This is a genomic window from Acidovorax sp. AC410, assembly GCF_979253235.1.
The window spans coordinates 6,408,506-6,634,002 of the sequence record NZ_CEEDCG010000001.1 but is presented as its reverse complement, the minus strand read 5'-3'; the positions used below and the strand labels follow the sequence as shown (position 1 = coordinate 6,634,002).

General features: G+C 67.8%; 201 protein-coding genes, 3 tRNA genes, 3 pseudogenes and 2 riboswitches (2 of these 209 running past the window's edge). Of the genes and pseudogenes, 113 read left to right on the top strand and 94 right to left on the bottom strand.

The genetic code is table 11. From position 1 onward, the window contains the following. Together AC0IZS_RS30805 and AC0IZS_RS30800 are read right to left on the bottom strand one after the other, a co-directional pair. Window positions 1-1,930, bottom strand: the 5' portion of a protein-coding gene (locus AC0IZS_RS30805) for a bifunctional diguanylate cyclase/phosphodiesterase (protein WP_471639142.1). It extends 896 nt beyond the left edge of the window; only the first 1,930 of its 2,826 coding nucleotides appear in the window; it begins with the start codon at window positions 1,928-1,930; its stop codon lies beyond the left edge, outside the window. Window positions 1,931-2,268: 338 nt separating this feature from the next. Further along, on the bottom strand, window positions 2,269-3,405 hold the full coding sequence (locus AC0IZS_RS30800; RefSeq protein WP_471639141.1) for an iron-containing alcohol dehydrogenase: 1,137 nt from the start codon (window positions 3,403-3,405) through the stop codon (window positions 2,269-2,271). A 219-nt stretch (window positions 3,406-3,624) separates the two neighbouring features. Here AC0IZS_RS30800 and AC0IZS_RS30795 point away from each other — a divergent pair, with 219 nt between their 5' ends. Together AC0IZS_RS30795 and AC0IZS_RS30790 are read left to right on the top strand one after the other, a co-directional pair. Then, window positions 3,625-4,593, top strand: coding sequence for an alpha/beta hydrolase (locus AC0IZS_RS30795; RefSeq protein WP_471639140.1), 969 nt, complete (start codon window positions 3,625-3,627; stop codon window positions 4,591-4,593). 11 nt (window positions 4,594-4,604) lie between these two features. Beyond that, window positions 4,605-5,471 (top strand): YbgC/FadM family acyl-CoA thioesterase, encoded by an 867-nt coding sequence (locus AC0IZS_RS30790; RefSeq protein WP_471639139.1) that lies wholly within the window; start codon window positions 4,605-4,607, stop codon window positions 5,469-5,471. Between the two features lie 782 nt (window positions 5,472-6,253). On the opposite strand, the gene ygfZ is transcribed toward AC0IZS_RS30790, so the two are convergent. Further along, the gene (ygfZ, locus tag AC0IZS_RS30785) at window positions 6,254-7,171 is read right to left on the bottom strand and encodes a CAF17-like 4Fe-4S cluster assembly/insertion protein YgfZ (RefSeq protein WP_471639138.1); all 918 of its coding nucleotides are present in this window, start codon (window positions 7,169-7,171) and stop codon (window positions 6,254-6,256) included. Window positions 7,172-7,217: 46 nt separating this feature from the next. Between ygfZ and mltG the strand changes: the two genes are divergently transcribed. The 6 genes from mltG (at window position 7,218) to AC0IZS_RS30755 (ending at window position 11,882) form a co-directional block, all read left to right on the top strand. Continuing rightward, complete coding sequence (gene mltG / locus AC0IZS_RS30780) at window positions 7,218-8,210, top strand: endolytic transglycosylase MltG (protein WP_471639137.1); 993 nt, start codon at window positions 7,218-7,220, stop codon at window positions 8,208-8,210. Between the two features lie 52 nt (window positions 8,211-8,262). Further along, window positions 8,263-8,946 (top strand): dTMP kinase, encoded by a 684-nt coding sequence (gene tmk / locus AC0IZS_RS30775; RefSeq protein WP_471639136.1) that lies wholly within the window; start codon window positions 8,263-8,265, stop codon window positions 8,944-8,946. Continuing rightward, window positions 8,943-9,953 carry a DNA polymerase III subunit delta' gene (locus AC0IZS_RS30770; protein WP_471639135.1) on the top strand — a complete coding sequence of 337 codons (1,011 nt, stop codon included), beginning with the start codon at window positions 8,943-8,945 and terminating at the stop codon, window positions 9,951-9,953. The genes tmk and AC0IZS_RS30770 overlap by 4 nt, the downstream gene beginning before the upstream one ends. 16 nt (window positions 9,954-9,969) lie before the next feature. Then, window positions 9,970-10,329, top strand: coding sequence for a PilZ domain-containing protein (locus AC0IZS_RS30765; RefSeq protein ID WP_057206042.1), 360 nt, complete (start codon window positions 9,970-9,972; stop codon window positions 10,327-10,329). A gap of 63 nt (window positions 10,330-10,392) precedes the next feature. Further along, complete coding sequence (locus AC0IZS_RS30760) at window positions 10,393-11,199, top strand: TatD family hydrolase (protein ID WP_471639134.1); 807 nt, start codon at window positions 10,393-10,395, stop codon at window positions 11,197-11,199. After that, entirely contained in the window at window positions 11,196-11,882 is a 687-nt protein-coding gene (locus tag AC0IZS_RS30755) for an ankyrin repeat domain-containing protein (RefSeq protein WP_471639133.1), read from the top strand. Before AC0IZS_RS30760 ends, AC0IZS_RS30755 begins: the two co-directional genes overlap by 4 nt. A 4-nt stretch (window positions 11,883-11,886) precedes the next feature. On the opposite strand, the gene msbA is transcribed toward AC0IZS_RS30755, so the two are convergent. After that, complete coding sequence (gene msbA / locus AC0IZS_RS30750) at window positions 11,887-13,719, bottom strand: lipid A export permease/ATP-binding protein MsbA (protein ID WP_471639132.1); 1,833 nt, start codon at window positions 13,717-13,719, stop codon at window positions 11,887-11,889. A gap of 175 nt (window positions 13,720-13,894) precedes the next feature. Here msbA and tolB point away from each other — a divergent pair, with 175 nt between their 5' ends. From tolB to AC0IZS_RS30725, 5 genes are all read left to right on the top strand, one after another. After that, window positions 13,895-15,211 carry a Tol-Pal system beta propeller repeat protein TolB gene (gene tolB / locus AC0IZS_RS30745; protein WP_471639131.1) on the top strand — a complete coding sequence of 439 codons (1,317 nt, stop codon included), beginning with the start codon at window positions 13,895-13,897 and terminating at the stop codon, window positions 15,209-15,211. 44 nt (window positions 15,212-15,255) lie between these two features. Continuing rightward, the gene (gene pal, locus AC0IZS_RS30740; protein ID WP_471639130.1) at window positions 15,256-15,807 is read left to right on the top strand and encodes a peptidoglycan-associated lipoprotein Pal; all 552 of its coding nucleotides are present in this window, start codon (window positions 15,256-15,258) and stop codon (window positions 15,805-15,807) included. Beyond that, entirely contained in the window at window positions 15,807-16,604 is a 798-nt protein-coding gene (gene ybgF / locus AC0IZS_RS30735; protein ID WP_471639129.1) for a tol-pal system protein YbgF, read from the top strand. Before pal ends, ybgF begins: the two co-directional genes overlap by 1 nt. Window positions 16,605-16,669: 65 nt before the next feature. Beyond that, window positions 16,670-17,479 carry a tRNA threonylcarbamoyladenosine dehydratase gene (locus AC0IZS_RS30730; protein ID WP_471639607.1) on the top strand — a complete coding sequence of 270 codons (810 nt, stop codon included), beginning with the start codon at window positions 16,670-16,672 and terminating at the stop codon, window positions 17,477-17,479. Between the two features lie 55 nt (window positions 17,480-17,534). Further along, a tRNA-Lys gene (locus AC0IZS_RS30725) sits at window positions 17,535-17,610 on the top strand. Between the two features lie 67 nt (window positions 17,611-17,677). On the opposite strand, the gene AC0IZS_RS30720 is transcribed toward AC0IZS_RS30725, so the two are convergent. After that, window positions 17,678-18,763: a helix-turn-helix transcriptional regulator gene (locus AC0IZS_RS30720; protein ID WP_471639128.1), complete on the bottom strand. Its 1,086-nt coding sequence runs from the start codon at window positions 18,761-18,763 to the stop codon at window positions 17,678-17,680. 171 nt (window positions 18,764-18,934) lie between these two features. Between AC0IZS_RS30720 and AC0IZS_RS30715 the strand changes: the two genes are divergently transcribed. Further along, window positions 18,935-21,319: a glycosyl hydrolase family 18 protein gene (locus tag AC0IZS_RS30715; RefSeq protein ID WP_471639127.1), complete on the top strand. Its 2,385-nt coding sequence runs from the start codon at window positions 18,935-18,937 to the stop codon at window positions 21,317-21,319. Between the two features lie 98 nt (window positions 21,320-21,417). Here the strand turns inward: AC0IZS_RS30715 and AC0IZS_RS30710 are convergent, their stop codons facing one another. Continuing rightward, window positions 21,418-22,512 carry a helix-turn-helix transcriptional regulator gene (locus AC0IZS_RS30710; RefSeq protein WP_471639126.1) on the bottom strand — a complete coding sequence of 365 codons (1,095 nt, stop codon included), beginning with the start codon at window positions 22,510-22,512 and terminating at the stop codon, window positions 21,418-21,420. 205 nt (window positions 22,513-22,717) lie between these two features. Between AC0IZS_RS30710 and AC0IZS_RS30705 the strand changes: the two genes are divergently transcribed. Beyond that, complete coding sequence (locus AC0IZS_RS30705; RefSeq protein ID WP_471639125.1) at window positions 22,718-23,419, top strand: hypothetical protein; 702 nt, start codon at window positions 22,718-22,720, stop codon at window positions 23,417-23,419. A 48-nt stretch (window positions 23,420-23,467) separates the two neighbouring features. On the opposite strand, the gene AC0IZS_RS30700 is transcribed toward AC0IZS_RS30705, so the two are convergent. Beyond that, entirely contained in the window at window positions 23,468-24,835 is a 1,368-nt protein-coding gene (locus AC0IZS_RS30700) for a matrixin family metalloprotease (protein WP_471639124.1), read from the bottom strand. Between the two features lie 348 nt (window positions 24,836-25,183). Here AC0IZS_RS30700 and AC0IZS_RS30695 point away from each other — a divergent pair, with 348 nt between their 5' ends. Beyond that, a complete protein-coding gene (locus tag AC0IZS_RS30695) occupies window positions 25,184-26,875 on the top strand; it encodes a long-chain fatty acid--CoA ligase (protein WP_471639123.1) in 1,692 nt (563 codons plus the stop codon). Window positions 26,876-26,934: 59 nt separating this feature from the next. On the opposite strand, the gene AC0IZS_RS30690 is transcribed toward AC0IZS_RS30695, so the two are convergent. Further along, window positions 26,935-27,303 (bottom strand): PilZ domain-containing protein, encoded by a 369-nt coding sequence (locus tag AC0IZS_RS30690; RefSeq protein ID WP_471639122.1) that lies wholly within the window; start codon window positions 27,301-27,303, stop codon window positions 26,935-26,937. Between the two features lie 131 nt (window positions 27,304-27,434). Here AC0IZS_RS30690 and AC0IZS_RS30685 point away from each other — a divergent pair, with 131 nt between their 5' ends. From AC0IZS_RS30685 to AC0IZS_RS30675, 3 genes are all read left to right on the top strand, one after another. Next, the gene (locus tag AC0IZS_RS30685; RefSeq protein ID WP_471639121.1) at window positions 27,435-30,386 is read left to right on the top strand and encodes an EAL domain-containing protein; all 2,952 of its coding nucleotides are present in this window, start codon (window positions 27,435-27,437) and stop codon (window positions 30,384-30,386) included. Window positions 30,387-30,488: 102 nt separating this feature from the next. Continuing rightward, window positions 30,489-31,253: a 2OG-Fe dioxygenase family protein gene (locus AC0IZS_RS30680; RefSeq protein WP_471639119.1), complete on the top strand. Its 765-nt coding sequence runs from the start codon at window positions 30,489-30,491 to the stop codon at window positions 31,251-31,253. A 216-nt stretch (window positions 31,254-31,469) separates the two neighbouring features. Next, window positions 31,470-31,907 (top strand): universal stress protein, encoded by a 438-nt coding sequence (locus AC0IZS_RS30675; protein WP_305743997.1) that lies wholly within the window; start codon window positions 31,470-31,472, stop codon window positions 31,905-31,907. Window positions 31,908-32,092: 185 nt separating this feature from the next. On the opposite strand, the gene AC0IZS_RS30670 is transcribed toward AC0IZS_RS30675, so the two are convergent. The 4 genes from AC0IZS_RS30670 to AC0IZS_RS30655 form a co-directional block, all read right to left on the bottom strand. Further along, on the bottom strand, window positions 32,093-33,076 hold the full coding sequence (locus AC0IZS_RS30670) for a tripartite tricarboxylate transporter substrate binding protein (protein WP_471639118.1): 984 nt from the start codon (window positions 33,074-33,076) through the stop codon (window positions 32,093-32,095). Window positions 33,077-33,241: 165 nt separating this feature from the next. Further along, window positions 33,242-34,426, bottom strand: a complete 1,185-nt coding sequence (gene bktB / locus AC0IZS_RS30665; RefSeq protein ID WP_471639117.1) for a beta-ketothiolase BktB — start codon at window positions 34,424-34,426, stop codon at window positions 33,242-33,244. 34 nt (window positions 34,427-34,460) lie between these two features. Continuing rightward, window positions 34,461-35,234, bottom strand: a complete 774-nt coding sequence (locus AC0IZS_RS30660; RefSeq protein ID WP_471639116.1) for an SDR family NAD(P)-dependent oxidoreductase — start codon at window positions 35,232-35,234, stop codon at window positions 34,461-34,463. Between the two features lie 28 nt (window positions 35,235-35,262). After that, the gene (locus tag AC0IZS_RS30655) at window positions 35,263-35,781 is read right to left on the bottom strand and encodes a MarR family winged helix-turn-helix transcriptional regulator (RefSeq protein WP_471639115.1); all 519 of its coding nucleotides are present in this window, start codon (window positions 35,779-35,781) and stop codon (window positions 35,263-35,265) included. 70 nt (window positions 35,782-35,851) lie between these two features. Here AC0IZS_RS30655 and AC0IZS_RS30650 point away from each other — a divergent pair, with 70 nt between their 5' ends. After that, window positions 35,852-36,754 (top strand): EamA family transporter, encoded by a 903-nt coding sequence (locus AC0IZS_RS30650; protein ID WP_471639114.1) that lies wholly within the window; start codon window positions 35,852-35,854, stop codon window positions 36,752-36,754. Here AC0IZS_RS30650 and AC0IZS_RS30645 read toward each other — a convergent pair. Then, entirely contained in the window at window positions 36,751-37,413 is a 663-nt protein-coding gene (locus tag AC0IZS_RS30645; protein ID WP_471639113.1) for an RluA family pseudouridine synthase, read from the bottom strand. The two genes, AC0IZS_RS30650 and AC0IZS_RS30645, sit on opposite strands and share 4 nt — an antisense overlap. Then, complete coding sequence (locus tag AC0IZS_RS30640) at window positions 37,400-39,583, bottom strand: PAS domain-containing hybrid sensor histidine kinase/response regulator (RefSeq protein ID WP_471639112.1); 2,184 nt, start codon at window positions 39,581-39,583, stop codon at window positions 37,400-37,402. The genes AC0IZS_RS30645 and AC0IZS_RS30640 overlap by 14 nt, the downstream gene beginning before the upstream one ends. A 223-nt stretch (window positions 39,584-39,806) precedes the next feature. Here AC0IZS_RS30640 and AC0IZS_RS30635 point away from each other — a divergent pair, with 223 nt between their 5' ends. After that, complete coding sequence (locus AC0IZS_RS30635; RefSeq protein WP_471639111.1) at window positions 39,807-40,469, top strand: NAD(P)H-dependent oxidoreductase; 663 nt, start codon at window positions 39,807-39,809, stop codon at window positions 40,467-40,469. Window positions 40,470-40,597: 128 nt separating this feature from the next. Here the strand turns inward: AC0IZS_RS30635 and AC0IZS_RS30630 are convergent, their stop codons facing one another. The 10 genes from AC0IZS_RS30630 to AC0IZS_RS30585 all read right to left on the bottom strand — a co-directional run bounded on the left by AC0IZS_RS30630 (window position 40,598) and on the right by AC0IZS_RS30585 (window position 52,433). Then, on the bottom strand, window positions 40,598-41,929 hold the full coding sequence (locus tag AC0IZS_RS30630) for an MFS transporter (RefSeq protein WP_471639110.1): 1,332 nt from the start codon (window positions 41,927-41,929) through the stop codon (window positions 40,598-40,600). Between the two features lie 110 nt (window positions 41,930-42,039). Beyond that, window positions 42,040-42,426 (bottom strand): hypothetical protein, encoded by a 387-nt coding sequence (locus AC0IZS_RS30625; protein WP_471639109.1) that lies wholly within the window; start codon window positions 42,424-42,426, stop codon window positions 42,040-42,042. A 69-nt stretch (window positions 42,427-42,495) separates the two neighbouring features. Next, window positions 42,496-43,536, bottom strand: a complete 1,041-nt coding sequence (locus tag AC0IZS_RS30620) for a MerR family transcriptional regulator (RefSeq protein WP_471639108.1) — start codon at window positions 43,534-43,536, stop codon at window positions 42,496-42,498. A gap of 26 nt (window positions 43,537-43,562) precedes the next feature. Next, window positions 43,563-43,973, bottom strand: a complete 411-nt coding sequence (locus AC0IZS_RS30615; RefSeq protein ID WP_145697227.1) for an FKBP-type peptidyl-prolyl cis-trans isomerase — start codon at window positions 43,971-43,973, stop codon at window positions 43,563-43,565. Between the two features lie 699 nt (window positions 43,974-44,672). Further along, on the bottom strand, window positions 44,673-47,561 hold the full coding sequence (gene gcvP, locus AC0IZS_RS30610) for an aminomethyl-transferring glycine dehydrogenase (RefSeq protein WP_471639107.1): 2,889 nt from the start codon (window positions 47,559-47,561) through the stop codon (window positions 44,673-44,675). Between the two features lie 144 nt (window positions 47,562-47,705). Beyond that, window positions 47,706-48,080 (bottom strand): glycine cleavage system protein GcvH, encoded by a 375-nt coding sequence (gene gcvH / locus AC0IZS_RS30605; RefSeq protein ID WP_471639106.1) that lies wholly within the window; start codon window positions 48,078-48,080, stop codon window positions 47,706-47,708. Window positions 48,081-48,154: 74 nt separating this feature from the next. Continuing rightward, window positions 48,155-49,291 (bottom strand): glycine cleavage system aminomethyltransferase GcvT, encoded by a 1,137-nt coding sequence (gene gcvT, locus AC0IZS_RS30600; RefSeq protein ID WP_471639105.1) that lies wholly within the window; start codon window positions 49,289-49,291, stop codon window positions 48,155-48,157. 50 nt (window positions 49,292-49,341) lie between these two features. Next, window positions 49,342-49,468, bottom strand: a riboswitch (glycine riboswitch). A 21-nt stretch (window positions 49,469-49,489) separates the two neighbouring features. Beyond that, window positions 49,490-49,573, bottom strand: a riboswitch (glycine riboswitch). Window positions 49,574-49,587: 14 nt separating this feature from the next. Further along, window positions 49,588-50,865 carry a TRAP transporter large permease gene (locus AC0IZS_RS30595; RefSeq protein ID WP_471639104.1) on the bottom strand — a complete coding sequence of 426 codons (1,278 nt, stop codon included), beginning with the start codon at window positions 50,863-50,865 and terminating at the stop codon, window positions 49,588-49,590. Continuing rightward, window positions 50,862-51,356, bottom strand: coding sequence for a TRAP transporter small permease (locus AC0IZS_RS30590; protein ID WP_471639103.1), 495 nt, complete (start codon window positions 51,354-51,356; stop codon window positions 50,862-50,864). Before AC0IZS_RS30590 ends, AC0IZS_RS30595 begins: the two co-directional genes overlap by 4 nt. Window positions 51,357-51,461: 105 nt before the next feature. Further along, complete coding sequence (locus AC0IZS_RS30585) at window positions 51,462-52,433, bottom strand: TRAP transporter substrate-binding protein (protein WP_471639102.1); 972 nt, start codon at window positions 52,431-52,433, stop codon at window positions 51,462-51,464. 436 nt (window positions 52,434-52,869) lie between these two features. Between AC0IZS_RS30585 and AC0IZS_RS30580 the strand changes: the two genes are divergently transcribed. The 11 genes from AC0IZS_RS30580 (at window position 52,870) to AC0IZS_RS30530 (ending at window position 66,952) form a co-directional block, all read left to right on the top strand. After that, on the top strand, window positions 52,870-53,328 hold the full coding sequence (locus AC0IZS_RS30580) for an Lrp/AsnC family transcriptional regulator (protein ID WP_007860247.1): 459 nt from the start codon (window positions 52,870-52,872) through the stop codon (window positions 53,326-53,328). An 89-nt stretch (window positions 53,329-53,417) separates the two neighbouring features. Beyond that, on the top strand, window positions 53,418-54,326 hold the full coding sequence (locus AC0IZS_RS30575; protein WP_057269790.1) for a LysR family transcriptional regulator: 909 nt from the start codon (window positions 53,418-53,420) through the stop codon (window positions 54,324-54,326). Between the two features lie 463 nt (window positions 54,327-54,789). Next, window positions 54,790-55,614, top strand: coding sequence for a putative hydro-lyase (locus AC0IZS_RS30570; RefSeq protein ID WP_471639101.1), 825 nt, complete (start codon window positions 54,790-54,792; stop codon window positions 55,612-55,614). Window positions 55,615-55,629: 15 nt separating this feature from the next. Next, on the top strand, window positions 55,630-56,598 hold the full coding sequence (locus tag AC0IZS_RS30565) for a TRAP transporter substrate-binding protein (RefSeq protein WP_471639100.1): 969 nt from the start codon (window positions 55,630-55,632) through the stop codon (window positions 56,596-56,598). An 82-nt stretch (window positions 56,599-56,680) separates the two neighbouring features. Further along, complete coding sequence (locus tag AC0IZS_RS30560; RefSeq protein ID WP_471639606.1) at window positions 56,681-57,214, top strand: TRAP transporter small permease subunit; 534 nt, start codon at window positions 56,681-56,683, stop codon at window positions 57,212-57,214. Between the two features lie 11 nt (window positions 57,215-57,225). Next, window positions 57,226-58,536 carry a TRAP transporter large permease gene (locus AC0IZS_RS30555; protein WP_471639099.1) on the top strand — a complete coding sequence of 437 codons (1,311 nt, stop codon included), beginning with the start codon at window positions 57,226-57,228 and terminating at the stop codon, window positions 58,534-58,536. Between the two features lie 69 nt (window positions 58,537-58,605). Beyond that, window positions 58,606-59,571: a TRAP transporter substrate-binding protein gene (locus AC0IZS_RS30550; RefSeq protein WP_471639098.1), complete on the top strand. Its 966-nt coding sequence runs from the start codon at window positions 58,606-58,608 to the stop codon at window positions 59,569-59,571. A gap of 155 nt (window positions 59,572-59,726) precedes the next feature. Continuing rightward, the gene (locus AC0IZS_RS30545; protein ID WP_471639097.1) at window positions 59,727-60,152 is read left to right on the top strand and encodes a hypothetical protein; all 426 of its coding nucleotides are present in this window, start codon (window positions 59,727-59,729) and stop codon (window positions 60,150-60,152) included. 38 nt (window positions 60,153-60,190) lie between these two features. Continuing rightward, window positions 60,191-63,847 (top strand): hydantoinase B/oxoprolinase family protein, encoded by a 3,657-nt coding sequence (locus AC0IZS_RS30540; RefSeq protein ID WP_471639096.1) that lies wholly within the window; start codon window positions 60,191-60,193, stop codon window positions 63,845-63,847. Window positions 63,848-63,962: 115 nt separating this feature from the next. Continuing rightward, window positions 63,963-65,630, top strand: a complete 1,668-nt coding sequence (locus AC0IZS_RS30535) for a methyl-accepting chemotaxis protein (protein ID WP_471639095.1) — start codon at window positions 63,963-63,965, stop codon at window positions 65,628-65,630. A 203-nt stretch (window positions 65,631-65,833) separates the two neighbouring features. Continuing rightward, complete coding sequence (locus AC0IZS_RS30530; RefSeq protein WP_471639094.1) at window positions 65,834-66,952, top strand: AIR synthase-related protein; 1,119 nt, start codon at window positions 65,834-65,836, stop codon at window positions 66,950-66,952. A gap of 57 nt (window positions 66,953-67,009) precedes the next feature. Here AC0IZS_RS30530 and AC0IZS_RS30525 read toward each other — a convergent pair whose 3' ends face one another. After that, window positions 67,010-68,716, bottom strand: coding sequence for an electron transfer flavoprotein-ubiquinone oxidoreductase (locus AC0IZS_RS30525; RefSeq protein WP_322591579.1), 1,707 nt, complete (start codon window positions 68,714-68,716; stop codon window positions 67,010-67,012). Between the two features lie 140 nt (window positions 68,717-68,856). Between AC0IZS_RS30525 and AC0IZS_RS30520 the strand changes: the two genes are divergently transcribed. The 4 genes from AC0IZS_RS30520 to AC0IZS_RS30505 all read left to right on the top strand — a co-directional run bounded on the left by AC0IZS_RS30520 (window position 68,857) and on the right by AC0IZS_RS30505 (window position 74,220). Next, complete coding sequence (locus tag AC0IZS_RS30520) at window positions 68,857-69,639, top strand: SDR family oxidoreductase (protein ID WP_305744027.1); 783 nt, start codon at window positions 68,857-68,859, stop codon at window positions 69,637-69,639. Between the two features lie 18 nt (window positions 69,640-69,657). After that, window positions 69,658-70,554 carry a DMT family transporter gene (locus AC0IZS_RS30515; protein WP_471639093.1) on the top strand — a complete coding sequence of 299 codons (897 nt, stop codon included), beginning with the start codon at window positions 69,658-69,660 and terminating at the stop codon, window positions 70,552-70,554. Next, the gene (locus AC0IZS_RS30510) at window positions 70,551-70,973 is read left to right on the top strand and encodes an acyl-CoA thioesterase (protein ID WP_471639092.1); all 423 of its coding nucleotides are present in this window, start codon (window positions 70,551-70,553) and stop codon (window positions 70,971-70,973) included. The genes AC0IZS_RS30515 and AC0IZS_RS30510 overlap by 4 nt, the downstream gene beginning before the upstream one ends. A 172-nt stretch (window positions 70,974-71,145) precedes the next feature. Next, on the top strand, window positions 71,146-74,220 hold the full coding sequence (locus AC0IZS_RS30505) for a bifunctional diguanylate cyclase/phosphodiesterase (RefSeq protein WP_471639091.1): 3,075 nt from the start codon (window positions 71,146-71,148) through the stop codon (window positions 74,218-74,220). 287 nt (window positions 74,221-74,507) lie between these two features. On the opposite strand, the gene AC0IZS_RS30500 is transcribed toward AC0IZS_RS30505, so the two are convergent. The 3 genes from AC0IZS_RS30500 to AC0IZS_RS30490 form a co-directional block, all read right to left on the bottom strand. Continuing rightward, complete coding sequence (locus AC0IZS_RS30500) at window positions 74,508-75,245, bottom strand: hypothetical protein (protein WP_471639090.1); 738 nt, start codon at window positions 75,243-75,245, stop codon at window positions 74,508-74,510. An 8-nt stretch (window positions 75,246-75,253) separates the two neighbouring features. Continuing rightward, the gene (locus tag AC0IZS_RS30495; protein WP_471639089.1) at window positions 75,254-75,835 is read right to left on the bottom strand and encodes a peroxidase-related enzyme; all 582 of its coding nucleotides are present in this window, start codon (window positions 75,833-75,835) and stop codon (window positions 75,254-75,256) included. Window positions 75,836-76,035: 200 nt separating this feature from the next. Then, on the bottom strand, window positions 76,036-76,827 hold the full coding sequence (locus tag AC0IZS_RS30490) for an IclR family transcriptional regulator (RefSeq protein WP_471639088.1): 792 nt from the start codon (window positions 76,825-76,827) through the stop codon (window positions 76,036-76,038). 122 nt (window positions 76,828-76,949) lie between these two features. Here AC0IZS_RS30490 and AC0IZS_RS30485 point away from each other — a divergent pair, with 122 nt between their 5' ends. The 9 genes from AC0IZS_RS30485 (at window position 76,950) to AC0IZS_RS30445 (ending at window position 86,460) form a co-directional block, all read left to right on the top strand. Beyond that, window positions 76,950-77,945, top strand: a complete 996-nt coding sequence (locus AC0IZS_RS30485; protein WP_471639087.1) for a tripartite tricarboxylate transporter substrate binding protein — start codon at window positions 76,950-76,952, stop codon at window positions 77,943-77,945. Window positions 77,946-78,113: 168 nt separating this feature from the next. Beyond that, window positions 78,114-78,800: an RraA family protein gene (locus AC0IZS_RS30480; RefSeq protein ID WP_471639086.1), complete on the top strand. Its 687-nt coding sequence runs from the start codon at window positions 78,114-78,116 to the stop codon at window positions 78,798-78,800. Further along, the gene (locus AC0IZS_RS30475; RefSeq protein ID WP_471639085.1) at window positions 78,797-79,735 is read left to right on the top strand and encodes an NAD(P)-dependent oxidoreductase; all 939 of its coding nucleotides are present in this window, start codon (window positions 78,797-78,799) and stop codon (window positions 79,733-79,735) included. Before AC0IZS_RS30480 ends, AC0IZS_RS30475 begins: the two co-directional genes overlap by 4 nt. A gap of 91 nt (window positions 79,736-79,826) precedes the next feature. Further along, a complete protein-coding gene (locus AC0IZS_RS30470; RefSeq protein ID WP_471639084.1) occupies window positions 79,827-80,774 on the top strand; it encodes a Bug family tripartite tricarboxylate transporter substrate binding protein in 948 nt (315 codons plus the stop codon). Window positions 80,775-80,791: 17 nt separating this feature from the next. Next, a complete protein-coding gene (locus AC0IZS_RS30465; protein WP_471639083.1) occupies window positions 80,792-81,748 on the top strand; it encodes a Bug family tripartite tricarboxylate transporter substrate binding protein in 957 nt (318 codons plus the stop codon). A gap of 6 nt (window positions 81,749-81,754) precedes the next feature. Further along, complete coding sequence (locus AC0IZS_RS30460) at window positions 81,755-82,654, top strand: amidohydrolase family protein (RefSeq protein WP_471639082.1); 900 nt, start codon at window positions 81,755-81,757, stop codon at window positions 82,652-82,654. 26 nt (window positions 82,655-82,680) lie between these two features. Further along, window positions 82,681-83,610: an SMP-30/gluconolactonase/LRE family protein gene (locus tag AC0IZS_RS30455; protein ID WP_471639081.1), complete on the top strand. Its 930-nt coding sequence runs from the start codon at window positions 82,681-82,683 to the stop codon at window positions 83,608-83,610. Between the two features lie 138 nt (window positions 83,611-83,748). Continuing rightward, window positions 83,749-85,947: a catalase/peroxidase HPI gene (gene katG / locus AC0IZS_RS30450; protein ID WP_471639080.1), complete on the top strand. Its 2,199-nt coding sequence runs from the start codon at window positions 83,749-83,751 to the stop codon at window positions 85,945-85,947. A 114-nt stretch (window positions 85,948-86,061) separates the two neighbouring features. After that, window positions 86,062-86,460, top strand: a complete 399-nt coding sequence (locus tag AC0IZS_RS30445; protein ID WP_471639079.1) for a carboxymuconolactone decarboxylase family protein — start codon at window positions 86,062-86,064, stop codon at window positions 86,458-86,460. Window positions 86,461-86,465: 5 nt separating this feature from the next. On the opposite strand, the gene AC0IZS_RS30440 is transcribed toward AC0IZS_RS30445, so the two are convergent. After that, window positions 86,466-87,008, bottom strand: a complete 543-nt coding sequence (locus AC0IZS_RS30440) for a PAS and helix-turn-helix domain-containing protein (RefSeq protein ID WP_057206148.1) — start codon at window positions 87,006-87,008, stop codon at window positions 86,466-86,468. A gap of 90 nt (window positions 87,009-87,098) precedes the next feature. Here AC0IZS_RS30440 and AC0IZS_RS30435 point away from each other — a divergent pair, with 90 nt between their 5' ends. Together AC0IZS_RS30435 and AC0IZS_RS30430 are read left to right on the top strand one after the other, a co-directional pair. Continuing rightward, the gene (locus AC0IZS_RS30435) at window positions 87,099-87,806 is read left to right on the top strand and encodes a CoA transferase subunit A (RefSeq protein ID WP_471639078.1); all 708 of its coding nucleotides are present in this window, start codon (window positions 87,099-87,101) and stop codon (window positions 87,804-87,806) included. A gap of 2 nt (window positions 87,807-87,808) precedes the next feature. Further along, complete coding sequence (locus AC0IZS_RS30430; RefSeq protein WP_471639077.1) at window positions 87,809-88,447, top strand: 3-oxoacid CoA-transferase subunit B; 639 nt, start codon at window positions 87,809-87,811, stop codon at window positions 88,445-88,447. Window positions 88,448-88,561: 114 nt separating this feature from the next. Here the strand turns inward: AC0IZS_RS30430 and AC0IZS_RS30425 are convergent, their stop codons facing one another. From AC0IZS_RS30425 to AC0IZS_RS30390, 8 genes are all read right to left on the bottom strand, one after another. Further along, complete coding sequence (locus tag AC0IZS_RS30425; RefSeq protein ID WP_145693723.1) at window positions 88,562-88,855, bottom strand: DUF4148 domain-containing protein; 294 nt, start codon at window positions 88,853-88,855, stop codon at window positions 88,562-88,564. Window positions 88,856-88,912: 57 nt separating this feature from the next. Beyond that, entirely contained in the window at window positions 88,913-89,206 is a 294-nt protein-coding gene (locus tag AC0IZS_RS30420; protein WP_471635633.1) for a DUF4148 domain-containing protein, read from the bottom strand. Window positions 89,207-89,459: 253 nt separating this feature from the next. Next, complete coding sequence (locus AC0IZS_RS30415) at window positions 89,460-94,139, bottom strand: LamG-like jellyroll fold domain-containing protein (RefSeq protein WP_471639076.1); 4,680 nt, start codon at window positions 94,137-94,139, stop codon at window positions 89,460-89,462. A gap of 198 nt (window positions 94,140-94,337) precedes the next feature. Further along, complete coding sequence (locus tag AC0IZS_RS30410) at window positions 94,338-95,192, bottom strand: class I fructose-bisphosphate aldolase (protein ID WP_471639075.1); 855 nt, start codon at window positions 95,190-95,192, stop codon at window positions 94,338-94,340. A 34-nt stretch (window positions 95,193-95,226) separates the two neighbouring features. Beyond that, window positions 95,227-96,207, bottom strand: coding sequence for an aldo/keto reductase (locus AC0IZS_RS30405; protein WP_471639074.1), 981 nt, complete (start codon window positions 96,205-96,207; stop codon window positions 95,227-95,229). A 23-nt stretch (window positions 96,208-96,230) separates the two neighbouring features. Then, on the bottom strand, window positions 96,231-97,265 hold the full coding sequence (locus tag AC0IZS_RS30400; protein WP_471639073.1) for an ABC transporter permease: 1,035 nt from the start codon (window positions 97,263-97,265) through the stop codon (window positions 96,231-96,233). Continuing rightward, the gene (locus AC0IZS_RS30395) at window positions 97,262-98,779 is read right to left on the bottom strand and encodes a sugar ABC transporter ATP-binding protein (protein ID WP_471639605.1); all 1,518 of its coding nucleotides are present in this window, start codon (window positions 98,777-98,779) and stop codon (window positions 97,262-97,264) included. Before AC0IZS_RS30395 ends, AC0IZS_RS30400 begins: the two co-directional genes overlap by 4 nt. Window positions 98,780-98,790: 11 nt before the next feature. Next, on the bottom strand, window positions 98,791-99,837 hold the full coding sequence (locus tag AC0IZS_RS30390) for a substrate-binding domain-containing protein (protein ID WP_007854385.1): 1,047 nt from the start codon (window positions 99,835-99,837) through the stop codon (window positions 98,791-98,793). Between the two features lie 181 nt (window positions 99,838-100,018). On the opposite strand from AC0IZS_RS30390, the gene AC0IZS_RS30385 reads away from it, so the two are divergent. Genes AC0IZS_RS30385 through AC0IZS_RS30375 form a run of 3 tightly spaced genes read left to right on the top strand, consistent with a single transcriptional unit; the run spans window position 100,019 to window position 104,101 of the window. Continuing rightward, window positions 100,019-101,572 (top strand): FGGY family carbohydrate kinase, encoded by a 1,554-nt coding sequence (locus tag AC0IZS_RS30385; RefSeq protein ID WP_471639072.1) that lies wholly within the window; start codon window positions 100,019-100,021, stop codon window positions 101,570-101,572. Next, window positions 101,569-103,344 (top strand): glycerol-3-phosphate dehydrogenase/oxidase, encoded by a 1,776-nt coding sequence (locus tag AC0IZS_RS30380; RefSeq protein WP_471639071.1) that lies wholly within the window; start codon window positions 101,569-101,571, stop codon window positions 103,342-103,344. The genes AC0IZS_RS30385 and AC0IZS_RS30380 overlap by 4 nt, the downstream gene beginning before the upstream one ends. Before the next feature lies 1 nt (window position 103,345). Then, window positions 103,346-104,101 (top strand): GntR family transcriptional regulator, encoded by a 756-nt coding sequence (locus AC0IZS_RS30375; RefSeq protein ID WP_471639070.1) that lies wholly within the window; start codon window positions 103,346-103,348, stop codon window positions 104,099-104,101. 148 nt (window positions 104,102-104,249) lie between these two features. On the opposite strand, the gene AC0IZS_RS30370 is transcribed toward AC0IZS_RS30375, so the two are convergent. Both AC0IZS_RS30370 and AC0IZS_RS30365 read right to left on the bottom strand, forming a co-directional pair. Beyond that, window positions 104,250-104,543 (bottom strand): DUF4148 domain-containing protein, encoded by a 294-nt coding sequence (locus AC0IZS_RS30370; protein ID WP_471639069.1) that lies wholly within the window; start codon window positions 104,541-104,543, stop codon window positions 104,250-104,252. 57 nt (window positions 104,544-104,600) lie between these two features. Next, window positions 104,601-104,894, bottom strand: a complete 294-nt coding sequence (locus tag AC0IZS_RS30365; protein ID WP_145699468.1) for a DUF4148 domain-containing protein — start codon at window positions 104,892-104,894, stop codon at window positions 104,601-104,603. Window positions 104,895-105,317: 423 nt separating this feature from the next. Between AC0IZS_RS30365 and AC0IZS_RS30360 the strand changes: the two are divergent. The 5 genes and pseudogenes from AC0IZS_RS30360 to AC0IZS_RS30340 all read left to right on the top strand — a co-directional run bounded on the left by AC0IZS_RS30360 (window position 105,318) and on the right by AC0IZS_RS30340 (window position 108,904). Further along, a pseudogene (locus AC0IZS_RS30360) lies at window positions 105,318-106,801 on the top strand (protein adenylyltransferase SelO). Next, window positions 106,798-107,211 carry a peptide-methionine (R)-S-oxide reductase MsrB gene (gene msrB / locus AC0IZS_RS30355; protein ID WP_305744052.1) on the top strand — a complete coding sequence of 138 codons (414 nt, stop codon included), beginning with the start codon at window positions 106,798-106,800 and terminating at the stop codon, window positions 107,209-107,211. The pseudogene AC0IZS_RS30360 and the gene msrB overlap by 4 nt, the downstream one beginning before the upstream one ends. Window positions 107,212-107,221: 10 nt before the next feature. Next, window positions 107,222-107,761 (top strand): septation protein A, encoded by a 540-nt coding sequence (locus tag AC0IZS_RS30350; protein WP_471639068.1) that lies wholly within the window; start codon window positions 107,222-107,224, stop codon window positions 107,759-107,761. 29 nt (window positions 107,762-107,790) lie between these two features. Further along, the gene (locus AC0IZS_RS30345) at window positions 107,791-108,051 is read left to right on the top strand and encodes a BolA family protein (RefSeq protein ID WP_471639604.1); all 261 of its coding nucleotides are present in this window, start codon (window positions 107,791-107,793) and stop codon (window positions 108,049-108,051) included. Window positions 108,052-108,118: 67 nt separating this feature from the next. Then, entirely contained in the window at window positions 108,119-108,904 is a 786-nt protein-coding gene (locus tag AC0IZS_RS30340; protein ID WP_471639067.1) for a peptidylprolyl isomerase, read from the top strand. A gap of 93 nt (window positions 108,905-108,997) precedes the next feature. Here the strand turns inward: AC0IZS_RS30340 and AC0IZS_RS30335 are convergent, their stop codons facing one another. Next, complete coding sequence (locus AC0IZS_RS30335) at window positions 108,998-109,765, bottom strand: heparan-alpha-glucosaminide N-acetyltransferase (RefSeq protein ID WP_471639066.1); 768 nt, start codon at window positions 109,763-109,765, stop codon at window positions 108,998-109,000. 958 nt (window positions 109,766-110,723) lie between these two features. Here AC0IZS_RS30335 and AC0IZS_RS30330 point away from each other — a divergent pair. Genes AC0IZS_RS30330 through AC0IZS_RS30315 form a run of 4 tightly spaced genes read left to right on the top strand, consistent with a single transcriptional unit; the run spans window position 110,724 to window position 113,719 of the window. Then, complete coding sequence (locus AC0IZS_RS30330; RefSeq protein WP_471639065.1) at window positions 110,724-111,203, top strand: Spy/CpxP family protein refolding chaperone; 480 nt, start codon at window positions 110,724-110,726, stop codon at window positions 111,201-111,203. 19 nt (window positions 111,204-111,222) lie between these two features. Then, window positions 111,223-111,522: a hypothetical protein gene (locus tag AC0IZS_RS30325; protein WP_471639064.1), complete on the top strand. Its 300-nt coding sequence runs from the start codon at window positions 111,223-111,225 to the stop codon at window positions 111,520-111,522. Window positions 111,523-111,539: 17 nt separating this feature from the next. Continuing rightward, window positions 111,540-112,232 (top strand): response regulator transcription factor, encoded by a 693-nt coding sequence (locus tag AC0IZS_RS30320; RefSeq protein WP_471639063.1) that lies wholly within the window; start codon window positions 111,540-111,542, stop codon window positions 112,230-112,232. Further along, entirely contained in the window at window positions 112,229-113,719 is a 1,491-nt protein-coding gene (locus AC0IZS_RS30315; RefSeq protein ID WP_471639062.1) for a HAMP domain-containing sensor histidine kinase, read from the top strand. Before AC0IZS_RS30320 ends, AC0IZS_RS30315 begins: the two co-directional genes overlap by 4 nt. A gap of 1 nt (window position 113,720) precedes the next feature. Here the strand turns inward: AC0IZS_RS30315 and AC0IZS_RS30310 are convergent, their stop codons facing one another. Further along, window positions 113,721-114,653, bottom strand: coding sequence for a LysR substrate-binding domain-containing protein (locus tag AC0IZS_RS30310; protein ID WP_471639061.1), 933 nt, complete (start codon window positions 114,651-114,653; stop codon window positions 113,721-113,723). A gap of 96 nt (window positions 114,654-114,749) precedes the next feature. On the opposite strand from AC0IZS_RS30310, the gene AC0IZS_RS30305 reads away from it, so the two are divergent. The 16 genes from AC0IZS_RS30305 (at window position 114,750) to AC0IZS_RS30230 (ending at window position 132,125) form a co-directional block, all read left to right on the top strand. After that, window positions 114,750-115,973, top strand: coding sequence for a CaiB/BaiF CoA transferase family protein (locus tag AC0IZS_RS30305; RefSeq protein ID WP_471639060.1), 1,224 nt, complete (start codon window positions 114,750-114,752; stop codon window positions 115,971-115,973). 18 nt (window positions 115,974-115,991) lie between these two features. Next, a complete protein-coding gene (locus AC0IZS_RS30300) occupies window positions 115,992-117,140 on the top strand; it encodes an acyl-CoA dehydrogenase family protein (RefSeq protein ID WP_471639059.1) in 1,149 nt (382 codons plus the stop codon). A 299-nt stretch (window positions 117,141-117,439) separates the two neighbouring features. Further along, entirely contained in the window at window positions 117,440-118,405 is a 966-nt protein-coding gene (locus AC0IZS_RS30295; protein WP_471639058.1) for an ABC transporter substrate-binding protein, read from the top strand. Between the two features lie 22 nt (window positions 118,406-118,427). Continuing rightward, the gene (locus tag AC0IZS_RS30290; RefSeq protein WP_471639057.1) at window positions 118,428-119,264 is read left to right on the top strand and encodes an ABC transporter permease; all 837 of its coding nucleotides are present in this window, start codon (window positions 118,428-118,430) and stop codon (window positions 119,262-119,264) included. Beyond that, window positions 119,261-120,043 (top strand): ABC transporter ATP-binding protein, encoded by a 783-nt coding sequence (locus AC0IZS_RS30285; protein ID WP_471639056.1) that lies wholly within the window; start codon window positions 119,261-119,263, stop codon window positions 120,041-120,043. The genes AC0IZS_RS30290 and AC0IZS_RS30285 overlap by 4 nt, the downstream gene beginning before the upstream one ends. A 22-nt stretch (window positions 120,044-120,065) precedes the next feature. Continuing rightward, window positions 120,066-120,860: a histidine utilization repressor gene (hutC, locus tag AC0IZS_RS30280; protein ID WP_471639055.1), complete on the top strand. Its 795-nt coding sequence runs from the start codon at window positions 120,066-120,068 to the stop codon at window positions 120,858-120,860. 75 nt (window positions 120,861-120,935) lie between these two features. Further along, window positions 120,936-122,519 carry a histidine ammonia-lyase gene (hutH, locus tag AC0IZS_RS30275; RefSeq protein WP_471639054.1) on the top strand — a complete coding sequence of 528 codons (1,584 nt, stop codon included), beginning with the start codon at window positions 120,936-120,938 and terminating at the stop codon, window positions 122,517-122,519. 51 nt (window positions 122,520-122,570) lie between these two features. Beyond that, window positions 122,571-124,292, top strand: a complete 1,722-nt coding sequence (hutU, locus tag AC0IZS_RS30270; protein WP_471639053.1) for a urocanate hydratase — start codon at window positions 122,571-122,573, stop codon at window positions 124,290-124,292. A gap of 39 nt (window positions 124,293-124,331) precedes the next feature. After that, entirely contained in the window at window positions 124,332-125,084 is a 753-nt protein-coding gene (locus AC0IZS_RS30265) for an IclR family transcriptional regulator (protein ID WP_471639052.1), read from the top strand. A gap of 87 nt (window positions 125,085-125,171) precedes the next feature. Further along, a complete protein-coding gene (locus tag AC0IZS_RS30260; protein ID WP_471639051.1) occupies window positions 125,172-125,747 on the top strand; it encodes a HutD/Ves family protein in 576 nt (191 codons plus the stop codon). 9 nt (window positions 125,748-125,756) lie between these two features. Continuing rightward, a complete protein-coding gene (hutI, locus tag AC0IZS_RS30255) occupies window positions 125,757-127,019 on the top strand; it encodes an imidazolonepropionase (protein WP_471639050.1) in 1,263 nt (420 codons plus the stop codon). Between the two features lie 4 nt (window positions 127,020-127,023). Beyond that, complete coding sequence (locus AC0IZS_RS30250) at window positions 127,024-128,415, top strand: FAD-binding oxidoreductase (protein ID WP_471639049.1); 1,392 nt, start codon at window positions 127,024-127,026, stop codon at window positions 128,413-128,415. Beyond that, window positions 128,412-129,548 carry a histidinol-phosphate transaminase gene (locus AC0IZS_RS30245; RefSeq protein WP_471639048.1) on the top strand — a complete coding sequence of 379 codons (1,137 nt, stop codon included), beginning with the start codon at window positions 128,412-128,414 and terminating at the stop codon, window positions 129,546-129,548. Before AC0IZS_RS30250 ends, AC0IZS_RS30245 begins: the two co-directional genes overlap by 4 nt. Beyond that, entirely contained in the window at window positions 129,545-130,933 is a 1,389-nt protein-coding gene (locus AC0IZS_RS30240) for a formimidoylglutamate deiminase (RefSeq protein WP_471639047.1), read from the top strand. The genes AC0IZS_RS30245 and AC0IZS_RS30240 overlap by 4 nt, the downstream gene beginning before the upstream one ends. A 37-nt stretch (window positions 130,934-130,970) precedes the next feature. Further along, a complete protein-coding gene (gene hutG, locus AC0IZS_RS30235; RefSeq protein ID WP_471639046.1) occupies window positions 130,971-131,789 on the top strand; it encodes an N-formylglutamate deformylase in 819 nt (272 codons plus the stop codon). A gap of 126 nt (window positions 131,790-131,915) precedes the next feature. Continuing rightward, window positions 131,916-132,125 carry a hypothetical protein gene (locus AC0IZS_RS30230; RefSeq protein ID WP_471639045.1) on the top strand — a complete coding sequence of 70 codons (210 nt, stop codon included), beginning with the start codon at window positions 131,916-131,918 and terminating at the stop codon, window positions 132,123-132,125. A gap of 25 nt (window positions 132,126-132,150) precedes the next feature. Here the strand turns inward: AC0IZS_RS30230 and asd are convergent, their stop codons facing one another. The 8 genes from asd to AC0IZS_RS30190 all read right to left on the bottom strand — a co-directional run bounded on the left by asd (window position 132,151) and on the right by AC0IZS_RS30190 (window position 139,759). Further along, window positions 132,151-133,002 carry an archaetidylserine decarboxylase gene (gene asd, locus AC0IZS_RS30225; protein ID WP_471639044.1) on the bottom strand — a complete coding sequence of 284 codons (852 nt, stop codon included), beginning with the start codon at window positions 133,000-133,002 and terminating at the stop codon, window positions 132,151-132,153. A 52-nt stretch (window positions 133,003-133,054) separates the two neighbouring features. Beyond that, window positions 133,055-134,269 (bottom strand): hypothetical protein, encoded by a 1,215-nt coding sequence (locus tag AC0IZS_RS30220; protein ID WP_471639043.1) that lies wholly within the window; start codon window positions 134,267-134,269, stop codon window positions 133,055-133,057. Between the two features lie 82 nt (window positions 134,270-134,351). Beyond that, complete coding sequence (locus AC0IZS_RS30215; RefSeq protein WP_057203809.1) at window positions 134,352-135,077, bottom strand: ABC transporter ATP-binding protein; 726 nt, start codon at window positions 135,075-135,077, stop codon at window positions 134,352-134,354. 1 nt (window position 135,078) lies between these two features. Next, on the bottom strand, window positions 135,079-135,864 hold the full coding sequence (locus AC0IZS_RS30210) for an ABC transporter ATP-binding protein (RefSeq protein ID WP_471639042.1): 786 nt from the start codon (window positions 135,862-135,864) through the stop codon (window positions 135,079-135,081). After that, on the bottom strand, window positions 135,857-136,849 hold the full coding sequence (locus AC0IZS_RS30205; RefSeq protein ID WP_471639041.1) for a branched-chain amino acid ABC transporter permease: 993 nt from the start codon (window positions 136,847-136,849) through the stop codon (window positions 135,857-135,859). Before AC0IZS_RS30205 ends, AC0IZS_RS30210 begins: the two co-directional genes overlap by 8 nt. A gap of 46 nt (window positions 136,850-136,895) precedes the next feature. Then, entirely contained in the window at window positions 136,896-137,759 is an 864-nt protein-coding gene (locus AC0IZS_RS30200; RefSeq protein ID WP_057269699.1) for a branched-chain amino acid ABC transporter permease, read from the bottom strand. 27 nt (window positions 137,760-137,786) lie between these two features. Next, window positions 137,787-138,425 (bottom strand): LysE family translocator, encoded by a 639-nt coding sequence (locus AC0IZS_RS30195; protein WP_471639040.1) that lies wholly within the window; start codon window positions 138,423-138,425, stop codon window positions 137,787-137,789. Between the two features lie 146 nt (window positions 138,426-138,571). Continuing rightward, window positions 138,572-139,759 (bottom strand): ABC transporter substrate-binding protein, encoded by a 1,188-nt coding sequence (locus AC0IZS_RS30190; protein WP_471639039.1) that lies wholly within the window; start codon window positions 139,757-139,759, stop codon window positions 138,572-138,574. Between the two features lie 406 nt (window positions 139,760-140,165). On the opposite strand from AC0IZS_RS30190, the gene AC0IZS_RS30185 reads away from it, so the two are divergent. The 6 genes from AC0IZS_RS30185 (at window position 140,166) to AC0IZS_RS30160 (ending at window position 148,244) form a co-directional block, all read left to right on the top strand. Next, window positions 140,166-141,338 (top strand): HPP family protein, encoded by a 1,173-nt coding sequence (locus tag AC0IZS_RS30185; RefSeq protein ID WP_471639038.1) that lies wholly within the window; start codon window positions 140,166-140,168, stop codon window positions 141,336-141,338. 402 nt (window positions 141,339-141,740) lie between these two features. Next, window positions 141,741-141,989, top strand: coding sequence for a translation initiation factor IF-1 (gene infA, locus AC0IZS_RS30180; RefSeq protein WP_300073985.1), 249 nt, complete (start codon window positions 141,741-141,743; stop codon window positions 141,987-141,989). Between the two features lie 237 nt (window positions 141,990-142,226). After that, window positions 142,227-142,303: transfer RNA gene (locus AC0IZS_RS30175), tRNA-Pro, on the top strand. A gap of 405 nt (window positions 142,304-142,708) precedes the next feature. Further along, window positions 142,709-143,536: a translesion DNA synthesis-associated protein ImuA gene (gene imuA / locus AC0IZS_RS30170; RefSeq protein ID WP_471639037.1), complete on the top strand. Its 828-nt coding sequence runs from the start codon at window positions 142,709-142,711 to the stop codon at window positions 143,534-143,536. Beyond that, a complete protein-coding gene (locus tag AC0IZS_RS30165) occupies window positions 143,496-144,971 on the top strand; it encodes a Y-family DNA polymerase (RefSeq protein ID WP_471639036.1) in 1,476 nt (491 codons plus the stop codon). The genes imuA and AC0IZS_RS30165 overlap by 41 nt, the downstream gene beginning before the upstream one ends. A 12-nt stretch (window positions 144,972-144,983) precedes the next feature. Continuing rightward, entirely contained in the window at window positions 144,984-148,244 is a 3,261-nt protein-coding gene (locus AC0IZS_RS30160) for an error-prone DNA polymerase (protein ID WP_471639035.1), read from the top strand. A 276-nt stretch (window positions 148,245-148,520) separates the two neighbouring features. On the opposite strand, the gene AC0IZS_RS30155 is transcribed toward AC0IZS_RS30160, so the two are convergent. The 3 genes from AC0IZS_RS30155 to AC0IZS_RS30145 all read right to left on the bottom strand — a co-directional run bounded on the left by AC0IZS_RS30155 (window position 148,521) and on the right by AC0IZS_RS30145 (window position 152,625). Continuing rightward, window positions 148,521-149,045: a M23 family metallopeptidase gene (locus tag AC0IZS_RS30155; protein WP_471639034.1), complete on the bottom strand. Its 525-nt coding sequence runs from the start codon at window positions 149,043-149,045 to the stop codon at window positions 148,521-148,523. Window positions 149,046-149,114: 69 nt separating this feature from the next. Next, window positions 149,115-151,520, bottom strand: coding sequence for an AsmA family protein (locus AC0IZS_RS30150; RefSeq protein WP_471639033.1), 2,406 nt, complete (start codon window positions 151,518-151,520; stop codon window positions 149,115-149,117). A 133-nt stretch (window positions 151,521-151,653) separates the two neighbouring features. Next, entirely contained in the window at window positions 151,654-152,625 is a 972-nt protein-coding gene (locus AC0IZS_RS30145) for a helix-turn-helix transcriptional regulator (RefSeq protein WP_471639032.1), read from the bottom strand. Window positions 152,626-152,726: 101 nt separating this feature from the next. Between AC0IZS_RS30145 and AC0IZS_RS30140 the strand changes: the two genes are divergently transcribed. Both AC0IZS_RS30140 and AC0IZS_RS30135 read left to right on the top strand, forming a co-directional pair. Next, entirely contained in the window at window positions 152,727-153,386 is a 660-nt protein-coding gene (locus AC0IZS_RS30140; RefSeq protein WP_471639031.1) for a LysE family translocator, read from the top strand. 39 nt (window positions 153,387-153,425) lie between these two features. Continuing rightward, window positions 153,426-154,337 (top strand): RluA family pseudouridine synthase, encoded by a 912-nt coding sequence (locus tag AC0IZS_RS30135; RefSeq protein WP_471639030.1) that lies wholly within the window; start codon window positions 153,426-153,428, stop codon window positions 154,335-154,337. Here AC0IZS_RS30135 and AC0IZS_RS30130 read toward each other — a convergent pair whose 3' ends face one another. From AC0IZS_RS30130 to AC0IZS_RS30120, 3 genes and pseudogenes are all read right to left on the bottom strand, one after another. Beyond that, window positions 154,338-155,018 (bottom strand): GntR family transcriptional regulator, encoded by a 681-nt coding sequence (locus tag AC0IZS_RS30130; RefSeq protein ID WP_471639029.1) that lies wholly within the window; start codon window positions 155,016-155,018, stop codon window positions 154,338-154,340. Window positions 155,019-155,068: 50 nt separating this feature from the next. After that, a complete protein-coding gene (locus tag AC0IZS_RS30125; RefSeq protein WP_471639028.1) occupies window positions 155,069-155,833 on the bottom strand; it encodes a glutathione S-transferase family protein in 765 nt (254 codons plus the stop codon). A gap of 14 nt (window positions 155,834-155,847) precedes the next feature. After that, window positions 155,848-156,830: pseudogene (locus AC0IZS_RS30120) on the bottom strand (quinone oxidoreductase family protein). Between the two features lie 131 nt (window positions 156,831-156,961). On the opposite strand from AC0IZS_RS30120, the gene AC0IZS_RS30115 reads away from it, so the two are divergent. From AC0IZS_RS30115 to AC0IZS_RS30080, 8 genes are read left to right on the top strand one after another with little or no spacing between them, the layout of a single operon-like run. Then, on the top strand, window positions 156,962-158,005 hold the full coding sequence (locus AC0IZS_RS30115; protein WP_471639027.1) for an ABC transporter substrate-binding protein: 1,044 nt from the start codon (window positions 156,962-156,964) through the stop codon (window positions 158,003-158,005). Between the two features lie 4 nt (window positions 158,006-158,009). Continuing rightward, window positions 158,010-159,719 carry an ABC transporter permease gene (locus AC0IZS_RS30110; protein ID WP_471639026.1) on the top strand — a complete coding sequence of 570 codons (1,710 nt, stop codon included), beginning with the start codon at window positions 158,010-158,012 and terminating at the stop codon, window positions 159,717-159,719. Between the two features lie 21 nt (window positions 159,720-159,740). After that, window positions 159,741-160,802 carry an ABC transporter ATP-binding protein gene (locus AC0IZS_RS30105; protein WP_436178978.1) on the top strand — a complete coding sequence of 354 codons (1,062 nt, stop codon included), beginning with the start codon at window positions 159,741-159,743 and terminating at the stop codon, window positions 160,800-160,802. A gap of 23 nt (window positions 160,803-160,825) precedes the next feature. Beyond that, window positions 160,826-162,022 carry a CaiB/BaiF CoA transferase family protein gene (locus AC0IZS_RS30100; RefSeq protein WP_471639025.1) on the top strand — a complete coding sequence of 399 codons (1,197 nt, stop codon included), beginning with the start codon at window positions 160,826-160,828 and terminating at the stop codon, window positions 162,020-162,022. Beyond that, window positions 162,019-162,825, top strand: coding sequence for an enoyl-CoA hydratase (locus AC0IZS_RS30095; RefSeq protein ID WP_471639024.1), 807 nt, complete (start codon window positions 162,019-162,021; stop codon window positions 162,823-162,825). The genes AC0IZS_RS30100 and AC0IZS_RS30095 overlap by 4 nt, the downstream gene beginning before the upstream one ends. 8 nt (window positions 162,826-162,833) lie before the next feature. Continuing rightward, window positions 162,834-163,583, top strand: a complete 750-nt coding sequence (locus AC0IZS_RS30090; protein ID WP_471639023.1) for an enoyl-CoA hydratase/isomerase family protein — start codon at window positions 162,834-162,836, stop codon at window positions 163,581-163,583. Window positions 163,584-163,611: 28 nt separating this feature from the next. Further along, window positions 163,612-164,571 carry a Bug family tripartite tricarboxylate transporter substrate binding protein gene (locus AC0IZS_RS30085; protein WP_471639022.1) on the top strand — a complete coding sequence of 320 codons (960 nt, stop codon included), beginning with the start codon at window positions 163,612-163,614 and terminating at the stop codon, window positions 164,569-164,571. Between the two features lie 3 nt (window positions 164,572-164,574). After that, the gene (locus AC0IZS_RS30080; protein ID WP_471639021.1) at window positions 164,575-165,267 is read left to right on the top strand and encodes a glutathione S-transferase N-terminal domain-containing protein; all 693 of its coding nucleotides are present in this window, start codon (window positions 164,575-164,577) and stop codon (window positions 165,265-165,267) included. A 10-nt stretch (window positions 165,268-165,277) separates the two neighbouring features. Here AC0IZS_RS30080 and AC0IZS_RS30075 read toward each other — a convergent pair whose 3' ends face one another. After that, window positions 165,278-166,075, bottom strand: a complete 798-nt coding sequence (locus AC0IZS_RS30075; RefSeq protein ID WP_471639020.1) for a 2-keto-4-pentenoate hydratase — start codon at window positions 166,073-166,075, stop codon at window positions 165,278-165,280. Between the two features lie 128 nt (window positions 166,076-166,203). Here AC0IZS_RS30075 and AC0IZS_RS30070 point away from each other — a divergent pair, with 128 nt between their 5' ends. Next, on the top strand, window positions 166,204-168,225 hold the full coding sequence (locus AC0IZS_RS30070; RefSeq protein WP_471639019.1) for a Cache 3/Cache 2 fusion domain-containing protein: 2,022 nt from the start codon (window positions 166,204-166,206) through the stop codon (window positions 168,223-168,225). A gap of 55 nt (window positions 168,226-168,280) precedes the next feature. Here the strand turns inward: AC0IZS_RS30070 and AC0IZS_RS30065 are convergent. From AC0IZS_RS30065 to AC0IZS_RS30055, 3 genes are all read right to left on the bottom strand, one after another. After that, window positions 168,281-168,354 (bottom strand) — tRNA-Gly (locus tag AC0IZS_RS30065). Between the two features lie 38 nt (window positions 168,355-168,392). After that, on the bottom strand, window positions 168,393-168,758 hold the full coding sequence (locus tag AC0IZS_RS30060) for a ribbon-helix-helix domain-containing protein (protein WP_428000149.1): 366 nt from the start codon (window positions 168,756-168,758) through the stop codon (window positions 168,393-168,395). A gap of 63 nt (window positions 168,759-168,821) precedes the next feature. Beyond that, window positions 168,822-169,403, bottom strand: a complete 582-nt coding sequence (locus AC0IZS_RS30055) for a DJ-1/PfpI family protein (RefSeq protein WP_007857818.1) — start codon at window positions 169,401-169,403, stop codon at window positions 168,822-168,824. A gap of 371 nt (window positions 169,404-169,774) precedes the next feature. Between AC0IZS_RS30055 and AC0IZS_RS30050 the strand changes: the two genes are divergently transcribed. The 3 genes from AC0IZS_RS30050 (at window position 169,775) to AC0IZS_RS30040 (ending at window position 173,226) form a co-directional block, all read left to right on the top strand. Further along, entirely contained in the window at window positions 169,775-170,668 is an 894-nt protein-coding gene (locus AC0IZS_RS30050; RefSeq protein WP_471639603.1) for a sulfurtransferase, read from the top strand. Window positions 170,669-170,742: 74 nt separating this feature from the next. Continuing rightward, on the top strand, window positions 170,743-171,966 hold the full coding sequence (locus AC0IZS_RS30045; RefSeq protein ID WP_471639018.1) for a YeeE/YedE family protein: 1,224 nt from the start codon (window positions 170,743-170,745) through the stop codon (window positions 171,964-171,966). A 105-nt stretch (window positions 171,967-172,071) separates the two neighbouring features. Continuing rightward, window positions 172,072-173,226 (top strand): ROK family protein, encoded by a 1,155-nt coding sequence (locus tag AC0IZS_RS30040; RefSeq protein WP_471639017.1) that lies wholly within the window; start codon window positions 172,072-172,074, stop codon window positions 173,224-173,226. 15 nt (window positions 173,227-173,241) lie between these two features. Here AC0IZS_RS30040 and AC0IZS_RS30035 read toward each other — a convergent pair whose 3' ends face one another. The 3 genes from AC0IZS_RS30035 to gabT all read right to left on the bottom strand — a co-directional run bounded on the left by AC0IZS_RS30035 (window position 173,242) and on the right by gabT (window position 176,690). Next, window positions 173,242-173,598 carry a hypothetical protein gene (locus tag AC0IZS_RS30035; RefSeq protein WP_082604297.1) on the bottom strand — a complete coding sequence of 119 codons (357 nt, stop codon included), beginning with the start codon at window positions 173,596-173,598 and terminating at the stop codon, window positions 173,242-173,244. 169 nt (window positions 173,599-173,767) lie between these two features. Continuing rightward, the gene (locus AC0IZS_RS30030) at window positions 173,768-175,246 is read right to left on the bottom strand and encodes an NAD-dependent succinate-semialdehyde dehydrogenase (protein ID WP_471639016.1); all 1,479 of its coding nucleotides are present in this window, start codon (window positions 175,244-175,246) and stop codon (window positions 173,768-173,770) included. Window positions 175,247-175,397: 151 nt separating this feature from the next. Beyond that, a complete protein-coding gene (gabT, locus tag AC0IZS_RS30025) occupies window positions 175,398-176,690 on the bottom strand; it encodes a 4-aminobutyrate--2-oxoglutarate transaminase (protein WP_471639602.1) in 1,293 nt (430 codons plus the stop codon). A gap of 169 nt (window positions 176,691-176,859) precedes the next feature. Here gabT and AC0IZS_RS30020 point away from each other — a divergent pair, with 169 nt between their 5' ends. Continuing rightward, the gene (locus tag AC0IZS_RS30020) at window positions 176,860-178,269 is read left to right on the top strand and encodes an aminotransferase-like domain-containing protein (RefSeq protein WP_471639015.1); all 1,410 of its coding nucleotides are present in this window, start codon (window positions 176,860-176,862) and stop codon (window positions 178,267-178,269) included. A gap of 61 nt (window positions 178,270-178,330) precedes the next feature. On the opposite strand, the gene AC0IZS_RS30015 is transcribed toward AC0IZS_RS30020, so the two are convergent. From AC0IZS_RS30015 to AC0IZS_RS29970, 10 genes are all read right to left on the bottom strand, one after another. Beyond that, window positions 178,331-179,008, bottom strand: coding sequence for a GntR family transcriptional regulator (locus tag AC0IZS_RS30015; RefSeq protein WP_471639014.1), 678 nt, complete (start codon window positions 179,006-179,008; stop codon window positions 178,331-178,333). A 68-nt stretch (window positions 179,009-179,076) separates the two neighbouring features. Beyond that, window positions 179,077-180,075, bottom strand: coding sequence for a TRAP transporter substrate-binding protein (locus AC0IZS_RS30010; protein WP_471639013.1), 999 nt, complete (start codon window positions 180,073-180,075; stop codon window positions 179,077-179,079). A gap of 70 nt (window positions 180,076-180,145) precedes the next feature. Continuing rightward, window positions 180,146-181,411 carry a TRAP transporter large permease gene (locus tag AC0IZS_RS30005; protein ID WP_471639012.1) on the bottom strand — a complete coding sequence of 422 codons (1,266 nt, stop codon included), beginning with the start codon at window positions 181,409-181,411 and terminating at the stop codon, window positions 180,146-180,148. 20 nt (window positions 181,412-181,431) lie between these two features. Then, window positions 181,432-182,067, bottom strand: coding sequence for a TRAP transporter small permease (locus AC0IZS_RS30000; RefSeq protein ID WP_471639011.1), 636 nt, complete (start codon window positions 182,065-182,067; stop codon window positions 181,432-181,434). Window positions 182,068-182,207: 140 nt separating this feature from the next. Next, window positions 182,208-183,524 (bottom strand): FAD-dependent oxidoreductase, encoded by a 1,317-nt coding sequence (locus AC0IZS_RS29995; protein ID WP_471639601.1) that lies wholly within the window; start codon window positions 183,522-183,524, stop codon window positions 182,208-182,210. After that, window positions 183,521-183,784 (bottom strand): (2Fe-2S)-binding protein, encoded by a 264-nt coding sequence (locus AC0IZS_RS29990; protein ID WP_471639010.1) that lies wholly within the window; start codon window positions 183,782-183,784, stop codon window positions 183,521-183,523. The genes AC0IZS_RS29995 and AC0IZS_RS29990 overlap by 4 nt, the downstream gene beginning before the upstream one ends. Next, window positions 183,781-184,899: an NAD(P)/FAD-dependent oxidoreductase gene (locus AC0IZS_RS29985; protein ID WP_471639009.1), complete on the bottom strand. Its 1,119-nt coding sequence runs from the start codon at window positions 184,897-184,899 to the stop codon at window positions 183,781-183,783. The genes AC0IZS_RS29990 and AC0IZS_RS29985 overlap by 4 nt, the downstream gene beginning before the upstream one ends. A 15-nt stretch (window positions 184,900-184,914) precedes the next feature. Then, complete coding sequence (locus AC0IZS_RS29980; protein ID WP_471639600.1) at window positions 184,915-185,853, bottom strand: 4-hydroxyproline epimerase; 939 nt, start codon at window positions 185,851-185,853, stop codon at window positions 184,915-184,917. A gap of 80 nt (window positions 185,854-185,933) precedes the next feature. Continuing rightward, window positions 185,934-187,064, bottom strand: a complete 1,131-nt coding sequence (locus tag AC0IZS_RS29975; protein ID WP_471639008.1) for a branched-chain amino acid ABC transporter substrate-binding protein — start codon at window positions 187,062-187,064, stop codon at window positions 185,934-185,936. 46 nt (window positions 187,065-187,110) lie between these two features. Beyond that, window positions 187,111-188,025, bottom strand: coding sequence for a dihydrodipicolinate synthase family protein (locus AC0IZS_RS29970; RefSeq protein ID WP_057203768.1), 915 nt, complete (start codon window positions 188,023-188,025; stop codon window positions 187,111-187,113). Window positions 188,026-188,531: 506 nt separating this feature from the next. Here AC0IZS_RS29970 and alaS point away from each other — a divergent pair. After that, complete coding sequence (gene alaS, locus AC0IZS_RS29965; RefSeq protein WP_471639007.1) at window positions 188,532-191,165, top strand: alanine--tRNA ligase; 2,634 nt, start codon at window positions 188,532-188,534, stop codon at window positions 191,163-191,165. A gap of 53 nt (window positions 191,166-191,218) precedes the next feature. Continuing rightward, the gene (locus AC0IZS_RS29960) at window positions 191,219-192,172 is read left to right on the top strand and encodes a dienelactone hydrolase family protein (protein ID WP_471639006.1); all 954 of its coding nucleotides are present in this window, start codon (window positions 191,219-191,221) and stop codon (window positions 192,170-192,172) included. Between the two features lie 27 nt (window positions 192,173-192,199). Here AC0IZS_RS29960 and AC0IZS_RS29955 read toward each other — a convergent pair whose 3' ends face one another. From AC0IZS_RS29955 to AC0IZS_RS29935, 5 genes are all read right to left on the bottom strand, one after another. After that, window positions 192,200-193,246, bottom strand: a complete 1,047-nt coding sequence (locus tag AC0IZS_RS29955; RefSeq protein ID WP_322596383.1) for a GGDEF domain-containing protein — start codon at window positions 193,244-193,246, stop codon at window positions 192,200-192,202. Window positions 193,247-193,286: 40 nt separating this feature from the next. After that, on the bottom strand, window positions 193,287-194,090 hold the full coding sequence (trmB, locus tag AC0IZS_RS29950) for a tRNA (guanosine(46)-N7)-methyltransferase TrmB (RefSeq protein WP_471639005.1): 804 nt from the start codon (window positions 194,088-194,090) through the stop codon (window positions 193,287-193,289). After that, on the bottom strand, window positions 194,048-194,989 hold the full coding sequence (gene gluQRS, locus AC0IZS_RS29945) for a tRNA glutamyl-Q(34) synthetase GluQRS (RefSeq protein ID WP_471639004.1): 942 nt from the start codon (window positions 194,987-194,989) through the stop codon (window positions 194,048-194,050). Before gluQRS ends, trmB begins: the two co-directional genes overlap by 43 nt. Next, window positions 194,986-196,140 carry an NAD(P)/FAD-dependent oxidoreductase gene (locus tag AC0IZS_RS29940; protein WP_471639003.1) on the bottom strand — a complete coding sequence of 385 codons (1,155 nt, stop codon included), beginning with the start codon at window positions 196,138-196,140 and terminating at the stop codon, window positions 194,986-194,988. The genes gluQRS and AC0IZS_RS29940 overlap by 4 nt, the downstream gene beginning before the upstream one ends. A 75-nt stretch (window positions 196,141-196,215) precedes the next feature. Continuing rightward, on the bottom strand, window positions 196,216-197,154 hold the full coding sequence (locus AC0IZS_RS29935) for a LysR family transcriptional regulator (protein ID WP_471639002.1): 939 nt from the start codon (window positions 197,152-197,154) through the stop codon (window positions 196,216-196,218). Between the two features lie 105 nt (window positions 197,155-197,259). On the opposite strand from AC0IZS_RS29935, the gene AC0IZS_RS29930 reads away from it, so the two are divergent. The 4 genes from AC0IZS_RS29930 (at window position 197,260) to AC0IZS_RS29915 (ending at window position 200,024) form a co-directional block, all read left to right on the top strand. Beyond that, window positions 197,260-197,961, top strand: coding sequence for a pirin family protein (locus tag AC0IZS_RS29930; RefSeq protein ID WP_471639001.1), 702 nt, complete (start codon window positions 197,260-197,262; stop codon window positions 197,959-197,961). Between the two features lie 58 nt (window positions 197,962-198,019). Continuing rightward, the gene (locus AC0IZS_RS29925; RefSeq protein ID WP_471639000.1) at window positions 198,020-198,433 is read left to right on the top strand and encodes a DoxX family protein; all 414 of its coding nucleotides are present in this window, start codon (window positions 198,020-198,022) and stop codon (window positions 198,431-198,433) included. Between the two features lie 51 nt (window positions 198,434-198,484). Beyond that, entirely contained in the window at window positions 198,485-199,042 is a 558-nt protein-coding gene (locus AC0IZS_RS29920) for a flavodoxin family protein (protein WP_471638999.1), read from the top strand. A gap of 76 nt (window positions 199,043-199,118) precedes the next feature. Beyond that, the gene (locus tag AC0IZS_RS29915; RefSeq protein ID WP_471638998.1) at window positions 199,119-200,024 is read left to right on the top strand and encodes a pirin family protein; all 906 of its coding nucleotides are present in this window, start codon (window positions 199,119-199,121) and stop codon (window positions 200,022-200,024) included. Window positions 200,025-200,043: 19 nt separating this feature from the next. On the opposite strand, the gene AC0IZS_RS29910 is transcribed toward AC0IZS_RS29915, so the two are convergent. The 4 genes and pseudogenes from AC0IZS_RS29910 to AC0IZS_RS29895 all read right to left on the bottom strand — a co-directional run bounded on the left by AC0IZS_RS29910 (window position 200,044) and on the right by AC0IZS_RS29895 (window position 204,335). Then, entirely contained in the window at window positions 200,044-200,790 is a 747-nt protein-coding gene (locus tag AC0IZS_RS29910; RefSeq protein WP_471638997.1) for a sulfurtransferase, read from the bottom strand. Window positions 200,791-200,914: 124 nt separating this feature from the next. Beyond that, window positions 200,915-201,768 (bottom strand): annotated as a pseudogene (locus AC0IZS_RS29905) (MinD/ParA family protein). Window positions 201,769-201,778: 10 nt separating this feature from the next. Next, the gene (locus AC0IZS_RS29900) at window positions 201,779-202,546 is read right to left on the bottom strand and encodes a GGDEF domain-containing protein (protein ID WP_007859307.1); all 768 of its coding nucleotides are present in this window, start codon (window positions 202,544-202,546) and stop codon (window positions 201,779-201,781) included. 76 nt (window positions 202,547-202,622) lie between these two features. Next, a complete protein-coding gene (locus tag AC0IZS_RS29895; protein ID WP_471638996.1) occupies window positions 202,623-204,335 on the bottom strand; it encodes a SulP family inorganic anion transporter in 1,713 nt (570 codons plus the stop codon). A gap of 128 nt (window positions 204,336-204,463) precedes the next feature. Between AC0IZS_RS29895 and AC0IZS_RS29890 the strand changes: the two genes are divergently transcribed. From AC0IZS_RS29890 to AC0IZS_RS29880, 3 genes are all read left to right on the top strand, one after another. Next, window positions 204,464-204,922, top strand: a complete 459-nt coding sequence (locus AC0IZS_RS29890; protein ID WP_471638995.1) for a BON domain-containing protein — start codon at window positions 204,464-204,466, stop codon at window positions 204,920-204,922. Between the two features lie 287 nt (window positions 204,923-205,209). Further along, window positions 205,210-206,439 (top strand): PLP-dependent transferase, encoded by a 1,230-nt coding sequence (locus tag AC0IZS_RS29885; protein ID WP_471638994.1) that lies wholly within the window; start codon window positions 205,210-205,212, stop codon window positions 206,437-206,439. Between the two features lie 71 nt (window positions 206,440-206,510). Further along, the gene (locus AC0IZS_RS29880; RefSeq protein WP_471638993.1) at window positions 206,511-206,696 is read left to right on the top strand and encodes a hypothetical protein; all 186 of its coding nucleotides are present in this window, start codon (window positions 206,511-206,513) and stop codon (window positions 206,694-206,696) included. 69 nt (window positions 206,697-206,765) lie between these two features. On the opposite strand, the gene AC0IZS_RS29875 is transcribed toward AC0IZS_RS29880, so the two are convergent. Next, entirely contained in the window at window positions 206,766-207,440 is a 675-nt protein-coding gene (locus AC0IZS_RS29875) for an arylesterase (RefSeq protein ID WP_471638992.1), read from the bottom strand. Window positions 207,441-207,455: 15 nt separating this feature from the next. Between AC0IZS_RS29875 and AC0IZS_RS29870 the strand changes: the two genes are divergently transcribed. The 4 genes from AC0IZS_RS29870 to AC0IZS_RS29855 all read left to right on the top strand — a co-directional run bounded on the left by AC0IZS_RS29870 (window position 207,456) and on the right by AC0IZS_RS29855 (window position 211,112). Further along, window positions 207,456-208,151, top strand: coding sequence for an ABC transporter ATP-binding protein (locus AC0IZS_RS29870; RefSeq protein WP_322596399.1), 696 nt, complete (start codon window positions 207,456-207,458; stop codon window positions 208,149-208,151). Window positions 208,152-208,318: 167 nt separating this feature from the next. Next, entirely contained in the window at window positions 208,319-209,065 is a 747-nt protein-coding gene (gene rlmB / locus AC0IZS_RS29865; RefSeq protein WP_471638991.1) for a 23S rRNA (guanosine(2251)-2'-O)-methyltransferase RlmB, read from the top strand. A 4-nt stretch (window positions 209,066-209,069) separates the two neighbouring features. Then, on the top strand, window positions 209,070-209,807 hold the full coding sequence (locus tag AC0IZS_RS29860) for an SIR2 family NAD-dependent protein deacylase (protein WP_471638990.1): 738 nt from the start codon (window positions 209,070-209,072) through the stop codon (window positions 209,805-209,807). Window positions 209,808-209,945: 138 nt separating this feature from the next. Further along, a complete protein-coding gene (locus AC0IZS_RS29855) occupies window positions 209,946-211,112 on the top strand; it encodes an ABC transporter substrate-binding protein (protein WP_471638989.1) in 1,167 nt (388 codons plus the stop codon). Window positions 211,113-211,115: 3 nt separating this feature from the next. Here the strand turns inward: AC0IZS_RS29855 and AC0IZS_RS29850 are convergent, their stop codons facing one another. From AC0IZS_RS29850 to AC0IZS_RS29830, 5 genes are read right to left on the bottom strand one after another with little or no spacing between them, the layout of a single operon-like run. After that, window positions 211,116-211,595, bottom strand: a complete 480-nt coding sequence (locus AC0IZS_RS29850) for a hypothetical protein (RefSeq protein ID WP_471638988.1) — start codon at window positions 211,593-211,595, stop codon at window positions 211,116-211,118. Continuing rightward, window positions 211,592-212,092 carry an SMI1/KNR4 family protein gene (locus tag AC0IZS_RS29845; RefSeq protein WP_471638987.1) on the bottom strand — a complete coding sequence of 167 codons (501 nt, stop codon included), beginning with the start codon at window positions 212,090-212,092 and terminating at the stop codon, window positions 211,592-211,594. The genes AC0IZS_RS29850 and AC0IZS_RS29845 overlap by 4 nt, the downstream gene beginning before the upstream one ends. Further along, entirely contained in the window at window positions 212,089-213,000 is a 912-nt protein-coding gene (locus tag AC0IZS_RS29840) for an SMI1/KNR4 family protein (protein WP_471638986.1), read from the bottom strand. The genes AC0IZS_RS29845 and AC0IZS_RS29840 overlap by 4 nt, the downstream gene beginning before the upstream one ends. Then, on the bottom strand, window positions 212,982-213,584 hold the full coding sequence (locus AC0IZS_RS29835; protein WP_471638985.1) for a hypothetical protein: 603 nt from the start codon (window positions 213,582-213,584) through the stop codon (window positions 212,982-212,984). Before AC0IZS_RS29835 ends, AC0IZS_RS29840 begins: the two co-directional genes overlap by 19 nt. Before the next feature lie 2 nt (window positions 213,585-213,586). Continuing rightward, window positions 213,587-214,036, bottom strand: coding sequence for a hypothetical protein (locus tag AC0IZS_RS29830; RefSeq protein ID WP_471638984.1), 450 nt, complete (start codon window positions 214,034-214,036; stop codon window positions 213,587-213,589). A 284-nt stretch (window positions 214,037-214,320) separates the two neighbouring features. On the opposite strand from AC0IZS_RS29830, the gene AC0IZS_RS29825 reads away from it, so the two are divergent. The 4 genes from AC0IZS_RS29825 to AC0IZS_RS29810 are packed head-to-tail and all read left to right on the top strand — an operon-like array spanning window position 214,321 to window position 220,861. After that, window positions 214,321-216,180: a PAS domain S-box protein gene (locus AC0IZS_RS29825; RefSeq protein ID WP_471638983.1), complete on the top strand. Its 1,860-nt coding sequence runs from the start codon at window positions 214,321-214,323 to the stop codon at window positions 216,178-216,180. A gap of 3 nt (window positions 216,181-216,183) precedes the next feature. After that, a complete protein-coding gene (locus AC0IZS_RS29820; RefSeq protein WP_471638982.1) occupies window positions 216,184-216,579 on the top strand; it encodes a response regulator in 396 nt (131 codons plus the stop codon). Window positions 216,580-216,604: 25 nt separating this feature from the next. Next, window positions 216,605-220,267: an EAL domain-containing protein gene (locus AC0IZS_RS29815; RefSeq protein WP_471638981.1), complete on the top strand. Its 3,663-nt coding sequence runs from the start codon at window positions 216,605-216,607 to the stop codon at window positions 220,265-220,267. Window positions 220,268-220,321: 54 nt separating this feature from the next. Beyond that, window positions 220,322-220,861, top strand: a complete 540-nt coding sequence (locus tag AC0IZS_RS29810) for a retropepsin-like aspartic protease family protein (RefSeq protein ID WP_471638980.1) — start codon at window positions 220,322-220,324, stop codon at window positions 220,859-220,861. A gap of 32 nt (window positions 220,862-220,893) precedes the next feature. On the opposite strand, the gene mmsB is transcribed toward AC0IZS_RS29810, so the two are convergent. The 7 genes in view from mmsB to AC0IZS_RS29775 are tightly spaced (at most 53 nt apart) and all read right to left on the bottom strand, a layout consistent with a single transcriptional unit that may run on beyond the window. Beyond that, window positions 220,894-221,781, bottom strand: coding sequence for a 3-hydroxyisobutyrate dehydrogenase (mmsB, locus tag AC0IZS_RS29805; protein WP_471638979.1), 888 nt, complete (start codon window positions 221,779-221,781; stop codon window positions 220,894-220,896). Between the two features lie 40 nt (window positions 221,782-221,821). Continuing rightward, window positions 221,822-222,214 (bottom strand): DUF488 domain-containing protein, encoded by a 393-nt coding sequence (locus AC0IZS_RS29800; protein WP_471638978.1) that lies wholly within the window; start codon window positions 222,212-222,214, stop codon window positions 221,822-221,824. Window positions 222,215-222,243: 29 nt separating this feature from the next. Further along, window positions 222,244-222,687, bottom strand: a complete 444-nt coding sequence (locus AC0IZS_RS29795; RefSeq protein ID WP_471638977.1) for a TfoX/Sxy family protein — start codon at window positions 222,685-222,687, stop codon at window positions 222,244-222,246. A 5-nt stretch (window positions 222,688-222,692) separates the two neighbouring features. Continuing rightward, complete coding sequence (locus AC0IZS_RS29790) at window positions 222,693-223,286, bottom strand: DUF1780 domain-containing protein (protein WP_471638976.1); 594 nt, start codon at window positions 223,284-223,286, stop codon at window positions 222,693-222,695. Between the two features lie 38 nt (window positions 223,287-223,324). Beyond that, window positions 223,325-224,491: an acyl-CoA dehydrogenase family protein gene (locus AC0IZS_RS29785; RefSeq protein WP_471638975.1), complete on the bottom strand. Its 1,167-nt coding sequence runs from the start codon at window positions 224,489-224,491 to the stop codon at window positions 223,325-223,327. A 48-nt stretch (window positions 224,492-224,539) separates the two neighbouring features. Continuing rightward, the gene (locus AC0IZS_RS29780) at window positions 224,540-224,947 is read right to left on the bottom strand and encodes a lysozyme inhibitor LprI family protein (RefSeq protein ID WP_471638974.1); all 408 of its coding nucleotides are present in this window, start codon (window positions 224,945-224,947) and stop codon (window positions 224,540-224,542) included. Window positions 224,948-225,000: 53 nt separating this feature from the next. Continuing rightward, window positions 225,001-225,497, bottom strand: the final stretch of a protein-coding gene (locus AC0IZS_RS29775; protein ID WP_471638973.1) for a CoA-acylating methylmalonate-semialdehyde dehydrogenase. 1,027 nt of this gene lie beyond the right edge of the window; 497 of the gene's 1,524 nt are visible here — the last part of the coding sequence; its start codon lies beyond the right edge, outside the window — the gene reads right to left on this strand; it ends in the stop codon at window positions 225,001-225,003.

The following is a 225,497-nucleotide window of genomic DNA, read 5'->3' as shown; positions in this document are numbered from 1 at the left end:
CGGCCTGGCGCAGCAGGGTGTCGGGGTTCACGTCGTCCTGCGGAAAAACGGCCACGCCGATGCTGGCGGTGGTGTGCAGCAGGCGGTCGTCGATGGCATAGGGCGCGGCCAACTGCTGCATGAGCTGGCGCACATGCTCCTCGATGGCGGGCACGTCGGTCTGGTGGTTGAGCAGCAGCACGAACTCGTCACCCCCCAGGCGCGCTGCGGCATTGCTGCCGGTGGCGAAGGCGTTCAGGCGCTGGGCCACCTCCTTGAGCAGGCGGTCGCCCATGCGGTGGCCGTGGGCGTCGTTGATGGCCTGGAAATGGTCCAGGTCCAGCATGCACACGGCCAGCAGGGTGGGGCTGCGGCCTGTCACGAACAGGGCATGCGTGAGCCGTTCGGCCAGGGAGGCGCGGTTGAGCAGGCCGGTCAGGCCGTCGTGCCGCGCATGCCAGGAGATCTGGTGGCGCAGGTGGCTGGCTTCGGTCACGTCGCGGAACACCAGCACGCAGCCCGATGCGCGCCCGCTGCCCTGGCGGATGGCCGATGCCGTGTACTCGATGGCATAGCGCTCGCCCGAGCGGTGCAGCAGCACTTCCTGCATGGCGGGCTGGGTGGGGGCCGCCGTGGCGGTGTCGCCTGTGGCCCGGGTGGCGGCCTGGCTCGCGGGCTCCTCGTACAGCCGGAACACATCGTCCAGCAGTTCACCCACCGCCTGCTCGGCGGTATAGCCGGTCATGAGCTGGGCGGCCTCGTTGATGGTCTCGATGCAGCCGGCCAGGTCGGTGGTGATCACGCCATCGCCGATGGAGGCCAGCGTGACCTCGGCGCGGTCCTTCTCGTTGCGCAGCGCCTGCTCGGCGCGCTTGCGCTCGGTGATGTCCACCAGCGTGCCCACGGTGCCGGCCACGGTGCCGTTCGTGCTGGTGAAGGGCGCTTCGTAGTAGGCCATGGTGCGCGCCAGCTGGCCGGGTGGCTGCACCAGGACCTCGTTGTCCTGGGACATGGCCAGATGCCGGGACTGGGTGGGGGAGAGCAGGTGCGGCGCCGTGAGGCCCGGGAACATGCCCTGGCCCGGCAGGCCGGGGTCGCCGTTCTGGAACAGCCGCTGCCAGGCCCGGTTGGCATCGACGAAGGTGCCATCCGCCTCACGCACGAACACCGGCAAGGGCAGGGCGTCGATGAGTTGGCGCGTGAAGTGCAACTGCTCGCTCTGCAGTTGCTGCGTCTCGCGCAGCGAATGCACCAGCGACTGCACCTTGCCCGCCATGTCATTGAAGGTGTTGGCCACGGCACGCGATTCCAGGGTGCCCTTGATGTCCATGCGGGTGTCCAGGTGCCCCTGGCGGAAGCGGTCCGTGGCCTCGGTCAGGCGGCGCAGCATGCGGGCATTGGCGCGCAGGATCAGGGTCAGCAGGAACAGGATGGTGAAGATGTTCAGCGCCGAGATGCGGGCCTGCACCACCACGGTCTTCCAGACCCGGTCCACCAGGATGCCAGGGTCGGCAGTGACCGTGAGCACGCCGGTGCGCCCGTCGGCAAAGGTCTGGCCGAAGCGCTGCGTGGGCGGGGCGATGTCCAGGATGTGGGCGAACCACGCAGGGGCCTGCATGGCCACGGAGGGAGCGGCCCACTGCAGGGGCGCCTGGCCCGGCACCTGCCACAGCAGCGACTGCACGGCCGGGCCGAAGCGGGCGGGGGTGGCCTGCAGCACGCGGGCGGCGGACTCGCGTTGCGCCGGGTCCAGGGCCACCAGGCTGGGCAGCAGGCTGTCGCCCACGCGCGCGAGTTCGGCCACCGCGCGGTCGTGGGCTTCCTCCTCCTCCAGCGACACCAGTTGCTGGTAGCGCACGGCCACGACCACCACGATGATCGCCAGGATGGCGAGGTACAGGCGGGGGGTGGTTCCCTGCGTCAGCCAGGCCCTGAATTTTTCTGCGCGCATGGATGGACAGCCAGTCATTTCATGGAATGGATGAAAGAGAGCGCGCGCAGCACCGCCATCGGCCGGCGCCAGCCCGTTGTGGGCGGCGCGCCAAGGGCCCGGCCTGCGCGCCAGCCATGCACTCCCACCATGCATGCCCGCCTCGCTCAGCAGTGGCAACGGCGCCTGGCGCTTCGCAGCGCCGGTCCGTTAATTACTTTGTTAATTATTGTTTGACAGGCAGCAGTTTAGCTGCAGGGGCGCTGCCTGCGCCCTGCCCGAGTGGGGGAGGGCGCTGCGGGGCCGGCAGGCGCCCAAGAATACGTCCGGCCTGCTGCCGGGCGGGCCTGTCGAAGGCGTCAGAGCGACTGCGTGAGCATGTCCCAGTATTCCTCGGGCGTGGCGATGCGCGGGTTGGTCTTGTGGCAGTGGTCGGCCATGGCGCCCTTGATGATGTCGCCGAACATGCTTTCGGTCACGCCCATGGCCGCCAGGCCCGTGGGCAGGCCCAGGCGGGCATTCATGTCGCGGATGGCCTCGGGAATGTCGCCCGCGCCAGCCAGACCCATGGCGTGGGCCATGCGTTCCAGGCGTTTCTCCTTTTGCACCGACTCGGCCCCCGCATTGAAGCGCACCACGGCGGGCAGGAACATGGCGTTGAGCGTGCCGTGGTGCAGGCGCGGGTTCACGCCACCCAGGCTGTGGCTGAGCGAATGCACGGCACCCAGGCCCTTCTGGAAGGCCATGGCGCCCTGCATGCTGGCGCTCATCATGTGCAGGCGCGCATCGCGGTCGCTGCCGTTGCGCGTGGCCGGTTCGATGTGGGCCCAACCGCGCGTGAGGCCGTCGAGCGCAATGCCGTCGGCCGGTGGGTTGAACGCGGCCGACATGAAGGTCTCCATGCAGTGCGCGATCGCATCCATGCCGGTGGCGGCCGTGAGCGCGGGCGGCAGGCCCAGGGTGAGCTCGGGGTCGCAGATGGCGGTCTTGGGTACCAGGTTCCAGGAGTGGAAACCGAGCTTGCGGTGGTCATCGACGATGATGATGGCGCCGCGCGCCACCTCGCTGCCCGTGCCGCTGGTGGTGGGCACGGCAATCAGCGGCGCGGCGCGCTCGGTGATGCGCGGCGAGCCGCCTTCGATGGTGGCGTAGTGGGTGAGCGGCCCTTCGTGCGTGGCGGCGATGGCAATGCCCTTGGCGCAGTCGATGGCCGAGCCACCGCCCACGGCGATCAGGCCGTCGCAGCCCTCTCGCTTATACACCTCGACCGCGGCGCGCACGGCGGCCTCGGTGGGGTTGGCCGGGGTCTGGTCGAACACCGCCACGGGCAGGCCCGTGAGCGCGTCCAGCGCCTTTTGCAGCACGCCAGCGGCCTTGACCCCGGGGTCCGTCACGACGAGCGGGCGGGTGATGCCCACGCGCTCGCATTCCTGCTGGAGCAGCTTCACGGCGCCGAACTCGAACTGGATCTGGGTGACGTAGTAGATGAAGGCCATGGCGTTGCGGAGGTTGCGTGGACGATGGCTGCTGACTGTACAACCGGCAGGCATGCCTGACCCCAAAGCAAACCCTCATGGCCTGCACTTTGTTCGTCACGTGCGTGACAGAGGGGGGAGGTCTGCGGCGGAACCACACACCAACCTTTCGGCCCATGGCAGCGCAATGGACGGCCTTCGGTTAGATTCGTCCTTGGATTTTTTGACTGAGTGGCCCCTTTGACCGATCTGCACATCCACGCCAACCGCCTGACCCCCCAGATGCGCAGCGTGCTCGAACGCATGGCGCGTGCGGGCCATGCGCCGCTGTACACCCGCACTCCGCAGGATGCCCGCGTGGCCTATGCGGCGGGGGCGGACGTGCTGGAGATACCCAAGCCCGTGCTGCCACGCGTACAGGACTTCACCGTCCCTGCACGCGACGGCCATCCGCTGCCTGCGCGCCTTTATGCCCCGTCGCTGCAGGACGCGGGCCCGCTGCCCGTGCTGCTGTACACCCATGGCGGCGGCTTCACCATCGGCGGCATCGGCACGCACGACATCCTGTGCCGGGAGCTAGCGCGGCTGGCCGGCTGCATGGTGGTTTCACTCGACTACCGGCTGGCGCCCGAGCACCGCTTTCCCACCGCCACCCACGACGCCTGGGATGCGCTGGCCTGGCTGCATGCGAATGCAGCCGGCCTGGGTGCCGACCCGGCGCGCATCGCGGTGGGTGGCGACAGCGCAGGCGGCACGCTGGCCACGGTGAACGCCATCCTCGCGCGCGATGCGGGCTTGCCGCTGGCGCTGCAGTTGCTGGTCTACCCGGGCTGCGCAGCGCACCAGGACACACCCTCGCACACCCGCTTTGCGAGCGGCCTGGTACTCGACGAGCCGGCCATCACCTGGTTCTTCGGCCAGTACGTGACCAGCCGTGAAGAACGCAACGACTGGCGCTTTGCCCCCCTGCATGCCGACGACGTGGAGGGGGTCGCCCCCGCATGGATCGGCCTGGCCGAGTGCGACCCGCTGGTGGACGAGGGCGTGGACTATGCCGACAAGCTGCGTGCGGCTGGCGTGGCGGTGGACCTGGAGATCTACCGCGGCGTGACGCACGAATTCATCAAGATGGGCCGCGCGATCCCTGAAGCGCGCCAGGCCCACGCCGACGCAGCGCGCGCGCTGCGCCAGGCTTTCCACATGGAGTGAGACTTTTGCCTATGCCGCAACCCCAACGCCGTGATTTCCGTTGTTTCCACCGCCTGCGCGTGCGCTGGGCCGAGGTGGACATGCAGAAGATCGTGTTCAACGGCCACTACCTGATGTACATCGACAACGCCATGTCCGAGTACTGGCGTGCCCTGGCCTTGCCCTATGAGGCCAGCATGCACGCGCTCGACGGCGAGATGTTCGTGAAGAAGGCGAGCCTGGAATACCACGCATCCGCGCGCATGGACGACACGCTGGACGTGGGCATGCGCTGCGCGCGCGTGGGCAATTCGTCGTGCCTGTTCGAGGCGGGCATCTTCAGTGGTGACCGGCTGCTGGTCTCGGGCGAGCTGGTCTACGTGTTCGCCGACCCGGTGGCGCAGAAGTCGCGCCCTGTGCCCCAGGCGCTGCGCGACACCATCACCGCCTTCGAGGCCGGAGGGGACACGGCCGAGGTCAGGACCGGCGACTGGAATGCGCTGGGCCGTGATGCGGGCCGGCTGCGCACGGCGGTGTTCGTTGCGGAGCAGGGCATTCCTGCCGAGATCGAGGCCGATGCGCTCGACGCCACTGCGCGCCATGCGGTGGTCTACAACCGGCTGGGGCAGCCGATTGCGGCGGGGCGTCTGTTGCAGGAGGCACCGGGTGTGGGGCGCATCGGGCGCCTGGCGGTGGACCGGTCGGTGCGGGGGACGCGGTGGGGGCGCAAGGTATTGGATGCCTTGGTGGATGCTTCACGGGCTCGTGGGGACCGGGAGGTGCAGTTGCATGCGCAGGGCAACGCGGAGGGGTTCTATCGGAGGGCGGGGTTTGCTGTGGTGGGGGAGCCTTATGAGGAGGCGGGGATTGCGCATGTCCTGATGGCGCGTCGGTTCTGATTTTTTGGGTGTCGCTTCGCTTTGATGGCGTGTGCCTGGTGTGAGGGCGGAGGCCGGGATGTGCGCCCGGCGGCGCAGTAACTTTCTCTTGGCCGCCAAGAGAAAGTCACCAAAGAGAAGGCGGCCCCCAGTCTGCGTCCCCCATCGCCCTGTCGGGCGATGGGGGCAACCTGCGATGCTCGGTCCTGGGGTGGTGCCGATGAACTCGCTGCGTTCTTCGAACTCCGCTCAAACAGCATCGGCAAGCCAGATCACGAAGTGCGTGTGTCCTTCGGCACACGCACCCACCCCAGGCCCTGCGCTTCTCGGCGCAGCCAGCAGGGGTGGGGAGCGGGTATCGCACGGCTGCTGCTTCGCAGCTACGCCTGGGGTCGGGGACGCGCGCGGTGCGCGCTGCCGACGCAAGTGGCGCAATGGCCCTGCCCAGGCCGAGCGCAGCAATGGCCCGTGTGGAGCCCGCTCCCACCCCCTTCTGACCGTGCCGAGAAGCGCAGGGCCTGGGGTGAGCGCGTGCCGAAGGACACGCGCATCGTGAACTGACTTGCCGCAGCTGTCTGAGCGGAGTTCGAAGAACGCAGCGAGTTCTGCGGCACACCCCAGGACCGAGCATCGCAGGCTGCCCCGCTCGCCGCCAGGCGAGTGGGGACACGGGCAGCGGGGTCGCCTTTTCTTGGCCTACGTTCTTTTGGCGACGCAAAAGAAGGTAGGTGCGCCGCCGGGCGCACATCCCGGCCTCCGACCTTCAAATGAGCACGCAGCAATATTCCAGCCGCACGCAACCATCAAATATCGTCAAGCAAAGCATACGGCAACGGCTGCAGCGCAAGGGCCACGCCGTCCGGCGCGCCGACCTGCAGTGGACCGTCAGCCGCCGAAATCTGCATCGAAAGGATCAGGTCGAACCCGCCACCCGGTGCAGCAGCCACCTGCACCACCGTCCCGCAAGGCTGCTCCAGATCACCCGCAGCAAACACTTCCGCCCCCACCGCCACCGCACTGCCGGCATGCGCGATGTAGGCCCGCCGCTTGAGCGTGCCACGGAACTGGCTGCGCGCCACCACCTCCTGGCCGGGATAGCAGCCCTTCTTGAAATTCACACCGCCCACGGACTCGTAATTGACCATCTGCGGCACGAACGCCTCGAACAGTGGCTGGGTCAGGGTGGCCACGCCGCTCTGCACCTCGCTCCACTGCCACAGCGCCAGGTCCAGCGCCGGGCCTGCGGGGGCCGGGTCGGCGGCAGGCGCCACCCACAGCGCACGCGGTTGGCCTGCGGCAGGGTAGAGGTGGACCACGCTGGCGGAGCCGACCTCAGCCTTGGTCCAGGCCGGGGCTGCGCCACCTGCAAGTGAGGCGACGGCATCGCCCGCCAGGCCGTACAAGGCAAAGTCGGCCGTGGCGTCGGTCAGTTTGGCCTTGGCGCGCATCACGAACATCGACAGGCGCTTGAGCGTGGTGGCCAGCAGGTCCTGGCTGATCACGAGCAGCACCTCGGTAGTGCTGCGCTTGAAGCCGACCATGCTGGCCTGCATGCGGCCCTTGGCCGAAAGAAAAGCCGACAGCCGCGCCTCGCCCAGGCCCAGCAAGGCATAGTCCTGCGTGAGCTGGCCGTGGAGGAACTTGGCGGCGTCTTCGCCTTCCACGCGGATCACGCCAAGGTGCGACAGGGGGGCAATGCCATTCAGGGGAAGCTGGGTCATGGCTGAATTATGATGCCCGCTCCCTTTATCTACAGGCAGCAGGGTTGTGCGACGCTTACTGGTTTTTGTCTTGGTGATGGTGATCGCCGCAGGTGGAGCCGCCTTCTGGTGGCTGCACCAGCCCCTGCCCATGGCGGGCAATGAGCCGCTGGAGCTGGCCATCGAGCCCGGCACCACGCCGCGCGGCGTGGCCCGCGACGTGGTGGCCGCCGGCGTGCGCACCGATGCGCAGCTGCTCTATGCCTGGTTCCGCTTTTCGGGGCAGGACCGGTTGATCAAGGCCGGCAACTACGAGATACCGCCCGGTACCACGCCGCGCGGCCTGCTGGCCAAGCTCGTGCGGGGCGAGGAAGCGCTGCGCGCCTTGACCCTGGTGGAGGGCTGGAACTTCCGCCAGGTGCGCCAGGCGCTGGCCGCGGATGACCAGATCAAGCCCGATTCCAAAGGGCTGACCGACGAGGCGCTGATGGCGCAGCTGGGCCGTCCCGGCGTGGCGCCCGAGGGCCGCTTTTTCCCCGATACCTATACCTATGCCAAGGGCTCCAGCGACCTGGCCGTGCTGCGCCGCGCCCTGCACGCCATGGACCGCAAGCTCGAGGCCGCCTGGAGCCAGCGCTCGGCCGACACCCCGCTCAAGTCGGCCGACGAGGCGCTGGTCCTGGCCAGCATCGTCGAAAAGGAAACCGGCCGCGCCAGCGACCGCGCGCAGATTGCCGGGGTGTTCGTGAACCGCCTGCGCACCGGCATGCTGCTGCAGACCGACCCCACGGTGATCTACGGCCTGGGCGAGAAGTTCGATGGCAACCTGCGCCGGCGCGACCTGCTGGCCGACACGCCCTGGAACACCTACACCCGCGCCGGCCTGCCGCCCACCCCCATCGCCATGCCCGGCAAGGCCTCGCTGCTGGCCGCCGTGCAGCCAGAACGCACCAAGGCCCTGTACTTCGTGGCCAAGGGCGACGGCACCAGTCACTTCAGCGCCTCGCTCGATGAGCACAACCGGGCCGTCAACCGCTACCAGCGTGGGCAGTCGCAGTAAGCGGGCTGGCTGCATACTCTCTTTCCGGACCAGGTTTCTCCAAAAGGTTTTCATGTCACGACCCGGCCTCTTCATCACCTTTGAAGGCATCGACGGTGCCGGCAAGTCCTCGCACATCGAAGGACTGGCCACGGCATTCCGCGCGCAGGGCCGCACGGTGACGGTGAGCCGCGAGCCCGGCGGCACGCCGCTGGCCGAAAAGCTGCGCCAGATGGTGCTCAATGACGCCATGGACCCGCTGACCGAGTCGCTGCTGATCTTCGCGGCCCGCCGCGACCACCTGTGCAACGTCATCGAGCCGGCCCTGGCCCGGGGCGATGTGGTGCTGTGCGACCGCTTCACCGACGCCACCTTTGCCTACCAGGGGGCGGGGCGGGGGTTCGATCTGATGACCCTGTCCACCCTGGAGCGCATGGCCCAGGGCGGGCTGGTGCCGGGGGCCGGAGCCGGCACCTTGCGCAACCCGGACTTGACCGTCTGGTTCGACCTGGCGCCTGAAGTGGCGGCCGAGCGCCTGGCCGGCGCCCGCGTGCCCGACCGCTTCGAGGCCCAGCCCGTGGAGTTCTTTCGCCGCGTGGCACAGGGCTATGCCGACCGCGCTGCCGTGGAGCCCGCGCGCTTTGCGCGGCTCGATGCCGCGCTGGACCGCCACCGTGTCTGGCAGCAGCTCACCAGCGTGTTCGTGCGCAAGGGCTGGCTGTCCATCATGGTGCCCACGCCGAAGGACCTGGCATGAGCGACGCCACCACCACCCCGCTGGCGCCCTGGATCGCCGCGCAGCGCAGCAGCTTGCTCGCCCAGCGCGGCCATGCCTGGCTGCTGCAGGGGCCCTCGGGCCTGGGCCAGTACGCGCTGGGCCTGGAGATGGTGCGTGCCTGGCTGTGCGACCGGCCCACGCCAGAAGGCGCTTGCGGCCAGTGCGGCAGCTGCCACGCCATCGAGGTGCGCACCCATGCCGACCTGTGCGTGCTGATGCCCGAGGTGCAGATGATGGCCCTGGGCTGGCCGCTGTCGGAGAAGGCGCAGGCCGACATCGACGACAAAAAGCGCAAGGCCAGCAAGGAAATCCGCGTGGAGGCCATGCGCGACGCGGTGGAGTTCTCCCAGCGCACCTCGGCGCGCGGGCGCGGCAAGGCGGTGCTGGTGTACCCGGCCGAGCAGATGAACCACATCACGGCCAACGCGCTGCTCAAGACGCTGGAAGAACCGCCGGGCGACGTGCGCTTCGTGCTGGCCAGCGAGGCGGCGCACCAGTTGCTTCCCACCATCCGCAGCCGCTGCCTGGGCCACACCATGGTCTGGCCGGCGGAAGCCGAGATGCTGGCCTGGCTCAAGGGCCAGGGCATTGCCGCCGATGCGGCGCCGGCCTTCCTGCGTGCTTCGGGCGGCAGGCCAGATGATGCATTGGCGCTGGCTCGATCGGGCCGCAGCCCACAGGCTTGGGCCCTGTTGCCGCAGGCCGTGGCACGCGGCGATGCCACGGCGCTAGGCGACTGGTCGCCCGCACAGGTGATCGACGCCCTGCAAAAGCTCTGCCATGACCTGCTGGCCGCCAGCGTGGGGGCCGCGCCCCGCTATTTTGCGCCGGCGGACCTGCCCAAGCCGCCTCCTCTGGGGCCCTTGACGCGCTGGTCCAAGGCGCTGGCCAAGGCCGCACGCACCGCTGACCACCCCTTCAATGCCGGCCTCATGCTGGAGGCGCTTGTCGCCCAGGCGCGAAACACCCTACACTCCAAGCACTGAAGCCGTCCCACCCACCATGAGCAGTCCATCCACCGCCCCCCGCCCCAGCGTCATGCAGCTGGCCATCAAGGAAAAGGCGGCTCTGTATGCGGCCTATATTCCCTTTTTCGTCGAAGGGGGCATTTTCGTGCCCACCCAGCGCGACTACAAACTCGGCGACGATGTGTATGTGCTGCTGACGCTGCCCGACGACACCCAGCGCTACCCTGTGGCTGGCCGCGTGGCCTGGGTCACCCCGGCGCGTGCCGCAGGCAACCGCACCCAGGGCGTGGGCATCCAGTTCCCCAAGGACGAAAAGTCGCGCCAGCTCAAGCTCAAGATCGAGGAGTTGCTCGGAACTTCGCTGGGTTCGGACCGTCCGACACAGACCATCTGAGGCTTGGCCCCCTGCCCATGCCGACCCGCGCAGGCTGGTCGGCTTTTTCCATTTTGAAACCACATGTTCGTTGATTCGCATTGCCACCTCACCTACCCCGGCCTGGTTGACCAGCTCCCGGCCATCCGCCAGGCCATGGCCGAGGCCTCGGTCGACCGGGCCCTGTGCATCTGCACCACCATGGAAGAATTTGGCGACGTGCACGCCCTGGCGCTGGCACACGACAACTTCTGGAGCACGGTGGGCGTACACCCCGACAATGAGGGCGTGACCGAACCCTCGGTGCAGGACCTGCTGGACCGCGCGGCCCTGCCGCGCGTGGTCGCCATCGGCGAGACGGGCCTCGACTACTACGGCATGGAAGACCGCAAGGGCGGGCGCAGCATTGCCGACCTGGAGTGGCAGCGCGAGCGCTTTCGCACCCATATCCGCGCCGCGCGCGGCTGCGCCAAGCCGCTCGTGATCCACACCCGCAGCGCGTCGGACGACACCCTGGCCATCCTCAAGGAAGAGGGCGAGGACGGCGCGGGCAACCTGGCCGGCGGCGTGTTCCACTGCTTCACCGAGTCCATGCAGGTGGCGCGGGCGGCGCTCGACCTCGGGTACTACATCTCCTTCTCGGGCATCATCACCTTCAAGACCGCGCAGGAGCTGCGCGACGTGGTGGCCTTCGTGCCGCTGGACCGCATGCTGATCGAGACCGACAGCCCCTACCTGGCGCCCGTGCCCTACCGGGGCAAGACCAACAGCCCTGCCTATGTGCCCCATGTGGCCAGGCAGGTGGCGCAGACCCGCGGCATCGCCGTGGAGGAGGTGGCCGAAGCCACCAGCCGCAATTTCGAGACCTTGTTCAAGGGAGTGAACGCATGACGAGCCACACGCTGCGCCGCCGCACGGCGCTGTTGGGCGCCCTGGCACTGGCCACCGGTGCCGTTACCGCCTGGGCGGGTGCCTACGAGGACTTCTTTTCGGCCGTGGAGCGGGACGACGCCGACACCGTCAACAACCTGCTGCGCCGCGGGTTCGATCCCAACATCCGCGACCCGAAGGGGCAGGTGGGGCTGACGCTGGCGATCCAGGCCGAGTCGCTCAAGGTGTTTGCTGCCCTCATCGCCAACCGGCGCCTGAAGGTGGAGACCCGCAACCAGCAGGACGAAAGCCCGCTGATGATGGCCGCGCTCAAGGGCAACGTCGACGCCGTCAAGGCATTGATGGCGCGCGATGCCGACGTGAACAAGGAGGGCTGGGCACCGCTGCACTATGCCGCCTCGGGCATCAAGCAGGAGCACGTGCGCATCATCGGCATGCTGCTGGAGAACCATGCCTACATCGACGCCACCTCGCCCAACGGCACCACGCCGCTGATGATGGCCGCGCAGTACGGCTCCAACGACGCCGTGCAACTGTTGCTCAACGAGGGGGCCGACCCCACGCTCAAGAACCAGCTGGGCCTGACGGCCGTGGACTTCGCGATGCGGGTGAGCCGCACGGAGGCGGCCGAGAAGATCGCCACCGCCATCCGCCGCCGCCAGCCCAACGCGGGCAAGTGGTAAGCCCTTAGTCGGTAGCCGCCGACGTGTCTGCTGCCACAGCAGACCTCGCGGCGGTGGCCGGACGGCTCTGCAGGCGCGCATACAGGCCGCCTGCGGCCACGAGCTGGGTATGCGTGCCTTGCTCCACGATGCGACCCTGCTCCATCACGACCACGCGGTCCGCGTGCTCGATGGTGGACAGGCGGTGGGCGATCACCAGCGTGGTGCGGCCCTGCATCAGGCGGTTCAGCGCGTCCTGCACCAGGCGCTCCGATTCCGTGTCCAGCGCCGAGGTGGCTTCGTCCAGGATGAGGATGGGCGCGTCCTTGTAGAGCGCGCGTGCAATCGCCAGGCGCTGGCGCTGCCCGCCCGAGAGCTGGGTGGCGTTGTGCCCCACGACGGTGTGGATTCCCTGGGCCAGCGACGCCACGTGGTCCGCCAGATTGGCGGCGGCCAGGCAGGCCAGCACCTTGCCATCGTCCACCGCATGGCCCAGCGCCACGTTGGCGGCGATGGTGTCGTTGAACATGACCACGTCCTGGCTCACCATGGCGATCTGGCTGCGCAGGGCCGGGAGGTCCCACTCCTGCACGGGGTGGCCGTCGAGCAGCACCGCGCCCGACGAGGTGGCGATGAAGCGCGGCAGCAGGTTCACCAGCGTGGTCTTGCCGGCCCCCGAGGGGCCTACCAGCGCCACGATCTCGCCGGGTGCCACGCTGAGGCTCACGCCGTCCAGAGCCGGCGCATTGTCGGTGCCGAAGGACACGGAGACATCGCGCAGTTCCAGCGCACCTTGCGCACGCTCCGTGTGGTAGCTGCCGCCCTGTTCGGCGCCCGTGTCGCCCAGCAGGGACAGGCCGCGCTCCAGCGCCGCCACGCCGCGCGTGATGGGGTTGGCCACGTCCGCCAGGCGGCGGATGGGGGCGATCAGCATCAGCATGGCGGTGATGAACGAGACGAAGCCGCCCACGGTCACATCCTTGGCATCCAGCGTGCCGCGGCTTTGCCACAGCGCGATGCAGATCACCACCGACAGTGCGGCGGCCGCCAGCAACTGCGTGAGCGGCGTCATCGCGGCCGAGGCAATCGTGGACTTGATGGCCAGGCCCCGCAGGCTCTGGCTCAGGCGGCCAAAGCGCGTCGATTGGCCCTCTTGTGCGCCGTGCAGCCGAACCATGCGGTGGGCCAGCACGTTCTCCTCGACCACATAGGCCAGCTCGTCGGTGGCCTGCTGGCTGCTCTTGGTCAGGGTGTACAGGCGGCGTGACAGGGTCTTCATGATCCAGGCCACGCCCGGCACCACGACCGCCACGATGAGCGTGAGCTGCCAGTTCAGGTACAGCAGGTATCCCAGCAGTGCCAGCAGGGTGAAGCCATCGCGCGACAGGCCGAGCAGGGCCTGCACCAGCAGCGTGGCGCCGGTCTGCACCTCGTAGACCACGGTGTTGGACAGGGCACTGGCCGACTGGCGCGAGAACAGCCCCATCTCGGCCGCGAGCACCCGGTCGAACAGCGCGCGGCGCAGCAGCAGCATGCCTTCATTGGCGATGCGCGCCAGCGCATACTGGCCCACGAATTGCGCCAGGCCGCGCACCAGAAACACCCCCATGATGGCCAGGGGCACCGCCCACAACGGCAAGGTGCCCTGGGTGAAGCCACGGTCCAGCAGGGGCTGCAGCAAGGCCGGGATCAGGGGCTCCGTGGCCGCACCCACCAGCGTCGCCGCGATGGCCAGACCCCAGGCCAGCCGCTGGTTGCCGAAATACACGGAAAGCCGCGCCAGGCGCGCGGTGAGGGTGGGGGCAGGGGGGGCGGGCGGCGCTGCGGGGCCCGTGGCGCTGGGGTCAATGGCTTGCATGTGTCCCGGATTCTAAGGTGCCAGGCACCTGTGGACCGCGCCAGTGCTGAGCCTGCGTCCATGCTGCGCTGCAGCGATTGACCACAAGGCCTTGCACAGTTTGTCACAGCGGGTCTTCCCCAGTGTGTAACATTGGCGCTGCCAACCGGCATTTGTTCGGCTACTGCGGCTGCTAATGACCACAGATCACAACACCAACACATCCCTTCCTGCGGCCCTGCCGCATCCCATGCGCCGCCAGGTCCTGGCCGCATTCGCCACCACCGCCTCCTTGCCCGCCCTCGCGCAGTTCCGCGTGGAAGTCACGGGCGTGGGGCTCAAGCAGTTTCCCATTGCCATTGCCCCGTTCCGCGGCGATGCGCAGTCGCCGCAGAAAATCGGCGCCATCGTGCAGGCCGATCTCGAGCGCAGCGGCCAGTTCCGTGCGGTGGACACGGCCGGCGTGGTGCTGGACGAGACCTCCCGTCCCGATGTCGCGCTGTGGAAGCAAAAGGAGGCCGACTCGCTGGTCACCGGCAGCATCACCCGTACGCCCGATGGCCGTTTCGACGTGCGCTTTCGCCTGTGGGACGTGACCCTGGCGCAGGACCTTGGAGGCCAGAGCTTTGTCGTGACCCAGGCCGACCTGCGGTTGGTGGCCCACCGCATCGCCGACTTCATCTACGAAAAGCTCACCAAGGAGCGCGGCGTTTTCTCCACCCGCATCGTCTACGTGACCAAGACGGGTGGCCGCTACAGCCTGTGGGTGGCCGACGCCGATGGCGAAAACGCGCAGTCGGCCTTGTCGAGCCCCGAGCCCATCATCTCGCCCGCATGGTCGCCCAATGGCGGGCAGATCGCCTACGTCTCGTTCGAGTCGCGCAAGCCCGTGGTCTATGTGCATGAGGTCGCCTCGGGACGCCGCCGCCTCATTGCCAACTTCCGGGGTTCCAACAGTGCCCCGGCCTGGTCACCGGACGGCCGCAACCTCGCCGTGACGCTGAGCCGCGACGGCGGCTCCCAGCTGTACCTGATCGACGCCAATGGTGGCGAACCCAGGCGCCTGATGCAAAGCCCGGGCATCGACACCGAGCCCATGTTCTCTGCAGATGGCCGCATCTATTTCGTGAGCGACCGGGGCGGTGCGCCCCAGGTCTACCGTGTGCCGGCAGGCGGCGGCAGTGCCGAGCGCGTGACCTTCACGGGGTCCTACAACATCTCTCCCAATATCAGCCCCGACGGCAAGTGGTTGGCCTACATTTCCCGCGTGGGCGGCGCCTTCAAACTGCACGTGATGGACCTGGCCTCAGGCACCGTCACCGCCATCACCGATACCTCGGCCGACGAGAACCCCAGCTTTGCGCCCAACAGCCGCCTCATCGTGTATGCCACGCAGCAGCAGGGCCGCGAAGCCCTCATGACCACCACGTTGGACGGAAAAATCAAGGCGCGCCTGGCCGGCCAGCCTGGAGACATCCGCGAGCCCGATTGGGGCCCGTTCCAGAAGCAATGAACTTTTCAGCACTTTTCACAATCTAGTTTCCAGGAGAATTTTGGATGAACATCAAACTCAAGCGTCTTGCCCTAGCACTTACCGTGACCGCTCTCGTTGCAGGTTGCAGCTCCGGCGTCAAGCTCGATGACGTGCCGGTGGAAGACAAGGGCGCAAGCTCGACCCTGGGCACCAACCCTGGCGGCGCCAATTCCGGTGGCACTGGCACCAGCACCGTGGCCCCTGTGGACCTGACGGGCTCTGCCGGCAATGCCCAAGGCCCCGTGGGCGTGGCCCGCATCGTGTACTTCGACTACGACAGCTATGTCATCAAGTCCGAGTTCCAATCGCTGCTCGAAGCCCACTCGCGCTTCATCAAGCAGAACAATGGCCGCAAGGTGATGATCGAAGGCCACACCGATGACCGTGGTGGCCGCGAGTACAACCTGGCCCTGGGCCAAAAGCGTGCCGAAGCCGTGCGCCGTTCGCTGGCCCTGCTGGGCGTGCCCGATTCCCAGGTCGAAGCCGTGAGCTTCGGCAAGGAAAAGCCTGCCGCCCCTGGCAACAGTGAAGACGCGCACGCGCAGAACCGCCGCGCCGAGTTGTCGTACCGTTGATGCCCGGGTTCAGCCTTTCATCACAATCCCTGCGGTCCGTGGCCGCAGGCCTGGCGCTGGCCTGCGTGGCCTTGCCCAGCGCGCACGCGGCCCTCTTCGAGGACGGTGAGGCGCGCCGCGCCATCCTCGAAGTGCGCCAGCGCGTGGACGCCATGCAGCAAGCCCAGCAGCGCACGGCTGACGAATTGCGCCGTGCCAACGAGGACACCGCCCAGTTGCGCCGAGGCCTGCTGGAGCTGCAGACCCAGATCGAGACCCTGCGCAGCGAGAACGCCCGCCTGCAGGGGCAGAACGAGCAGTTGACGCGCGAAGTCTCCGAGCTGCAGCGCCGCCAGAAGGACATCGCCCAAGGGGTGGATGAGCGCCTGCGCCAGTTCGAGCCCGTCAAGGTCGCGGTCGATGGTCTGGAGTTCCAGGCCGATGCTGCCGAGAAGAAGGACTTTGAAGCTGCGCTGGCCATCTTCCGCGCGGGCAAGTTCCCCGAGGCCAACCAGGCCTTCGGCAACCTGATCCGCCAGTACCCGCGCAGCGGCTATGTGCCGTCGGCCCGCTTCTGGCTGGGCAATGGCCAGTATGCGGCGCGCGACTACAAGGAAGCCATCAACAACTTCAAGGCCCTGCTGGCCGAGGCGCCCACGCATGCGCGGGCACCGGAGGCTGCCCTGTCGATCGCCAACTGCCAAGTGGAATTGAAGGACGCCAAGGCCGCGCGCAAGACGCTGGAAGACCTGGCCCGGGCCTATCCCCAGTCCGAGGCTGCCATGGCCGCCAAGGAGCGCCTGGCGCGCATGAAGTGACCACTGCGGACCCAATCCCCGAGGTCAAGGAGCTTCTGGTCGGCGGCGAAACCGCTCCCGTGCCCATGGTTCCCTTTGCCGATGACGCGACCGACGAGGTCACGCAGCGGCGCTTTGGGGGGCTCGAGCGCCTGTACGGCGTGGAAGGTGCCGGGCGCATCCGTGCCTCGCATGTGGTGGTCGTGGGCATCGGCGGGGTGGGCTCCTGGTCTGCCGAGGCGCTGGCCCGCAGCGGTGTCTCGCGCCTCACGCTGGTGGACCTGGACCATGTGTCCGAGTCCAACATCAACCGCCAGATCCACGCCCTCTCCACCACGGTGGGGCAGGCCAAGATCGAGGCCATGCGCGACCGCATCGCGCTGATCAACCCCGAATGCGACGTGCGCTGCATCGACGAGTTCGTGGAGCCGGGCAACTGGCCGCAGTTGCTGGGCAGCGACCCGGTGGATGCGGTGATTGACGCCTGCGACCAGATCAAGGCCAAGACCGCCATGGCCGTGTGGGCGCGCGCCACGGGCCAGACCTTCATCAGCGTGGGCGCGGCCGGCGGCAAGCGCCAGGCGCACAAGGTGGACATCGACGACCTCGCCGCCACTACACACGACCCCTTGCTGGCCCAACTGCGCTACCAGCTGCGCAAACACCATGGTGCCCCGCGCGAGGGCCGCAAGATCGGCATCACCTGCGTGTTCAGCCGCGAGGCAGTGGCGCAGCCCGATGCCTCGTGCGCGATCGAAGACGGGGATGGGTCGCTCAACTGCCATGGCTACGGCTCGGTCGTGGCTGTCACGGCTACCTTCGGGCAGTGCGCCGCAGGCTGGGTGATCGACCGCCTGGCAGCCGGTCCGCAAAAAGCGCCAAAAATCAAGCTATAATCTTAGGCTTTGCAGCAGTCATGGTCCAAAAATGGGCGGTGGTCGTTGCAGTGATGGGACGTTAGCTCAGTTGGTAGAGCAGCGGACTTTTAATCCGTTTGTCGTGGGTTCGACCCCCGCACGTCCCACCAGGATACGCAAGGCGCTACAGCTCTCAAGGCTGTAGCGCTTTTTGCTTTGCACTCCCGGCAGGGTGGGTCAGCCGCCTTGGCGGGCTGACAGCCACGCCATCAACTCTCCCCGGTCCTGCACGCCCAGGCTGTTGTAGAGCTGGCGGCGGTGGTAGACCACGGTGTTGGCGCTGATGTCCATGCGCAGCGCGACCTGGGATTCCGGCAGCCCGAGCGCCAGCCAGTACGCGAGCTCCTGCTGGCGCTGCGACAGCCCCTGGGCCTGCAGCAAGGCTTGCAGGCGTGCCTCCCGCGGCACGCTCTGTGTGATGTGGATCCCCACCGCCTGGCCCATGCCCGTGGCGGCCTTCATGGGGGTCGCGTGCAGCGAAAAATGGCCATGCACGGTGCGCAGCGCCCTGGTGGGCAGGGCCGGAACTTGCTGCGCCTGCATGCGCTGCAGCAGTTCCTGCAGCTCATGGGGCAGCCCCGCACCGCGCCGCCAGCGCCAGCCGAAGGCCAGGGGCAGCAGGGCCTCGGCTTCGGGCGACAGCCACAGCAGCCGCCCTTGCGGTGTGGTGATGAGCATGCCCTGGCTGTGCGCCTCGCTGGCTCTGGCACCCATCTCGCTGTTCTGCAGGATGTGCGCCAGATACGGCTCCAGCCGTGCCAGCGCCGCCGCGTCGCCGGGCCCGAAGGCTGGCGACGCCGCTTCGCGGTAGAACTTGAGCGTGCCGATGCCTTCGCCATCGGGTGTGCGCAGTACCAGGCTCATGCAGTCCACGGTCCCCATGGGGCGCATCACCACGTTGTAGAAGTCGCTGCGCTGCAACTCGGGGATCGGCACGCGCACGAGCTGTTCGAGCAGTTGGGGCCCGCGCTCGTGCCGCACCGCGTCTGCAAAGTCGCGTGAGCTGCGCACCAGAACCTGGCGCTCGCTGCGCAGAATGCGCGCATCAAAGTAGTCGGCCACCACCGACTGAGCGGCCGGCACCTCCATGTACACCGCCAGCTCGCCTCCATCCGCAGGGTACACGTACGCGCTGGAGTCGAAGCCGAGAACCCCGTGCAGCGTCTCCAGCAGGGGGACGATCATGGGTGGCCCGCCCGCTTCCATGCGGGTCATGTGCTGCAAGCGTGCAATGGCGTGCTGGGTGGAGCTGGGCGAGGGCATGTCGGCTGCGGTCCGGTGGTGAAGCGGTGATGGGAGCAAGACCCCCGAATCTAGGGGCCGTGCCGCGCAGGGTCAACACACCGGCGCAACACCCTATCCACCGAGGGTGGGGTGCGCGCGGCTGCAGGCCTGTAGCCTGCGCCGTCCCCTGATCCACCAAGGAATTTTTCCATGCCCACCCTTGATGCTGCGGCCCGTGGCCGCGCCCTGAAAACCTGCTTGCGGCGCTGGCTGGCCACTTCACTCTTGCTGTTTGGCGGCAGCCAGGCCATGGCGCAGCCGCAGTGTGCGCCCGGCCAGTGGCTGGCCGAGTATTTTCCCAACACCAGCCTGTCCGGGGCACCCGCGCTGCAGCGCTGTGAAACCGGCCCCATCGACCACTACTGGACAGGATCGGGCGGCAGCCCCGACCCGGCCCGACTGCCGGTGGATGCATTCTCTGCACGCTGGACCGCAACGCTGCAGTTCCCCGCGGGCGCGACCCGCTTCATCACGTTCACCGACGATGGCGTGCGCGTGCTGGTCGATGGCCAGCGCGTGATCGACAACTGGACGCGGCACGGCATCACCATGGACAGCGCCACGGTGCCCCTGGCGGCCGGTCCACACACGGTGCGCATGGAGTATTTCGAGGCCGGCGGCGAGGGCCTGGCCCAACTGGTGATGGAGAACACCCATCCGGCGCCACCCGTGCCGCCGAACATTCTCTCCTTCGTGGCGCAGCCTGGCGCCATCGACCTGGGCGGCAGCAGCACCCTGGCCTGGAACGTGGACAACGCCACGGGCTGCACGGCATCGGGGGGATGGGGCGGTGAGCGGCCGACCAGCGGCAGCGCCAGCGTCAGCCCTGGCATGACCACCCACTACAGCCTGAGTTGCCGCAACGCGGCAGGTGCCACCGCGAGTGCCTCGGCCACGGTGACGGTGCGCAACGCGCCGCCGCAGCAACTGCCCACCATCGACAGCTTCGGTGCCACCCCTTCCCGCATCGCCCCGGGCGACAGCGCCCGCCTGGCGTGGCGGGCGAGCCATGCCGCCAACTGCACCGCATCGGGTGGATGGAATGGCACGCGCGCAGCCGAGGGCAGTGTGCTGGTGCAGCCCCAGGCCAGCACGTCCTACACCTTGAGCTGCGCCAACAGCGCAGGGCAAAGCGTTACCGCCACGGCCCAGGTCGCGGTGGACGCCGCCAACCCCCGTCCGCCGGTGAGCGGCGTCACGGCCCGCGCCACGCCGCAGGGCGTGCGGCTGGACTGGAACCCTGTGACGAAAAGCGGCAAATGGGTCAACGGCTACTACACCGGCTGGTTCTGGGAGCAGTTCCCGCCAGAGGCCGTGGACATGGGCACCATGACGCACTTCATCTTCGGCCGCTATGCGCCAGGCCAGGGATCGCTGCCCGGCGGCTGGGTGGGCGAGCTGATGGAAGGCGCAGGCACCGCGCACACGCAGGTGGAGGACACCCTGATCGCCAAGGCCCACGCGGCAGGCACCAAGGCCATCATGATGATCGGCGGCGAATTCGATGGCCCCGGCTTCATGGCCGCCACGGCCAACCCGCAGATCCGCGCGGTCTTCATCAAGAACATCCTCGACAAGGCCGAACAAAAGGGCTACGACGGTGCCGACATCGACTGGGAGGAAAACCTGGACACCGACCAGGGCCGCGCCCAGGCGCTGGCACTGCTGCGCGAACTGCGCGTTGCCGCCCAGCAGCGCCCGCGCTACCAGGCCAGCCCGTTCGAGATCAGCTGGCCCGGCTTCTGGGTCAACACCAACTTCCAGGAGATCCTGCCCTGGCATGTGGAAGTGGCCCATGCAGTGGACCGCTTCAACCTCATGACCTACAGCATGGCCGGCGACTGGGGCGGCGGCTGGCTGTCCTGGCACCACTCGCCGCTGTTTGGCGAAGCCCCCAGCCACCCCACCTCCATTGCCTCCACCGTGCAGGCCTATCTGAATGCGGGCGTGCCCCGTGCCAAGCTGGGCATCGGCGTGGGCCTGTATGGCCTGTTCTACAACAACCCCGTCACCGGCCCGCGCCAGGCCGCCACGGGCGGCTCCAACGGCGGAGACGGTGTGAACAACTACCGGCGCCTGCTGGAAGACAACGCCTTCGGCCAGCCGGGCGCCGTCTACCATTGGGACGACGTGGCCAAGCAAAGCTACATCAGCTACAGCCAGCCTTGGTGGCGCGCCAGCGATGCACCCGTGACCTACCTGAGCTACGAGGATGAGCGTTCCATCGCCGAAAAAGGCAAATGGGTGCATGAGCAGGGCCTGGGTGGCACGCTGGTATGGACCATCAACTACGGCTACCTGCCCCAGCAGGGAACCAATCCGCCGATGCAGGCCATCAAGCAGTCCTTCATCGCGGCCAGCGCATCGGGCTACCGGGTGTACCGCAACGGGACGGCCATTGCCACCGTGACCGGCGGTGCGACCTACACCGATGGATCGGCACCGAGCGGCAGCCACAGCTACCAGGTGGCCATGCTCGATGCAGCGGGCAACGAAGGGCCGCGGTCAGCGGTCGTGGTCGTGCAGGTGCCCTGAACCACCACGCTGCGTGCAATGCAAAAGCCCCCGGTGCTTCCTGGCACCGGGGGCTTTTTTTTTGTGGAGGTCTATTTGGTGTGCATGCGTGAACTAATTCACGTTTTGCCACCAATCTGCGCCAGCAGCTCATCGCGCCCCATGACGCCCAGCCGGTTGTAGAGCTGGCGGCGGTGGTACACGGCCGTGTTGAGGCTGATGCCCATGCGCTGCGCGATCTGTGATTCGGGCAGGCCCCGCGCCAGCCACCAGGCCAGCTCGTGCTGGCGTTGCGGCAGGCCCAGCTTCTGCAGGGTCGACAGAAGCCGCACCCCGCGCGCCACGCGCCGCGTGATGTGCAGCGCCACGGCCTGGCGGTCCTGCCGCGCCTGGGGGGCGGGCGCCAGGTGCGTGGCACGCAGCGAGAACCAGCCCTGTGCCGTGAACAGCTCCAGCGTGGGCAGGGCCATCTCCTCGGGCCGCCGTGCGTTCAGCCGCCGCAGCAGTTCTTGCAGCGCGGGGGGCAGTTGGGCGCCACGGCGCCAGCCCCAGCCGAAGGCCAGGGGCATCAGCGCCTCGGCCTCGGGCGAGATCCACATCAATCGCCCCTGGGGGGTGGCGACCAGCACCCCCTGGCTGTGCACCTCGCTGCCCTGTGCATCGCGCTCGCCGTCTTGCAGCGCACGTGCCAGGTGGGCTTCCAGCCGGGCCACCAGGGCCGCGTCCTGCGGCGTAAAGTCCGGCGCCGCGCTGTCGCGAAAGAGGTGGATCACGCCCAGGCCCACACCCTGCGGGGTGCGCAAGGCCAGGCTCATGTAGTCCTTGGCGCCTGTGGCGCGCATCACCGCCTCGTAGTAGTCGCTGCGCTGCATTTCGGCCATCGACACCACCATCTGCTCGCGCATCAGCCGGGGGCCGTGCTCGTGGCGCACCGTCTCGCCAAAGTCGCGCGGGCTGCGCACCAGCACCTGGCGCTCGCTGCGCAGGATGCGCGCATCGAAGTAGTCCTGCGCCACCGACTGCATGGGCTCCTGCGCATAGTTCATCAGTTCGCCATCAGCGCCGGGGTACAGCATGCAGCCGAAGTCGAAGCCCACCACCCGGCGCAGTTCCTGCAGCAGGGGCTCGATGAGCTGCACGCCACCCGCCTCCAGGCTGGCCATGCGGTGCAGGCGCGCGAGGGCGTGGCGATCGGGGCGGGGAGAGGAGGGCATGGCGGGTGAAAACAAGGGGATGGAAGGCCGCAAATCTAGAAGCCGCCCGGCACCCGGTCAACGCCGCGTGCGGGCCGCCTGCAACACCCCATCCCTCCTGGGTGGGGCGCGGTGCCGGGTTCGTGGGTAACTTGGATGGCCGTGGATCTTCGGGCCCATTTTCATGGTGGGTGCCGCCAGCGATTGCCACGCACAAGGAGCTTCCGTGACTTTGATCCTGTTTTTCCGCCAATCCCTGGCAGCCTTGGGCGTGCTCTCCCTGGCGTGCCTGTCGTCCGCCCATGCCCAGGTGGAGATCATTGAACCTGCAGGGCACTTCCAGTTTGGCAAGGTGGCTGTGCACTCATCGGCCACGCAGACCCTGAAGGTGGCCAATCGCGGCCCATCCCCCGTGCAATTGGGGTCGGTGATCTCATCCATTGCCGCCGTGTCGCCGCTTTGCACCGGGATCGGTTGCCGGGTGGTCATCGCTACCGATTTCACCATTCCCGCGGAGTCGGATGGCTGCAGCAACACCTTGCTGCAGCCGGGGGCGGTGTGCTCGGCCCTGGTGCGCTTTACGCCCTCGGGCCCGGGGGGCCGCGTATCCCAGTTGAATGTCTTCAAGCCCAATGCGGCCTCTGTGTTCCGGGGGCTGGGCGGCACGGGCGTCTCCGAGCCACTGGACTGCGTGCTTGACTGGGCCGAAAGGACCTTTCCCCAGTTGCTGACCAGTCCGACCATGACCTCCAGCGTTCCGCCCTACCACCTGCGCTGCTATGCCAAGGGGGCGATCTGCGTGGGTGCCGATGTCGAGAATCCCGCGCTCATCATGCCCAGCGTTTACGTCTACCAGACCCAGGCCGATCCGGCGCTGCAGCGCCTGGACATGCTGTACTCGCTGTCGCGCCTGGCGCAGTGCCAATGATGGAAAGGCCTGCCGGGGGCCCATCCGGCTGGGGCAGGCCCAACGGCTTCAGAGGTATTCCAGCCCCTGGCTGCTGAGCCCGACCAGGTTGATGTGCGCGGCATTCAGGTCCAGGTTGGCTGCAGCCACCGCGAACGATGCATTGGTGTAGGCGCCCGACTTGATCACGGCCGCCAGCGACTGGACCGTATTGGCATCGGCCGCGACGCCGACCAGATTGGCGTACAGCAGGCTCACCACCTGCTCCGGCGTGGCCGAGGCACCCAGCAGGGCATTCAGGCCAAATTGCGCGACCTGCAAGGGGGTCGAGCCGGCGTCCACCGCCTTGAGCACGATGCCCACCACGCCGCGGTTGTTCAGGCCGGCAGGGCCGAGCAACGCACCGACCATCTTCGCGGCCGTGCCCGCAGCGCCATCCAGGTCGAGCGCCACGAAGCCATCCGTGAACTTGATCCGTTCGATCTGCAGCAGGGTGTCCACTCCATCACGGCTGGGGACCCCGTCGCCCAGCGTCCAGCCGCCACCATTCTTGGGTTGCAGCGCGTAGTCGCCGCGGTTGCCCCGGGCCACCAGCGTGTCCAGGCCGCCCAGGCCATTGAAGGTTTCACTGGCGCCGGTGCTGGTGAAGGTGTCTGCACCGGCCGTTCCGGTGGGCGCCGTCGGGGTGGTTGGGGTCGTCGGGGTGGTGGGCGTCGTGGGCGTGGTCGGGAAGCTCAGCGTCGGGCCACTGGTCGAGTTGAACCCATAGGTGCCGCCCAGGCCGTCACGGCCATAGATCCAGTCCAGCGCCAGCAGGTCATAGGCCTGGAACGTGGTCTTGTAGGGGCCCGCCTCGGTATAGGACATCACCGTGTTGTTGGTGTTGTCCTCGGCCGTGGGCAGGGGGCGCGGAGAGTCGAAGGGATGCGCCAGGCCCAGGGCATGGCCCACCTCGTGCAGCAGTACCTCATAGCCCAGGCCACCGGCCGTGGGCGTGTTGTTGACGCTGGCGAACTCCACGTTGTCCAGGTAGACCACCGATTCCGCGTTGAGCGAGGTCAGCGTCTGCTCGGACCCGCTGTAGTTGTAGTTGTAGAACGAGGAGTTCAGCCCTGCCGTCGTGCGGCCTTGCAGGTTGGTCGCTGCGAAATGCAGGTCTGCCTGGGACGAGCTGCTCACTTCGGTGAAGGTGATGCCCGTGACCTGGCTGGCATGGGCCATGATCTGGCGCGTGGCCTGCATCTGCGAGGCGTTGAACGAGACCAGGGTGGTGTCGGAATCCCGATCGGCCACGCTTCCCGGGCTTGCGTCGAAGGTGTAGTACAGCACCTTGCGGCCATCGACAAGGAAGTTCCACAGAGCTGGGTTTTCCAGCAGGGAGTCGGCCTTGTAGTTGCCCGAGAAGCGGATGTTTTGGATATCGGAAACGGTGGCCATGGTGGTGTCGAATTTCTAGGCGGTTGGATGGTGGCAACTGGCTGCCCTGTGCCCTTGGACAATGCGGTGCTGAAGATGTTCCCGCCCCAGCGGAGCTGCCTGCCAGGGTATATCCCATGCCTTTGCAGGCACAAACAGAATTTATCACCGGGGTGACCGCTGTGCTGTGACGAAAAACACAATGTCACCATATCTGTTTGGGCCATGGAAGGAATGACTGCCCTGGCGAACGGGTCGTCCTCGGCGCCGTCACCTGCGCGACCCGGCCTAAGTGGCATCCCCAATGCAGCGTTGGGGTGGGGCCTCTAGGCTGCGGATTGAAAACCCCTCCCATCCTTCCGACCTCCCATGTCCACACGCCCCCACTACGCTTTCTGGCCCCGCCGGCTGCCCCACTCGATCACCCTGCCCGCCACCTCGTTGTGGGACAACCTGGCCACCAACGCGCGCCGCTACCCGGACAAGGCGGCGCTGGTGTTCTTTGGTCGCCCGCTGAGCTACCGGGCCCTGGCGGAGGGGGCCGAGCGGCTGGCCGCGCGGCTGGTGCAACTGGGCGTGCAGCGCGGCGACCGCGTGGTGCTGTGCATGCAGAACTGCCCGCAGCTGGTGATGGCGCACTTCGCCATCCTGCGCGCCAATGCCGTGGTGGTGCCGGTCAATCCGATGAATCGGGCCGAGGAGCTCAAGCACTACATCACCGACCCCGACACGAAAGTGGCATTTACCACGGCCGACCTGGCGCCCGAGCTGGCCAAGGCCAGCAATGCCCTGGCCCCGGGCGAGCGCCTGGCGCACCTGGTGGTAACGCAATTCACCGACGCCTTCGACGCTGACGTGGAGGGCGCCGATGCCCCGCCCGAGGCCTGGAAGGACTGGCTGTGTACGCAGCACCCCTTGCCCGCGCTCGATGGGGGCGCAGTGCATGCCTGGAACCATGCCCTGGCCTGCAGCGACGCGCCGCCCGCGCTGGTGGTGGGGCCTGCCGATCTGGCGCTGCTGCCCTACACCAGCGGCACCACCGGCCTGCCCAAGGGCTGCATGCACCTGCACAAGAGCATCATGCACAACGCCGTGGCCAGCGCGCTGTGGGGCACGGGCTCGGTCGACAACGTCACGCTGGCGGTGGTGCCCATGTTCCACATCACGGGCATGGTGAGTGTGATGCATGCGGCCATCTACACCGGCGCCACCCTGGTGGTCATGCCGCGCTGGGACCGCGACCTGGCCGGGCGCCTGATCTCGCGCTACAAGGTGACCAACTGGACCAACATCCCGACCATGGTCATCGACCTGATGAACAGCCCGAACTTCGCGAGCTACGACCTGTCGAGCCTGGTCTACATCGGCGGTGGCGGCGCCGCCATGCCGCAGGCCGTGGCCCAGCGCCTGCTGGAGCAGTACGGGCTGCGCTATGCGGAAGGCTATGGGCTCACCGAAACGGCCGCGCCCTCCCACTCGAACCCACCGGACCAGCCCAAGCAGCAGTGCCTGGGCATTCCCTTCGTGGGCACCGATGCGCGCGTGATCGACCCCGACACGCTGCAGGAGGTGCCCGTGGGCGAGCAGGGCGAGATCATCATGCACGGCCCCGAGGTGTTCGAGGGCTACTGGAAGCGGCCCGATGCCACGGCCAGTGCCTTCATCGAGTTCGAAGGCAGGCGCTTCTTTCGCTCGGGGGACCTGGGGCGCATGGACGAGGAGGGCTACTTCTTCCTGACCGACCGCTTGAAGCGCATGATCAATGCCAGTGGCTTCAAGGTCTGGCCGGCCGAGGTGGAGGCGCTGATGTTCCGCCACCCCGCGATCCAGGAGGCCTGCATCATCTCGGCCCGTGACAGCTACCGGGGCGAGACCGTCAAGGCCGTCGTGGTGCTGCGTCCCTCGCACAAGGACACGACCGAGCAGCAGGTGATCGACTGGTGCCGCGAGAACATGGCCGTGTACAAGGTGCCGCGCATCGTGCAGTTCGTGAATGCCCTGCCCAAGAGCGGCAGCGGCAAGGTGATGTGGCGCGCGCTGCAGGAAGCGGAAGCCGCCTGACGGGAAGGCTTCGCTGGCGGTTTCTCGCCCCGCCTCCTGGGAGGCGGGTTGTCGCCTGCTCAGTGGGCCGGGTGGGTCAATTCGGCCAGGTCCCGCTCCAGCAGGGCGGGGTCGCCCAGCTGCAGTTCGATCAGGCGCCGCAGATGGGTCACGCTGTCCAGGTCGATGGAGCGGCACAGCAGGCCCGTGTGCAGCCCCTCCAGGTGCGCCACCTCGCAGGACATGCCGATGTGGTTGCCCGTGTCGTGCAGCGGGATGGTGAGCTGGCACAGCATGCCGGCATGCACGTCGGCCTGCGCGGGCAGTGAAATCAGGGCCCCCTTGAGCGACAGGTCCTGCACATGCACGCTGAAGGCGTTGCTGGCCAGGGTCAGCAGCGCAGGGGCATCGAAATGGACACGGACGTAGTGGCGGCGTTCGTGGGGCATGGCTGTCTCCGAGGAGTTTGACGCATGCTACCCCAAGCGCCGAGCAACGCGCTCAGGCTTTTGTTACTTTTGGATGTTTTAGCAACCTTTGGTTAACATAGTGCTTTCAGCCACTGTGGGGATTCCCGATCGTGAGTTCACGCATATTCCGGTGGCATTGCCGATGGGCAGGCTGGCTGGTGGGCGCCCTGTGGGGCCTGTTGCCGGCAGGGGCCGGCGCGGCTGCGCCCGTGCGGGAGGTGCGTGTGGGGGTGTATGCCAACGAGCCCACCGTGTTCATGAACCAGCATGGCCGGCCGGCGGGCATCTTCGTGGACCTGCTCAACCTGGTCGCCGAGCGCGAGCGCTGGTCTCTGCGCTACGTACCGTGCGAGTTGCGTGCCTGTCTGGATGACCTGCACAACGGCCGCCTCGACCTGGTGCCCGATGTGCCGCGTGCGCAGGCGCGCGAGGCACAGTTCGATTTCACGGCGCAGCCCCTGGTGGACACCTGGTCCGAGGTGTACCGCCTGCCATCCTCGCCGATCCGGTCGGTGCTGGACCTCGATGGCAAGCGCGTGGCCGTGCAGCGCGGCACGCCGCAGCGCGACCATTTCATTGCCTTGACGCGCCGCTACGGGCTGCAGGTCATGGTCGTGGACGTGGACTCGCCCGAGCAGGCCTTCAGTGCCGTGGGCAGCAAAAATGCCGAGGCGGCCATCTCCAACCACCTGTTCGGCAACGCCCATGCACCGGTGCATGGGTTGGCGGAGGCAGGCATCGTGCTCCAGCCGGGGGGGCTGTACATCGCCACCGGCAAGGACCGCAACCCCGACTTGCTGGCCGCCATCGACAAGCGGGCCCTGCAGTGGCGCGACGGTTCCGACGCCTCGTATGCGCAGGTCATGCGCCGCTGGGCGGGCGCCCCACCGGCCAGCGCCATCGGGCGCCCCGTGCTGTGGGCCGCGGCGGCACTGCTGCTGGTGGCCGCGCTCGCAGCCCTGGCCGTCTTCGCGCGGCGCCGGCGGGCAGGGGGTGGGGGATCCCGGCGTTGGCGTGCCAGCGAGCACAAGTTCGGCGCCATCCTCGACAGTGTCGAGGCCTTCATCTATATCAAGGACACGCAGCACCGCTACCAATACGCCAACCAGCACATGCTGGCGCTGCGGCCCGGCGCCGCGGATGGGCTGATCGGTGGCGATGACAGCGCGATCTTCGACGCGGCCACGGTGCGCCAGCTGACGGCCAACGACCGGCTGGTGCTGGAGCGCGGCGAGCGCATCGAGGTGGAGGAAACCAATACCTTCCACGATGGATCGGTGCGCACCTACCTGTCGGTGAAGATCCCACTGCGCCACGCGGACGGCAGCATCCATGCGCTGTGCGGCATATCCACCGACATCACCGATCACCAGGGGGTCGAGGAGTCGCTGCAGGTCGCTGCCATCGTGTTCGAATCGTTCGAGGGCATGGTGGTCACCGGGCCCGACCAGCGCATCCTGCAGGCCAACACATCCTACGCGCGGCTGTCCGGCTACACGGTGGAGGAGCTGGTGGGCAAGACCCCGGCGCTGCTGCAGTCCGGCCGGCATGACCAGACTTTTTACCGGACCATGCACGAGACCCTGCAGTCGGTAGGCTCCTGGCAGGGCGAGGTCTGGAACCGGCGCAAGGACGGCGAGGTGTACCCCGCCTGGATCACCATCACCGCCGTGCGCTCGGCGCAGGGCGCCATCACGCACTACGTGGGCACGCAGACCGACATCTCCAGCCGCAAGGCGGCCGAGGAGGAAATCCGCCTGCTGGCCTTCTATGACCCGCTCACGGGCCTGCCCAACCGCCGGCTGATGGCCGACCGCCTGCAGCACAGCCTGGCCGCCAGCGCACGCACGGGCACCGGGGGTGCGCTGCTGTTCGTGGACATGGACAACTTCAAGGACCTCAACGACACCCAGGGCCACGAGATCGGCGACGAGCTGCTGCGCCAGGTGGCCGCGCGCCTGGGCGGCTGCGTGCGCAACGGCGATACGGTGGCGCGCCTGGGTGGAGACGAGTTCGTGCTGCTGCTCGAGGGCCTGAGCGCCTTGCCGCACGAGGCCGCCTCGCAGGCCGAGATCGTGGGCCGCAAGGTGCTGCATGCCCTGGGGCAGAGCTACCAGCTCGGCGGCCATGCGCACCACAGCTCCTGCAGCATCGGCGTCACCCTGTATGCCGACCCGCACACCACGGTGGACGAGCTGCTCAAGCGCGGAGACATGGCCATGTACCAGGCCAAGGGGGCGGGGCGCAACACCCTGCGCTTCTTCGACCCGCGCACGCAGGCCGCCGTCACGGCGCGCACCGCGCTGGAGGCCGGGCTGCGCGAGGCCTTGCGCGAGGGCCAGTTCCTGCTGCACTACCAGCCCCAGATCAGCCTGGACCATGGCATGGTGGGCGCCGAGGCGCTGCTGCGCTGGGAGCACCCGCAGCGCGGCCTGGTGTCGCCGGCCGAGTTCATTCCGGTGGCCGAAGCCTGTGGCCTGATCGTGCCGCTGGGCGCATGGATCCTGCGGGCCGCGTGCCTGCAGCTGGTGGAGTGGGGGGGCGATGCAGCCACCGCCCACTGGACGGTGGCGGTGAACGTGAGCGCGCTGCAGTTCCGCCATCCGCACTTCGTGGAGGAGGTGGTGGAAGTCCTGCGCAGCACGGGCGCCAACCCGCTGCGCCTGAAGCTGGAACTCACCGAGTCGCTGCTGCTCGACGACGTGGAGGACATCATCCTGCGCATGACTACGCTGCGTGCCCTGGGCGTGCGCTTTTCGCTTGACGACTTCGGCACCGGCTACTCCTCGCTCAGCTACCTCAAGCGGCTGCCGCTGGACCAGCTCAAGATCGACCAGAGCTTTGTGCGCGACCTGCTCACCGACCCCAACGACGCCGCCATCGCCCGCACCATCGTCAACCTGGCGCACAGCCTGGACCTGGGCGTGATCGCCGAGGGGGTGGAAACCACCGAGCAGCGGGACATGCTGGCCAGCGTGGGCTGCCTGCACTACCAGGGCTACCTTTTCGGGCGGCCGGCGCCTGCCAGCGCATTGCCGCGCATTGCCGCGCAGGTGGCTTGAGCACCCGCGGGGTTGGAGCTGGGTCATGTGCCGCCGGGTCCGCGCCCCTGCGGCAAGCCCTCGCCCGACAGGGTCCGTGGTTAAGCCTTATGCTCGCAGGCCATGGCCCAAGTCACTTTTTCTCCCCCTTTCACCACGCCTTCGGACGCCGCAAACCAACTGCGCAGCGCGGGCTTCGCCGTGCTCTCCCCCGCCGATGTGGCGGTCTGGACAGGGTGCTCCCTGCCGGACCTGCTGGCACTCAACGCCGACTGGGCCGCGCTGCCACCGGACGACTTCCTCAAGGATGGCGGGCGCTACCGCCGCCGCCGCCACGCCTGCTTCATGGTGCAGGATGGGCAGGCGCAGCCGGTGCCGCACCGCGCGCACTGGCAGCCGGTGGAATACAACGCCCTGCACGGCGGCATGGAACGCTGGTTTGCGCCCATGGAGCCGGCCACGGTGGCGCTGCCCGTGTGGTCGCAGCTGCTGGCTGCGCTGGCCCGCGTCTCCGACGCCGTGTTTGCCACACAGGGCAAGGCGCCACAACCCTGGTTCGTGGAGGCGCACCAGTTCCGCATCGACACCGAAGGCGGCATCGGCCGGCCCACGCCCGAGGGCGCGCACCGCGATGGCGTGGATCTGGTGGCTGTGTTCCTGGTGGGGCGCGAGGGCATCAAGGGTGGCGAGACCCGGGTGTTCGAGGCCAACGGCCCCGGCGGCCAGCGCTTCACGCTCACCGAACCCTGGTCGCTGCTGCTGCTCGACGACGCGCGCATGATCCACGAATCCACCCCCATCCAGCCCATCGCCCCAGGTGGCTACCGCGACACGCTCGTGGTCACCTGCCGGCGCGGCGCGTTCCAGGGAGCGGACGTGGTGGGGTAGGGGCGCCATCCTTGTCATGGGGGCGCGTGCGTAGGACAAAGCGTCGTCTTGCGGCAGAAATCGCTGGATCGACCGCTCGCCGTTTGATGCGTATCAAGATGCGATGTATGGTACGGGTTCACACTGTCCTTCATCGCATCGCAGGCGGCACCCGGGACCGGGGGATTGGGGGTTCAGGGCCTTGCCGAGGGTGCATCAACACAAGGAGAAGACACCATGTTCAAGCACATTCTGGTTCCCATCGATGGCTCCGACATCGCCACGCTGGCGGTGTCCAAGGCGGCAGAGCTGGCCAAGACCTTTGGCAGCGCCGTGACCGCCCTGTACGTGGTGGACCCGTATCCGTTCACCGGCGTCGGTGCCGATTTCGCCTATGGCCAGGCCCAGTACCTGAGCGCTGCCACGGCCGAGGCGAATACGGCACTGGACGCCGCTCGCACTGCCCTCACGGCCGCTGGCGTGCAGGTGACCACGGTGGTGGGCGAGGGCCACACCGTGCACGACGGCATCGTGAGCGCCGTGCTGAGCACGGGCGCCGATCTCATCGTCATGGGCTCGCACGGCCGCCGCGGCCTTGAAAAGCTGGTGCTGGGCAGCGTCACGCAGCGGGTGCTGGGCGCGGTGCATGTGCCGGTGCTGGTCGTGAGGACTTGATCGCGCACCTTTGCCGCGTATGAATAAAAAATGGCTCCTGAGGGAGCCATTTTTGCGGGTCCACCGCTTCTGGAGTTGCTACAAAGCCCAGCGCAGCGGTCCTGGCTAGGCGCTCCGTCGCAGACAGTACGATCAGTACGGCAAGACGGAGCAACGACGCCAGGAGGGCTTTTTAGCGACTCCTCTTATTCGATCTTGGCGCCGGAGGCTTCTACTATGCCCTTCCATTTGGCGTAATCGTTTTTCATCAAGGTACCGAACTGCGCGGCCGACATGGCTTCGGGCTCGGCGCCCTGGGCCTGGATGGCGGCCTTCATGTCCTCGGTGACCAGCAGCTTGTTGATCTCGGCGTTCAGGGCCGTGACCACGCTGGCCGGCGTGCCGGCGGGCGCGAACACACCGTACCAGGTGCTCACGTCGAAGCCCTTGAAGCCCGACTCGGCCACGGTGGGCACGTCGGGCAGGGACGAACTGCGCTTGGCCGAGGTCACGGCCAGAGCACGCAGCTTGCCCGACTTGAGCTGGCCCATGGCCGATGGCACGGAGGACATCAGCAGGTCCACGTTGCCGGCCAGGGCGTCCATGAGGGCGGGATTCGAGCCCTTGTAGGGGATGTGGCTGAGCTTCACGCCGGCCGCCTTCTCGAACAGGTCGCCCGCCAGGTGGATGGACGTGCCGTTGCCGGGCGAGCCGTAGGTGACGGTGCCGGGGGCTGCCTTGGCGGCGGCCACCACGTCGGCCAGGGTCTTGTACTTGGAGTTGGCGCTGGTGGCGATGACCACGGGCGTGTAGGCCACGTGGGCCACGGCGGTCAGGTCCTTGGTGGGGTCCCAGGGCAGGTTCTTGTACAGCCAGGGGCCGATGACCAGGTTGTCCTTCTGGCCCATCACGATGTCGTAGCCCGTGGGCGCGGCCTTCACGGCCTCGCCGATGCCGATGGTGCCGCCCGCGCCGGCCTTGTTGTCGGCCACCACGGTCCACTTGGCGCTTTCGGTGAGCTTGGTGGCCACCAGGCGCGAGAGGATGTCGGTGCCGCCGCCCGGTGGGAAGGGCACGATCAGGCGGATGGGCTTGTTGGGGTAGGCAGCGGCAGGGGCGGGCGCCTGCGCGTGGGCGGTGGCACCCAAGGCGAGGGCCAGCGCGCTGAAGGAAATCAGGGTGCGAATCATGGTGAAAGATGTCTCCGTCGGTTCAATGGGTGGGAGCCGCCGCAACGGGCATGCTCCACTCTGCTGATCTGGGCCAGCACATCGCCATGATCGCTGATCAGGCGAAGGTGCTGCCTTGCCAATGCGGGGTGGCAGCATCGCGGGTGGCGATGGCAGCCCCGGGGTTCAGATGCGTTCGAAAATCGCGGCAATGCCCTGGCCGCCGCCGATGCACATGGTCACCAGCGCATAGCGGCCCTGCACGCGCTGCAGTTCGTGCAGCGCCTTCACGGTGATCAGCGCGCCCGTGGCGCCGATCGGGTGGCCCAGCGAGATGCCCGAGCCGTTGGGGTTGACCTTGGCCGGGTCCAGGCCCAGGTCCTTGGTCACGGCGCAGGCCTGCGCGGCAAAGGCCTCGTTGGCCTCGATCACGTCCAGGTCGGCCACCGTGAGGCCGGCCTTCTTGAGCGCCAGTTGCGTGGCTGGCACCGGGCCGATGCCCATGTACTTCGGGTCCACGCCTGCGTGGGCATAGGCCACCAGGCGCGCCAGGGGCTTGGCGCCGCGCGCCTTGGCGGCGCCGGCTTCCATCAGCACCACGGCGGCAGCGGCGTCGTTGATGCCCGAGGCATTGCCCGCCGTCACGGTGCCGTTCTCCTTGATGAACACCGGCTTGAGCTTGGCCATGTCCGCAAGGGTGGCGCCGGGGCGAAAGTGCTCGTCGGTCGCGTACTGCACGTCGCCCTTCTTGCTCTTGAGGGTGACGGGAACGATCTGGTCCTTGAACAGGCCTGCCTCGGTCGCGCGCTCGGCGCGGTTGTGGCTTTCCACGGCCAGCTGGTCCTGGTCCTCGCGGCTGATGCCCCACTTGGCGGCGATGTTCTCGGCCGTCACCCCCATGTGGATGTTGTGGAAGGGATCGTGCAGCGCGCCGATCATCATGTCCACCATCTTGGTGTCGCCCATGCGCGCGCCCCAGCGCATGTTCAGGCTGGCGAACGGGGCCCGGCTCATGTTCTCGGCGCCGGCGCCGATGGCCACGTCGGTGTCGCCCAGCAGGATGGACTGGCTGGCGTTCACGATGGCCTGCAGGCCCGAGCCGCACAGCCGGTTCACGTTGTAGGCAGGCGTGTTCTCGCTGCAGCCGCCGTTGATGGCCGCCACGCGCGACAGGTACATGTCCTTGGGCTCGGTGTTCACCACGTGGCCGAACACCACGTGGCCCACGTCCTTGCCTTCCACGTTGGCGCGCGCGAGCGATTCGCGCACCACGAGGGCGCCCAGTTCGGTGGGCGGAATGTCCTTGAGGCTGCCGCCAAAGGTGCCAATGGCGGTGCGGACTGCGCTGACGACGACGACTTCACGGGTCATGGGAGTGTCCTTTCTGGAGGGAGGTCTGTTGGTTTTATTGAGCGTCTCTCACGTCGGCGACCGGGTGGGTGCCGAAGTCCGCGCGATCCAGCCAGGCGAGCACGCGGGTGGCGGCATCGGCGGGCGATGTGAGCTGGCCACCCGTCTTGAGGTTGGCGAAATTCTCGCGGTCCGGGAACGCCTCGGGGGCGGCGCCGCGCAACTGCACCTGCATGTCGGTGTCGATCACGCCGGGTGCCAGCGAGCATACCTTGGCGCCATGGGGCTTGTGGGCCTCGTCCAGCGCCACGCAGCGCGTGAAGTGGTCCATGCCGGCCTTGGCTGCGCAGTAGGCGGCCTGCGAGGCCATGGCCTTGCGGCCCAGGCCCGAGGAAATGTTGAGCACCTTGCGTGCCGTGGCGGTCCAGCCCTCGGTGGCGTGGAGGAAGGCGGCCGTGAGCTGCATGGGCGACTCCAGGCCCACGCGCAGGGCGTTGGCCAGGTCGGCGGGGTCGCTGTCCGACAGCGGGGCGATGCGCGGGATGGTGCCGGCGTTGTTGATCAGCGTGGCGCTGGCAAAGCGGCCGGGGGCCTGTGCGGCGAGCCAGCCCTTGAGGCGGGCGGCGGCCTGCTCGCCCTGCGACAGGTCCTGCTGCCATTGTTCGAGTGTGGCGCCCGAGGCCTTGGCGGCGGCGGTCAGCGCGTCCTGGGTATTGCGGGCCAGGCAGACGAGGGTGTTGCCGGGGTGTTGCAGCAGTTGCTCGGCCATGGCCAGGCCCATGCCGCGCGAGCCGCCGGTGAGAATGAAGAGATGTGGGGTTTGGGACATCCCTCCATCGTACTGCGCCTGTGCGCCGTCAGCTGTCACCCGGGGATTCCAGGGCCGCCAGCAGCAGTGCCAGTTTGGCGTCGAGTGCCGCCAGGTCGGAGGCCTTCAAGGGGGCGAGGATGCGGTGCTCGTTGGCCACATGGGCCTCGACCGCGCGGTCGATCAGCGCCAGCCCTGTGGGGGTCAGTTGCACCAGCATGCTGCGCGCATCCTCGGGGTTGGGCAGGCGTGCCACGAAGCCGCTGGCTTCGAGCTTGTTCATGCGGTGCGTCATGGTGCCCGAGGTGACCATCAGCATGGAAAACAAGGTGGTCGGTGCCAGGCAATAGGGCGCCCCCGAGCGGCGCAGCGTGGCCAGCATGTCGAATTCCCAGAAGCTCAGGCCGAACTCGGCGAAGGTCTCGTCGAGCCGGCGCTGCAGCAGGGCCGCGCAGCGCTTGATGCGGCCGATGGGGCCCATCGGGCCCACATCCAGATCGGGCCGTTCGCGGTGCCACTGGGCCAGGATGGCGTCCACGGCATCGGGGGTGCGTTGGGGTGGGGGCATGGCTGCCTTGGTTGTCTTGATGTCAAGATTTTATGGTAGAGTAAATTATCTTGAATTGAAGATAAATGCCATGACCGAAGACCACCCCCGTGTCGCCTGGACCGATGTGCTCGTGACAGCACTGGCGCCCACCATCTGGGGCTCCACCTACATCGTCACCACCGAGCTGCTGCCGCCAGACCGGCCCTTCACGGCCGCGCTGCTGCGCACCCTGCCCGCCGGCCTGTTGCTGGTGCTGTGGTGCCGCCAGGCGCCGGCCTGGGGGGACGGGCGCGGCTGGGCGCGTTTGCTGCTGCTGGCGGCGCTCAACATCGGCGTCTTCCAGGCGCTGCTGTTCGTGGCCGCCTACCGCTTGCCCGGTGGCGTGGCGGCCGTGGTGGGGGCCATCGGGCCGCTGCTCATGATGGGCTTGACCTGGGCGGTGGACCACCGGCGCCCGCCCGCCCTGGCCATGGGGGCCGGGGCGCTCGGCGTGGCGGGCATGGCGGCGCTGCTGCTGTCGCCCGGCGCCGCGTGGGACATGGTGGGCGTGGCGGCGGCGCTGGCCGGCACGGTGTGCATGGCCTTCGGCACCTTTCTTGCGCGGCGCTGGCAGTCCGGTGGCTTGCCGGTGCTGGCCTTCACGGGCTGGCAGTTGCTCGCGGGTGGCGCCATGCTGCTGCCCGTGGCCTGGGCGGTGGACCCGCCGCTGCCCGCCCTCACGGCCATGCAGGTGGGCGGCTATGCCTACCTGAGCATCGCGGGCGCCCTGCTGGCCTATGCGCTGTGGTTCCGCGGCGTGGCGCGGCTGCCGTCGGTGGCGGTGTCCTCGCTGGGCCTGCTCAGCCCCGTGGCGGCGGTGCTGCTCGGTTGGGCGCTGCTGGGCCAGGCCTTGCGCGGCACCTCGCTGGTGGGGGTGGTGGTGGTGCTGGCCAGCATCCTGGCCGTGCAATGGGCCATGGCGCGGCAGGCCGCGGTCGCCCCGGCGGCTTAGAAATCGGGCGCCAGATGGAACTGCAGAGGTTCGCCGGTGGCCGGGTGCGCCAGTGCCAGGTCGCTCGCATGCAGCAGCAGGCGCGGCGCCAGGGCCTGCGTGGCAGCCTCGGCATACAGCGCATCGCCCAGAATGGCATGGCCCACGGCGGCCAGGTGCACGCGCAGCTGGTGGGTGCGGCCGGTCACGGGCTCGAGCAGAACACGCGTGGTGTTGGCCGATTCATCATGCGACTCGGCACGCCAGCGGGTGAGGCTGGGCTTGCCCAGAGCAGCATCGATCACCCGCAAGGGGCGGCGCTCCCAGTCGGCAGCGATCGGCAGGTCGATCTCGGCCCAGGTGCCGTCACTGGCTTGCCCCATGTGCCCTTGCACCACCGCAACGTAACGTTTGTGCACCTGGCGCTGCTCGAAGGCCAGGCCCAGCCGGCGTTGCGCGTCGATGTGCCGTGCCATGAGCACCAGGCCCGAGGTGGCCTGGTCCAGCCGGTGCACGACGAGTGCGCCTGGCCAGTGCTGCTGCGCACGGGCGCTCAGGCAGTCCTGCTTGTCCGGCCCGCGGCCGGGCACGCACAGCAGGCCCGCGGGCTTGTGCAGCACCAGGATGTCCGCGTCTTCATGCACTGCCTGCACGGGCAGTGCGCCGTCAACTGGCGCCATGGCCGTGGATGAGCCGGTGCACCGTGGCCACCAGTTCTTCCACATCGTTGGGCTTGTGGATCAGCGCGCTGGCGCCCTCGGCCATGGCGGCCTGCTCGATCTCGGTGGTCACGTAGCCCGAGGCCAGGGCCACCGGCAGGTCGGGGCGTATCTGGCGCGCCTCGCGCACCAGGTCGGTACCGACGAAGCCGGGCATGTTGTAGTCGGTCACCAGCAGGTCATAGCGCTGGGGGTCGGCGCGCAGTGCAGCGCTGGCTTCGTGCGGGTCGGTGTAGCCGCTCACCTCGTAGCCCCTGCGGCGCAGCAGCCGCTGCACCAGGAAGACCAGGGCCTGGTCGTCGTCCACGTACATCACATGGGGCTTGCGCTGGTCGATCTGCGCCGTTGCCAGCGGTGCGGGCGCCGGGGGCGGGACCAAGGCCGGCGTTGGCTCGGCGCTGCCGGGCGCGACGGGGAAGTACAGCGTGAAGCGGCTGCCATGGCCCGGGATGCTGCTCACGTCCACCGCGCCTTCGTGCGTGCGCATCACACCATGCACCACGGCCAGGCCCAGGCCGGTTCCCTGGCCCACCGGCTTGGTGGTGAAGAAGGGCTCGAAGATGCGCTGCAGCGTGGCCGCCTCGATGCCGGGCCCGTTGTCGCGCACTGCGAGGGCCACGTAGTGGCCTTCCGCCAGGCCCAGGCGCTCGCTCAGGCGCTGGTCGGGCTGCACGGTGGCCGCCTCCACGTGGATGCTGCCGCGCGTGCTGCCAATGGCATGGATGGCATTGGTACACAGGTTGAGCAGGGCCTGCTCGACCTGCGTGGCGTCGGCCAGCACCGGGGGCAGGTCCAGCTGCAGCTGCATGTGCAGCTCGATGGCCGGGGGCAGGGTGACGCGCAGCAGGCGCTCGGTGTCGTGCACCACCTCCACCAGCGGCACGGCGGTGCGCTGCGGCGGCTCGTTGCGGCTGAAGGTCAGGATCTGGCGCACCAGGTCGCGTGCGCGGCGCCCGGCCTTGTCGATCTCGCGCAGGCTCTCCAGGGCCGGCGATCCGGGCGCGCTGTCGGCCTTGGCCAGCTCCACGTTGCCCAGGATGGCGCCAAGGATGTTGTTGAAGTCGTGCGCGATGCCGCCGGCCATGGTGCCCACGGCCTGCATCTTGTGCGATTCGCGCAGCTGCGCCTCCAGCTCGCTGCGGTGGGCCTCGGCCTTCTTGCGGCCGGTGAGGTCGCGCGCGAACACGGTGGTGGTCTCGCCTTCGGCATGGCGCTCGAACGAGACGCTCACCTCTACTGCGAGCTCCTTGCCGCCGGCCGTGAGCGCCGTCATTTCACCCAGCATGGCCTGCGTGGTGAGCTGCGCAAATGTGAGGCCCTGTGTCGCACCGGGCAGAAAGCGTTCGAGCGGGCTGCCCAGCGCATCGCTGGCACTGCACTGGAACAGCGCCGCCGCCGTGGGGTTGAACACGGTGATGCGCTGGTGCTGGTCCACGCAGATGATGGCGTCGAGCGCGGAGTTGATCACCGCCTCCAGACGTTTCTCGCTGGCGTACAGCTGCTCGTTGCGCTGCTGCAGGGCCTGCGCGCTGTACTGCAGCGCGCGGCGCTCGGTGAGCAGCGGGCCCTGGTCGATCACCGCGCACAGGTACTGCGACACCGGCGGGCCGCCGCCGGCCTGCGGTGCCTCGATGTGGGCGATGTGCAGGTCGCCCTTGATGCGCAGCTCCTCGCTGATGTCGAAGACCACCTCGTTCACCTCGCTGCGCCCCAGGTTCTCGGCCTGCGCAAAGGCGTTGTGTACGCGGTCCACGTCGGCTGCGCTCACGAAGGGCATCAGGGCCGTGAGCGGCCGGTCGCGCTCCGTGGGCTGGAAGGACCGGTGCGCCATGGAATTGGCCTGCACCACCATGTCGTGCTCGTCGATCACCATCAGCGCCAGCGGCATGCTGGCGAACAGGGTTTCGAAGCGCTCAGACGCGCTCTCGGCCACGGCCTGGCTGTAGCGCAGCACCTTGTTCTGGCTCTCGAGCTCGGCCTGGTAGGCACGCAGTTCGGCCACCAGGCTATCGGCGGGGCTGCCCGCAGCACCTGCCGTGCCTTCGGTGGCCGTGGTCGCAGCGTCCGCAGTCGCACCGGGCGCGGGCGAACGCCGGGAGGGGTCCAGGAAAGACAGGTCCGGTTCACTCATGGACAAGGGGCGATCAACAAGGCAGCACCGCGCAATGGAGGGGGAAAACAAGTGTAAGCCTCCCCGGAGTCCCCAGACCGCGCATGGACGGGGCGATTGTTGACCGAATCCGAACAATCCTTTTCCCAGCAGGACCTTACCGAACGCCCGCGCGTTCCCTACAGTTCACCCATCGGCATTGCGATGCCGTCCATTCAACCAAGATATTTCAGGAACACTGGCCATGACCACCGCCGAACACACCACCGTCGCCAACCCGCTGCTCGACAAGCTGCAGTGGCGCTATGCCGCCAAGAAGATGGATGCCGCCAAGCGCGTGCCGGCCGACAAGGTCGAACGCATCCTGGAGGCCGCGCGCCTGGCGCCCACCTCCAGCGGCCTGCAGCCGTTCGAGATCATCGTCGTGACCGACCCCGCGGTGCGCGCCCGCATCCAGCCGATCGCCTGGAACCAGGCACAGATCACCGATGGCTCGCACCTGCTGGTCTTTGCCGCCTGGGACAACTACACAGCCGAGCGCATCAACATGATGTTCGACCTGACCAACGAACAGCGTGGTTTCAAGAACGAAGGCTGGGAAAACTACCGCCAGATGCTGCTGGGCATGTACCCCCAGCGCGATGCCGAAGTGAACTTTCAGCACGCCGCCCGCCAGGCCTACATCGGCCTGAGCGCCGCCCTGATGGCCGCCGCCTTCGAAGGCGTGGATTCCACGCCCATGGAAGGCTTCGACCCCAAGGCCCTCGACGAAATCCTGGATCTCAATGCGCGCGGCCTGCGCAGCGTTGCCATCCTGCCCCTGGGCTACCGCGCCAGCGAAGGCGACTGGCTGGTGAACCTCAAGAAGGTGCGCCGTCCGCGCGAACAGTTCGTCACTGAAGTGTGATGGAAAGGCCCGGCCAGCCCGCGAGGGCAGGCCAGGCCCGGTTGCCTATCTCTCTCCTCCGCCGTCTTTAAGACGTTCCGCCCGACACCCAGGTGCCGGGCGGTTTTTTGCGTTGTTACCGAAGTCGATCAGCGCGCTGCGCTCGGTGCATCGCTGACCTGGCGCAGCGGCGTGAGCACGAAGGCCAGGGCCACCAGCAGCACCAGCGCGCCGCCACTGGCCGCGAACAGCTGGGGCAGGGTGATGCTCTTCATGAGCCAGCCGGTCACGGCTGCCGAAATGGGCGCCAAGCCCATGAAGATGAACATGAACAGGCCCATCGCCCGGCCGATCAGCGCGGGTGGCACGCGCTGCTGTATCCAGGTGAACACGCGCACCTGCATGAAGCCGCCCAAGAGGCCGATGGCCAGCATCAGTCCCGCTCCCTGCCACACGGCGCTGACGGTGCCCATGGGAATGAACAGGAGGCCGATGATGGCGTCGAAGACCAGGATGGTCAGCCCCAGGCTGCCCACCCGCAGGCGCGGGAACATGCCCGAGGCCACCATGCCCGCCAGCGTGCCCGCGCCGTGGGCGCCGAGCATGGTGCCGAAGGCGGCGGCGCCCAGCGTGGGCGTGCTGCTGGCCAGCACCGGCACGGCGATGTGGATGGGCCCCATGATGAACAGCGCAATGGCGCTCCAGTAGAGAAAGCAGGTGCGCAGCTCGGCATCGCGCCAGAAGTGCGCCAGGCCCTGCGCCACCGAGGCCAGCACAGCCTGCGGCGCGGCGCTGCTGGCAGCCGTTGGTGCGGCTGCTGCGAGCGTTCGCACCTTGGCCAGCGTCCAGGCCGACACGCCGAAGCTCAGCGCGTCGAGCGCAAAGGCGATGCCGATGCCCGTGGCGTTGGCCCTGGCTTGCTCCGTGCTGCCGCTGCCGTCACCGAACAGCGCGATCAACAGGCCCGCGAGCAGCGGCCCGAGGAACATGGTGAGCTGGCGCAGGCCCAGGCTGATGCCGTTGGCCGCCTGCAGTTGTGCGCGCGGCACCACGTGCGGCATCAGCGAGGTGCCCGCCGGGATGCTGAAGGCCGTGGACAGGCCGATCGCCAGCGACAGCCCATACACCATCCACAGCGTGAGCGTACCCGTGAGCACCAGCCCGCTGAGCAGCGCCAGCAATACCAGGTTGATGTACTTGGTGAGCATCAGCACCTCTTTGGGGGAGTAGCGGTCCACCAGCGCGCCGCCGATCAGGATGAACAGCGCGCGTGGCACGCTTATCAGGGCCAGCACGGTGCCCAGCACCAGCGTGTCGCCGGTCATCTGCAGCACCAGCCAGGGCAGGGCGATCAGCGTGAACTGGTCGCCCAGCATGGTGAGCGCGGAGCCGCTGGTCAGCCAGCGGAAGTTGGGGTCGCGAAACAGCGCCGCGCGCGGGTCGGCGCCGGGCGGCGCCTGGTGGTCGTGAAGGGATGGCATGGTTTTCTCTCCGGAAGAATGGAACGCTTGGAATCGGTGGCTGGGCACTGGGCAACCCAGGCACGCGGGGCTGCACTCGCTGCCAGGTGTGTGGACGGATAGCGGCTTTGCTACCCGTTCAGGCGGTGTGCCGGTGGTGCCCGGGATCGCAGCGGTTGCGCCGGCAGTGCATGCCTGGGCGTCAGCAGGCGCAGCGCGCTGCTGGCCAGGGCCAGGCTCCACAGCAGCGCCGCCGCGTGGCCGGCGAGCGCCATGGCCGTGGGCAGCCAGCGGTCAGCACCGCCAGGGGCCAGCAAGGCGTCAACCACCACGCCGGTGAACAGGAAGATGGCGAGCGCCAGGGCTTCAGGGTGCGTGAGTGCTTCCGCCAGGACGCATGCCACCAGCAGGCAGGCCGAGCCCGCCAGCGCATACAGTGGCCAGTGGCCCGCCGGGTGAAGAAGCAGTGTCCGCCAGGGGGCGGGCGTGTGGGGAGAACGGTGTTGCAGGGGGCTCATGGTGTCGGTCCGTTGGCTGCTGTTGGCAGCCTGTCGGGTCCGACTGTGAGGCCTCACGTTGCGTGAGGGTCAAGCCTTTTGGCGCACTTTTTTCGGCGATGGTGCTGCCGCTGCAGGGACCAGAGCCGCCTGCAGGTAGGCGCGCACGGGCGCACTCAGGGGCGAGCCCGCCTGCAGCAAGGGTTCCTGCTCAGACGCTGCAATCAGCTTGTGGCGCAGCGCGGAGCTGCCGCCCGTCAACTGGCCAAACAGACGGTCCCAGCGCTGGGCAGCGTCGATGGCATCCGGGTGGTGCGCGGGCAGGCCCTGCGCCAGCAGTTGCCGCACGTCTGCTTCCAGTTCGGCCCACTGCGCATGGGGCACGTGGCCCAGGCCGCGCAGATCGTCGCGGGTCACGTACTTTTCCAGCAGGGCCATGCGCAGCTTGATCGCCGTTTCGACGAACTCGATCATGTCGCCGGGCGGCGCATGGTTGCGCCCCTGGGTGCTGGGCTCGGTGCGGAACATGTGGCCCCAGCGGTCGAGCAGGTCGATGTCGCCCCCCATCCAGTGCAGCATGAGCGCCATCCAGCGGTAGGCCAGGGCCTGGACTTCGGGGCTGTCGGGTGGCAGTTGGCGGTCCATGGCGCTGCGCACCAGGTCCTTGACCACCAGCCAGTCGGCCTCGATCAGGCTCCAGCTGGTGAAGATCTGCTTGAGCTCGGCCGAGCTGAAGTACTTGCCGTAGGTGGTCATCAGCGCCAGCGCTTCGAGCCAGTTGCCCATGTCGGGCTCGGCGCCGGCCATCAGACCGTCGCGCAGCATGGCCAGCCGCCCGCGCAGTTCGGTGGCCTGCGTGATCTGCTGGTCCAGCGCGCGGATCTGCTGGCCGATGATGCGCTCGGGCGCCATGCCTTCGCCGGCCAGCAGCTCGCCAATGTCGCTGAGTGCCAGGCCCATCTGGCGCATGGTCTGGATGCCGTGCAGGCGCTGTACGTCGGCCTGGCTGTACAGGCGGTAGCCGGCCTCGGAGCGGCCCGAGGGCGCGAGCAGGCCGATCTCGTCGTAGTGGTGCAGGGTGCGCACCGTCAACCCGGTGCGGCGGGCCAGTTCACCGACTTTCAGCAGCATGTGGCGGGGGCCTGTGCGCCGGGAACTTACTTGCCGACGGAAATCAGTTCGATCTCGAAGTTCAGCGTGGCGTTGGGCGGGATCACCCCGCCGGCACCGTTGGCGCCGTAGGCAATGGCGGGTGGGCAGGTCAGCTTGGCCTTGCCGCCGGGCTTCATGCGCTGAACGCCTTCGGTCCAGCAGGGGATCACGCGGTTCAGGGGGAACGACGTAGGCTCGCCGCGCTTGTAGGAGCTGTCGAACTCCTTGCCATCGAGGAAGGTGCCCTTGTAGTGCACCTTGACGGTGTCGGTGGCCTTGGGCGATTCGCCGGTGCCGTCCTTGAGCGATTCATACACCAGGCCGCTGGCGGTGGTGACGGGCTTGGCGGCTTGCTGGGCCAGGGCGGCGGGGGCGATCACGAGGCTGGCGAGCAGCAGGCACAGGGTATTGCGCAAGGGGTTCTCCTGAATATTTTGGACAGGCGCGATCTTAGTCGTGTTCTTGTGGGTGTCCGCTCTCTGTTGTTTCGGTGGTTGCTGCTGTTTCTTTGCCGAGGGCGGAGGCCGGGATGTGCGCCCGGCGGCGCAGTAACTTTCTCTTGGCCGCCAAGAGAAAGTCACCAAAGAGAAGGCGGCCCCCAGTCTGCGTCCCCCATCGCCCGCCGGGCGATGGGGGCAGCCTGCGATGCTCGGATCTGGGGTGGTGCCGCAGAACTCGCTGCGTTCTTCGAACTCCGCTCAAACAGCTGCGGCAAGCCAGATCACGAAGCGTGTGTGTCCTTCGGCACACACGCCCACCCCAGCCCCTGCGCTTCTCGGCGCAGCCAGCAGGGGTGGGGAGCGGGGTCAAATACGGCTGCTGCTGCGCAGCTACGCCGGGTGTCGGGTCGCGCTGCGCGCTGCCGACGGCTGGGGCGCAGCCGCCCTGTCCAGGCCAAGCGCAGCGAGGCAGTTGGGGCCGAGCGAAGCAATGGCCCGAGTGGAGCCCGCTCCCACCCCCTTCTGACACGGGCAGCGGGGTCGCCTTCCTTTGGGGTACGCTTCTTTGGCGACGCAAAGAAAGGTACCTCGGCCGCCGGGCCGAGACCCGGCCTCCGCCGTCAGCAAAAGAACGGAAGCAACCATAGCCCCCGCCGCACAAAGCGATTCAGCAGCTCAAGCGTAGTCGCTGACCGGGATGCAACTGCAAGACAGATTGCGATCCCCCCACACATTGTCCACCCGCCCCACAGGCGACCAGTATTTGGCACTGCGCAGAGCCGCCACAGGATAGGCCGCCGTCTCACGCGAGTACGGATGTGTCCACTCGCCGGTGAGCAGGCTCTCCGCCGTGTGCGGCGCGTTCTTGAGGGGGTTGTTGTCCTGCGGCCAGGCGGCGGCTTCGATCTGGCGGATCTCTTCGCGGATGGCGATCATCGCGTCGATGAAGCGGTCGATCTCGAACAGCGTCTCGCTCTCGGTGGGCTCGACCATCAGCGTGTTGGGCACCGGGAAGCTCAGCGTGGGCGCGTGAAAGCCGTAGTCGATAAGGCGCTTGGCGACGTCCTCGGCCATCACGCCGCTGGTGTCCTTCAACTGGCGCAGGTCCAGGATGCACTCGTGCGCCACATGGCCGTTGGCGCTCGCGTACAGCGTGGGGTAGTGGTCCTTGAGGCGCGCGCTGATGTAGTTGGCCGAGAGGATGGCAGTCTCGGTCGCGGCCTGCAGGCCTTCGGCGCCCATCATGCGGCAGTACATCCAGCTGATGGGCAGCACGGCGGCATTGCCCAGGGGGGCTGCCGAGACGGCGCCCACGCCACCGGGCACGCCAGCCGTGGCATGGCCGGGCAGGTAGGGCACGAGGTCGGCCACCACGCACACGGGGCCCACGCCGGGGCCGCCACCGCCGTGGGGAATGCAGAAGGTCTTGTGCAGGTTCAGGTGGCTCACGTCGCCGCCGAACTCGCCGGGGGCAGCCACGCCCACCAGGGCGTTCATGTTGGCACCGTCCACGTAGACCCGGCCGCCGTGCTGGTGTACCAGGGCGCACAGCTCCTTGACCTGGGTCTCGAACACGCCGTGCGTGCTCGGGTAGGTGATCATCACGGCGGCCAGGTTGTCGCTGTGCTGCTCGCACTTGGCCTGCAGGTCCGCCATGTCCACGTTGCCGTTGGCATCGCAGGCGGTCACCACCACCTGCATGCCCACCATCTGCGCGCTGGCGGGGTTGGTGCCGTGCGCGCTGCTGGGGATCAGGCAGATGTTGCGGTGGCCATGGCCCTGGGCCTCATGGTAGGCCTTGATGGCCAGCAGGCCCGCGTACTCGCCCTGCGAGCCGGCATTGGGCTGCAGGCTGATGCCGGCGTAGCCCGTGGCCTGGCACAGCCAGGCGCGCAGTTGCTCGTCGAGCTCGCGGTAGCCTTCGAGCTGATTGGCGGGGGCAAAGGGGTGTACCTGGGCGAACTCGGGCCAGGTGATGGGGATCATCTCGCTCGTGGCATTGAGCTTCATGGTGCAGCTGCCCAGCGGGATCATGCTGCGGTCCAGCGCCAGGTCCTTGTCGGACAGCTGGCGGATGTAGCGCAGCATGCCGGTCTCACTGTGGTGGGTGTTGAACACCGGGTGCGTGAGGTAGCTGCTGGTACGGCGCAGCTCGGTGGGGATCAGTGGCTCCACGCCCTTCTCGAACGCATCGAAGGTGGGCAGGGCCTGGCCGTCCTTGGCGAAGACCTTCCACAGCAGGGCGATGTCGGCACGGGTGGTGGTCTCGTCGAGCGAGATGCACAGGTAGTGCTCGAAGTACACGCGCAGGTTGGCACCCAGTTGCACGGCGCGCGCTGCGATGGCCGCAGTGGCGCCATCGGTCTTGAGTGTCAGGGTGTCGAACGTGGCCTGCGGGCGCACGGGGGCGCCCAGTTGCTCCAGGCCCTTGGCCAGGATGGCGGTGTAGCTGGCCACGCGCTGGGCAATGCGCTTCAAGCCCTCGGGCCCGTGGTACACGGCGTACATGCTGGCCACCACGGCCGGCAGCACCTGGGCCGTGCAGATGTTGGAGGTGGCCTTTTCGCGGCGGATGTGCTGCTCGCGCGTCTGCAGCGCCAGGCGGTAGGCGGGCTTGCCATGGGTGTCCACGCTCACCCCGACCAGGCGGCCGGGCAGGGAGCGCTTGAATTCGTCGCGGCAGGCCATGTAGGCGGCGTGCGGGCCGCCCGCGCCCATGGGCATGCCAAAGCGCTGGGTGGTGCCGACCACGATGTCGGCGCCCCATTCGCCGGGCGGGGTGATGAGGGTCAGCGCCAGCAGGTCGGCCGCGGCGATGAAGGCGGCCTGCTTGCCATGGGCTTTTTCGACGTCGGCGCGCAGGTCGTCGATGCGGCCGCTGGTGGCGGGGTACTGGGCCAGCACGGCGAAGTATTCGCCGTCGAGCGCCGCATGCCACTCGGGTGCGGAGTTCGCCAGCACCACCTCGATGTTGAGCGGTTTGGCACGGGTCTGGATGACCTCGATGGTCTGCGGGTGCGCGTCACCGGCGACGATGAAGCGGTTGCTCTTGCTCTTGACCGAGCGCTTGGCCAAGGTCATGGCCTCGGCCGCGGCCGTGGCCTCGTCGAGCATGGAAGCGTTGGCGATGGGCATGCCGGTCAGGTCGCAGACCATGGTCTGGAAGTTGACCAGGGCCTCCATGCGGCCCTGCGAGATCTCGGCCTGGTAGGGCGTGTAGGCCGTGTACCAGGCCGGGTTCTCGAGCACGTTGCGCAGGATCACGCCCGGCGTGTGCGTGCCGTAGTAGCCCTGGCCGATGAAACTGCGCAGCACCTGGTTCTTGCCTGCCATGGCCTTGAGCTCTGCCAGGGCCGCCGCTTCCGTCACGGGCAGCGGCAGGTCCATGGCCGTGCTGCGTGCAATCGAGCGCGGCACGATGCTTTCGATGAGGGCACGGCGCGAGGCCTCGCCGATCACCGACAGCATGTGTGCTTCGTCGGCCGCATCGATGCCGATATGGCGGGGCAGGAATTCGGTGGCGTTTTCGAGCGCGCCGAGCGGCAGGGCGGATTGCATCAACATGGGGCAGGTCTCAGGCTTCGTCAGAGGAGGGCAGGGCGGCAAGCGAATTGGGATTCGGCCGGATAACTAGGCGGGGAGACGCAGACAGTGCTGTGGCACGGCAAGGCGACCCAACGACGTTAGCCGGGCGAAGCCCAATTCGCGTCAGGCGTTCTTGGCGAACTCGGTGTAGTCGGTTTCGCTCAAGAGTGCGTCCAGTTGGCCGGCATCGCTGAGCTTGACCTTGAAGAACCAGCCGGTGTTCAGGGGATCGGAATTGGCCAGCGAGGGGTCGGCGCGCAGGGCTTCGTTGACCTCGACGATCTCGCCCGAGACGGGCATGTACACGTCGGCGGCGGCCTTCACGGACTCGACCACGCCGGCCACTTCGCCCTGGGCAAAGCTCTTGCCGACTTCGGGCAGGTCCACGAACACCACGTCACCCAGGGCGTCCTGGGCGTGCACGGTGATGCCCACGACGGCGGAGTTGGCGTCGGCGGCGTTGATCCATTCGTGGTCTTTGGAGAATTTGACGGTCATGGGGAAAGCTCCTGTGGCTTTGAAAAAATGAAGGAATCAGCAATGTAGCGGGCCGGGCCCGCAGCGGTGTGAAATCAGCCGCGGAAATAGTTGGCGGGGGTGAACGGCATGGCGCGCACCTCCATGGGAACGGCCTTGCCGCGCACGATGGCGTGCACGCGGGTGCCGATGGCGGCAAACGCAGGCGTGACATAGCCCATGGCCACGGGTTCGTTGACCGTGGGCCCGAGCAGGCCGCTGGTGACTTCGCCGATCTTCTGGCCATCGGTGCTCTGCAATTCGGTGTGCTCGCGCACGGGCACGCGCTCCAGCGCCACCAGGCCCACGCGCTTGCGCGCCAGGCTGGCGGGGTTGTCGATCTGCGCCAGCACCTTGTCGGCACCGGGAAAGCCGCCTGCGCGCGCACCACCGGTGCGCCGCACCTTCTGGATCGCCCAGTTCAGCGCCGCCTCGGGTGGGGTGGTGGTGGTGTCGATGTCGTTGCCGTACAGGCACAGGCCGGCTTCCAGGCGCAGCGAGTTGCGTGCGCCCAGGCCGATGGGCTTCACCTCGGGCTGGGCCAGCAGGGCGCGGGCCAGCGTGTCGGCCTGGGCCGCGGGCACCGAGATCTCGAAACCGTCCTCGCCCGTGTAGCCGCTGCGCGTCACGAAGCAGTCGCACCCGGCGATGGCGTAGCTGCCACCGGTCATGAACACCAGTTTTTCGATGCCCGGGGCCAGGCGCGCCAGGGCGGTCACGGCCTGCGGGCCCTGCAGTGCCAGCAAGGCATGGTCGGGCATGGGCACCACCTCGCAGCGCTGGCCGATGCGCGCCTGGATATGCGCGATGTCTTCCACCTTGCAGGCGCCGTTGACGATCACGAACAGCGTGTCGTTGCCCTGGTTGAAGAACATCAGGTCGTCGATGATGGTGCCCTCGTCGGTGAGGAGCAGGCCGTAGCGCTGCTTGCCCACGGGCAGGTCGACCACGTCCACGGGCACCAGGGTCTCGAAGGCAGCGGCGGCATCCGGGCCGATGAGTTGGAGCTGGCCCATGTGCGACACGTCGAACAGACCTGCTGCGGTGCGGGTGTGTACATGCTCGGCCATCAGGCCGGCGGGGTACTGCACGGGCATGGAATAGCCCGCGAACGGCACCATGCGGGCGCCCAGCTCCAGGTGCAGGGCGTTCAGGGGCGTGGTGAGCAGGGGGGCGGTGGCAGGGGCAGACATGGGGCGGACTCCGGGCAAATGAAAGCCGCAACCCATTCATGGATTGCGGGATTTGCCCTGCTGTCCGCTTTACCTGAGAGATTCACCGCACCGCCCTGGCTGGCGGCTGCGGCTTGCTCCTTCGGTGGGTGGCCTGCGCGCTGTGCTGCGCGGCCACCTCTCTCCAGCAAGGGAACGCCTGCATCCCTGCAGGCGGTTGCCAGTCCTTTTGCCTGAGCGTTCGGGGTGTCCCTGCGCCTTCGGCGGCCCCCTCACCATTGCTGGGGAAGGCTCTCTCCTGACCCGGCGGATTCTACCTACTTTGAATACACCAGATCGCGCAAGGTGAGCGAAATGCCCGGAATGTAGGTGATGAACATCAGGCACACCAGGATCACGCAGACGAAGGGCAGCAGGTGCTTGATGATCCGGTCCAGCGAGATGCGCGCCACCGTGCAGGCTGCGAACAGGTTCACGCCGAAGGGCGGCGTGATCATGCCCAGCGCGAGGTTCACCACCATGATCAGCCCGAAATGCACGGGGTCCACGCCGAAGTGCATGGCCACGGGCGCGAGAATGGGGGCCAGCACGATGATGGCGGCACTGGTCTCGATGAACATGCCGATCACGAACAGGGCCGCATTCACACCCAGCAGGAACAGGGTGGGCGATTGCAGCACCGACTCCAGCCAGCGGCCGATCGCGTCGGGCACGCCCGCGCGGGTGATCAGGAAGGCGAACAGCCCCGCGTTGGCGATGATGAACATGATCACCGCCGAGGAGATCGCCGACTTGCGCAGGATGGCGAACAGGTCCTTGATGCGGATCTCGCGGTAGATCACCACGCCCACGATCAGCGCGTAGAACACCGCCACAGCCGAGGCCTCGGTCGGGGTGAACACGCCGCCGTAGATGCCGCCCAGGATGATCACCGGCATCAGCAGCGCCCAGCCGGCCTGCAGTGTGGCTTTGCCGAAAGACATGCGGCCTTCGCCATCGTTCTTGCCCCAGCCCTTCCACTTGCAGTAGGCCCAGACGAAGAGCATCAGCGCGAAGCTGATCAGCAGCCCGGGGCCGAAGCCGGCGATGAACAGCTCGCCGATGGATACCTCGGCGCTCACGCCGTAGAGGATCATCGGGATGGAGGGCGGAATGATCACGCCCAGCTCCGCGCTGGTGGCCTGCAGCGCCGCGGCATAGCTCGTGGGGTAGCCATGCTTGATGAGGGCCGGGATCAGGATGGCGCCAATGGCGAAGGTGGTGGCCACCGACGAGCCAGACACCGCCGCGAAGATCATGCAGGTGAGCACGCAGGTCATGGGCAGGCCGCCCTGCACGCCACCCACGATGCTCTTGGCGAACTCGACCAGGCGGCGCGAGATGCCGCCGGTTTCCATCAGGTTGCCCGCCAGGATGAAGAAGGGGATGGCCGCCAGCGGAAACTTGTTGATCGAGCCGAACATCTCCTTGACGGAGATGAGCATGTTGGCATTGGAGGCCTGGATGCCCAGGATGGACGCCAGGCCGATGGAAACCGCTACCGAAATGGTCAGTGCAAAGCACAGCACCATCGTTGAAATCATGACCAGGCTCATTGGGCGGTCTCCAGTTCCATGCGCAGGGGATCGATCAGGTTGCCGATGATGCCGACCACGCAGAACAGGCCACCGACAGGCATGGCCAGGTAGGCCCAGAACATCGATACCGACTCCAGGCCGGCCATGCTCTGCACGCCGCCGCGCACGGAATAGTCCCAACCCCACCAGATGATCACTCCGATCAGCGCCAGCGCGGCGAGGGACACCACCCAGTCGAGCACGCGCCGCATCCTGGGCGGGCTCCACCGGTACAGCACGTCCACACTCACCATCGCCCCCTGGCGAAAGGCGGCGGGGATGGCGAGGAACACCATCCAGATCAGGCTGAAGCGGATCAGCACCTCGGTCCATTCGGCGGGCTGCTCCAGCACGAACCGAGTGATGATCTGGAACATGCCTAGCGCCGAAGCCAGCGCCAGCATGGCGCACGCGGCCAGCATGGCGATGGAGGTCGTCCAGCGCTCAAAGGTCAGGAAAGCATTTTTCATGGGGCAGGGCCAGCCACGGCAAGAGAAAGGATCAAAGGAAAAAACCAAACCCCCGCAGCGACGTTGCTACGGGGTGTTTGGTTCTGCACTGCGGAGCGCGGCGGTTTACTTCACGTCGCGGATCTTGTCGAGCGCGGCCTTGCCGAACTGCTTTTCGAACTCGGCGTTCACCGGCGCCAGGGTGGCGACGAACTTGGCCTTGTCCACGTTGTCGATCACCGTCATGCCCTTGGCGCGCAGGTCGGCCACGCCCTTGGCATCGTCTTCGTCGACGCGGGCGCGGTTGGCCTTGGTGCCTTCCTTGGCCGCGTCGAGGAAGGCCTGCTTGTCAGCGGCCGACAGCTTGTCGAACGAGGCCTTGTTCATCACGAAGATGCAGGGCGAGTAGACGTGGCCCGTGAGCGTCAGGTGCTTTTGCACCTGGTCGAACTTGGCCGAGATGATCACGGGCAGGGGGTTCTCCTGCCCGTCCACGGTACCTTGCTGCAAGGCCGTGAAGACTTCGGGGAAGGCCATGGGCGTGGTGATGATGCCAAAGCCCTTGTAGGCGGCGATGTGCACGGGGTTCTCCATGGTGCGCATCTTCAGGCCCTTGAGGTCGCCGGGCTCCTTCACGTCGCGCTTGCTGTTGGTCATGTGGCGGAAACCATTCTCCGCCCAGGCCAGGGCCTTGAAGCCCTTGGCGTCGAACTTGGTCAGCATCTCCTGGCCAATGGGGCCGTCGAGCACGGCGCGGGCGTGGGCCTTGTCGCGGAACAGGAAGGGCACGTCCAGGATCTTGGTGTCTGGCACGAAGTTCGGGATGGGGCCGGTGGAGCTGAAGGCCAGCTCCTGTGTGCCCAATTGCACCGCCTCGATCGATTCGCGCTCGCCGCCCAGGGCACCGTTGTAGAAGGTCTGCACCTTGTAGCGGCCGCCGGTGCGCTTTTCGACTTCCTTGGCAAACGTGTCGATGGCCACGCCCTGGTGGGAGTTCTGCGCCGTGGAAATGCTGATGCGCATGGTGGTCTGCGCGGCAGCGGTGGCCACAAAGCCGAGCGCGAGGCTCAGGCCGACGACGAGTCTGGTCAATTGCATGGTGTCTCCTGTTGATTCTTGGGCTGGCTGCCGGGGAGTTGTGTCCCCTCGCAAGCAATGGAGCATCCGCTCCACGCCTGCGCCAAATTATGGCGGCGCAACATGCCCTGGGCATCGGGGTTTGTGCTGGTAAGCGTGCATATGAATGCCCTGCGAGCGCACGGGGGTCGCAAGGGCGATAGAAGGGCGTGGATGCACTCGGATCATGAGATCGGGAGGAGGGGTGGAGGCCATGCTGCTCCGCTGCGGTTTGCCAAGTGCCCCGGTCTGGCGGTAACCAGTCCGGGGCCCTGTCAGTTTGTGCGCTCCGGTAAGAGCGCCTTGATGTCCAAAGTATGCGCTGCAGAGCGCAGCAGTTCTTTCCATTTTTCACTCGATATCCATGAATTGCAGAATAATTTGCTGCAAATTTGGAAATTCATGAATAATTGGGGCCATGGATCGCCTCGACAGAAAAATTCTCGCTGTGCTGCAGGGTGACGCGCGCGCCAGCCTGCAGGAAATCGGCCAGGCCGTGGGCCTGAGTCCCTCGCCCTGCTGGGGCCGCATCAAGAAGATGGAGGAGGCCGGTGTCATCCAGGGCTACACCGTGCGGCTCAATCCGCAGGCCCTTGGCCTGTCCGACACGGTGCTGGTGCAGGTCACGCTCGACAGCCACTCGGACAACACGCTCGAGAAGTTCGGCGAGACGCTGGCCAGCATCCCCGAGGTGATCGAGGCGCACCTGGTCTCGGGCGACTACGACTACCTGCTGCGCGTGGTGGTCAAGGACACGCGCGACTACGAGCGCCTGCTGCGCGAGAAGCTCTACAAGATCAAGGGCATACGCCATAGCCGTTCGAGCTTTGTGCTGCGCACGCTCAAGAAGGCCGACCTGCCGTTGTTCGCAGAATAGGGCAGGCCGCTTGCGCCACTGGCACGTTCGGTGCTCCGCAGCTCCCTGGCAGGCGCACAATCCTGGCGCCGCCGCCCCACGGAAAAACCATGAACCTGCGTTTCGTCGAAGCCTTCTACTGGGTTGCTTCCCTGCGCAGCGTGACGCGCGCGGCCGAGAAGCTGTTCCTCACCCAGTCGGCCATGTCCAGCCGCGTGGCGGCGCTGGAGGAAGAGCTGGGCGTGCTGCTGCTTGACCGCAGCGACAAGCGCTTCAAGCTCACGGTGGCGGGCACGCGCTTTCTCACCTACGCCAAGCGCATGCTCGAACTGCAGCGCCAGCTCAAGGCCGAGATGGGGTCGGGTGGGCCCATGGAGGTCTCGATCCGCCTGGGTGCCATCGAATCGGTGCTGCACTCCTGGCTCATTCCGTGGATCGAACAGCTGCGCAAGGACAACCCGCTGCTGGAGCTTGAACTCACGGTGGAGACGACGCCCGTGCTGCTCGACCAGATCCGCCGCGGCGCGCTGGACACGGTGTTCGCCGCGCTGCCCGCGTCGGCCGAGGGCATACGCACCCAGGCGCTCACGCCGATGGAAATGGTCTTCGTGGGCAACAGCACCCTGCACCGCAAGCGGCGCTATGCGCTGGCGGATTTCGCCGAGACGGACATCCTGACCTTCCAGCGTGGCTCGCAGCCGCACGTGACCCTGCTCGATGTGCTGCGCCAGGCCCAGGTGGAGCCACGCTGCGTGCACACCATCTCCTCCATCTCGGCCATGGTGCAACTGGTGCAGGGCGGCTTTGGCGTGGCCACGCTGCCGCGCCAGGCCGTGCAGCGGCTGCTGGCCTTTCCTGACCTGCGTCCGCTGGCCTGCGAGGCAGAGCTGCGCCCGCTGCCCATCCACCTGAGCTACCGCGAAGATCCCTCTTCGCCGGCCGTGGAAGGGGTGGTGCGTTCCGCCCTGGCCTTCGTCGAACTGCAGGCCGAGCGCACCAAGGGCCGCGCCAAAAGCTGAAATCTGGCTGACAAGGCACACCGGGCGCTGCGTCGGCGCAGACCGGTTCGGCTGTCGCGCAGCAGGCTGCCTTCCGTTTTTCGGCAGAACGCATGCCCTGGACGGCACTCTTCTCCCGGCCATGCCTGTTGTTGGTGCAGTCCGGCGGCCGCATGGATGCCCGTGCCTGTGCCATTCAAGCAGGAGAGCGCGCCCGTCTGCCCCCGGGCTGCTCCCTTCCACCACCGCCGTGGAGCGCTGTTTTGGGCCAGATCCACGCATGCCCGCAAGGACCCCGCGGCGCGTCCTTCGACTCCCTAGGGTTTCCACTTAGCACCAACTTGGGTGAAGTGTGCTCCAGCGTAGTGCATCGAAAAAATCGATGAGGTAAGAGAAATTTTTTGAATTTGCCAGGGGCAATGCACCGCCAACACAATCCACCCATCGCCACGCATCCGGCATTTCGCAACGCAAGGAACCCACGGTGGACTCCACACACAACAACACCCCCCAAGTCTTTGGTTCCGCAGGAAGCAGCAACGCCGCGCACGTGCGCAGCGTGATCCGCCAGGGCCTGTGGACCTCGCACACCAGCGGCCTGGCCGACGGCCATGTGCAGGGCAACCTGGTCATCCTGCCCGAAGTGCAGGCCGGCGACTTCCTGCGCTTTTGCCAGCGCAACCCCAAGCCCTGCCCGGTGCTGGCGGTGAGCGAGCCCGGCCAGTTCTCCTTGCCTTCGCTGGGCCAGGGCATCGACATCCGCAGCGACGTGCCGCTGTACCGCGTCTGGCGCCATGGCGAGATGGCCGAGGAGGTGACGGACATTGCTGCGTTCTGGCGCCCCGACCTCGTGACCTTCATCCTCGGCTGCTCGTTCTCGTTCGAGTCGGCGCTGATCGAAGCCGGCATCCGCCTGCGCCATGTCGACGAAGGCAAGAACGTGGCCATGTTCCGCACCAGCCTGCAGACCGAGCCGGCCGGCCCCTTCGGCGGTGCCATGGTGGTGACCATGCGGCCCATGCCGGCGGCCGACGTGATCCGCGCCGTGCAGGTGACCTCGCGCTTTCCCAATGTGCACGGCGCGCCCGTGCACATCGGCGACCCGTCGCTCATCGGCATCGCCGACATCACCAAGCCCGACTACGGCGATGCCGTGGCGCTGATGCCGGGCGAGATCCCCGTCTTCTGGGCCTGCGGTGTCACGCCCCAGTCCGCCATCCTGCACGCCCAGCCGGCGTTCTGCATCACCCACGCCCCGGGCTGCATGCTGATCTCCGACCTTCTCAACCACCAACTCGCCAGTTTCTAAACCAGGAGCCTCCCCATGAAAACCATCGCTTTCAGTATGTGTGCCCTCGCGTTCGCCGGCATCGCCCAGGCCCAGGCCAAGTGGGACCTGCCCTCGGGCTACGCCGCCAACACCTTTCAGGTGCAGAACCTGCAGCAGTTCGCACAGGACGTGGACAAGGCCACGGGCGGCAAGCTCAAGATCACCGTACACCCCAATGCCTCGCTGTTCAAGGCCAACGAGATCAAGCGCACCGTGCAGTCGGGCCAGGTGCCGGCGGGCGAGTTCATCCTTTCCGGCGCGGCCAATGAATCGGCGGCCTACGGCCTCGATTCCATCCCCTTCCTGGCGACCAGCTACGCCGACGCCAAGCGCCTGGACCAGGTCTCGCGCCCCATGCTGAACAAGACCCTGGCCACGCAAGGCATGAAGCTGCTGTACACCGTGGCCTGGCCCGCACAAAGCCTGTATTCCACCAAGCCCGTCACGGCGCTCAAGGACTTGAAGAGCACTAAGATGCGTGCCTTCAACCCCGTCACCTCGGGCATCGCCGTGGCCGTGGGCGCCCAGCCCGTGACCATCCAGCTGGCCGAGCTGCCCGCCGCACTCACCACCGGCACCGTGGACAACTTCCTCACCTCCAGCGCCAGCGGCGTGGAGAGCAAGCTCTACGAGAGCGTGAAGTACTTCTACGCCGTCTCGGCCTTCCTGCCGCGCAATGCCGTGGTGGTGAACCAGAAGACCTTCGATGCGCTGGACAAGCCCACGCAGGACGCGGTTCTCGCACAGGCCGCCGTTGCCGAGCGCCGCGGCTGGGCCCTGAGCGAGCAGAAGGACCAGGAGTACCTCAAGGAACTGGCCGCCAAGGGCATGCAGGTGGACACCGTGGCGGCAGGTCTCAAGGCCGAATTCAAGCCGATCGGCGAGCGCATGACGGCCGACTGGATCAAGGTTGCCGGCGACGAAGGCAAGGCCGTGATCGAAGCCTTCAACACCAGGAAGTGATGGGGCCACCATGTCTTCCCTGACCCAGACTTCCCCGGCCCCTGCCGGTGTGCAGGCGGGGGTGGCCGTGTCGCCACACCTGCTGCGGCGGGTGCTCGACGCCAGCTACGACATTGCCGGCACCGTCGGTGCCTGGTGCATCGCCGGCATCTGCTTGCTGATGGTGGTGCAGTCCCTGGGGCGCCAGTTCGGCTTTCCCACCGGTGCCATCAATGACGTGGTGGCCTGGCTCTGCGCTGCCGCCGCGTTCCTGACCATGGCCCACGCCTTCAAGCATGGCGACTTCGTGCGGGTGACGCTGGTGCTGGAGAAGCTTTCTCCCGCATCGCGCCGCGTGTTCGAGATGGTCTGCCTCACGGTGGCCGTGTTCGCCATCGGCTACCTCACCTGGTGGGCCTGCGCCTTCACCTACGAGAGCTGGAAATTCAACGAAGTGGCGCAGGGCCTGTGGGCGGTGCCGGTCTGGATCCCCCAGCTGAGCTTTGCCATCGGCTCCATCCTGTTCCTCGTGGCGGTGGTTGACGAATGGTGGATCGTGGCGCGCGGCGGGGTCCCCACCTTCGTGCGCCTGGTGGAAGAGCGCCACGCCAAGGGCGACTTCTCTTCGGACCTCTAAGGAGCATGACCATGGACATTCTTTCCATCGGCGCCTTCCTGCTGGTGATCATGCTGCTCATGCTCTCCGGCGGTGTCTGGATCGCCATGACGCTGGCCATCTGCGGCTGGATCGGGCAGGCCTTCTTCACCAACAGCCATGCCGGGCTGAACCTCTTCTCCGCCTTCTGGGAGAGCAATGCGAGCTGGGAGCTAGCGGCCCTGCCGCTGTTCATCTGGATGGGCGAGATCCTGTTCCGTACCCGGCTCAGCGAGGACATGTTCAGCGGCCTGGCGCCCTGGCTCAGCAAGGTGCCCGGGCGGCTGTTCCACACCACCATCCTGGGCTGCGGCATCTTCGGCTCGGTCTCGGGCTCCTCGGCGGCCACCTGTGCCACCATCGCCAAGGTCTCGCTGCCGGCGCTCAAGAAGCGCGGCTACGACGAGAACATCGCCATCGGCTCGCTGGCCACGGCCGGCACCCTGGGCATCCTGATACCGCCGTCCATCACCATGGTGGTGTACGCCGTGGCGGCCGATGCCTCCATCATCCGCATCTTCCTGGCGGGCTTTCTGCCCGGGCTGCTGCTGATGCTGCTGTTCTCGGGCTACATCGCCTGGTGGTCGGTGCGCAACAAGGAGCGCATGCCACCGGACGAGCCCGAGTTGAGCTTCCGCGAGAAGCTGCACCTGTCGCGCAACCTGATTCCCTGCGCACTGCTCATCGTGTTCATCTGCTGGTCCCTGGTGGCCGGCTGGGCCACGGCGACGGAATGCGCGGCCTATGGCGTGGTGGGGGCCCTGGCCCTGGCCGCATGGTGCAAGGCGCTGACCTGGCAGAACTTCAAGGAAGGCCTGGCCGGCTCGGCCCGCACCAGCTGCATGATCATGTTCATCCTGGCGGGCGCTGCCTTCCTGACCAAGACCATGGCCTTCACCGGCATCCCGCGCGAGCTGGCCACCTGGGTCGACTCCATGCACCTGTCGCCCTATGCGCTGATCGCCTGCCTGGTGGGGGTGTACCTGGTGCTCGGCACGGCGCTCGACGGCATCAGCATGATCGTGCTGACCGCCGCCGTGGTGATGCCCATGATCGAGAAGGCCGGCTTCGACCTGATCTGGTTCGGCATCTTCGTGATCCTGCTGGTCGAGATCGCCGAGGTCACGCCCCCCGTGGGCTTCAACCTCTTCGTGCTGCAGAACATGACAGGCAAGGACAGCAACCTCATCGCCAAGGCGGCCATCCCGTTCTTCTTCTGCCTGGTGGTGTGCATCGGCCTGATCACGGTCTTCCCGCAGATCGTCACCATCGTCCCTGACCTCGTCATGGGCGCGTCCAAGTAGGCCCCGCGCCTGCCACTGTGTCTGCCGGCGCTGCTGCACCGGCCTCCCGTCCCCCTTCAGGAGCTTGCCATGAAAGCCATGGTCTGGTTGGCCGCGCTCGCCGCGGTCCCGATGGTGCATGCCCAGGCACAGTGGAAGCTGGCCACCGGCTACCGCGCCGAGTCGTTCCACACGCGCAATGTGGTGCAGTTTGCGCAGGACGTGGAACGTGCCTCCTCGGGCGCCCTGCGCATCGAGGTGCACGCCAACAACGCCCTGTTCAAGCTCGGCGACATTCCGCAGGCAGTGCAGGAGGGCAAGGCCCAGGCGGGCGAGACCATCATGACCAGCCTGGTGAAGGGCATGCCGATCGCCGGTGCCGACGCGATTCCCTTCGTGGTGCGCAGCTACGCGGACGCAAGGCGCATGTGGGACCTGCAGCGCCCGCTGATCGAAGGGCACTTCGCACGCAAGGGGCTCAAGGCCCTGTATGCCGTGCCCTGGCCGCCACAGGGGCTGTTCTCGATTGCGCCCGTGCGCTCGTCGGCCGATTTCAAGGGCACGCGCATGCGCACCTACAACCCGGCCACCGTGCGCATTGCCGAGATGCTGGGCGCCACCACGGTGGATGTGCCCATGGTCGAGGTCAACAAGGCCCTGTCCGCGGGCCAGCTCGACTCCATGATCACCTCGGCCCTCACCGGGGTGGAGAACCAGGTCTGGGGCCAGATCCGGCATTACTACGGCATCAACGCCTGGTTCCCCAAGAACATCGTGTTCGTGAACCTGCAGGCCTTCGAGGCGCTGCCGCCGGCGGTGCGCCAGGCGGTGACGAAGGCCGCTGGCGAGGCCGAGGCGCGCGGCTGGGCCATGAGCCAGGCCGTGGCCGACGAGTCGGTGGGCGAGCTGCAGCGCAAGGGCATCAAGGTGGACCGCGCCTCCGCCGAGCTCGACACCGAACTCAAGCGCCTGGGTGAGCGCTTCTCGCGCGAGTGGGTGCGCTCCGTGGGGGGCGAGGCCAACCAGATCTTCATCCCGTACTACACGCAGCGCTGAGCTTTCCCAACCCCATTCCAGGAGAAGCACCATGCACACCCCCACCGACACCATCGAGATGTACCTGCGCGCCAAGGACGGCAACCGCCCACACCTGATCGCCCAGGCCTTTGCCGGCGGCGCGCTGCTGCAGATGGAGATGCGCCAGGGCGGGGATGGTCTTCCCGCCCTCGGCCCAGGGGCGCGAGGCGATTGCCGAGACCCTGGTGCGCAATTTCAACCGCAGCTTCGAGAACGTCTACACCTTCTGCCTGGCCGATCCGCCAGCGCCCGACAGCACGGACTTCCATTGCAACTGGCTGGTGGCCATGACCGAGAAGGACAGCCGCGCCGTGCGCGTGGGCTGCGGCCAGTACCACTGGCGCTTTGCGCCCGGCAACCGGCTGGCGCAGGAACTGCGCATCGTGATCGAGGCCATGCAGACCCTGCCGCCGGCCGACATCCTGCCCGTGATGGCCTGGGCCACGGCGCTCGGCGGGCCCTGGTGCCCACTGGACCAGGCCCTGGCCACCGTACCCCCCATTCCCGTCCTGCGCCAGTTGATGCAGCGCCTGGCCCCGGCCAGCGCAGCGCTGGCCTGACGCGGCGTTCACCCCATTTCTTTCCCATCGGTACCACCATGACCCAAAACACACCCCAAGTACAGATTCCCCGCTGGCAGTTCTGGATCGACCGGGGCGGCACCTTCACCGACATCGTGGGCAAGCGCCCCGACGGCACGCTGGTCACGCACAAGCTGTTGTCCGAGAACCCCGAGCAGTACAAGGATGCGGCCGTGGCCGGCATCCGCCACCTGCTGGGCCTGGCAGCTGGCGATGCCGTGACGCCCGCCCTGGTCGAATGCGTGAAGATGGGCACCACGGTGGCCACCAATGCGCTGCTGGAGCGCAAGGGCGAGCCCACGTTGCTGGTCACCACGCGCGGTTTCCGTGATGCGCTGCGCATCGCCTACCAGAACCGCCCGCGCCTGTTCGACCGCCACATCGTGCTGCCCGAGCTGCTCTACACCGAAGTGATCGAGGCCCGCGAGCGCATGGGCGCGCATGGCAGTGTGCTGCAACAGCTCGATGAAGCCACCTTGCGCGGCGACCTGCTGGCGGCCTGGGGACGCGGCCTGCGCAGTGTGGCCATCGTCTTCATGCACGGCTACCGCTACACGGAGCACGAGCAGGCGGCCCAGCGCATCGCGAAGGAAGTGGGCTTCACGCAGATCAGCACCTCGCACGAGACCAGCCCCATGATGAAGTTCGTGAGCCGGGGCGATACCACGGTGGTGGACGCCTACCTCTCGCCCATCCTGCGCCGCTATGTGGAGCAGGTGGCCGGCGAGATGCCCGGGGTCAAGCTGTTCTTCATGCAGTCCTCGGGTGGGCTGACGGATGCCAACACCTTCCAGGGCAAGGACGCCATCCTGTCCGGCCCGGCGGGTGGCATCGTGGGCATGGCGCGCACGGCCGGCCTGGCGGGACAGGAGCGCGTCATCGGCTTCGACATGGGGGGGACCTCCACCGACGTGAGCCATTACGCCGGTGCGTTCGAGCGCGAGTTCGAGACCCGCGTGGCCGGCGTGCGCATGCGCGCCCCGATGATGAGCATCCACACCGTGGCCGCTGGCGGCGGCTCGGTGCTGAGCTACGACGGCGCGCGCTTTCGCGTCGGCCCCGAAAGCGCGGGCGCCAACCCCGGCCCGGTGAGCTACCGCCGCGGCGGCCCCCTGGCCGTGACCGATGCCAACGTGATGGTCGGCAAGGTGCAGCCGAGCTACTTCCCCAGCGTGTTCGGCCCGGCGGCCAACGAGACGCTGGATGCGCAGGCGGTGCATGCGCGCTTTGCGGAACTGGCGTTGCAGACGAAGCGCCAGCCCGAGGAGGTGGCCGAGGGCTTCATCCAGATCGCCGTGCAGCAGATGGCCAATGCCATCAAGAAGATCTCGGTGGCGCGCGGCTACGACGTGACGCGCTACACCCTGCAGTGCTTTGGCGGCGCTGGCGGCCAGCATGCCTGCCTGGTGGCCGATGCCCTGGGCATGACGCGCGTGTTCGTGCACCCGCTAGCGGGCGTGCTCAGCGCCTACGGCATGGGCCTTGCCGACCAGACCGTGATCCGCGAGCAGGCGGTGGAGCTGCCGCTGGCCGAGGCCTCGCTGCCCCTGATAGCCGAGCGCCTGGACGCGCTGGGCGCAGCTGCCCAGGCCGAGCTGGAACGCCAGCAGGTCAGCCAGCACCCGGTGCAGGTGCGCTACAACGTGCACGTTCGCTACGAGGGCACCGACTCGGCCCTGGTCGTGCCGTTCGGCGACATGGCGGCCGTGCAGGCGGCCTTCGAGGCCGCGTACCGCCAGCGCTTTGCCTTCCTGATGGTGGGCAAGTCGCTCGTCGTGGAGGCCGTGTCGGTCGAGGCCGTGATCGCCGGCGACGCCCCGGACGAACCGCGCCTGCCCCTGCACGCAGAGCGCCTGCATCCGCGGCGCGAGACGGTGCGCATGTACTCGGGCAGCCAGTGGCACGATGCCGCGCTGGTGGTACGCGAAGACCTGCAGCCCGGCGACGTGATCCCCGGCCCGGCCATCATCGCCGAGAAGAACACCACCACCGTGGTCGAGCCCGGCTGGTTGGCCCGCTTGACCGAGCTCGACCACCTGGTGCTCGACCGGGTGACCGCGCGCACGGTGCAGTACGCCGCAGGCACCACGGTGGACCCGGTGCTGCTGGAGGTTTTCAACAACCTGTTCATGAACATCGCCGAGCAGATGGGCCTGCAGTTGCAGAACACGGCCTACTCGGTGAACATCAAGGAGCGCCTGGACTTCAGCTGCGCGCTGTTCGACACGGCGGGCAATCTGATCGCCAACGCGCCGCACATGCCCGTGCACCTGGGCTCCATGGGCGAGAGCATCAAGACCGTGATCCGCGAGAACACGGGCAGCATGCAGCCGGGCGATGTGTACATGCTCAACGATCCGTACCACGGCGGCACCCACCTGCCGGACGTCACTGTCATCACGCCGGTGTACGTGGCCGGCGGCAAGGAGCCCACCTTCTATGTCGGCTCGCGCGGCCACCATGCCGACATCGGTGGCACCACGCCGGGGTCGATGCCCCCGTTCTCCACGCGCATCGAGGAAGAGGGTGTGCAGATCAACAACGTGAAGCTGGTGGCGCAGGGCGTCTTGCAGGAAGAATCTGTTCGCCACCTGCTGGCCACCGGTGGCGGCACCACGCCCTACCCGAGTCGCAACCCGCACCAGAACCTGGCCGACCTGCGCGCGCAGATCGCCGCCAACGAAAAGGGCGTTCAGGAACTCTCCAAGATGGTGGAGCAGTTCGGCCTTGATGTCGTGCAGGCCTACATGCGCCACGTGCAGGACAACGCCGAGGAATCGGTGCGCCGCGTGATCACGCACCTCAAGGACGGCCAGTTCACACTGCCGCTGGACAATGGCGCGCAGATCAGCGTCTCGGTCCAGGTCAACGTGGCCGAGCGCAGCGCGGTGATCGACTTTGCCGGCACCAGTGCGCAGCAGATCAACAACTTCAATGCCCCGCGCGCGGTGTGCATGGCGGCCGTGCTCTACGTCTTTCGCACCCTGGTGGACGACGACATCCCGCTCAACGCCGGGTGCTTGAAGCCGCTGCAGGTCATCATTCCCCAGGGCTCCATGCTCAATCCCAATCCGCCGGCTTCGGTGGTGGCGGGTAATGTGGAGACCTCCACCTGCATCACGAATGCGCTGTTCGGTGCGCTCGGTGTCATGGCGGGCAGCCAGCCGACGATGAACAACTTCACCTTCGGCAATGCGCAGTACCAGTACTACGAGACCATCGCGGGCGGCAGTGGTGCGGGCGCGGTGCTCGATGGGGAGGGCCGGGTGGTGCGTGGCTTCGAAGGCACGAGCGTGGTGCAGACGCACATGACCAACTCGCGCCTCACCGACCCCGAGATCCTGGAGTTCCGCTTCCCCGTGGTGCTTGACAGCTATGAGATCCGAGCGGGATCGGGCGGCCGGGGCCGCTGGAGCGGAGGCAACGGTGGCGTGCGCCGCGTGCGCTTCCTGGAGCAGATGACGGCGAGCATCCTGTCCAACGGGCGCGTGAAGCCGGCCTTCGGCATGGCCGGCGGGCAGGCCGGGCTTACCGGGCTCAACCGGGTGCTGCGCGCCAATGGCCAGGTCGAAGACCTGGCACACATCGGTGCGGCGCTCATGGAGCCGGGCGACGTGTTCGAGATTTCCACGCCGGGCGGCGGCGGGTTCGGCGAGTGCGTGACCGCAGACTGACGCTGCCTGACACCTGTGTTGCGGCCCCTGCGTTGTGGCACAGGGCTTGCAATGCAAGGGCATGCCGCCCCGTCGCGTGATGGGGCGGATGACACGCAACACCACGGAGAATGTCATGAACTACCTTCCCGCAACGGCCGGTGCCACCCGCACCCATGCCGTCACGGCATCCCTTGCTGCTGCACCCCTGGTGGCACCCCGAACGTCGTCTTCGCAGGCCCCGCGTGGCAGGCGCACCCTGACCGTGGGTCAGAAGCTGGCCGCAGCCTTCGGCCTGTTGGGTGTGGCGGTGGCGCTGCTGGGTTCCACCACCTGGCTCACCGGCCAGGGTACGACGCGCCAGGCCACGCTGCTCACGATGGAGCAACTGCCCATCGAGCGCTCGGTGCGCGAGTGGAAGACCCAGTCGGTACACATCGGCCAGATCGCGCTGCGCGCCACGAGCTCGACCGACGTGTTTCCCCTGGTGGCCGAGATGCGCACCCAATTGGCGGCCGAGGACGGCATGCGCAAGCGCATCGATGCGGCACTCGCTGCCTCGGCTTCGGCCGCAAGCACCGTACCCGCGTGGAAGCAGACCCAGGCGCAGCGCCAGCAGTATGCGGCCCTGCGCGACACCCTGGTGCAGAACGCACTGGAGTCCAAGGTCATCAGCCAGAAGGAATTGCAGGAGCATGCCGCGGCGCTGGCCCAGTACCTCAAGACCATCGACCAGTTGCTGGCAGAGTCCGAGAAATCCTCGGTGGCGGCGGCCGATGCGATGATCGCCGATGCTTCGCGTGCCCAGTGGGTCAGCGCGCTGGCCGTGGCCTTCGTGGTGGGGCTGTCGGCGCTGTTCGGCTGGCTGCTGCGCCGCTCCATCGTGCTGCCGCTGCGCCAGGCCTCGGATGCGGCGGCCCTGGTGGCGCAGGGCGACCTCACGGTGCGCATGGCCACGGATCGCACCGACGAGATCGGTGAACTTCTTACCGCGCTCAACCAGATGGTCGAGTCGCTGCACTATGTGGTGACGGAGGTACGCGACTCGGGCGAGTCCATCCACGTCGCCAGCTCCGAAGTGGCGGCCGGCAACACCGATCTGAGCGCGCGCACCGAGCACGCCGCCAGCAGCCTGCAGCAGACCGCCGCCAGCATCGCGCAACTGGCGCAGACCGTGGCCGCCAATGCCGACAGCACCCGCCAGGCCAACACCCTCGCCCACAGTGCCGCCCAGGTGGCGAAAAAGGGCGGCGAAGTGGTCGGCGAGGTGGTCAAGACCATGGATGAGATCAACGCCAGCAGCAAGAAGATCGCCGACATCGTGGGCATCATCGACTCCATTGCCTTCCAGACCAACATCCTCGCGCTCAATGCCGCCGTCGAGGCAGCGCGGGCGGGCGAGCAGGGCCGCGGTTTTGCCGTGGTGGCCAGCGAGGTGCGCAACCTCGCGGGCCGCAGCGCCAACGCCGCCAAGGAGATCAAGGCCCTGATTGCCACCAGCGTGGACAAGGTGAGCGATGGTGCGCGCCTGGTGGTCACCGCTGGCTCCACCATGCAGGACATTGTCACCAGCGTGCAGCAGGTCACCACGCTGATGTCCGAGATCAACGCCGCCAGCAGCGAGCAGAGCAGCCAGATCGGCCAGGTCAGCCAGGCCGTGGACCAGCTTGACCACATGACGCAGCAGAACGCGGCGCTGGTGGAAGAGGGCGCCGCGGCGGCCCAGAGCCTCCAGGACCAGGCCAACCGGCTGGCGGGGGCGATGGGGCAGTTCCATCTGACTGCGGGCGGGGCGGTTGCTTAAAGACCCTCTGCACAACTCCCTGCGGCCGTTGGCAGCGCGGCCTTTGGCGGTCCGCTGCGTTGCTTCTCTTGCCAATAGCCCTGCTATTGGCTGCAAGAAGACGCCTTGCGGCCCATCCCGATCCGCACCACCACCGATCCGCGAGGTTTATGCAGAGGGTCTCGGCGGGCGATAATGGCGGCCCAGACTCCGTTGAAAACGCCATGACCGCTGCACCTGCTTCTGCCCCTTTGACCTATGACCAGACGGGCGTCAACTACGAATTGATCGACCCGTTGAAGGTTGCGGCACAACGCGCAGCCGCCCAGACCGGTGCGCACATGGCCAGCCATGGTTTCAGCGAAGTGGCCGCATCGCGCGGGGAGTCGGCCTATGTGGTCGATGTCGGTCCCATGTACCTGGCCAGCATCGTCGAATGCCTGGGTACCAAGGCCCTGCTGGCCGATGACATGGCCCGGCTCACGGGCAAGAGCTATTACGACGGCATTGCCCAGGACACGATTGCCATGGCGGTCAACGACCTGATCACCGTCGGGGCGACCCCGCTGGTCGTGCAGGCCTACTGGGCGGCGGGGGGCTCGGACTGGTTCGGCGACGCAGAGCGCTCACAGGCGCTCGTTGCCGGCTGGAAGCGTGCCTGCGACACCTGCAAGGTGGCCTGGGGCGGTGGCGAAACCCCGGCCCTCGCCGGGGTGGTGGCGGATGGCCGGGTGGACCTGGCGGCGTCGTGCACCGGCATCATCAGTCCCAAGGCGCGGCTGTCGGTCGGCGACCAACTGGGTGCGGGCGATGCCATCGTGCTGCTGGCCTCCAGCGGCATCCATGCCAACGGCGTGTCGCTGGCCCGCAAGCTGTCCGAGCGGCTGCCGCAGGGCTACCTCACGGACATCGGCAACGGGCAGACCTTTGGCGAAGCGCTTCTGGCGCCCACCGTGCTGTATTCGCCGGTGACGGAAGCCCTCGCCGCCGACGGCATCTATCCCCACTACTGCGCCAACATCACCGGCCACGGATGGCGCAAGCTGCTGCGCCACCCCAAGCCACTGACCTACCGCATCCAGCAGGTGCCGCCGGTGAGCCCGGTGCTGGCGTTCATGCAGAAGGAATGCCAGCTCGACGACCATGAAGCGTACGGCACGCTGAACATGGGCGCCGGCTTCGCCCTGTTCGTGGCGGCCAAGGATGCGCCGCGCGTGGTGGAGCTGGCGCAAGGCCTGGGCATTCCGGCGCTGATCGCGGGGGCTGTGGAAGAGGGGCCCAAGCAGGTCGTGATCGAGCCGATCAAGGTCGTGTACGGCGCGGACGAGCTGCAGCTTCGCTGACCCTCTGCTCCAGGGGCAGCAAGGAAAAGGGCCTGCATTGCAGGCCCTTTGTCGTTGTCACATGCCCGAGTAGTTCGGGCCGCCGCCGCCCTCGGGTGTCACCCAGACGATGTTCTGCGTGGGGTCCTTGATGTCGCAGGTCTTGCAGTGCACGCAGTTCTGCGCGTTGATCTGCAGGCGCTGGGCGTCGCCGCCCTTGGCCACGTCGGGCACGAACTCGTAGACACCGGCCGGGCAGTAGCGGGCCTCGGGGCCGGCGTACTTGGCCAGGTTGATGTTCACCGGCACGCTGGCGTCCTTGAGCGTCAGGTGGGCCGGCTGGTTCTCGGCGTGGTTGGTGTTGCTGATGAACACGCTCGAGAGCCTGTCGAAGGTCAGCTTGCCATCGGGCTTGGGGTAGATGATGGGCTTGCACTCGGACGCGGGTTTGAGGTGCACGTGGTCAGGCTTGTCGCGGTGCAGCGTCCAGGGGATGTTGCCCTTGAGCACGAACTGCTCCAGACCGTTCATGATGGTGGCGGTGACCAGGCCCTTCTTGAACCAGTTCTTGAAGTTGCGGTCCTTGTTGAGCTCGGTGTGCAGCCAGCTCTTCTCGAAGGCCTCGGGGTAGGCGCTCAGTTCATCGTGCTGGCGCCCGGCCACCACCGCGTCGTAGGCGGCCTCGGCGGCCAGCATGCCGGACTTGATGGCGGCGTGGCTGCCCTTGATGCGGCCCACGTTGAGGTAGCCCGCGTCGCAGCCGATCAGTGCGCCGCCGGGGAAGATGGTCTTGGGCAGGCTCAGCAGGCCGCCGGCCGTGATGGCGCGCGCGCCGTAGCTGATGCGCTTGGCCGGCTTGATGCCCTTGGACTCGTCGCCCTCCAGGTACCAGCGGATGTTGGCATGCGTCTTCCAGCGCTGGAATTCCTCGAACGGGCTGAGGTAGGGGTTGGAGTAGCCCAGGCCGGTGATGAAGCCCAGCGTGACCTTGTTGTCGTCCAGGTGGTACAGGAAGGCGCCACCGTAGGTGTCGTTCTCCATGGGCCAGCCCGCGGTGTGCATGACGAAGCCGGGCTGGTGGCGCGCCGGATCGATCTCCCACAGCTCCTTGATGCCGATGGCGTAGCTTTGCGGGTCGGAATGCGCATCGAGCTTGAAGCGCGAGATCAGCTGCTTGCCCAGGTGGCCTCGCGAGCCCTCGGCGAAAATGGTGTACTTGGCATGCAGTTCCATGCCCAGCTGGAAGTCTGCCGTGGGCTCGCCTTCCTTGCCGATGCCCATGTTGCCGGTGGCCACGCCCTTGACGGAGCCGTTGTCGTTGTAGAGCACTTCGGCAGCCGGGAAGCCCGGGAAGATCTCCACGCCCAGGGCTTCGGCCTGCTCGCCCAGCCACTTGACCACGTTGCCCAGGCGCACCACGTAGTTGCCGTGGTTCTGGAAGTTGTGCGGCAGAAATACGTTGGGTACGCGAAAGGCCGATTTCTCGCCCAGGAACATCATCGCATCGTCGGTCACGGGCTGGTTCAGCGGGGCGCCCTTGGCCTTCCAGTCGGGGATCAGCTCGGTCAGGGCCTTGGGGTCCATGATGGCGCCCGAGAGGATGTGCGCGCCGGGTTCGGAGCCTTTTTCGAGCACCACGACGGAGATGTCCTTGCCATGGGTGGCTGCCATCTGCTTGAGCCGGATGGCGGTGGCCAGGCCGCCGGGGCCGCCGCCCACGACGACCACGTCGTATTCCATTGCTTCACGGGGACCATACTGGGCGAGGATTTCTTCGTTCGTCATGGGTTTCTCGTCGGGCGTTTGATATCGTGTGGATTGTCTTCGGACAGGACCCTGGTTCCTGTCTGCCTGGAGACTGATTGTATTCATGGATTTCGGACAATCGAACGACCGTTCTTTTTTCTGCAGTGGAGGCTCTCTAAATGGCATACAGCATCGATCTATCCGGCCGCGTGGCGTTCATCACCGGAGCGTCCAGCGGGCTGGGCGCCCAGTTCGCGCGGACCCTCGCGCGCGCAGGAGCCGGGGTGGTGCTGGCCAGCCGCCGCGTCGAAAAGCTCAAGGAGCTGCGTGCCCGCATCGAGGGGGAGGGCGGCGACGCCCACGTGATCGAACTGGACGTGACCGACCACATGTCGATCAAGGCAGCGGTGGCCCATGCCGAGACCGAGATGGGCTCCATCGACATCCTGGTGAACAACTCGGGCGTGAGCACCACCCAGCGCCTGCAGGATGTGACGCCCCAGGACTATGACTTCATCTTCGACACCAACGTCAAGGGCGCCTTCTTCGTCGCGCAGGAGGTCGGCAAGCGCATGCTGGCGCGTTCGCGCGGGGCGGCGCCGGGCAGCTTCACGGGCGGGCGCATCATCAACATCGCCTCGATGGCGGGCTTGAAGGTGCTGCCGCAGATCGGCGCCTACTGCATGAGCAAGGCCGCCGTGGTGCAGATGACGAAGGCCATGGCCATGGAGTGGGGGCGCTTTGGCATCAACACCAATGCCATCTGCCCAGGCTACATCGACACCGAGATCAACCACCGCCACTGGCAGACCGAGCAGGGCCAGAAACTCATCGACATGCTGCCGCGCAAGCGCGTGGGCAGCCCCGAGGACCTCGATGCGCTGATCATCATGCTGGCCAGCGACCAGAGCCACTTCATCAACGGCGCCGTGATTGCGGCAGACGATGGCTTTGCGGTATAGGCCGCGCCGTGTGAGCCGATGCTGACCGGAATCCTGGCCGGGCTCGCTGCTGGCGCGCTCTGGGGGCTGGTGTTCGTGGCGCCACACATGGCGGGCACGTTTGCTTCGGTGGACCTGACTGCGGGCCGCTTCGTGGCCTACGGTGCTGTGGCTGCGGGCATGCTGCTGTGGGGCCTCCGGGGCAACCCGCGCTGGCCTACCTGGACCCAGGCCTGGGCGGCACTGTGGCTGTCCGTGCTCGGCTTCACGGGCTACTACCTGCTGCTGGTCTGGGCGATCCGCGATGCGGGGGCCGAGATGCCTGCGCTGATCATCGGCACCATTCCGGTCTGGGTCATGCTGCTGGGCAAGCCCCAGGGCCTGCGCTGGGCCGCACTGGTGCCCGGGCTGGTGCTCACCGTGGCTGGCCTCGCGCTGATGGCCGAGGTGCCGCACGGCGACGTGACCGCCCCCGGTGCCGGCAGTTACTGGCGCGGCATCGGCATCGCGCTGGTGGCGTTGGTGTTCTGGACGGCCTTCGCCATCCTCAATTCCGCGTGGCTCAAGCGCCACCCCGAGGTGCGCGCCACCGACTGGGCCAACTGGCTGGGCGTGGCCACGGGTCTGGGCGGCCTGCTGCTGTGGCTGGTGGGCGGCTCCGGCCTGCCCGCACTGGCAGCGCAGCCGGGGTTCGGGGTCTTCGTGGCCGTGTGCCTGGCACTCGGTTTCGGTTCGAGCTGGCTGGCCACCATTTTGTGGAACATCGCCAGCCAGCGCCTGTCTGCCAGCCTCTGCGGGCAGCTCATCGTGAGCGAGACTTTGTTCGCTCTCGTATATTCGTTCGTGTGGGATGGGCGCTGGCCCTCGCCAGCGCAGTGGGCGGCCGTGGTGCTGTTCACTCTGGGCATCCTCGCTTCCATCAAGGCACACCGATGAAGATTGAAATCCCCGAAAAGAAGAAGCTGGTGCACGAGATGCGCTTTCCCGTGCGCTGGGGCGACATGGACGCCATGGGCCATGTGAACAACACCGTGTACTTTCGCTACCTGGAGACGGCACGCATCGACTGGATGGTGTCCGTGGGCTGCAACCCCGACCCCACGGGGCAGGGGCCGGTCATCGTCAATGCGTTTTGCAATTTCTACCAGCAGTTGGAGTACCCGGCCGACGTGCTGCTCAGGTTCTATGTGAGCGACCCTGGCCGCACCACGTTCGAGACCTGGGGCACCATGGAGCGGGTGGACCGGCCTGGCGTGATCTACGCCGCGGGCGGTGCCACCACGATCTGGGTCGATTTTCCGCAGAAGAAGGCCGTGGCCCTGCCGGGCTGGATGCTGGCGATCGTCAACGGATGACGGCGGGGGGCGCCTTGACACCCCCGCCCGAATCGGACTAAATCCAGAGCATTGGCACGGTCGACCATGGCGTGCCGGGCGCAGCTGATGGGGGCTGTGCGGGTTCATTGTTGCAATGGGCGAGCGTGCGATCTCCTGGCCACGCCGCTTGCCTGTCACGGGGGTTTCGGCCATGGCCACAGACAGCAGCCCTGAGCGCAGCGGTGCGCAATCTGGTGCGCGCCTGCCCGGCTGGGCGGTTCCACTGGCTTTTGCCGTCTTTGTCGCCGGCGTGATCGCGCTCGGGATCGCCCTGCATTCACAGGGCAAGCGGGCTGCCGAGCAGGCTGCGTCCGAGACCCTGCGGGTCACTGCCGAACTGTCGGCCCACGCCCTGGACACCTGGCTCACGGAGCGCTCTGGCGATGCGGAAGCCATCGGCTCCAATCCCCTGCTGGTCAAGGCGCTCGACCACTGGTGGCAGGGCGACGCGCAGCGCGCCGAGTACGCTCCGTTCATTCAAAAGCATCTCGAAGGCATACGCCGCGTCTACGGTTACCGAAGCATTGCGATCGTGGATGTCGGCACCGACAAGGCGGTTTTCAGCAGCGGCGCCGCACTGGACGCGCAGCAACTGAGCCGCGTGGCGCAGGCCGGGACGGGGGCATACCCGCGATGGATCGAACTGCCAGCGGAGAGTGGTGCAGGGCTGCGTCTGGCGCTGGCGCGCAGCATTGCCGACAGCACCCGGGGAACGGGCCATGTGCTTTATATGGAGATGGACCTGCAGTGGCTGGTGGATACCCTGGCCAAGGCCAGGCTGCCCAATTGGGGTGGAGAGACCATTTTGATGCACCGCGATGCGCGTGGCCTGCAGATACTGGCCCCGGCCAGCGGGCCCGGGCTGCAGCCGCTCCAAGGGGCTGGGCCCGCGGTGGAGTCCTTGCTGACCGAGCCCGGTGTTTCCGCGGCGCAGGGGCGCAACCGCCATGGCGTGGCGGTGATGGCCCGGCGCGAGAACACCCTGCTGCCATCGTGGATGGTGCTGAGCCTGATGCCGGAGAAGGCGGTGTATGCGGCGGTGCAGGACCGCAGCAGCTTCCTGGTCCTCGGGGTCGCGGTGCTCATCCTCTTCGGCTCGCTGCTCTACGCCGCCTGGCGCCGCGGCGACCACCACCGCCACGCTGCGCGCGAAGCCGGGCTGCGCCGGCACTACGAGCACGTGATGCGTGGCTCGACCGACATCTTTTTCCTGACCGACAACGACGGCACCATCCTCGACGTGAGCCAGGCGACGGTCGATGTGTATGGTTACCCGCGCGAGCAACTCATCGGCATGAACGCGCGGCGCCTGCGGCCGCCGGACCACGCCGCGCAGCAGGCCGCCATCCTGGAAGCCATGCAGCCCGGCGAGTCGCGCCAGGTTCGCATTCCCCGGTTGCGCGCCGACGGCAGCACCTTCCTGCTGGAAGGTACCGTCGGCTGCTTCGAGTCGGAGGGCCAGCGCTATTTCGTGGGCATAGGCCGCGACATCACGCGCCAGGCCGAGGTAGAAACGCAGCTGCGCGTGGCCGCGAGTTTCTTCAACCGCTCCGCTGCTGCCATTGTGGTCGGCGACCGGGACAAGCGTGTCGTCTCGATCAATCCCCACCTCACGAAGATCACCGGCTACACGCTCGAAGACCTGCAGGGGCAACCCACGGTGATCCTCAATGCAGGGCTCGATCCTGCAGGGGTCGAGCGTGCGCGCGCCATCCTCCAGGCCGAGGATTTCTGGGAGGGCGAGATGAACATCCGCCGAAAGGACGGTACGGTCTTTCCGGCGCGCTTGCTGGTCTGCGCGCACCGCGGTGCCGATGGCCAGGTGGAGCAGCACGTGGACCTGTTCACGGACCTCACGCGCCTCAAGCAGGCCGAGAGCCAGGCGCAGTACCTGGCCATCCATGACCCGGTCACGGGGCTGCCCAACCGGGCCCGGCTGGAGCAGGAACTGCCGCAGTTCATCGCCGGTGTCGATGCCCAGGCCGCAACCCCCCACAACAGCCTGTCGCTGGCGCTGGTCAACCTGGACCGCTTCAAGGGCATCAACGAATCGTTCGGCTATGCCCAGGGCGATGTGCTGCTGGTGGAGATCGCCAGGCGCCTGCAGGGCCTGAGCGCCGACCTCAAGGGCCTGTACCGCTATGGTGGCGACGAGTTCATGCTCGTACTCTCGGGCAACCCCGTCACCCATGCCCTGCTGATCAGCCAGGTGCGCGCGCTGCTGGCCCCGCCCATCCGCCTGGGGCCGCAGGAGCACCCGGTCTCTCCCACCGCCAGCATCGGCATCGCCAGCTACCCCGAGCATGCGCGCACTGCCGAGGACCTGCTGCACAACGTCGAGGCCGCGATGCGCATCGCCAAGGCGCACGGGCGCAACACCTGGCGCCTGTATGCGCCCGAGATGAACGCCTCGGCCTACGACGACATGCTGCTGGCGGTGGACCTGCGCCAGGCCATCGACGTCGGCGAACTCGCATTGCATCTGCAGCCCCAGTTCACCCTGGCGCATGGCCAGCCCGTGGGCATGGAGGCCTTGCTGCGCTGGACCCACAAGACGCGGGGCCCGGTGTCCCCGGCGCGGTTCATCCCCATTGCCGAGTCCTCGGGGATGATTGCGGAAATCGGCAATTGGGTGCTGCGCGAGGCAGCGCGCATCTGGTCGGGCTGGCGCAGCGACGGGCTGGTGCCCCTGCCCATTGCCGTGAACCTCTCGGCGGTGCAGTTCCAGGCGCCCGACTTCCTGCACGAGGTGGGCCGCGTCATCTCGGAGTTCGACCTGCCCGCCGGCGCGCTGGAGATGGAGCTCACCGAGGGCACGTTGATGGCCAACACGGACGCCGCGGTCGAGCTGATGCACCAGTTGGTGGCCAAGGGCATACAGATCGCCATCGACGACTTCGGTACAGGCTATTCGAGCCTGAGCTACCTGCGCCGCTTCCCGGTGAGCAAGCTCAAGATCGACCGCTCCTTCATCCTCGACCTGGGCAAGCACGGCAACGAAGAGGCCGAGGCCATCGCCTCGGCCGTCATCGCCATGGCCAAGAGCCTGAAACTGCGCGTGATCGCCGAAGGCGTGGAAACCGCCGAGCAGCGCGACTTCCTCAAGGACCATGGCTGTGACGAGGTGCAGGGCTATCTGTACGCCCGACCAATGCCCGTGGAGGCCGCGACGGCGCTGCTCGTGCAGCGAACAAGCCCCACCGAACCGCAAGGCAACCTGGCCTGATACGGCTTTGCCTTCAACCGGCCAACGTCGTTGGTTCGCCTTGCCGTGCTACAGCACTGTCTGCGGCTTCCCGCCTGGTGTTCTGTCCCGCAAGTAGATGCCAAAAATAAAACCGATGGATTTCGCGCCAGGGCAAGGCGCAAACCGCAGCGATAGCCGTAGCTATCGCGAGGATTTGCAACGCGGCCCTGGCGTGAAAGACGCGGTTTTATTGGCATTTATTTGCGGGACAGGACACTAGTTATCCAATTGAATGCAAACCCGTATGAGCGCTGCCTCAGCCGGGTTCAGCCCGGTGGCAGAGCGATGCAGCGACCCTGCGGGCCTTCCGGGCCATTGCCCACGCCAAGCAACAGCACCCGCTGCAGCTCCGGCAGGTAGCGGATGGCCGTCTGCGGCGCGCTGTACCCGGCGGAATCCTGCAGTGCCTCGTCCATGCGCCAATGGCGGCCCGAGGACAGGTGCTCGATGGTGAGCGTGCGCACGCCGGTGTAGAAGGTGCTGGTGATCTGCCCTTCGGTACCGAAGAAGCCGCCGCCCGTGCGCGCCGTGCGCCGGGTTCCCAGGAACGCGGTGCCCACGCGCAAGCGCTGGTCACGGCTGGTGCAGCTGCCCTCGAACGCTGCGGCGCAGTGCAGGGGCAGGGCGTTTTGCTGCACGGTGACGGGCTGCACGGCCGGCTGCTTGACCTCGTCGAGTGCCACGGGTACCAGGCGGGCGCATTCGGCATCGGGCTCCACGCGCCAGGCACCGGCACCGGGCAGGTCAGCTATGCCGTAGCGCGGCACGCCCAGGCCCACCGCCAGGTAGTACGTCGGCCCGGCGACATCCCGGCGCAGCAGCAACAGGGGCGGCTGGGTGCTCGTCAGGGGCGAGAGCGTGCCCGGCGGGACTTGCACTGCCAGGGGTTGTGCATCCAGGGTGCCGCTGCCCGGCGCAAAGCCGCTGGAGGCGGCCTGGGCGCTGGCTGCGAGGGCGGTGGCTGCATACAACAGCCCGGCCGCCAGGAAGCAGGTCGTCCGCATGGGGCGCCTCAGGCAGCCGGTTTTGCCTTGGGCACGCGGCCCATCAGGTAGAACTCGGGGTTGGGCTGCATGCCGGCAAAGCTGGCCATGCGGTTGCTCAGCCCGAAGAAGGCGGTGATGGCCGCGATGTCCCAGATGTCTTCGTCGTCGAAGCCGTGTGCGTGCAGGGCGGTGAAGTCGGCGTCCTCGACGGCGTGCGAGCGCTCGCAGACCTTCATCGCAAAGTCGAGCATGGCACGCTGGCGTGGGCTGATCTCGGCCTTGCGGTAGTTCACCGCCACCTGGTCGGCCACGAGCGGCTTTTTCTCGTAGATGCGCAGGATGGCGCCATGCGCCACCACGCAGTACAGGCACTGGTTGGCCGCGCTGGTGGTGGTGACGATCATCTCGCGCTCGCCCTTGGTCAGGCTGCCTTCCTCCTTGAGCATCAGGGCATCGTGGTAGGCGAAGAAGGCGCGCCATTCGGCCGGGCGGCGGGCAAAGCCCAGGAACACATTGGGCACGAAGCCGGCTTTTTCCTGCACTTCGAGGATGCGGGCGCGGATGTCCTCGGGCAGGCTGTCGAGCGATGGGGCGGGGTAGCGGGACATGTCATCTCCTTTGCTGCGTTGTGTGTGCCAGTATCAGTTATCCATTGCGCTACGCACCACCCACGACGCATGAAACTGGCGCGGCCAGGGCCAGTGCCCCCGCGCAAGGGCCGCCCCGCCGCGCTGGGGGCGTCCCCCTCCCGCATCGCGTAGCGAGGCGAGAGAGGGGGAAGGCGCGAAGCGACTCAGGGGGTGTCACTTCACGGATGCCAGTGGGTGGCGCGTACCGGGCTGTGCGAGGGCGCTGCGGTGTTGCCCGCCAGCGCATACGACAGCTGCGTGGCCGCGGCCATCACGGTCTGCGCGAGGGCTTCGAGCTTTTCAGCCGGCAGGCGCGAGGCCGGGCCCGAGATGCACACCGAGCCCATGAGCCGCCAGTGCATGCCGAACACCGGCGCGGACACCGTGGCCACACCCTGTTCGCGTTCGCCGATGGACCAGTGGTAGCCCTTCTGGCGGATCTCCTCGTAGGCCTTGCCCGGCTCGCCCGAGAAGGCCAGGATCACGCGCCCCGGCGAGCCCTTGTCCAGCGGCAGGCCCTCGCCCATGCGTGCATGGTGGCGCAGTGCCTGCGGCCCCTCCACGCGCACGAGGCAGGTGCGCACCTGGCCTTCGCGCACATAGAAGGCGGCGCTTTCGCCCGTGGCATGGGTGAGCTCGCGCAGCGCCGGCTCCAGCACGTTCTGCACGTCGAAGCCCGCCTGGTAGCGCGCACCCAGCCAGCCGGCGGCGGGGCCCAGGCGCCAGTCGCCGTCCTCGCGCTGCACCATGAAGCCCGATTGCGCCAGCGTGCGCGCCAGGCGCAGCACGGTGGTCTTGTGCAGGCCGCAGCGCCGGCTCAGTTCGGCCAGCGGCAGGCTCGATTCGCCCAGCGCAAACGCCTCCAGCACCTGCAGCGCGCGCGTGACGGCAATGACGCCGCCGGTATCGCTGGCCGCGCCTGGCACCGGTGGTGGGGCCGGAAGAGGGGGCTTGGTGGGGAGGTTGCTCATGGTGCAATTCGTTTCATGGTGTGCAACTGCATTGTATGGAATGAAACGTCTGCGTAAAGTCACATCCACGGCGCCGGGCCATGCAGGCCGGCGTGACGAACCACCACAACGGAGACAAATCCATGCCTGCCTTCCCTTCGCTTTCGCGTCCCCTTTGCGCTGCCTTCCTGGGCCTGGCTGCCGCAGTCGTGCCCGCCGGCGCGGCCCTTGCGCAAGCTGCCTACCCCAGCAAGCCGATCCGCCTGGTCGTGCCCTTCCCGCCCGGCGGCGGCACGGACATGATTGCGCGCACCGTGGCGCAAAAGCTCACGGACCAGAACAAATGGAACGTGATCGTGGACAACCGCCCCGGCGCGGGCGGCAACCTGGGTGTGGACGCCACCGCCAAGTCTGCGCCCGATGGCTACACCCTGGTGATGGGCCAGACCAGCAACCTGGCGATCAATCCCACGCTGTATCCCAAGCTGCCCTACGACCCGCTCAAGGACCTGGTGCCCGTGGCACTGGTGTCGTCCTCGCCCATCGTGATCGCCGCGCCTGTCAATTCGCCCTACAAGACCTTTGCCGACGTGGTGGCCGCCGCCAAGGGCAAGCCCGATGCCATCACCCTTGGTTACTCGGGCAACGGAACCGTGGCCCACCTGTCGGGCGAGCTGGCCGAAAACGCCGCCGGCATCCAGCTGCGCCACATCCCCTACAAGGGCGCGGCCCAGGCCATGACCGACCTGGTGGGCGGGCAGATCGACCTGTACATGTCCTCCGTGCCGACGCTGCTGGGCCAGGTGCGCAATGGCAAGCTCAAGATCATCGCCATCACCTCCGCCAAGCGCGCCGGCCAACTGCCCGACGTGCCCACGCTGGCCGAGTCGGGCTACAAGGGCTTCGACGCCGTGACCTGGTTCGGCATCCTGGCACCCGCCGGCACGCCCGCGCCCATCGTGGCCCAGCTCAACAAGGCCATCAACCAGGCCCTGCAGCAGCCCGACGTGGCCGACAAGCTGCGCAGCGAAGGCGGCGACGTGATGGGCGGCACGCCCGAGCAGTTCGGCCAGTTGCTGCGCACCGAGGTGCCGCGCTGGGGAAAGATCGTCAAGGACTCGGGCGCCAGCCTCGACTGACACGAGCGCCACAGGGCGCGTGCGACGCAACGCCTCTCCCGCCCCTTCTTCCGCCGGCATCTCCGAAAGCCGCTCATTTCAGCGGTCGCGCTGCGGCATGGGCACTTCAGCCGCAACCGACCCGCCCCACCGGTTCCATCGCTCCCCGTGCTTTTCAAGGACTTCACCATGAGCCAGCTTCCCGAAATCATCCGTGACATCGAACGCGTCAGCGCCGAGGTCGTCCAAAAAGCCGCCACCTTCCAGGCTGCCATCCTCGCCGACGTGGCGGGCCGCCGCGGCACCATGCACGCCCGCGTGGCCCCGGTACACCAGGACATGCAGGTCGCAGGCCCGGCCTTCACCGTCGAGGTGCGCCCGGGCGACAATCTCATGATCCACGCCGCCATCGCACTGGCCCAGCCCGGCGACGTGCTGGTGATCGACGGCAAGGGCGACCAGACCGCCGCCCTGATGGGCACGCTGATGCTCAGCGCCTGCAAAAAGCGGGGCCTGGCCGGCGTGGTCGTCGACGGCGCGATCCGTGACAAGCTGGAACTGCTGGACCTGGGCTTTCCGGTGTTCAGCGCCGGCTTCAACCCCGCCGGCCCCACCAAGTACGTGCCCGGCCGCATCAACCACCCGATCTCCGCCGGCGGCGCCACCGTCCACCCGGGAGACCTGGTCGTGGGCGATGCCGACGGCGTGGTGGTGATCGAGCGCGCCAAGGCTCCCGCGATGATGGCCCTGGCCGACAAGAAGGTGGCCGACGAGGCCGCCCGCATCGAGGCCATCGCCCGCGGCGACACGGCATCGAAGTGGCTGCCTGCGGCCCTGCGCGCCGCCGGCGTGCTCAAGGAAGGGGAATCGCTGTGAGCCGCCCTGCCATCATCGTGACCGGGGCCGACCTGGCCGCACAGGCCCTGGCCCTGCTGGAAGACTTCCACATCGTCTATGCCGGCAAGGCCCCCACCGAGGACGACCTGGTGGCCCTGTGCCGCACGCACGACCCCGTGGCCATCATCGTGCGCTACGGCAAGGTCGGTGCGGCCGTGATGGATGCCGCGCCCTCGCTCAAGGTCATCTCCAAGCATGGCAGCGGCACCGACACCATCGACAAGGTGGCCGCCAAGGCGCGTGGCATCGAGGTGGTGGCCGCCGTGGGCGCCAATGCCGCGGCTGTGGCCGAGCAGGCGCTGGCCTTGCTGCTGGCCTGCGCCAAGTCGGTCGTGGCGCTCGATGCGCGCATGCACGCCGGCCACTGGGACAAGGCCACGCACAAGAGCCTGGAGCTCGGTGGCCGCACCGTGGGCCTGGTCGGCCTGGGCGCCATCGGCCTGCGCTTTGCGAAGATGGCCGACGCGCTGGGCATGCGCGTGCTCGGCTTCGATCCGTTTGCGAAGAACCTGCCGGCCTACATCGAGAGCGTGGACCTGGCGACCCTCTGGCGTGAGTCCGACGCCATCTCGCTGCACTGCCCGCTGACCGAGGAGAACCGGGGCATGCTCAATGCCACCACCCTGGCGCAGTGCAAGCGCGGCGTGATCGTGGTGAACACCGCGCGCGGCGGCCTCATCGACGAGCCGGCGCTGCTGGCGGCCGTGCGCAGCGGCCAGGTGATGGCCGCGGGGCTGGACAGCTTTGCAGTCGAGCCCATGGTCGCCGGCCACCCCTTCCAGGGCGAGGCGAATGTCATCCTCTCCCCGCACATCGGCGGCGTGACCAGCGATGCCTACGTGAACATGGGCGTGGGCGCGGCGAAGAACCTGCTGCAGCTCCTGGCGCGCACCCCTGCCCCAGCGGCCGCGTGAGGGAGCAGGGGCGGTACATCCAGAGGATCACGATGAGGAGACACAAGCAATGAACAGGCACACACGACTTCCAGCGCTCGCAAGAAAGGCGATGCTGGCCACCTTGACCCTGGCATCCGCCACCTGCTTCGCGCAGGCCGCCGGCTATCCGTCCAAGCCGGTGAAGCTGGTGGTGGGCTTTGCGGCGGGCGGCCCCACCGACGTGGTGGCGCGGGCCTTTGCCGACCACGCCAGCCGTGCGCTGGGCCAGCCCTTCGTCATCGACAACAAACCGGGCGCCAACACCATCCTGGCCGCGCAGGCGGTGGCCAGCGCACCGGCCGATGGCTACACACTGCTGTTCGGTGCCACCAACCACACGATGATCCCGGGGCTGTACAGCCGGGTGAAGTTCGATGCGGTGAAGTCGTTCAAGCCACTGTGTACGGTGGCCACCAGCCCCACCGTGCTGGTGGTGGGGCCGGGCCTGCCGGTGAAGTCGCTGGCCGACTATCTGGCGCGTGCGCGCAAGGAGCCGGGCCGCACCACGGCTGGCACAGCGGGCGTGGGCAGTTCAGGCCACTTCGCCACCGAGATGTTCGCCCGGGCCAATGGCCTGCAGCTCAACCACGTACCCTACAAGGGCGCTGCGCCGGTGGTGACGGACCTGATGGGCGGCCAGCTCGACAGCTCGTTCGCCACCCTGGGCTCGGTGCTGCCGCAGATCCGCAGCGGCAAGCTCGCGGCCCTGGCCGTGGCATCGCCCCGGCGCTCGCCGCTGCTGCCCGATATGGCCACCTTTGCCGAAGCCGGTGGCGGCAACTACTCGGCCGATGCCTGGTACGGCGTGCTCGCGCCTGCGGGTTTGCCCGAGGCCGTGGCCCGGCAACTGGAGCGGGTGGCGGCGGATTTCGCGAAAAGCGCCGCGGCGGTGGAGAAGCTGAGCGGCATGGGGCTGGATGCGGATTCCACCTGCGGCAAGGCATTTGCCACGCAGGTCGAGCGCGAGGTCGCCACCTACACGCAGATTGCCAAGGACCTGGACCTCAAAGCTGAGTGAATGATCGGAGACATGACATGTTGCGTTTTCTCAAACCCCTGATCGCCGCCTGCGCCCTGGCCGCCGGCCTGGCCCATGCTGCCTACCCCGACCGCCCCATCACCATCGTCGTGCCCTATGCGCCGGGCGGCGCAGCCGACGCTGTGGCGCGCGTGCTGGCCACGCGCCTGGGCGCCAGGCTGGGTACCAGCGTGATCGTGGACAACAAGGCCGGTGCCAGCGGCACCATCGGCGCCAGCTACGTGGCCAAGGCCGGCGCCGACGGCTATACCCTGCTGTACGACGCCACGCCGTACTCCATCAACCCGCACCTGTTCCCCAAGATGCCGTATGCGGCCAACGCGCTGCAGCCGCTGTCGCTGGTGCTGCTGGCACCCAACGTGCTGATCGTGAAGGCGGACTCGCCGCTCAAGAACATCAACGACCTGGTCGCCAAGGCCAAGGCCACGCCCGGCAAGCTCAACTTCGCCTCGGGCGGCAGCGGCACGGTGCAGCGCCTGGCCGCGGAGCTGGTGCGCCAGCAGCTCGACCTGGACATGGTGCATGTGCCCTACAAGAGTGGCGGCCCGGCCATCACCGACGTGATGGCCGGCCAGGTGGACTTCATGTTCGGCACCGTGGCCGCGACCTATCCCCACATAGCGGGCGGCAAGCTGCGCGCACTGGCCGTGTCGGCGCCCGAGCGCTCCAGGCGCCTGCCCGATGTGCCCACGGTGGCCGAGACGGTGATCCCCGGCTACGAGGCCTACGAGTGGAACGGCATGTTTCTGCCCGCCGGAACGCCCGAGTCCATTGCCGCCAAGCTGCGCCAGGCCGTGCAGGACGTGATGAAGGAAGACGAGGTCAGGCAACGCCTGGCCGACATCGGCGCCCAGCCGGTGGGCTCCACACCCGCCGAGTTCGCCACCTTCCTGAAGAGGGAAGACGCCAAGTGGGGCGAGGTGGTGCGCAAGGGCAACATCAAGCTCGATTGACCGGCCATGGGCCTGCCACCCCTTCTGGATCCCGTGCCGCATTCGGTGGGCCTGAACCGCCCGTTGCGCGCGCTGCCCGCCCTGGCGTGCGACAGCCACATGCACATCTTCGACGCGCGCTTTGCGCCGTCGCCGCACTGGCCGCGCACACCGCCCGAGGCGCCTGTCGCCGCCTACCGGCAGCTGCAGCAGCGCCTGGGCACCGCGCGCACGGTCGTGGTCACGCCCTCCACCTACGGCACCGACAATGCCTGCACGCTGGATGCACTGGACCAACTGGGCGACAGCGCACGCGGCGTGGCCGTGGTGGACCAGCAGGTCGGCGATGTGGAGCTGGCCCGTCTGGCGGCACGGCGCGTGCGCGGGCTGCGTGTGAACTTCGTCTCGCCCCAATCCTGGGGCATGACCACAGAAGAGATGCTGACCACCCTGGCGGGCAAGCTGGCGCGCCATGCGGACTGCGGCGGCTGGCACATCCAGGTGTTCGCGCACCCGGAGCAGATCGTGGCGTTCGAAGCGGTGCTGCAGGCCTTGCCGGTGCCGCTGGTGATCGACCACCTGGGCCGCATCGACCCGGCCGAGGGGCCATCGGCACCGGCCTGGGCTACGCTGCAACGCCTGCTCGACGGGGGCAACACCTGGGTCAAACTCTCCGGCGCCTACATGCGCTCCGCGGTGCAGGGCCCGGGCTACGCCGATACGCTGCCCCTGGGCCGCGCGCTGGTGCAGGCCGCTCCCGAGCGCCTCGTGTGGGGCAGCGACTGGCCGCACACCACCGAGCCGCCCGGCACCGTGAACGATGCCGACCTGGTGGACCTGCTGCAGGCCTGGGCTGGGTCGCATGCCGTGATGGACCGCATCCTGGTGGACAACCCTGCGCGGCTGTACGGATTTCCTGCCGCGTGAAGATCAGAGCCAACGAAAGCCATCCCATGTTTCTGCTGCAAGCCCCCCAAGTACGCGACCTCGAACTGTTCACCGCCATGCCCGAGACGCTGCGCCGGCGCGATCGCAGCGCCTGGGCCGATGCCAACCGCGCAGGGGCCATCACCGACTCCTTCCTCGAAGGCCCGGTGTTCGATGCTGCCGGCAACCTGTACGTGACCGACATCCCCTGGGGCCGCATCCTGCGCATCGATCCCGCGGGCACCTGGACCCTGGTGGCCGAGTACGACGGCGAGCCCAACGGCATGAAGTTCCTCGATGCCGGCACCCTGCTCATCACCGACTACAAGAACGGCCTGATGCGCCTGGACGTGGCGAGCGGCCGGGTCACCCCGTACCTGGAGCGGCGCAACAGCGAGCGCTTCAAGGGCGTGAACGACCTGGTCTTCGATGCCGGGGGCAACCTGTACTTCACCGACCAGGGCCAGAGCGGGCTGCACGACCCGAGCGGGCGCCTGTACCGCCTGCGCCCCAATGGGCAGCTCGACCTACTGCTGGCCAATGTGCCCAGCCCCAATGGCGTGGCCTTGTCGCCCGACGGGCGCGTGCTCTACCTGGCCGTCACGCGCGGCAACTGCGTCTGGCGCGTGCCGCTGCTGCCCGATGGCAGCGTGGCCAAGGTGGGACAGTTCTTCACCTCCTACGGCCCGAGCGGCCCCGATGGCCTGGCCGTGGATGTGCAGGGCCGGCTGCTGGTGGCCAACCCGGGCCTGGGCTATGTCTGGGTGCTCAACCACCGGGCAGAACCCGAGCTGGTATTGCGCGGGCCAGCGGGCGCCTCGACGACCAACCTGGCGTTTGGCGGGGAGGGCGGGCAGACGGTGTTTGTCACCGATTCGACCCATGGCCAGATCCTGCGGGCGCAGCTCGATGCGCCTGGACTGGCGCTGGAGCGGGGCCTGGGCGCGTCCAGCTAACACCCCGGATGACAATGGCTTTGCAATTTCGATAAATATTGACTATTGAAGACATTCAATCGATTCAATTTACGCGCCATGGATTGCTTCCTAAGATGGGCCTCGCCAAGTGCCTGAACCATTGACAAGGAGAGACCCATGACAACAGAAGCCAAGTGCCCCTTCGACCACACCAAGGCAGCCGCCCCCAAGGGCCGCGGCAACGCCGACTGGTGGCCCAACCAGCTCAACCTGCGCCCGCTCAACCAGAGCTCCCCATTGGTCGACCCCATGGGCGACGGGTTCAACTACGCCGAAGAGTTCAAGAGCCTGGACCTCGCGGCCGTGAAGGCCGACCTGCATGCGCTGATGACCGACTCGCAGGACTGGTGGCCGGCCGACTTCGGCCACTACGGCCCGCTCTTCGTCCGCATGGCCTGGCACAGCGCCGGCACCTACCGCCTGGCGGACGGCCGCGGCGGTGCGGGGGCCGGGCAGCAGCGCTTTGCGCCCCTGAACAGCTGGCCCGACAATGCCAACCTGGACAAGGCGCGCCGCCTGCTCTGGCCCATCAAGCAGAAGTACGGCCGCAAGATTTCATGGGCCGACCTGATGATCCTCACCGGCAACGTGGCGCTCGAATCCATGGGCTTCAAGACCTTCGGCTTTGGCGGCGGCCGCCCCGACGTGTGGGAACCCGATGAAAACGTCTACTGGGGCGCAGAGACCACCTGGCTCGGTGGCGACAAGCGCTACAGCGGCGAGCGCGACCTGGCCAAGCCCCTGGCCGCCGTGCAGATGGGCCTGATCTACGTGAACCCCGAAGGCCCCAACGGCAACCCCGACCCCATCGCCGCAGCGCGCGACATTCGCGACACCTTTGCCCGCATGGCCATGGACGACGAAGAGACCGTGGCGCTGATCGCCGGCGGCCACACCTTCGGCAAGACCCACGGCGCGGGCGACGCGGCACTGGTGGGCCTGGAGCCCGAAGGCGGCGGCATCGAGGACCAGGGCTTCGGCTGGATCAGCAAGCACGGCAGCGGCTTTGGCGGCGATGCCATCACCAGCGGCCTGGAAGTGACCTGGACCACCACCCCCACGCAGTGGAGCAACAACTTCTTCGAGAACCTGTTCGGCTTTGAATGGGAGCTGACCAAAAGCCCGGCCGGCGCCCACCAGTGGACCGCCAAGGGCGCCGAGGCGACCATCCCCGATGCCCACGACCCGTCGAAGAAGCGTGTGCCCACCATGCTCACCACCGACCTCTCGCTGCGCCAGGACCCGGCCTACGAGAAGATCTCGCGCCGTTTCCTCGCGCACCCCGAGCAGTTCGCCGATGCCTTTGCGCGCGCCTGGTTCAAGCTCACGCACCGTGACATGGGTCCGCGCGTGCGCTACCTGGGCCCTGAGGTGCCGGCCGAAGTGCTGATCTGGCAGGACCCGATTCCCGAGGTGGACCACGCCCTGGTGGATGCGCAGGACGTGACGGTGCTCAAGGCAAAGATCTTGGCCTCGGGCCTGTCGGTTGCGGAACTGGTGTCCACCGCCTGGGCCTCGGCCTCCACCTACCGCGGCGGCGACAAGCGCGGCGGGGCCAACGGTGCCCGCATCCGCCTGGCACCGCAAAAGGACTGGGAAGTGAACCAGCCTTCGCAATTGGCCAAGGTGCTGGGCAAGCTCGAAGCGATACAGCAGGATTTCAATGCCGCGCAGACCGGCGGCAAGAAGATCTCGCTGGCCGACCTGATCGTGCTGGGCGGTGCGGCGGCCGTCGAGTCCGCCGCTCGCAGCGCCGGCCAGGAAGTGAGCGTGCCCTTCACGCCAGGCCGCATGGACGCCTCGCAGGAGCAAACCGACGTGCCCTCGTTCGAAGTCATGGAGCCGCTGGCCGATGGTTTTCGCAACTATGTGCGCCCGGGTCTCGAAGGTGCCGTGGCCGAGTTGCTGATCGACCGCGCCAACCAGCTCACGCTGACCGGCCCCGAGATGACGGTGCTGCTGGGTGGCCTGCGCGCCCTGGGCGCCAATGCAGGGCAGGGCACGCACGGCGTGTTCACCCAGCAACCGGGCGCGCTCACGAACGATTTCTTCGTGAACCTGCTGGACATGCGCACCCGGTGGCAGAAATCCAGCTCGGCTGCCGGTGTCATCGAAGGGGTGGACCGCACCACTGGTACGGCGAAGTGGACGGGCACCGTGGCCGACCTGGTGTTCGGCTCCAACTCGCAACTGCGTGCGCTGGCCGAGGTCTATGGCAGCAGCGATGCGCAGGCGGTGTTCGTGCAGGACTTCGTGAAGGCATGGACCAAGGTGATGAACCTGGACCGCTTTGACCTGACTGCAGCCAAGGCCTGAGCGGTTTGAACGCGCCCCCTGCGCGCCTTGTCGAAGGGCGCCGCAGGGGGCGCTGTGCTTTGCGTGCGAACCATGCGGCTACCATGGCGGCCCCAACCGAACCGGAGAGCCCGCATGGCGCAACCACAAACCCCATCCAGCAGCAAAGACTTCGACAAAGGCCTGGCCACGCGCAAGCAGGTCATGGGCGAGGACTTTGTGGCCAATGCCTTTGGCAACGCCACCGAGTTCACCCAGCCGATCCAGGAGTTCATCACCCGCAATGCCTGGGGCGATGTCTGGCAGCGCCCGGGCCTGGACCTGAAGACGCGCAGCCTGGTCACCGTGGCCTTTCTCACCGCACTGGGCAAGCAGCACGAGCTCAAGGGCCATGTGCGCGGCGCGCTCAACAACGGCGCCACGGCGGCAGAGATCCAGGAAGTGCTGCTGCACGCCAGCATCTACTGCGGCCTGCCCGCAGCGGTGGAGGCCTTTCGCACGGCCGCCGAGGTGATCGACGGGCCGAAAAAATAGGGTTGTTAGCCGGCCAGAAGCTTGTGCACGAGGTCCGCTGCAGTGGATGCGTTGTACTTGCGCATGAGGCGCGCGCGGTAGATCTCTACCGTGCGGTGGCTGATGTCCAGGGTGCGCCCGATCTCCTTGGAGGTCAGGCCTTCGAGCAGCCGCGCGGCCACTTCGCGTTCGCGGCCGGTGAGCTCGGCCTTCACCGGGCGCTGCGAGCTCAGGTCCTCGAAGCTCCAGATGCCCGAGGCATGGGGGTCTTCGCGGTTCAAGGCACGTCCTGACACGTGGCACCAGAACACCTCGCCGTTGGCGCGCTTCATGATGCGGTTGTCGGCGTAGTGGCCCTTGGCGTTGAGGATGGGTTCCATGTGCGCGCCCAGGCGCTCGTACTCGTCGGCGCTCGGATAAAGTACCTGGAACGACTGGCCGATCAGCAGCTCGCGCGAGGCGCCGAACATCTCGCACACCTGGCGATTGCAGTCCACCATGGTGCGGTTGCGCGAGAGCACCAGGCCCACGGGGGCCATGTCAAACGCGAGTTTGTAATCAACGTCCATCGGTGGCGTCCATAGTGCAAGTCTTTACGGGGTACTACTTATTCGGGTACGTAGTATCGTAGCGTATCCAACATTCGCAAGGAGATCGTGGTGAACAAGATATTTCCCTCCGCAGCCAAAGCGCTGGAAGGCGTGGTTGCAGATGGCCAGTTGATGGCTGTCGGCGGTTTCGGGCTGTGCGGTATCCCCGAGGCCCTGATCGACGCCCTGCGTGATTCGGCCGTGAAGAACCTCACCGTGATCTCCAACAATGCGGGCGTCGATGGCTTCGGCCTGGGCAAGCTGCTCGAGACGCGCCAGATCAAGAAGATGATCTCGTCCTACGTGGGCGAGAACAAGGAGTTCGAGCGCCAGTACCTGGCGGGCGAGCTGGAGCTCGAATTCACGCCCCAGGGCACGCTGGCCGAGAAGCTGCGCGCGGGCGGCGCGGGCATCCCGGCCTTTTTCACCAAGACCGGTGTGGGCACCATCGTGGCCGAGGGCAAGGAGCTGCGCGAGTTCGACGGCGAAACCTACGTGATGGAGCGCTCGCTGGTGCCCGACGTGTCGCTGGTCAAGGCCTGGCGTGCCGACAAGTCCGGCAACCTGCAGTTCCGCCTCACGGCGCGCAACTTCAACCCCGCTGCCGCCACGGCCGGCAAGGTCTGCATCGTCGAAGTGGAAGAGATCGTGGAGACCGGTGCCATCGAACCCGACCAGGTCCACCTGCCCGGCATCTACGTGCACCGCATCGTGCACAACGCCCACCCCGAGAAACGCATCGAAAAACGCACCATCACAGAGAAAGCAGGAGCCTGACCATGCCGTGGACCCAAGACCAGATGGCCGCACGTGCGGCGCAAGAACTCGAAGACGGTTTCTACGTGAACCTGGGCATCGGCATCCCCACGCTGGTGGCCAATTTCACGGGTGACAAGGAAGTGTGGCTGCAGTCCGAGAACGGCATGCTGGGCATCGGCCCCTTCCCGACCGAAGACGCGGTGGACGCCGACCTGATCAACGCCGGCAAGCAGACCGTGACCACGATCAAAGGCTCGTCCATCTTCGGCAGCGACCAGTCGTTTGCCATGATCCGCGGCGGCAAGATCAACCTGTCCATCCTGGGCGCCATGCAGGTCAGCGAAAAGGGTGATCTGGCCAACTGGATGATCCCGGGCAAGATGGTCAAGGGCATGGGCGGCGCCATGGACCTGGTGGCCGGTGTCAAGCGCGTGATCGTGCTCATGGAGCACGTGGCGAAGAAGAAGGACGGCACCGAAGACTTGAAGATCCTGCCTCAGTGCACCTTGCCCCTCACGGGCGTGGGCGTGGTGGACCGCATCATCACCGACCTGGCTGTGCTGGACGTGACGCCCGAAGGCCTCAAGCTCGTCGAGCTGGCCCCTGGCGTGAGCTTCGAATCACTGCAGGCCAAGACCGGCGTGACCGTGCTGCAGTGAGCCGTGCGCGGCCGCGCGCGGCCCAGCAAGGCAAAAGGCCGGTGCCCCTCGCGGGGCCCCGGCCTTTTTGCATGGAAGCTGCAGTGCGGTCTGCAGCCTGCCTTGCCTGCTCGATTACAGGGCGCTGATTTCGCCCGAAGGGATCTGGCCCAGGCGCACGGCTTCGGCAGCCGCTGCACGCACGGCAGCGCGGTCAGCCGTCGACTTGTAAGTCACAACGCGCGAACCAGCTGGCTCGATGCTGCGCGTCTGTGCCACGGTAGCGGCTTCAGCAGCCACTTCGGCACGGGTGCGGTTGGTGTCGAACTTCAGGGCGAACTGCGAGCTGTCGGCTTCGTCAGCGTGGGCACCGAAAGCGGAGAAAGCAGCCACAGCGGCGATGGACAGGAAACGTGCGGTCTTGTTCATGGTGATCTCGATTCTTGATTTGATTGGGGGTAGGGGGTCAGTTCAATCCGGGGCTGCTTACAGGGCGCCGACTTCGCCGGAAGAAATCTGGCCGGTGCGCACAGCATCAGCAGCCTGGGCACGCACGGCAGCGCGGTCAGCGGTGGACTTGTAGGTCACGACACGCGAACCAGCAGGCTCGATGCTGCGGGTCTGGGCCACGGTAGCGGCTTCAGCGGCCACTTCGGCGCGGGTGCGGTTGGTGTCGAACTTCGTGGCGAATTGCGAAGCATCGGCTTCGTCGGCCTGGGCACCGAAAGAAGCGAAAGCGGCAACAGCGGCGATGGAGAGGAAGCGTGCGGTCGTGTTCATGATGAATTCCTTGAAGATAAAAAAGCGTCTCAATAAAACCGGGACAAAACCATTTCGAACCGGGTTCGGTGAGTCGCCTTGCGGGTTCGGCTCATCGATGGGTTGAACTGTACGCCGCAGGGGTCCAAAGAAAAACCACCCAGTCGCAAACTGTCTGTTCCAGTTTTGGAAACAGTGGTGCGAGAAGCGGGCATGAAAAAAAGCCCGCGGCTGCAGTGCAGCCGCGGGCCAGGGGTGCGCTTCGCGCGGGTGTTCAGGGCAACTGGCTCCAGTTCTGGTTGTTGCCGCCGTTGCAGGTCCAGGTGAGCAGGGGGATGTCCTGCGCCGTCGAGTTGTTGGGCACGTCGAGGCACGCGCCCGATGCGCGGTTGCGCACGGTCGATCCCGACAGCGTCCACTGCGCCGTGTTGCCCACCGTGCAGGCCAGTTGAACGATGCCCGCACCGCTGGTGGCCGCGCTGTCCTGGGCCAGGCACAGATTGCTGTGCTTGGCCACCAGTTGCACGTAGCCACCCGCGAGGTTGCGCACCGTGAAGGTCTCGTTGTTCGCCGAGCCGCAGGGCCACTGGATGGCGACAGCGCCGCTGGCGGCCGAGGCCCCGCGGATATTGACGCACAGCGTGCTGTGGCTGGAGCGCAGGCGCGTGGTGAACTCCGACGCCGTGTCCAGCGAGCGCACGTAGTCGGCCAGCGCCAGCCGGTCGGCCGCGGGCAGACCTGCCACGTTGCCGTGGCCGCCGGTGATCACGTCCAGCACACTGGCCTTCTGGCCGTTGTGCAGGTAAGACTTGGCGGCCCAGCTGCCGATCAGCGTGGGTGTGTCGAAGCCCACGCCGGCCAGCGGCTGGTTGGCGCCCTTGCCCGAGGAGGCCTGGATGCTGCCCACGTCGTGCCGCAGGCCGTCCTGGAAGGTGCCGCCCGCATGGCAACTGGCGCAGTTGGCGTTGGCGAACAGGGTCTGCCCGCGCGCGGCCTCCACGGTAAGGTTGCCGTCGGCAGCGCGCGCCGGGCTGCGCATGTACTTGTTGAGCGAGGCGAGGTAGGCCGCCAGGTCGTCGAGCTGCGCATTGCGGCCGGCCTTGGGCGCGCCCAGCGGGTCGCTGGTGGCGGCAAAGTCCGCATCGCTCAGGAAGCCCGTGCCGCCGAAGGCGCTGCGCATGTCGTTCTCGAAGTCCTGCACCTCGTCGAAGTTGGCGCTCCAGTGCAGCTTGCCATGCCCGGTGCCGCGCCGGCCCTGCAGGCTGATGGTGCGGCGCAGGCCCTCGCCGCGCTGGGTGAAGTCCCAGACCATGCCATCGTCCCCGCCGTCGGCGTGGCAGCTGGCGCAGGACATGTAGTTGTCCTTGCTCATGCGCCGGTCGGCCGCGTTGTAGAACACCAGCTTGCCGCGCAGTGCCGCCGCTGCCATGGGCTCCTGCGCCACCGTGGTGATGTTCTGCAGGAACACGGCTGCCGCGCTGCGCGAGGCCAGCACGTCGGCCACGTCATGCACGGTGACCGAGCGCGCGAGGAAGTTGTTCACGAACAGCCGCTTGCGCGCCGCGTCCAGGTACAGGCCGTGCGGCGCGCTGCTGGCGTTGATCTCGCCGCGCACGGCGCGGGTGTAGGCATCGACGATGGCGATGTTGTTGCCCTCCATCTGCGCGACGAACAGGTAGTCGCCCGCAGGGGAGAAGAGGGCGGCGCGCGCCGGTGCCCGGTCGTCGAAGTCGATCTGCTCGGGCAGCAGGTGCGTGGCCTGCGCCAGGTCCACCTGCGAGAGGATGGAGCGCACTGTCTGGTCGTGCAGCAGGTCGCCACCGTCGCGGAAGCGCCCGCGCACGACGTTGTCCTTCTTGCCCGGCAGCACGGCGCGGCTGCCGTCGGGCGAGACCACCACCTGGCTCAGGTAGTTGGCCACGCCGCGGGCGCTGTTCTCGGTGTCCACCGTGCTCGTGTCCACCGGCAGGGCGATGGTGGACAACAGGCCCATGGAGCTGAGGCCCACCTTGTGCAGTTGCCCGCCCGTCATCTTCGACTTGAAGCGCGTGACGTAGACCGTCTGCGAGTCGGCCGCCACCGCGATGCCGCGCAGGTCGCCTTCCAACGCCAGGGTGCCCGTGGTGTTGCCATTGGCCGGATCGAACGCGATCAGCGTGGACTTGGACTCCAGCGTCAGCAGGCCCTTGCTGCCATTGGGCGTGAAGGCCACGCCGTAGGGTCCGCTGCCGTAGGGCAGAGCCACCGTGGCCGCGATGCTTCCGTCGGCCGGGTTCAGCGCCACCAGCTTGTCCTCGCCCTGCACGGTGACCCAGATGCGGCCATCGGGGGCGCGCGCCAGGGTCTTGGGCTCGTCGCCCACGCGCGTCTCCCAGCGCTTGGTCAGGGCCAGCGCATCGATGGCGGCCACCGTGCCGCTGTCGGGGTTCACGGCATAGACGCTGTTGGCATCGCCGACGATGTTGCTCGAATGCGTGGGTGCCGTCGCCGTCACCGGGAAGATCACCGTCACGTTGTAGGTGTAGAAGGTGTCCTGGCCCGCCGCGTTGCGCACCGTGAGGGTCACCGTGTAGTGGCCGGGTCGGTTGTAGCTGTAGGTGGTGTTGGCCTGGGCCGAGAAAGCGGTCTGCGTGCCGTTGCCGAAGTTCCAGCGGTAGCTGACGCCCGTGCCCCCGCCCAGCCGGGTCGGGTCGAAACTCAGCTGCCCGTTCACCAGCTGCGGCCCGCCGCTCACGCCGGCATCGCCGATGATGGCTTGAGAGCGCAGCTGCGTGACATCGGCATCGCTGAGCACGCGCCCGTAGACGCGCACGTCGGCCAGGCTGCCGCGGAAGAAGTCGGTGTTGCCCTGTATCTGCCCGAGCAGCGCGAACTTGTTGGATAGGCCCTTGGTGCCCGTGAGCCCGGTGGAACTGGTCTTGGTGCCGTCGATGTACAGCGTCTGCGCCCCCGAGGCTGCGTCGCGCGTCATCACCACATGGTGCCAGTTGCCGTCGTTCACGGCCGCGGTGGAGCGGGTACCGGGGTTGTTGGCCGCCACGTTACCCACCGAGAGGTTCAGGCGCCCGGTGTTGTCGATCCAGCCCCAGAACACGTCGTCCGCACCGCCCGACTGGTCGCGCCCGAAGAGGCCGGGCGCCGTCCAGGCGTTGGCCGAGCCGGCCTGCGTGGTCTTCATGTAGAACGCCAGCGAGGCCGTGCCGCCCAGGGCGGTGGCCACGCTGTCGTTCTTGAGCGGCACACCGCCCGTGCGCTGCGCGAAGTTCAGGCCAATGCTGCTGAACTGGTCGGCCGCCGAGGCCGTGCCGTTGTTGGCCCCGATCTCGTCGGTCAGGGTGCTCGACAGCGGCCAGTGGTTCATGAGGCTGATGTCGGTGGCATTGCCGGTATGGAAAACGGCCTTGTACTCCGCTGCGATGCCGTTGCCCGCATAGTCCTTCACGCCGCCGGCGGTGAGCACGATCTCATAGCTGGTGCCGGCCGCCAATGGCTGCATGGGGTGGAAGTTGATGATGCCCAGCTGCACGCTGTAGGTGCCGGCCAGCGCGTTGCCGTTGACCGGCCGCACGATGAAGGTGCTGGCGTTCACGCTCTCGGGCAGGATGCTGTCCGTGAGGCCCACGCCGATGCGCGAGGTCAGCGCCTGCTGCTTGGCGCCGTTGGTGGGCGAGGTCTGCTTGACCGCCGGTGGCGTGGTGTCGCGCGCCGTCTGGTGCACGATGAAGCCGCTGCCCGAGCCGTGGTCGTTGCCGATGAACAGCAGGTTGCCCATGGGTGCCACCTGGCCGTGGTCGGAGTGCGAGTACTCGGGATCGTTGGTGGCGAACAGGCTGCCCTGACCCACCTCGACGTGGTTGAGCGGGTTGCTCACGTCCACCTTGTGTACCTTGAACTGCGCGCCCTGGAAGACGTAGTGGTCCTGCATGCCGCAGTACAACTGTTCGTCGATGACCAGCCGGTTGTCCTCCACCACGAATTGCGTGCGGTCGGAAAGGTCGTAGCTGTACATCTTGGCGCCGCCACCGCGCGCCGAGGCATGCAGATTCTTGCCGTCGAAGCAGGTGGCGTAGTAGACGGGGTTGGAGCCCACGGTGTCCAGCACCTTGGGGTTGAGCGGATCGGAGATGTCCAGGCTGGCAAAGCCGTCGGTGTTGTCCATCGAGGTCAGCACCATGTGGTTGCCCATGGTGAAGATGGGCCCGACGCGGAAGCCCCCGAGCTCGCCGGTGGGCACGGGGTTGGGCTTGCCCACACCGCGGTTGGCGATCACGGCATTGGCCGGGTCGCTCGCATCCACGATGTAGACACCGTCGTTGGCCGAAGCCACGTAGACATAAGGGGCCTGCCACCACAGCTGCCAGGCCACGTTGGCGTAGTCGCCGCCATTGACCGTGGGCAGTGCCAGCTTCTTGACCTGCTGGATGTTGTTGATGTCGGTGAAATCCCAGAACTCGATGCCCTTGATGCTGGGCACCACCACGTACTGCTTGCCGCCGATCTTCGCGGTGCCGAAGGCATGGGCCTCGCGGAACTCCTTGGTGCGCCCCTCGGGCTCGTAGATCTTCTTGGCGAGCACGATGGCGCGCGGGTTGGACACGTCGTACAGCAGAAAGCCGCCTGGGCCCAGGCCGCTGTCGGGCGCGAACGAGGTCAGGAAATAGCCATTGAGCATGATGCCCACGTTCAGCCCGTAGTCCTTGCGGCCGGGGTAGGTGGCCGGCACGTCGCCCGAGGCGCGGGTGATCATGGAGACCGGCTTGAACAGCTCGGCCGAGGTGTAGGTCAGGTTGCCCAGGCCCGGCCCCTGCAGCGGGAGCGGGGCCTCGGCGGCCTGCGTGACCGCAGCCGCCATGGTGGTGAGGGTGGTCATCGGACTCACCCCCGTGATCGCCGCATGCGTCAGCAAGGTGGCGAATGGCAGCAGCAGTGCCATCAGGTAATACCGGATTTTCATCGTCGTCTCCTGTGTGTGTGGTCCTTGGTGAACCTTCTTCCTCGATCTTTCCGACAGCCCTGCGCAGGCGCGCGCAGGCACGCCGGCCGGTGGCGTGGACGCCACCGGCCGCAGGGCTCTTTCTCCTGGGCTCCCTCTCTTCTTTTCTTTTCTGTGCTCTTCAGTGCGCAGCCATGCGCGCGTGGTGCTTGCGCTGCATCAGGATGCGTGCGTTCCTGTGCTGTAGAGGTCCCAGGCCGCCGCAGCGCTGGCGCCGCGGTGGATCATGGCCATCAGCGCATCGACCACGGCCGAGGGCTTGGCATGCTGGTACACGTTGCGCCCGTAGACCATGCCCACGGCCCCCTGGTCGAGCAGCACGCGCGAGCGTGCGAACACCTGCTGCAGGTCCTCGCGGCCGCCGCCGCGCACCAGCACCGGGCAGCGCGCGGCCTGCACCACGCGGTGGAATTCGGCGGGATCGGTGGTCGGGTCGGCCTTGACGATGTCGGCCCCCATCTCGCGCGCCAGGCGCACGAGGGTGACGATCTTCTCGGCGTCGCCATCGACCATGTAGCCGCCTTGCTCGCTGTGCGGGCGCATCACCAGCGGCTCGATCATCAGCGGCATGCCGTAGCGGTCGCAGTCGGCGCGCACGCGGGCGATGTTCTGCACGCACTGGCGGAACAGGTCGGGTTCATTGGGCAGCATGAACAGGTTGACCACCACGCAGGCCGCATCGCGCTGCACGGCCGGCAGCACCGGGTCGTGTTCGTTTTGCAGCAGGGCCCACATCACGCGGTGCGCGGTGGCGTTGTAGGGGTTGCCCATGTCGATGCGCATCACCAGCGCCGGCTTGCTGCGGCCGGGGCGGTCCTGCAGCAGGTCGGCCTGGCCGTAGTTGAGCTGGATGGCGTCGGGCGCGGCGGCCACCAGCTTGTCCATCACGCCGGGCATGTCTTCCAGGCCGTTGAGGAAGCTGGGCTCGTTGCACACGCCGTGGTCGAGTGCGATGTCCAGGCAACGGCCGTTGGTGAGCAGGCGGTTCAGGCGTGCGGTCTTGTCTTTCGACATACGAAGAAGTCCTTGGGTTGGGGGTGGATACGGGTCAGGCCAGGGCCTTCAGATGGGCGCTTGCGGCATCGTCGATGCGCTGCACGGCTTCCTCGGGCAGCTCCAGCGCGCCCGCGGTCGCGTTCTCGGTGGCCTGCGCCCGCGTGCGCGCGCCGCACAGCGCCACCGACACGCTGCCATTGGCCAGCGTCCAGGCAATCATCAACTGGCCAAATGAGCAGCCGAACTGCCGGCGCAGGGGCTCCAGTTCGTCGAAGAAGGCCTTGAGCCGGGCGCGGTTGGCCGCGCTGAAGCGTGGATTGGTGGCGCGCTGGTCATCACCCGTGAACTCGCGCGCCGGGTCGATGGGGCCGGCCAGCAGGCCCAGCGCCAGCGAGGAATAGCCCAGGATGGCCACGTTGTTGCGGCCGCACAGGGGCAGCAGGGTCTGCTCGATCTCGCGGTCGATCAGGCTGTAGCGTTCCTGGGCAGCATCCACGGGCCCCTGGCGCAGGTACTCGGCCAGCGTCGGCGCGTCCACATTGCTCACGCCGATGGCGCGGATCTTGCCCTGCTTCTTGAGGTCGAGCAGGGCATCCATGGTCTCTTCCACCGGCGTGGTGCTGTCCTGCCAGTGGGTGATGTAGAGGTCGATGTAGTCGGTCTGCAGGCGTTTCAGGCTTTCTTCCGCTTCGTGGAAGATCGAAGCGCGGCCCAGGTGGCGGTACACAGGGTGGCCGTCCTCGTCGAAGAAGTGGGTGCCCTTTTGCGTGTGCCACACCAGGCCGCACTTGGTGGCGATCACGGCCTCGTGGCGGCGGCCCTTGAGCGCGGCGCCCACGAGGCGTTCGGAAGCGCCCAGGCCATAGGCCGGCGCAGTGTCGATCAGCGTCACCCCGGCATCGAGCGAGGCATGGATCGCCTCGACGGCGGCGGCACTGTCCTGGCCGCCCCACATCCAGCCGCCCATGGCCCAGGTACCGAGGCCAATGGCCGAGCACTCGATGCCCGAGGGCCCGAGGGTGGTGGTCTTCATCGCAGCATTCATCATCACGGCATTCATCGCTTGGTCTTTCGGGTGTTCATGAGGTGGTCGATGGTCACGGCGGCCAGCAGGATCAGGCCCTTGATCACGTCCTGCCAGTACGGCGATACGTCGAGCAGGATCAGCGAGCTGGTCACCACCGAGAGCAGGGCCAGGCCGAGCACGGCGCCGAGCACCGTGCCCGAGCCGCCCTTCAAGCTGGCGCCGCCGATCACGGCTGCGGCAATCACGTTGAGCTCCATGCCCACGCCGAAGGTCGGCGTGGCCGCGCCGAAGCGCGCGGTGTAGATCACCCCGGCCAGGCCGGCCGAGGCGGCGCACAGCACCGTCACCCAGAACTTCACGTGGCCGACGCGGATGCCCGAGTACAGCGCAGCCTTCTCGTTGCTGCCGGTGTAGAACACGCGGCGCAGCAGGCTGGCGCGGCGCAGCACGAAGTCGCTGACCACCACGATGAAAAGGAAGATCAGGATCACCGCCGGTATGCCGAACAAGGTGCCCTGGCCGATGAACTTGAACGAGGCCGGCAGCGAGAACAGCGACTGCGGCGTGCCCTGCGTGAGCGCCAGGCACAGGCCGCGCACGATGACCATGAAGGCCAGCGAGGCGATGAAGTGGTTCAGCCCGATGCGCACCACGCAGCCGCCGATCATGGCCCCGATCAGCGCGCTGGCGGCAATCGCGATGAGCCCGGCCGTCCAGGGATCGAAGCCCAGCAGGAACAGCTTGCCCGTGACCACCATGGCAAAGCACACCACCGAGCCCACCGACAGGTCGATGCCGCCCACGATGAGCAAGATGGTCATGCCCACCACCACGATGCCCTCGATGGAGAACGACAGCAGCATGGCGCGGATGTTGTCCCAGGTCAGGAAGTAGGGCGAGGCAAAGCTCATGCCGATGCACAGCACCAGGATGATGGCCAGCAGGCCCATCTCGCGCATGCTGGTGAGCTTGGTGCCGCCGGGTTTGCCCGGCCCTCCCGGCGCCGGGCGCGGGGGCTGCAGGCCGGCCATGGTGCCGGCGTTCAGTTGTGCGGGGTGATTCATGCCATTTCCTCTTGTCGTTCCAGTCCCGAGGCCAGCCGCAGCAGGGCCTCTTCCGTCATGTCCTTGCCTTGCACCTCGCCCGCGACACGCCCATCGCGGACGACGAGGGCCCTATCGCACAGCCCGATGATCTCGGGCAGCTCCGAAGAGATGACCACCACGCCCACGCCCTGGCAGGCCAGGTCGCGCAGGATGTGGTGGATCTCCGACTTGGCGCCCACGTCCACGCCGCGCGTAGGCTCGTCCATCAGCAGCACTGCGGGGTTGGTGGCCAGCAGCTTGGCGATGGCCACCTTCTGCTGGTTGCCGCCCGAGAGGCTGGCCACCTCGATCTGCACGCCGTCGGACTTGAGCTTCAGGCGCGCGCCCAGCTCCTGCGCCAGCCGGTGCTCGGCTGCACGCTGCAGCAGGCCGAAGCGCGAACTCACGCGTGCCAGGGCCATGGAGGCGATGTTCTGCGCGATCGGCAGGTCCAGGTACACGCCTGCGGCCTTGCGGTCCTCGCTGAGGTAGGCGATGCCTTCGCGCAGCGCGTCGCTGTACTTGCGGATCGAGAGCGGCCTGCCACGCAGGCGCACGCTGCCGCCGGTGGCCGGGCGCAGGCCGCACAGGGTCTGCGCCAGTTCGCTGCGCCCGGCGCCCATGAGCCCGGCGATGCCCAGGATCTCACCGCGCTGCAGGGTGAACGAGATGCCGTGTACGCGCTCGCCGTCGGCCAGGCCCTCCACTTCGAGCACGTGCTCGCCGCGGTCCGCATCCTGCTGCTTGGGCGGGTAGTAGTTGCCCAGGTCGCGCCCGACCATGCGCCGCACCAGGCCATCGGCATCGAGTTCGGCCAGCGGGCCCGAGTGGACGTTGCGCCCGTCGCGCAGCACGGTCACGCGCGTGCAGTGCGCAAAGATCTCGGCCATGCGGTGGCTGATGTAGATGATGCCGATGCCCTGGTCCTTGAGGTCGTGCAGCACCCGAAAGAGGGCGGCCGACTCGTTGTCGGTGAGGGCGGCGGTCGGCTCGTCGAGGATCAGCACCTTGCAGTCGAGCGTGAGCGCCTTGGCGATCTCGATCAACTGCTGGCTGGAGATGGAGAGTTCGCCCACCCGCGCGGCCGGGTCGATGTCCTGGCCCAGCCGCGCCAGCACCTTGGCGGCGCGCGCGTTGATGTCGGCGTAGTCCATAAAGGTCTGCCGGCCCGCGTTGATCTCGGGCATGAAGATGTTCTCGGCCACGGTGGCGTCGCCGCACAGGGCGATCTCCTGGTGCACCAGGCCGATGCCCAGGCGCATGGCCTGGGCCGGACCATCGATGGCCACCGGGCGGCCGTTGAGCGATATCTCGCCCGCGTCCGGCTGGTGGATGCCATCGATGATGTTCATCAGCGTGGACTTGCCCGCGCCGTTCTCGCCGCACAGGGCGTGGATCTCGCCCGCCTGCAGCGAGAAGTCCACGCCCGAGAGCGCATGCGAAGCGCCGAAGCGCTTGCTGATGCCACGCAGCGCGAGCAAGGGAGCGCCCATGGTGGTGGTGCTCACTCGCTGATGCCCTTGGTGCCGCGGCGCGCGAGGTACTTGTCCCAGTAGAAGTCGTCGGCGTTGGCCTTGCTGACCACGGCCAGGCCGTTGTCCAGGAAGGGCACGGCCATGGGGTTGGTGCCGTTGCGCTTGGCATCGTTCATCGGGTCGATGAGGCCGGGGTTTTTGGCGAGGAACAGCATCATCATGCCCATGTAGCCCTGCATGCCCTGGTTGGGGTTGATGGCGCCGAACACGTCGCCGGACTTGATCATGTCCAGGATCTTGGCGTTCACGTCGCAGCACATCACCTTGATGTTCTTCTTGGTCTCCACCTTGGCCTGTGCCGCACCCAGGGCCGAGTTGGCTTCGGGCATGAACAGCGCGCCCAGGTTGGGGTTCGCCTGCGCCAGGCTCTGCACGGCCTGGTAGGCCTTGTTGGGGTCCTGGTTGCTGGCAGCGCGGCCCACCAGCTTCATGCCGGGGTGCTTGGTCTTCATGCGGTTGATGAAGGCGGCGATGCGGCGGTCGTGGTTGTCCTGGCCGGGGTTCTCCAGCACGGCGAATTCGCCCTTGCCGTTCAGCGATGCAGCGATGGCGTCGGCGGCCTGCGCGCCTTCGCGCTCGTTGTCCGAGGTGATGAACGAAGTGCGCTTGGAGTTGGGCGAATCGGCCGCGAAGGTGACCACCGGGATGCCCATGGCCGCTGCGCGGTTGATGGGCTCGATGAACGGGTCGGGGTTCATGGGGTGCAGCAGGATGCCGGCGGGCTTGCGCGCCAGCTCCTGCTCGAACGAGGCCAGCTGCTTGTTCACGTCGTACTCCGGCGTACCGGTGTAGCGGGTGCGCACGCCCAGCGTGCGGCCCAGCTGCTTCATCATTTCGTAGACCGGAAACCAGTACTCCACGCCCGAGACCATCACGTTCATCACGTAGACGTCGCTGGGGTTGCCGCGCAGTCCACCCGCTGCGGCGGGGGCTGCAGCAGGTTGCTGCGCGAATGCGCTGGTGCCGGCCAGGCCGATACCGGCGGCGGCTGCGGACTTCAGGAAATTACGCCTCATTTTTTGTCTCCTCTTGTTGAACGGTGCAGCATGGGGTGCTGCTTTCTCCAGGGCTGCGATGGGGTGCTTGCTGTCACGACAGTTGTTATGACAGGTAGAATGTAATCTTGGATCGAATCGCCAGATAGTTAGGGGAAACACTACTGGAACTGCCGGCTGGATCGGTGGAAGCTGTTATGACATGAAGACCCAACTACTGATTGGCATCGACCTCGGGTCGAGCAGCCTCAAAGCCCTGGCCCTGGAGGCCGCGAGTGGCCGCACCGTGGCCTTGTCCCGCCTGCCCCTGCAGCACGACCGCTTGCCCGGTGGCGGCTGCGAGGTGGGCGCATCCATGATCCGCTTGGCCCTGTCCACCGTGCTGCGCGACGTGGCGCACCAGCTTGGCAACCGGGTGGCCGATGTCCGCGCCATCGGCTGCACCGGGCACGGTGCGGGCCTGTATGCGCTGGATGACCGCAATGAACTGGCCGGCGGCCGCGCCGTGGCCTCGACCGACCAGCGCGCTGGCGCGCGGGCAGAGTCCCTGGCAAGGAGCCATGGCCCGCAATTGCGCGCCGACGTCGGCTGCCAGCCCTGGCCGGGCCAGCCCACCGTGATCGCGGCCGAGCTGCTGGGCGGTGGCGCGGTGCGCAGCGGCGCCCTGCGGCGCCTGATGTTCGCCAAGGACTACGTGGGCTTCCTGCTCACGGGCGAAATCGCCACCGACGCCAGCGATGCCAGTACCGCGGGCCTGCTCTCGGTGGCCACGGGCACCTGGTCGCCGCTGGCCTTTGCGGCCTCGGGCATCGCCGATCTGTCGCCCCAGGCCTTCGGGCCTCTGGTGGACAGCGGCGAGGTGATCGGCACGCTGCAGGCCTCGGCGGCCGAGGCGCATGGCCTGCCCGCGGGCATCCCCGTGGCCATGGGCGCCATCGACCTGCTGGCGTCGATGACCGCCATCCGTGCCGAAGAGCGCGGCCGCGCGGTCTCGGTGCTGGGCACCTGGTGCGTGAATGCCGTCATCGGCCCGGTGGTGGAGCCCCGGCCCGACGTGGTGGCGGTCGTCAATTTCGGGCCGCGCGAGCGGCGCCTGTACATGGAGAACAGCCCCTCGTCGATGGCCAACATCGCCTGGCTGGCCGGCGTGCTGGGCCTGCCCGATGCGCGGGCCGTGGTCGACCTGGCGATGTCGGTGCCGTTCGGGGCCGGGGGGCTGCGCTTTTTGCCTTTCGTGAATGGCGGCGCCGGCGTGTCGGCCGGCTTTGTCGGCCTGCAAAGCCACCATACGCGCGGCGACATGGCGCGTGCCGTGGTCGATGCGGTGGCTGCGCTGCACGCGCGCCATACCGCCCGCCTGGCGGCTGGCGGGCTGCCGGTGTCGGCCTCCACCGTGCTCGGAGGCGGCGCCAGCGACACGCGCCTGGTGCGCCTGCTGGCAGGCCTGCTCGGGCACCCGGTGGAGCGCTGCGCCGACGACGAGACCGGTGCGCGCGGCGCGGCGATCTATGCGGCGATGTCGCAGGGCATCGATACCCACCCCTTGCGCGCGCCCTGCGACACGGTCGAACCCGATGCCGGCCAGGCGCGCGCCCATGCGGATTTCAATGCCGACTTCAACGAACTGATAGCCACCATGTCCCCTGTCTTCGGCCATCTGGCGGGTACGTCGCCGGGCACTGCCCCGCCACGGCCAGCGCTGGCGCCCACTCCCCCCACCACCACACCCTTGCCGAGCGTGGAGGCCTTGCCATGAGCCCGCTTTCCCCATTGCCTTTCGTGCGCCCGGCCGCTGTGGCGGGGCGCCATTTCTCGACCGTGATCGTGGGCGCCGGCATCAACGGCGTGGGCGTGTTCCGCGACCTTGCGCTGCAGGGCGTGGACTGCCTCATCGTGGACAAGGGCGACTTCAGTGCCGGCGCCAGCAGTGCGCCCTCGCGCATGATCCACGGCGGCTTGCGCTACCTGGAGAGCGGCAGCTTCTCGCTGGTGGCCGAAGCCACGCGCGAGCGCAACCTGCTGCTGCGCAATGCGCCGCACCTGGTGCAGCCGCTCAAGACCGTGGTGCCGCTGTCGAGCTTTTTTGGTGGCCTGATGAGCAGCGCGCTCAAGTTCCTGGGCCGCACGCCACCCCAGCGCACGCGCGGCCTGCTCGCCGTGGCCGCCGGGCTGCGCCTGTACGACCTGCTGGGCCGGCGCCAGCGTGTGATGCCCAACCACCACATCAGCCGCGTGCAGCCGGCCGACCGCCTGCTGTTTCGCGCCGCCGTGCGCTGGACGGCGACCTTCTTCGACGCCTGGATCAGCCACCCCGAATGGCTGGTGCTAGAGCTGGTGCGCGACGCCTGCCGCGACCAGCCGCGCTCGGCGGCCAGCAACCACTGCCGTGTGATGGGTTGTGCGGGCAAGACCCTCACGCTGCGCGACGAAGTCACGGGCGAGGTGGTGCAGGTGACGGCCGATGCCGTGGTCAATGCCAGCGGCGCCTGGCTGGACCGCAGCACCGAGCTGCTGGGCGGCGCGGGGCCGCGCGTGATGGGCACCAAGGGCTCGCACCTGGTGCTCGACCACCCCCTGCTGCGCGATGCACTGGGCGGGCGCATGGCTTACTTCGAGGCGCTGGACGGGCGCGTGTGCATCGTCTATCCGTTCCTGGACCGGGTGCTGGTGGGCTCCACCGACATCCCGGTGGACGACCCCGACCAAATCGCCACCGAGCCGGCCGAAGTGGACTACCTGCTCGAGGTGCTGGGCGAGGTGTTCCCCAACCTGGCCTTCGGCCGCCGCGACGTGGTCTACACCTATGTGGGTGTGCGGCCGCTGGCACGCTCGGACGCCGACAAGCCGGGGCAGATTTCGCGCGACCATTCGGTGGTGGTCGATGCACCGTCCTCATCGCGCGATATCCCGGTGGTGGGGCTGGTGGGCGGCAAATGGACCACTTTCCGTGCGCTGGCCGAAGAGGCCACCGATGAGGTGCTGCGCCTGCTGGGGCGTGGGCGCACCGCCTCCACCCGGCAGTTGCCCATTGGCGGCGGCACCGACATGCCGCAGGGGGTGCAGGCGACCGAACGCTTCATCGACCGCATCGTCCAGGACGCGGGCCTGGCGCGCGGCCGCGCCCAGGCGCTGCTGCGCCGCTACGGCTCCCAGGCCCTGCGCATGGCGCAGCATTTCAAGGTGGCGGGTGACGAGCCGCTGCAGCATGCACCCGACTACTCGGTGGCGGAGGTGGCCTGGCTGTGCACCGAAACCGGTGTGATCCACCTTGACGACCTGGTGATCCGCCGCACGCTGCTGGCCATTCGCGGGCTCGTCACGGACGCGGCGCTGGCCGAAATGGCCGGCATTGCCGGGCAGGCATTGGGCTGGGATGCCGGGCGCGAACGGCAGGAACTGCACAATTGCACCACCGCACTGCGCGAGCGCCATGGCGTGCGCCTTGCCACGGCAGCGCCTGGTACCGATGCGGCAACGCCGGCCTTCCATGCACCATTGACCATCCATCCGGCCCTGAGCCCGTCCTGACGTGAATGCACCGACCGAACTCCAGCCCCTGCTCGACCGCAACTCCGAATCGCCCCTGTGGGCGCAGTTCCGCGATGCCCTGCGCCTGCAGATACTGCAGGGCGAACTGGCCATCGGCGCCAAGCTGCCCTCCGAGGCCGAACTCGGCGAGCAGTTCGGCATCTCGCGCATCGTGGTGCGCGAGGCACTGGCCGACCTGGTGCGCAACAACCTGATCTACAAGATCAAGGGCCGCGGTGCCTTTGTCGCGGCGCGCGAGCGCGACGAGGATTTTGTCTCCACCGTGCTCGGCTTCTCCGACGAGATGGAGCGCAAGGGCCGCTCGGTGCGCACCCAGGTCCTTGTGCAGCAGCTGCGCGACCCCACACCACAGGAGATCAGCGCGCTGGGCCTCACCGACGACACCCAGGTGGTGGCGCTCAAGCGGCTGCGCAGCGTGGACGGCGAGTTGCGCCTGCTGGTGGAAACCGTGGTACCCGCCGACCTTGCGCCCGGCCTGCACCGCATGCGCCTCGATGACCGTTCGCTGTATGACGTGCTGCGCCGCCAGTACGGCGTGCGTCTGGTGCGTGCCGAGCGCTGGATCGACGCCGTGCTACCCGACGCAGAGACCTGCAAACTGCTGCAACTGGCGACCCCCGAGCCGCTTTTGCGTATCGAGTCCATCGCCTACGGTGCCAATGGCCGGCGCCTGGAGTACTACAGCGCCTTGCACCGCTGCAAGTCGAGCCGGCTGCACGTGCAAACCACGACGTAAAGACCCCGGGGCACTCCAAAGAAAAAGGGCTCCTGCACAGGAGCCCTTTTCAATGGTGCCCGTTTCCGGGCAGATAGGGGAAACACTTCCACATGGTGGCGGCACCCACGACCGTGAGATACCACCACCATGGGAAGGCCCGCAACTTTTACATCGAGCTGATTTCGCCCGAAGGGATCTGGCCGGTGCGCACGGCTTCGGCCGCAGCGGCACGCACCGCTGCACGGTCAGCCGTCGACTTGTAGGTCACGACGCGCGAACCAGCGGGTTCCAGGCTGCGGGTCTGGGCCACGGTAGCGGCTTCGGCAGCCACTTCGGCACGGGTGCGTTGGGTTTCGAACTTGGTGGCGAACTGCGAAGCGTCGGCTTCGTCAGCCTGTGCACCGAAGGAAACGAAAGCGGCAACAGCGGCCAGGGAGAGGAAACGTGCGGTCTTGTTCATGGTGATCTCGATTCTTTGATAAATGGGGGGTAGGGGGTCAGTTCAATCCGGGGCGGCTTACAGAGCGCCGATTTCGCCGGAAGAAATCTGGCCGGTGCGCACAGCATCAGCAGCCTGGGCACGCACGGCAGCGCGGTCAGCGGTGGACTTGTAGGTCACGACACGCGAACCAGCGGGCTCGATGCTGCGGGTCTGTGCCACGGTAGCGGCTTCAGCGGCCACTTCGGCGCGGGTGCGGTTGGTTTCGAACTTGGTGGCGAATTGCGAAGCATCGGCTTCGTCGGCTTGGGCGCCGAAAGAAGCGAAAGCGGCAACAGCGGCGATGGAGAGGAAGCGTGCGGTCGTGTTCATGATGAAATCCTTGGAAGAAAAAAGTGACTCAAAAAAACCGGAGCAAAAACAACTCTGAACCGGGTTCGGTGAGTCGCCTTGCGGGTTCGGCTCATCGATGGGTTGAACTGTACGCCGTGGGTGATCAAAGAAAAACCACTCAGTCGCGAACTAACTGTTCCAGTTTTAGAAATAATAAATGGGGTACAAGGGCTGGGTTTACCCGTATTTCCTACGAATGCAGTTTTTCAAAAAAGATAGCAAAAAAGTCTTTGCTGTTAAAGGATTCTGGTCAATTTTTGGTGTCTTGAAGCCGGGATGACGCTGCCTGCCGATCAGGCTCCATCATTGCAACGATTGAAACGACTGGTCACAAAGCGGCTGCAGGCGGATCGGCATGCCCCGCCTGCCGGCGGGGCATCACCCCTGGGAGACAATCGATGCATGAACATGTCTTCCGACAGCGAGGCGGTCGCCGCATCCGGACTGGCCTGGCAGCAGGGCTTTGCCGCCCTGGGGCCGGCTTTCTTCACCGAACTGCAGCCCACGCCGTTGCCTGACCCCCATTGGGTGGGTACGAGCGCCAGCGTGGCGCGCTTGGTGGGGGTCGATGGGGCCTGGCTGCGCAGCGATGCCGCCTTGCAGGCTTTCACGGGCAATGCCTTGCTCCCGGGCTCGCGCCCGTTGGCCAGCGTGTACAGCGGGCACCAGTTCGGTATCTGGGCGGGCCAACTGGGCGATGGCCGGGCCATTCTGCTCGGCGAGACCGCTGCAGGGCTCGAAATTCAGCTCAAGGGCGCGGGCCGCACGCCGTATTCGCGCATGGGCGACGGCCGGGCGGTGCTGCGCTCGAGCATCCGCGAATTCCTGTGCAGCGAGGCCATGCAGGGCCTGGGCGTACCGACCACGCGTGCGCTGTGCATTACCGGTTCACCTGCGTCCGTGCGCCGCGAGGAGATCGAGACGGCAGCCGTGGTGACGCGTGTGGCGCCGAGCTTCATCCGTTTCGGCCATTTCGAGCATTTCTCGGCCAACGACATGGACGAGGAACTCCAGGCCCTGGCCGACTACGTGATCGACCGTTACTACCCCGAATGCCGGGGGCGCAGCGATCTGGCCGGCAATCCGTACGCCGCGTTGCTGCAGGCGGTGAGCGAGCGCACGGCGGTGCTCATGGCGCAGTGGCAGGCCGTGGGCTTTTGCCACGGCGTGATGAACACCGACAACATGAGCATCCTGGGCCTGACCATCGACTACGGGCCGTTCCAGTTCCTCGATTCCTTCGTGCCCGGCCATGTCTGCAACCACAGCGACACCCAGGGGCGCTACGCCTACAACCGCCAGCCCAACGTGGCCTACTGGAATGTGTTCTGCCTGGCGCAGGCGCTGCTGCCGCTGATCGGCGAGCAGGAGCTGGCCATGGCGGCGCTGGAGTCGTACAAGACCGTCTTCCCCGCCGAGTTCATGGCCCGCATGCGCGCCAAGCTAGGCCTGGGGGCGGTGGCCGAGGAAGGCGATGCGGACCTGATCGACGGCCTGCTGGTGCTGCTGGCCAAAGGGGGGGGGACTATCCCATTTTCTGGCGCCGCCTGTCCCACGCTGTGGGCACGGGGGAGTTCGAGCCCGTGCGCGGCATGGTGCCGGACCAGGCGGCCTGGGACACCTGGCTGGAAAAATACCTTGCCGGGCCCCGGCTGGCGGATCGCAAGCGTGCGTCGCAGGCCATGCTGGCCACCAACCCCAAGTTCGTACTGCGCAACCATTTGTGCGAAGAAGCCATCCGCGCAGCGAAACTTGGCGACTTCGGCCCACTCCAAACCTTGCAGCGGCTGCTGGAGCGCCCATTTGAGGAGCATCCCGGGCACGAGTCCTACGCTGCCTTCCCGCCCGCATGGGCTTCTTCCATCGAGATCAGCTGTTCATCATGACCTATCCCGTCCACAAGACCGATGCCCAATGGCAGGCCGTGCTGCAGGAAAAAGGGGCCGAGCCCGGTGCCTTGCAGGTGACGCGCTTTGCCGCCACCGAGCGCCCCTTCACCGGCAAGTACGAAGCCCACTGGGCCGATGGCAGCTATCACTGCATCTGCTGCGGTGCCAAGCTGTTCGATTCGCACACCAAGTTCGACGCGGGCTGCGGCTGGCCCAGCTTCTCCGAAGCCGTGCCCGGCGCCATAAAGGAAATCGTGGACCACAGCCATGGCATGTCGCGCACCGAGACGGTGTGTGCACAATGCGGAGCCCACCTGGGCCATGTGTTCGAAGACGGCCCGCAGCCCACCGGCCTGCGCTACTGCATGAATTCGGCCTCACTTGACTTCGACGACAAGGCTCCCTGACCCCGCCCCCATGAAAATCCTGCTCGACTTCCTTCCCATCGTCCTGTTCGTTGCCGCCTACAAGTTCTACAACATCTATGTGGCCACCGGCGTGCTGATGGCGGCCACGGTGGTGCAGATGGCCCTGATCTACCTGATCGACCGGCGGCTGCAGACCATGCACAAGGTGACGCTGGCGCTGATCCTGCTGTTCGGCACGCTCACGCTGGTGCTGCAGGATGACCGTTTCATCAAGTGGAAGCCAACCGTGCTCTACGGCGCCATGGCCGTGGCGCTTGCCGTGGCGCTGTGGATTCTCAAGAAGAACTACCTCAAGCTGCTGCTGGGCAGCCAGATGGAGCTGCCCGATGGCGTGTGGATGCGCCTGAACGTGGCCTGGGTGATCTATTGCGCCTTCATGTCGGCCATCAATGCCTACGTGGTGCTCAATTTCAGCACCGAGGCCTGGGTGGAGTTCAAGCTCTGGGGCTATGCCTTCCCGCTGGTTTTCCTGGTGGCGCAGGGCATCTACATTGCTCCCCACCTCAAGAACGACGAGCCCGCCGCATGACGACCATGGCCCCGACCGATACGAGCACAATGCCCAGCCTGGCCCGGCAGATGCACGAGCGCCTGGTCGAACGTCTGGCGCCCACGGCGCTCGAAGTGATCGACGAAAGCGCCGACCATGCCGGGCATGTGGGGGCCAACGGCACGGGTTTTGGCACCCATTTTCGGGTGCGGATTGCCTCACCTTTGCTTACAGGCAAGAGCCGGGTGGCGCGCCATCGCCTTGTGTATGATGCGCTGCAGGAATTTTTGGATGCGGGCGTCCACGCCCTCGCTATTGAAATCCTCTGAACCGGCCCCATTGTCCTCATCTGCCGGATTTCAGCTGGCAATTACTTTCTCATTTTTTGGATTCCGCATGAAGAAACAGCTCCTGTCCGGCCTCGTGGCCGCTGCCGTGCTGGGCACGATGGCCCTGCCCGTTTCCGCCCAGAATCTCGCCATCGTCAATGGCAAGGCCATCCCCAAGGAACGCGCTGAAGTGTTCAAGCGGCAACTGGCCAGCTCGGGTCGTCCCGTGACGCCCGAAGTCGAAGGCCAGATCAAGGACGAACTGATCACCCGCGAAGTCTTCATGCAGGAAGCGCAAAAGCGCGGCCTGGAAACCTCGGGCGATTTCAAGGTCCAGATGGAAATGGCGCGCCAGACCATCCTGATCCGTGAACTGTTCGTGGACTTTCAGAAGAACAACCCCGTGACGGACGCCGAAATCAAGGCCGAGTACGACAAGTTCGTGGCAGCCAACAGCGGCAAGGAATACAAGGCCAGCCACATCCTGATCGAGAAGGAAGCCGACGCCAAGGCGGCCATTGCGGCCATCAACAAGGGCGCCAAGTTCGAAGAGATCGCCAAGAAGCAATCCAAGGACCCCGGCTCCGGCGCCAACGGCGGCTCGATGGAATGGGCCAACCCTTCGAGCTACGTCTCGGAATTCACCGAAGCCATGATCAAGCTCGAAAAGGGCAAGATGACGCAGACGCCCGTCAAGAGCCAGTTCGGCTACCACATCATCCGCCTGGACGACGTGCGCCAGGCCGAGCTGCCCAAGCTTGAGGACGTGAAGCCCCAGGTCGCCCAGCAGCTGCAGCAGCAAAAGCTGGCCAAGTACCAGGAAGAACTGCGCACCAAGGCCAAGATCGAGTAGTCGGCCTCGGCGCCTCGCGCAGGCGCGCCGTTGTGCGCTGCCTTCCAGCAAAAACGCGGCCTCGGCCGCGTTTTTTCATGGGGCCTGCCGGGATCAGGGCTTGTGGATCCAGGCCAAACCCATCACGATGGAAATGAGCACCGGCTGGTGCACCATGTAGAAGCTCAGCGACCAACGGCCCAGCACGGCCAGAGGTGAAAGCGCGGCCGGTAGTCGCACCTGCAGCAGTCCGCCGGGGCGGCGCAGGGCCCACTGTCCGGCGGCCAGCCCCCACCAGAGCACGCCCAGCCAGGGGAAGATGGGCACGTAGTCCTCGGTGAAGGGCTTGCGCCCCACCAGCCCCAGCCAGTTGAGCGTGCGGGCGTTGAAGGCCGGCGCGAGCTCGCTCCAGGCCCCCGCCAGCAGGTGGCTGGCCGCTAGGGGCAGGGCCAGTGCCACCAGGCCGCACAGCCACAGCCATGCGCCCCACCCGGCGGTGAAGCGCGCGATCAGCAGCATCACCGCCATGCCGTGCAGCACGCCGAAGTAGATGAAGCTGCGCGGGAACATGAAGAACGAGCCCAGGCTCACCAGCAGGGCGCAGCCGGCAATCTGCAGCCAGCGGCGCGCGAAGCGTTCCGTGCTCTGGCCTTGGTGCAGCGCGATGGCCTGGCCCAGGCCGGCGCAGAAGAGGAACAGGCTCAGGATCAGGGTGCGCTGTGTGGTCCACACCGGGTCGGTGCGGAAGTCCTGCGGCCACAGGCCGAAATGGGCCAAGTCGAAGCAGAAGTGGAAGGCGGCCATCCAGACCATGGCTGCTGCGCGCAGGGCGTCTACGGCTTCGTAGCGGGGTGGGGTGGATGGTGTTGGAGGTGGGGTCATTCGGGGTGAAGCGCGGTGGGCCTGGGGGTGGATCGTAGCGCGACAGGGTTTCACTGCCGTTTGTGGCTGTAGGGGCGTCAGTAGTGCTCAAGGGGCGGGAGCCGGGATGTGCGCCCGGCGGCGCACCCACCTTCTTTTGCGTCGCCAAAAGAAGGTGGGCCAAGAAAAGGCGACCCCCAGTCTGCGTCCCCCATCGCCTGTCGGGCGATGGGGGCAACCTGCGATGCTCGGATCTGGGGTGGTGCCGATGAACTCGCTGCGTTCTTCGAACTCCGCTCAGACAGCATCGGCAAGCCAGAGGACGAAGTGCGTGTGTCCTTCGGCACACGCACCCACCCCAGCCCCTGCGCTTCTCGGCGCAGCCAGCAGGGGTGGGGAGCGGGCACCACACGGCTGCTGCTGCGCAGCTGCGCCGGGTGTCGGTTCGCGCTGCGCGCTGCCGACGGTGTGGGCGCGATCGCCCTGGCGAGCCGAGCGCAGCGAAGGACCACAGGCCGAGCGAAGCAATGGCCCGTGTTGGTATCCACCCCCTTCTGACCGTGCCGAGAAGCGCAGAAGCTGGGGTGGCGCGTGTGCCGAAGGACACACGCGCTTCGTCATCTGACTCGCCGCAGATGTCTGAGCGGAGTTCGAAGAACGCAGCGAGTTGCGAGGCGCACCCCAGCTTCGAGCATCGCAGGCTGCCCCCTCGTACGTAGTGCGAGGGGCACACGGGCAGCGGGGTCGCCTTTTCTTGGCCTACGTTCTTTTGGCGAAGCAAAAGAAGGTAGGTGCGCCGCCGGGCGCACACCCCGGCTCCCGCCCTTGGCAAAGGCACGCAGCAAGCACGAAAAGCACAGGTGGAGAGGCCCCCGTAGATACATTCTGAAATAAACCGAAACTGCCACGAGACCCCCCAAAAACCGCCCAGGCGCACCATAGGACCCATGTTCAACACCGTCCATGAAAGGACTGCACCATGAAACCCTGGATCAAGAAAACCCTGGCCGGCGTGTTCGGCGCCACCATCGTCCTGGGCGGGCTGACCGCGTGCGCAGGCGGCCACCGCCATGGCGAGATGGGCCCCGAGAAGATCGCCGAAATCCGCGGCAAGGTCGTCAACCGCGTGAGCAGCAAGCTGGACCTCAATGATGCGCAGAAGGTCAAGCTCAACGCCCTGGCCGACACCCTGCAGGCCCAGCGCGCCGCGTTCAAGGGCAAGACGCCCGACCCGCGCGCCGAGGTGCAGGCCATCGTCGCCGGCGCCACCTTCGACCGTGCGCGCGCCCAGGCCCTGATGGAAGAAAAGACCCGTGCCGTGCAGACCGCCAGCCCCGAGGTGATCACCGCCATGGCCAACTTCTACGACAGCCTGAACCCCGAGCAGCAGCAGAAGGTGCGCGAGCTGATGGACAAGCGCGGCCGCCATGGTGGCGGCGGCTGGATGTCCCGCGGCTGAGCGCAGGAAGGAGCCACGCATGTCACCCACGCTGGAACCCATCCACACGCTCACCCAGCGTGTGCGCATGCACGGCCCCCACCTGCTGGCGGGCCTGCCGGACCCCCATGACGAGCTGATGTCGCTGGTCTGGGGCCCCCGCTTCGACCGCGAGCACGCCATGGGTCTGCTGGCGCGGCAGCCCGAGCATGCCGCCCTCACGCTGCCTGCGCTGCTGGACGCGGCCGACCGCTTCGACGCCTTGCACACCGGTGCCAAGCACCGCCTGCGCCAGCTCATCGTGCGCCACCGCGCGCTGGGTGGCGCGCTGGACAGCTGACCTTCTTAGAATCGGCCATGCACCGGATCCTGCTCATTGATGACGACGCACAGCTCGGCCCTCCGCTGGCGACCTATTTCCAGCGCTTCGAGCTGGAGCTCACGCATGCGCTCAGGCCCAGCGAGGGGCTGGCGCAGCTCGCGGCGGGCGGCTTTGATGCCGCCATCCTCGACGTGATGCTGCCCGAGATGGATGGTTTCGAGCTGTGCCGCACCATCCGCAAGCAGGGGGATCTGCCCATCGTCATGCTCACCGCGCGCGGTGACGTGATGGACCGGGTGGTGGGGCTGGAACTGGGGGCCGACGATTACCTGCCCAAGCCGTTCGAACCGCGCGAATTGGTCGCGCGCTTGCAGACGGTGCTGCGCCGGCGGCGCAGCGACGGGCCGGGCAATGGGCACGGACAGGGGCCGCTGGAATTCGAGGGCCTGCACATCGATGCCGCCCGCCGCAGCGTGCTGCGCCAGGGCGAGCCGGTGGAGCTGACCGGTACCGAGTTCGACCTGCTGCACCTGCTGGCGCGCGAACCGGGCCGCGTGTTCAGCCGCGACGACATCCTGAACCAGCTGCGCGGGCACGAGGCTGAGCTCTACACCCGTGCGGTGGACATCGTGGTCAGCCGCCTGCGCAAGAAGCTCGAGCCGCTGGACTGCATCAAGACGCTGCGCAATGCCGGCTATTCGCTGGCCCTGCGGAAGGCACCGCCATGAGGCGCTGGGGCCGGCAGGCAACGGCAGAGTTGCCTGGGGATGGACCGCCAGCGGCGCGGCGGGGCTGGTGGCGCCACCGCCATCGCCATGGCGTGGGCGAGGATGGCCAGCCCTGCCCGTGGCACCGGCGCGCGCGCGATGCCGTCGGGCATTCGCTGCGCATCCGCCTGGTGCTGCTGTTCCTGGTGCTGGCCTGCATGACCACCATCACCTTCGTGGGGGGCGTGCAGAAGGCCTTGTCGGTGGGCTGGCGCGAGGCCGCGCGGCCGTTGCTCATGGACTACGTGGACCGCCTCACCGGCGAGATCGGCAGCCCGCCCAGCGTGGAGCGTGCGCAGGCCATCGTGCAGCGCCTGCCGATCCACCTGCGCATAGAGGGTCCCGTGGTCAACTGGGTCTCGCACCCCGATATCCAGCGCCCGGACTGGATGCGCGACCACCGCCCGCGCAATCCCAAGGAGCGCTGGCTGGACGACGGCGACGAGGGCCATCGCCTGCTGCAGCGCACCACGGCAGATGGGCATTTCATCGAATTCGGCCTGAATGCCATGACCTGGGAGCAAAAGCCGCGCGTGGCCTGGGTCACGCTGTCGGTGCTGCTGCTGCTCACCGGCCTGTCGTATGTCTACGTGCGCCACCTGCTGCGCCCGCTCGACGACATCCGCCGCGGCGCGCGGCGCTTTGGCGAAGGCGACTTCGGCGAGCCGATTCCCGTGCGCCACGCCCACCGGCCCGACGAACTGGGCCAGTTGGCGGCCACCATCAACACCATGGGCGAGGACATCCACCAGATGCTGGAGGCCAAGCGCGCCCTGCTGCTGGCCATGAGCCACGAGCTGCGCAGCCCGCTGACCCGCGCGCGCCTGAACACCGAGCTGCTGCCCGAGGGCCCCGACGTGGGGCCCCAGCGCGAGGCGCTGATGCGCGACCTGGGCGAGATGGCGCACCTGATCTCCGACCTGCTGGAGAGCGAGCGCCTGGCGGGCCGGCATGCCGCGCTGCACCGCGAGCCGACCAACCTGCCCGAGCTGGCGCGCGAGGTGATCGCCGAGCTGGAGGTGCGGCACGACTGCGCCGACGACATTGTGGTCATCGCCGACCCGGCCTTGCCCGTGCTGGCGCTGGACCGCGGGCGCCTGCGCCTGGTGCTGCGCAACCTGCTGGACAACAGCCTGCGCCACTGCGAGCCCACGGCATCGCCGCCCGAGCTGCATCTGCGCAGCACCCCCACAGGCGTGGAGCTGGAGGTGCGCGACCACGGCCCTGGCGTGCCACCCGAGCACCTGGCGCGCATGGCCCAGGCCTTCTACCGGCCCGACGTCGCGCGCCAGCGCGCCACGGGTGGCGTGGGCCTGGGGCTGTACCTGTGCCGGCTGGTGGCACAGGCGCATGGCGGGCAGTTCGAGCTGCGCAATGCTTCGCCGGGCCTGTCGGTGCGCATCACGCTGCCGGCCGAACCGGCGCAGGTGGCGCCCACCAAGGGCTGAGCTAACGCGAAGCCGCTCCCGGCGCAGTCATCTCGTCGCGTTGCTGCGCGAAAGCTGCCTTGGCAATGCGTGCGAACAGTGCCGAGCGCGGGTTCTCGGGGCCCTGCTGCCCCGGGGTGGCCAGCACCACGGACTGCGCCGCGAGCGGCCCGCGCAGGCGCCTGCAGGCCAGGCGCTTGCCGTCGTAGCTCCAGTCGCGCACTGGCCGCGTGGTGAGCAGCGACACCCCGAGCCCATTGGCCACGAGCGAGCGCAGCATCTCGATGGAAGGCGTCTGGTGCGCGATGCGCGGCGTGACGCCCGCCTGGCGGAACAGCGAGAGGAAGTACTCGCGGCTGTGCGGCAAGTTGATCAGGATGAAGGGCTCCTGCGCCAGCGTGGACAGCGAGAGGCTGCTGCGTGCCGCCAGCGCATGGCCGGCCGGCAGCAGCGCATAGGGCACGAAGGAGGTGACCGCCTCCAGCCGCACGGCGCGCGCCAGGCCCAGGTCGTAGAGCAGGGCGGTGTCGAGCGCGCCGCGTTCCAGCATCTGCACCAGGGTCTCGGTGTCCGCCTCATGCACCTCGATTTCCACCTGTGGGTGCTTGGTGCGCATGCGCACCAGGATCTCGGGCAGGTAGCGCGGCGCCAGCGTGGACAGGCAACCCACGCGCAGCAGGCCAGCCTCTTCTTCGCGCCGCGGCCCTTCGAGCGCGCGCGCCTTGTCCAGCAGCACCTGCGCCTCGCGCTGGCGCAGCCGGCCGGCCGCCGTGAGCTCCAGGCCGCGCGCATGGCGGCGCACGAACAGCACTTCGTTCCACAGCGCCTCTAGGTCGGCGATCGCCTTGGAGATGGAAGGCTGCGAGACGCAGAGCGCATGCGCGGCCCGCGCCGCGCCACCGTGCTGGGCCGCAGCCACGAAAAACTCGAGTTGGCGCAGGCTGATATTGATCAAGATAGTTGATCCATTGCATCAAGATTGAATATTTTATTTTGATACAGGAATGGGCAACCATGCGAACTCCCGATCAGCCCCACGGAGATCCCTGCCATGACCGCAACCACCCGCCCGCTCGATGGCGTGCGCATCCTCGACTTCAGCCGCGTGCTCGCGGGCCCGCTGTCCACGGCCCTGCTGGCCGACCTGGGGGCCGAGGTCATCAAGGTCGAGCCGCCCACGGGCGACGACTACCGCCACATCGGCCCCATGCGCGAAGGCATGAGCAGCCTGTTCACGGCGCTCAACCGCAACAAGAAGAGCCTGGTGCTCGACCTCAAGCACCCCGATGCGGCGCAAACCGTCGCCGCCCTGGCCGCCACGGCCGACGTGGTGGTCGAGAACTTCCGCCCCGGCGTGGCCGAGCGCCTGGGCGTCGGCCCTGTGGCCTTGCGCGGCGTGAATCCGAAGCTGGTCTACGTGAGTGTTTCGGGCTTCGGCCAGACCGGGCCGCTGGCGCACCTGCCGGCCTACGACATCATCGTGCAGGCCATGAGCGGCCTGATGGAATCCACGGGCGTCCCCGACGGCGCGCCCACCATGGTCGGCGAGGCCGTGTCCGACGTGATCGCCGGCCTGTTCGCCTCCTGGGCCACGCTGGCCGCGCTGCTGCAGCAGCGGCGCACGGGCGAGGGCCAGCATGTGGACGTGGCCATGTTCGATGCCACCTTGAGCTTTCTCGTCACGGGCGTGGGGCGCTACCTGTTCACCGGCCAGAGCCCGCAGCGCAGCGGCAACCGGCATGCGTTCTCGGCCCCCTTCGGCGTGTACCGGGCCAGGGACGGGCATTTCGCGCTGGCCGTGCTCAACCACAAGCTGTTCGCATCGCTCGCGGTCCTCATCGGCGAACCCGGCTTTGCCACTGAGGCACGCTTTGCCAGCGACGAGCTGCGCCATGCCAACGAGCCGGTGCTCGCTGCCGCCATCGAGGCCTGGGCCGGTCAACTGCTGGTGTCCGAGGTGGTGGCCGCACTGGCGGCGGCCGGCGTGCCCGGGGGCCCGCTGTGGACCACGGCCCAGGCGCTCGAATCCGAACAGGGCAGGGCGCGCGGCCTGTTGCGCGAGGTACACGACCCGCGTTTGCCCGGCCTGCGCGTGCCCACGCAGCCGGTCAAGTTCGGTGGCGCCGCGCCCAACCGCGCCGAGCCTGCACCGGCGCTGGGTGAGCACACCGACGAACTCATGGCCGCGCTGCTGCACTGCAGCGGCGAGCGGCTCGCGGCGCTGCGCGAGGTCGGGCTGTTCGGCCCAGCGCAGGCTGCCGCCACCTCCCATTAACACCGCAAGGAGCTTTTTATGACCACGATGAACCGCCTGGGCGTGACCCCCGATGACCAGGGCGTTGCCGACGCCGTGGCCCGTTTTGCCACCGATGTGCTGGCGCCCCGTGCCCGCGAGATCGACGAGCGGGCCTTGTCCGTCACCTGCCATGTGCCGCAGCTCGCCGCCCTGGGCGTGATGGGCATGAACCTGCCCGAGCACCTGGGCGGTGCGGGCGTCACGCCCACGGCCATGCTGCTCTCGCTGGTGGAGATCGCGCGCGCCTGCGCGGCCACTTCGTCGATGATCGGCGCGCACTACCTGGGCACCGATGCGGTGCTTATAGGCGGCAGCGCCGAGCAGCACCAACGCTTTCTGCCGCGCGCAGCCAGCGGTGAGTGGCTGGCCGGCTTTGCGCTCACCGAGCCGCGCGGCGGCTCCCACCCCGCCGACCTGCGCACCCGGGCCGTGCGCGAGGGCGACCACTACCGCATCGACGGCGTCAAGCACTTCATCTCCAACGCCCGCGAGGCACAGTTCCTCGTGATCTTCGCCAAGACCGACCCCGATGCCGGGGCGCGCGGCGTCAGCGCCTTCGTGGTGCAAACCAATACCCCTGGCATCACAGTCTCTTCGCCCGAGAAGCTCATGGGCATCCAGGGCGCCCATGCCTTCGAGGTCGCGTTCGAGGGCGTGCACGTGCCGGCCGGCCACCGCCTGGGCGCCGAGGGCTCGGGCTTCAAGACGGCGATGAAGGTGCTGGACAACAGCCGCCTGGATGTGGCGGCCACGGCCCTGGGCATTGCCGAGGCGGCGTTGGCCGACGCCATGCGCTGGATGAAGGAGCGCCTGGTCGGCGGCGAACCCCTTGCCGGCAAGCAGGGCCTGCAGTGGATGCTGGCCGACATGAAGCTGCGCCTGGAGGCCTCCTGGGCGTTGACCCTGCAGGCGCTCGCCTTGCGCCAGGCCGGCCAGCCCTTCACGCTGCAATCGGCCATGGCCAAGCTGCATGCCTCCGAGATGGTCGGGTTCGTGGCCGATGCGGCGCTGCAGATCCACGGCGGCTATGGCTACACGCGCGAAATGCCGCTGGAGCGCTATGTCCGCGATGCCCGCATCCTGCGCATCTACGAGGGCTCCTCCGAAGTGCAGCGCAACATCATTGCGCGCACGCTGCTGGGCTGATCGTGGGTGATTGCACGTTTCTGGTGCATCCCGGGCGTCTGGCACTGGCCCACAATTTGCTAAATCGCTGTGCCGGTAAAGCACCGGCCAGCGCCCCGAGCGGGCCCGACCATGGGATGGCCCGAAAGGCGGTCCCAAGAGACGGGAAGCGGGGCGGTTTCTTGGGGCCGAGGGCCGGGTTTCCTAGCGTTTACCCTGTATAGACAGGTACGATAGAACCTCCATCATCGGACCCAGGAAGCAAGGCCTGCTTTCCTCCGGATGCATAAAAGTACTTTTTTCCCCTACAGGAGCTGATGATGAGCCGAATGGTTGTGAAGATGGCGTCGCTGGCAGCGGCGGTTGCGTGTGTGGTGGGGCTGGCCGCACCGGCCCAGGCCCAGGAGACCAAGGTGGTTCTGGGCATGTCCGGCTGGACGGGCTTCGCCCCGCTGACCCTGGCGGACAAGGCCGGCATCTTCAAGAAGAACGGCCTGGACGTGGAACTGAAGATGATCCCCCAGAAGGACCGCCACCTGGCCCTGGCCTCCAAGGCCATCCAGTGCGCCGCCACCACGGTGGAGACCCATGTCGCGTGGAACACGAACGGCGTGCCCATCGTGCAGATCTTCCAGCTCGACAAGTCCTACGGTGCCGACGGCCTGGCCGTGCGCAACGACGTCAAGGGTTTTGCCGACCTCAAGGGCAAGACCATCGGCGTGAGCGCGCCGGGCACGGCACCGTACTTCGGCCTGGCCTGGATGCTGTCCAAGAACGGCATGAGCCTCAAGGACGTGAAGATCGTCTCGCTGGAGCCCCAGCCGGCCGCCCAGGCCTTCGTGTCGGGACAGAACGACGCCGCCATGACCTACGAGCCCTACCTGTCCACCGTGCGTGCCAACCCCGCCGCCGGCAAGATCCTGGCCACCACCATCGAGTACCCGATGGTGATGGACACCGTGGGCTGCGACCCCGTCTGGCTCAAGGCCAACCCCAAGGCCGCCCAGGCACTGGCCAATTCGTACTTCGACGCGCTGGAGATGATCAAGGCCGACCCGACCAAGTCCAACGAGATCATGGGCGCCGCCGTCAAGCAGACGGGCGAGGCCTTCGCCAAGTCCTCGGCCTTCCTGCGCTGGCAGGACAAGGCCGCGAACCAGAAGTTCTTCGCGGGTGAGCTGACCTCCTTCATGAAGGATGCCGGCGCGATCCTGCTGGAAGCCGGCGTGATCCGCAAGGCGCCCGAGAACTTCCCCGCGATGTTCGACGACAGCTTCATCAAGTAAGCAACCACCAAAGGATCGAACCATGAGTCGCGTGATGGGTGTTGCACCTTCGCTGGAGCCAGAGCGGCCTCGCCGCCGGGCCCTGGCCCCGCTAGAACCTGTGAGCACCCGCACGCGGCTGGTCCTGGGAGTGGCGTTTTTCATACTGTTCTTCGCCGTCTGGTCCGTGTTCACGCTGGGGGGCTTCGTGTCGCCCACGTTCCTGGCCAGCCCCGTCACCATGGCCAAGGAGGGCTGGCTGCTGTTCACCGAGTTCGGCTTCCTGCACGACATCGGCATGACCGTGTGGCGCGTGCTCGGCGGCTTCATCCTGGCGGCCATCGTGGCCGTGCCGCTGGGCATCGCGATGGGCGCGCACAAGGGGGTGGAGGCCTTCCTGGAGCCCTTCGTGTCGTTCTGCCGCTACCTGCCGGCATCGGCCTTCATTCCGCTCCTGATCCTGTGGGCCGGCCTGGGCGAAATGCAAAAGCTGCTGGTGATCTTCATCGGCTCGGTGTTCCAGATCATCCTGATGGTGGCCGTGATCGTCGGCAACGCCCGCAAGGACCTGGTGGAGGCGGCCTACACGCTGGGCTCCAGCCCCACGGGCATCGTGCGCCGCGTGCTGATCCCGGGCGCCGCACCCGACATCGCCGAAACCCTGCGCCTGGTGCTGGGCTGGGCCTGGACCTATGTGATCGTGGCCGAGCTGATCGGCTCGTCCTCGGGCATCGGCCACATGATCACCGACAGCCAGGCGCTGCTCAATACCGGCCAGATCATCTTCGGCATCATCGTCATCGGCCTCATCGGGCTGGTGTCGGATACCTTCTTCAAATTCGTCAACCGCCGTCTGTTTGCCTGGAGTGCCCTGCGATGAGCCCGCTGCTGTCCATCCAAGGTGTCTCGCGCACCTTCGTCAGCCCCAAGGGGCAGGCCACCCAGGCCCTGCTGCCCGTCGATTTCGACGTGCAGGAAAACGATTTCGTGACCATCCTCGGCCCTTCGGGCTGCGGCAAGTCGACCATGCTGCGCATCGTGGCCGGGCTCGACCACCCCACCTCGGGCCGCGTGCTGCTCGGTGGCCGCCCCGTGGAAGGCCCGGGCGCCGACCGCGGCATGGTGTTCCAGAGCTACACGCTGTTCCCCTGGCTCACCATCGAGCAGAACATCCGCTTTGGCCTGCGCGAGCGCGGCATGCCCGAGGCGCAGCAAAAGGAGCGTGCCGACTACTTCATCGCCAAGGTGGGACTGCGCGGCTTTGAGCAGCATTTCCCCAAGCAGCTGTCGGGCGGCATGCAGCAGCGCACGGCGATTGCCCGCGCGCTGGCCAACGACCCCAAGATCTTGCTGATGGACGAGCCCTTCGGCGCCCTGGACAACCAGACCCGCGTGCTCATGCAGGAGCTGCTGCTGGGCATCTGGGAGGCCGAGCGCAAGACCGTGATGTTCGTGACCCACGACATCGACGAAGCCATCTTCATGGCCAACCGCGTGGCGGTGTTCAGCGCCCGGCCCGGCCGCATCAAGACCGAGCTGGCCGTGGACCTGCCGCATCCGCGGCACTACACGATCAAGACCTCGCCCGAGTTCATGGACCTCAAGGCGCGCTTGACCGAAGAGATCCGCGCCGAATCCATGGCGGCGGACGTGCACTGAGCTGCCAGGGCTGACCACCACCATGCCAACCGCTTCCGCCGCCCGCGCACCGCGCCCCAAGGCATCGCCGCAACCTGCGGTGCAGCCCGAGGCGTCCGCGCTGGCCCTGTACCAGCAGATCAAGGACCACATCGCGCGCAAGATCCAGGACGGCTCCTGGAAGGCCGGCGACCGCCTGCCGTCCGAGAACGACCTGGTGACCCAGTTCGGCATGTCGCGCATGACCGTGAACCGCGCCCTGCGCGAGCTGGCCGAGCAAGGCCGCATCGTGCGCGTGGCCGGCGTGGGCAGCTTCGTGGCCGAGGACAAGCCCCAGTCCACCTTGCTGCAGATCGCCAACCTGGCCAGCGAGATCCGCCAGCGCGGGCACGACTACCGCTGCAAGGTGCTGACCGTGGAGCGCGTCTCGGCCACCATGGAAGTGGCGGCGGCGCTGGACATGCGCACCGGCGAGTCGGTGTTCCACGCCGTGTGCGTACACCTGGAGGACGGGTTGCCCGTGCAGCTCGAAGACCGCTACGTGAACCCGCGCGTCGTGCCGCAGTTCGCGCAGCAGGATTTCACGCTGCTGCAGCCCTCCGAATTTCTCGTGCGCAACGTGCCCTTCGACCAGGTCGAGCATGTGGTCGATGCCGTGCTGCCCACGGCCGACCAGGCGCTGCTGCTGGAGATGGACCCGGCCCAGCCGTGCCTGCTGCTCACGCGGCGCACCTGGAGCCGGGGTGTGCCCGTGACCATGGTGCGCTGCCTGCACCCGTCATCGCGCTACCGGCTGGGGAGCCGCTTCCGGGCGGACGGCAACCCGGTTTTTGAATAGGTATCCAGGACGCCTGCCGATGGCAGGCATCCCGTTTTTTCCGCTTGTGCCAACTTGTATATACAGGACTAACCCATGACCACTGCAACCTCTGTATCCCCAAGCACCCTGCTGCTGCGCCCCGGGCAGGTGAGCCTGGCCGAGCTGCGCCGCCTGAGCGCCGGTGGCGTGCGCCTGGCGCTCGACCCTGCGGCCCTGGCCGGCATGCAGGCCTCCGAAGCTACCGTGCAGCGCATCGTGGACGAAGACCAGGTGGTCTACGGCATCAACACCGGTTTCGGCAAGCTCGCCAGCACCAAGATCGCCCATGACCGCCTGGCCGAGCTGCAGCGCAATCTGGTGCTGTCGCACAGCGTGGGCACGGGCGAGTCGCTGCCCGACCCGGTGGTGCGCATGGTGCTGGCCACCAAGGCCGTGAGCCTGGCCCGTGGCCACTCGGGCGTGCGCCCGGCCCTGGTCGATGCCTTGCTGGCGCTGGCCAATGCCGACGTGCTGCCCGTGATCCCGGCCAAGGGCTCGGTCGGCGCTTCGGGCGACCTCGCGCCGCTGGCCCACATGGCCTGCGTGCTCATCGGCGAAGGCCAGGCCAAGGTCAATGGCCAGGTGGTCTCCGGCCGCGAAGCCATGGCCGCGGTGGGCCTCGATCCCTTCGTGCTCGGCCCCAAGGAAGGCCTGGCGCTGCTCAACGGCACGCAGGTGTCCACGGCGCTGGCGCTGGCCGGCCTGTTCGGGGCCGAGAGTGTTTTGGCCGGCGGCCTGGTGTCGGGCGCGCTGTCGCTCGAAGCCATCAAGGGCTCGGTCAAGCCCTTCGACGCGCGCATCCACGAGGCCCGCGGCCAGGCCGGGCAGATCGCCGTGGCGGCCGCCGTGCGCGGGCTGCTCGACGGCAGCGAGATCGACCCCTCGCACCCCAACTGCGGCCGGGTGCAGGACCCATATTCCATCCGCTGCGTGCCCCAGGTGATGGGCGCGTGCCTCGATAACCTCACCCACGCTGCGCGCGTGCTGCGCATCGAGGCCAATGCCGCGTCCGACAACCCGCTGGTGTTCACCGACACGGGCGAGGTGATCTCCGGCGGCAACTTCCACGCCGAACCCGTGGCCTTCGCGGCCGACATCATCGCGCTGGCCGTGTCCGAGATCGGCGCCATCTCCGAGCGCCGCATGGCGCTGCTGCTGGACACCGGCCTGTCCGGCCTGCCGGCCTTTTTGATCCGCGACAGCGGCGTGAACTCGGGCTTCATGATCGCCCAGGTCACCGCAGCCGCCCTCGCGGCCGAGAACCAGTGCCTGGCCCACCCGAGCAGCGTGACCAGCCTGCCCACTTCGGCCAACCAGGAAGACCATGTCTCCATGGCCACCTACGGCGCACGCCGCCTGGGCGACATGGTGCGCAACACCGCCGTCATCGTCGGCATCGAGGCCATGGCCGCCGCGCAGGGCATCGACTTCGAGCGCTTGCCGGCACCGGGCGCCGCTGCAACCCCCTGGCTCAAGAGCTCCGCGCTGATCGAAGCGCAACTCGCCGCCATCCGCCAGCGCGTGGCCTTCCTGGAGCAGGACCGCTACCTGGCGCCCGACATCGAGGCCATGCGCCTGTGGGCGCTCGAATCCGCCTGGCCTGCGCCCCTGACCCAATGCCTGCCCAGCCACGCCTGAGCTTGTCCATGCACCCGTTTTCTTCGCACCAACGTTGACCAGGAGATCACCATGAACGCCAACGACGCCATCCTGTCCGCCACCTCCGCCGACCCCCGCCACGATCCCACGCGCGTGATCCGCGCGCCGCGCGGCACCGAACTCACCTGCAAGAACTGGCTCATCGAGGCGGCCTACCGCATGATCCAGAACAACCTCGACCCCGAGGTGGCCGAGCGCCCGCAGGACCTGGTGGTCTACGGCGGCATCGGCCGTGCGGCGCGCAACTGGGAGTGCTTCGACCAGATACTGGCCTCGCTCAAGGACCTGAACGATGACGAAACCCTGCTCGTGCAGTCGGGCAAGCCCGTGGGCGTGTTCAAGACGCATGCCAACGCACCGCGCGTGCTGCTGGCCAACTCCAACCTGGTGCCCAAGTGGGCCACCTGGGAGCATTTCAGCGAACTCGACCAGAAGGGCCTGTTCATGTACGGCCAGATGACCGCCGGCAGCTGGATCTACATCGGCAGCCAGGGCATCGTGCAGGGCACGTTCGAGACCTTCGTCGAGGCCGGCCGCCAGCACTACGACAACAGCCTGGCGGGCAAGTGGATCCTCACGGCCGGTCTGGGCGGCATGGGTGGCGCACAGCCGCTGGCCGCCACGCTGGCCGGCGCCGTGTCGCTCAACATCGAGTGCCAGCAAAGCAGCATCGACTTTCGCCTGCGCACCCGCTACGTGGACAAGCAGGCCAAGGACATCGACGACGCCATCGCCCTGATCAAGCACCACACGGAGCGCAAGGAGGCCGTCTCCATCGCGCTGCTGGGCAACGCCGCCGACGTGCTGCCCGAGCTGGTGCGCCGCGCCCAGGCCGGCGGCATCAAGCCCGACCTGGTGACCGACCAGACATCGGCCCACGACCTTGTCAACGGCTACCTGCCCAGCGGCTGGACCGTGCCCGAGTGGCAGGCCGCCATGAAGGACCCTGCGCGCCACGCGGCCCTCACGGCCGCTGCCGCCCAGAGCTGCGCCGTGCACGTGCAGGCCATGCTCGACTTCCAGTCCATGGGCGTGCCCACGGTGGACTACGGCAACAACATCCGCCAGGTGGCGTTCGACCAAGGCGTGAAGAACGCCTTCGACTTCCCGGGCTTCGTGCCGGCCTACATCCGCCCCCTGTTCTGCGAAGGCAAGGGTCCGTTCCGCTGGGTCGCACTCTCGGGTGACCCCGAGGACATCTACAAGACCGACGCCAAGATCAAGGAGCTGTTCCCGAACAACACCCACACCCACCGCTGGCTGGACATGGCGCGCGAGCGCATCAGCTTCCAGGGCCTGCCGGCGCGCATCTGCTGGCTGGGCCTGGGCGAGCGCCATATCGCCGGCCTGGCCTTCAACGAGATGGTGAAGAACGGCGAGCTCAAGGCCCCCATCGTGATCGGCCGCGACCACCTCGATACCGGCTCGGTGGCCAGCCCCAACCGCGAGACCGAGAGCATGAAGGACGGCACCGACGCCGTGAGCGACTGGCCGCTGCTCAACGCGCTGCTCAACACCGCGGGCGGCGCCACCTGGGTCAGCCTGCACCACGGCGGTGGCGTGGGCATGGGCTACTCGCAGCACTCGGGCATGGTCATCGTCGCCGACGGCACCGATGCCGCGGCCGAGCGCCTGGCGCGCGTGCTGGTCAACGACAGCGGCAGCGGCGTGATGCGCCATGCCGATGCCGGCTACGACCTGGCCGTGGCCACTGCCAAGAAGCAGGGCCTGAAGCTGCCCATGGTGCGCTGAGCGCAGACAAGACAGCGTCCCTACCCGAGGCACCGAGACATGCCCAAGGATGCGCCACCGCTGACCGTCGTGCCCACGGCCGACCGGGTGCTGCAGGTGCTGGCCGTGCTGGCCCAGCAGGGCAAGTCCATGCCTGCGGCCGAGCTCATGGAGCGCACGGGCCTGGCGCGCAGCACGCTGTACCGCCAGCTCGCGCGGCTCAAGCGCTGGGGCTTCGTGCTCGAAAGCGACGGCTTCTACGCGCCCGGACCGCTGAGCCTGCAGCTCGCGCTGGGCTTCGACCTGGCCTCACACCTGGTGCGCCAGGCGCGGCCCGACATGGTGGACCTGGCCCAGCAATCGCAGGAGAGCGTGGGCCTGATCGTCGCCGTGAACGACCAGGCCATCTGCCTGGACATGGTGGAGAGCCAGCATTCGCTGCGCTGCTCTTTCGAGAAGGGGCGTAGCGTGCCCCTGCGCGCAGGGGCCTCGGCCAAGTGCGTGTTGGCCCACCTGCCCGAGGCGGTGCGCGCTGCCGTGCTCGACAGCCAATGGTGCGCAGGCACGCCCGAGCGCGATGCCGCGCAGCGCGAGAGCGATGCCATCCGCAAGGCTGGCTTTGCCATGACCGCCGGCGAGGTGGACCCCGGCGTCTGGGGCTGCAGCGTGCCGCTGTTCGGTGCCTCGCGCCAGTCCGTGGGGGCCATCACGCTGATGGCCCCCATCGTGCGTGCCAGCGGGCAGGAGGAAGCCCTGATCCGCATGGCCGTGGTGGCTGCGGCGCGCATCTCGCGCCAACTGGTTCTGCATTGACTGACAACGACGACAAGAGATTTTTCCGATGACCGCCTCACTCCCCATGGCCTTGCTGTTCCCCATCCCTGGGCAGGAGGCCTGAACATGGTCCAGTTCTTCGACCTGGCCTGTACCCCCAGCGTGCCCTGGAAGAACGGTGGCGGCAGCACCCGCGAGCTGGCCTGCTGGCCACAGGGCGCCGGCATGGATGGCTTCGAGTGGCGCGTGAGCGTGGCCACGATTGCCCAGGCGGGCCCGTTCTCGGCCTTCCCGGGGGTGGACCGGCAGATCATGCTGCTCGATGGCGACGGGGTGCATCTGCGCTCGGACGACGGGCAGCTCGACCACGACCTCGACCAGCCCTGGCAGCCGCTGGCCTTCAAGGGCGACGTCGCCGTGGACTGCGCCATGCTGGGCGGCCCATCGACCGACTTCAACCTCATGGTGCGCCGGGGCCGCTGGCACGGCGGTCTGCAGGTGACTGGCCATGCGCGCGTGGCCGGGCGCGCACGCGCCGGCCTGTGCATGGTGCTGCGCGGGCGCTGGCGCTGCGGTGAAGAGGTGCTGGAGCCCGGCCAGGGGCTGTGGTGGAGCGATGGCACCGCAGAAAATGCGCTGGAGCCTTTGGATGCCGATCCCGCATTGGCCTGGATCGACCTGGATATGGAACCCTCCGACTGACTTTTGCCCATGACACCCACCACCATCCCCACCCCTCAAAGCCATCCTTCGGCCGATGGCATCTGGATCGGCATGCGCCCGGCCCCCGACCTGTGCGTACCCGATGTGCCTGTGCCCCAGGGTGCCGCCACCTGCGTGGTGGTGCAGGGCGGCAGCGTGCAATGGGTGGGGCCCGAGGATGCCTGGCCCGCGGCTTGGAATGCCCTGCCGCGCTTCGATGCGCGGGGCGCCCTGGCCACCCCCGGCCTGGTGGACTGCCATACCCACCTGGTCTATGGCGGTCAGCGTGCCAACGAATTCGCCATGCGCCTGGCGGGCGCCACCTACGAAGAGGTGGCCCGGGCCGGCGGCGGCATCGTCTCGTCGGTGCGCGCCACCCGCGAGGCCAGCGAGGATGAACTTTTCGCCCTGGCCTTGCCGCGCCTGCAGGCGCTGCTGGACGAGGGTGTCTGCGCCATCGAGATCAAGTCGGGCTACGGCCTTGCACTGGAGCACGAGCGCAAGCAACTGCGCGTGGCGCGCCGCCTGGGCGAGGCGCTGGGCGTGACCGTGCGCACCACCTTCCTGGGCGCGCATGCGCTGCCGCCCGAATACGCGGGCCGCAGCCAGGACTACACCGACCTGGTGTGCAAGGAGATGCTGCCCGCGCTGGCCGCCGAGGGCCTGGTGGATGCGGTGGACGTGTTCTGCGAACGCATCGCCTTCACGCTGGCCGAGACCGAGCAGGTGTTTGCCGCCGCCAAGCAACTGGGCATCCCCGTCAAGCTGCATGCCGAGCAGCTCTCGGACATGGGCGGCGCCGCACTGGCCGCGCGCTATGGCGCGCTCTCGTGCGACCACATCGAGCATCTCTCGCAGGCAGGCATTGACGCCATGAAGGCCGCTGGCACCGTGGCCGTGCTGTTGCCTGGCGCCTACTACACGCTGCGCGACACGCACCTGCCGCCCATCGCCGCGCTGCGCGAGGCCGGCGTGCCCATGGCCGTGTCCACCGACCACAACCCCGGCACCTCGCCCGCGTTGAGCCTGCTGCTCATGGCCAACATGGCCTGCACGCTGTTTCGCCTGACGGTGCCCGAGGCACTGGCCGGCATCACCACGCACGCCGCGCGCGCGCTGGGCCTGCAGGACACACACGGCCTCATCGCATCGGGCCGCCCGGCCAACTTCGTGCTCTGGCCGTTTGCCGATGCAGCGGAGCTGGCCTACTGGTTCGGCCACAAGCCCGCGCGCACCATCGTGCGCCAGGGGCGTATCGTGAAAGGGGCCTGATCCCATGGCCCCCCACAGCGAGTTCCTGGTGGCGCTGGTCGAGGCGCTCGGCGCCGACTGCGTGCAGGTGGGCGATGCCGTGCCCCCGCGCCACCACACCGACTGGAGCGGCACGGCCCCCGTGTCACCGCTGGCGCTGGTACGCCCACGCAGCACCGAGGAAGTCTCGGTCCTGCTGCGCCTGTGCCATGCCCACCGCGTGCCCGTGGTGCCCCAGGGCGGCCTCACCGGTCTGGCCGGTGCCGCCGTGCCCTGCGCGGGCGGCGTGGCGCTGTCGCTGGAGCGCATGAACGCCATCGAGGCGGTGGATGCACGCTCTGCCACGCTCACCGTGCAGGCCGGTGCCACCGTGCAGGCGGTGCAGGAGGCCGCGCTTTCTGTGGGCCTGCAGTTCGGCGTGGACTTCGGTGCGCGCGGCTCGGCCCAGGTGGGCGGGGCCGTTTCCACCAATGCCGGCGGCAACGGCGTGCTGCAGTACGGCATGGTGCGCGAACAGGTGCTGGGCCTGGAGGTGGTGCTGGCCGATGGCTCGGTGCTGCCCATGCTGCGGCCCATGCTCAAGAACAACACGGGCTACGACCTCAAGCAGTGGTTCATTGGCGCCGAGGGCACGCTGGGCGTGGTCACGCGCGCGCTGCTGCGCCTGCGGCCCTTGCCGCGCGCCCGGGCCACGGCCTTGGTGGCGCTGCCCGATTTCGACGCCGCGCTGGCGCTTCTGGCCCGGCTGCAGGGGCGCTTTCCGGGTGCGCTCTCGGCCTTCGAGCTCATGTGGCGCGATTTCGTCGAGGCCTCGCTGCGCTGGCAGGCGCTGCGCGAGCCGTTCGAGGCGCCGCACCCGTTTGCTGCGCTCATCGACGTCGGCGGCCAGGACGAAGCCGGCCTGCGTGACGCGCTGGAAGAAGTGTTGGGCGAGGCCATGGAGGCCGGTGAAGCCATCGATGCCGCCATCGCCCAGTCGCAGGCCCAGGCGCAAGCCTTGTGGAAGATCCGCGAGGCCACGGCCGAGCTGCCCGCGCACATGCACCCACCCATCAACTTCGACGTGAGCCTGCCGCAGGCCGACATCGGCCGGTTTGCCGAAGAATGCCGTGCCGCGCTGTCCGCGCGCTGGCCCGGGCATGCCACGGTGTTCTTCGGCCATATCGGCGACGGCAACCTGCACCTGTCCACCGATGCCTCCACCGTGAACGGGGAGGAGGGCGCTGTCGAAGAGCTGGTATACGCCCAGGTGGCGGCATTCGGCGGCAGCGTCTCGGCCGAGCACGGCATCGGCCTGCACAAGAAGCCCTACCTCCACGCCAGCCGCACCCCGGCCGAGTTGGCCGCCATGCGCGCCATCAAGCAGGCACTGGACCCCCTCCATCTCATGAACCCCGGCAAGGTATTCGACCTATGAACGCTGCTGTTGTCTCCGCCATCGCTGCCCTGGCCCGCCCCGAGGTGCCGCCTCTGCCCGCCTACAACGCGGGCCTCTCGTCCGAGGCCGTGCGCCAGCGCTATGGCGTGACCGAGATCGCCCGCCTGGCCAGCAACGAGAACCCCTACGGCGCCAGCCCCGCCGTGGCGCGCGCCCTGGTGGACCTGGCGGCGCGCGTGGGCGCCTACCCCGATGCAAACTGCACCGCGCTGCGTGCCGCCATCGCTGCACGCACGGGCGTAGCGCCCGAGGGCATCGTCGTGGGCAATGGCTCCGAAGACATCCTGCAGATGCTGTGCCAGGCCTTCCTGTCGCAGGGCGATCGCGTGCTCACGCAGCGCCCGGCCTTCGGCCTGCACGAGATCTACCCGCGCATGATGGGCGCGCAGGTCGAACTGCTGGCGCTCACGCCCGAACTCGGTTTCGACGTGGATGCCTGGTGCGAGGCGCTGGCGCGCGGCCCCAAGATCGCCATGCTGGCCAACCCCTCCAACCCCGTGGGCTGCATGTTCACCGCGCAGGAGTTCGAGCGCCTGCTCGCAGCCACGCCTGCGCACACCCTGCTGGTGGTGGACGAGGCCTACTACGAGTACGCCTGCCATGCGCAGAGCTACCCCGATGTGCTGGCCCTGCTGCAGGGCCGTGCCGGGCCCTGGATCGTGCTGCGCACCTTCTCCAAGGCCTGGGGCCTTGCCGGCCTGCGTGTCGGCTACGGCCTGGCCAGCGACGTGGCCCTGGTGCAATTGCTCGACCGTGTGCGCACCCCGTTCAACGTGAACCATGCGGCCCAGGCTGCGGCGCTGGCGGCCTGGGGCGACGAGGCCTTCATGCGCCAGAGCGTGACCGAGACCGTGCGCCTGCGCGGCGTGTTGCTGGGGCGCCTGCAGGCCTTGGCGGGCGTTCGCATTGCGCCTTCGGCCACCAACTTCCTCTTCCTGGACATCGACCGGCCCAATGGCCCGGTGAACGAGGCCCTGCTGGCCCGCGGCCTCATCACCAAGCCCTGGAAGGAGCCGGGCTTCGAGACCTTCATCCGCGTCTCCATCGGTACGGAGGCGGAGAACACGCGTTTCGCCGACGCGCTCGCCACCATCCTGGAGGTGGCTGCATGAGCGCCAACACCATGCTGTTTGCCGAACACGCACTGCTGTCCGATGGCTGGGCCCGCGACGTGCTGCTGCAGTGGGACACTGCGGGCCGGCTGCAGTCCGTGGCGCCGGGCAGTACCGCCGGCGCCGCGCCGCGCGCCACCGGCCCCGTGGTGCCGGGCATGCCCAACCTGCATTCGCACGCCTTCCAGCGCGCCTTCGCGGGGCTCACTGAGTACCGCGGCGAAAGCCAGGACAGCTTCTGGAGCTGGCGCAACCTGATGTACCGCTTTGCGGCGCAGATCACGCCCGAGTCGCTGGAGGCCATCGCCACCTGGCTCTACGTGGAGATGCTCGAAGCCGGTTACACCTCGGTCTGCGAGTTCCACTACGTGCACCACGACCGGGATGGCCGCCCCTATGCCGACGATGCCACGCTGTCGCTGGCGCTGCTGCGCGCGGCCCGCAATGCGGGGATCGGCATCACCTTGCTGCCGGTGCTCTACCAGACCAGCGGTTTTGGCGCCAGACCACCGCGTGCGGACCAGGCGCGCTTCATCCGCAGCACCGACAGCATGCTCGCGCTGCTGGAGCGCCTGTCTCCGCTGGCCAAGGCCCAGGGCGCGGGCCTGGGCCTGGCGCCGCATTCGCTGCGCGCCGTGCCGCCCGACAGCCTGGCAGCCGCCGTGCAGGGCCTCACCGCCATCGATGCGCACGCGCCCATCCACATCCACATCGCCGAGCAGACCCAGGAGGTGGAAGACTGCCTGGCCTGGAGCGGCCAGCGCCCCGTGCAATGGCTGCTGGACAACACGGCCGTGGACGCGCGCTGGTGCCTGGTGCATGCCACGCACATGACGCCGCAGGAATATGCCGATGCCGCGCGCAGCGGTGCCGTGGCCGGCATCTGCCCCACCACCGAGGCCAACCTGGGCGATGGCATCTTCGACATGCCGCGCTGGCAGGGCCACGGCGGGGCCTGGGGCGTGGGCTCGGACAGCCATGCCTGCGTGAACGCGGCCGAGGAATTGCTGATGCTGGAGTACAGCCAGCGCCTGTCGCTGCGCCAGCGCAACGTGCTGGCCAGCCCCGCACAGCCCCAGGTCGCCACGGCCATGTGGCTGGGTGCGGTGCAGGGCGGGGCGCAGGCATCGGGCCGCGCGGTGGCCGGGCTGGCCGTGGGCCAGCAGGCCGATTTCGCGGTGCTGGATCCGTCGCACGTCGCGCTGGCCGGGTTGCCGGTCGAGGCCATGCTGTCGGCCCATGTGTTCGGCAGCCACCGCACCAGTGCGCTGCACGGTCTGTGGGTGGGCGGCGTGCAGCGGGTCGCTGCCGGCCGCCATGCCTTGCATGACAGCGCGGCAGCCGCCTTTGCCCAGGCCCGTGCGGCGACGATCGCGCCACAATGAACGAACTTTGAAAAGCGCCCCCTTCGAGACCCCCGCCATGAGCATCACCACCCAACCCGCCTTCACCTTCCACCAAGGCACCGCGCCGCTGCTGGTCTCCATGCCCCACGTTGGCACCTATGTGCCGCCAGCGATCGCTGCGCGCTTCACCGACGAGTGCCGCCAGGTGCCTGACACCGACTGGCACCTGGAGCGCCTGTACGATTTTGCGAAAGGCATGGGCGCATCCATCCTCGCGGCCACGCATTCGCGTTACGTGGTGGACCTGAACCGCCCGCCCGATGGCGCCAGCCTCTACCCCGGCCAGAGCGTCACCGGCCTGTGCCCCGTGGACACCTTCGACGACACGCCCATCTACACCCGGGGCGACGTGCCCGACGACACCGAGGTGGCGGCGCGCCGCGATGCCATCTGGGCGCCGTACCATGCGCAGCTGCGCTCGGAGCTCGACCGCATCCGTGCCGCCCACGGCGTGGCCGTGCTGTGGGACGCGCATTCGATCCGCTCGGTGCTGCCGCGCTTCTTCGAAGGCAAGCTGCCCGACCTGAACCTGGGCACGGCCAACGGCGAGGGCTGCGACCCGGCGCTGGCGCAGGAGCTGCTGGCCATTGCGCAGGCCGCGCCGGGCTATACCGCCGTGCTCAACGGCCGCTTCAAGGGCGGGCACATCACGCGCCACTATGGCCAGCCCGCGCAGAACGTGCATGCCGTGCAACTGGAGATGACGCAGTGCAGCTACATGCAGGAGGCCCTGCCGTTCGACTACCTGCCCGAGGTGGCGGCTGGTGTGCAGCCGCACCTGAAACGCATGCTGGAGGCGGCGCTGGCGTTTGCGCAGGCGCGGGCCCGGGCCTGAAGGGCCGGGCTGCGGGGCCTTGGAGGCCACGCTACAACCGTATCGGTGCTAGTATGGGTCTACGCCGCCCTGCGGGGCAGCGGGGTGCGCCCCTTGGCCACCACTGCGGAAGGAGCCGCATTTCCCATGGAAACTGCGGCCTACTACTACATGCCCTTGTTCAAGCCGGGTGCCTTCGTGCATCTGGGCGGTAGCCGCGAGACCGTCAGCCATGTGGTCGTGCGCCGCAATGCCCTGATGGTCTACCTGGTGGGGCATGAATCCCCGGTGCATCCCGATACGCTCAAGGTCGCACCCACGGCCTTCCACCTCACGCGGGTTCCCGACCGCGCCTGACGCGGGCAGGCCGCGCAGGGCTGGCTCAAGCCGCCTGGTACTGCGCCATGGTCTCGCCCAGGCGCACAGGGCCCGCAGGCGCCCATTCGGGGTTGAATTGGAGCGGCCCCTTGGGGAACAGCATCACCACGGTGGAGCCGAGCAGGAAACGGCCCATCTCCTCGCCCTTTTGCAGCGACACCTGGCCGGCCGGGTAGTCCCAGTGGCGCAGCACGCCGGTGCGCGGCGGGTTCACCTGGCCATGCCAGACAGTGGCCATGCTGCCGACTATGGTGGCACCCACCAGCACCAGCACGAAGGGCCCGTGGGCCGAATCGAAGAAGCACACCACGCGCTCGTTGCGCGCGAACAGGCCGGGCACGCCGCGTGCCGTGGTCGGGTTCACCGAGAACAGGTCGCCAGGCACGTGCACCATGCGCGTGAGCTGGCCGGCGCAGGGCATGTGGATGCGGTGGTAGTCGCGCGGGCTCAGGTACAGGGTGGCGAAGTAGCCATCGTCGAAGCGCGCTGCCAGCGACGAATCGCCGCCCACCAGTGCCGTGGTGGAGTACGAATGGCCCTTGGCCTGGAAGATCTGGTCCTTCTGGATGGGGCCGAACTGGCTGATGGCGCCGTCCACGGGGCAGACCAGGTCTGCATCGGCCAGCGGGCGGGCGTCGGGCTTGAGCGCGCGCGTGAAGAAGTCGTTGAACGAGGTGTAGCTGGCAATGTCCGGATCGGCGGCTTCGGCCATGTTCACCCGGTAGTGGGACACGAAGCCGCGGATGACTGCGGTGGTCAGTCCCCCCAGGCGGGCCGAGGCGAATTTTCCCGCCAGGGCGGTCATGGCCTGCTTGGGCATCAGGTACTGGGGGAGAACGGCGAGGCTGTCAGACACTATGGGAACATCCTTGGAAAGGGGTGCGGGCCATTCTACTGATGGCGGGCGCTCAAAAATGTAGGTGTGCAGCCTGTTGTGCAGGCTGCGTTGGCCAGGTAGCGGGGCGGGGTCCCCAGTCCTCGGATGCCTGCACCAAGGCACCGACGTAACTGCCCAGGTCGATGCCCAGCATGCTGGCTGCAGCCTCGGCACCCGCATCGCCGCGGCGGGCGCTGGTCGCGAAGCGGCTGAAGGCGGGCCAGTCGCGCGCCATCTGCTCCACTGCGATGCGGGCGAGGTCGTACGACAGCGCGTTGCCATCGTCCGTGCGGTGGAACGAGTCGCCCGACCAGAACTCCTGCACGCGCTCGGCATTCCAGAACGCCAGGTGGCGCTGGTGCATGGCCTGCGGCGTCTGCGCAGGGTGGCGCGCGCCTGTCAGGCGGTGCTCGGTGTTCACGGCCAGGCCTTCGTCGAGCCAGGTGGGCAGGTGCAGGTACGACAGGGCGCTGTGCGTGAGCTCGTGCGCGATCACGGGCTCGATGGTGGACAGGTCGGCTTGCACCACCACGAAGTGCGGGCAGCCGTTGTGGATGAACATGCCGCCGCTGAATGCGAACTCCCCGCCATCGGGGTAGAACTGGCCCACGTAGTGGTAGTAGAGTTCTTCGCTCTCGAGCACCAGCAGCACGCTTTTCTCGCCCGGGTGAAAGCGGGCCACGCCATCGAGCACACGCGCGATGCGCTGGCGCGTCTTGCCCACATAGCCCGCCATGGCCTGTGCCACTGGCGGCTCCAGAGGGGACAGGATGTACACGTCCGCGCTCTCGTGCAGGTGCATGTGCGGGCCAATCGCGTCGCGCAGGTGCAGCAGCCAGGCGCGGCGGCCCAGGGCGATGGCTTCTGTGGTGGCTTCGGGGGTGGGGGCTTGTCCGGCCCAGTGGTCGAGTGCCTGCCAGTCCATCAGGGGCAGGCCGGCGGGGGCGCTCAGGTGGTCCCGCACGGTGAAGGGTTCGAGGCCGGCCATGCGCAGCACCTCCGGCGCCGGGGGCTGTTCGCCGCCCTGGCCCGGCAGGGCCAATGCCGCAGGCCGTGAATCCTCTGGCGGCGCAAACTGGTAGCGCGCCATGAACGCACCGAGGAAAGGCAGGATCCAGATGCCCATCACCATCAGCGCCTTGCGGTTGCCGAATTCGTGGCTGCACAGCACGCGCCGCGTGGCCCAGACGTTGGTCAGCACCAGGGCGGCAAGGAGCAACAGGAAGACGGCGAGGGCAGGGGACATGGACAGCTCGGCGGGGCGGGTGGACCGCCGGATGCTAAGGCAAGACGGGACAGGTCCCGCGCACCAGGAGAGGGCGGTTGTGTCAAACGCCCAGGTGCTGCTCCAGCAACTGCGGCTGGGAGCACAGGGTCTCTGAGCTGCCCTCGAACACCACCTGGCCCTTGACCAGGATGACGTTGCGGTCGGTGATCTGGGTGACGTGCTTCCAGTTCTTGTCCACGATCACGCTGCTGATGCCGCTGGCCTTGATGAGGCTGCAGATGCGCCAGATCTCGCGCGCGATCAGCGGGGCCAGACCCTCGGTGGCCTCGTCGAGGATGAGCACGTCGGGATTCGTCATCAGCGCACGGCCGATGGTCAGCATCTGCTGCTCGCCGCCGCTGAGCTGCTGGCCGCCATGGCCCAGGCGCTCCTTGAGGCGCGGAAAGGTCTCCAGCACGCGCTCGTAGGTCCAGTCGCGCTGACCGCGCGTGCCGGCGCGGGCGGCCATCTGCAAATTTTCGACCACGCTCAGGTTGCCGAAAATGCCGCGCCCCTCGGGCACGTAGGCGATCCCCAGGCGCGCCACCTCGTAGGGCGGGCGGCCCGTGGTGTCGCGCCCGGCCACGGCCACGCTGCCCGAGCGCGGCTTCACCAAGCCCATGAGCGACTTGAGCAAGGTGCTCTTGCCCATGCCGTTGCGGCCCATGAGGCCGATGGTCTCGGCCTGCCCCACGGTGAAGTCCACCCCGTGCAGGATGTGGCTGGCGCCGTAGAAGGTGTTGAGGCCCCGGGCCTCGATGAGGGGCGTGTTTTGCTGCGGTGCCATGTCAGTGTTCCTCACCCAGGTAGGCGGCCTGCACGTTGGCGTCGGCGCGCACTTCGGGCGGCGTGCCACTGGCGATGGCTTCGCCGTTGACCATCACCGTCAGGTGGTCGGCCAGGGCGAACACGGCGTCCATGTCGTGCTCCACCAGCATCATCGCGTGGCCCGGCTTTATGCGCAGCAGCAACTGCACCATGCGCTCCGCCTCGGCCACGCCCATGCCGGCCAGGGGCTCGTCGAGCAGCAGCACCTGGGGTTCGGTGGCCAGGGTCATGGCGATCTCGAGCTGGCGCTGCTCGCCATGGCTCATGGTGCCGGCCACGGCATCGCGCCGCGCCTGCAGGCCCGCCAGTTCGATGGCCCGGTCCACGCGTTCGCTGCTGGCGCGGTTGTGCGGACCCTGGTGGCGCGTGTCGCGCCACCAGCGCAGCGGGTTCCAGGGCTGCTGCGGGTCGCGCGACTGGGCGGCCAGGCGCACGTTCTCGTGCACGGTGAAGGGCAGAAAGATGTTGGTCTTCTGGTAGCTGCGGCCCAGGCCCTGGCGCGAGATGCGCTCGGATGCCCAGCCGGTCACGTCCGTGGCGCCCAGCCGTATCTCGCCGGCCGAGGGCGGCAGGTCGCCCGAGAGCAGGTTGGTCAAGGTGGACTTGCCTGCGCCGTTGGGCCCGATCACCGCATGGATGCGGCCGCGCCACAGGTCCACCGAGACGCCGTTGACGGCAGCCAGGCCGCCAAAGCGCTTGGTGATCTTGCGGGCCGACAGCAGGACTTCGCGCGTGGTATCAGCCATGGTCCGTGCCTCCCTTGGCGGCGCGCAAGCGCACCAGCATGCCCAGCAGCCCGCGCGGCGCCACCAGCACCACCAGCACGATGAAGCTGCCCATCAGCAACTGCCAGTGCTTGGTGATGTCCTTGAACACATGCAGCAGGTACTCGAACGCGAAGGCCCCGACGATGGCCCCTGCGAAATTGCCCATGCCGCCCAGGATGACCATCATGATGGCGTGCGCGCTCATGTGAAAGCCCATGAGCTCAGGGTTCACATAGCCCGTCTGCGCCCCCCACAGGTAGCCCGCCAGGCCGGCCAGGGCGCCCGCCACCGTGAAGGCCGTGAGCTTGTAGCCCTGGGTGGAAAAGCCCATGGCGCGCATGCGGTGCTCGTTGACGCGGATGCCCGCCAGCGCCCGGCCCAGGGGGCTCCACAGCAGACGGCGCAGCCCCGCGTAGACCAGCACCACCAGCGCCAGCGTGAAGTAGTAGAAGGTGCGGCGCCCTTCGAGGTCGAACAGCATCCAGCCGAACACCGAGGCATCGGGGCGCAGGTTGATGTAGATGCCGTCCGAGCCGCCCAGGATCTTGTTGTCGAAGAACAGGTAGAACACCATCTGCGCGAACGCCATGGTCACCATGATGAAGTAGATGCCGTGCGTGCGCACCACGAAGAAGCCGATGAACAGTGCCACCAGGGCCGAGCCCGCCACCGCGGCCGGCAGCGACCACCACAGGCTCACCGGCGCATCGGCCGGGGTGAGGAAGGCCAGCGCATAGCCTGCCACGCCGAAGTAGGCCGCGTGGCCCAGCGAGACCAGGCCGGTCACGCCTTGCAGTAGATCGAGGCTCATCGCGAAGATGGCCATGATCATCATGCGCGTGACCATCTGTACATAGAAGTCGCTGCCCACGAACGGAAAGGCCAGCAGCGCGACGAGGCCCAGCACGAGCACGAACTGCACGCTGCGCGGCAGCATCTCCAGGTTGGTGCGGGGGGCGCTCATGCGGGCCTCCGGGGGGCTGGCAGGGCAAGGATCACAGGAACGACTGTCATTGTTTGAAAAGACCTTCGGGTTTCCACAAGAGTACGGCGGCCATCAGCATGTAGACCAGCATGCCGGCCACGGAGGGCAGCAGCACCTTGCCGAAGGTGTCCACCAGGCCCACCAGCAGCGCCGAGATCAGGGCCCCGCGCACCGAGCCGATGCCACCGATGACCACCACCACGAAGCACATGATGAGCACCGAGGAGCCCATGTTGGGATAGACGCTGGAGACCGGCGCCGCCACCATGCCGGCCATGGCCGCCAGGCCCACGCCCAGCGCGAACACGATGGCATGGATGAGCTTGATGTTCACGCCCAGCGACTCGGCCATGTCGCGGTTGAAGGCGCCGGCGCGGATCTTCATGCCCAGCCGGGTCTTGGAGATCAAGAGGTACAGCCCGATGGCCAGCACGATGCACACGCCCGAGATGAACAAACGGTACACCGGGTAGGAGAGGGTGTCGGTGAGCGGGATCGACCAGTCCAGCAGCTTCGGGATGGCCACGCCGTGCACGTCGTCGCCCCAGAGGATGGAGCGCAGCTCCTCGAAGATGTAGATCAGCCCGAAGGTGAGCAGCACCTGGTCCAGGTGGTCGCGGTGGTAGAAGTGGCGAAACAGCAGCCATTCGAGCGCCAGCCCGAAGGCCACGGCCAGCACCGCGCCGCCCAGGATGGCCAGCGTGAGGCTGCCGAAATACCCCGACAGCGAATACGCCAGGTAGGCGCCCAGCATGTAGAAGCTGCCGTGCGCCAGGTTCACCACGCCCATGATCCCGAAGATCAGGGTGAGGCCGGCCGCCAGCATGAACAGCAAGAGGCCGTACTGCACCCCGTTGAGCAACTGGATCAGGAAGGTAGCGAAGTCCATGGCGTGCGGCAGGTGGATGTAGCGGGGTCAGGCCGCCCGGCGGGTGGCCAGCAGCAGCGAGCCCATCAGGGCGAACAGCCCGCCCGAGATGCGGTTGAACCAGCGCATGCGGTTGCCCGAGCGCAGGGCCGGGGCCAGGCGTGCCACGCCCAAGGCGCACAGCGTGAGCACCGTGAACTCGAAGGCCACGAAGGTGGCAGCCAGGACGGCGAACTGCGGCGCGAAGGACAGCGCGGGGTTCAGGAACTGCGGGAAGAAGGCCGTGAAGAACAGGATGGCCTTGGGGTTGCTGCCGCCCACGATCAGGCCCTGCACGAACAGCCGGTGGGCAGGCACGGCGGGCGCCGCCGTGGCGTCCTCAGGCATCTGGTCGAACACCGTGCTCTTGCTGCGGAAGGTCTTGATACCGAGCCAGATCAGGTAGGCGGCACCCGCGGCCTTGAGCACCCAGAACGCGGTCTCGGAGGCGGCCAGCAGCGCGCCCAGGCCCAGGGCCGACAGCAGCATGGTGCCCAGCACCGCGGTGACGCTGCCCCCTGCGGCCGCCATGGCCTTGCGCGGGCCGTGCTGCAGCGAGGTGGTCATGCACATCAGCATGGTCGGGCCGGGCGAGAGCACCAGCAGGGCCACGGCGGCCAGGTAGAGCAGGTAGGTACTGAGGGTCATGGAAGAGGGTGATCCAAGGGGGTGGCCGCAAAGTCCGGGCGCACGAAGGACTGGCCCGCCACATCGGCAGGCAAAGTCATTGTGTCAAATCCCGCAGGGCCAGGGCTGTGCAGGCAGGTGCCTGCCGCACAGCGGCCACTGGCGTGTTACGCCATGCGGCAGCCTGCGCCGCTGTCGGACAGGGCCTTGGCGGCGATGCCGACGACCTTGTTTTCCTTGTTCTCGACCACGCGCAGGTAGATGTCCTGTACGGGGTTGTGGGCCTTGCTCATGGTCCACTTGCCGCGCGGGCTGTCGATCACGGCGCCCTCCAGCGCCTTGTACAGGGCAGGCTTGGCGGCCAGATCGCCCTTGACGGCGTTGGCACCCTGCACCAGCAGCAGGCCGGTGTCATAGCCCTGCACGGCGTACACGTCGGGCTGGCTGCGGAAGGCCTTGGCGTATTCCAGCCGGAACTGCTTGTTGCGCGGCGTGTCCAGCGAATCGCTGTAGTGCATGGTGGTGATGATGCCGTCGGCCGCGGGGCCGGCCGCATCGAGCACGCCTTCGGTCAGGAAGCCCGAGCCATACAGCGGGATCTTGTCCTTGAGGCCGGCGGCCGCATAGTCCTTGATGAACTTGGCCGCGCCGCCACCGGCGAAGAAGCAGGCCACGGCATCGGGCTTGAGCGCGGCGATCTCGGTCAGCAGCGCCTGGAACTCCACGTTCGGGAAGGGCAGGCCCAGTTCCTTGACGATGGTGCCGCCGGCGGCGGTGTAGCTTTGCTTGAAGCCCTCGAAGGCTTCCTCGCCCGCAGCGTACTTCCAGGTGATCCAGACGGCCTTCTTGTGGCCCTTGTCCACCATCGCCTTGCCCAGCGCCAGCGTGGGCTGGGAGTTGCTGAACGAGGTGCGGAACACGTTGGGCGCGCACAGCCCCCGGGTGGCGGCATGCACGCCGGCGTTGGGGATCAGGTTGAGCACACCGGTGTCGCGCGCCACCTTCTGGATGCCCATCTGCACGCCCGAGTGCACGGTGCCGATCAGCACGTCCACCTTGTCGCGCTGCACCAGCTTGCTGGCGTTTTCCACGCCCTTGCTGGGCTCGGACTCGTCGTCCACCTTGAACCACTCGATCTCGCGCCCGCCGAGCTTGCCGCCCTGCTGGTCGATGGCCATGCGCACGCCGTTCTCGATGGCCACGCCCAGCTGGGCGAAGGTGCCCGTGTAGGGCAGCATGAAGCCCACGCGCACCTTGCCGCTCTGGGCCCGCACGATGGAGGGCAGCAGCAGGCCCGTGGAAGCGGCGCCGACGAGGGCTGCGCTGCGGCTGATGACGAGGCGGCGAGTGGTCATGGGGAGTGTCTCCTTTGTTTAGGCTTAAAGTAATTTAACCCCAAGCCCCTGTGTGAAAACCTATGGCTTACCCGTACCGGCGCTGGCTGCTGGCGTCCTTCAGCGGCCCAAGAGTGTGCTCCGTGGGGATTGTTTCCGGGCCATCCATGGCGAAAACAAGTGTGAAGTAAACTGCATTTGGCGTGGTTCACATGCAGTATAGAGCATGTTCTTAGAGCCATGTGCAGCCGTTTGAGGGGAAGCGGTAGGTAGTTTCGAGCATAGTCCACCCGTTTACCCACCGTGGCAGCAGCGGGTTTGCACCCAATTGGTGCACGGCAAGCCGCCACCCGGCACAATGGCTGGCTGCATGTCTGCACCGCACCCTTCCTCCATTCCCCCCTCTCCGGCGCCAGCGCCCGATCCCATGTCTTCGTCCACCCCGCGCGCGGCGGCACGGTCGTCCCCGCGCGTGCGTACTGCGCGCTGGCTGCGCCATTTCTGGCCGGCCCCGCTGGGCATCGATGGCCGCGAACGCCTGCGCTTCATCGTGGGTGCCGTGCTGGGCATCTTCCTGACGGCGGTGCTCAGCCGCTGGTGGGTGGGAGGCGGACATGCCCACGGGCCCTGGATGCTGGGCGCGCTGGGGGCCAGTGCCGTGCTGGTGTTCGGCATGCCGTCGAGCCCTCTGGCCCAGCCCTGGCCGGTGCTGGGCGGCAGCACCTTGTCGGCGATGGTGGGGGCCGTGTGTGCGGCGCTGGTGCCCGACCCTGCGCTGGCGGGTGCGCTGGCGGTGGGTCTGTCCATCGCGCTCATGGTGCCGCTGCGCTGCCTGCACCCGCCCGGTGGTTCCATGGCGCTGTACGTGGTGCTCACGGCGGGCGACGGCCTGCACCTGGCGGCGTTTCCTGTCCTGTTCAATGTGCTGGTGCTGTTGCTGGCAGGTGTGGTCTACAACAGCCTGACCGGGCGCAGCTACCCGCATCCGCAGCAATCGCCGGCGCGCACCGCCGTGGCCAAGGGGGCCTTTGCGGCATCGGACGTGGATGCGGCGCTGGCGCACTACAACCAGGTGCTGGACGTGAGTCGCGCCGACCTGGAGGGTTTGCTGCAGCTGGCGGGCCGCGCGGCCTTCCAGCGCACGCTGGGCGATGTGCGCTGCGCGGACATCATGTCCCGGCCGGCCATGGCGGTGGAGCAGGGCGTGTCGCTCAAGGACGCGTGGGCCTTGATGCGCAGCGAAAAGATCAAGGCCCTGCCCGTGGTGGATGCCAGCCGGCAGGTGCTTGGCATCGTCACGGTGGCCGATTTCATGCGGCTGGCCAACCTCGACCTGCACGAGGGCCTGGGCCAGCGCCTGCGCGCCCTGGTCAAGGGCCGCAGCGGCCAGCCCGCCAGTGTGGGCGAGATCATGTCGCACCCGGTGCAGGTGGCCCGGGTAGGCCAGCACGCCATGGACCTGGTGCCCCTGTTCTCGCAGGGTGGGCACCACCACATCCCCATCGTCGACGACGGCGGGCACCTCGTGGGCATCATTACCCAGACCGACCTGGTGCGCACCCTGGCGCTGGCCGTGCAGGGCCAGGATACGGCTGCTTGAAGGGGCTCTGGGGCCCTCTGGGGAGGCTCTGGTGCCGTCCCGCGACACTGCTGCGCCCGTGCCATAGGCAAGCCCCGGTACATCGCGGTACAATCGACAGGCTATGCACAGCGCTCTGCCTGTCCATTGATACGGATTTGCCTTTAACCGTGTAGCGTCGTTGGTTCGCCTTGCCGTGCTACAGCACTGTCTGCGGCTCCCGCCTGGCTACACGATCAAATGCAAATCCGTATGAAGCCGTCTCCCCGGCCCTCTGCCTGATCTGCGCCCCGGGTGCAGCGACTCCCACCGCCCGCAATGCACCGTGTGTCGAGCCCGACCACGCTGCATAGGCCGTGGTGGATGCCCCAGCGTTCAGGCGCCGATCACCAGATTTTTTGATTTTTGAAAAGACAAGAGAACATGGCCAAAGAAGAACTGATTGAAATGCAAGGCTCCGTGACCGAAGTGCTGCCCGACTCGCGCTTTCGCGTGACGCTGGAGAACGGTCACCAGCTGATTGCCTACACCGGCGGCAAGATGCGCAAGCACCACATCCGCATCCTGGCGGGTGACAAGGTCTCCCTGGAAATGTCGCCTTACGACCTCTCCAAGGGCCGCATCACCTTCCGCCACCTGGCTGGCCGCGGCCCTGGTCCGTCGAGCCGTTGATGCATGCGGGCGCACGGCCACGGATGTGGCCGCGCGCCGGTTGCTGGTTCGTCGTTTGGTCTTCTGGTTAGCTGGTTGGTTGTTGAAGTTGTTCCCCCATCGCCGCAGTTTGCATCGCCCTGGATGCATGACAGCACTGCCGATGGAACCCTGGTCCGGTGCAGTCGCTGCAAAAAAATCAAAAAAAGCGCGCATTTGGCCAGAACCCGAAATTTCCCGGGTTAGAATACGAGCTGTCGGAGCGTAGCGCAGCCTGGTAGCGCATCTGCTTTGGGAGCAGAGGGTCGCGAGTTCGAATCCCGCCGCTCCGACCATTATTGGCAAGGCCTGCAGAAGCAATTCTGCAGGCCTTTTGTCATTTCCGGGTCGCCATTGGCACGCGAGTGTGTTCGCGCTGACCCTGCCAGCGATAGTGCAACTGCTTGCCATCGCTGATCTCCCCGCATCATCCTTTCCCCCCGAGTTTTCTGCCGTTGTGGGTCATGAGGCCCGCGCAGCCTGGGCCAGCGCTCTGGCGGATGCCAATGACCTGCAGGAATGCTCTGAAAAGCCACCACGCGACCCGGAATCGGGTACGATAACTGGATGAAAACACAGTATTTGGCTTTCATCCCGGGCTCCATGCACAGGCATGCCCTGACCAGGGCCCTGGTGCGTCCGCAGCGGTTTTCCGCCGTCGCCTGACCTTTTGCGCATGTCCCCACTCGTTTGCCCCTCCCATGTCCGCCGTCCCCCTCCGTTCCCTGGCTGCCAGCGCAGCACCACGTCTGGCAGGCGTGTGGCTGGCCGACCAACTGGGCACATCCACTGCGGCACGGGTGCAGGCCACGGGACATGCGGGGCTCGATGCGCAACTGCCGGGCGGGGGCTGGCCCGTGGGTGCCATGGCCGAGGTGCTGCAGCCTGCAGCCGGGCTGCATGTCTGGCAACTGGTGCTGCCGGCACTGGCCCAGGCCACGGCCGCGCGGCCGGGGGCCGTGGTGCTGGTGGCACCGCCCCTTGAGCCTTTTGCGCCAGCCCTGCGCGCGGGTGGGTTGGATGCGGCGCGGCTGTGCCGTGTACAGACCACTTCTGCGACCCAGGCGCTCTGGGCGGCCGAGCAGGCCCTGCGCTGCCGCGACGTGCAGGCGGTGCTGGCCTGGCTGCCGCAGGCTGCGCCCGAATCACTGAGGCGGCTGCAGCTGGCAGCCGCGCAGATGGGGCAGCTGCTGTGGGTGTTTCGCCCGGCCAGGGCGCGCCAGCAGGCATCGCCTGCGCCGCTGCGGCTGTGGGTCGAGGCTGTCGATGGCTCGGGCGGTGCGCAGATGCAGGTGCAGGTGCTCAAGCGCCGCGGGCCGCCCATGGAGCAGGCCTTGGTGCTGCCCGCCAGCAACGCAGCGCTGGCCCGGGTGCTGGCCGCGTCGGCCGCGCGCGGCGAGGGGCGGCGTGCGCGGCCACAGCAGCGACCTGCCGTGGTGCTGCCGCTGGCGACGTGGCTGGACCGCTTGCCCGCAGGAGGTGTGCAGCATGCACTGGATCGCATGGCCGTTGCTGCCCACTCCCACTGATACCGATACGGACAGCACGGCCCGCCCTGGCGTGACCGTGCCGGCTGCGGCGGCTGGGCCGCGCCAGCCCGTTCCGCAGGCCCCGCACGCGCATTGGTGGGCGCTGCAGTTCACGCCGCGCGTGGCGAGGGTGGATGGCGAGGCCCTGCTGCTGGAGGTTTCGGCCACCGAGCGCCTGTGGGGCGGGCGTGAGGCGCTACTCGCGCAATTGCAGCTGCGCAGCCCACCATGGCCGGCCGATCCGTCAGGAGAAGCAGGGCCTGCGGAGCAAGCTAGGCGCTTGACGCCTTTTGCCGAGGCGTCCACCTCGCTGCAGGCCCTGGCTTTGCTGCGCCTGCAGCTGGCAGGCCAGCCGCTGCCCAGGCACCTGCCCGATGGCCTGCCGCTGCACACGCTGACGGCGCTGCACCCGCACCTGCCGAGCCTGGCACGCATGGGCTGCCGCACCTGGGGCGCCTTGCGCGCGCTGCCGCGCGACGGCGTGGCACGGCGTCTGGGCGCGGCCGTGCTGCTGGCGCTGGACCGGGCTTACGGCCATATCGCCCACAACCACGCCTGGGTGGAGTTGCCCGAGCGCTTCGAGCTGACGGCCGAGCTGCCCGCGCTGGCCACCTCGGCCGATGCCTTGCTGTGGTCCGCCAGCCGCCTGTTGTCGGCCCTGCAGGCCTGGCTGCAGGCGCGCCAGCAGGGCGTGCTGGCGCTGGAGCTGGCCTGGCGGCATGACCTGCGCCGGGTCGATGGCGTGCCCATCGCCCCCTGGCATGCGCTGCCCGTGCGCACGGCCCAGCCCACGCACGAACTGGCCCACCTGCGCCGTCTGCTGGCCGAGAACCTGGCGCGCACGCCCCTGGCCGCGCCGGCCAACCAGATCACGCTGCGCGTGCTGGAGACCGCACCGCTGCCCCATGCCAGCGCCCACCTGCTGCCGCCCGATGGATCGTCGGCCGCCGGTGACCAGGAGGGCGAGGCCTGGCACCAACTGGTCGAGCGCCTCTCCGCCCGCCTGGGGGCCGGGCAGGTGCAGTCCGTCACCCTGCTCGCAGACCACCGGCCCGAATGCATGCAGCGCTGGCAGCCCATGGCCGAAGCCGGGCCGGTGCCAGCAGCGAAGCCGCCGCAGGGCGAGCACGCGCCCGAGGCCGTGCTGTGGCCCACCTGGCTGCTGCGCACCCCACAGCGCCTGGCCATGCAGGGCCATCGGCCGTGCTACCAGGGCCCGCTGCGCATGCTGGCCGGGCCGCACCGGTTCGACATGGCCTGGTGGGAGGAAGGCGAGAGCCAGGTCCCCGCCAGTGCCAGCGACATGGTGCAGCGCGACTATTTCGTGGCCGTGAGCCCGGGGGCGGGGCGCGTCTGGGTGTTCCGTGAACGACCGGTGCATGCGCTGCCGGCGACGTCGGCAGACCACTGGTTCCTGCAGGGCCTGTATGCATGAGCGGACCGGCACATGACCCACACCCTTCCTGACCGCAGCCCCACCGGGGTGGCCTCGCCGCCTGCCTTGCCGGACTATGCCGAGCTGCACTGCATCTCCAGTTTCAGCTTCCAGCGCGGCGCCTCGCAGCCCCGGGACCTGGTGGAACGTGCGGCCGAGCTGGGCTACCGGGCCCTGGCGCTGACCGACGAGTGCTCGGTGGCCGGCGTGGTGCGGGCCCATGGCCCGGCCAAGGAACTGGGCCTGCAGTTCATCCCGGGCAGCGAGTTCGCCTACCCGGGCTTTCGGCTGGTGGCATTGCCGCGCAACGTCGAGGGCTGGGGCAACCTGTGCGAGTTCATCAGTGCGGCACGCCGTACCGCACCCAAGGGGACCTATGAACTGGGGCCTGTGTCCGATGTGGCGCGGCTGCAGGACTGCGAGCTGCTGCTCATTCCCGACCGCAGCCTGCAACATGCACTGGAGACCGATGCCTTGCTGGCTTGCGTCCGCCAGGCGCAGGTGAATTTCGGGCAGCGCTTCTGGCTGGGCGTGGAACTGCTGCTCGCGCCCGATGACGACCTGTGGCTGGCCACGCTGCAGCAGGTGGGACTCCAGGCGGGCGTGTCCCTGGTGGCTGCGGGCGACGTACACATGCACCTGCGCTCGCAAAAGCGCCTGCAGGACGTGATCACCGCCGTGCGCCAGGGCTGCACCGTGGCAGAGTGTGGCTTTGCGCTGCAGCCCAATGCCGAGCGCCACCTGCGCCAGCGCGTGCGCCTTGCCGGCATCTATCCACCCGAACTGCTTGAGGCCACGCTGGAGATCGCGGCACGCTGCACCTTCAGCCTCGACGAGATCAAGTACCAGTACCCGCTGGAGGCCGTGCCCGAGGGCATGACGCCTGCGGAGGGCTTGGCCTGGCTGACCTGGGCGGGGGCGCAAAGCCGCTACCCGCAGGGCGTGCCGGACAAGGTGGTGGCGCAGATACTGCGCGAACTCGCGCTGATCGCCGACTGTGCGTACGAGATGTATTTCCTCACCGTGCACGACATCGTGCGCTTTGCGCGGGGCGAGGGCATCCTGTGCCAGGGCCGGGGTTCGGCCGCCAACTCCGCCGTCTGCTACTGCCTGGGCATCACCGAAGTGGATCCCGAGCGCACCAAGCTGCTGTTCGAGCGCTTCATCAGCAAGGAGCGCAAGGAACCGCCCGACATCGACGTGGACTTCGAGCACAACCGGCGCGAGGAGGTCATCCAGTACGTCTACGGCAAGTACGGCCGCAACCGCGCTGCCATTGCCGCCGTGGTCACCAGCTACCGCACCCGCAGCGTGCTGCGCGATGTGGGCAAGGCGCTGGGCGTGCCTGCGCAACTGGTCGATGCCTTTGCCAAGGACCACCACTGGTTCGATGAGGAATTCGCAGCGCACCGCCTGCAGGAGATGGCGCAGGCCATGGGCGAGCACCTGGGCCTGCACACGGCCGAGCTGTGGCTGCAGCTGTCGGCCCAGCTCAAGGGCTTTCCGCGCCACCTGAGCCAGCATGTGGGCGGCTTTGTGCTCACGCAGGGGCTGCTCACGCGCATTGTTCCGGTGGAGAACGCGGCCATGGTGGACCGCTCCATCATCCAGTGGGACAAGGACGACCTCGACGACATGGGGCTCATGAAGGTGGATGTGCTGGCCCTGGGCATGCTCAGCGCGCTGCGCCGCTGCCTGGACCTGCGTGCAGACCTGCGCGGCGAGCGCTGGTCGCTGGCCCAGGTGCCGGCCGAAGACCCCGCCACCTACGACATGATCTGCGCCGCCGACACCGTGGGAGTCTTCCAGATCGAAAGCCGCGCCCAGATGAGCATGCTGCCGCGCCTGCGGCCAAAGGTGTTCTACGACCTGGTGGTGGAGGTCGCCATCGTGCGGCCGGGGCCCATCCAGGGCGGCATGGTGCATCCCTACTTGCAGGCACGCGAAAAGCAGCGCAAGGGCGAGCCCTTGAAGCTGGAGAGTGAAGAGCTCGGTGAGGCATTGGAGCGCACGCTGGGCATCCCTATCTTCCAGGAGCAGGTGATGCAGATCGCGATGATCGCCGCCAAATTTTCCGCATCCGAGGCCGATGCGCTGCGCCGGTCCATGGCCGCATGGAAACGCACGGGCGGGGTACACCATTTCGAGAAGCGGCTGATCGACGGCATGGTGGACAACGGGTACAAGCTGGAGTTCGCCCAGCGCGTCTTCAAGCAGATGCTGGGCTTCGGCGAATATGGCTTCCCCGAAAGCCATGCGTTCAGCTTCGCCCTGCTGGCCTACAGCAGCAGCTGGCTCAAATGCCATGAGCCCGCCTGCTTTCTGACAGCGCTGCTCAACTCGTTGCCGATGGGCTTCTACACCGCCTCCCAACTGGTGCAGGACGCCCGCCGCCACGGCGTGCGCGTGCTGCCCATCGACGTGACCCGCAGCGACGTGGACTGCACGCTGGAAGGCACGCCCGAGAGGCTGCGGCCCGACAAGGGCCTGCCGGCACCGCTGCTGCCCCAACCCGCGGTACGCCTGGGCCTGCGCCTGGTCGGCAGCCTGGAAGAGGGCGCAGCCGAGCGCCTGGTGGCAACCCGTGCGCAGGGGCCCTTTGCCAGCACCGAAGACCTGGCCCTGCGCGCGCGCCTGAACCACCAGGACATGCAGATACTCGCTGCGGCCGACGCGCTGGCCCGCCTCTCGGGCCACCGGCGCCAGCAGATGTGGGATGCGTCTGCCCAGCATGCCGCACCGGCCCTGCTGCGCGACGTGCCGGTGAACGAGGCCCCGCTGCAGCTGCCCGAGGCGCCCGAGGGCGAGGAGATCCTGTTCGACTACGCCGCCACCGGCCTCACCTTGCGCCGCCACCCGCTGGCGCTGCTGCGCCACCGGCTCGCGCGCTGGCGCCTGCTCACGGCACTGCAACTGCGCAACATGCCCGATGGCCGGCTGGTGCGCGCCTGCGGCATCGTCACCGTGCGCCAGCGGCCCGGCTCGGCCAAGGGCACCATGTTCGTCACGCTGGAGGACGAGACCGGCCCCGTCAACGTTATCGTCTGGCCGGCCATGGTGGAGCAGTGGCGCGACGCCATCCTGCGCTCACGCCTGCTGGCCGTGCAGGGGGTGTGGCAGTGCAGCCGGCATGGCGAGGATGAAGAAAGAGGGAAAGACGTCGCAGACGAAGCCTTCGTGGTGCGCCACCTGGTGGCCCAGCGCTTCAAGGATCTGACCCCGCTGTTGGGCCGCATGGCTGGGGCACTCGATGGCAGCCGGGACTTCCATTGATACGGATTCGCCTTTGACCGCCTAGCGTCGTTGGTTCGCCTTGCCGTGCTATCGCACTGTCTGCGGCTTCCCGCCTAGTGTCCCGAGTTGGAAGTTCGTTGAAGAAATAAATCTGCCGAAATCGCTGCCAAGCTAGGCGCAAAGCGCAGACATGCCGGGCGCATGGCGAGCATTTGCAACGACGCATGGCGGGGATTGTCGGCAGATTTATTCAACGAATTTCTAACTCGGGACACTAGCTATACGATCAAATGCAAATCCGTATGAGCGTTACCGCTACTGCCCTTTCAGATAAGCGCCTGGGTCCATGAAGAAGGCCTTCTTGTAACCCTGGGTCTCCCCATCGATCTTCCATGGCGCAGGCAGCAGCCGCACGATGGAATAGTGCAGGTGCGGTGGCTTGCCCTGGGCATTGCCGCTAGCCCCCACGGTGCCGATGGGGCTGCCCGAGGTCACCGGCGCCAGCGCATGGGTGCTGATGCGGTCCAGGTGCGCGAAGTAATGCAGGCGCCAGCGCGGTCCCAGCACCAGCACCACCTTGCCGCCCTTGGCGATCTCGCCCGTGAACAGTACCAGGCCGTCTGTGGTGCTGAGCACCGGCGTGCCCGTCTTGCCGAAGATGTCGATGCCCTTGTGAACGCCCGAGGTGCCCCAGGGCTCGAACCAGAACGACTGTGCATTCCAGTCCCTCGCCGTGGCTCCGGCCACAGGGATCTTCACGCGTTCGGGCACGACAAGGCCAATGGCCAGCAGGGCCAGCAGGGCCAGCAAGACCAGACCCATGGTTTTCAGAATTTTCATGCAGGGAGGGCGCGGAACGCTCGGGAAAGGAGATGGGGAATTATTCCCGCACCCATGCCCCTTTGGCCGTCAGCGCGCAACTCCCGGCTTGCTTGCCGCGCGCCGCGCCGGCTCGGACGCGGTGCCCGCTGCCCCCTGGGCGCCGGGCTTCACGGGCTCCTTGGCCAGGTCCAGCAGCGGCTTGCAGTAGGTGTCGTCATCGGCGGCGGGCACGGTGATGGGAATCACGGCCAGGGCCACCGGTGCCGCCACGGCAGCGATCACGGCGGCGCCTGCACGCAGCAGCAGCGGGCCGGGCTCCACACCGACGTTCGGGTTGCCGAAGGTGCCCTTGACATACAGCGGCGTGCGCAGCGAGAAGAACTTCCACTCCAGCGACTCGGGCTTGATGCGCATGTTCATTTCTTCCGTGCCCAGGTCGATGGTGCCGGTTGCCTCGATCACCGCATCGTCGGTGCTCATCTTCACCACGCGGGTCTGGGCCAGGCCATCGACCACGGTGAAGTCGGCCACCGCACAGCGCAAGCGTACCTCCTTGTCGTCGCCGAACAGCTTGCCCATGATGATGCTGCCCACGTTGAGGGAGGCCAGGTCCAGCATCTGCTTGCTCAGCGTTCCCTCGCGCACATACAGCCGCGCCTCGCCCGTGCCCTTGCCCAACAGGCCCGCCACGCTGTTGCCCTGGCTTTGCAGCGCCACGGCACCATCCATGCGGCCAAAGCTCTTCTTCATCAGTTCCACCTTGGGGAACAGGGCCGAGAGCTTGAGCCCTTCCACCTTGCCGCGGATCTGCGCCTTGAGTGGCGGGGTGCGGCCATCGATGCTCACCTCTGATTCGATCTTGCCCTCGGCCACGCCGAAGGTCAGCGGCGCCAGCCTGAGCTGCGCGTTGTCCATCACGGCACGCATGCTCAGGTTCTCGAGCGGCAGGCTTTCGGGGCGGATGATGTTCTTGCCCTTGAACTGGATGTCCATGTCCATGGCGCTCCAGCGCTCGGCGGCGAACTTCGCGTCCGGCAGCACCTTGCCTTTGTCATTGCCCTTGCCTTTACCGCGGTGGGTGTTGTCGCTTGCCGTGGTGCCCAGGGCCGGGCCCAGGTCGGTCAGGCGCAGCTGGTTCGAGTTCATGCTGCCCGTGAGCTTGGGCCGCGGCTTGCCCGATGTGTACTTGAGGTCGCCCTGCAGGTCGCTCTGGCCCACCTTGCCGTGGAAGTCGCTGTAGCTCCACACGGCGCGCTCGGGCTCCAGGCTGCCGGTCAGGCGCCCGCGCGTTTCGAACGGCGGCGTGCTGGGCAGCACCAGGCCGGTCACCTCGTACAGGTCGGCCATGCTGTCGGCCTTGAGCATCACGTCGAAGTCCATGCCCGACAGTGCCCCGGGGTTGGCCAGGATGCCTTCTGCCGACAGCGCCGCACTGCCTGCGGTGGCTTCGATCTGCAGCGGGTAGTTGACGACCCTGTCGCGCAGGCTGATCACCTGGCCGGCGCGGCCGCTGCCCTGGACCTGTGCCTTGGCAATCCGGCCCTGCAGCTCGAATTGCAGACCATAGGGCACGGGCGTGCTGCTCCCGCTACCCTTGCTGGCCGCCACATCGCGCGAGGCGGCGGCTTCGGCCGAGGATGCGGCGGCTGACGCAGGCAGCACGGATGCCTTGGCCGCCTCTGCGCTGCCAGCCTGCGAGGGATCAACCGGCTCCGTGGTGTTCACCTGCGCCTGCAGGTCCACGTCCTTCTGGGCATCGGCATAGGCCAGCAACCCCTGGTTGACCACCAGCCGGCCCACGTCGAAGGTCCAGCGGCTCTTGGGGGCGTCTTCGTCCTTGTGCTTGAAGGTCCAGTTGTTGCTGCCGTCCTTGGTGCGGGCCAGGGCGATCTCCGGGTCGGTCAGAGCCACGGTGTCGATGGCCAGGTGGCGCGAGAGCAGCGGCAGCAGGCTGACGGAAGCGCTGACACTGCCGATGCGGGCCATGGTCGCGGTGCCGGGCAGGGTGGCCTTGGTCGGCGGCGTGGATGCCGGGGCCGATCTTGCCGAGGCAGCACTGGCAGGGGCTCTGGCAGCGGTGGTGTCTTGTGCCTTGTCGCTCCCCTTGGCCTTGCCTTTCTGCTTGCCATCACCGCTGAACGGCGGCTCGAACCCGGTCGGGTTGTCCATCACCAGGCGCTCGGCCTTCACCGTCACGCCAGGCACCCAGCGGCGCCAGCCTTCTTCCAGCGGCTGCGGCCAGCGCCAGGCGGCCGACAGATCGCCCTCGATCTCGAAGCGCCGGTCCGTGGCCTCGCTGACCTTTTCGTTAACCCAGGGTTTGTAGCGGTTCCAGTCCATCAGCGACAGCACCACACCGGCGAGGACGGCCAGGCCCACGAGCAGGCCCGCGAGCACGAGCGCCCACTTCACGGCCCGGTGCAGAGGCTTGCGTGCAGGGCGGCCGGCCGCCGGAGGCGGGCTGGGCATGTCGGTCGATGGCGTGGCGGGCATGGGGCAGGTGTCATCCAAAAGCGCGAAGATCGGAACACTTGCTGCAGGCCAGCGGCCTGTTGGGTGCGGTTGGGCGATGCTAGCCCGCAACGGCGCTGCCAGGGCCCCTGCACAACCAACTGCCGCCCTTGTCCTACAGCCCTGGCGCGGCGCTGCCAGCCGCAGCCTTGCGCAGCAAGGCATGGGCGCATTCGGTCAGCGCATCGCGCAGGGCCGGCGGGTGCAGCACTTCAAAATCGAAGGACAGGCGTGCCAACTGCCGCGCATACCAGGCGAGGTCGTCGACCTGGCTGTGCAGCAGCACGCCACCTGCTTGTGGCGCAAACAGGCCGATGGCATCGAACAGCTCTTCGCGTGCCGTGGCCAGGTCGGTGTGCAGCAGCACCTGCACGCTGAACGCGCGCGGCAGTGAGGCCACGCCCAGGGCCAGGTGGCGCACGGCATCGAAATCCTCGGGAACGCCGAACGATGCGGGCAGCGGCTGCACGCCCTGCATGCGGTCGAGCCGGAACGAGCGCAGCCCGCCGCGCAGATGGCAGTGCCCCACGGCATACCAGCGCCCGCCGCGCCAGGCCAGGCCGTAGGTGTCGAACGCGCGCTCGCTCACCTCGCCCTGGGGCGTGCGGTAGGCCAGTTGCACGCGCTGGCGCGCATGGGCCGCTGCACTCAGGGTGAACAAGGCCTGGTTGTCTGCGGGGGTGTCAGGGTGCGCCAGGTCCAGTTGCACCGTGTCGCCCAAGGCACGTATGCGGCGCCGCAGCGGCTCGGGCATCACGCGCTCGAGCTTGGCGCGGGCGCTTTCCACGGCCGGCGCGGCCTCGGCCAGACCCAGGCGGCGCGCGGCCAGCAGGCCCACCGACAGGGCCAGCGCCTCGTCGTCGGTGAACACCATGGGCGGCAACTTGAAGCCTGGCATCAGCCGGTAGGCGCCGTAGCGCCCGCGCTCGGCCACCACCGGTATGCCCAGGTCTTCGAGTTTGCGGATGTAGCGGCGCAGCGTGCGGCCATCCACCTCCAGCCGCTGGGCCAGTTCGGTGCCGCTCATGGCGCCGCGCGCCTGGAGCAGTTCCAGCACGCTGAGCACACGGGTGGTGGGGGAGGTCATGGGGCCATGGTGTTATCGAATCAGGGCCGATTGTGTCCTGATTCGTTTTTACATTGCCATCAGGCGGCTCCGAGTCCGGGGCTGGATGGGAGGGTTTGGCAATGGAATGGGCAATCGATTCTCTGGCGCTGCAGCACACGGCGCACCTGTGGCTGTTCTTCGTGGTGCTGCTCGGCGTGGTGGCGCTGCCGGGGCTGGACATGGCCTTCGTCATGGCCAGTTCGCTGGTGGGCGGACGCCGCGCCGGCCTGGGCGCGGTGGCCGGCATCATGGCCGGGGGCGCCTGCCACACGGCCATGGGGGCGCTGGGTGTGGGGGTGGTGCTCAAGCTGTTCCCCACCGCCTTCAACGCACTGCTGCTGGCGGGCGCGGCCTATGTGGCCTGGATGGGCGTGGCGCTGCTGCGCAGCCACTCGGCCTTCGATGGCGCGGTGCATACGCGCCGGCGGCCGCTGGCGGCCACCTTCGGCAAGGCCGTGCTCACCTGCCTGATGAACCCCAAGGCCTATGTCTTCATGCTGGCCGTGTTCCCGCAGTTCCTGCGGCCTGAGCACGGCCCCATCTGGGCCCAGGCCGTGGTCATGGGGCTCATCATCGCCGCCACCCAGGCCGGGGTCTATGGCGTGGTGGCACTGGGCGCGGCCCGGGCGCAGCGCAGCCTGCAGGGCAATCCGCAGGCCAGCGTGTGGACGGCGCGGGCTGTGGGCGCCTTGCTGCTGCTGGCCTCGGCCTGGACGGCATGGGAAGGCTGGCGGCTATAGCGAGGAAAGGGGGGAAAGGGGCCTCTAGAATCGCCCACCATGCACAGCCCCCACCACCCTTTCGCCCCGCCCATGCGCGACGGCGTGGGCGCCAGTTGCGTGGTGCTGCCCACCCATGGGCAGGGCAGCATGCTCGACTTCCTGGCCGAGCGCCTGCCTGCGGTGGACCGCGCCCAATGGCTGGCCCGCATGCTGGCTGGCGACGTGGTGGACGAGCGCGGTGCCCCGGTCGCACCCGCACGCCCCTTCGAAGGCGGGCTGCGCGTGTACTACTACCGCCACCTGGCAGACGAGCCCGAGGTGCCGTTCACCGAAACCGTGCTCTACCAGGACGAGCACCTGCTGGTGGCCGACAAGCCGCACTTCATGCCCGTTACGCCCTCGGGCCGCTACCTGCAGCACACGCTGTTGGTGCGCCTCAAGCGCCGCCTGGGCCTGCCCGAACTGTCACCCCTGCACCGCATCGACCGCGACACGGCCGGGCTGGTGCTGTTCTCGGTGCAGCAGCGCACGCGCGGCGCCTACCAGGCGCTGTTCCGTGACCGCACCATCACCAAGCACTACGAGGCCGTGGCGCCCTGGCGCGCGGACATCGCCTTTCCGCGCGAGCACCGAAGCCGCATGGAAGAGAGCCCTCAGTTCTTTCGCATGCACGAGGTGCCGGGCGAGCCCAACAGCCACACCCACATGGAAGTATTGGAGAGGAGGGGCGACTGGGCGCTGTACCGCCTGTCGCCCATCACCGGCAAGCGCCACCAGCTGCGCGTACACATGGCGGCGCTGGGCCTGTCGCTGCGCAACGATGCGTTCTACCCGGTGGTCAACGACCCGCCTGAGGGCGACTATTCGCGCCCGCTGCAGCTGCTGGCACGCTCGCTGGAATTCACCGATCCGCTCACGGGCGAAGGCCGGCAGTTCGCCAGCCGGCTGCAGCTCAATACACTGGATTGATCAGCCGCGCGGCACGCTGCCGCGGGCTACTGCATCCACGTAGACATTGCCGCCGCTCGAGATGTGCCGGCCCATGTGGCGGTCGGCCGCGTCCTCGTCACCGTCGAGGATGGCCTTCATGATGTCCTGGTGCTCGGCCAGCGAGTTGCGCACGCGGTTGGGCCGGTCGAACAGCGAGCGCTGCGGGTGCCGCATGCGCAGGCGCATCTGGCGCAGCTGGCGCGCCAGCACCTCGTTGAGGCTGCCGTCGTAGATGGTCTGGTGGAACCAGCGGTTGGCCTCTTCATAGGCCACGGAATCGTCCTTGGCGGCTGCCTCCTCGCAGGCGCGAAAGGAGGCCTGCAGGTCCCGGCGCAGGGCTGCCGGCATGCGCCGTGCCGACAGGCGCGCGGCCAGGCCTTCGAGCTCGGTGAGCATCTCCAGCATGGCCACGTACTCGGTGAGCGAGAGCGTGGCGACCACGGCGCCATGGCGCGGCACCATCTCCACCAGGCCGGCGGTGGCCAGCTGCTGGATGGCTTCGCGCGCCGGGGTGCGCGACACGTCGAAGCGCTCCATCAGCTCCTGCTCGTCGATGCTGCAGCCGGCATACAGCTTGCCGGAGATGATCTCTTCCTCCAGGGCCTCGCGGATCTTGTCGCTGAGGTTGACGCGGGGCGGTGTCGTGGTAGTGGTGGCCATGTTCGTAGTGGCCGAATGATAATGCGCGGGCGCTCGCATCGCTCTCGGGCTCAGCTCGGGGTGGCCATACCGCGTTGCCGCTCCTGCAGCACCTCGCCAAACAATTGCAGGCGCGCTGCGGCAAACGCCGGGCGCTGCTGCATGGCCTGCCACCAGCCATGCACGCGCGGGTGCGACGCTTCGGCCAGCGCTGCGGGCTCGATCTCCGCAATGCGCGCGATGAAGGGCGCGGCGGCAATGTCCGCCAGCGAGTAATTTGCGCCCATCAGCCACAGCGAAGAGGGTGCCAGCATGCCTTCCATGCGGTCCACCAGCAGCAGCAGCTTGCGCAGGGCCTCGGCCTTTTCCTCCTCGGTATAGGGCTTGCGGGCAATGCGCACCCAGGCCTCGCGCCGCTCGGCGGTCGGGATGCGTGCCAGCTTGTCCTGCAGCTCCTGGTCGCTCCACTGCTGTGCGGTGGACTGCAGCATCAGGCTCCAGTTCAGGATCAGCAGGTGGGGCAGCGACTTCTCGTCGGTCCAGCGCACGAAGTTGCGCATCTGTGCCAATTCGTAAGGATCGACGGGGCGCAGCGGGGGCTCTGGGGCAATGTCGTCCAGGTACTCGCAGAGGGTCGAGCTTTCGTGCAGGAAGCGGCCGGGGGATATTTCGAGCGCCGGCACCACCCCATTCGGGTTCATGGCCAGGAATTCGGGCGCGTGCTGCTCCTGCCGGCTCAGGTCCACGGCCACGCTCTCGTAGGGAATGTTTTTTTCGGCAAGGCAAAGGCGCACGCGGCGCGAGGCGCTCGACAGCCAGGCATGGAAGAGTCTCATGGTGTTTCGATGCTTCAAGGGATGAGAACGGGTGCGCCGGTGGTGGCGCGGCTTTCGAGATCGCGATGCGCCCGCTGCACCTCGGCCAGCGGGTACCGCTGGCCTATGCCCAGCCGCACATGGCCGTCGCGAACGGCATCGAAGAAGGCCTGCGCCGACGCGCGCAGCTCGGCCGGGTCGGCCACGAAGCTGCGCAGGGTGGGGCGGCACACGCTGAGCGATTTCGCATGCAGGATCTGCAGGTCGAAGGCCTCCACATCGCCCGATGCCGTGCCGTAGTTGACCGCCAGCCCGCGCGGGCGCAGGCACTGCAGCGAGGGCAGGAACACATCCTTGCCCACCGCGTCGTACACCACGCCCACCCCCACGCCGCCGGTGAGCTCCAGCGTGCGGGCCACGAAGTCCTCGCGGCGGTAGTCGATCACGTGGTGGCAGCCATGCGCCAGCGCCACCTCGGCCTTGGCGGCCGAACCCACGGTGCCGATCACCGTGGCGCCCAGCGCGCGCGCCCATTGCGACAGGATGAGCCCCATGCCGCCTGCGGCCGCATGCACCAGCACCGACTCGCCGGGGCGCACCACGTACAGGCGGCGCAGCAGGTACTCGGCCGTCAGGCCGCGCAGCAGGTTGGCGCCCGCAATGTCCTCGGCTATCCAGTCCGGCAGCGCCACCACCCGGTGTGCCGGCACGTTGCGCGTGACCTGGTAGGCGCCCGGGTGCAGGCAGGCCACTGGCTGGCCCGCCGTGAAGGCGGTCCCCCCGGGCCCACCGCCTGCACCACGCCCGCTCCCTGGGCACCGGGGGTGATGGGGAAGGGCGTGGCCGAGTGCGGGCCGTGGCCGCCGCGGCGCTGGTAGATGTCCGCGAAATTGAGGCCGATGGCCGTCTGGCGGACCTGGACCTCGCCCGAGGCGGGTGCGGGGACGTCGACTTCCACGGCTTCAAGCACGTCGGCCTCGCCGTGGCGGTGGAAATGGATGGAGGGGCTTTTTGTCATGGCAGCGCCATTAGAGCTTTTGAATCGGTCTTAAAAAATACATACAAACCATTAGTGTATTTTTATAAATGTTCTGTGCATACTGAAAAAAGGCCGACACCGATCGGTCACCAACGATCAGGAGACAACCCATGTTCTTGCGCAGACGAGAGTTCGGTGTGATGGCGGCCAGCGCACTGGCCTTTCCCGCGATAGTCCGCGCCCAGGCCGCGAGCCTGGGCGCCCTGCACGACGCCGCCCGCAAGGAGGGCGAACTCACCTGGTACACGGTGCCCCAGACCTCCGAGGTCGCCGAGAAGATGGGCCGCACCTTCACGGCCCGCTACCCGGGTATCAAGGTGAACGTGGTGCGCACCACGGCGCAGGTGGCCTACCAGCGGCTCAACCAGGACCTCAAGGCCGGCACGCCCAACTGCGACGTGTTCACCTCCACGGACCTGGCGCACTACGTGGACCTCAAGGGCCGCAACCTGCTGCTCAAGTTCCTGCCGGCCGCCGTGGCCCGGCAGGACAAGCGCGTGCAGAACATGGACCCGGACGGCTACTTCCACGCATCGAGCTGCTTCATGATGGGCCTGGTCTACAACACCCAGAAGGTCTCGGCCGCCGCGGCCCCCAAAAGCTGGGCCGACCTGCTCGACCCGAAATGGAGCGGCGCTGCCCTGGTGGCGCACCCCGCCTACAGCGGCGCGGCCGGCGCCTGGTGCATCGAGATGCGCAAGCTCTACGGCGACGATTTCTTCAAGAAGCTGGCGGCCAACAAGGCGCACGTCAGCCGCTCGACCATCGACGCGGTGACGGCGGTGATTTCCGGCGAGTCATCGGTCTCCGCCGGGCCCATGAGCCTGGCCGCCCGCTCCGCAGCCAAGGGCAACCCGGTGGCCACGCTGGCGCCCAAGGAAGGGCCGGTGCTGATCCTTTCGCCCACGGGCATCCTGTCCAACACGCGCCGGCCTAATGCCTCCAGGCTGTTCATGGAGTGGATGCTGGGCAGCGAGGACACCGAACGCATCTCGGTCGAGGAGTTCAGCGTGCCGCTGCGCGCCAACGCCAAGCCCGCGCCCGGTGTGATCGGCCTGGGCGACGCCAATCCGCTGCTGGCGCCCACGCCGCCGCAGATGGTCGCGCAGATCCCCAAGGTGATCGACGCCTGGCGGGAGGCCTTCGGTGTCTGACGCCATGGTCCTCCATCCACCCGCCGTGCGCCGTGCCGCCGGCCGCCTGGGCGATCCGTCGGTCTGGCTGTTCGGTGCCCTCATCGTGGTGCTGGTGCTGCTGGTGGCCAACCCCATCCTGCGCCTGGTGTGGGACAGCTTTCACACCGCAGACGGCCAATGGTCGCTGCAGAGCTACGTGCAGGCACTGGGCCGCGGCCGCCATCTGCAGGCACTGCTCAACTCGCTGTACCTCGGGGTGGCCGTCACGGCCATCGCGCTGGCCCTGGGCGTGCCGTTGGCGCTCGCCGTCTCGCGCACCAACATGCCGGGCCGCGGATTCACGCACCTGAGTGTGCTGGCGGCGTTCGTCATGCCCAACTTCCTCGGCGCGATTGCCTGGATCCTTCTCGCAGGCCCCAATGCCGGCTGGCTCAACCGCCTGGTCGTCGAGCTCACCGGGCTGCAGAAGGGGCCGTTCAACATCTTCAGCTTCTGGGGCCTGGCCTTCGTCATCGCGCTCTATACCTACCCGCTGATCTACGTGTTCACCAAGTCGGCCCTCGACCTGGTGTCCACCGAGCTGGAGGATGCCGCGAGCATCCACGGGGCCGGCAAGTTCCAGACCATGGCGCGCGTCACCTTGCCCCTGGTGCTGCCGTCCATCATCGGCGCGGCCATCCTGATCTTTCTGGAGGCGATTGCCCTGTACGGCACGCCCGCGCTGATCGCCATCCCCGCGCGCATCAACCTGGCCACCACGCAGATCGTCTCCTTCTTCCAGTACCCGCTGCAGGTGGAGCAGGCAGCGGCGTTCTCCATGCCCATCCTGCTGCTCACCATCGTCATGCTCATGCTGCAGCGCAGGCTGCTGGCGCGGCGCGGCTATGTGTCGGTGTCGGGCAAGGGCGGCGAGCGGCGGCCTTTCGACATCGGTGGGTGGAGGTGGCTGCTGCTGGCGTACTCGGGCCTGGTGGCGCTGCTCTCGGTGGTGATGCCGCTGGCCATTCTCGTCCTGGCGTCGGTGTCCAAGGCCTGGGGCAAAGGCCTGGCGCTCGACAACCTTACCTGGGACAACTTCTACGGCATCTTCTTCGAGCAGCTCACGGTGCGCTCGGCCATCGTCAACACGGTGCTGTACTCGGGCGCCACGGCACTGGTGTGCGTGGGCATGGGCATCTGCATCGCCTATGCCACGCAGCGGCGCATCACGCCGTTCCCGGTGTTCGTGCAGTTCCTGGCGCTGGCCCCCGTGGCCGTGCCGGGGCTCATCCTGGCCATCGGTCTCTATGCCGCGTATGCCGGCCCGCCGTTCTCGCTGTACGGCATGGGCGTGCTGATCGTGATCGCCTTCACCACGCGCTTTTTGCCCATCGCGGTGGCGGCCAGCTCGGCGGGGGTGCGCGCCCTCAACCCCGAGCTGGAAGAGGCCGTGCGCATCCTGGGCGGCAGCCGCATTACCGTGCTCACGCGGGTGGTGGCGCCGCTGCTCAAGAAGACGCTGCTGGGTGCATTCGTGCTCGTGTTCGTGATCTGCACCAAGGAGCTGTCCACGGCGGTTTTCCTCACCGGGCCGGGCTCGCGCGTGGTCTCGGTGCTCACGCTGGACCTGAGCGAGCAGGGCAACTACGAGACGCTGGCCGCCATGGGCGTGGTGCTGGTGGTGATCGTCACCGTGGTCGTGGCCATCGGCATGAAGCTCGCGGGGCGCGACTTCATGCTGCGCCGGGGTTGATGAACTGAGGAATCAAAAAATATGTCCAAACTCGAACTCAAAGACCTGCGCAAGAACTACGGCAGCGCGTCCGTGGTTGATGGCGTCTCGCTGCAACTGCGGCGCGGCGAACTCGTCACCTTGCTCGGCCCCTCGGGCTGTGGCAAGACCACCACCTTGCGCATGATCGCCGGCTTCATCGAACCGAGCGCCGGCGCCATCCTGGTGGACGGGCGCGAGATATCGTCGCCCACCCGCTCGGTGGCGCCCGAGCACCGCGGCATGTCCATGATCTTCCAGAGCTATGCCATCTGGCCCAACATGACCGTGGCCGAGAACGTCGGCTTCGGCCTGCAGGTGCGCAAGACGCCCGCTGCCGAGACCGCGCAGCGCGTCAAGGAGATGCTCGACGTGGTAAAGCTCGGCCCCTACGCGCAGCGCTACCCGGCCGAGCTGTCGGGCGGCCAGCAGCAGCGCGTGGCCCTGGCCCGGGCCATGATCGTGCGGCCCGAGGTGCTGCTGCTCGACGAGCCGCTGTCCAACCTCGATGCCAACCTGCGCGAAGAGATGGCCGCCGAGATCCGCCGCCTGCACGACGAGTTCCGCTTCACCACGGTCTACGTCACGCACGACCAGACCGAGGCCATGGCCATCTCCGACCGCATCGCCGTGCTGCACCAGGGCCGCCTGGAGCAGATCGACACGCCCTGGAACCTCTACAACCGCCCGCAGACGCCCTTCGTCGCGGGCTTCATCGGCAAGACCAACCTGGTGCAGGGGGCGGTGCAGGGCGGGCACATGCGGCTCGACGGCCTGCCCGATGGCATTCCCCTGCAGGCCGGACAGGATGGCGACCGCGCCAGCCTGCAGGCCTCCATCCGCCCGCAGTCGTTGTACCTGGGCGCCGGGCCCGATGGCGCCGTGCCGCTGGGTGCCGTGTCGGTCGTGGGCCGCACCTACCTGGGCGAGTACTGGCACTACCTGGTGCAGCCCAGCGCGGGCGGCGCGCCGCTCAAGGTCCACGCAGCGCCGTCCCTGGTGCTGGAGATCGGGCAGCAGTCGATGGTGTACGTGGACCCCCACGCCGTGGCGGCGGTGCAGTGATGTCGTCGAGGAACGCATTTCCCATGCAAGCCAACGCCACCCCCACCACCTTGCCGCTGTCGGGCTACCGCGTGCTCGACCTCACCATCGCGCGCGCCGGCCCCGTGGCCGTGCGCCTGCTGGCCGACTGGGGCGCCGACGTCGTGCGCATCGACCCGCCCGACCGCAAGCCCACGCTGGGGCCGCGCCGCGGCTCCGACGAGCAGAACCTGCACCGCAACAAGCGCAGCCTGAGTCTGAACCTCAAGACCCCCGATGGCATGCGCGTGCTGCGCCAACTGGTGGAGCGCAGCGACGTGGTGGTGGAGAACTTCCGCTCCTCGGTCAAGCAGCGCCTGGGCCTGACCTACGAGGCCCTGTGCGCCGTGAACCCGCGCATCATCCTGGCCAGCATCTCGGGCTTTGGGCAGACCGGCCCGTATGCCGAGCGGCCGGGGCTCGACCAGATCGTGCAGGGCATGAGCGGGCTGAGCTCCGTCACCGGCGAGCCCGGGCGCGGCCCGTACCGCACGGGCATCGCCATCTCGGACACCACGGCCGGCATGTTCCTGGGCCAGGGCATCCTGCTGGCGCTGCTGCACCGCGAGCGCACGGGCCAGGGCCAGTGGGTACACACCTCGCTGCTCGAAGCCATGCTCAACAAGCTCGACTTCCAGGGCGCGCGCTACACGGTGGACGGCAAGGTGCCGGGCCAGGAGGGCAATTCGCACCCCACGCTGGTGCCCATGGGCACCTTCGAGGCGCGCGATGGCCAGGTCAACATCTGCGGCCCGGGTGCCGCCATGTGGGCCAAGCTGTGCGATTTTTTGCAGGCACCGCACCTCGCGCAGGACGAGCGCTACAAGGACCAGCCCTCGCGCCTGGCCCACCGGCGCGAGCTGGAGCAGGCCATCAGTGCGATCACCCGCCAGTACGGCGTGGCCGAACTCGTGGAACGCCTGAACCAGGCCGGCGTGCCCTGTGGGCCGGTGTACGACATCGGCCAGGCCTTCGAGGATGTGCAGGCCAGGCACTTGCGCATGACGCGCCCCGCGCTGCATGCCGAGATGGGCGCGCTGCAGCTGCTGCGCTCGCCCATCAACCTGTCGGCCTGCGCGCATGCCGAGGCCTTCCACCGCGCCGCGCCCGATGCCGGCGAGCACACCGACGACGTGCTGCGCGAGCTGGGCTACAGCAACGAGTCGATCACCGCCATGCGTGGCGAGGGGGCGGTGGCATGAGCGCCCTGGACCTTGGAACGCCGCGCATCCTGGCCGAGGTGCAGGGCGGCGTGGGCTGGATCACCTTCAACCACCCCGAGCGGCGCAACGCCATGTCGCTGGACATGTGGCAAGGCCTGGGCATCGCCGCCGAGGCCTTCGAGCGCGACCCGGCCGTGCGCGCAGTCGTCATGAAGGGCGCCGGCGGGAAGGCCTTTGTCTCGGGCGCCGACATCTCGGAGTTCGAGCAGCACCGGGCCGACGCGCAGCAGAAGCAGACCTACGACGCCATCGCCGCGCGCGGCCATGCCGGGTTGGCGGCCTTGAGCAAGCCGCTGGTCGCCATGATCGAAGGCTACTGCGTGGGCGGGGGCTTGGCGATCGCGCTCGCCGCCGACGTGCGCTTCGCCGCGGCCTCCGCGCGCTTTGCCATCCCCGCAGCCCGGCTGGGCCTGGGCTATGACTACCGGGGCGTGGCCGCCCTGGCGCGCCTGGTGGGGCCATCCACCGCCAAGGACATTCTGTTCAGCGCACGCTTCCTGGAGGCCGACGAGGCGCTGCGCGTGGGCCTGGTCAATTTCGTGGTCGATGCCGAACTGCTTGGCGAGCGTGTGGCCGCCTATGCCGCGCAGATCGCGGCGAACGCCCCGCTCACCGTGCATGCCGCCAAGCAGGCGCTGCAGGCGTTCGAGCGCTACGCCGACGGAGCCGAGGGCGCAGATGCGGTGGCCGCCCTGGTGCTGCGCTGCTTTGACAGCGAGGACTACCGGGAAGGCCGCCGCTCCTTCCTGGCCAAGCGCACCCCCCAATTCCAAGGCCGATGAAATCACCCATGAACGCACTTCCTGAACTCACCACCGATGGCGCGGTCGCCACCATCACGCTGCGCCGGCCCGAGCAGGCCAACCGGCTCACGGCCGATGATCTGGAACACCTGGCCGCTCTGATCGTTGAGGTCAACCAGCGACCCGACATCCTGGTGCTGCAACTGCGCAGCACCGGCAAGTACTTCTGCAGCGGCTACGACATCGCCAGCATCGGCGCGCCGCGCAAGATCGATTTTGCCGGCATGGTCGATGCGCTGGAGATGGCGCGGCCCGTGACCATCGCCGTGCTGCATGGCGGCGTCTACGGTGGCGCCACCGACCTGGCACTGGCTTGCGACTTCCGCGTGGGCGCCGAGGGCATCGACATGTTCATGCCTGCTGCGCGCCTGGGCCTGCACTACTACCGCTCGGGCATGGAGCGCTATGTGAGCCGGCTGGGGCTGGACCATGCCAAGCTGCTGTTCCTCACGGCACGCAAGATCGGCGCGGCGCAGATGCTGCGCATCGGCTACCTCACGCAGCTGGTGGAGGCGGCGCAGCTGGAGGAGGAGGTGGCTGGCCTTGCGCGCGACTGCGCCAGCATGGCGCCGCTGGCCCTGGTGGGCATGAAGCGCCACCTGAACCGCATGGCCCGGGGCACGCTGGACGTGGACGAACTCAACGCCGACATCCTGCGCGCCTACAAGTCGGCGGACCTGCGCGAGGGCCAGGCAGCCTGGGCGCAAAAGCGCCCACCCCAATTCACGGGCCAGTGATGAACGGCCGGCACCGGAGACCTCCGCCATGAAACTGCACTGCATCGCATCGGCCCTGCTGCTCGGCCTGTCGGCCCCGGCCATGGCCAGCGACTACCCCGCCAAGCCCATCCGCCTCATCGTGGGCTACTCGCCCTCGGGCGCGGGCGACGGCATCGCGCGCATCGTGGCCGAGGCCATGGGCAAGGAGCTGGGGCAGGGCATCGTCGTGGACAACAAGCCCGGGGCGGGCAGCACGCTGGCCTCCGCGCTGCTCTCGCGCGCCCCGGCCGACGGCTACACCATCGGCCTGGCCACGGGCACGCTCTACGGCATCGACCAGCATCTGTACAACGTGCGCTACAGCCCGGCGGATTTCACGCCCATCAACCGCCTCACCGTCTCGCCGCTGGTGCTGGCGGTCAGCCCCAAGAGCGGCATCACGCAGCTCAAGGACCTGGTGGCCACGGCCAGGGCGCGGCCGGGCCAGCTCAACTACGCCTCGTCCGGCATCGGCGGTTCGCCGCACCTGGCGGCGCTGAGCTTCGAGAAGGCCATCGATGCCGCCATGGTGCATATTCCGTTCAAGGGCGGCGCACCGGCGCTGCAGGCCGTGGCCACGGGTGAGGTGGACCTGTCGTTTGGTACCGCAGCCTCGGTGCTGCCCCTGGGCCGCCAGGGCGTGGTGAAGATGCTGGGCGTGACCACGCAGCAGCCCTCCGCCGTGGCGCCCGGTGTGCCTACGCTCGATTCGCAGGGGCTGCCGGGTTTCGAGTTCTCGTTCTGGTTCGGGCTGTTCGGCCCGGCGAAGCTGCCCCCGGATGTGCAGGCCCGGCTGGTCGCCGCATCCAGCAAGGTGCTGGCCGATCCGCAGGTGCGGGAGAAGCTGCTGGCCACCGGCAACGAGGCCGCGCCGTTTGCCACGCCGGCCGCCTTCAACGCCTGGGCGGCCGATGCCGGTAAGGCCCAGCTCGAACGCGTGAAGAACGCCAACGTGAAGGTGGAGTGATCGATGATCGACGTCCATTCCTGGGCCACGCCCAACGGCCACAAGGTCCACATCCTGCTGGAGGAGTGCGGCCTGCCCTACCGCGCACATCCCGTGAACATCGGCGCGGGCGAACAGTTCCGCCCCGAGTTCCTGGCCATCAGCCCGAACAACAAGATTCCAGCGATCCAGGATCCCGAGGGGCCGGACGGGCAGCCCATCGCGCTGTTCGAGTCCGGCGCCATCCTGCTGTACCTGGCGGGCAAGACCGGGCGCTTTCTCGCCGCCGACGACCGCGGTCGCTACGAGGTGCTGCAGTGGCTCATGTTCCAGATGGGCGGTGTGGGCCCCATGCTCGGGCAGAACCACCATTTCAGGCTCTATGCCCCCGAGAAGATCCCCTATGCCATCGACCGCTACACCAACGAGGCGCAGCGGCTCTACGGCGTGATCGAGCGGCGGCTGGCCGCCAGCCCCTGGCTCGGAGGCGAGGATTATTCGATTGCCGACATGGCGGTATGGCCCTGGCTGCGCAACTGGGAAAGGCAGGGCATCACCTTGTCGGACCACCCGCACCTCGAACGCTGGTTTGCCGCCGTAGGCAGCCGCCCCGCAGTACAGCGCGGCATCGCCGTGCTGGCCGACCTGCGCAAACCCGCGCACGATGCGCAAGCGCGCGAGGTGCTGTTCGGGGCGCAGCAGTACGCGAAGCGCTGACCGGTCGTGCTCAGGTAAAAGTCACCGACAGCCGCGACAGCGGTGCGTCGAAGTCCGCGCTCCAGCGTTGGCCTGCCTGCACCGGCCAGGCATTGGTCCAGGTGCCGGTGGTGACCACATCGCCTGGCATCAAATCGGGCGCGCCGGGGCAGGCGCGCAGTTCCTTCAGGAAGTAGTGCAGGGCACTCAACGGGCCTTCCAGCACGTTGGCGCCCTTGCCCTGTTCCATCAACTCCTCGTCGCGCAGCAGCGTTACCCGTGCGGCGGCCAAGTGCTGGTCCAGTGCGGCCGCCGAGCTGGCGAACTCGCGCACCGGGCGCTGCGGGCCCACCAGCAGCCGCGCATGCAGGGCGCTGTCGGCCACGGTCTGCGCGGCATTGAACTTCCAGTCCGGCTGGTGCGACTGCACGATCTCGAAGCCCGGTGCCACCCAGTCGATGGCACCAAACAGATCGTCCAGGGACGCGTCCGGCGTGGGTGTGGCCCTGAGCCCGAACACTGCCTCGGGCTCGATGCGCGGCTGGGCGCAGTGGTCCAGCGACACGCTGCCATCCCCATCGCAAAAAGCCAGCGTAGTCGACCACACCGTGCCCCAGATCGGGCCGAACACGTTGTAGTGGGCCCAGATATTGCGATTGGTGAAGCCGATTTTGTAGCCACGGGGTTCTTCGCCGCGGGCCTGGCGCAGGGCGCGCACGGCCAGCGCCGTCTGGTAGGCGCCCGCCACGTCGCCGCTGGCGGATGCCGCGCCGCTGGCGGGCCAGAGTGCGCCACTGTCGTAGTGGGCGAGAAGCGTCTCGGGGGTCATAGGTGTTGTTCCACGGTCTTGCGGCTGCCCATTTTGGGCCAGGCACTGGCGGCATGGGCTTCAAAGATTTACATTGACCCGGATCAAGATTCGATTGACAGATTCAATCAACCACGCAAGGCGCTCCTATGAAATCCTTTGCCGCCCGGTCCATTGCCTTCAAGCTCTCTTTCGTGGCCCTGGCCAGCCTGCTGGTCGTCTTGCTGACCACCATGGCGCTGGTGAGCAGCATGGTCTGGAGCAGTTTTGGCGCCGCATCGCGCGGTGATGCGCGGCAATATGCATCCCAGGTCAGCACCTTGGTGAAGACCATGGACGAGTCGGCGCAGCAACTGGCACGGCGCGACTTCGGCTTGCTCAAGGCCAATTTCCCGGGTGCCTTCAGCCTGGCCGAGCAGCCGGGCGCGGACGGCAAGCCCGAAGCCGTGCTCAGCTTTCAGGGCGTCCCGGTCAATGGCGACTTTGAGGTGGTGGACCGTTTTTCCGCAGATGCCAAGGGTGCAGTTGCCACCATCTTTGCGCGCACGGGTGACGATTTCATCCGTGTCACGACCTCGCTCAAGAAGCAGGACGGCGAGCGCGCCTTCAAGACCCTGCTGGACCGCAAGCACCCGGCCTATGCCCTCATGGCCGAAGGCAAGCCCTACGTTGGCCGCGCCAACCTGTTCGGCCGCGACTACATGACCGTCTACGAGCCCATCCGCGAGGGCAACCGCACCATCGGCATCCTGTTCATCGGCTCCGACATCGCGCCCATCCTGGGCAGCCTGAGCGAGCTGATGGCCAGCCGCAAACTATTCGACACGGGGGCCGTTTACGCGGTCGATGTTTCTTCGGGGCCGGCGCGGGGTCGCATCGCCGGCCTGGGGGGCTCTGGCCCCGCACTGGTCGTTGACGAGAAGGTCGACGAGGGCAAAGCCTGGCTGGCGGCGCTCACCCGCTCGGAGCAGGCCAGCGATTTCGAGGTGTCCTGGTCACCGCGCCCCTCTGGCGAAGCCACGGCGCGCCGCTTTGTCGCCGTGGAGCGCTACAAGCCCTGGAACTGGGCCATCGTCGCCGAAGCGCCTGTGTCGGAACTCACGGGCGAGGCACGCAGCGCATTGACCTGGCTGTGGCTGGGCGTGCTGGTGGCGCTGGTGCTGCTGGCCGTGGTGCTGGTGCTCGCCACGCGGCGCCTGGTGGGCACGCCGGTGCAGCAACTGAGCACCGCCCTGGGCTACCTGGCGCAAGGCGACCTGACGCATGCGGTGGCAGTCAAGTCCCGCGATGAGATCGGCTCCCTGGCGCAGGCCATGGAAGGCTTTCGTGTGCGCTTGCTGGAGAGCCTGGGCACGGTGCGCGCCAGCGCCGAAAGCGTATCGGCCGCCAGTTCCCAGATCGCCCAGGGCAACCAGGACCTGTCGGCCCGCACCGAGAGCCAGGCCAGCTCGCTGGAGCAGACCTCGGCCAGCATGGAGGAACTGGGTGCCACCATCCGCCACAACGCGGACGGCGCTGCCCAGGCCAACCAGTTGGCCGTGCGGGCCAGCCAGGTGGCAACCGATGGCGGCAAGGTGGTGTCCCAGGTGGTCAGCACCATGCACGGCATCAATACCAGCAGCCAGAAGATCGCCGACATCATCGGCGTGATCGACGGGATCGCCTTCCAGACCAACATCCTGGCCCTCAACGCCGCCGTGGAAGCGGCACGCGCCGGCGAGCAGGGCCGTGGCTTTGCCGTGGTGGCGGCCGAGGTGCGCAACCTGGCCCAGCGCACTGCGGCCGAAGCCAAGGCCATCAAGGAGTTGATCGTTGCCAGCAGCACCATGGTGCAGCAGGGCTCGGTGCTGGCCGACCAGGCCGGCTCCACCATGCAGGAGGTGGTCCAGTCCATCGGGCGCGTGGCCAGCATGGTGGCCGAGATCAGCGCCGCCAGCAGCGAGCAGACCGCCGGCGTGGGCCAGGTGGGCGAGGCCGTTACCCAGCTCGACCAGGCCACCCAGCAGAACGCCGCCCTGGTGGAGGAGATGGCAGCCGCCGCCAGCAGCCTGCGCACCCAGGCCGAGCAAATGGTCGGGGCCGTGGCGCAGTTCCAGCTGGGCAGCAGCGGTGCTCACCCTGTGCCGGCCCTGCGCGCCCAGCCGCAGGCACGCCTCGGCGCGGCACGCTAGCGGCGTGGCACGAAGAATGAGAACCGGGGGTGGGTAGACGGACGTCCGGGAGAACTGGAGCGGGTGAAGGGAATCGAACCCTCGTCAGTTGCTTGGGAAGCAACAGCTCTGCCATTGAGCTACACCCGCAGTGCGCCGGATTATAGGGGCACTGCTGCCGGGCCGATTCACGCTGCCTGCGCCAGCACCGTGCGCCGCCCCTCTGTGGCCAGCACCTGCTGGGCATTGAGGCTGCGGATGGGAATGGACGCGTCCTGCGGTATGCCGCCCGACAGCTGCAGCGCCATGTAGCGGCCGCAGCACACGCGCAGGAAGGAAGCGAAGTTCTCCACCCCGCCGCGCTCGGCCACCAGCTCATCGTACAGCCGGGTGCACAGCTGGGGCACGCCCATGCCGTCGCGCCGGGCGATCTCTCCGAGCACCTGCCAGAACAGGTTTTCCAGCCGGATGCTGGTGGCCACCCCGTGCAGCCGCACCGAACGGGCGCGGCTTTCGTACAGGGTGGGGTCGGCGCTGATGAATACCTGGCACATGGTTCCGGCCTTTCAGAAACGGCCACCATCATCGGAGGCCGTTGCCTTGGCGTCAAACGGTGCTTACAAACTGATGCGTGTGCCCAGCAGCGCCAGGAACTGCGCGATCCAGGCCGGGTGCGCGGGCCATGCCGGCGCCGACACCAGATTGCCCTCGGTCACGGCGGCATCGATGGCGATCTCGGCGTACGTGCCACCCGCGATCTCCACCTCGGCCCGGCAGGCCGGGTAGGCGGAGCAGGTGCGTCCCTTGAGCACGCCGGCACCGGCCAGCAACTGGGCGCCATGGCACACGGCGGCCACTGGCTTGTTGGTGTCGAAGAAATGCTTCACCGCCGACACCACGGCCGGGTAGGTGCGCAGGTACTCGGGGCCACGGCCGCCGGGGATCACCAGCGCATCGTAGCTGGCCACGTCCAGGCCCGCGAAGGTGGCGTTGAGTGTGAAGTTGTGGCCCGGCTTCTCGCTGTAGGTCTGCGCACCCTCGAAGTCATGGATCGCCGTCTTGATGTGGTCGCCGGCCTTCTTGTCCGGGCACACGGCATGCACCGTGTGGCCCACGGCCAGCAGGGCCTGGAAGGGCACCATGGTCTCGTAGTCCTCGCAGTAGTCGCCGCACAGCATGAGTATCTTTTTCGCCGCCATCTTGTGTCTCCTCAAAGGTCAGGGGAGTCCATTGTTGGACTGCGGGGCGTGCGGCGGGTGTTAGCCGGCTACTACATGCGACATGGGGCCGATAGGCCGTCTGCCGAGGCAAAAACGGCGCATGTACCGGGCATATCCCGTACGAGCCATCCGGTCATGCTCGCGCCTTTTTCGCATAACCAAGCGCGTTTTGCTTTGTTCCGCTGGCGGCGCCCAGCCCCTAAATTCCGTCCATCGGTTGCCGCAATGGTTGCAGCACCGGCCACCCGACACATAGGATGACCCGCATGAGCCAGCTCCAGCACACGACGACGATCCACCCCGCCCAGCCCCTGGGCCGCCGCCTGAGTGCATGGGTGCTGGGCGCCGGCATGGCACTGGGCGCATCGGTGGCCTTTGCTGCCACGCCCATCCCGGCAGGTCCGCTGGTCAGTACCGAGTGGCTGGCGCAGAACCTCGATAACACCCAGGTGCGCGTTGTCGAGGTCAGCGTGAACCCGGGCCTCTACGAACGCAGCCACGTGCCCGGCGCCGTCAACTTCTCCTGGCACCAGGACCTGAACGACAAGGTGCGCCGCGACATCGTCAGCAAGGAAGCCTTTGAAGCGCTGCTGTCCAAGGCCGGCGTGGCGCCCGACACCACGGTGGTGCTCTACGGTGACACCAACAACTGGTTTGCCGCCTGGGGCGCCTGGGTGTTCGACATCTACGGCGTGAAGAACGTCAAGCTGCTCGACGGTGGCCGCAAGAAGTGGGAGGCCGAGAACCAGCCGCTGAACAACCGCGTGCCCGAGTTCACGGCCAGCAACTACAAGGTCACGCAGGTCAACACGCAGCTGCGCGCGCGCCTTAGCGACACCCTGGCCGCGGCCGAGGGCAAGAGCAACGCCAAGCTGGTGGACATCCGCTCGGCCGACGAATACTCCGGCAAGATCTTTGCGCCTGCCGGCGTGCCCGAGCTGAGCATCCGCGCCGGCCATATCCCCGGTGCGGCGAATGTGCCCTGGGGCCAGGCGGTCAAGGAAGACGGCACCTTCAAGTCGGCCGATGACCTGAAGAAGCTCTATGCCAACGTGGGCATCGACGGCAGCAAGCCGGTCATCACCTACTGCCGCATCGGCGAGCGCTCCAGCCACACCTGGTTCGCGCTGTCCAAGATCCTGGGCTACAGCGTGAAGAACTACGACGGCTCGTGGACCGAATACGGCAACGCCGTGGGCGTGCCTATCAACAACCCGGCCGGCACGGTCTGGGCCGCCAAATAAGGCGTACCGAGTTTTTTGGTAGGGGGTCTCTTTACAGCCCGCTTCGTGCGGGCTTTTTTTCGTTCCGGTGCTACATGACGACGACAACGACAGGCAACACGCCATTCCCATTCCTTTCCCCCATCGCTGCCGTGGTCCTGCTGGCCGCGCTGGCCCTTTCCACCCGCTGGATCGAGGGCCTGGCCGGCGGGCGCACGCTGGTCTTTGCCCTGGTGACCGGTGCCGTGCTGGGCCTGGTGCTGCAGCGCTCGCGTTTTTGCTTTTACTGCCATGCACGCGACTGGTTCGAGGACGGCAACCCGCGCGGGCTGCTGGCCATCGTGCTGGCGCTGGCCGTGGGCCTGGTGGGCACCACCGTGGTGCTGGGCGGCTGGTTGCCGGTGCCGCAGCCGGGCAAGCTGCCGCCCGACATCCACATCGGCCCGGTGAGCTGGGTGCTGGTGGCCGCCGGCCTGTCGTTCGGTGCCGGCATGGTGGTCTCGGGCTCGTGCATCAGCGCGCACTGGTACCGGTTGGCAGAGGGCTCTGCGGTGTCGCCGTTCGCGCTGCTCGGTTCGGCGCTGGGCTTCATCCTCGGGTTCAAGACCTGGAACGGCCTGTACAGCCTGAGCGTGGCCGATGCGCCCGTGGTCTGGCTGCCCGCACACCTGGGCTATGGCGGTGCGTTGCTCGCGCAATTGGCCGTGCTGGCCGCGCTGGCGGCCTGGTTGTGGCGCGGCTTTGCGCGCGAGCCGGTGGGCGAGGGCATGCGCGCGGCGGGTGTCCCTGGCCTGCGTGCCGTGTGGCAGCGATTGTGGCGTGGGCGCTGGAACTATTGGGTGGGAGGCCTGGCCTTGGGGCTCATCGGCGCGCTGACCATCGTGCGCATGCGCCCCCTGGGCGTGACGGCCACGCTGGGCAGCGCGGCGCGCCAGTGGGCGCAAGGCCAGGGCTTGATCCCCGATCGGCTCGACGGGCTCGACGGCTTTGCCGGTTGCGCCACGCTGCCCCAGTCCACCTGGTTCACGCCCAATGCGCTGCTGCTCGCGGGGCTGGTGGCGGGCGCCTTCATCGCCGCGCTGGCCAGCCGCCAGGTCGCGCTGCGCTGGCCCACCTGGCGCGATGCTGCGCGGGGCCTCTCGGGCGGCGTGCTGCTGGGTTGGGGCGCGATGACCGGGCTGGGCTGCACCATCGGTACGCTGCTCTCGGGTGGCATGGCGGGGGCGCTTTCGGGCTGGGTGTTTGGCGCATCGCTGTTCTTTGCCGTGTGGGCCGGACTGCGCGCCAAGGCCTTGCTCAGCGGCGTTGCAAAGACCTGAAGGTGCTGGGGGCATGTCAAGGCGTTGGCTGACGCCATGGCCCCGCGGCCTGGGGCACCATGCAGGCACGGCCCCGCGTGCGGGCCCCATTGCATGAGGGAACGAATGGCTTCCAAGGACAAAGACCAGGACACCAAGGCCCAGAAAGCCACGGCCGACAAGCCCAGCGCGGCACAGGAGGAACGAGACGCCAAGGCCCAGCGCGAGCTGGGCATCGTCGGCCCGCACGGCGACATGCGCCTGGCGTCGGTCGTGATCGAGGGCTACAGCCTGGAGCTGCGCGATGGCGATGGCTTTGTGGGCGACGTGGCCAGCCGCACGGCGTTTCGCCACATGCTCGACGCCTGGCGCAAGCTCTTCACGTCCATGGACGGCAAGGACCCCATGGGGCGCAAGTCCACGCGCGAGCTGAGCAAGCACCAGCTCGATGCCATGCTCGAGAAGGACGGCATTGCGGCCCAGGCCATAGCAGCCGCGTCGGAAGACTATGCGCTGCAGCTGGCGCACGTGGTGCAGCGCTTTCTCAAGCACAAGTCCTGGAAAGGGGTGGAGCGCATCATCATCGGCGGGGGCTTTCACCAGAGCGAGGTGGGCAGCCGCTCCATCGCGCGTGCCGGCAAGATCCTCAAGGCCGAGAAGGTGCCCGTGGAGCTGCGCACCCTGCACCACCATGCAGATGAGGGCGGGCTGATCGGCTGGGTGCATCTGGCGCCGCCGGCGCTGCTGCAGAGCTACGACGCCATCCTGGCGGTGGACATCGGCGGCACCAACGTGCGCTGCGGCATCGTGCAAACCCATCTGCACAAGGCGCCCGATATGTCCCTGGCCGAGGTGGTGCGCCGCGAGAAATGGGCCCACGCCAACGACGAACCTAGGCGCGACGAGCTGGTGGAAGGCATTGCCACCATCCTCGAAGATTTGATCGCCTACGCGCAGAAAAAGGAGATCCGCCTGGCGCCCTACATCGGCGTGGCCTGCCCCGGGCTGATCGTGGAGGACGGCTCGCTGGCCGGTGGCACGCAGAACCTGCCGGGCAACTGGGAGAGCACGCGCTTTCACCTCCCGCGCGACCTGTGCGAGCGCCTGCCGACCATCGGCGATGGCCGCACCCAGGTCTGCCTGCACAACGATGCCGTGGTGCAGGGCCTCTCGGAGATGCCCTTCACCAACGATGTGGAGCGCTGGGCCATCCTCACCGTGGGCACGGGGCTGGGCAATGCCAGCTTCACCAACCGGCGCGATGCGCCGGGGCAAGGGTGAGTCTGCCTTGCAGGCTCAGCGCTGGTAGCAGCGGCTGGCGTTCTTCACCATCTTGCAGTTGAAGAGAATGCCCTCGGTAGCGCCTCCGTAGCCGCGCATGTATTCAGCGAGCTGGTTTTCGTCGTACCGGGTGTGGTGGGGCTGGCCCGTGGGCTTGTCCAGGCTGTCGGACCAGATCTTCACGCGGCAGCTGCCCTTGTTCTGGTCCTGGCAGAACTTGTAGGCCGCCCGCTCCAGGTACTGCGTGTCCTGGGCCTTGTCGGTGGGCACCATGGCGTAGTGCATGTTGCCATGCGACTCGAAGACGTCGAGCGTTTGCGCATGCGCTACGGCAGTCGCTGCACTCAGCAGCGCAAGGATCAAGGCTTTCATGGTGGTGGCTTCCCTCTGGGTACGTGCAGCCGGTGGGCGATCCTGAAGTGGACGCCTCTTGGTGGTGGAATGCAGTGCAGCCCCGGATGGGGCTGCCTGTGTTGCCGAATGCACGCCGGCGATTGTGCCCCAGCCCGAGCGCCTCCTGGGGCATCGGCGCCGGCTTGGCTTACTTCTGGATGTCGCCCAGGCAGAGGTATTTGATCTCCACATAGTCATCGATGCCGTGGTGCGAGCCTTCGCGCCCCAGGCCCGATTGCTTGACGCCGCCGAAGGGCACGTGCTCGGTGGCCAGGATGCCCACGTTGATGCCGACCATGCCGTATTCCAGCGCCTCGGCCACGCGGAAGATGCGGCCCACGTCGCGGGTGTAGAAGTAGCTGGCCAGGCCGAACTCGGTGGCGTTGGCCGCGTCGATGGCCTCCTGCTCGGTCGTGAACTTGAACACCGGGGCGAAGGGGCCGAAGGTCTCCTCGCGCGCGCACAGCATGTCGGGCGTGGCATTGGCAATCACCGTGGGCTCGAAGAACTGGCCGGCCAGGCGCTTGCCGCCGGCCACCACGCTGCCGCCCTTGGCCACGGCGTCGTCCACATGGCGCTGCACCTTCACCAGCGCGGCTTCCTCGATCAACGGGCCCTGGTTCACACCGTCTTCGAAGCCATTGCCCACCTTGGCCGTCTTCACCTTGGCAGCGAACTTGGCGACGAACGCGTCGTACACGCCTTCCTGCACGTAAAAGCGGTTGGTGCATACGCAGGTCTGGCCGGCATTGCGGTACTTGCTGGCAAAGGCGCCTTCCACGGCGCTGTCGATGTCGGCGTCGTCGAACACCAGGAAAGGCGCGTTGCCACCCAGCTCCAGCGACATCTTCTTCACGGTGGGGGCCGACTGCGCCATCAGGATGCGGCCCACCTCGGTGCTGCCCGTGAAGCTGATGTGGCGCACCACGTCGCTGGCGCACAGCACCTTGCCGATGGCAATGGAGTTGTCGCTGTCGGCCGGCAGGATGTTGAACACACCGGCCGGGATGCCGGCGCGGATCGCCAGCTCGGCCGCGGCCAGAGCCGTGAGCGGCGTCAGCTCGGCCGGCTTGATGACCACCGGGCAACCGGCGGCCAGTGCGGGCGCGACCTTGCGCGTGATCATGGCCAGCGGAAAATTCCACGGCGTGATGGCCGCACACACGCCGATGGGCTGCTTCAGGACCATCAGCCGGCGGCTGTTGTCGAACTGGGGCAGGGTCTCGCCATTGATGCGCTTGGCTTCCTCCGCAAACCACTCCACGAAGCTCGCGCCATAGGCCACCTCGCCCTTGGCCTCGGGCAGGGGCTTGCCCTGTTCGGCCGTCATGATGCGGCCCAGGTCGTCCTGGTTTGCCATCAGCAGGTCATACCACTTGCGCAGGATGATGCTGCGCTCCTTGGCGGTCTTGGCCTTCCAGGCGGGCCAGGCGGCGTTGGCGGCGGCAATCGCGGCCTCGGCGTCCGCAGGGCCCAGGTTGGCGACGCTCGCGAGTTTCAGGCCCGTGGCCGGGTCGTTCACGTCGAAGCGGCTGTTGCCCGCCACCCACTGGCCGTTGACGAGGCCGTCGGTCTTGAGCAGGCTCGGGTCCTTGAGCAGGGAAAGGGGCGAAGTCTTCATGTCCATGGTGGTGTCTCGTCGGTTTGTAGTGGGGGCGCCAGGGCTACCGCTGTGCAGCGCATGCCCGAGGCGCCAACGGCCAAAAATGAATATACACGCGGGGTGACTGCGCTGCAGGCAGCGCAGTCACGTCCCTGACAGCGTCGGCGGTATGCGTTCAGGCCACGGCCGCAAAGCTGTCCGCAAGAATGGCCAGGCCTTCCTCCAGCAGCGCGTTGGAGGCCGTGAGCGGCACCAGGATGCGCACCACGTTGCCGTGGGTACCGCAGGACAGCAGGATCAGCCCGCGGCGCGCGGCCTCGGCCACCACCTTCTTCGTGAGGGCCGCATCGGGCCGGGCGGTGTCACCGCTTTCGAACAGTTCGATGGCCACCATGGCGCCCAGGCCGCGCACATCGCCGATGGCGGGCACGCGGGTCGCCAGGTCCTTGAGGGCATGCACCAGCAGGGCGCCCATGTCCTGGCTGCGTGCGAGCAGGTTTTCCTTTTCGAAGGCATCGATCACCGCCAGCGCCGCAGCGCAGGCCACGGGGCTGCCGGCATAGGTGCCGCCCAGGCCGCCGGGCGCGGGAGCGTCCATCACCTCGGCGCGGCCCACCACTCCCGCCAGCGGAAAGCCGCCGGCCAGCGACTTGGCGGTGGTGATCAGGTCGGGGGCCACCGGCCATTGCTCGCAGGCGAACCAGGTGCCGGTGCGGCCCGCGCCGGTCTGCACCTCGTCGGCGATCAGCAAGATGCCGTAGCGGTCGGCCAGGGCCTTGAGGCCGCTGATGAATTCGCCAGGCGCGATGTAGAAGCCGCCTTCGCCCTGCACGGGCTCGATGATGAAGGCCGCCACGCGCTCGGGCTCGATGTCGTTCTTGAAGATCAGCTCCACCGAATGCAGCGCCTGTTCCACGCTGATGCCGTGCAGCGCATTGGGGAACAGCGCGTGGTACACCTCGCCGGGGAAGGGGCCGAAGCCGATCTTGTACGGCGCCACCTTGCCCGTGAGGCCCAGCGTCATGTTCGTGCGGCCGTGGTAGCCGCCGGTGAAGGCGATCACGCCCGGGCGACCGGTGTGGGCGCGGGCGATCTTGACGGCGTTCTCCACCGCTTCGGCGCCGGTGGTCAGCAGCAGCGTCTTCTTGGTGAAAGCGCCGGGGGCCAGGGTGTTCAGGCGCTCGGCCACTTCCACATAGGGCTCGTAGGCCACCACCTGGAAGCAGGTGTGCGTGTACAGGTCGAGCTGGGCCTTCACGGCGGTGATCACCCCCGCATGCAGGTGCCCGGTGTTGAGCACGGCAATGCCGCCGGCAAAGTCGATGTAGCGGCGGCCTTCCACGTCCCACAGTTCGGCATTCAGGGCCCGCTGCACGAAGATCTCGTGGGCCTGGCCCACGCCACGCGCCACGGCGGCGTGGCGGCGGGCGATGAGGGCGGCATTGGTGAAGTGGCGGTCGTGCTGCATGGTGTTGGCGTTCAAGCGGGGTGAAGAAGAATGGCGCCATTCTGGAAGCCAGGCTGCACACCGTCCATGTACACCGGCATGCTGTTTCGGGCGCACTGTGCAGGTCTAGAATCCAGTACACCCGATCCCAACCCCCGGGCGCCTGCGGCGCGCCCCTTCCGCCCACGTGATGCTCACACTCAGCCCGGACCTTGCGACCCCCCTGGTCAGCCAGATCGTCGAAGGCCTGCGGGGCCTCATCGCTAGCCAGGCGCTCAAGCCCGGCAGCAAGCTCCCCTCCATCCGCAGCTTTGCCGCCAGCCATGGCGTGAGTGTGTTCACCGTGGTGGAGGCCTACGACCGGCTGGTGGCCCAGGGCTGGCTGGTCTCGCGCGCCAACGCCGGCTTTTTCGTGAAGCGGCGCGAGGCGATGGCGCCGGGCCTGGCGGCGCCCGAACGGCCGGCACCGACCTTCGATGCGCGCTGGTACCTGCAGCAGATCTTCGAGAACCGCAACCTGCCCATGAAGCCCGGCTGCGGCTGGCTGCCGCAGGACTGGCTGTTCGGCGACGCGGTGCGCCGCAGCATGCGCCAGCTGTCGTCCGAGGGCGCGGAACTCGATGGCTATGGCCTGCCGCACGGGCTGCTGGACCTGCGCACGGTGGTGGCCGAAGCCATGGCCGAGCGCGACATCACCGTGGATGCCGACCGCATCATGCTCACCCAGGGCTCCAGCCAGGCGCTCGACCTGGTGGTGCGCCGCTTGGTCAAGCCCGGCGACGTGGTGCTGGTGGACGACCCGGGCTACCCCAACCTGCATTTCATCCTGCGCTTTGCCGGGGCCCATGCCGTGGGCGTGCCGCGCACCGCCACGGGCTACGATCTCGCGGCGCTGGAAGCGCTGCTGGCCCAGCACCGCCCCACGGCCTTCTTCACCCAGCCGCGCCTGCAGAGCCCCACCTGCTCGGTCGCGTCCATGGCGCACCTGCACCGCCTGCTGCAGCTGGCCGAACAGCACGGCTTCATGCTGGTGGAAAACGACATCTACGCCGACATGGAGGCGGGCGTGCGCCCCTCGCTGGCCAGCCTGGACCAGCTCAAGCGCGTGGTCTACCTGGGCAGTTTTTCCAAGACCATCTCGCCCAACCTGCGCACGGGCTACCTCGCGGCGCGGCGCGACCTGGTGGACGAACTGGTGCAACTCAAGATGGTCTCGGGCCTGACTTCGTCGGACATCACCGAGCGCATCACCTTCGGCGTGGTGACCGATGGCCGCTGGCGCAAGCACCTCAAGTCGCTGCGCGAGCGCCTGGCCGAGGCCCACCGCAGCGTGGGGCGGCGGCTGGAGGCCCTGGGCTTCGAACTGTTTCACGAACCCGAGGCCGGCATGTACCTCTGGGCCCGCCACCCCGACGTGCCCGACAGCGCCCTGCTTACGCAGGACGCCACGGGCGAAGGCATCATGCTCGGGCCCGGCGCGCTGTTCCTGGTGGAGCCGCGGCCCACGGGCTGGCTGCGCTTCAATGTGGCGTTCTGCGGCGACGAGCGCATGTGGCGCTTTCTGGAGCAGCGCATTGCGCTGGGGCACCAAGCCTCTTAGCAGGCTTGTGTAGCGCGGCAAGGCTCCCCAACGGCGTTGGCCGGTTGAAGGCCAGTCGGTCTCACCGATCGATGATGCGCCGCGCGAACTGTTCCAGGTAGTCCATGAGTTGGTTGGCGCCGGCCACGGCATGGGCTTCGTCGCCGCTGGCGATGCCCTGCGCCAGGTGCATGTGGGCGCGCGCGCCCTCGGTCACGTCGCCCTCGTGCTGGTAGGCATACCAGAAGCGGCGGCACTGCACGATCAGCGGTGCCACGGACTTCACGGCCGACTGGTTCTGGCAGGCCAGGTGGACGATTTGGTCGAGCCCATGATCGGCCAGCATGTAGCCGTCGAGCTCGCCACGCTCCGCAGCGCGCACCATCTCTTCTGCGCAGCGCACAATGGCCTGGCGCTGGGGCGCAGTGGCTCGGCGCGCTGCGCACGAGGCGATCAGCCGCTCCAGCACGCGGCGCGTCTGGATCACGTCCAGGTGGTCTGCCAGGTCGATGTTGGAGACCTGCAGACCGCGGCGCGGCTGCTGCACGATGAGGCCGATGGACACCATGCGCAGCAGGGCCTCGCGCACCGGCGTGCGTCCCAGGCCAGTGCTCTCGGCGATCTCGGCCTCCACCACCGGGCTGCCGGGCTGCAACTGCAGCGTGGAAATCATGGCTTCGATGGCGTCATAGGCCACGTCCGCCGCGCGCCGTTTGGGGCCGGTGTCTTTGCGGAGGGGTGGGCTGCTGCTGGGTGTCATCGAGGGAAAAGGAGCTGTTGGGGCATGGCCCCCGGGGCTGGGGACCATGGGGTCTGCCCCATCTTAAATCACAGGCTGGCACCGGCCTTGCGCAGTTCGGCGATCTGCGGTGCCTTGGGCAGCCACAGCTTGTCGAACTCCTGGATGGTGGCCTCGGGGTTGAAGGACGACGCGCTCTTGAACGCAATGGAGGTGCCCTTGAACTTGTCGATCAGGCCCGCCTCGGTGGTCACGATGTCGTTGATCTGCGCGTCCAGCGACTGGGCGGTGAGCTTGCGGATGAGGTCCTTGTCCTTGGCATCGAGCCCCTGCCAGATGCGGCCGGACACCAGCGGCGCGAAGGGCATGAACAGCGCGTTCATCTGCAGCAGGGTCTTTGCGACCTTGTCGAAGCGCTGGTTCCACGAGAACTCGATGTCCGCCTCCAGCCCGTCCACCTGGCCATTGCTCATGGCGTCGAACACCTGGGGGGTCGGGATGGGCGTGGGCGCGGCACCCAGCATCTGGTAGAAGTCGCGGTACACCGGCGTGGGGTTGATGCGCAGCTTCATGCCCTTGAGGTCGGTGGGCACGGAGATGTCCTTGGTGGAGAACACCGCGCGCATGCCGGTGATGCCCCAGCCCAGGCCGATGGTGCCGGTCTCGCGCGGCAGCACTTCCAGGAGCTTGGTGGCCGCCGGGTGCTTGACCAGCTTGGCCACGGCGGGCGTGGAGCGCACCAGGTAGGGCGCGTTGATGGCCGCGATGCTGGACACGCGCGAGCCCAGTTCGGCGGCCTGGATCCAGCCCATGTCGAGAGCGCCCGACTGCAGTTGCTGCATCATGGCCGCCTCGTTGCCGAGCTGGCCCGAGTGGAACACGGTCACGCTCAGGCGGCCATCGCTCTCCTTCTTGAGCGCCTCGCCGAACTGCAGCGCGGCGCGGTTCCACGAGTGGCCTGCGGGGGTGATCAGGCCCAGGCGGAATTCCTTGGCGCCTGCGCCCTGTGCGAACACGAGCGGGGCGGCAAGGGTGGCGGCAGCGGCCACGGCGTGGCGCTGTACGAACTGGCGGCGGGTGGTGGTCATGGTGGACTCTCCTTGGTCGGGAACAGGGACGGACGGGAACGGGATGGGAAAGAAAAGGGGGAGGGCCGGCCTACTCCAGCAGGGCCAGCGACAGGCTCGGGAACAGCGACAGCAGCACCAGCGCCACGCAGCTGATGAGGAAGAAGGGCAGGGTGACGATGAACATCTTTCCGGGCTTGGCCCCGGTCACGGCCGAGGCGACAAAGAAGCTCAGCCCCACGGGCGGCGTCATCAGGCCCAGCACCAGGTTGACCACCACCACCACACCGAAGTGGCGCGGGTCGATGTGGTAGACCTCGGTGGCAATCGGCAGCAGGATGGGCACGGTCATGATCAGCCCCGGGATGCCGTCGATCACCGTGCCGATGACCAGCAGGATCACATTGGTCAGCAGCAGGAAGGTGATGGGGTCGTGCGCCACGGTCTGGATCCAGGCGGCCACCATCTGCGGCACCTTGCCGTAGATCAGCAGCCACGAGAACACGGCGGCGGCGGCCACCAGGAACAGCACCACGGCCGAGTAGATGGCCGAGCGCAGCAGGATGGCGGGCATGGCCTTGAGCTTGAACTCCTTGGTGACGTATCGGCCCACAAGCGCCGAGGCGAGCGCACCCACGGCCGCAGCTTCGGTGGGGTTGGCCAGTCCACTCAGGATGGAGCCGACGATCACCAGGGGGATCAGCAGCGTTGGGCTGGCCTGCATGATGGTGCGGGCGCGCTGGGCCAGGGTGCGCCTTTCGCTGCGCGGGTAGTCGTAGATGAAGCCCATGAGGGCGATCACGACGAAGAACAGCAGCGTGAGCAGCACGCCGGGGATGATCCCCGCGATCAGCATGTCGCCCACGGCCACCTGGGCCAGCACGCTGAACACCACGAACATCACCGAGGGCGGGATGATGGGCCCGAGCATGCCGCCATACACCGTGAGGCCGGCGGCGAAGGTCTTGTCGTAGCCCTGCTTTTCCATCTCGGGCACCATCACCTGCGACATGATGGCCACCTGCGCCGTGGCCGAGCCGATGATGGACGAGACCAGCATGTTGGCCAGGATGTTGACGTAGGCCAGACCGCCCTTGACCGAGCCGATGAAGGCCATGGACAGGTCCACCAGCCGGCGCGTGATGCCGCCGCTGTTCATGATCTCGCCGATCAGGATGAACAGCGGGATGGCGATGAGGCCGTAGCTGTCCACCCCCGCGAACATCTGCATCGGAAACGACTGGAACAGCACCGTGCCGCTGGTGGCGAAGATGTAGACGATGCCCGACAGGCACAGGCACACGCCGATGGGCACACCCACCAGCAGCGCAACCAGGAAGAAGAGGGAGGTGATCATGGAGGAGCCTTCGGGAGTCTTCAGTTCACGGCGTCGGCGTTGACCACGTCGAAGCCCGGGTGCGTGCGCCGCTCGGCCGCGCCCAGGTCTTCGAGCAGGTTGGCCAGCGCATGCACGCTGAAGGTGGCCGAGAAGATCGGCAGGATCAGCTGCAGCACCCAGGTGGGCCAGTTGAGCGTCTGCGTGCGCTCGGTATAGAGAAAATTGAAGCTCTCGGCGGCGTACTCCTTGGCGTCGAAGCCATAGCGCGCGATGCCGATCGGGTCCATCCACTGCCAGCACATCCAGAGCATGGCCACGCCGAACAGCACCACGCCTGCCGTGGCCACCCCCTTGATGGCCTTCGCGGCGCGTGCACCCAACTGGTCCGTGAGCATGGTCACGGCAAAGTCCATGCGCAGCCGTGTCATGACCGAGGCCCCCACGAAGGTCAGCCAGACCACCGTGTACACCGCCGCCTCGTCGATCCAGTAGATGGGCATGCCGCTGTAGCGCGTCACCACGTTGAGCAGGATCAGCGCCACCAGCAGCGTCATCAGCGCGGTGAGCAGGTGGCGCTCCATGCGCAGCAAGCCACCCGAAAAGTCGAGCAGCCAGCGGACGGGCGCGCGGGGTGCAGGGGCGGGAGGGACAGGGGTGCTGGGGGTGGAAGGCATGGTGGTCGGCTCTGTTGGAGTGGTTATGGAAGGGAAATCGGCGTCACCAAAATAAATATCTTCTTAATATATGTAAAAGCAAGATGAGTGCCCGGCTTGAGGGGCGCGAGCGCCCGGATGCGGTGCCTGCCTGGCCCTTCTCAGCCCGACGGCGCGTCGTCGCACGCCGCGGCCAGTGTGGCGATGCGTGCCGGCGCGAGCAGGTGGCGCGGCGGGGCGGGCGTCCAGCCAAAGAGCTGCTGTGTGGCGGCACCGCAAATGCGCCCCTGGCATGCGCCCATGCCGCAGCGCGTGTGCAGCTTGGCGTCGACCCAGCCGCTGCGGCCTGCCAGTTCGGCGTGCGGCACGTCTTCGCAGCGGCAGACCAGGGTGTCCGGCCGGGCCAGGGTGTTGAGGGAATCGTCCAGCGTGAAGGAATGCTGCAGCGCCTGGGCAAAGCCCTCCCAGCGGCGCAGTGTGGCCTGCAGCGCGTGTACCGGCTGGGTGTTGCCTGCAGCGGCATGGCCGGCGATGGCGCCCTGGGCCAGTGCACGCTCGCTGCCGCCAAAGCCGGTGCACTCGCCAGCGGCATAGACCCCGACCACGCTGGTGCGCATCTGTGCATCGACCTGCAGGCCCAGGCCGCCACTCAAGGGGCCGCCCAGCGCGCAGCCCAGCAGCTGTCCCAGGTGCGTGTTGGGCACCAGGCCAAAGCCGCAGGCCAGTCGCTCGCAGGCGATGGTTTCCTCGCCGGATGCGGTGCGCAGGCGCACGGACTGCACCTGGCCGCCACCGGTGGCTTCGAGCACATGGTTGCCCGCACGCAGTTGCGGGTGCAGCAGCGTGAATGCCTGCACCGCCTTGGCGGGCCAGCGCGGCAACTGCATGGCAAAGCGGGCCAGTGCGCTCCAGGGTGCCTGCTCGGCCACGCGCACCACCCGCGCACCAGCCTGGGTGGCGGTGGCCGCCGCGGCCAGCAGCAGCGGGCCGCTGCCTGCGACCACGATGCGCTGGCCTTTGACGGGCAGCCCGGCCTTGACCAGGGCCTGCAGTGCGCCCGCGCCGGTCACGCCCGGCAGCGTCCAGCCCGGGAAGGGCAGCAGCAGCTCGCGCGCACCGTTGCACAGCACGATGCGGTGGCTGTGCTGGGTCCAGCCCTGGTCGGCGTCTTCGAGCAGCAGGGCCGGGGCATGGTCGGCCCGTTGCCGCTCGCCCAGGCCCACCACGCGTGTGCCGCACAGCAGCCGGATGTTGGTGTGCCGCGCCAGGGCCTCGCGGTGCTCGCGGGCCAGGGGCGGCAGCGTGGCACCAGGGCCATCGCGCCAGATCTGGCCGCCGGCTGCGGGGTTGTCGTCCACGATGGTGATGGCCGCGCCACTCGGCGCCGCCGCCAGCGCTGCGGCCAGGCCGGCGGGGCCTGCACCAACGATGAGGAGGTCGCAGTGCGCGTGCGCCTGCGAGGGGCTGGGTGCGTTCATGTGCATGGCGTGCCGGTATCGGTATGGACCTGCATGCCTTCAATGCACAGGGTCTGGCAGGCCAGGCGCGTGCGGCCGTCGATGCGCACCCGGCACTCGTGGCACACACCCATGCCGCACAGTGGTGCGCGCGGCTGGCCAGTGGTGGAGGTGCGCGTGCGGCCTGACGGCACCTGGGCCAGGGCCGCGGCCACGCTGGTGCCCGGGGCGACCTGCAGGCGCACGCCGTCGGCGTGGATCTGTACCGTGGCGGTGCTCATGCGATCAGGCTCCCGGCAAAACGATCAGGCGAATAGGGTGCCGGGTCGAGCGGCAGCACGGCACCGGTGATCTGCGCGGCCAGCAACTGGGCCGTGGCCGGCGCCGTGGTCACACCCAGGCCCTCGTGGCCCACGGCCAGCCACAGGTCGCTGTGGTGCGGGTGGCGGCCGATGATGGGCAGGCCGTCGGGCGTGGCCGCGCGAAAACCGGTCCAGGTGCGGATGGCGTTGAGCTCGGCCAGGCCCGGCACGTACTCGAGCGCACGGCGCAGCATGCGCGCCAGCACGGCGTTGTCGATGGCCGGGTCGGTGGTGTCGAACTGGCGCGACGAGCCGATCAGCAACTGCCCCGTGGGCCGCGGCTGCAGGTTGAAGGCGACCGAGGTGCCGTCGCTCTGGTGGGCGTTGGTGATGTAGCCCAGCTCCACCAGTTGGTGGCGCACCGTGCCGGGGTAGCGGTCGGTGATGGCCAGGTGCCCCTTCTTGGGGCGGATGGGCAGGCCGGGGCACAGGTCCGTGGCGTGGATGCCCGCGGCCAGCAGCACCGCGCCGCCCTCGCGCACGCTGCCGTCGGCCAGGTGTACGCGCCGGCCTGCGATGCGCTCGACCTGGGCATGCTCGATGGCGATGGGGCGTGCCGCATGCGCCAGCAGCCACTGTGCGGCGTTGGGTGCATAGACCACGCTGTCGCCGCCGACCTTGAGGGCGCCGTGCAGGTCGGGGCGCAGCGCGGGCTCCAGCCGGGCCAGCGTGGGGGCGTCCAGCAGCTCGCAGGCGATGCCGTGCGCGCGCAGGCCGGCGGCCTTGGCCTCGGCGCCGGCCATTTCTTCGGCATTCGCCGCGATCCAGAGCGTGCCGCAGTTGGCATACGCGCAGCCGGGCAGGTCGGCATTCATGCGCGGGCCCCAGGCGTGCCACTGGTCGAGCGAGGCCTGGCTCAGCGCCAGTTCGGCCGCGTTGTCGTCCATGACCACCAGGTGGCCCATGCCGGCCTGCGTGGCGCCGCCGCGGCGCGCATCGAGCACGCGCACCGACAGCCCGGCGTTGGCCAGCAGGTGGGCGCAGGCTGCGCCCACCATGCCGGCACCGATGACGATCACATCCGCAGCTTGCATGGGGTGGCTGGTGGCTTAGAGGCGGATGCCCCAGGCAAAGGGGTCGTCGTGCGCGATCAGCAAGGTGGCCTCGGCGCTCATGTGGGCCGTGCCGCGCAGCGTGGGGACGATCCGGCCGGGCGTGGCATCGGGTTCGTAGCGCGCCTCGAAGCTGCTGCCGATGATGCTCGCCTGGCGCCACACCTGGCCGGGCTGCAGCTTGCCATCGGCCGCCAGGCAGGCCAGCTTGGCGCTGGTGCCGGTGCCGCAGGGCGAGCGGTCGTAGGCACCGCCGGGGCAGAGCACGAAGTTGCGGCTGTCGGCCACCTCGTCGTCGGCAAACAGCTCGATGTGGTCGATCTCGCCGCCGTTGTCGCCGCGGATGCCCTGGTCCTTGAGCGCCTGCTGCACGGCGCTGGTGTAGGCGGTCAGTGCGGGCAGGTTGTCGCTGGTAACGCGCTGGCCATGCTCGCTCATCAGAAAGAACCAGTTGCCGCCCCAGGCCACGTCGCCCGTGACGGTGCCGATGCCCGGTACCGTGAGCGACAGGCCCTGGTGCAGCCGGTAGGCGGGCACATTGCGCACGCTGACCGAGCCATCCCCGTGCAGCGTGGTCGTCACCGTGCCCACAGGCGTCTCGATGTCATGCTCGCCGGGCTGCAGGCGCCCCAGGTAGGCCAGCGAGGCCACCAGGCCGATGGTGCCGTGGCCGCACATGCCCAGGTAGCCGGTGTTGTTGAAGAAGATGACGCCCGCCGCGTTGGCCGGGTCCTGCGGCGCGCACAGAAGCGCGCCCACGATCACGTCGTTGCCGCGCGGCTCCAGCACCGTGGCCGCGCGCCAGGCATCGTGCTGGCTGGCCAGCAGGGCGCGGCGCTCGGCCATGCTGCCCGTGCCCAGGTCGGGGAAACCGCCCACCACCAGGCGCGTGGGCTCGCCGCCGGTGTGGGAGTCGAGAATCTGTATGCGTTGCATGGCACTGTCGTGGGTCATGGTGGGTCGCGTGGGTTGGGGTGCGACGATCGTAGCGGGAGCCCGCCACGATCCCGGCAGCTTCAGTAACTGGCCAGTGGCACGGGGACGGCATTCCTGAAAGTCAGCACCGTGATCGGCGCCTGCTTGAGGTTGCCCTTGTCGTCATAGGCATAGGTGCCCGCCACGCCCTGGTGGCTCAGCTGGCCCATCTGTGCGCCCACCTTGGCAGGGTCCACGGACTGGGCCTTCTGCATGGCATCGGCCATGAACATCACCTGGTCGTAGTAGGACGCCGCGTAGGCATCGGCATCCAGCTTGAAGCGCGCCTTGTACTTCGCCTTGAAGGCCGGGCCGCTCGCGGCCTTGTCGAGCATGGTGCCGCCCTGGGCGCAGAACACCGTGTCGTTCACGGCCTCGCCACCGAGCTTGCCGACCTCGGGGCTGCACAGCGTGTCGCCGCCCAGCAGCTTGGCCGTGAGGCCCAGCTGCTTCATCTGGCGCGCCATGGGCGCCGCCTGCGGCGCATAGCCACCGAAGAAGATGGCCTGCGGTTGCTTGCCCTTGAGGCTGGTGAGGATGGACAGAAAGTCGGTGGATTTGTCGGTCGTGAACTCCTGGCCCACCACGGTGAGGCCCTGCTTCTTGGCCTCCTTGGTGAACTGGTCGGCCACGCCCTGGCCGAAGGCGGTGCGGTCGTCGATCACCGCCACCTGCTTGACCTTGAGCACCTGGGCGGCATACACGGCCATGTTCGAGCCGATCTGGGTATCGCTGGCGATGATGCGGAACAGGTTCTTGTAGCCGCCCTCGGTCACCTTGGGGTTGGTGCCGACGGTGGACACCATGGCCCCGCCGTCGCTGTAGACGCGCGAGGCCGGGATGGCCACGCCCGAGCAGTACGGCCCCATGACGAACTTGACGCCGCTGTCCACGAGCTTTTGCGCCACGCTCACGCCGGTGCGGGCGTCGCACTGGTCGTCCTCGGACACCAGTTCGAACTTGATCGCCTTGCCCCCCACCACGATCTTCTTCGCATTGAGCTCCTCGACGGCCAGGCGCACGCCGTTCTCGTTGTCCTTGCCAGCGAATGCATTCGGGCCTGACAGCGGGCCGCTGTGGCCGATCTTGACGACCTGCTCCTGCGCGAATGCCGGTGCCGACAGCAGCACGAGGGCTGCCAGCGCCGAGGGGGTCATGAATCTGGATGCCATGGGAGACCTTTGGTGGGATGAAGGGAGTGGGGGAGGGCGCGGGCGATCAGGCGACCGACTGGTACTCGGTGGGGCGCGTGTCCAGCGCCTTCTTCACGACGCGCTCGATGAAGGCACGCTCCTCGCCGATCAGCGGCAGCCGCGGGCGGCGCATGTGCTCGGTGCCCACGCCCACCAGCACGTCGATGAGCTTGAGGTTCTGCACCAGCTTGGTCGATACGTCGAGGTGCAGCATGGGCGTCATCCACTGGTAGAGCTTGAGCGCTTCGGCAAAGCGGCCGGCCTTCATCAGGTCGTACAGCGCCACGGTCTCGCGCGGGAAGGCGCAGCCCACGCCGGCCAACAGGCCGTCGCAGCCCAGCGCCAGGCCTTCGTAGGCCAGGTCGTCCACGCCCAGGAAGAGCTGGTAGCGGTCGCCCACGGTGTTGCGCAGGTCGGTGATGCGGCGGATGTTGTCGGTGCTTTCCTTGATGGCGGCGATCCACTCGCAGTCGGCCAGCTCCAGCATGTGCTCGGGCTTCAGGTCCACGCGGTAGGCCACGGGGTTGTTGTAGACCATGAGGGGCTTCTGCGCCACCTTGGCCATGGCGCGCACATTGGCCATGGCTTCGCGCGCATCGGCCACGTAGATCACCGAGGGCATGACCATGTAGCCGGCCACGCCGAGCTTGTTGCCGCCGTCGATGTAGCGCAGCGCCTCGCGGGTGCTGGTCTCCGACACGTTGGCCAGCACGGGGACGCGGCCGTCGGCAGCGTCGAGCGCGATCTTGGCGACCTGCAGCTTCTCCTCCAGCGTGAGGGTGCTGGCTTCGCCCAGCGAGCCGCAGGTCACCAAGCCGTGGATGCCGTTGCGGATCTGGAAATCGATGTGGCGCGCCGTGCCTTCGGCATCGATGCTCTCATCGGCGTGGAACTTGGTGGTGATGGCGGGGAAGATGCCTTGCCAGCGGGGATTGCTCATGGATGGACTCCTGGGAAGAAAAAAGAAAACAACGAAAAGGACGGAAAACAGGCGAAGGGTTGGTTGGGGCTGGGGTGAGGTTTTAAATATATTAAGAAAATATTTGAAATATCTTGATAGGGTATTTAGCAGCTTGCATGCCAGCCGGATTTGCGCTTGCTTGCCCTCTTCGGGAGGCGCAGGCAGGGGCGCCAGGGGCCAGGATGGGGCGTTTTGAGGGGGTTGCCTGCCCCGGGGTGGGGCGCCAGGCACTGCAACGGGGCGGGCTCTGCAGCGGCAGGCGCAAGGCGTGGTTGGGGCGTGGCCGTTGCGCGCCAGCGGCTGCCAACCGGTGCGATGCCCGCGCCCCGAGCGCGTTCGGGGGAGCGAAGTGCAGTGTCTCTGGTGGCTGCAGGCCGTTTCGCCCCGCCGTCTCGATAGAATCGTGGGTTCTCCCCATAAACCGGGTGGCCGCGCCCTGCGCGCGAGGCCCCTCACTGACCCAGGCCTGTTGCCCCTTTTCGCACATGACCAACCACACCACGCCTTCGTTCTCGGTTGCCGACATCCGCAAGTCCTTCCTGGACTTCTTTGCCTCCAAGGGCCACACCATCGTGGCCTCGAGCTCGCTGGTGCCGGGCAACGACCCCACGCTGATGTTCACCAACTCCGGCATGGTGCAGTTCAAGGACGTGTTCCTGGGCACGGACAAGCGCCCCTACAACCGCGCGGTATCGGTGCAGGCCTGCCTGCGCGCCGGCGGCAAGCACAACGACCTGGAGAACGTGGGCTACACCGCGCGCCACCACACCTTCTTCGAGATGCTGGGCAACTGGAGCTTTGGCGACTACTTCAAGCGCGAATCGCTGCACTGGGCCTGGGAGCTGCTGACCACCGTGTACAAGCTGCCCCCGGAGCGCCTGCTGGCCACCGTGTACCAGGAGGACGACGAGGCCTACGACATCTGGACCAAGGAAATCGGCCTGCCGCCCGAGCGCGTGATCCGCATCGGCGACAACAAGGGCGGCCGCTACAAGTCCGACAACTTCTGGATGATGGCCGACACCGGCCCCTGCGGCCCCTGCAGCGAGATCTTCTACGACCACGGCGACCACATCCCCGGCGGCCCCCCAGGCAGCCCCGATGAAGACGGCGACCGCTTCATCGAGATCTGGAACAACGTGTTCATGCAGTTCGACATGGCCGAAGACGGCTCGGTCAGCCCACTGCCCGCGCCCTGCGTGGACACCGGCATGGGCCTGGAGCGCCTGGCCGCCATCCTGCAGCACGTACACAGCAACTACGAGATCGACCTCTTCGACGCGCTGATCAAGGCCGCTGGCCGCGAGACCGGCGTGGCCGACCTCAACAACAAGAGCCTGCGCGTGATCGCCGACCACATTCGCGCCACCGCCTTCCTGGTGAGCGACGGCGTGATCCCGAGCAACGAAGGCCGCGGCTACGTGCAGCGCCGCATCGTGCGCCGCGCCATCCGCCACGGCTACAAGCTGGGCAAGAAGACGCCGTTCTTCCACAAGCTGGTGGCCGAATTGGTGCGCGTGATGGGCGACGCCTACCCCAGGCTGCGCGAGCAGGAGCAGCGCATCACCGAGGTGCTCAAGGCCGAGGAAGAGCGCTTCTTCGAGACCCTGGCCAACGGCATGGAAATCCTCGACTCCGCCATGGCCGGCGGCGCCAAGGTGCTGCCCGGGGACGTGGCCTTCAAGCTGCACGACACCTACGGCTTCCCGCTGGACCTGACCAAGGACGTGTGCCGCGAGCGCGACGTCGAGGTGGACGAGGCCGGCTTCCAGGTCGCGATGCAAGAGCAAAAGCGCAAGGCCCGTGAGGCCGGCAAGTTCAAGATGGACAAGGCCCTGGACTACACCGGCGACGTGAACCGCTTCACGGGCTACGAGCAACTGGCCGAAACCGCCAAGATCACCGCCATCTACGTCGATGGCACCAGCAGCGCGGCCCTCAAGGCCGGCCAGAACGGCGTGGTGGTGCTCGACACCACCCCCTTCTATGCCGAAAGCGGCGGCCAGGTGGGCGACGAAGGCACCATCACCAGCGGCTCGGCCCGCTTCGCGGTGGGCGACACGCTCAAGATCAAGGCCGATGTGTACGGCCACCACGGCACGCTCGAAGAGGGCACGCTGAACGTCGGCGACACGGTGCAGGCCGAGGTCAATACGGCCGTGCGCGCCGCCACGGTGCGCAACCACTCGGCCACCCATTTGATGCACAAGGCCCTGCGCGAAGTGCTGGGTACGCATGTGCAGCAAAAGGGCAGCCTGGTGAACGCCGAGCGCACGCGCTTCGACTTTGCCCACAACGCGCCCGTGACCGATGCCCAGGTGCGCGAGATCGAGCGCCTGGTGAACGAGGAAGTGCTGGCCAACGTGCCCACCCAGGCGCGTGTGATGGACATCGAATCGGCCCAGAAGACCGGCGCCATGATGCTCTTCGGCGAGAAATACGGCGAAACCGTGCGCGTGCTCGACATCGGCACCAGCCGCGAGCTGTGCGGCGGCACGCATGTGCAGCGCACGGGCGACATCGGCCTGTTCAAGGTGGTGGCCGAAGGCGGCGTGGCCGCAGGCGTGCGCCGCATCGAGGCGGTGACCGGCACCAACGCGCTGTCTTACCTGCAGCAGCTCGAAGACACGGTGAACCAGGCCGCCGGCACCTTCAAGACCCCGGTGGCCGAGCTCAACCACCGCATCGGCCAGACCCTGGACAGCGTCAAGGCGCTGGAAAAGGAAGTCGCAGCACTCAAGGGCAAGCTGGCGTCGAGCCAGGGCGATGAGCTGGTGGGCCAGGCGGTGGACGTGAACGGCATCAAGGTGCTGGCCGCGGCCCTGCCCGGTGCCGACTCCAAGACCCTGCGCGATACCATGGACAAGCTGAAAGACAAGCTCAAGACCGCCGCCATCGTGCTGGCCGCCATTGATGGCGACAAGGTGCAGATCGCTGCGGGCGTGACGGCCGACAGCATTGGCAAGGTCAAGGCCGGCGAGCTGGTCAACTTCGTGGCCCAGCAAGTGGGTGGCAAGGGCGGCGGCAAGCCCGACATGGCCATGGCCGGCGGCACCAATGCGGCTGGCGTGCCTGCCGCGCTGGCCAGCGTCGAGGCCTGGGTGCGCGAACGCGCCTGAGGCAACGGGCCGAGCCCAGGCACGGACAGCAGGCGCACCGAATGGGCCGGACCGTGCTGACCACCATCGCCGTATCGCCCGCCTTGCGTGCGGGCGCCCTGGGACTCATCGGTCTTCTGTGGCTGGCACCGGCCCGGGCGCAAGTGCAGGGGCCGGACGCCGTCGAGCGCGTGCAGTTCCAGGCGCCTGCCGGTGACTCCGATGCGGTGGTGACCCTGCAGGCCTGGTGGTACCGCCCGCCTGCGGCGCTGGCCCCGGTGGCCGGCAAGGAGGTTGCCGCCAAGCCCCTGCCCGCCGTGGTGCTGTTGCACGGCTGCGGCGGCATGCTCAACCGGCGCGGCCAGCCGGCCGAACGCATGCGCGAATATGCGGCCCTGCTCAACGAGCAGGGTTGGCATGCGCTGGCGGTGGATTCCTTGACACCGCGTGGCGAAAAGGAGCTGTGTACGCAGCGCATCGGCACGCGCAAGATCAACCAGAACGACCGGCGGCGCGACGCCCTGGCCGCCCTGCAGTGGCTGGCCACCCAGCCCGGCGTGGACGGCCAGCGACTGGCGCTGCTGGGTTGGTCGCACGGCGGCAGTGCCGTGCTGGCTGCCAGCAACCTGCGCCATGCCGACGTCGCCGCTGCCAAGGTGCTGCCGCGCCTGTCCGTGGCCTTTTACCCGGGTTGCGGTTCCGACCTGCGCGGCGGCTACCGGCCGGCCGCCGATACGCTGATGCTGGTCGGCAAGGCCGACGACTGGACGCCAGCCGCACCATGCCAGGCCTTGGCCGCGCCACGCGGCACAGCACGCGGCGATATCCCGGGCAGCCGCGAGGTGCGGGTGGTGGCCTACGAAGGCGCCTACCATGGCTTCGATGGCACCGTGCCCTTGCGCCTGCGCACCGATGTGCCCAACGGGGTGTACCCGGGGCAGGGCGTGCATGTGGGTGGCCATCCGGTGGCGCGCGATCAATCGCGCAAGGAACTGCTGGCCGCGCTGGGCAAGGCGTTCAGCCGCTGAACGCGGCCGGCACTGGCCGCAGGGCGGTCAGAACAGTTCGACGTCGTCGTTGGCGACCTTGGCCGTGAGGTGTCCGCCTGCGACCAGGTCTTCGTAGAAGCACACCTGGTTGCGGCCGTGCTCCTTGGCGTAGTAGAGCGCCTGGTCGGCCTGGCCCAGGATTTCGACCGGCGAGCCGCGCGAGGTGCCCACGAAGCCCAGGCTGACCGTCACCCGGCCCACCTGCGGAAAATCGTACTCCTGCACGGTCTCGCGGAAGCGGTTGAAGACCTTGTGGGCGCGTGCCAGCGTGATGTTGCGCAGCAGCACCACGAACTCCTCGCCGCCGAAGCGGAAAATGCGGTCGTGCGAGCGGAACGAGCTGCGCAGGATGTTGGCGATCAGGATCAGCACCTCATCGCCGTAGAGGTGGCCGAAGCGGTCATTGACCAGCTTGAAGTGGTCGATGTCCACCACGGCCAGCCAGTTCTGCGTCGGCTCGCTTTCGGCGGTCACTTCCTCGTTGACCAGCGCTTCGGCGCCCTGCGGGCGGGTGCTGCTCAGGCCGCTGGCGGCGTTGCGCGAGAACTGCTCGTCGAAGGTCTTGCGGTTGAACAGGCCGGTGAGCGCGTCGCGCTCGCTGTAGTCCAGCAGGTTCTGGTAGTTCTGGTAGACCAGGAACACGCCCTTGATCACTTCGAGCTTGTGGGCCGAGAAGGGCCGAGACTGCGTGACCTCCAGGCAGGTGCTGACCTTCTCGTGCATCCAGACCGGCAGCCACAGCGTGTGGCGCCCGGGGCGGTGGGTCAGGGCGCTGTCGCCCTGGCTCTTCACGCACTCGCACAGCTCGGGGTACTGCTCCAGCAGCTCGCGCCGCGGGTCGGCCGCGGCCTCGGAGTCGGTGGAGACCAGTTGCCCCTCCTCCACCCAGGTACGGGGTCGCACATGGGCCACACCCTTGTCGGTGAACAGCTCCAGCGCCCGGACCGCCTTGATGCCGCTGAGTTTTTGCAGGGTGGACAGCACCGACACCTCCAGCCGCAAGTGATCACGGTGGCCGGTCATTTCAACCAGGTGTTGCAGGATGGGCTTCATAGGCGGGATGGTGGCGGTCCGGTGGGTGGGGCGCGGTCTTCTAGTTGCGCCGTACGAACACGATGTCCCAGACACCATGCCCGAGGCGCAGGCCGCGGTTCTCGAACTTGGTCAGTGGGCGGTAGTCCGGCTGCGGCGCGAAGCCGCTGGCGGTATTGGCCAGCTGGGGCTCGGCGCCGAGCACTTCCAGCATCTGCTGGGCGTAAGGCTCCCAGTCGGTGGCGCAGTGCAGGTAACCGCCGGGCTTGAGCCGGGCGACCAGCTTGGCCACCAGCGGCGACTGGATCAGCCGGCGCTTGTTGTGCTTGGTCTTGTGCCAGGGGTCGGGGAAAAAGATGTGCACGCCATCGAGGCTGGCCGGTGCCAGCATGTGGTCGATGACTTCCACGGCATCGTGCTGCAGGATGCGGATGTTGCCGATCTCCTGTTCGCCGATGCGCTTGAGCAGGGCCCCCACGCCCGGCTCATGCACTTCGCAGCACAGGAAATTGTCATCGGGGCGCACGCGTGCGATGTGGGCCGTGGCTTCGCCCATGCCGAAGCCGATCTCCAGGATCAGCGGGGCCGTGCGGCCAAAGGCGGCAGTGGCATCGAGCGCAGCAGCGGCGTAGGGCAGCACGAAGCGCGGGCCCAGGTCCTCGAAGGCCTTGGCCTGGCCCGTGGTGGTGCGCCCGGCACGGCGCACGAAGCTCTTGATGGTCTTGGGGTAGGCGACGCCAGCGGGCGCAGCACTGCTGGTGGCAGGCGCGCCGGCGGCGGGTGCCGCGCTGTCGGGGGCGGGGGAAAGGGATGGCAGTTCGGTCACGATAGGCCATTGTAGTTTCTGAACCACGCCGCAGCCCATTGCGCCAGCGCATCCCCGGTGCAAGTGTTGTGCGGATGTGCCAGCGCAGGCAGCCCCAGGGCCCGTGCAGCCTGCTCCAGCGCCCGCAGGGGGTCGCCGAGGTCCAGCGCCTGGGCGCCGTTCTGCTTGGACAGCTTTTCGCCATTGTCACCGCGGACCAGAGGGGTATGCAGGTACTGCGGCGTGGGCACCCCGAGCGCACGCTGCAGCAGGATCTGGCGCGGGGTGTTGTCGGCCAGGTCCTCGCCGCGCACGATGTGGGTGATGCCCTGGGCTGCGTCATCGACCACCACCGCCAACTGGTAGGCCCAGAGGCCGTCGGCACGGCGCAGCACGAAATCACCGATGTCCGCGGCCACATCCTGCTGCTGGGCGCCCAGGCGCCGGTCGGTCCATGCCGTCGGGGGCAGACCTGCGGGCACGCGAAAGCGCCAGGACCGGCTGTCTCGCCCCTGCAGGCCATGGCGGCAGGTGCCAGGATAGGGCAGGGCCGCATGCCGCTCGCGCGCGTGGCCGAGCGCAAGCTGGGCTTCTTCGATGTCCTTGCGCGAGCAGGCGCAGGGGTAGGCCGCGCCTTCGGCCACCAACTGGTCCAGTGCCTGCTGGTAGGCGGCGCCGCGTGCGGACTGCCACAGCGGCGGCTCGTCGGGCACCAGCCCACAGGCGGCCAGCTGCTGCAGGATGATCTCGCCTGCGCCAGGAATGCAGCGCGGGGTGTCGACATCCTCGATGCGCACCAGCCAGCGGCCGCCCTGCCCGCCGTTGAAGGCGCGGGCGTCGAGCCAGCTGGCCAGGGCGGCCACCAGCGAGCCCGCATGCAGGGGCCCTGTCGGCGACGGCGCAAAGCGGCCGATGTAGCCGGACCCGGGGCCCTGCACAGCGTCCTCGCCTCCTTTCATGCCACGGCGAGTGCCAGCTCCAGTCCGGACACGAAGGCATCTTCCAGGCGGTGGCCCAGGCACCAGTCGCCGCAGGCACCGAGGCCGAGCTGCGCATCCCACAGGTGGCTGCGGCCCAGAGGGTGCGTGGTCTGGGCATAGCGCCAGCGCTGGGTCTGGGCGTACGCGGGCTCGGCGCGGATGCCGGTCACCTCGGCAAAGGCCTTGATCAGCTTGGCCTGCACGCGCTCGGCATCGTCTTCGAGGTGCTCGGCCGACCAGGCGGGGCTGGCCTGCACGGTCCAGCGCTCCACGCTGGGGCGGCCAGGCTTGGAGGATTCGCGTGCCAGCCAGGCGATGCGGTGGTGCGTGCTGCGCGCGGCATTCCACTGCGGGCCCAGCGTGGTCAGGCCCGGGCGCACGGCCTGCGGGTAGGCCAGCATCAGCGTCCAGCAGGGGGCGATGGCGACACTGGACAGGGCCTTGGACAGGCTGCTGTCGATGGCCGAGGTGGACAGCAGGGCCTGCGCGGGCGTGGCCGGCTGGGCCAGCAGCACGGCGTCGAAGCCCGCGTACACGTGGTGGCCGCCGTCAGGCCCTTCGGTGCGCAGTTGCCAGCCGGGGGCATTCAGGGCGTCGTGCTCGATGCGCGTGACGCGGGTGTCGGTGATCAGCCGGCCAGCCTGGGCCAGCGGTGCGGCCCAGGCCGCCACCAGCGATTGCATGCCGGGGCTGGCGACCCAGTGCGCTTCGCGCGTGGGCAGGCCGGCGGCGGTCACGCGGCCGGCAGCATCCAGCACGCGCACGGAATTGGCGCTCCAGCGCTTGCACACGCCGGGCACGGTGTCGATGGCGCGCGCAAAGCGCGCATCGCGCACGGTGAAATACTGCACGCCTGCGTCGAAGCCGCCAAAGGGCGAGTCGATCGTGGTGGTGCGTCCGCCGGCGGCGGAGGATTTTTCGAAGATGGTGACCTGGTGGCCGGCCTGTACCAGGGTGCGGGCACAGGCGATGCCGGCCATGCCGGCACCGATGATGGCGAAGTGCCGGGGTGCCTTGGCACTGCCGGCGGGTTTGCGGGGGGAGGGGCTTGTCGTCGTGGTCGCCGCGGCAGCAGGGCTGGGTGCAGGGCGTCGGGGCCGTTTGGCAGGGCGAGAAACAGGTTTGCTCATGGGAGGCCTTTCGGGAACGGTTGGCTGGAAAACTCCGACACCGACCACTCTACACGCCCCGCACAGGGCTGCGCATCAGAAATGATGGTGGTTTTCCAGCAGTGCGCGCCGCGTGGCCGGGCTTTGCAGCTGGTTGAGCCACCACTGCAGCGCGCGGCCGGGTGCGGTGAAGCCCGGGCCGCCCCAGGCGTAGTGGATGGGCACGCGGCGTTCGGGCCGCGCCACCTTGCGCGCCACCAGCCGCCCGGCTTCGAGGTAGGGGCGCACCATGGGTTCGGGCAGAAAGCCCCCGCCCAGGCCGCGCAACTGGGCGCGCACCTTGGCCTGCATGGTGTCCACCGTGAGCACGTCCTGCCCGCCCAGCAGGCCCATGGTGGCGCCGCCGCGCAGGGCCGAGTCGGCCACCGCCACGGCACGGTGCTGCAGCAAGGTGGCGTCGGTGATGGGCTCGGGCACCGAGGCCAGTGCATGGTGCGGTGCCACCACGTAGATAAACAGCAGGTCGCCCAGGGTGGCCTGCTGCAGGCCCGCCACGCTGGAGCCCGCGATGGTGACGCCGATGGCCAGGTCGGCCCGGCCCGAGGTCAGGGCCTCCAGCGTGCCGGTCATGATGCCGTCGCGCAGCTTCAGCCGGGTGGGGGGGGCCATGGCATAGAAGGCATCCACCAGCTCCATCATGGTGTGCGGCGAGATGGCGCCATCGACCGAGATCGTGAACTGCGGCTCCCAGCCCGTGGCCACACGGCGCACGCGGTGGGCCACGGCGTCGATGTCCTGCAGCAGCCGCGCGCCCTCGCGCAGCAGCTCCACGCCGGCCTCGGTGGGGCGGGCCTGGCGTGCGCTGCGGTCAAACAGCAGCACGTCCAGCGCATCCTCGATCTGGCGCACGCGGTAGGTCAGAGCGCTGGGCACCAGGCCGAGCTGGCGCGCTGCGGCCGCAAAGCTGCCGGCCTCGGCGATCACCTGCAGCATGGCCAGGCTGTCGGGGGTCAGCACGTCGCGGGGGTTTTGCATGGTGGTGGCATGTTAATTCAATTTTTTTGAATCATGCCATCAATATGCCAGCGCCCGACCAGGGGCGCGCAGGCCTACAGTTGAGTCTTGAAAGGGGTACACACCATGCTGACTGTTCGCAAATCCCAAGACCGCGGCTACGCCGACCATGGCTGGCTGCATTCGCACCACAGCTTCTCGTTCGCGGGTTACCACGATCCCGAGCACATGGGCTTTGGCAACCTGCGCGTGATCAACGAAGACCGCATCGCCCCGGGCATGGGCTTTGGCACCCATGGCCACCGCGACATGGAGATCATCAGCTACGTGCTGTCGGGCGAACTGGCCCACAAGGACAGCATGGGCAACATCAAGGGCATCCCGCCCGGCGACGTGCAGCGCATGAGCGCCGGCACGGGCGTGCAGCACAGCGAGTTCAACCATGCACAGGGCCAGACCACGCATTTCCTGCAGATCTGGCTGCTGCCCGACGTGCAGGGTATTGCCCCCGGCTATGAGCAAAAGGCCTTTACCGATGCCGAAAAGCGCGGCACGCTGCGGCGGGTGGCTTCACCCGACGGGGCCGAGGGCTCCGTCACGGTGCATGCCGATGCCACGCTCTACGCGGGCCTGTTCGACGGTAGCGAGTCGGCCAGCCTGGCGCTCGACCCGGCGCGCAAGACCTACGTACACCTGGTGCGCGGCACGCTACAGGTCAATGGCCATGCGCTGTCGGCTGGCGATGCTGCACTGATCGAGAAGGGATCCGCACTGGCGCTGACCGATGGCCGCGATGCCGAGGTGCTGGTGTTCGACCTGGCCCCCTGACCTGTTTTTTCCGTCCACCGTAGTTTTCTTATTTACCTGTCACCTGAAGGAGTCCACCATGTTCAATTCCCTGCAAAACCCCCTGGCCCTGGCTTCGCGCCTGCTGCTGGCCGCCCTGTTCCTGCCTGCCGGCATCAGCAAGCTCACCGGCTTTGCCGGCACCGTGGGCTACATCGCCTCCGTGGGCCTGCCCATGCCCACCGTGGCGGCAGGCCTGGCCGCCGCCGTGGAAGTGCTGGGCGGCCTGGCGCTGGTCTTCGGCTTCGGTACCCGCTTCGCCGCACTGGCCCTGGCGTTCTTCACGCTGGTGGCGAGCTTTTTCTTCCATGCTTACTGGGCCCTGCCGGCCGACAAGCAGATGATGCAGCAGCTGATGTTCTTCAAGAACGTGGGCGTGACCGGCGGCCTGCTGGCCCTGGCGGCCTTTGGCGCCGGTGGCTGGAGCGTGGACGCGCGCCGCTCTTCGCGCTGACCCCACCATCCTGCGGCATGATGGCGTTTTAACCTTGCAAGGAAACGCCGCATGCCGCACATCGCCGTCGTCTACCACTCGGGCTATGGCCACACCCAGCGCATGGCCCAGGCCGTGGCCGATGGCGCGGGTGCGGAGCTGATCGCCATCGATGCGGACGGCAGCCTGCCCGAAGGCGGCTGGGAAACCCTGGCCGCCGCCAGCGCCATCATCTTCGGCTCGCCCACCTACATGGCCGGGCCCAGTTGGCAATTCAAGCGCTTTGCCGACGCATCGTCCAAGCCCTGGTTCAGCCAGGCCTGGAAGAACAAGCTGTTCGCCGGCTTCACCAACAGTGCCGCCACCAATGGCGACAAGCAGATCACGCTCGACTACCTGTTCCACTTGGCCATGCAGCATGGTGGCCTGTGGGTGGGGGCCGGTGTGCTGCCATCGAACTCCAAGGCCGCCACGCGCAACGACGTGAACTGGCTGGGCGCCTACAGTGGCGCCATGGCGCAGTCGCCATCGGACGCTTCGGCCGGCGAGATGGCCCCGGGCGACCTGGACACCGCGCGTGTGCTGGGACAGCGGGTGGCCGAGCTGGCGGCCCGATTCCATCAAGACTGACACCAACCCCACGATCACAGGAGCTCACCATGCCACGATGCCATCGCCTTCGCGCCTGCGCCGCTGGAGCACGTCCATGAGCGCCGCCCTGCGCCTGTCCGGCCATGCCAAGGACCTGGGCGGCGGCTTCACCGTGCGTCGCCTGCTGCCGGCCGTGCAGTGCCGCTCGGTCGGGCCGTTCATCTTCTTCGACCACTTCGGTCCGGTGTCGGTGGTGCCCGGTGCGGCGCATGACGTGCGGCCCCATCCGCACATCGGCCTGGCCACGGTGACCTACCTGTTCTCCGGCGCCATCATGCACCGCGACAACCTGGGCTATGTGCAGCAGATCGAGCCCGGCGCCATCAACTGGATGACGGCCGGCAACGGCATCGTGCACTCCGAGCGCCGCCCCGAATCGCTGGCGGACACGACCTACGTGAACCATGGCATCCAGCTGTGGGCCGCCCTGCCGGTGGCGGCCGAGGAGGTCGATGCCTCCTTCGTGCACACGCCGGCCGCGGCGATTCCCGAGGTGCAGGTGGGTGATGCCGTGGTGCGCGTGCTGATCGGCACCGCCTTTGGCCAGACCTCGCCGGTGGCCACCTATGCGCCCACGCTGTACCTGGACGTGCAGTTGCCTGCGGGCGGCGTGCTGGAGCTGCCGGCGGCCCTGGCGCAGGAGATGGCGCTCTACCCGGTGGATGCCGAGCTGCTGCTCGATGGCGAGCCGCTGGCCGACCATACCCTGGCGGTGCTGCCTGCGGCTACTGCGGCTACTGCGGTGCCTGTGCGGCTGCAGGCCGGCGCCAGTGCGGTGCGCCTGATGGTCATCGGCGGCGATGCACTCGATGGCCCGCGCCATATGTGGTGGAACTTCGTCTCCAGCCGCAAGGAGCGCATCGTCCAGGCCGCCGGGGACTGGGAGGCGGGCCGCATGAAGGTGGTGCCGGGCGAAACGGAGTTCATTCCCCTGCCGGAGCACCGCTTCCGCGCGGACTGAGGGCAGGGCGGGGCGCCGCTCAGGCCTTGGGAGGCGTATCGGTGGAGAGGTCCGCGGCCAGCACCCGGCGCTCGTCGAAGACGAAGCAGCCGCCATGGTAGTGGGCGCCATCGGTCTCCTCGAAGTACTTGAGGATGCCGCCTTCGAGCTGGTAGACGTGATCGAGGCCTTCCTCGCGCATCAGGATGGCCGCCTTCTCGCAGCGGATGCCGCCCGTGCAGAAGCTCACCACGGTCTTGTCGGCCAGTTCGGCCTTGTGTGCGCGCAGGGCCTGCGGGAACTCGGTGAACTTGTCGATGCGCCAGTCGATGGCGTTGTCGAACGTGCCCTCGTCCACCTCGAAGGCGTTGCGGGTATCGAGCGTCACCACCTCGCGGCCCTCGTCGTCATGGCCCTGGGCCAGCCAGCGGTGCAGCGTGGCCGGCGTCACCGCCGGGGCGCGGCCTGTGGAGGGCTGGATGGTGGGGTGGTCCATGCGGATGATCTCGCGCTTGACCTTGACCAGCATCTTGCGAAACGGCACCGTGTCCGACCAGCTCTCCTTGGGGGCCAGGTCGGCAAAGCGCGCATCGGCGCGCAGGGCGTCGACGAAGCCGCGCACGGCCTCGGCCGTGCCGGCCAGAAAAAAGTTGATGCCTTCCTCAGCCAGCAGGATCGTGCCCTTGAGCTGCGCTGCGCTGGCGCGCTCGTGCAGCAGGTCGCGCAGCGCATGCGCATCGGGCAGCGGCACGAATTGGTAGCAGGAAATGTTGAGGACGTCGTTCACGGCGATGGCCTGTGGTTCACACGGAATGGGAAAAGAAGTGGTCCGCCAGGCACCATTCTCCTGGCGGGCGGGCACTGATTGTCGCGTGGCGGCGCGGCGGCGCGACGGCTGCCCGCCGTACCGGTCAGACCGTGGGTACCAGCAGCGTGGTCTCGATCTTGTTGGCCAGTTGGGCAATGGCCAGCGAGGCCGGGCAGCCCGGCGTGTTGAGCAGCAGCAGCTGGCGGCGCATCACGGCGTCGCGCACCGATGGGTCGGCCGGGATGTCGCCCATATGGATCAGGCGCACGGCCCGGCCCGACTCGGTGCTGACGAAGCGGTCCAGCACCTGCTGCAACTGGCTGGTGATGGCACGGCCGTCGCCCGGGCGCGCGGCCTGGTTGATCACCATGCGCACATGCTGGCGCTTTTGCTGCATGGCCAGCACCTTGATGGCGGCATAGGCATCGGTCAGGGAGGTGGGTTCGGGCGTGGCCACGATCAGCACCTCGGAGGCCAGCGAAATCGAGAACAGCACCACGTCCGAGATGCCGGCGCCTGTGTCCAGCAGGATCACATCGAAGGTGGGCGCCAGCGCCTGGATCACGTTCAGGAACTGGTTGCGCACCTCGGGTGTAAGGCGCGAGTACTCCACCATGCCCGAGCCGGCCAGCAGCACCGAGAAGCCGCCGGGCGCCTGGATCACGGCGTCCTCGAGCAGGGCCTTGCCGGTGAACACGTCGTGCAGGGTGATCTTGGGGTGCAGGTTGAGCACCACGTCCAGGTTGGCCAGGCCCAGGTCGGCATCGAGCACCAGCACGCGCTGGCCGCGCCGCGTGAGCGCCGCTGCGAGGTTGGCCGACACGAAGGTCTTGCCCACGCCGCCCTTGCCGCTGGTGATGGCAATGATGCGCGCACCGGTGGCTGCCGCGCCGGGTGGGCGGCCGGGCGAGGGTGGGGCGTCGGAGGAGGTGGGTGGGGGGACAGCGCGTCGCTCATCTTCTAACTTTCAGTTGGCGCTGCCTGTTGGGTCCAGCGGGGGCAGGTCGCCCCAGCCCGAGGGGGTGTACAGCGGGCCGAACAACAGGCTCTTTTCTTCGGCACTGACGGTGCTGTCGGGCTGCTCTTCGATGCTCACCCGGTTGCGGCCCGACGATTTGGCCTGGTAGAGCTGGTGGTCGGCCCGGTCGGTCCACAGCAGGGTGGTCGAGCGGATCCATTGCAGGGCGAAGGCCCCGCCGACGCTCACCGTGACATTCAGTTCCACGGAGGGCGAGATTCTGACAGGGGTGTTGGCCACGGCGCGGCGGATGCGCTCGGCCACTACCTTGCCGAAGGCGGCCTGGCAGGCGGGCAGCACCACGGCGAACTCCTCGCCGCCGTAGCGTGCCAGGGTGTCCATGGGGCGCACGCAGGCGCTCAGGGTGCGCGCCACCGACTGCAGCACCACGTCACCGGCCAGGTGGCCGTGGGTGTCGTTGACCGCCTTGAAGTGGTCGATGTCCAGCATCAGCAGCAGGGCCGCTTCGCCGGAGCGCGTCACACGGTCGATCTCGCGTTCGAGCACGGCGCGGAAATGCCGACGGTTGGCCAGCCCGGTGAGGGGGTCCTTGAGGGAGAGCTCGCACAGACCGTCGATCAGGCCCTGGAGGTAGCGCGACGGTGCTTCGCGTTGCAGGGACGCTTCGCTGCCGACCGCCTGCGCCACGAGCGCATGTGCAATGTCCAGGCGCAGATCGCGCAGGTCTACGAGATGAGAGGCCGCAGAGTCAGACACAAATGGATTAGGCAGAGTTCATTGAGTGTAGCAGCGGATAGGGATTTCAGATGGTCACGGATAGGGTGTAAGGGTTTCAGGAGGGGCCCGCGGGCGCCGCTGGGGGTGGTGCCGGCTCGGCAGGTATTTGCTGCAGGGCCAGCAGGGCTTCCGCGTCGGTGCGGTACATGCGCAGGCCCGGGCCGTCCCCGAGCAAACCGGCCCGGCGCAGCACCTGGTCCACGGGCAGCTTCATGCCGCTCACGTGCAGCGTGCCGCCGCGGGCCTGCATCAGCGCCTTGAGGGCGGCAAAGGTTTCCACCCCGGTGATGTCGATGCGGTTGATGGGCAGCGCCATCAGGCACAGGTGGACGATGTCGGGATGGGCGATCAGATGGTCCGTCACGTACCGGTCCAAGGCGCTGGCCGAGCCGAAATCCAGCTCCGCGTCCATGCGCAGCGCCAGCAGCCGCGGGGCCAGGGGCGGCAGGTGCCACAGGTGGCGGTCGCGCAGGCTGCCATCGGGGTGCAGGCCCACTTCGATGATGCGCGGGTGCAGGCGCTGGTACAAAAAGTGGCTCAGGTTCATCACCAGCCCCACCAGCACGCCCCAGTACATGCGCGGCGCGGTGGCCAGCGTCAGCGCAAAGGTCACGCCGGCCATCACGGCCTCGACGCGCGAGATGCGCCACAGGCGCAGCAAGGTAGCGGGCTTGATGAGGCTGGTCACCGCCGTGATCACCACGGCGGCCAGCACCGACTGCGGCACGTGGTAGAGCGCCGGCGTGAGCCACAGCAGCACCACCAGCACCAGGGCGATGGCGAACAGCGTGGCCCAGCCGGTGCGCGCGCCCGCGTACAGGTTGATGGCCGAGCGCGAGAACGAGGCGCTGGTGGCGAAGCTGCCGCACAGGCCGCTGCTGATCTTGGCCAGGCCCTGGCCGATCAGGTCCTGGTTCTCGTTCCAGCGCTCGCCCGAGCGCTGGCTCTCCACCTTGGCGCTGGAGGCGGTTTCGAGAAAGCTCACCAGCGTGATCACCAGCACCGGCATCACCAGAGCGGAAAACTGCGACCAGGACAGCAGCCCCGGCCAGTACGGCGAGGGCAGTCCCTCGGGCAGCGTGCCCACGACCGAGCCGCCGCCATCGGCATAGCCGAGCGCCCAGCTCAGTGCCCCAGCCGCGCCCACGACCAGGATGGCGGCCGGAAAGTTCGGGCGCCAGCGCCGCGCCAGGACCAGGATGGCGAGGCTGCCCAGGCCGAAAGCTGCGGCGACCAGGTCGAAATGGCCCAGCGACGGGGTGGACCACAGGGCCCCGAGGTCCGAGCGCAGGCCGGTGAAGGCGCGCAGCTGCGACGCCAGAATCAGCAGCGCCGCCGCCTGGGTGAAGCCGCTGAGCACCGGGGAGGTCACCAGGTTGAGCAGCCAGCCAAAGCGGGCCACCCCCATCACCAGTTGCAGCAGGCCCGAGAGCAGGGCCATCCAGGCCGCCAGGGCCACCCACTGCGCGCTGCCGGGCTCGGCCAGCCCGGTGAGGGAGGCACCGATCAGCAGGCTGGTGAGCGCCGTGGGCCCCACGCCCAGCCGGGTGGAGGAGCTGAACAGCACGGCGACCAGGGCCGGGATCAGCGAGGCGTAGATGCCGGTGACCAGCGGCATGCCGGCCAGGGCTGCATAGGCCACGCCCTGCGGCACCAGCATCAGCCCCACGGTCATGCCGGCGGAGAACTCGCCCTTGAGGAGGTGGCGGTCGGGGCGGGGCCAGGCGAGAAACGGAAACCAGCGGGACAGGGATTGCAAGGACGGCATGCCTCGATTGTCGCGCGCATCGGGTGTGCTGCCTGACGTCCTACAGCCACTTCGGAGCTATCCGACCCTGTGCGCCCGTCGGTGTGCCTAAAGTACGAAGCATGTTTCAACCCGCAAGGAGTTTTCCCATGAATACCGCACAGACCGCACTGCGTTCCACCCACCGCATTGCCAGCGTACTGGCCGTCAGCGCCCTGGCGCTGGGCCTGGCTGCTTGCAGCAAGAACGAAGATGCCACCGTCGGCCAGCGGCTGGACTCGGCCGTTGGCCGCACCGAGCAGGCTGCCACCGATGCCCGCATCAAGGCCGAGGCCGCCATGCAAAGCGCCGGCAACAAGATGGAGCAAGGTTCGCAGACCGCCATGGAAAAGGTCGATGACGCCACCATCACCGCCCAGGTATCCGCCGGCTTGGCCAAGGACCCTGACCTGAGCGCCATCAAGATCGATGTGGACACCGTGAATGGTTCCGTGACGCTCAATGGCCCTGCCACCACCCCGGCCGCCAAGGAGCGTGCCCAGACGATCGCCAGCGCCGTCAAGGGCGTGACCTCGGTCAACAACCAGTTGACCGTGACACCGAGCTAAGGCACCGCCGTACCTGACGGCTTGCACCGGGCCCCGGGACTGTATAGATACCGGACCCCACGCGCACCGGGCAGGGATGGACTTGCGACACGCCAGTCGGGCAGCGAGCAGGCTGCCTCCTTCATCTTCATTGCGAGGACTGGCATTCGAAGACCGCCCATGCAAGTGATGCGTGCAATGCAAGCCATCGGCCATGCCCTGGCCTTTGCCTGCCCCCGAACAGGGGCCATGGCAAAGGGGCCGCGCCGCACAAGGTGACCCTTGTGCGGCGCGCTACCATTGGCGGCATGCAAGACCATGCCACCGACATCGCCTCCCGCCTCGTCCACCACGACTACCTTCCACCCACGGGATTCCAGGCCCCCCAGACCCCGGTCTACAAGGCCTCGACCGTGATCTTCCCCAATGTCGCCGCCATGCGCAGCCGCGAATGGAAAGACAAGAGCGGCTACACCTACGGCCTGCATGGCACCCCCACCACCTTCATCCTCGAAGAGCGCCTGTGCGCGCTGGAAGGGGGGCTGCAGTGCCTGCTGGTCCCGAGCGGCCTGGCGGCGATTGCCAACGTGGCGCTGGCCTTGCTCAAACCGGGCGATGAGCTGCTGATCCCCGACAATGTCTATGGCCCGAGCAAGGACCTGATCCACGGCGAGCTGCGCCGCTTCGGCATCACGCATGCGGTCTACGACCCGCTCGATCCGGCCGATCTGGCCGCGCGCATCACGCCGGCCACCCGCCTGGTCTGGCTCGAAGCCGCCGGCTCGGTCACCATGGAATTCCCTGACCTGTGCGAGCAGGTGCGCATCTGCCGCGCGCGTGGCGTGACCACCGCGCTGGACAACACCTGGGGGGCGGGCCTGGCGTTCGCGCCCTTCGACCTGCTGGGCGACGGCAGCCTGGGCGTGGACATCTCCGCCCATGCCCTCACCAAGTACCCCAGTGGCGGCGGCGATGTGCTCATGGGCAGCATCGTCACGCGCGACGAAGCGCTGCACATGAAGCTCAAGCTCACCCACATGCGCCTGGGCCTGGGCGTGGGGGGCAACGATGCCGAGGCGGTGCTGCGCTCGCTGCCCAGCATCGGCCTGCGCTACCGCGCGCACGATGCGGCGGCGCGCTCACTGGCCTTGTGGATGCAGAGCCAGCCCGCCATCGCGCAGGTGCTGCACCCGGCGTTGGCCGGTGCGCCGGGCCATGACCACTGGAAGGGGCTGTGCGGCGCCGCTTATGGTGGTGAGGGCGCGGCGGCGGGCCTGTTCAGCGTGGTGATCGATGCGCGCTTCGGCCAGGACCAGGTCGATGCTTTCTGCGACGGCTTGCGCCTGTTCAAGCTGGGTTACAGCTGGGGCGGGCCCATGAGCCTGGTGGTGCCCTACGACCTGGCACGCATGCGCAGCCGGCCGGCGGCCCATCTGAAGCCCGGGACGCTGGTGCGGTTTTCCATCGGGCTGGAGGCGGTGGAGGACCTGCGCCAGGACCTGCTGCAGTCCTTGCAGCAGGCCTTTGCCGCCGCCTGACGGGCGCGGGGTATGTCGGCAAACAGGGGCCTAGCTGTTACAGTGGGCCTCTACTTCAGGAAGCAAACACCTTGGCAACACCCAACTACGGATACGAAAAGCGCCAGCGCGAGCTCGCCAAAAAGCAAAAAAAAGAAGAGAAGCTGCGTTCCAAAACCCAGCGCAGGCCGGATGACCCACAGGGTGACCAGCCTGCCGGTGGCAATGGCGACGGCGCTCCAGGCGCCAACCAGCCCTCGGGCGCACAAGGCGGCTGAGCCTTAGCCCTCCGTGTCCGGCACCCTGCCGCGCCGCAATGGCCGCAGGCGGGTCCCAGGGCACGGCGTTCAGCGCAGCAGCTTTTTCAGCTCTGGCCACACATTGGCCAGCATCTGCGGGTGCGCCTCTGCACGCGGATGAATGCGGTCCGCCTGGAACAGGCGGGTAGGGTCCGGGCCATCGGCCACGCCCTTGAGAAAAAACGGCACCACGGCCACTTTTTTGGCCTGGGCCACGGTGGTGAACAGCCCGGCAAACCGGTTCGCGTAGTCGGTGCCATAGTTCGGCGGCACCTGCATCCCCACCAGCAAGACCTTGGCCCCGGCCTTGAGCGCCGCATCGGTCATGGCCGTCAGATTTTCTTCGGTGTTCTTGAGCGGCAGGCCGCGCAGCGCGTCATTGCCGCCGAGCTCGATCACCACCACGGCGGGCTTGTGCTGGGTCAGCAGGGCGGCCAGGCGTGATCGCCCGCCCGAGGTGGTCTCGCCGCTCACGCTGGCATTGACCACCCGGCGCCCGATCTTCTCCTCCTGCAGCCGCTTTTCCAGCAGGGCCACCCAGCCCGCGCCGCGTGCCAGGCCGTACTCGGCGCTCAGCGAATCGCCCAGCACCAGAATGGCAGGCGCGCCTGGCGCGGAAGATGCTGCCGCCTGGGCCCAGGCGGCAGGGGCACAAACCCCTGCCAAACCCAGGATGCCTGCCGAGAGGATAAAGTGGCGCCGATACTGCAGATGTCGAATCAAAGCAAAGAACCTTTCATGTCCGAATCTTCCCCATCGCCCGTGACCCCCATTATTGCCGTCGAGCATGTCTTCAAGTCGGTCACGGATTCGACCGGTACGCTGGACATTCTGCGGGATATCGATTTCCGCCTGGCGCCAAGGGAAACTGCGGCCATCGTGGGCGCCTCGGGCTCGGGCAAGAGCACGCTCTTGTCCATCATCGCCGGGCTCGATACGCCCACGCGCGGCACGGTGCGCCTGGACGGCCATGACCTCTTTGCCATCGACGAGGACGAGCGCGCTGCGCTGCGCGCGCAGAAGGTGGGCTTCGTGTTCCAGAGCTTCCAGCTCATGGGCAACCTCACCGCGCTGGAGAACGTGATGCTGCCGCTGGAGCTGGCCAATCGCCGCGATGCGCGCAAGGCCGCGGCCGACATGCTGGCCCGCGTGGGCCTGGGCCAGCGCCTCGGCCATTACCCCAAGGTGCTCTCGGGCGGCGAGCAGCAGCGCGTGGCCCTGGCGCGGGCCTTCGTCGTGCACCCGGCGGTGCTTCTGGCCGACGAGCCCACAGGCAGCCTGGACTTTGCGACCGGCGAGACCATCATGCAGCTCATGTTCGAGCTCAACCGCGAGCAGGGCACGACGCTGGTGCTGGTCACGCACGACCGCGGCATTGCCGCGCGCTGCGAGCGGCGCATCACCATCGACGCAGGCCAAGTGGCCGAGAACTAGGCTACCCCCTGGGGCGCTTCGCGCCTTCCCCCTGGAAGGGGGACGCCACCGGTGGCCTGGCAAAGCCAGTTCCACGGTGGCACTGGCGTTGACGCGCCAGTTGCATAGGCCTACAGCGTCATCGACAGCTGATAGGGAATCAGCTTCGTCCAGTCGATAATCAGGGCATGTCTTCCCCCAAAGTTCTTTTCGGCTTCCACGCCGTGGGCGTGCGTCTGAAGACCGCGCCCAAATCCGTCATCGAGATCTACTACGAGGTCACGCGGCGCGATGCGCGCATGCGCCAGTTCCTCGACCGCGCCCGCGAGGCCGGTGCCCGCCTGATCGAAGCCGACAGCGAGCGCATCGCCAAGCTGGCCGGCAGCCATGGCCACCAGGGCGTGGCGGCGCGGGTGGAGCCCGTGGCACAGATCACCTCGCTCGACGAGCTGCTGGAGAACCTCGAAGCCGCCGGCGTCGAGAACCCGCTGCTGCTGGTGCTCGACGGCGTGACCGACCCGCACAACCTGGGCGCCTGCCTGCGCGTGGCCGATGGTGCGGGCGCACATGCCGTCATCGCCCCCAAGGACCATGCCGTGGGCATCAACGCCACGGTGGCCAAGGTGGCCAGCGGCGCGGCCGAGACCATGCCGTACTTCATGGTCACCAACCTGGCGCGCACGCTGGGCGAGCTCAAGGAGCGCAACATCTGGTGCATCGGCACCAGCGACGATGCGCCCAAGACTGTCTACCAGGTGGACCTCAAGGGCCCCGTGGCCCTGGTGCTGGGCGCCGAGGGCGATGGCATGCGCCAGCTCACGCGCAAGACCTGCGACGAACTGGTCTGCATCCCGATGAAGGGCGCGGTGGAGAGCCTCAATGTGTCCGTTGCCAGCGGCGTGTGCCTCTACGAGGCGCTGCGCCAGAGGACTTGACCGTATGCAGGAGGATCGCCTGGACACCGTGCGCGCCTGGGTGCAGGAGGCCCGGCACATCGCCGTGCTCACCGGCGCGGGCGTGAGCGCCGAGTCGGGCGTGCCCACCTTCCGCGATGCGCAGACCGGCTACTGGGCCCAGTTCCGTGCCGAGGACATGGCCACCGAGGAGGGCTTTCGCGCCCACCCGGAGCGGGTCTGGAACTGGTACCAGCACCGGCGCCAGCTGATGGAGGGGGTGCAACCCAATGCCGGCCACCTGGCGCTGGCGGCCTTCCAGTCCGCCCACCCGGGCCGCCTCACGCTGATCACCCAGAATGTGGACGGCCTGCACCAGCGCGCGGGCAGCACGGGCGTGCTGTGCCTGCATGGCGATCTGTTCGCCAACCGCTGGCTCGATACGCCGCGCAACTGCTGCCACATCGACGATGCGGTGGCCGGCAGCCCACCCCATTGCGACCGCTGTGGCAACCGGCTGCGCCCCGGCGTGGTCTGGTTTGGTGAAATGCTGCCGCTGGCCGTGTTCGAGGCCGCTGAGCGGGCAGCGCAGGATTGCGACCTGATGCTGGTTGCCGGCACGGCGGGCGCCGTGTACCCGGCTGCGGGCCTGGCGCGCCAGGCGCGTGCGGCCGGTGCCCGTGTGGTCGTGCTCAACCCCGCACCGAGCGAACTCGACGATGCCGCCGATGCCGTGCTGCGCGGTACCTCGGCGACCTTGCTGCCCCAGTTGCTGCGCGCCTGACTGGCGGGGCCTGGCCCGGGGTGCATGCCCCAAAGTTGTGCGCTTTGTGCGACAGACTGTCGCAAACCGGACAAGTTGCCGCCGGCCGGGCCTGTAGCCTGCGCCACCTTTGCACAATTCTCCGGGCACCTTCACACCATGAGCCGTCGTCACTTTCTCCTGCGCGCCACCCAGATGGCTGCGGCCACCAGCCTGCCTGTGTGGGCCTCCACGGCGAACGCTGCGGACGAGCCCCTGTCTGCAAAGCACATCAATCTGGGCTGCTCCATCGCCCTGACCGGGCCGCTGGGCCAGGCCGGCATCGAGCAGGTGGCCGGCATGAAGGCGGCGTTTGCCGAGCTGAACCAGGCCGGCGGCGTGCATGGCCGCGAGATCCGCATGGACGCCAAGGACGATGCCTACGTGGCCAGCCGCACCCTGCAGAACGTCACGCAGATGCTGGAGGCGCAGTCCATCTTCGCGCTGATCTCGCCCCTGGGCACGGCCAACACGGCCGCCATCCTGCCGCTGATCGAAGGCAAGGGCATTCCCACCGTGGGCCCCATCACGGGTGCGCCCTCGCTGCGCTCGGCCGAGCAGCGCAACGTGTTCTTCGTGCGCCCGAGCTACCGCGACGAAACCCAGCGCTTGGTCAAGCAGGTGGTGGAGATGGGCCTCAAGCGCATTTCCGTGGTCTACCTGGACAACCCCTTCGGCAAGGAAGTGCTCAAGGACATGTCGCGCGCGCTCGACGAGATCAAGGTCGAACGTGCCGGCGAATTCGCCCTGGCGGTGGACGGCAAGAACGGCGCCGAGCTGGCCGACAAGGTGGCCGCCGAGCGCCCGGGCGCCGTGCTGCTGGCGACCACCGGCACGGCCAACACGGCTTTCGTGCTGCCATTCCGTGCCAAGGCGGCCGGCGTGCCGCTGGCCGGCCTGTCGGTCACGGTGATCTCGTCCGAGCTGCCCAAGCTGGCCGCCGCCACGCGCGGCATGGCCCTGGTGCAGGTGTTCCCCGACGCCAATTCGCAAAAATCGGTGGTGGTGCGCAAGTTCCAGAGCACCATGAAGGCGACGGGGGCCAATGCCGCCTTCTTCAACAGCGGCAGTGCCCTGGAAGGCTGGGTCAACGCCCAGATCATGATCGAAGGCCTCAAGAACGCGGGCAAGGACCTCACCCGCGACAGGCTGCGCAATGGCCTGGCGGGCATCCGCTCGCTGTCGTTCGGCGACTTCAATGTCGGCTTTGGTAGCAAGGCACCCTACGTGGGCTCGGACTCGATCTACCTGGCCATCTACGCCGAGAACGCGCGCCGCCTGAGCTGATCCCTATGGCGGGGCTTTCGCGCTGCCCAATGCCCTGAGCACCTCCTGTCGCTGCGCGAGCGGGCCGGAGTTGCCGCAAGGGTCCACGAAATAGCGGTAGTTCCGGTCGCGCGCGAGGAACAGCAGGTAGCGCCCACCCACCTCCATGGGAAAGCGCGAACTCGTGTTCTCGCTGTACAGCGCCAGGCCGGGCGGCATGTGCCCGCGCACGCTGCGCAGCACCCTGAGCACATACAGCGTGGCCGTGATGCCGTCCGGATCCGCTGGGTCCTCATGCAGCAGCTCTGCCTGCCCGACCTCGGCCACCACCACGCCCGAGGCCGTCGCGGCTTCCTGCGCCGCGGTGGGCGCACGCCCGTCGATGCACGCTGCCCTGGCCACAGGTGCGGCCACTACCAGGCACAGCAGGCACAGCAGGCAGGCAACCATCCGCACGGCAGGAAGGCTGCGCACGCCGTGGGTGGGCTGCAGTGTGTCGCTCATTCGGAAAGTTCCTCCCAGTACGGCTCCAGGTAGTCTTCCAGGAAGGCGATGAAGCTGCCTGCAATGGGCTCTGCGCGCCCCGTGCTCTGGTGGTAGAACAGCACCACCGGGTTTTCTCCGTCCTGCACGCGTGAAGTGTCCAGGCAGAAGGGTTCGTTGTCGTCCTGGCTGCGCTGGATGACGACCAGGTGGGCCGGCAGGGGTGCAGCCCAGCCTTCGCGGTAGTGCAGGGTGTCGCCATGCACGCTACCCAGGCCGCCCAGGGGCTCGCTGGCCGGGATGGTGGAGATGCACAAGCTGTCCAGCCCGCCACCACCGGTCTTCAGGATGAAGGTGCGAAACGAGCCGCTGATGCGCACGCCCAGTGCCTGCTCCAGGGCGGTCAGGGCGGCCTGCGAGCTGGCGCCGGCCCAGTCCACGCTGTGCTCGCCATCCGGCAGGTGGGCCAACTGGTCGATGCGTGCAATCAGGCGGTCCATGCTTTCCTGGTCGTTCATGGGTTCTGCCCTGTGCTGTTCTGGATGAAATCGTCCACGGCGGCCTTGGCCTGCTGCAGGCTGCTGCCATGGGCCTGCTGGTGAGCGCGCAATGCCGCCAGCTTGCCGCCGGGATCGTGTGCCAGGGCGCGCCAGTCGGGCGGCGCTTTGGTTGCCAGCAGCACCGCACTGCGCGCGCTGGCGGGCGCACATTCCCAGCGCGCGGTGATGGCGAGCGCCGGAACATTGGGCGGGGAGAAGCGCTCCAGTGCCTCCAGCAGCGCGCTCTGCGATACCAGGGACTGCACCGTGCGGGGAGGACAGCGCGGGCCATCGCGTACCTCGCGCAGCAGGGGCTGCGCACGGCTGAGCGCGCGCAGCCAGGCGCCTGTCGCCGCATCCATGCCGGCGGCCACCTGGTCCACGTCGTTGCGCACCACCTGGCAGGCCTGCGCGGTGGTGAAACCGTCCTCGCCGGTCCAGTCGCTGAGGTCGGCCAGCGCCTGCAGCAGCTGCACGCAGGCAAAGTCCTGGAAGGAGCGGTATCCCACTTCGCTCGCACCGCTGTCGTGCCGCACCAGGACCACGCCGGGCTCCAGCGCGCCTTCGAGCGGCACCAGGCACCATGCATCGCCCGCACCGGTTTCGGCAAAGGGCACCAGGCGCTGGCCATTCTGGTACGCGGGGTTCAGCCATTCCCCGGCGGTGGTGCGTACGCCCTGGGCATCCAGCCATTCGAAGTCACCGCAACTGATCAGCGGCGGGGGCGCGCTCAGGCAGCGCTCCCTCCAGGTGGCAGCCCAGTCGGGGCCATAGGCCGTGGACCCGTCCGCCACCAGGTGCCGCAGCAACGGCGGCAAGGCGATGCCGGCGTCTGCCGCCAGCGCATCGAGGGCTTGCAGCAGCGCGCTCACAGGTACCACCGCCACGCCTGCAGCATGCCTTGCGCGCGGGCTTCGCTGCCGGTGAAGGCCGCCAACGCCTGTACCACCTGCGCACGGCTGCTGGCCTTGAGCGCATAGGTGTCATCCAGCGCATCGTCGCCCAGGGCCGCGAGGGCGTTGGCCACCGTGGCGATGGCGCCCAGGGCGGTAGGCAGGTCATCGGCAAACCGGCTCGGGTCGTTGAAGTTCCCTCGTCCCGCCAGGTCGAACCAGACGCTGCCGTCGATGCGGTCCAGGATGAAGGGGTTGGCGCCTTCCTGTGCAATCACCAGCCAGTGGTCCGGCCAGCCGGGGATCGGGTTGTCGGGGTTGCGCGACCAGGCATAGCCGTCCTGCCGTGCCCAGAGCTTGTGCAGCGGCGGCACATCCACCGGATTGCCGCCCGCGTTGATGGCGAGGCCCACCGGGCCCACCGACGCATGCCAGGTCTCGCCCCAGGGCCCCACCTCGCGGTAGAAGGCCTCCACGATGGCGGGCAGGGGAAAGGGGCCCTGCCAGTCGCTGGCGGGCTGGGGCTGCAGGCGGCCCCAGGGGGCGAGCAGCGGGCGCAGGCGGTCGAATGGCGCCATGGTCACTCCGAATGCACGTCGGTGAAGGCGCCGTTGGTGGTGTTGATGTGGACGAGCTGGCTTGGCTCCCAGGGAATCTCGTAGCCCACCGAGCAGGCACTTTGCGTGGCCCCCAGGCCGTGATCAGGATGCACTTCGATGAAGCAGGGCGTCAGAAAGCCCCAGAGCGTGCCTTCATTCAATGCAACCCCCGGTGGCACCACCTCGCATTCGAGCAGAAAGGCTACGAGCGCCGGGGTGGCCTCATCGCGGACCTGCCGGGCATTGGCGAGCAGTCGCGCAAAGGCTTCGGCCTGCGCTGCTGTCGGGCCCTGCCTGGCGCCATGCACGCGCAGTGCAAATCCGTCCCCCAGGTGGGCAATGCCGATCTCGCCCTCCCAGACCTTGGATTGGCCTTCGGCGGACAAGGCGCCGAAGGGTGCTGCCTGCAGGCGGCGGGTGAACAGGCCCATGGGGATCTCCGTGAGGGATGGGAATGGGCGCCAATGTAGCCTGACTGGCAACGCGCGGCCATGCACCCTCCCGCCGTACCGCCTGGGGATACTGCCGGTCCCGCCAGGGCATACCGCATGCCGTCGCCGTTGCGCCGGGATGGTGCCAAGCGTCCGGCGATGCCTGGGTTGGGGAATATTTGGCTTGGAGTTTGCTTGGCGCATGCCTAAGATGCTCCAAAGAGGGGGCGGCAGCCGGGTGGGCGTGTGAGCGACGGCGAGGCCCCACCACGATGAGGGGCTGTATGGCATCTGATTTCTCCGGGGTCCACTGGGAGCAGAACCCTGACGCGCTGCTGGTCATCGCGCCGGACGGTACGGTACTGCACTGGAACCCTGCTGCACAGGCCACCTTCGGCTACACCGAGGCCGAAGCCCGGGGGCGCAGCCTCGCACAGCTCATCGTGCCACCGGACCAGGTGCATGACGAAGAATCGATCTGCGCCGAAGCCCTGCAATCCGGGGTGGCCGTGCACGAGTCGGTGCGCCGGCGCAAGGATGGTTCGCTGGTCCATGTGAACGTGTCCACCCGTGCGGTCTTTGCCGCGGGCGGCCAGTTGGCCTACTTCCTGTCGAGCAAGAAGGACGTCACCCAGCTCAAGGTGCTGCGCGATGCCAAGCTGGTCGAGGCGCGTTTTCGCGACCTGCTCGAGTCCACACCCGATGCCATCGTGATGGTGAATGCGACCGGGCGCATCGTGCTCGTGAACTCGCAGGCAGAGCGCGTGTTCGGCTACCCCCGGGGCCAGTTGCTGGGGCAGGCCATCGAGGTGCTGTTGCCCCAGCGCTACCGCAGTGCCCACCTGGGGCACCGCGGCGGCTTCTTCGTCCAGCCGCGCACCCGCACCATGGGAGCGGGCCTGGAGCTGTACGGCGTGCGCAGCGATGGCAGCGAGTTTCCGGTGGAAATCAGCCTCAGTCCGCTGGAAACGGAAGAGGGCACCATGGTGATGAGCGCGATCCGCGACATCACGGGCCGCAAGAAGGCCGACCAGAAATTCCGCGACCTGCTCGAATCGGCGCCCGATGCCATGGTGATCGTGGACCGGGAGGGGCACATCGTGCTGGTCAACTCGCAGGCCGTGAAGCTCTTCGGCTGGGCGCGCCAGGAGCTGATGGGCCAGCAGATCGAGCTTTTGGTGCCCACGCGCCACCGCGGCCAGCACCCGCAGCACCGGGGCGGCTTCTTCGCCGAGCCGCGCACCCGTTCCATGGGCGCAGGCCTGGACCTGTACGGGCTGCGCAAGGATGGCTCGGAGTTCCCGGTCGAGATCAGCCTGAGCCCACTGGAGACCGAGGAGGGGCTGTTCGTCTCCAGCGCCATCCGCGACGTGACCGAGCGCAAGCGCTTCGAGCAGGCCCTGCGCGACAAGAACCTGGAACTGGAGAACGCTGCGCTCGTGAAGGACCGGTTCCTGGCCAGCATGTCGCACGAGTTGCGCACGCCGCTCAATGCCATCATCGGCTTCACCGGCACCTTGCTCATGCGCCTGCCAGGCCCGCTCAACACCGAGCAGGAAAAGCAGCTGCGCATCGTGCAGACCGGTGCGCGCCACCTGCTGTCGCTGATCAATGACCTGCTGGACGTGGCCAAGCTGGGTGACGGCAAACACAGCCTGCAACTGGAGACGACCGATTGCCGTGGGGTGGTGGAGGAGGTGGCTGCCGCCCTGGGCCCCGATGCGCAGCGCAAGGGCCTGGCCTTCGTGGTGAGCATGCCCGGGCATGCGGTGCTGGCGCGCACCGACCGGCGCGCACTCACCCAGGTGGCCATCAACCTCGTGGGCAATGCCATCAAGTTCACGGACGAAGGGCGCGTGCTGGTGCAGCTCGATGCCCCGGGTCCGGCGAACCCGCGGCTGAGCCTGCGCGTGCAGGACACGGGGCCCGGCATCCCGCTCGCGGACCAGGCACGGCTGTTCGAGCCGTTCTCCCGGGTGGAAGGTGCAGAGCGGCGCCAGGAAGGCTCGGGCCTGGGCCTGCACCTGAGCCGCAGGCTTGCCCAGGCGCTGGGCGGCGACATCACCCTGCACAGCCTGCCAGGCGAGGGCAGTACGTTCATCCTGGATCTGCCGGGGGCGCTGCCCTGCGAAATGGAGCGATAGCCCATGCTTGCCCGCATTCTGGTCATCGAAGACGACGAAGCCAGCCGCATGCTGGTGACCTACCTGCTGGAGGCCGATGGCTACCACGTGTACAGCGCGCCCAATGGCCGCGAGGGCGTGCGCGCCGCGCTGGAGCACGGGCCCGACCTCATCCTGTCGGACCTGCAGATGCCGGTCATGGACGGCTATGAGGTGGCCCGGCTGCTGCATGCCGACCCCGGCTGGCGCAGGGCCCCGCTGGTCGCGGTGACGGCTTTTTCCATGCCCGGCGACCGGGAGAAGGCGCTGGAGGTCGGCTTCCAGGACCATATCTCCAAGCCCATCGATCCGGAGCGCTTCGTGCGCCAGGTCGAGGCCTATCTCGCGCCGGCATTGCGGGCAGCGCACCCGCCGCGGTGATGAACAAGCAAGGAGGGCGGCAGCCATGGCAAAGATCCTCGTTGTGGACGACCAGGCCCCCAACCGGGCCCTGATCGTCACGCTCGTCAACCACAGTGGCCATGAGGCGCTGGAGGCCGTGGACGGTGCGGATGCGCTGGAGCTGGTGCGCGCCGAGCGGCCGGCGCTGGTGATCTCGGACATCCTCATGCCCACCATGGATGGCTACGAATTCGTGCGCCAGTTGCGGGCCGACCCTGCACTGGCGGCCACCCGCGTCATCTTCTACAGCGCCCACTACCAGGGGGAGGAGGCGCGCAGCCTGGCGCTGGCCGGAGGGGTGTCCGAGGTGCTGGTCAAGCCCTGCGAGCCCCAGGACATCCTGCGCGCCATCGAACGCACGCTGGCGCAGGCGGCAGCGGGCTCCCAGGACTCGCCCGAGGTGTCGGAGCCGGCCTTCCGCTCCCAGCACCTGCGCCTGGTGACCGACAAGCTGCGCGGCAACGTGGTGGAACTGGAGGCCACCAACCGCCGCCTGGCCGCGCTCACCGAGCTCAACCTGCAATTGGCCTCCGAGCGCGATCCCGCCACGCTGCTCAACAAGGTCTGTGCCGGGGCCCGCGAACTCATCGGTGCGCAGTACGCCGTGCTGTGCGCCGTGCGCAAGCCGGGCGATTCCCCGCTGGTATGCACCAGCGGTATCGACCCGGTGCTGGCGCGGTCGCTGCCTGTGCCCGATACCTCATCGGGCATGCTGGGGCGGCTGCAGACGGAGCGCCGCTCGCAGCGGCTGCTCAATCCCGCGGGCGATCCCACGATGGCGGGCCTGCCGCCCGGCTACCCGCCGCTGTACTGCGCGCTGGAGGCACCGGTGACCTCGCTGGCCTCGTCCTACGGCTGGATCTGCCTGGCCAACAAGGAGGGGGCCGACCACTTCAGCGCCGAGGACGAGCGCATCCTGTCGATCCTCGCGGCCCAGGTCGGGCGCATCTACGAAAACGGCAGCCTCTACCTGGAGGTGCAGCGCCATGCCGAGCAGCTGCACATCGAGGTGATCGAGCGGCGCCGGGCGCTGGAGGAGCTGCGTGCCAGCGAGGCCGGGCTGCACCGGGCCCAGTTGCTGGCCAAGATCACGCACATCATCAGCGGACCCGGCGGCCAGTTCGAGAGCTGGCCGGACACGCTGGCGCAGATGCTGCGGCGCGACCCGAGCACCATGCCGGCATCTGCCCGGGAGTGGATCACCATGGTGTACGCCGACGACCGTGCGCTGGTGCGCAGCATGGCCTTGCAGGCGGTGCGCGAAGGGCTGCGCATGGACTTCACCTACCGCCTGTGGCGCGCCGACGGGGCGCTGTTGCACCTGCGCCAGGTGATGGAGCCGCTGCCCGGCGAAGGCGCCGCTCCCGACGGCCTGCGCTGGTTCAACACCATCCAGGATGTCACGGCGCAAAAGCGGGCCGAGGAGGCACTGCGCGAGAGCGACCGGCGCTTCAACGAACTGCTCGACAAGGTCGAGATGGCCTCGCTGATGCTCGACCGCAACGGCTGCATCACCTACTGCAACGACTGCCTGCTGCGCCTGTCGGGCTGGGAGCGCGGCGAGATCTTCGGGCGCAACTGGTTCGAGCTGTTCCTGCCCCCGGGCATGGACGGCATGCAGCGCGTGTTCGAGGACATGCTGGCCGACCGGCCGGCCACCTGGCATTTCGAGCAGGAAATTCTCACGCGCGCAGGGGGGCGCCGGCTGGTGTACTGGAACAACACGGTGCTGCGCTCGGTCGATGGCGAGGCCATGGGCATCGCCTGCCTGGGCGAGGACATCACCGAGCGGCGCGAGGCCGAGCACAAGATCAAGCGCCTGAACCGCGTCTATGCCGTGCTCAGTGGCATCAGCACGCTGCTGGTGCGCATGCGCAGCCGCCAGGAGCTGTTTGCCCAGTCCTGCGACATCGCGGTACGGCACGGGCAGTTCCGCATGGCCTGGATCGGCCGGGTGGACCGCGCGGCGCAGCAGGTGATCCCCATGGCAATTTCCGGCTCGGACCCGGACTTCTTCGACGACATTGCCGGCCGCCTCTCGTATGCGGACGAGCCCTCGGGCGTCTACAGCCTGACGGCCACGGTGGTGCGCGAAAAGCGCGCCGTGGTCTGCGACCGGGTCGAAGGCGACCCCCGCGTGCTGCTGCCGGCCAAGCTGCGGGCCCGCTCGGTGGCCTCGCTGGCGGTGCTGCCCCTGATGGTGGCGCAGGAGGTGGTGGGCGTGATGGCGCTGTTTTCCGACGAGGCGAGCTTCTTCGATGCCACCGAGATGAAGCTCCTGGGCGAGCTGGCGGGCGACATCAGCTTCGCGCTCGACCACCTCGAAAAATCCGACCGCCTGAACTACCTGGCCTACTACGACGACATCACCACCTTGCCCAACCGCACGCTGTTTCTGGACCGCGTGAACCAGCACATGCGCGCGCGCGAGGGCCACCGGCCGCAGGCAGCGCCCTTCCTCGGGGTGGCGCTGATCGACGTGAACCGCTTTCGCATCGTCAACGACACGCTGGGGCGTTCGCTCGGGGACGAACTGCTCAAGCTGGTGGCGCAGCGCCTGCAGTTGCATGCCAGTGCGATGGACATGCTGGCGCGCATCGGCGTCAACAGCTTCGGCGTGGCCGTGTGCGAGGCGCGCGATGCGAGCGCGGTGGCCGTGGCCGTGGACCACCTCATGCGCGCCTGCTTCGACGAGCCCTTCCTGCTGGGCGCGCAGGAGCTGCGCATCACCGCCAAGGCGGGCGTGGCCCTGTTCCCCATGGATGGCGGCGATGCCGAGGCGCTGCTGCGCAATGCCGAGGCGGCCCTCAAGAAGGCCAAGGCCTCGGCCGACGCACTGATGTTCTACACCTCGGAGATGAACCTGCGCGTGGCCGAGGCGCTGAGCCTGGAGAACCAGTTGCGCGAAGCGCTGGAGCGCGGCGAATTCGTGCTGCACTACCAGCCCAAGCTGCACCTGGCCAGCGGCGAGGTGACCGGTGCCGAGGCCCTGATCCGCTGGAACGACCCGCGCCGCGGCCTGGTGCCACCCGGGCAGTTCATCCCCATCCTCGAAGAGACCGGCCTGATCTACGACGTGGGCCGCTGGGCCCTGGGCCAGGCCCTGGCCGACAACCTGCGCTGGCGTGCCGCGGGCCTGGTGCCGATACGGGTGGCCGTGAACGTCTCGTTCCTGCAGCTGCGCCACCGGGCCTTCATCGAGCAGGTGCGCGCGGCCGTGGCGCACGACCCACAGGCCGCTTCCGGGCTGGAACTGGAGATCACCGAAAGCATGGTGATGGACGACGTGGAGCACAGCACCCAGAGCCTGCATGCCATCCGCGAGATGGGTATCACCGTGGCCATGGACGACTTCGGCACCGGTTTTTCCTCGCTGAGCTACCTGGCCCGGCTGCCGCTCGACACGCTCAAGATCGATCGCTCGTTCATCCTGCACCTCGCCGCAGGGCCCAAGGGCGGTGCGCTGGTGTCCACCATCATCAATCTGGGCCACTCGCTGGGGCTCAATGTCGTGGCCGAAGGGGTGGAGACCGAAGAGCAGTCCGGCCTGCTGGCGCGGCTCGGCTGTGACGAGATCCAGGGCTTTCTCTACAGCCGGCCCGTGCCGGCGGAGGTTTTCGAGCAGCAGTTCCTGCGCAGCCTGCAGCCCGACGCGCCTGCCCTATGATTTGGGGCTCAGCATTTGCGTGCCAGGCTCTGAAAGCGTGGCATATGACGGCCCATGGACGAAGAACACGACCACCAGCGACCACCCCCGGCGGACGACCACACGCGCCGCGCACTGCGCACGAACACCCTGGCCATCCTCGCCTTCTGGCTGGTGGTCATGGGGGTTCTGTACCTGGGCATGAAGCAGTTCATGGCACCGCGCGGCGCCACGGTCACCTCCAGCGGCGCGCTGGTGATACCACGCCACAGCGACGGCCACTTCCGCGTGGCGGGCACGGTCAACGGGGTGCCGGTGAATTTCATGGTGGACACGGGCGCCAGCCTGATCGCGGTGACCGACGAGGTGGCGAAGAAGGCCGGCCTCACCGGCGGCGTGCCCACCACCTTCCGCACGGCCAACGGCAACCGCGAGGGGCGGGTCTCGGTCTCCGAATCCATCACCGCGCGCAATCTCGCAGTGTCGGGCCTGCGCGTGGGCACGGGCTACACCGGCGAAAGCGAGGACGACGCGCTGCTCGGCCAGAACTTCCTGCGCCAGTTCGACGTGGAGATCAAGCGCGACTCCATGGTGCTCAACCCCCGCGGCGGTTGAAAAAAGGGGCACCGGCACGCCGGTGCCGGGCCTCAGCCCTTCTTCTGCACGGACTTGATGATGCTCGAAAAGTCCAGCGCGCCGTGGCCTGCCAGACTGTGCGCCGCGTACAGGTTGCGCGCCAGGCCGCCCAGGGGCGTGGCGGCCTTCACGGCGGCCGCATTTTCCTGCGCCAGGCCCAGGTCCTTGAGCATCAGGTCGGTGCCGAAGCCGCCCGCGTAGCCCTTGCTGGCAGGGGCAGTTTCCATCACGCCGGGCATGGGGTTGTACTTTTCCAGCGCCCAGTTGCCGCCCGAGCTGCGGCGCATGATCTCCGACAGCACCTTGGGGTCCAGGCCATTGGCCACGCCCAGGGCAATCGCCTCGCTGGTGCCCGCCATCAGAATGCCCAGCAGCATGTTGTTGCAGATCTTGGCCGTCTGCCCGGCACCCACGCTGCCCGCGTGAAAAATGTTGGCGCCCATTTTCTCGAGCACTGGGCGCGCGCGTTCCAGGTCGGCCGCGTCGCCACCCACCATGAAGGTCAGCGTGCCGGCAATCGCGCCGCCCGTGCCGCCCGATACCGGTGCATCGATGAAGGCCACGCCCTTGGCCTTGGCGGCCTCGGCCACCTTGCGCGAGGTGGCTGCGGCAATGGTGGAGCAGTCGATCACCAGCGTGCCGGCCGGCAACTGGGCCAGCAGCTCGCCAGCGCCCAGGAACAGGCTGTCCACATGCTGGCTGGCGGGCAGCATGCTGATGACGACTTCGGCGCCTTGCACGGCGGCTGAGGCATCGGCTGCGATGGCCACGCCATCGGCGGCCAGCTTGTCGCGTGCGGGCTGCGAAAGGTCGAAGGCCCGGACTTCGTGGCCTGCCTTGTGCAGGTTCACGGCCATGGGGCCGCCCATATTGCCCAGACCGATGAATGCGATTTTCATGTTCGTATCTCCTTGGTGTCGTTGTGATGTGGAAAGGGGGTCAATCCGTGGCGATGTCCGCGCCCCGGCTGGCAAGTTCCTCGCGCAGCACCGAGCGGTGGCAGCGCGCCTCGTTCTCGCAGTAGCAGCCGACCGACATGGCACTGTGGTGCGACAAGGTGGCCAGCAGGTCCAGCGTTCGGCTGGCCTCGGGCTGGGCCAGTTCCTTGCGGAACTGCTTCACGAAGGCCTGCCACTCCTTGTCGCTCTGCGCCTGCTGCCCCTGGGCCATGAGATCGGCGCTCGGTGAGAGCAGCGGGTACCACACGTCATACCAGTTCTGGCTGCCGAACTCGGCCTTGGGCACGCCGCGCGGTGGCCGGCGCACGGTGCCGATGCGGGGGCCTTCGTCGGGCGCGCGTGGGGTGCCGAGGCGGACGATGCGAAGGGGCATGGTGGTGGCTTCTTGGGCAATGGAGAAAGTCAGTCGTCGGCCTCGAAGATGCTGTGGCGCTTGGCCGCGGGCTTCTTCTTTGCCGTCGGGTTGGTCTTCGCGGTCTTCGTTGCAGCGGGCTTGCGCTTGGGCGTGGCCTTGACTAGCGGGTTGTAGGCCAGCGCCTCCCTCAGCCAGAAGCTCCACTGCGCACGCGTGGTGTAGCCGTTGGGTTCGATCCAGAAGTAGCCCTTCATGCCGCCACCGGGCGACAGCTCGCGCGAGTTCTGCATCTCCTGGAACTCCGGGTGCCGCCCTGGCGGCAGGCGTACCAGCAGTTCTTCGCCCTTGACGCCGATGCACAGCTTGCCGCCCACGAAGAAGCAGTAGCAGCCGAACATGGTGCGCTCCTCCACGTCGCTGCGCCCTTCGAGCGCGGTGCGCACGGCGTCGATCAGGTGCAGGGTTTCGTCGGAAAGCGGGCGGGCGGGCATGAGATTTATGGGGTTTCGAAATACTTACTGGTGCGATCTCTCAGCAAAGTAGGTGCATTGGCGCTGGCGTGAAAAATTATGCTGACATCTGATCTGACTACGCAACAGATGGAGCGCCACCCATATTTTTCAAAAATAGCCGAGCTGGGCATCTCTCCTTCGTCGAAGTGATGATATTTTATATTTATATAAAATAAAATATCTGTTTTCTCTTTGAAGGAGTCTTTGTATTTTTCTTTTGAATCGTACGAGTCCAGATTTTTTACTATTAATTTTGCTACGTCCAAAGGTTGCAAATCAAAAATAAGCCCTTGTGGATTGGATGCGTAAGGCAAAGTTTGACCATGCTTGGCAATCTCCTCTTTTACCTCGTCATGACGTCTTCTGCCTTCATCCATGATCTCCTTGATTTCCAGCCTGATTTCTCCATAGACTACATCGGGTGGATCAGGTCGCACGCAAAAGAGATTCGTCGGATTGAACTCAATGGCCAAATTTTTGAGAAAATCTTTTGCATTATTCCATTCACGCCAATTTTTGAATTCTCGCCCGAAACGATCTACTCCGACAGCAGGGGGGGCTGGAATGAAGAGATCCATGAAGAGTGGCGCGTGATCGGAGTATCAGTATCGCGGGACTACCGGATCACGTCCGGCGCATCGCCATCAAGCATGCGCCGCGCGATGATCACGCGCATGATCTCGTTCGTGCCCTCCAGGATCTGGTGTACGCGCGCATCGCGCAGCAGCCGCTCCAGCGGGTACTCGCGGATGTAGCCGTAGCCGCCATGCAGCTGCAGGGCCTCGTTGCAGACGGTGAAGCCCACGTCGGTGGCAAAGCGCTTGGCCATGGCGCAGTAGGTGCTCGCATTCGGGTCACCCGCATCGAGCTTGCTTGCGGCCATGCGCACCATCTGGCGCGCGGCCACGAGCTCGGTGGCCATGTCGGCGAGCTTGAACTGCAGCGCCTGGAAGCTCGCAATCGGCTTGCCGAACTGTTTGCGGTCGTGCATGTACTGCTGCGCCTGCGTGAGTGCGCCCTGGGCGGCCCCCACCGAGCAGGTGGCGATGTTGATGCGCCCGCCGTCCAGGCCCTTCATCGCGATCTTGAAGCCCTCGCCCTCGCGGCCGAGCAGGTGGTCGGCCGGGATGCGCACGTTGTCGAAGCTGATGGTGCGCGTGGGCTGGCTGTTCCAGCCCATCTTTTCTTCCTTCTTGCCGTAGCTGATGCCCGGTGTGTCGGCCGGCACCGCAAAGGCCGAGATGCCGCCCGCGCCCGATGCCGCATCGCCCGTGCGGGCCATCAGCACCAGCACGTCGGTGGCGCCCGCACCCGAGATGAAGGCCTTGGAGCCGTTGATCACATACTCGTGGCCCACCAGCTCGGCCCGGGTCTTGAGCGAGGCCGCGTCCGAGCCCGCACCGGGCTCGGTCAGGCAGTAGGAGGCGAGCTTTTCGCCCGTGGTCAGCAGGGGCCCCCAGTGGTCGCGCACGGCCGGCGTGGCCCAGGTGCCCAGCATCCAGGTGGCCATGTTGTGGATGGTGATGAAGGCCGTGGTGGAGGGGTCCACGGCCGCCATTTCCTCGAAGACCAGCGTGGCATCGAGCCGGGGCAGGGCCAGACCACCGGCAGCCTCGGGCGCGTACAGGCCACAAAAGCCCAGCTCGCCGGCCTTGGCGATGGCCTCCTTGGGGAAGATGCCTTCGGCATCCCAGTGCGCAGCGTGCGGCGCGAACTCGGCCCGCGCAAAGTCGCGGGCCGTCTGGGCGAAGGCGCGTTGTTCTTCGGAGAGCTCAAAGTCCATGGTGTCTGTCTCGCTGTCGTCTTTGTTGTTCTGTTGGTGGTCAAACGCTCAAGGCTTGGCGGGGCTGTCCATGGAGAGCCATCGCATCAGCCCTTTGCGGCGCTCCTGGGTCTCGCGGGTCAGGCACTCGTGGTAGATCCGCGGGCCTTCGGGCTGCTGCTCGGTGGCCCGCGTGGCCTGCTTGCATTGCGTGGTGCGCGCGCGCAGCCAGGCGGAGTGTTCCTGGCGCAGCTGCGGGCGCTCGTGCGCCGACAGGGCGCGCATCACGTCCGCGTAGAGCACGGCCATGGTCGTATCGGCGGCCTGGAAATCCTGCACCGCGCAGGCATTGGTCTCGGCCGCCGTACCGCCCGCGCGGCATGCGGCGCCGGCCTGGGCCAAGGCGGTGGAGGAGCCCATGAGCAAGGGCAGGGTACAGGCTGCAGCGCGCAGCAGGGAGAGGGGATCACGGTGCATGCACCGATTTCACCATGCCCTGCCGCTGCGCCACGCCGCCTGGGGCCTTTGCCTTATTTCAAACTGATCGTCGTGTTGACACCGTGCGAGATGGTGCTGTCGTCGAACCAGCGCGCCGTCACCGTCTTGGTCTGCGTGTAGAACAGTACGACCTGCTTGCCGTAGGGGCCCAGGTCGCCGAGCTTGGAAGCGCGCGAACCCGAGAACGAGAACAGCGGCACCGGCACGGGGATCGGCACGTTGATGCCAACCTGGCCCACGTCGATCTCTTCCTGGAACTTGCGCGCCGCAGCACCCGACTGGGTGAAGATGGCGGTGCCGTTGCCGTTGGGGTTGTCGTTGATGAAGGCGATGGCTTCATCGATGTCCGCCGCGGCCGACAGGCACAGCACGGGGCCGAAGACTTCCTGCTCGTAGATGCTCATGCCGGGCTTGACGCCGCTGAACACCGTGGGGCCCACGAAGTTGCCCTTTTCATAGCCGGCCACCAGGGGGTTGCGGCCATCGAGTTCCAGCGTCGCACCATCGGCCACGCCGCGCGCGATCAGGC

Coding starts and splice junctions, on each gene's coding strand:
- trmB (WP_471639005.1), bottom strand. CDS start 194,090: ATGGGCTGCGGCGTGGTTCAGAAACTACAATGGCCTATCGTGACCGAA.
- AC0IZS_RS30295 (WP_471639058.1), top strand. CDS start 117,440: ATGAGCCGAATGGTTGTGAAGATGGCGTCGCTGGCAGCGGCGGTTGCG.
- AC0IZS_RS30590 (WP_471639103.1), bottom strand. CDS start 51,356: ATGAAAAATGCTTTCCTGACCTTTGAGCGCTGGACGACCTCCATCGCC.
- AC0IZS_RS30135 (WP_471639030.1), top strand. CDS start 153,426: ATGCACAGCCCCCACCACCCTTTCGCCCCGCCCATGCGCGACGGCGTG.
- AC0IZS_RS30585 (WP_471639102.1), bottom strand. CDS start 52,433: ATGCAATTGACCAGACTCGTCGTCGGCCTGAGCCTCGCGCTCGGCTTT.
- AC0IZS_RS30140 (WP_471639031.1), top strand. CDS start 152,727: ATGGAATGGGCAATCGATTCTCTGGCGCTGCAGCACACGGCGCACCTG.
- AC0IZS_RS30185 (WP_471639038.1), top strand. CDS start 140,166: ATGTCTTCGTCCACCCCGCGCGCGGCGGCACGGTCGTCCCCGCGCGTG.
- AC0IZS_RS30195 (WP_471639040.1), bottom strand. CDS start 138,425: ATGACCCTCAGTACCTACCTGCTCTACCTGGCCGCCGTGGCCCTGCTG.
- gluQRS (WP_471639004.1), bottom strand. CDS start 194,989: ATGAAAGGAGGCGAGGACGCTGTGCAGGGCCCCGGGTCCGGCTACATC.
- imuA (WP_471639037.1), top strand. CDS start 142,709: ATGTCCGCCGTCCCCCTCCGTTCCCTGGCTGCCAGCGCAGCACCACGT.
- gabT (WP_471639602.1), bottom strand. CDS start 176,690: ATGCAGCACGACCGCCACTTCACCAATGCCGCCCTCATCGCCCGCCGC.
- ygfZ (WP_471639138.1), bottom strand. CDS start 7,171: ATGACCCAGCTTCCCCTGAATGGCATTGCCCCCCTGTCGCACCTTGGC.
- AC0IZS_RS30400 (WP_471639073.1), bottom strand. CDS start 97,265: ATGAATCACCCCGCACAACTGAACGCCGGCACCATGGCCGGCCTGCAG.
- AC0IZS_RS30425 (WP_145693723.1), bottom strand. CDS start 88,855: ATGAACAAGACCGCACGTTTCCTGTCCATCGCCGCTGTGGCTGCTTTC.
- AC0IZS_RS29845 (WP_471638987.1), bottom strand. CDS start 212,092: ATGAACGACCAGGAAAGCATGGACCGCCTGATTGCACGCATCGACCAG.
- AC0IZS_RS30130 (WP_471639029.1), bottom strand. CDS start 155,018: ATGGCCACCACTACCACGACACCGCCCCGCGTCAACCTCAGCGACAAG.
- AC0IZS_RS30315 (WP_471639062.1), top strand. CDS start 112,229: ATGAGGCGCTGGGGCCGGCAGGCAACGGCAGAGTTGCCTGGGGATGGA.
- AC0IZS_RS30625 (WP_471639109.1), bottom strand. CDS start 42,426: ATGAGCCCCCTGCAACACCGTTCTCCCCACACGCCCGCCCCCTGGCGG.
- gcvP (WP_471639107.1), bottom strand. CDS start 47,561: ATGTTGATGCAATCCGCCCTGCCGCTCGGCGCGCTCGAAAACGCCACC.
- AC0IZS_RS30040 (WP_471639017.1), top strand. CDS start 172,072: ATGGCTTCCAAGGACAAAGACCAGGACACCAAGGCCCAGAAAGCCACG.
- AC0IZS_RS30500 (WP_471639090.1), bottom strand. CDS start 75,245: ATGCGGACGACCTGCTTCCTGGCGGCCGGGCTGTTGTATGCAGCCACC.
- AC0IZS_RS30790 (WP_471639139.1), top strand. CDS start 4,605: ATGCCGCAACCCCAACGCCGTGATTTCCGTTGTTTCCACCGCCTGCGC.
- AC0IZS_RS30695 (WP_471639123.1), top strand. CDS start 25,184: ATGTCCACACGCCCCCACTACGCTTTCTGGCCCCGCCGGCTGCCCCAC.
- AC0IZS_RS30200 (WP_057269699.1), bottom strand. CDS start 137,759: ATGGACTTCGCTACCTTCCTGATCCAGTTGCTCAACGGGGTGCAGTAC.
- AC0IZS_RS30480 (WP_471639086.1), top strand. CDS start 78,114: ATGAGCCAGCTTCCCGAAATCATCCGTGACATCGAACGCGTCAGCGCC.
- AC0IZS_RS30215 (WP_057203809.1), bottom strand. CDS start 135,077: ATGGCACCGCAGCAAAACACGCCCCTCATCGAGGCCCGGGGCCTCAAC.
- AC0IZS_RS30380 (WP_471639071.1), top strand. CDS start 101,569: ATGAGCCCGCTTTCCCCATTGCCTTTCGTGCGCCCGGCCGCTGTGGCG.
- AC0IZS_RS29990 (WP_471639010.1), bottom strand. CDS start 183,784: ATGAGCACCGCCACGGTACAGATCCACGCCGACGGCGTGCGCCTGCAG.
- alaS (WP_471639007.1), top strand. CDS start 188,532: ATGACCAACCACACCACGCCTTCGTTCTCGGTTGCCGACATCCGCAAG.
- AC0IZS_RS30335 (WP_471639066.1), bottom strand. CDS start 109,765: ATGACCCCACCTCCAACACCATCCACCCCACCCCGCTACGAAGCCGTA.
- AC0IZS_RS30220 (WP_471639043.1), bottom strand. CDS start 134,269: ATGTCCCCTGCCCTCGCCGTCTTCCTGTTGCTCCTTGCCGCCCTGGTG.
- AC0IZS_RS30250 (WP_471639049.1), top strand. CDS start 127,024: ATGGCCCCCCACAGCGAGTTCCTGGTGGCGCTGGTCGAGGCGCTCGGC.
- AC0IZS_RS30465 (WP_471639083.1), top strand. CDS start 80,792: ATGTTGCGTTTTCTCAAACCCCTGATCGCCGCCTGCGCCCTGGCCGCC.
- AC0IZS_RS30555 (WP_471639099.1), top strand. CDS start 57,226: ATGGACATTCTTTCCATCGGCGCCTTCCTGCTGGTGATCATGCTGCTC.
- AC0IZS_RS30345 (WP_471639604.1), top strand. CDS start 107,791: ATGCCCAGCCTGGCCCGGCAGATGCACGAGCGCCTGGTCGAACGTCTG.
- AC0IZS_RS30440 (WP_057206148.1), bottom strand. CDS start 87,008: ATGGACGTTGATTACAAACTCGCGTTTGACATGGCCCCCGTGGGCCTG.
- AC0IZS_RS30460 (WP_471639082.1), top strand. CDS start 81,755: ATGGGCCTGCCACCCCTTCTGGATCCCGTGCCGCATTCGGTGGGCCTG.
- AC0IZS_RS30320 (WP_471639063.1), top strand. CDS start 111,540: ATGCACCGGATCCTGCTCATTGATGACGACGCACAGCTCGGCCCTCCG.
- AC0IZS_RS30515 (WP_471639093.1), top strand. CDS start 69,658: ATGCTGACCGGAATCCTGGCCGGGCTCGCTGCTGGCGCGCTCTGGGGG.
- AC0IZS_RS30150 (WP_471639033.1), bottom strand. CDS start 151,520: ATGCCCGCCACGCCATCGACCGACATGCCCAGCCCGCCTCCGGCGGCC.
- AC0IZS_RS30650 (WP_471639114.1), top strand. CDS start 35,852: ATGACCGAAGACCACCCCCGTGTCGCCTGGACCGATGTGCTCGTGACA.
- AC0IZS_RS30205 (WP_471639041.1), bottom strand. CDS start 136,849: ATGAGCGCCCCCCGCACCAACCTGGAGATGCTGCCGCGCAGCGTGCAG.
- gcvH (WP_471639106.1), bottom strand. CDS start 48,080: ATGACCGTCAAATTCTCCAAAGACCACGAATGGATCAACGCCGCCGAC.
- AC0IZS_RS30635 (WP_471639111.1), top strand. CDS start 39,807: ATGACCACCGCCGAACACACCACCGTCGCCAACCCGCTGCTCGACAAG.
- AC0IZS_RS29925 (WP_471639000.1), top strand. CDS start 198,020: ATGTTCAATTCCCTGCAAAACCCCCTGGCCCTGGCTTCGCGCCTGCTG.
- AC0IZS_RS30330 (WP_471639065.1), top strand. CDS start 110,724: ATGAAACCCTGGATCAAGAAAACCCTGGCCGGCGTGTTCGGCGCCACC.
- AC0IZS_RS30030 (WP_471639016.1), bottom strand. CDS start 175,246: ATGGACATGAAGACTTCGCCCCTTTCCCTGCTCAAGGACCCGAGCCTG.
- AC0IZS_RS30445 (WP_471639079.1), top strand. CDS start 86,062: ATGGCGCAACCACAAACCCCATCCAGCAGCAAAGACTTCGACAAAGGC.
- hutU (WP_471639053.1), top strand. CDS start 122,571: ATGAACGCCAACGACGCCATCCTGTCCGCCACCTCCGCCGACCCCCGC.
- AC0IZS_RS30420 (WP_471635633.1), bottom strand. CDS start 89,206: ATGAACACGACCGCACGCTTCCTCTCCATCGCCGCTGTTGCCGCTTTC.
- AC0IZS_RS30495 (WP_471639089.1), bottom strand. CDS start 75,835: ATGTCCCGCTACCCCGCCCCATCGCTCGACAGCCTGCCCGAGGACATC.
- AC0IZS_RS29985 (WP_471639009.1), bottom strand. CDS start 184,899: ATGCAAGCTGCGGATGTGATCGTCATCGGTGCCGGCATGGTGGGCGCA.
- AC0IZS_RS30765 (WP_057206042.1), top strand. CDS start 9,970: ATGAGCAGTCCATCCACCGCCCCCCGCCCCAGCGTCATGCAGCTGGCC.
- mmsB (WP_471638979.1), bottom strand. CDS start 221,781: ATGAAAATCGCATTCATCGGTCTGGGCAATATGGGCGGCCCCATGGCC.
- AC0IZS_RS30470 (WP_471639084.1), top strand. CDS start 79,827: ATGCTGGCCACCTTGACCCTGGCATCCGCCACCTGCTTCGCGCAGGCC.
- pal (WP_471639130.1), top strand. CDS start 15,256: ATGAACATCAAACTCAAGCGTCTTGCCCTAGCACTTACCGTGACCGCT.
- AC0IZS_RS30405 (WP_471639074.1), bottom strand. CDS start 96,207: ATGAAGACCACCACCCTCGGGCCCTCGGGCATCGAGTGCTCGGCCATT.
- AC0IZS_RS30165 (WP_471639036.1), top strand. CDS start 143,496: ATGCACTGGATCGCATGGCCGTTGCTGCCCACTCCCACTGATACCGAT.
- AC0IZS_RS29815 (WP_471638981.1), top strand. CDS start 216,605: ATGGCAAAGATCCTCGTTGTGGACGACCAGGCCCCCAACCGGGCCCTG.
- AC0IZS_RS30395 (WP_471639605.1), bottom strand. CDS start 98,779: ATGGGCGCTCCCTTGCTCGCGCTGCGTGGCATCAGCAAGCGCTTCGGC.
- AC0IZS_RS30455 (WP_471639081.1), top strand. CDS start 82,681: ATGTTTCTGCTGCAAGCCCCCCAAGTACGCGACCTCGAACTGTTCACC.
- msrB (WP_305744052.1), top strand. CDS start 106,798: ATGACCTATCCCGTCCACAAGACCGATGCCCAATGGCAGGCCGTGCTG.
- AC0IZS_RS30655 (WP_471639115.1), bottom strand. CDS start 35,781: ATGCCCCCACCCCAACGCACCCCCGATGCCGTGGACGCCATCCTGGCC.
- AC0IZS_RS30700 (WP_471639124.1), bottom strand. CDS start 24,835: ATGGCCACCGTTTCCGATATCCAAAACATCCGCTTCTCGGGCAACTAC.
- AC0IZS_RS29940 (WP_471639003.1), bottom strand. CDS start 196,140: ATGAGCAAACCTGTTTCTCGCCCTGCCAAACGGCCCCGACGCCCTGCA.
- AC0IZS_RS30020 (WP_471639015.1), top strand. CDS start 176,860: ATGCTCACACTCAGCCCGGACCTTGCGACCCCCCTGGTCAGCCAGATC.
- AC0IZS_RS30365 (WP_145699468.1), bottom strand. CDS start 104,894: ATGAACACGACCGCACGCTTCCTCTCCATCGCCGCTGTTGCCGCTTTC.
- AC0IZS_RS30000 (WP_471639011.1), bottom strand. CDS start 182,067: ATGCCTTCCACCCCCAGCACCCCTGTCCCTCCCGCCCCTGCACCCCGC.
- AC0IZS_RS30035 (WP_082604297.1), bottom strand. CDS start 173,598: ATGAAAGCCTTGATCCTTGCGCTGCTGAGTGCAGCGACTGCCGTAGCG.
- hutC (WP_471639055.1), top strand. CDS start 120,066: ATGCCAACCGCTTCCGCCGCCCGCGCACCGCGCCCCAAGGCATCGCCG.
- AC0IZS_RS30015 (WP_471639014.1), bottom strand. CDS start 179,008: ATGACACCCAGCAGCAGCCCACCCCTCCGCAAAGACACCGGCCCCAAA.
- AC0IZS_RS30580 (WP_007860247.1), top strand. CDS start 52,870: ATGGATCGCCTCGACAGAAAAATTCTCGCTGTGCTGCAGGGTGACGCG.
- AC0IZS_RS29930 (WP_471639001.1), top strand. CDS start 197,260: ATGCTGACTGTTCGCAAATCCCAAGACCGCGGCTACGCCGACCATGGC.
- AC0IZS_RS30240 (WP_471639047.1), top strand. CDS start 129,545: ATGAGCGCCAACACCATGCTGTTTGCCGAACACGCACTGCTGTCCGAT.
- ybgF (WP_471639129.1), top strand. CDS start 15,807: ATGCCCGGGTTCAGCCTTTCATCACAATCCCTGCGGTCCGTGGCCGCA.
- AC0IZS_RS29980 (WP_471639600.1), bottom strand. CDS start 185,853: ATGCAACGCATACAGATTCTCGACTCCCACACCGGCGGCGAGCCCACG.
- AC0IZS_RS30085 (WP_471639022.1), top strand. CDS start 163,612: ATGAAACTGCACTGCATCGCATCGGCCCTGCTGCTCGGCCTGTCGGCC.
- AC0IZS_RS30690 (WP_471639122.1), bottom strand. CDS start 27,303: ATGCCCCACGAACGCCGCCACTACGTCCGTGTCCATTTCGATGCCCCT.
- AC0IZS_RS30305 (WP_471639060.1), top strand. CDS start 114,750: ATGACCGCAACCACCCGCCCGCTCGATGGCGTGCGCATCCTCGACTTC.
- AC0IZS_RS29825 (WP_471638983.1), top strand. CDS start 214,321: ATGGCATCTGATTTCTCCGGGGTCCACTGGGAGCAGAACCCTGACGCG.
- AC0IZS_RS30060 (WP_428000149.1), bottom strand. CDS start 168,758: ATGTGCCAGGTATTCATCAGCGCCGACCCCACCCTGTACGAAAGCCGC.
- AC0IZS_RS30760 (WP_471639134.1), top strand. CDS start 10,393: ATGTTCGTTGATTCGCATTGCCACCTCACCTACCCCGGCCTGGTTGAC.
- AC0IZS_RS30010 (WP_471639013.1), bottom strand. CDS start 180,075: ATGACCACCACCCGCCGCCAGTTCGTACAGCGCCACGCCGTGGCCGCT.
- AC0IZS_RS30080 (WP_471639021.1), top strand. CDS start 164,575: ATGATCGACGTCCATTCCTGGGCCACGCCCAACGGCCACAAGGTCCAC.
- AC0IZS_RS30630 (WP_471639110.1), bottom strand. CDS start 41,929: ATGCCATCCCTTCACGACCACCAGGCGCCGCCCGGCGCCGACCCGCGC.
- AC0IZS_RS30430 (WP_471639077.1), top strand. CDS start 87,809: ATGCCGTGGACCCAAGACCAGATGGCCGCACGTGCGGCGCAAGAACTC.
- AC0IZS_RS30090 (WP_471639023.1), top strand. CDS start 162,834: ATGAACGCACTTCCTGAACTCACCACCGATGGCGCGGTCGCCACCATC.
- AC0IZS_RS30755 (WP_471639133.1), top strand. CDS start 11,196: ATGACGAGCCACACGCTGCGCCGCCGCACGGCGCTGTTGGGCGCCCTG.
- AC0IZS_RS30410 (WP_471639075.1), bottom strand. CDS start 95,192: ATGTCGAAAGACAAGACCGCACGCCTGAACCGCCTGCTCACCAACGGC.
- AC0IZS_RS30490 (WP_471639088.1), bottom strand. CDS start 76,827: ATGAGCAACCTCCCCACCAAGCCCCCTCTTCCGGCCCCACCACCGGTG.
- AC0IZS_RS30715 (WP_471639127.1), top strand. CDS start 18,935: ATGCCCACCCTTGATGCTGCGGCCCGTGGCCGCGCCCTGAAAACCTGC.
- AC0IZS_RS29955 (WP_322596383.1), bottom strand. CDS start 193,246: ATGAAGCCCATCCTGCAACACCTGGTTGAAATGACCGGCCACCGTGAT.
- AC0IZS_RS30190 (WP_471639039.1), bottom strand. CDS start 139,759: ATGACCACTCGCCGCCTCGTCATCAGCCGCAGCGCAGCCCTCGTCGGC.
- AC0IZS_RS30415 (WP_471639076.1), bottom strand. CDS start 94,139: ATGAAAATCCGGTATTACCTGATGGCACTGCTGCTGCCATTCGCCACC.
- AC0IZS_RS30660 (WP_471639116.1), bottom strand. CDS start 35,234: ATGTCCCAAACCCCACATCTCTTCATTCTCACCGGCGGCTCGCGCGGC.
- hutI (WP_471639050.1), top strand. CDS start 125,757: ATGACACCCACCACCATCCCCACCCCTCAAAGCCATCCTTCGGCCGAT.
- infA (WP_300073985.1), top strand. CDS start 141,741: ATGGCCAAAGAAGAACTGATTGAAATGCAAGGCTCCGTGACCGAAGTG.
- AC0IZS_RS30340 (WP_471639067.1), top strand. CDS start 108,119: ATGAAGAAACAGCTCCTGTCCGGCCTCGTGGCCGCTGCCGTGCTGGGC.
- AC0IZS_RS30390 (WP_007854385.1), bottom strand. CDS start 99,837: ATGAGGCGTAATTTCCTGAAGTCCGCAGCCGCCGCCGGTATCGGCCTG.
- AC0IZS_RS29800 (WP_471638978.1), bottom strand. CDS start 222,214: ATGCCCCTTCGCATCGTCCGCCTCGGCACCCCACGCGCGCCCGACGAA.
- AC0IZS_RS29810 (WP_471638980.1), top strand. CDS start 220,322: ATGGACGAAGAACACGACCACCAGCGACCACCCCCGGCGGACGACCAC.
- AC0IZS_RS30300 (WP_471639059.1), top strand. CDS start 115,992: ATGACCACGATGAACCGCCTGGGCGTGACCCCCGATGACCAGGGCGTT.
- AC0IZS_RS29975 (WP_471639008.1), bottom strand. CDS start 187,064: ATGGCATCCAGATTCATGACCCCCTCGGCGCTGGCAGCCCTCGTGCTG.
- AC0IZS_RS29885 (WP_471638994.1), top strand. CDS start 205,210: ATGCAAGACCATGCCACCGACATCGCCTCCCGCCTCGTCCACCACGAC.
- AC0IZS_RS30670 (WP_471639118.1), bottom strand. CDS start 33,076: ATGATTCGCACCCTGATTTCCTTCAGCGCGCTGGCCCTCGCCTTGGGT.
- AC0IZS_RS30370 (WP_471639069.1), bottom strand. CDS start 104,543: ATGAACAAGACCGCACGTTTCCTCTCCCTGGCCGCTGTTGCCGCTTTC.
- tmk (WP_471639136.1), top strand. CDS start 8,263: ATGTCACGACCCGGCCTCTTCATCACCTTTGAAGGCATCGACGGTGCC.
- AC0IZS_RS29830 (WP_471638984.1), bottom strand. CDS start 214,036: ATGGGCCTGTTCACCCGCCGCCTGCAGGCAGCACCCTTCGGCGCCTTG.
- AC0IZS_RS30055 (WP_007857818.1), bottom strand. CDS start 169,403: ATGGCGGCGAAAAAGATACTCATGCTGTGCGGCGACTACTGCGAGGAC.
- AC0IZS_RS30545 (WP_471639097.1), top strand. CDS start 59,727: ATGGTCTTCCCGCCCTCGGCCCAGGGGCGCGAGGCGATTGCCGAGACC.
- AC0IZS_RS30230 (WP_471639045.1), top strand. CDS start 131,916: ATGGAAACTGCGGCCTACTACTACATGCCCTTGTTCAAGCCGGGTGCC.
- AC0IZS_RS30005 (WP_471639012.1), bottom strand. CDS start 181,411: ATGATCACCTCCCTCTTCTTCCTGGTTGCGCTGCTGGTGGGTGTGCCC.
- AC0IZS_RS30680 (WP_471639119.1), top strand. CDS start 30,489: ATGGCCCAAGTCACTTTTTCTCCCCCTTTCACCACGCCTTCGGACGCC.
- AC0IZS_RS30645 (WP_471639113.1), bottom strand. CDS start 37,413: ATGGCGCCAGTTGACGGCGCACTGCCCGTGCAGGCAGTGCATGAAGAC.
- AC0IZS_RS30385 (WP_471639072.1), top strand. CDS start 100,019: ATGAAGACCCAACTACTGATTGGCATCGACCTCGGGTCGAGCAGCCTC.
- AC0IZS_RS29935 (WP_471639002.1), bottom strand. CDS start 197,154: ATGCAAAACCCCCGCGACGTGCTGACCCCCGACAGCCTGGCCATGCTG.
- AC0IZS_RS30565 (WP_471639100.1), top strand. CDS start 55,630: ATGAAAACCATCGCTTTCAGTATGTGTGCCCTCGCGTTCGCCGGCATC.
- AC0IZS_RS30800 (WP_471639141.1), bottom strand. CDS start 3,405: ATGGCCTTCATCTACTACGTCACCCAGATCCAGTTCGAGTTCGGCGCC.
- AC0IZS_RS30520 (WP_305744027.1), top strand. CDS start 68,857: ATGGCATACAGCATCGATCTATCCGGCCGCGTGGCGTTCATCACCGGA.
- AC0IZS_RS29915 (WP_471638998.1), top strand. CDS start 199,119: ATGAGCGCCGCCCTGCGCCTGTCCGGCCATGCCAAGGACCTGGGCGGC.
- AC0IZS_RS29995 (WP_471639601.1), bottom strand. CDS start 183,524: ATGAACGCACCCAGCCCCTCGCAGGCGCACGCGCACTGCGACCTCCTC.
- AC0IZS_RS29835 (WP_471638985.1), bottom strand. CDS start 213,584: ATGGCGCCATTCGACCGCCTGCGCCCGCTGCTCGCCCCCTGGGGCCGC.
- AC0IZS_RS30730 (WP_471639607.1), top strand. CDS start 16,670: ATGGTTCCCTTTGCCGATGACGCGACCGACGAGGTCACGCAGCGGCGC.
- AC0IZS_RS29855 (WP_471638989.1), top strand. CDS start 209,946: ATGAGCCGTCGTCACTTTCTCCTGCGCGCCACCCAGATGGCTGCGGCC.
- AC0IZS_RS30145 (WP_471639032.1), bottom strand. CDS start 152,625: ATGACCTCCCCCACCACCCGTGTGCTCAGCGTGCTGGAACTGCTCCAG.
- AC0IZS_RS29785 (WP_471638975.1), bottom strand. CDS start 224,491: ATGGACTTTGAGCTCTCCGAAGAACAACGCGCCTTCGCCCAGACGGCC.
- AC0IZS_RS29780 (WP_471638974.1), bottom strand. CDS start 224,947: ATGCACCGTGATCCCCTCTCCCTGCTGCGCGCTGCAGCCTGTACCCTG.
- AC0IZS_RS30535 (WP_471639095.1), top strand. CDS start 63,963: ATGAACTACCTTCCCGCAACGGCCGGTGCCACCCGCACCCATGCCGTC.
- AC0IZS_RS30720 (WP_471639128.1), bottom strand. CDS start 18,763: ATGCCCTCGCCCAGCTCCACCCAGCACGCCATTGCACGCTTGCAGCAC.
- AC0IZS_RS30290 (WP_471639057.1), top strand. CDS start 118,428: ATGAGTCGCGTGATGGGTGTTGCACCTTCGCTGGAGCCAGAGCGGCCT.
- AC0IZS_RS30210 (WP_471639042.1), bottom strand. CDS start 135,864: ATGGCTGATACCACGCGCGAAGTCCTGCTGTCGGCCCGCAAGATCACC.
- AC0IZS_RS29860 (WP_471638990.1), top strand. CDS start 209,070: ATGCAGGAGGATCGCCTGGACACCGTGCGCGCCTGGGTGCAGGAGGCC.
- bktB (WP_471639117.1), bottom strand. CDS start 34,426: ATGACCCGTGAAGTCGTCGTCGTCAGCGCAGTCCGCACCGCCATTGGC.
- AC0IZS_RS30550 (WP_471639098.1), top strand. CDS start 58,606: ATGAAAGCCATGGTCTGGTTGGCCGCGCTCGCCGCGGTCCCGATGGTG.
- hutG (WP_471639046.1), top strand. CDS start 130,971: ATGAGCATCACCACCCAACCCGCCTTCACCTTCCACCAAGGCACCGCG.
- AC0IZS_RS30510 (WP_471639092.1), top strand. CDS start 70,551: ATGAAGATTGAAATCCCCGAAAAGAAGAAGCTGGTGCACGAGATGCGC.
- AC0IZS_RS30575 (WP_057269790.1), top strand. CDS start 53,418: ATGAACCTGCGTTTCGTCGAAGCCTTCTACTGGGTTGCTTCCCTGCGC.
- gcvT (WP_471639105.1), bottom strand. CDS start 49,291: ATGTCTGCCCCTGCCACCGCCCCCCTGCTCACCACGCCCCTGAACGCC.
- AC0IZS_RS30245 (WP_471639048.1), top strand. CDS start 128,412: ATGAACGCTGCTGTTGTCTCCGCCATCGCTGCCCTGGCCCGCCCCGAG.
- AC0IZS_RS30530 (WP_471639094.1), top strand. CDS start 65,834: ATGACCGCTGCACCTGCTTCTGCCCCTTTGACCTATGACCAGACGGGC.
- AC0IZS_RS30070 (WP_471639019.1), top strand. CDS start 166,204: ATGAAATCCTTTGCCGCCCGGTCCATTGCCTTCAAGCTCTCTTTCGTG.
- AC0IZS_RS29970 (WP_057203768.1), bottom strand. CDS start 188,025: ATGAGCAATCCCCGCTGGCAAGGCATCTTCCCCGCCATCACCACCAAG.
- AC0IZS_RS29820 (WP_471638982.1), top strand. CDS start 216,184: ATGCTTGCCCGCATTCTGGTCATCGAAGACGACGAAGCCAGCCGCATG.
- AC0IZS_RS30100 (WP_471639025.1), top strand. CDS start 160,826: ATGCAAGCCAACGCCACCCCCACCACCTTGCCGCTGTCGGGCTACCGC.
- AC0IZS_RS30525 (WP_322591579.1), bottom strand. CDS start 68,716: ATGACGAACGAAGAAATCCTCGCCCAGTATGGTCCCCGTGAAGCAATG.
- AC0IZS_RS29795 (WP_471638977.1), bottom strand. CDS start 222,687: ATGCCCGCCCGCCCGCTTTCCGACGAAACCCTGCACCTGATCGACGCC.
- AC0IZS_RS30260 (WP_471639051.1), top strand. CDS start 125,172: ATGGTCCAGTTCTTCGACCTGGCCTGTACCCCCAGCGTGCCCTGGAAG.
- AC0IZS_RS30595 (WP_471639104.1), bottom strand. CDS start 50,865: ATGAGCCTGGTCATGATTTCAACGATGGTGCTGTGCTTTGCACTGACC.
- AC0IZS_RS30620 (WP_471639108.1), bottom strand. CDS start 43,536: ATGCTGCTGAAAGTCGGTGAACTGGCCCGCCGCACCGGGTTGACGGTG.
- AC0IZS_RS29870 (WP_322596399.1), top strand. CDS start 207,456: ATGTCCGAATCTTCCCCATCGCCCGTGACCCCCATTATTGCCGTCGAG.
- AC0IZS_RS30045 (WP_471639018.1), top strand. CDS start 170,743: ATGACGACGACAACGACAGGCAACACGCCATTCCCATTCCTTTCCCCC.
- AC0IZS_RS29920 (WP_471638999.1), top strand. CDS start 198,485: ATGCCGCACATCGCCGTCGTCTACCACTCGGGCTATGGCCACACCCAG.
- AC0IZS_RS30075 (WP_471639020.1), bottom strand. CDS start 166,075: ATGACCCCCGAGACGCTTCTCGCCCACTACGACAGTGGCGCACTCTGG.
- AC0IZS_RS29850 (WP_471638988.1), bottom strand. CDS start 211,595: ATGAGCGACACACTGCAGCCCACCCACGGCGTGCGCAGCCTTCCTGCC.
- AC0IZS_RS29890 (WP_471638995.1), top strand. CDS start 204,464: ATGAATACCGCACAGACCGCACTGCGTTCCACCCACCGCATTGCCAGC.
- AC0IZS_RS30770 (WP_471639135.1), top strand. CDS start 8,943: ATGAGCGACGCCACCACCACCCCGCTGGCGCCCTGGATCGCCGCGCAG.
- rlmB (WP_471638991.1), top strand. CDS start 208,319: ATGTCTTCCCCCAAAGTTCTTTTCGGCTTCCACGCCGTGGGCGTGCGT.
- AC0IZS_RS30325 (WP_471639064.1), top strand. CDS start 111,223: ATGTCACCCACGCTGGAACCCATCCACACGCTCACCCAGCGTGTGCGC.
- hutH (WP_471639054.1), top strand. CDS start 120,936: ATGACCACTGCAACCTCTGTATCCCCAAGCACCCTGCTGCTGCGCCCC.
- AC0IZS_RS30160 (WP_471639035.1), top strand. CDS start 144,984: ATGACCCACACCCTTCCTGACCGCAGCCCCACCGGGGTGGCCTCGCCG.
- AC0IZS_RS30110 (WP_471639026.1), top strand. CDS start 158,010: ATGGTCCTCCATCCACCCGCCGTGCGCCGTGCCGCCGGCCGCCTGGGC.
- AC0IZS_RS30265 (WP_471639052.1), top strand. CDS start 124,332: ATGCCCAAGGATGCGCCACCGCTGACCGTCGTGCCCACGGCCGACCGG.
- katG (WP_471639080.1), top strand. CDS start 83,749: ATGACAACAGAAGCCAAGTGCCCCTTCGACCACACCAAGGCAGCCGCC.
- AC0IZS_RS30125 (WP_471639028.1), bottom strand. CDS start 155,833: ATGAGACTCTTCCATGCCTGGCTGTCGAGCGCCTCGCGCCGCGTGCGC.
- AC0IZS_RS30540 (WP_471639096.1), top strand. CDS start 60,191: ATGACCCAAAACACACCCCAAGTACAGATTCCCCGCTGGCAGTTCTGG.
- AC0IZS_RS30285 (WP_471639056.1), top strand. CDS start 119,261: ATGAGCCCGCTGCTGTCCATCCAAGGTGTCTCGCGCACCTTCGTCAGC.
- AC0IZS_RS30675 (WP_305743997.1), top strand. CDS start 31,470: ATGTTCAAGCACATTCTGGTTCCCATCGATGGCTCCGACATCGCCACG.
- AC0IZS_RS30050 (WP_471639603.1), top strand. CDS start 169,775: ATGGCACTGGGCGCATCGGTGGCCTTTGCTGCCACGCCCATCCCGGCA.
- AC0IZS_RS30155 (WP_471639034.1), bottom strand. CDS start 149,045: ATGAAAATTCTGAAAACCATGGGTCTGGTCTTGCTGGCCCTGCTGGCC.
- AC0IZS_RS29895 (WP_471638996.1), bottom strand. CDS start 204,335: ATGCCGTCCTTGCAATCCCTGTCCCGCTGGTTTCCGTTTCTCGCCTGG.
- msbA (WP_471639132.1), bottom strand. CDS start 13,719: ATGCAAGCCATTGACCCCAGCGCCACGGGCCCCGCAGCGCCGCCCGCC.
- AC0IZS_RS30105 (WP_436178978.1), top strand. CDS start 159,741: ATGTCCAAACTCGAACTCAAAGACCTGCGCAAGAACTACGGCAGCGCG.
- tolB (WP_471639131.1), top strand. CDS start 13,895: ATGACCACAGATCACAACACCAACACATCCCTTCCTGCGGCCCTGCCG.
- AC0IZS_RS30485 (WP_471639087.1), top strand. CDS start 76,950: ATGCCTGCCTTCCCTTCGCTTTCGCGTCCCCTTTGCGCTGCCTTCCTG.
- AC0IZS_RS30505 (WP_471639091.1), top strand. CDS start 71,146: ATGGCCACAGACAGCAGCCCTGAGCGCAGCGGTGCGCAATCTGGTGCG.
- AC0IZS_RS30350 (WP_471639068.1), top strand. CDS start 107,222: ATGAAAATCCTGCTCGACTTCCTTCCCATCGTCCTGTTCGTTGCCGCC.
- AC0IZS_RS30095 (WP_471639024.1), top strand. CDS start 162,019: ATGAGCGCCCTGGACCTTGGAACGCCGCGCATCCTGGCCGAGGTGCAG.
- AC0IZS_RS30640 (WP_471639112.1), bottom strand. CDS start 39,583: ATGAGTGAACCGGACCTGTCTTTCCTGGACCCCTCCCGGCGTTCGCCC.
- AC0IZS_RS30115 (WP_471639027.1), top strand. CDS start 156,962: ATGTTCTTGCGCAGACGAGAGTTCGGTGTGATGGCGGCCAGCGCACTG.
- AC0IZS_RS30710 (WP_471639126.1), bottom strand. CDS start 22,512: ATGCCCTCCTCTCCCCGCCCCGATCGCCACGCCCTCGCGCGCCTGCAC.
- AC0IZS_RS29790 (WP_471638976.1), bottom strand. CDS start 223,286: ATGGATCTCTTCATTCCAGCCCCCCCTGCTGTCGGAGTAGATCGTTTC.